This window comes from Streptomyces sp. NPDC033845, from assembly GCF_055576225.1.
The window spans coordinates 1-227,962 of the sequence record NZ_JBVIRI010000002.1; the positions used below are offsets into that span (position 1 = coordinate 1).

Below are 227,962 nucleotides of genomic sequence, written 5' to 3' on the forward strand. Positions count from 1 at the left end.
CAGATGTGGAAGCCCGGTAACGGGTGGAGCTGACTGGTACTAATAGGCCGAGGGCTTGTCCTCAGTTGCTCGCGTCCACTGTGTTAGTTCTGAAGTAACGAACCGTGTCATCGTCCGGTTTGGTTAACTTCATAGTGTTTCGGTGGTCATAGCGTTAGGGAAACGCCCGGTTACATTCCGAACCCGGAAGCTAAGCCTTTCAGCGCCGATGGTACTGCAGGGGGGACCCTGTGGGAGAGTAGGACGCCGCCGAACAATCATTGTGGGGAAGCCCCGCACCTTAAATGGTGCGGGGCTTTTCTGCGTTCAGGGCCACGCCGGTCTCCTGTAGGGTCAGGAGGCATCGTTCGCACGTTCAACAGCAGTGGAGGCCCCCGGGTGGAGGTCCAGGAGACTCGGGTTCAGACGGACCGGATTTTCACGATTCCGAACATCCTGAGCATGGCTCGGCTGGCCGGCGTGCCGCTGTTCCTCTGGTTGATTCTGGCGGAGCACGACGGTTGGGCCCTGCTCGTGCTCATGCTGAGCGGCATCAGTGACTACCTCGACGGAAAGCTCGCGCGCCGCTGGAACCAGATCAGCAATCTCGGTCGACTCCTCGACCCGGCCGCGGACCGGCTGTACATCCTCACCACCCTCTTCGGCCTCACCTGGCGTGAGATCCTGCCGCTCTGGGTGACGATCGCCCTGCTCGCACGCGAAGTCATGCTCGCCGTCATGGTGCTGATCCTGCGCAAACACGGCTATCCGCCGCCCCAGGTGAACTTCCTCGGCAAGGCGGCCACGTTCAACCTCATGTACGCGTTCCCTCTCCTGCTGCTCAGTGACGGCTCCGGATGGCTCCCCTGGCTTGCATCTGTTTTCGGATGGGCGTTCGCTGGATGGGGTACAACCCTCTATTGGTGGGCAGGGATCCTTTATGTGGTTCAGGTCCGTCGGCTCGTGAGGGCGGACACCGCCGATTGAGCCAAGGAGGACTCTTCCGACATGAAGGCCGTCGTGATGGCCGGCGGCGAGGGCACACGCCTTCGCCCCATGACTTCGAGCATGCCCAAGCCGCTCCTGCCGGTGGCAAACCGGCCGATCATGGAGCATGTCCTTAGGCTGCTCAAGCGGCACGGGCTCAGCGAGACCGTGGTCACCGTGCAGTTCCTGGCATCCCTGGTGCGGAACTACTTCGGTGACGGCGAAGAACTCGGCATGGAGCTCACCTATGCCAACGAGGAGAAGCCGCTCGGCACCGCCGGCAGCGTCAAGAACGCCGAGGAAGCGCTGAAGGACGACACCTTCCTCGTCATCTCCGGCGACGCGCTCACCGACTTCGACCTCACCGAGCTCATCCGTTTCCACAAGGAGAAGGGCGGTCTCGTCACCGTCTGTCTCACCCGGGTGCCCAACCCCCTCGAATTCGGCATCACCATCGTCGACGAGGAAGGCAAGGTCGAACGCTTCCTGGAGAAGCCGACCTGGGGTCAGGTCTTCTCCGACACCATCAACACCGGCATCTACGTGATGGAACCGGAAATCTTCGACTACGTCGAAGCCGACACCTCCGTGGACTGGTCCGGGGACGTCTTCCCCCAGCTGATGAAGGAAGGCCGGCCCATCTACGGCTATGTCGCCGAGGGCTACTGGGAAGACGTCGGCACCCACGAAAGCTATGTGAAGGCCCAGGCCGACGTCCTCGAAGGCAAGGTCCAGGTCGAGATGGACGGCTTCGAGATCTCCCCCGGAGTCTGGGTCGCGGAAGGAGCCGAGGTCAGCCCCGAGGCGATCCTCCGTGGACCGCTCTACATCGGCGACTACGCCAAGGTCGAGGCCGGGGTCGAGATCCGGGAACACACCGTCATCGGATCCAACGTGGTCATCAAGAGCGGCGCCTTCCTGCACCGCGCCGTCGTCCACGACAACGTCTACATCGGCCCGCACAGCAACCTCCGCGGCTGTGTCATCGGCAAGAACACCGACATCATGCGGGCCGCCCGGATCGAGGACGGGGCCGTCATCGGCGACGAATGCCTCGTCGGCGAGGAATCCATCGTCCAGGGCAACGTCCGGGTCTATCCGTTCAAGACCATCGAGGCCGGCGCCTTCGTCAACACCTCCGTCATCTGGGAGTCCCGCGGCCAGGCCCATCTCTTCGGCGCCCGCGGTGTCTCCGGGATCCTCAACGTCGAGATCACCCCCGAGCTCGCGGTCCGGCTGGCCGGCGCCTACGCCACCACCCTCAAGAAGGGCGCCACCGTCACCACCGCGCGCGACCACTCCCGCGGCGCCCGCGCCCTCAAACGGGCGATGATCTCGGCCCTGCAGGCCAGCGCCATCGACGTGCGCGACCTGGAGAACGTACCGCTGCCCGTCGCCCGGCAGCAGACCGCCCGGGGCAGCGCCGGCGGCATCATGATCCGCACCTCGCCCGGTGTGCCGGAATCCGTGGACATCATGTTCCTCGACGAACGCGGAGCCGACCTCTCCCAGGCCCAGCAGCGGAAACTGGACCGGGTGTACGCGCGGCAGGAGTACCGGAGGGCGTTCCCCGGCGAGATCGGCGACCTCCAGTTCCCGTCCAGCGTCTTCGACTCGTACACCGGATCGCTGCTGCGGCGGGTGGACACCACCGGGATCGCCGATTCCGACCTCAAGGTGGTGGTCGACGCCTCCAACGGCAGCGCCGGCCTCGTCCTGCCCAGCCTGCTGGGACGGCTCGGCGTGGACGCGCTCACCATCAACCCCGGACTCGACGAGTCCAGGCCCACCGAGACGGCCGAGACCCGCCGCACCCGGCTGGTGCGGCTCGGCGAGATCGTGGCCTCGGCGCGCGCCGCCTTCGGGGTCCGCTTCGACCCCGTGGGGGAGCGGATCTCCCTGGTCGACGAACGCGGGCGGATCATCGAGGACGACCGGGCCCTGCTGGTGATGCTCGACCTGGTGGCCGCCGAGCGGCGCAGCGGGCGGGTGGCCCTCCCGGTCAACACGACCAGGATCGCCGAGCAGGTGGCCGCGTACCACGGCACCCAGGTGGAGTGGACGACCACCTCGCCGGACGATCTGACCCGGGTCGGCCGGGCCGAGAACACGATCTTCGGCGGAGACGGCCGGGGCGGGTTCATCATCCCGGAGTTCAGCAGTGTCTTCGACGGTTCGGCGGCCTTCGTCCGCCTGATCGGGCTGGTGGCCCGGACCCAGCTCACGCTGAGCCAGATCGACGCGCGGATACCGCGAGCCCATGTGCTCAGGCGGGACGTGCCGACCCCGTGGGCGGTGAAGGGCCTGGTCATGCGGCGTGTGGTGGAAGCGGCCGGAGACCGGCACGTGGACACCACCGACGGGGTCCGGGTGGTCGAGGCCGACGGCCGGTGGGCGCTGGTCCTGCCCGACCCGGCCGAGGCCGTCACCCACCTGTGGGCGGAGGGCCCCGACGACGCCTCCGCGCAGGCGCTCCTGGAGGAGTGGGCCGCGGTGGTCGACGGGGCGGGGAACTGAACCCGCCGCACCAGGCGGTACGACCGGGAATCCGGGGGGCCCGGGGCGGCTGAGTCCGCCCCGGGCCCCCCCGGGGACCGCATTCGGTGGTGGTGCGTCCGCCGTGCGACGATGTGCGGCATGTCGCAGCCGCCCAACAACCGGACTCCGGCCGCCCCGCCGCCGGCCCGCCCGGACGCCTCCATGTCGCTGCTGACGCATGTGATGGACCACAGCCTGGACGAGGGCTACGCGGAGGCCTCCGCCCGGCGGGCCGCGGACGGCACCGCCGGACTGCCGCGCTCGCTCAAGGCCAAGCTGGGACTGGCCGCCGGGCTGGTGCTCGCCGCCATGGTCGTCACGCTGGGAGCCGCCGAGGCGCGGATCAGCGCGCCGGTGCTGGCCAAGGAGCGGCACGACCTGATCGACCGGGTCGAGTCCGCCGACGGCCGTGCCGACGACCTGGAGAAGGACATCGAGACGCTCCGCGAGGACGTCGCCGCCCGTCAGCGCGCCGCCCTGCGGCAGCACGGCGGGGACCAGGGCGAGCTGGTGGCCCTGCTGGCCGGGGCCACCGAGGTCACCGGGCCGGGGATCAAACTGGTCGTGGACGACGCCAAGGGCGCCTCCGACGGCGGGGGCGGCGGGCCCCGGGAGAGCAGCGGGTTCTCCGACACCGGACGGCTCCGGGACCGGGACATGCAGCGGATCGTCAACGGGCTGTGGCAGTCCGGGGCGGAAGCGGTGTCGATCAACGGGCAGCGGCTGACCCAGCTGTCGGCGATCCGGGCCGCCGGTGACGCGATACTGGTCGACAACAGGCCGCTGGTGCCGCCGTACGAGATCCTCGCGGTGGGGGACAAGGACCGGCTGGGCGCCGCGTTCCGGGACAGCGCCGACGGCCAGTATCTGAAGGTGCTGGAGGAGAGCTACGGCATCCGCTCCACGCTGACCGCCCAGGACGGGCTGCGGCTCCCGCCCGCGTCCAGCCTGACCGTACGTACAGCCACAGCAGTACAGCCAAAGAAGGGTGCATCGTGATCGCGGTACTGGGCCTGGTGGTCGGAGTGGTGGTCGGACTGCTGGTCCGCCCCGAAGTGCCGGCCGTCGTCGAACCGTATCTGCCGATCGCCGTGGTCGCGGCGCTCGACGCGGTGTTCGGAGGTCTGCGCGCGATGCTCGACGGCATCTTCGTGGACAAGGTCTTCGTGGTGTCGTTCCTGTCCAACGTCGTGGTGGCGGCGCTGATCGTGTTCCTCGGCGACAAGCTGGGCGTCGGCGCGCAGCTGTCCACCGGTGTGGTGGTCGTCCTCGGCATCCGCATCTTCTCCAATGCCGCGGCCATCCGCCGGCACGTGTTCCGGGCGTGAGGGCGGGCCGATGAGCAGCCAGGAGACTCCCCCCGAGGAGACGGGCCCGAGCGGGCAGACGGATCAGAGCGGGCAGGCGGATCAGAGCGGGCAGACCGGTGAGACGGGCCGGCAGCGGCTGAAGGCCGGGCTGTGGCCGCCGCGGGTGAGCCGGGCCCAACTGATCGTCGCGCTGCTGCTCTTCGTGCTGGGGCTGGGGCTGGCCATCCAGGTGCGGTCCAACAGCGATCCCAGCGCGCTGCGCGGGGCCCGGCAGGAGGATCTGGTGCGGATCCTCGACGAACTGGACGGGCGTACCAAGCGTCTACAGGACGAGAAGCAGAAACTGGAGGACCAGCGCACGGAGCTGGAGAACAGTTCCGACCAGGCCGAGGAGGCGCGACGGCAGACCGTGGAGAAGGAGCGCCAACTGGGCATCCTGGCGGGTACGGTGGCAGCCCAGGGGCCGGGGATCACCCTGAAGGTCTCCGACCCGAAGGGGCTCGTGCAGTCCGACATGCTGCTGGACGCCATCCAGGAGCTGCGGGCGGCCGGGGCCGAGGCGATCCAGATCAACGGTGTGCGCGTGGTGGCGAGCTCGTACTTCTCGGACGAGAGCGACGGTGTGAGTGTCGACGGTAAGAAGATCACACAGCCCTATGAGTTCAAGGTGATCGGGAAGCCGCAGGACCTGGAACCGGCACTGAACATTCCGGGCGGTGTCATCCAGACGCTGGAGAAGGAGCAGGCCGCGGCCACTGTCGTACGCTCGACCAAGATCGTCGTCGATGCCTTGCGGGCGGCGAAGCAGCCTGACTACGCTCGGTCGTCATCGCCGTGAGGCGCGACGGAGGAGGAAGCCTCCCACGTGGGCGGAAGCCTGCGGGGGGTCGGCGCACCGAAGTCGCGGTGCGTGGTGGAAACTGTCTGATGGTTACGGACGTTGTGAGAATGTCCGGGTCGGCAGGTGTGTGCATTCGGAGTTCGTCCTGCCCCACGGGCGGGTCTGTTTCGGTCAAGGGGAATCGCCCGTGAAGTTGTTTGAGAAGTTGTTCGGCAAGAAGAACCGCGAGGAGAGCGGTGCGGCCAGGCACCGTGCCGGGCACGGTGACGTGGAAGGGCAGGGCGACCGGCCGCTCTTCCGCGACGAGGTCGCCGGCCAGGGTGACATTTCGGGCGGACGGGGCGCGTCGGCTGTTGACCCTGCCGGTACCGGACGCATAGGTTTCGGTGAACCATCAACCTCAAGTGCGGGTGGAGGGTTTGACCCCGACCCGTATGCCACCAATGCCTCCGCGGGGCAGCCGCGGCGCGAGGAGCCGTCCATGTCGGCCGAGCAGGTTTGCAGCAGGTGTGGCCACCGCGCGGGTGCGGCCAGCCGCTTCTGCTCGAACTGCGGGGCGCCGCTGCGGGCGGGTCTGACGCCGGAGCGCGCCTCGGAGACCACGTCCACCATCTCGATCTCGGGCCTTGAGGCCTACGAGGCCGAGCTGTCGGGACAGACGCACGTGTCGTCCTCGCTGTCCCCCGAGGCCCAGGCCGCGGTGGAGGCGCTCCCGCCGGGTTCCGCGCTGCTCATCGTGCGTCGGGGTCCGAACTCGGGGAGCCGCTTCCTGCTGGACGGAGAGCTGACCACGGCGGGCCGGCACCCGCAGAGCGACATCTTCCTGGACGACGTCACGGTCTCCCGGCGGCATGTCGAGTTCCGCAGGAGCCACGACGGTGGGTTCACCGTCGCCGACGTCGGCAGCCTCAACGGCACGTATGTCAACCGGAACCCGATCGAGACCGTCGCCCTGACCAACGGGGACGAGGTGCAGATCGGCAAGTACCGGCTGGTCTTCTACGCGAGCCTGCGGGGCATCTGAGCCTTCCGGACTCCGTCCGGGGGGAGCCCAGGGAAGGTTTCCCATGCTGCGTACACCGACGGGCGGTGCCGGACACGGCGCCGCCGGCTCGGCCGGGCGGCTGGTGAGCATCGGCACGGTGCTCACCCTGCTGCGCGACGAGTTCCCCGATGTCACCATCTCCAAGATCCGTTTCCTGGAAGCGGAAGGTCTGGTCGAGCCCCGGCGCACCCCTTCCGGGTACCGCAAGTTCAGTACCGAGGACGTGGACCGGCTGGCGCAGATCCTGCGTCTCCAGCGCGATCACTACCTGCCGCTGAAGGTGATCCGCGAGCAGCTCGACGGACGTGCCCCGGGGGAGCCGATCCGCATCCCCTCGCCCTCCCCGCACGCGGACGCCGCGGAGGAGGCCGGTGAACCGCCGGTGGCCTCCCGGGTGGGGCGCGCGGAGCTGATCGAGGCCGCCGCGGTGGACGAGGACCAGTTGGCGGAGTGGGAGTCCTACGGCCTGGTGGCCGAGACCGCGGGCGGCGGGTTCGACGTCGAGACGGTCACGGTGGCCCGGCTGGTCGCCGATCTCGGCCGTTTCGGGCTGGAGCCCCGGCACCTGCGGGCCATGAAGGCGGCCGCGGACCGCGAGGCGGGCCTGGTGGAGCAGGTGGTGGCGCCGCTGCGCCGGCACCGCAACCCGCAGACCAGGGCGCACGCCGAAGCGACCATGAAGGAGCTCGCGGGGCTCTCCGTGCGGCTCCACGAGGCCCTTGTGCAGACCGCCCTCGGGGTCCGGCTGAACTGAGCTCGGGTGGCCCCGACTACCCAAACCCGCACGGCAGGTCCTAGGGTTGCTGTGTGAACGAGCTCGACGTCGTGGGTGTCCGGGTGGAGATGCCCTCCAACCAACCGATCGTGCTCCTGCGTGAAGTGGGAGGCGATCGGTACCTCCCCATCTGGATCGGTCCGGGGGAGGCGACCGCCATTGCCTTTGCCCAGCAGGGGATGGCCCCTGCCCGGCCGCTGACGCACGACCTGTTCAAGGACGTGCTGGAGGCGATCGGTGAGGAACTCACCGAAGTCCGGATCACGGATCTGCGGGAGGGCGTTTTCTACGCGGAGCTGGTCTTCGCCAGTGGGGTGGAGGTCAGTGCGCGGCCGTCCGACGCCATAGCGCTCGCCCTGCGCACCGGTACGCCGATCTACGGCAGTGACGGGGTGCTGGACGACGCGGGGATCGCGATCCCCGACGAGCAGGAGGACGAGGTGGAGAAGTTCCGCGAGTTCCTCGACCAGATCTCTCCCGAGGACTTCGGCACCAGCAATCAGTAGCGCGTCTCCGCGCATCCGCAGTGGCTGTTCCGCCCCATTCGAGTAGCCTTTCCCCGCAATGGGGCACGGGAAACCACTCTCAGGGTGATTATCACTCGGCGTGCCGAGTGTGGCGATCGTTGACGCACCCCTGGTGACTGCCTACCGTCGAGATGGCAGGTCAAGGACGGAGGGTCGGCGTGAGAGTCACGGGCGACGGTACGACCGGGGGCATCCCCGCACGGACTGAGGGCGGACCGTACCCGCTGCACGGCAGCGCGCCGGGCTCCGCGCGCCGGTCGCCGGAATCCGCGCCGGTCGGGCCGGTGGGCGAGGGCGACCAGGCGGCCGAGCAGATCGGCTACCGCGGCCCCACCGCGTGCGCCGCGGCGGGCATCACCTACCGGCAGCTCGACTACTGGGCCCGGACCGGACTGGTGGAACCCAGCGTCCGTCCGGCCTACGGTTCGGGCACCCAGCGGCTGTACAGCTTCCGGGACGTGGTCGTCCTGAAGATCGTCAAGCGGTTCCTGGACACCGGGGTGGCCCTCCAGAACATCCGCACCACCGTCCAGCACCTCCGCGACCGGGGTTTCGCCGACCTGGAGCGGATGACCCTGATGAGCGACGGCGCCACCGTCTACGAGTGCACCTCCCCCGACCAGGTCGTGGACCTCCTCCAGGGCGGCCAGGGCGTCTTCGGGATCGCCGTGGGCGTGGTGTGGCGGGACGTGGAGAACGCGCTCTCCCAGCTCCACGGGGAGCGGGTGGACACCGGGGAGACCCTGGTCGGCCACAATCCGGCCGACGAGCTGGCCGCCCGCCGCAACCGCGCGGGATAGCCCGGGCCCGTCGCCGGGGCCCGTTGTCAGTGGGATGGGGGAGCATCGGCTTGTGAGAGCCGCGCCGACCATCCTGCACCTGGACATGGACGCCTTCTACGCCTCGGCGGAGCAGGCGTCCAAGCCCAGCCTGCGGGGCAAGCCCGTGGTGGTGGGCGGTCTGGGGCCGCGCGGGGTGGTGGCCACCGCCTCGTACGAGGCCCGCCGGTTCGGGGTGCACTCGGCCATGCCGATGGCCCAGGCGCGCCGGCTCTGTCCGAACGGCGCCTACGTGGTGCCTCGCTTCGGCCTCTACCGGGCGGTCAGCGACCAGGTGATGGCCCTGCTGCGGGCGCTGTCCCCGCTGGTGGAGCCGCTCAGCCTGGACGAGGCCTTCGTGGACCTGGAGGCCGGCGGGTCCGCCTTCGACTCGGCCTCCGCCCGGGCGGTGGGGGAGCGGCTGCGGGCGGACATCCTGGCGGTGACCGGTCTCAGCGGGTCCGTGGGGCTCGCCGGGTCCAAGATGCTCGCCAAGGTGGCCTCCGAGGAGGCCAAGCCGGACGGGCTGCTGCTGATCGAGCCGGGCACCGAGCGGGAACTCCTCGCCCCCATGCCGGTGCGCACCCTGCCCGGGGTGGGTCCGGCCACCGGGGAGCACCTGCGGCGGGCCGGGATCACCACGGTGGGGGAGCTCGCCGAGGCCGGCGAGGACGAGCTGGTACGGATGCTGGGCCGCTCGCACGGGGTCGCCCTGCACCGGATGGCCCTGGGGCTGGACGACCGGGCCGTGGTCGCCGAGCGGGACGCCAAATCGGTGTCCGTGGAGGACACCTTCGACGTGGACCTGCACGACCGGGTCCGGATCCGGACCGAGGTCCAGCGGCTGGCCGACCGCTGTGTGGGGCGGCTGCGCGGTTCGGGGCACTCCGGCCGGACCATCGTGCTGAAGGTCCGGCGCTACGACTTCTCCACGCTGACCCGCTCGGAGACGCTGCGCGGGCCCACGGACGACCCGGCCGTGGTCCGGGAGGCGGCCGACCGGCTGCTGGCCGGGGTGGACACCACCGGCGGGGTGCGGCTGCTGGGGGTCGGGGTGTCGGGGCTCGCGGACTACACCCAGGAGGACCTCTTCGCGCAGAGCGGGGCCACTGGGCCGGACGGGGTGCCCGCCGCCCCGGGGGAGCCGGAACCCGTACCGCAGGAGCCTGCCGGGCCGGGCGCCGAGCCGGAGCCCGAAGCCCCGCAGGAGCGGCACTGGGCGGCCGGAAGTGACGTACGGCACGCGCTGTACGGGGCGGGGTGGGTCCAGGGCAGCGGGGTGGGCCGGGTCACCGTGCGGTTCGAACAGCCCTGGTCGGCGCCCGGGCGGGTGCGGACCTTCCGGGTCGAGGACCCGGAGCTGGAGCCCGCCGAACCGCTCCCGCTGCGCGAGCCCGTCGACCCGCCCTGACCTGACACAGGGCGCGGATCAGGGCCGGTTCAGCCGGCCGGGTCCTCCTCGCCCGCCAGCCGGCCGAAGTCCTGCCGGAAGTCGCTGGGCAGGGCCACGTCCAGTCCGTAGTGGTGGTAGAGCTGGAGCTCCTGTTCCGGGGAGAGGTGGCGGCCGACCCCGAAGTCCGGGGCGTCCTTGATCAACGAGCGTTCGAACGGCACCCGCAAGGCGTCGTTGACCAGCTCACTCGGCTCCAGCGGGACGAAGGCGTCCCGCCCGAACAGACCCGTGCGCACCGCCGCCCACTCGGGGATTCCGGTGGCATCGTCCAGATACACCTCGTCTACGGTGCCGATCTTCACGCCGTTCCGGTCGAACGCCTTGCGGCCGATCAGGCTGCGCGGATCGATGTCGGTCTGCACGGTCCCTCCAAATGGTCGCAACTCCTCCGTAAGCACAACGAAAGTGCATTTCCGGGGGGAGGGCCAGTCGAGGGAGGCCGGAAGGCCCCGGATCCTCGCTGGTAGGCTGGGTGACGGCTGCTGACCCTGTGCGGGAGAGTCCTCCGAGCGAGCACGACGGAGGCGCCGAAGGAGCAAATCCTCCCCGGAATCTCTCAGGCAGACGTACCGCACGGACGAGGCCACTCTGGAAAGCAGGGCTGGGCGTCGGGACCGCAGTGCCGGCACTCGTCCTCACCGACGGTGAAAGTCGTCCGACCCGGGAGAACCCCGGGCGAGCCGGCGAAGCTCTCAGGTTGAGATGACAGAGGGGGAGGCCGTCCGGGCGTCCTCAGTGGCGCCCAATCAGGTCGTGCAGACCAGGAGGCCTCCGTACATGACCGCCAACCGCATTCCGCTCTCCCAGCTGGAGCGTGGCATCCCCTTCGAGCAGCGTCACATCGGCCCGGACGCCGAGGCGCAGGCCAAGATGCTCGCCCAGGTCGGCTACGGCTCCCTCGATGAGCTGACCGCCGCCGCGGTACCGGATGTGATCAAGAGCGCCGAAGCCCTGAACCTGCCCTCGGCCCGGACCGAGGCCGAGGTGCTGGCCGAGCTGCGCTCGCTCGCGGACCGCAACCAGGTGCTCTCCTCCATGATCGGTCTCGGCTACTACGGGACCTTCACCCCGCCGGTGATCCTGCGCAACGTCATGGAGAACCCGGCCTGGTACACGGCCTACACGCCCTACCAGCCGGAGATCTCCCAGGGCCGCCTCGAAGCCCTGCTGAACTTCCAGACCGTGGTCGCCGAGCTGACCGGGCTGCCCACCTCCGGCGCCTCCCTGCTCGACGAGGGCACCGCGGCCGCCGAGGCGATGACCCTGGCCCGCCGCGTGGGCAAGGTCAAGGGCGGGGTCTTCCTGGTCGACGCCGACACCCTGCCGCAGACCATCGCGGTGATCGAGACCCGCGCCGAGCCCCTCGGCATCGAGGTCGTGGTCGCCGACCTGTCCGAGGGCATCCCGGCCGAGATCGCCGAGCGCGGCGTCTTCGGCGTGGTCCTCCAGTACCCGGGCGCCTCCGGCGCGGTCCGCGACATCAAGGCCGTCATCGACCAGGCGCACGGCATCGGCGCCATCGTCACCGTCGCCGCCGACCTGCTGGCCCTCACCCTGCTGGCCTCCCCCGGCTCCCTCGGCGCCGACATCGCCGTCGGCACCACCCAGCGCTTCGGCGTCCCGATGGGCTTCGGCGGTCCGCACGCCGGCTACATGGCCGTCCAGCAGCAGCACGCCCGCTCGCTGCCCGGCCGCCTGGTCGGCGTCTCCGTGGACGCCGACGGCAACAAGGCCTACCGGCTGGCCCTGCAGACCCGCGAGCAGCACATCCGCCGCGAGAAGGCCACCAGCAACATCTGCACCGCGCAGGTGCTGCTCGCCGTCATGGCCGGCATGTACGCCGTCTACCACGGCCCCGAGGGCCTGAAGACGATCGCCCACCGCACCCACCGCTACGCCTCGGTGCTGGCCGCCGGTCTGACCGCCGGCGGGGTCGAGCTGGTGCACGGCTCCTTCTTCGACACGATCACCGCCAAGGTGCCCGGCAAGGCCGCCGAGGTCGTCGCCGCCGCCCGCGAGGCCGGGGTCAATCTGTTCCAGGTGGACGCCGACCAGGTCTCCGCCGCCTGTGACGAGACCACCAGCCGCGCCGACCTGGCCGCGGTCTGGGGCGCCTTCGGGGTGACCGGCGACGTGGAGGCCCTGGACGCCGCCACCGCCGACGCGCTGCCCGAGGGCCTGCTGCGCTCGGACGCGTACCTGACCCACCCGGTCTTCCACCAGCACCGCTCCGAGACCGCGATGCTGCGCTACCTGCGCAAGCTCTCGGACAAGGACTACGCGCTGGACCGCGGCATGATCCCGCTGGGCTCCTGCACCATGAAGCTCAACGCGACCACCGAGATGGAGTCGGTCACCTGGCCCGAGTTCGGCCAGCTGCACCCGTTCGCCCCCATCGAGCAGGCCCAGGGCTACGCCACGCTGATCACCGAGCTGGAGGAACGTCTCTGCGAGGTCACCGGCTACGACAAGGTCTCCCTCCAGCCGAACGCCGGCTCCCAGGGTGAGCTGGCCGGCCTGCTCGCGGTCCGCGCCTACCACCGCGCCAACGGCGACGAGCAGCGCACCATCTGTCTGATCCCGTCCTCCGCGCACGGCACCAACGCGGCCAGCGCCGTGATGGCCGGCATGAAGGTGGTCGTGGTCAAGACCGCCGACGACGGCGAGGTCGACATCGACGACCTGCGGGCCAAGATCGAGCAGTACCGCGCCGAACTGGCCGTGTTGATGATCACCTACCCGTCCACCCACGGGGTGTTCGAGGAGCACGTCGCCGACATCTGCGGCCTGGTGCACGAGGCCGGCGGCCAGGTCTACGTGGACGGCGCCAACCTGAACGCCCTGGTCGGGCTGGCCAAGCCCGGCCACTTCGGCGGCGACGTCTCGCACCTGAACCTGCACAAGACCTTCTGCATCCCGCACGGCGGCGGCGGCCCCGGCGTCGGCCCGGTCGGTGTCCGCGCGCACCTGGCGCCGTACCTGCCGAACCACCCGCTGCAGCCCACCGCCGGTCCCGAGACCGGTGTCGGCCCGATCTCGGCCGCCCCCTGGGGTTCGGCCGGCATCCTGCCGATCTCCTGGTCCTACGTCCGTCTGATGGGCGGCGAGGGCCTCAAGCGGGCCACCCAGGTGGCGGTGCTCGGTGCCAACTACATCGCCAAGCGCCTGGAGCCGCACTACCCGGTGCTCTACACCGGCCCCGGCGACCTGGTGGCGCACGAGTGCATCATCGACCTGCGCCCGCTGGCCAAGGACACCGGCGTCTCGGTGGACGACATCGCCAAGCGCCTGATCGACTACGGCTTCCACGCGCCGACCATGTCCTTCCCGGTGGCCGGCACGCTGATGATCGAGCCCACCGAGTCCGAGGACCTGGCCGAGATCGACCGGTTCTGCGACGCGATGATCGCGATCCGCGGCGAGATCGAGAAGGTGGCCGCCGGAACCTGGCCGGCCGGTGACAACCCGCTCGCCAACGCCCCGCACACGGCGGCCGCGCTGGGCGGGGAGTGGAACCACGCCTACACCCGTGACGAGGCGGTCTTCCCGGGCGGGGTCGTGGCGGCCGAGAAGTACTGGCCGCCGGTGCGCCGGATCGACGGCGCCTTCGGCGACCGGAACCTGGTCTGCTCCTGCCCGCCGCTGGACGAGTACGACAACTGAGCGGGTGACGGCCGGTGGTGACCGGTCGGGACACGGCGAGGGGCCGTTCCGGGAGGACTTCCCGGAACGGCCCCTCGGCCGTTGTCTCCCAGGCCGTGTGCGGGTCGGGCCCTCAGGCCGCCTTCACCACGTGGGCCGCGGCCAGCGGGCGGTGTGGTGCGATGATCTGCCCGTCCGGCAGCAGCTCACCGGTGTCCTCGAAGAGCAGGACGCCGTTGCACAGCAGGCTCCAGCCCTGTTCCGGGTGGTTGGCCACCGGATGTGCCGCCTCCCGGTCGGTGGAGGCGGCAGATGGGCAGGCAGGCTGGTGCTGGCACATGGATGCGTTCTTTCGCTGCGGTGTGGTCTGTGTGCTGCGGCTCGATGCGTGGTTCATGGCCGCCCCCCGTATCAATCGGTGTGTGCAGGGTCCCAGTGTTGCCCCACCGGACTGGCCGTGCAGGGATTTCCCGCCAGCTGTCCTCACAGATTGATGACGCATCACCCGTGCGGGCGGTTCGACCCAACTACCCTGTCACTTCGGGTGGTTAGCCCCCCATCCCGAGTGACTAGGCCGAATGGGTCAATGGTGTCACCGGCCGGTTCAAGCCGCCGCCCCACCGGCCAGCGCGGGCGGCGGCGGGGTCAGCCGGTGGGTGAGGACCGGCAGCAGCTCCGACACCGGGTGCGGGCGGTAGGCGGCGATGCCCGGCGGGGCCGGGGCCAGCGGGACCAGCAGATCGGCGGCGGCGGGCAGTCCGGCCGCCGGGTCGGCGCCGGTCGCCCCGTGCAGCCACAGGGTGAGCATGTACAGCTCGGGCACCGACAGCAGCCTGGGCTGGTAGCCGGTCCCCAGCGACTCGGCCTGGCGCAGGGCCCGTTCGGTGGCGGCCACGTAGGGGCCCTCGAAGAAGTGGGAGAAGGTCCAGCCGTCCGGGGTGAGCCGGGCGTCCGCCGCCGCCACGTACCGGTCGCCGCCGCGGATCAGGAACCGCCATGCGGTCAGGCGGGTCCGGGGCGGCCGGCCGCCGGCCACCACCCGGTCCAGGACATGGACGGGCAGCGGGAGTTCGGCGGTCACCGGCCCTTGCAGGGCGCGCAGGGTGGGGGTGTGCTTCTCGCGGACGGCGTCGGGGGAGCCGAGTGCCGCGAGGACGCTGCGCAGGGCGGGCGCGGGGGCCGGGGAGACATGCAGCGGCATGATGATGGGTCGCCTCTCACTTGGGAGACCGGTGGTGCGGGGGCGGGGTGTGCGGAGGGAGCTGTCGCATTCTGAGGCCGGAGGGGGGCTGTGGGGCAATGGCCGCGCGCCAACTCTCCGCCTTGTTTGCGGAGTTTATACGACATGTGTTCACGCAGTGTTTCGGCTAGCCGTCCCGGCTATTGCGGGCAAGGCTCTTACCGGTCCCGCTGTCATGGATTCCATGCCGCATGAGCCCGGATGTTCCGCGCTGACCTCGGAGGTTACCCGACAAGGGCTCGGCTGAAAAGCATCGGTAATGCGTGCGATCCGTTTTCCGGCAACTCCGACGAGGATATTGCATCTGGCAACGTGCCGGGTGAATGTGCCAACGCGCCCTGTCGGCCAAACCGGCGCGCGCTCCCGCCAGAGGCGACCCCGCGGAGTTATCGATCACAGGGTCGGGGCATCATCGACCGTACACGCGCACCCCCGGTCGGCCGGGCGGGAGCCAGTCGAGGAGGGACGCTTCGATGGGGGAGAAGGTCGTGGCAGGCGGATTCGACCTGTCCGATCGGCAACGGTACCGAAGGAAGCTCCACGAGTGCCTGGAGGGACTGGAGCGGCTTCTGGCGGAGAAGAGGTTCGATCGTCCCAAGAATCTCATGGGGCTTGAGATCGAATTGAATCTCGCGGGTTCCGACGGACTGCCGAGAATGGTGAACGCCCAGGTCCTGGAGCGCATAGCGAGCCCCGATTTCCAGACCGAACTGGGAATGTTCAACCTGGAGCTCAACATACTTCCGCACCGACTCGACGGCCGGGTATTCGACCGGCTCGCCGAGGAACTCAGTGCGGGGCTCGGCTATGCCCACCGGCAGGCCGCGGAAGTCGATGCCGGAGTCGTCATGATCGGTATCCTGCCGACCATTTCCAAGCAGGACCTGGTCACCGCCAACCTGTCCGCGGTGGACCGGTACTCACTGCTCAACGAGCAGATCCTGATGCTTCGCGGAGAGGATTTCCATCTGGACATCGAGGGGGTGGAGCGGGTCACCTGGACGGCCGGATCCATCGTGCCGGAAGCCGCCTGCACCTCCGTACAGCTCCATCTCCAGGTCACCCCGGGCCGGTTCGCGGACGTGTGGAACGCCGCGCAGTGCGTGGCCGCCGTACAGATAGCGGTCGGCGCCAACTCGCCGTTCCTGTTCGGGCGGGAGCTGTGGCAGGAGTCGCGGCCGCCGCTGTTCCAGCAGGCCACCGACACCCGCCCGCCCGAGCTCCAGGCCCAGGGAGTAAGGCCGCGGACCTGGTTCGGCGAGCGGTGGGTGGACTCGGCGCAGGAGCTGTTCGCCGAGAACGTCCGCTACTTCCCCTCGCTGCTGCCCATCTGCGACGAGGAGGAACCCCTGCGGGTGCTCGACGAGGGCGGGGTGCCGGGCCTCCGGGAACTGGTGCTCCACAACGGCACCGTCTACCGCTGGAACCGGCCCGTCTACGGGGTCGCGGACGGGGTGCCGCACCTGCGGGTGGAGAACCGGGTGCTGCCCGCCGGGCCCACGGTCACCGACGTGGTGGCCAACGCCGCCTTCTACTACGGCCTCGTACGGACCCTGGCCGACGAGAAGAGCCCGGTCTGGAGCCGGCTGCCGTTCGAGGAGGCCGAGGCCAACTTCGACGCGGCCTGCCGGTACGGGATCGAGGCCCGGGTGCGGTGGCCGCGGCGCGGCCGCGGCGCCGGGCTGGCCAGCGTCCCGGCCGTCCGGCTGGTGCTGGACGAACTGCTGCCGCTGGCGGCCGCCGGACTGGACGCCTGGGGCATCGAACCCGCCGACCGGGACTACTACCTGGGAATCATCGAGGAGCGCTGCCGGCGCCGGGTGAACGGGGCCAGCTGGCAGGTGGACACCTACCGCCGCGGGCTGGCCGGCGGGCTGGAACGGGAGGCGGCGCTGGCCGCCACCACCCGGCGGTACAGCGAACTGATGCACAAGGGGGACCCGGTGCACACCTGGCCGGCCGGGCTGCCCGAACTCGGCTGACCCCTCCACCGGCCCCTCCACCGGCCCCTCCGCCGACCCTCCGTGCCCGACCGGTGCCCGCCCCCGGTCACCCCTTCCGCCTCCGGGCAGGCAGTATGGGGTGATCGGAACGGGCGACGGGACGGGAGCGGGGCGTGCGGGCGGAACCGGTGCTGGAGGATCTGCGCGAGGACGGGCGGCGCGGAATGCTGCGCACCGAGACCCTGCTCGTGCTCGCCCTGTCGCTGGGCGCGAGCGGGATCTCGGCCCTGATCAGCTTCATCGGCTCGCTCACCAAGCCGGGCGGCCTCAAGGACCAGGCCGCCACCCTCAACGGCTCCTACGCGCCCGGCCGGCCCTGGCTGGACCTGGCCTGGCAGCTGTTCGGGATCGCCTCCGCCCTGGTGCCCGTCCTGCTGGTGGCCCATCTGCTCACCCGTGAGGGGGCGGGCGGGCTGCGGGTCCTGGGCTTCGACCGGACCCGGCCGCTCCCGGACCTCGGCCGGGGCGCCCTGGTCGCGGCCGGCATCGGCAGCGCCGGGCTGGCGTTCTACCTGATCGCCCGCGCCACCGGGTTCAACCTGACGGTGGTGCCGGAGGCGCTGCCCGAGGTGTGGTGGAAGTTCCCCGTGCTGATCCTCTCCGCCGTGCAGAACTCGGTGGTGGAGGAGGTCATCGTGCTGGCCTACCTGCTGCGCCGGCTCGACCAGCTGGGCTGGTCGCCGATGGCGGCCCTGCTGGCCAGCTCGCTGCTGCGCGGCTCGTACCACCTCTACCAGGGCATCGGCGGGTTCATCGGCAACGCGGTGATGGGCGCCGTGTTCGTGCTGCTGTACCGGCGGTGGGGGCGGGTGGGCCCCCTGGTGGTCGCCCACGCGCTCCTCGACATCGTGGCCTTCGCCGGATACGCCCTGCTCGCGGGCAAGGTGGACTGGCTGCCCACGCCCTGAGGGCCACCCGCCGAGGGCCACCCGCCGAGCGGGGCGTCGGCCGCCCTCAGGGGGACGCGTACGGCTCAGCACGTCCCGTAGGGCTCAGGGGGCGGTCAGGAGCTCCCCGTCGATCACGGTGACGGCCCGGCCGGTGAGCAGGGTGCGCTCGCCCGCCAGGGTCACCCGGACCAGCCCGGTGCGGGCGCCGCCCTGGAGCCCGGTCAGCTCGGTACGTCCCAACCGGTCCGCCCAGAACGGGGCCAGCGCGGTGTGCGCGCTGCCGGTCACCGGGTCCTCGTCGATCCCGACCGCCGGGAAGAAGCCCCGGGAGACGAAGTCGTAGCCGCGCGCCGGGTCCTCGGCGGCGGCGGTGACGATCACCCCGCGCTTGGAGTACGCCCGCAGCACGGCGTGGTCGGGGCGCAGCTCCCGGACGGTCCGCTCGTCGGCCAACTCGATCACCAGGTCGCCGATGTGCGCGGAGGTGTCGAACGCCGACCGGACCTCCACCCCGCCCAGTGCCCGGACCACCTCGGCCGGCGGCTCCCAGGGGGTCAGCCCGGAGGTCGGGAAGTCCATGGTCACGGTGCCGTCCGCGGCCGCTTCGGCGACCAGCACCCCGCAGCGGGTCGCGAACCGGATCGGCCCGGCGGCCAGCCCGTCGGCGGCCAGCACATGGGCGGTGGCCAGGGTGGCGTGGCCGCACATGTCGACCTCGGCGGCGGGGGTGAACCAGCGCAGCGCCCAGTCGGCGTCCCCGCCGGGCGGCAGCGGGTGGGCGAAGGCGGTCTCGGAGAGGTTGACCTCGGCGGCGACCTGCCGGAGCCAGCCGTCCGGGGGGAACTCGGTGTCGAGGAGCAGGACGCCCGCGGGGTTGCCGCCGAAGGGGCGGTCGGTGAAGGCGTCGACGATTCGGATGCGCATGTCCTCGACCGTAGGACGGCCGGTCGGACCGGTGCCAAGGCCAATTCGCGATGACTGGCCTTGCCTGCCGCTCAGCCGAGGTAGTCCGCGCGCCCGTCGTCGTCGAGTTCGAAGGGGCCTTCGGGGATGACGCAGAACTCGTTCCCCTCCGGGTCGGCCATCACCAGGAACCCGCCGTCGGCGTACTCCTCCAGCCGGCGCCCGCCGAGGGCCTCGACCCGGCGCTGTTCGGCGGCCGGGTCGGGGGTGGAGATGTCGAAGTGCATCCGGTTCTTGCCGGTCCCGGGCTCCGAGGTCCGCTGGAAGCCGAGCCCCAGGCCGTGCTCGCGCCGCAGCCATACGTAGGGGCCCATCCTCCCGACCACGGGCCGGTCCAGCAGCCCGGCCCAGAACGCGGCGAGCCGCTCGGGGTCGAGGGCGTCGATGACCAGGGTGTTGATCCGCACGGCTGAACCGGTCGAGTCCGTCATGCCGTGATCCTTTCACCGCGGCTCGTCGTCGGCTCGGGCGGGGGTTGCTCGGCGAGCGATCCCGATATATCGTTGAGCCATCGCGAACGATCGATGAAGAAGCGGTCGGCGGAGAAAGGGGCGCATCATGCGCGGACGCGGACATGGACACGAGCAGGGACACGAGTACGGACAGGGGCGCGGCCGGGGCCGGGGGTTCTTCGGCCCGGAGCGCGGTCCCGAGCGCGGCGGCGAGCGCGGGGAGTTCGAGGGGCGCCGGCGCGCCTTCGGCCCCTTCGGGCCGGGCTGGGGCGGAGGGCCGGGCGGACCCGGAGGACCCTTCGGGGGCCGGGGAGGCAGGGGAGGCCCGCACCGCCGGGCCCGGCGCGGCGATGTCCGCGCCTCCATCCTGGCGCTGCTCACCGACCGGCCGATGCACGGCTACGAGATGATCCAGGAGATCGCCGAGCGCAGTGGCGGAGCCTGGAAGCCCAGCCCGGGATCGGTCTACCCGACCCTTCAGATGCTGGAGGACGAGGACCTGATCAGCAGCGAGAGCGACGGCGGCAAGAAGCTGTTCACGCTCACCGCGGCCGGCCGCACCGAGGCCGAGTCGGTGCCGTCGGCCCCCTGGGAGGAAGTCGGGCGCGGGGTCGACTGGGAGAGTATGAACGAGATCCGGGAGGCCGGTTTCGGTCTGATGGAGGCGTTCGGGCAGGTCTGGAAGACCGGCACTCCCGATCAGCGGCAGAAGGCCGTCGCGGTGATCAACGAGGCGCGCAAGAAGCTGTATCTGATCCTTGCCGACGAGCACTGAGCATCGAGCACTCGACCTGCTCCCGAGCATGGTGGCGCCCCGCGACAGCTGTCGCGGGGCGCCACCGTATTCCGGGTCCGGGTCCTCAGGCGACCAGCCCCGCCAGCTTGCGCAGCGATTCGTTCAGGGCGGCGGTGGCCGAGTCCTTCAGCTTGCCCGCCATCAGAGAGACGGCGGCGCCGGTGAACTCCCCGTCGATCCGGACCGTGGTCGCCCCGCCGTCCGGGATCAGGGTGTACTTGGTCAGTACCACCACGCCCATCGGGCCCTTGCCGCGGATCGCGAAGACCTGCTCGGCCGCCAGCTCCTCGATGGTCCAGGTGACCTCGGCCGGGAAGCCCATCATCTTCATGTTCTCCTCGAAGGTGGCCCCGACCGCGAGGGTCTCCGGTCCGCCCTTGGGGAAACTGGTGTGGGTCATGCTCCACTGGCCGTACGCACCCCAGTCCGTCAGCTGGGACCAGACCTTCGCGGCGGGCGCCTCGATGCGTGATTCCGCGGTGACTTCGGCCATGCGACCACCCCTTCTCGTCGGGTACGTGCGGCGGAAGGTAGCCGGGGCGGCCACAACATTCAATACTGACGACCTGTCAGAAAATCTGCGTCCGTCTCAACAGGCGTCACTCGCGTGACGCTCCTGACGCCGACTGTCATGATGGCCCGATGCAAGCGTCAGGGAAGAACGCCGGCCTGGGCCTCGCCCTGGTCTCGGCGGCCGCGTTCGGCGGTTCGGGAGTGGCGGCGAAGCCGCTGATAGAGGCGGGTCTGGACCCGCTGCACATGGTCTGGCTCCGGGTGGCCGGCGGAGCCCTGGTGCTCTCGCCGCTGGCCTGGCGCCATCGCGACCTGCTGCGCCGCAAGCCCGCGCTGCTGGCCGGCTTCGGGCTGATCGCGGTCGCCGGGGTGCAGGCCTTCTACTTCGCCTCCCTGTCCCGCATCCCGGTCGGGGTGGCCCTGCTGCTGGAGTACCTCGGCCCGGCGCTGCTGCTCGGCTACATCCGGTTCGTCCAGCGCAAGCCGGTCACCCGGGCGGCCGCGGCCGGCGCCGCGGTGGCCGTCGTCGGCCTGGCCTGTGTGGTGGAGATCTGGTCCGGGCTCAACCTCGACCCGCTGGGCGTGCTGCTGGGTCTGGCCGCCGCCTGCTGCCAGGCCTGCTACTTCGTCTTCGCCGACCAGGGCGCGGACGGCGAGGACGCCCCCGACCCGCTCGGCGTGGCCGCGTACGGCCTGATCATCGGCACCCTGGTGATGACGGTGATCGCCCGGCCCTGGCAGATCGACTGGCAGGTGCTCGGCGCGGGCGCCGAGATCGCCGGTACCGAGGTGCCCGGGGTGGTCCTGCTCGGCTGGGTGGTGCTGATCGCCACCGTGCTCGCCTATCTGACCGGGGTGGTCTCGGTGCGGCGGCTGTCCCCGCAGGTGGCCGGGGTGGTGGCCTGTCTGGAGGCGGTCATCGCCACCGTGCTGGCCTGGGTGCTGCTCGGTGAGCACCTGTCCCTGCCGCAGGTGCTGGGCGGCGGCCTGGTGCTGGGCGGGGCGCTGATCGCCCAGACCGCCCGGCCGAAGCCCCCGGAGGACCTGCCGGGCGGCGACTCGGCCGCACCCCCTATGGTGGCTTCCATGCATTCGACCGCGCTGCCGCCTCCCGCCGTCTGACGCGGGCGGCCACCGCCACCCGTCAGGCGTGATCAGGACCCCGGTTCCCCGGGGCGGTCCGTGCTGCCCGCGAAGCGATGAACCAGTCCCCTCATCCTTCACGCACGCGCGGAGAACACACGTGTCGAACCCTTCCACTCCTGCCGGACCCTCCCTTCGTCCCGGGCCCGGCGCCCCGTTGCACCAGCCCGCGTCCACCGGGCGCAGCCTGCTGTTCCTGGTCATCGCCGGAGCCGCCTGGGGGACCGCCGGGGCGGCCGCCTCGCTGCTCTTCCTGGCCAGTGACCTCGGTCCGCTGGCCCTGTCGTTCTGGCGGTGCGCCGGCGGACTCGCCGTACTGCTCGCGGTCCTCGCGGTACGCCGCTCCCGGCGGCTCCGGGGGCTCCGGGGGCTCCGGGCGCTCCGGGCGGCCGGCCGGTCCGGGCGCCGGGTCGGTGCCCTCGCTGATCGTCACCGGGCTGCTGTTCACCCTGTTCCAGGCGGCCTACTTCTGGGCGGTGCGGGAGACCGGGCTGGCCGTCGGCACCGTGGTGACCCTCGGCGCCGGGCCGGTGCTGATCGCGCTGGGCGGCCGCTACTGGATGGGCGAGCGGCTGGGCCGCGGCGGGGCCCTGGCGGTGGTCGGGGCGCTGGCCGGGCTGGTGGTGCTGGTCCTGGGCGGCGGCCGGGCCGAGGTGCGGCCGGCCGGGATCGGCTGGGCGCTGCTGTCGGCCGCCGGCTATGCGGCGATGACCCTGCGGACCCGCCGGAGCGGACAGCGCGGCACGGCGGGGGACCCGCTGGTCACCACGGCCTGGTCGGTGGCGGTGGGCGCGGTCTGCCTGCTGCCGCTCGCCCTGCTGGAGGGCATCCTTCCGCACACCGACCGGCCCGGCCGGGTGCTGTGGCTGCTGGTGTACGTGGCGACCGTGCCCACCGCGCTGGCGTACGCCCTGTACTTCACCGGGGCCGCCTCGGTGCGGGCCGCCACGGTGTCCGTGATCATGCTGATCGAGCCGGTGGGCGCGGCGCTGATCGCGGTGCTGGTGCTCGGCGAGGAGCTCACCGGGGCGGTGGTGCTGGGCACGGTGCTGCTGCTGACGGCGGTCCTCGCGCTGATCGTCGCGGAGTCCCGCCGTCCGGCCGGGCCGGTGGTGTCAGCCGAACCGCTTCACAGCGCGGTCAGGTAGCCGGGGGTCGGGATGCCCGGGGCCAGGTCGGCGGCCGGCTCCGGGCGCCCGTAGGTGCGGGCCACCGGGACCACCCCCGACCAGTGCGGCAGGCCGAGGTCGGCCGGGTCGTCGTTGGGGCCGCCGGTGCGGACCTTCGCCGAGACCTCGGTCAGGTCCAGCCGGATCACCGCGGTGGCCGCCAGTTCCTTGGCGTCGGCCGGCCGGGAGTCGGCGGACCGGCCGGGGACGACCTGGTCCACGATCGCGTCCAGGGCGGTCCGGCGCTCCTTTGGGTCGGTGACCGTGCGGGCGGTGCCGTGCACCACCACCGAGCGGTAGTTGATCGAGTGGTGGAAGGCGGACCGGGCGAGCACCAGCCCGTCCACATGGGTCACGGTGACGCACACCGGGAGCCCCGGGTCGGCCGCGCCCGCGGCGCGCACCGGGCGGGAACCCGTGGAACCGTGCAGGTAGAGGGTCTCGCCCACGCGGGCGTAGAGGGTGGGCAGGACCACCGGGGCGCCGTCGCGGACGTAGCCGAGGTGGCAGACATAGGCCTCGTCGAGTATCGAGTGCACCGTCCCGCGGTCGTAGCGGGCGCGGTCGGCGGACCGGGTGGGCACGGTCCGGGCGGTGCGCTCGTAGGCGGCCTGGTCGGTGGGGGAGGCTTCGCCGGTCGGGGCGGCTTCGTCGGTGGGGGCGCTCATGGTGCGTACTCCATTGCACTAGTGCATAATGCTGTTTGTGCTAGAAGAGTATCCGGTCAAGGGTGGCCGCGCATCGGAAATCGCCTCCAGCGTCGAGACGGCGGTGGGCTCCGGCGAGCTGCGCCCCGGCGAGCTCCTGCCGCCGATGCGGGAACTGGCGGCCCGGCTGGGGGTCAACCCCAACACCGTCGCGGCCGCCTACCGCACCCTGCGCGAGCGCGGGGTCATCGAGACGGACGGCCGCCGCGGCAGCCGGATCCGGGCCAGACCGGTCAGCAGCCCGCGCGAGGCCATGGGCGTGGCCGTCCCGCCCGGCACCCGGGACCTGGCCTCCGGCAACCCCGACGTGGCCCTGCTGCCCCCGCTGACCGGACCGCTCGCGGCAGCCGCCCGCCGGTACGCGGCGGAGCCCACCGTCTACGGCATGGAGCCGCTGGTCCCGGAACTGGAAGCGCTGGCCCGTGCCGGGCTGGCCGCGGACGGGGTGCCGGCCGGTCCGCTCACCCTGACCTCGGGCGCCCTCGACGGCATCGAACGGGTGCTGACGGCCCATCTGAAACCCGGTGACGCGGTGGCGGTCGAGGATCCGGGCTGGGGCAGCCTGCTGGACCTCGCCCCGGCGCTCAGGCTGCGGGTGCTGCCGGTCGCCCTGGACGAGGAGGGGCCCCGGCCGGAGGCGGTGGCCGCGGCCCTCAAGGCCGGGGCCCGGGCCCTGGTGGTCACCTCCCGGGCGCAGAACCCGACGGGGGCCGCACTGGGCGCCGCCCGGGCGGCGGCCCTGCGGTCCGTACTGGCCCGGCATCCCGGGGTGCTGGTCGTCGACGACGACCACGGCCACGGGATCGTCGACCTGCCGCTGCACTCGCTGGGCGGGATGACCCGCCACTGGGCACTGATCCGCTCCACCGCCAAGGCGTACGGACCGGACCTCAGGCTCGCCGTGGTCACCGGGGACGAGGTGACCCTGGACCGGGTCCGCGGCCGGCAGCGGCTGGGCCCCGGCTGGGTGAGCCGGCTGCTCCAGTACACCCTGCTCGAACTGTGGACCTCCGGGGCCGTGGACCCGGCGGCGGTGGCCCGCGGCTACGCGGACCGGCGGGATCCGCTGGTGGCCGCGCTCGCCGCGCACGGGGTGGCCGCGTACGGCCGCAGCGGGATGAACGTCTGGATCCCGGTCGCCGACGAGACCGCGGCCGTGACCCGGCTGCTGACGGCGGGCTGGGTGGTGGCCCCCGGGGCCCGGTTCCGGCTGGACACCGGCCCCGGCATCCGGATCACCGTCTCCCGGCTCACCCCCGCCGACCTGCCCTCCCTGGCCGCGGCGGTCGCCGAGGCGGTCCGGCCCAGCTCGGCCACCCGGTTCGTCTGACCGGCCCGTCGTTCCTCTTCCTGCCGGCCCGGTCAGGCCGGCAGGAAGAGGAACGACAACAGGGAGAGCACCAGGCCCGAGAGCAGGACCATCGTGGCGATCGCCCGGAAGAAGAAGGCCGAGGCCACCATGGTCGGGGCGCGCAGATCGCCGCGCCGCCGCATCCGCAGCTCGGCGTTGCGGGCCGCGTTCCGCTCCAGCGCCCGGGCGGCCCCCCGGACGTCGAACGCCACCCAACCGCCGGCGACCAGAGCGCTCAGACCGAACAGCAGCAGGAACGAGAACAGGGCCATGGGTCCCCCCCCCGGGAACGTGAACGATGAGGAGGGGGACGCCAGCAGCAGGCCGGGGACGGTGCGGGGGCCGGGTCAGGCACGGCGCCGGGACTGGGTGAGGGCCGCGCCCGCCAGGATGACGGCCGCGCCCACCGGGGTGTTCCAGTGCAGCTCCTCGCCGAGCACCAGCACCCCGGCGGCGGTGGCGATCACCGGGATGAAGTACGTGACCATCTGCGCGGTGGTCGGACCGACCTCGGTCACCAGCCCGTACTGGAACTGCAGGGCCATCCCGGTGCCCAGCGCCCCCAGCGCGACCACCGACAGCGTCGGCCACAGCGGGAAGGAGGTCGGCGCGGTGGTGAACACCGCCCCGGCCACGCCCAGTTGGAGAGTGGACATGATCAGCTGCCCGGCGGTGAGGGCGACCGGGGAACCCGGGTTTCCGGCCAGGGTCCGGCGGACGTAGATCCAGCCCACCGGATAGCAGAACGCGGCCAGCAGGGCGAGGCCGGTGCCCCCGGGGTCCACCCCGGCGAAGCCCTGCCAGGCCCCGAGCACCACCAGGACGCCGAGGAAGCCCAGGCCCAGTCCGGCGACCCGGCGCCGGGTCGGCCGGTCCTCCGACAGCGCGACCATGGACAGCGCCATCCCCCACAGCGGGGAGGTGGCGTTGCAGATCCCGGCCAGGGCGGAGGGGATGCGCAGCTCCGAGTACGCGAACAGGGTGAACGGCAGCGAGTTCAGCAGGACCGCCGCCACCGTCAGCCGGACCCAGGTGCGCGCGCCGCGCGGCAGCGGCTCCCGCCGGACCAGCAGCACGGTGAGCAGGGCGAGCGCCCCGAAGAACACCCGGCCCAGGGCGACCTGGAGGGGCGCGTACCCCTCGGTGCCGACCTTGATCAGCAGGAAGCTGAAGCCCCACACCACCGAGAGCAGGCCGAACCGGACCCGCCAGTCGAGGACGGCCCGGCGCGATCCGGTCGGGACGGGCGGGTGCGGGCCGGTGCGGGTCACGGCGGGTGCGCTCATGCCCCCACTCTGCTGTCGCCCACTTCGTAGCACAAGCGAGAGTTCATGGCAGTGAAGGCGTAGCATCGCTTACATGTTGAATCTGGAGCGGCTGCGCACCCTCGATGCCCTGGCCCGTCACGGATCCGTCAGCGCCGCCGCCGACGGCCTGCACGTGACCACCTCGGCGGTCTCCCAGCAGATGGCCAAGCTGGAACGGGAGGTCGGCCAGCCGCTGCTCGCCCGGCAGGGGCGCGGGGTCCGGCTGACCGACGCCGGGCGGCTGCTCGCCGGCCACGCCGCCCGGATCATCTCCCAGGTGGAGCTGGCCCAGGCCGACGTCGAGGCCCAGCGGGGCCGCGCGGTCGGCGAACTGCGGATCGGGGCCTTTCCCACCGCGATGCGCGGACTGCTCCCCGACAGCCTGGTCGCCCTGCGCGCCGAGCACCCGGAACTCGCCGTCCGGGTCCGTGAGCTGGAGCCCGCCGAGAGCATGGCCGCGGTGGTGCGCGGCGATCTCGACCTGGCGCTGGCGATCGACTGGTACAACAAGCGGATGCCGGTGCCGGCCGAACTGGTCCGGGCCCATCTGCTCGACGACACCGCCGATGTGGCGGTGCCCGTCGGCCACCCCCTGTCCGGGCGCGCGGAGGTCTCCCTCGCCGAGTTCGCCGACGACGACTGGGTCTCCTGGAACGAGGGGCAGTTCTGTCACGAGTGGCTGGTGTTCACCCTGCGCGGGGTCGGGGTGGAGCCGCGGGTCGCCCACATCGCCGAGGAGCACCACACCCAGCTGACCTTCGTGGAGGCCGGACTCGGCGTCTGCGTGACCCCCCGGCTGGGCCGCGGCCCGACCCCGGCCGGGGTCCGGCTGCTGCCGGTCCGGGACACCGTACGGCGGCACGTGTACGTGGTCTGGCGGGCCGACGCCGACCGCCGGCCCTCGATCCGGGCGGCCGTGGACGCCCTGCGCTCGGCCGCCGGGCGGATCAGCGCTTGCGGAAGTCCCAGGACACCACCGTCTCCGGAGTGAGCCGCAGCCAGGCGTGCCGGCCGTCGTGCGGCATGTCGGGGATGCCGAAGTTCTTGGCGGGGAAGAGCCGTTCGGCCTCCGCCAGCTCGGGGCACGGCTCGCCCGTACGCGGCGCCTCGCCGACGAACTCGGCGCGGCCCGACAGCTCCACCCCGCGCAGCTCGTCGTAGGACTCGCCCGCGTCCACCACCACCGAGATCCGCGGATCCTCGCGGAGGTCCGCCCAGCGGCGGCTGCGGGTGATCGAGTACAGCCAGAGCGAGCTGCCGTCCCAGGCGAACCACAGGGCGCCCACGTGCGGGCGCCCGTCGGGGGAGACGGTGGCCACCCGGCAGGTCCGCTGCTCCCGCAGGAAGGCGTCCACCTCCTCCCCGGTCATCATGATCCGCCGGCCGCGCCGCTGGGTCTCGTCCATCCGCCCCGCACCCCTTCACATCTGACTATGTGTCAGGAATCATGCGGGCTGCGCCGCCAGGACGCCAGGGGAAGACCGAGGGAGGCCGGGGAGCCATGCCGAATCCGGAAGCCGCCAGCACCGTGCTGCTCACCGTCGAATGCCAGAACGGAGTGGTCGGCGAGGGCGGCGCGCTGCCCGAACTCGCCAAGGAGGCCCGGGCCTCCGGAATGCTGGACCGGGTGGCCGCACTGGTGGACGGCGCGCACCGGGCCGGAGTGCAGGTGATCCACGCGGTCGCCGAACGCCGGCCGGACGGCCGCGCGGCGAACACCAACGCCCGGCTGTTCCGGGCGGCCGGGCGGCTGCCCGTCCAGCAGCTGACCGGCAGCGCGGCGGTGCGGGTGGCCGCGCCCATCGAGGTCGCCGAGGAGGACATCCTGCTGCGGCGGCTGCACGGACTGTCCCCGATGGCCGGCACCGACCTGGACCCGCTGCTGCGCAACCTGGGCTGCCGCACCCTGGTGGTCACCGGGGTCTCCTCGAACGTGGCGATCCCCAACACCGTCTTCGACGCCGTGAACCTCGGCTACCGGGTGGTGGTCCCCTCCGACGCCATCGCCGGAGTGCCCGCCGCCTACACGGCCGAGGTGCTCCGCAACTCGCTCTCCCTGGTCGCCACCATCACCACCACCGAGGAGCTGCTCGCCGGCTGGGCGTGATCCCCCGGGCCCGTGGCGCCGGGAACCCCCTAGCCTGGGGGGATGCTCAAAGAAGTGATCGCGACCCGCTATGTGACGCCCTTGCGCGAGGGCGGCTCGCTGCCGGGGATCGTCGAGGCCGACGACCTCGGCACGTACGTCATGAAGTTCACCGGGGCCGGCCAGGGCCGCAAGACCCTGGTCGCCGAGGTCATCTGCGGCCGGCTGGCGCAGCGGCTGGGGCTGCGGGTGCCGGAACTGGCGCGGATCCAGCTGGACCCGGTCATCGGGCTCGGCGAGCCCGACCAGGAGGTGCAGGAGCTCCTCAAGGCCAGCGGCGGTCTGAACCTGGGGATGGACTACCTGCCCGGCTCGATCGGCTTCGACCCGCTGGCCTACCAGGTCGACCCGGTGGAGGCGGGCCGGGTGGTCTGGTTCGACGCGCTGGTCAACAACGTCGACCGGTCCTGGCGCAACCCCAACACCCTGGTCTGGCACGGCGACCTGTGGCTCATCGACCACGGTGCCACCATGATCTGGCACCACAACTGGCCCACCGCCCGGACCGCCGCCGCCAAGCCCTACAACGCCTCCGACCACGTCCTCGCCCCCTTCGGCCCGGACATCGCCGCGGCCGCGGACGAGCTGGCCCCGAAGGTCACCGAGGAACTGCTCACCGAGGTGGCGGCGGACGTGCCGGACGAGTGGCTGGTGGACGAGCCCGGCTTCGCCACCACCGACGAGCTGCGCCGCGCGTACGTGGCCGCGCTGCTGCCGCGGGCCGCCACCGTCCACGAACGGATCACCATGGTGGCCGAGGTGCGGGCCTCCTCCGGCCCGCCCGGCTGGCTGGCCGACCGACTGACCCCCGTACCGTCCCGGAAGAAGAGCGACAGCCAGTGACCCAGCGCGATGTGTTCGAGTACGCACTGGTACGGGTGGTGCCCCGGGTGGAGCGCGGTGAGTGCTTCAACGCCGGAGTGATCGTCTACTGCCGTGCGCAGGGCTACGTGGCCGCCCGCACCCATCTGGACGAGGGCAAGCTCCTCGCCCTGGACCCCGGGGCGGACGTCACCGGGGTACGGGCGGCCCTGCGGGCCGTGGAGGGGGTCTGCACCGGCGGCGAGGCCGCGGGTCAGGCGGCGGGCGACGACCCGGGCCGCCGCTTCCGCTGGCTGATCGCCCCGCGCAGCACCGTGGTGCAGCCCGGCCCCGTCCACACCGGTCTGACCGTCGACGCCGGGGCGGAGGTGGAGCGGCTGCTGGCCCTGCTGGTGCGGTGAACCGCCGGGCGCGACGTTGACACCGGGGGGTGGGGATCCTAACTTCAGCACTGGTTACTAAGCGGTTGCTCAGGCCTGGGCGGCCGTCTCTCAAGGGCGAGGAGAACCAGCATGTCCACCACCGAGCAGCGCGTCGCCGTCGTCACCGGGGCGGCCCGGGGGATCGGCGCCGCCACGGCCCTGCGGCTGGCCGCCGAGGGGCGGGCCGTGGCCGTACTCGATCTCGACGAGGAGGCCTGCAAGGAGACCGTCGCCGCGATCACCGCGGCCGGCGGCACGGCCATCGCGGTCGGCTGCGACGTGTCCGACGCCGCCCAGGTGGAAGCGGCCGTCGAGCGGATCGCGCGGGAGCTCGGCGGGCCCACGGTGCTCGTCAACAACGCCGGGGTGCTCCGCGACAACCTGCTCTTCAAGATGGACGAGAGCGACTGGGACACCGTCATGAACGTGCACCTGCGCGGGGCGTTCCTGATGGCGAGGGCCTGTCAGAAGCACATGGTGGCCGCCAAGTTCGGGCGGATCGTGAACCTGTCGAGCAGCTCCGCGCTGGGCAACCGGGGGCAGGCCAACTACTCGGCCGCCAAGGCCGGTCTGCAGGGCTTCACCAAGACCCTGGCCATCGAGCTCGGCAAGTTCGGCGTGACCGCCAACGCGGTGGCCCCCGGGTTCATCGCCACCGAGATGACCGCGGCCACCGCCGCCCGGGTGGGCATGGGCTTCGAGGACTTCCAGGCGGCCGCGGCCACCCAGATCCCGGTGCAGCGGGTGGGCCGGCCGGAGGACGTCGCGAACGCGATCTCCTTCTTCACCGGCGACGCGGCGGGGTTCGTCTCCGGGCAGGTCATGTACGTGGCCGGCGGCCCGCTCAACTAGCGCGAGAGGGCGTACACCGTGGAGCACAGCGGAATCGACAGCGGCCGGGTGGCGCTGATCACCGGGGCCAGCCGGGGGATCGGCCTGGGGATCGCGGAGGCGCTGGTCGCCCGGGGCGACCGGGTCTGCATCACCGGGCGGAACGAGGACACCCTCAAGGAGGCCGTGGAGCGGCTCGGGTCCGACCGGGCCGTCGGGGTCGCCGGGAAGGCCCATGACGAGGCCCACCAGGCGGTGGCCGTCGAGCGTGCGATGGAGGCGTTCGGCCGGATCGACTTCCTGGTCAACAACGCCGGCACCAACCCGGTCTTCGGCCCGATCGCGGACCTGGACCTCGGGGTCGCGCGGAAGGTCTTCGAGACCAACGTGATCTCGGCGCTGGGCTTCGCCCAGCGGACCTGGCACGCCTGGCAGAAGGAGAACGGCGGGGCGATCGTGAACATCGCCTCCATCGCGGGGGTCTCCGCGTCGCCGTTCATCGGGGCGTACGGGATGAGCAAGGCCGCCATGGTCAACCTGACCCTGCAGCTGGCGCACGAGATGGCGCCGGGGGTGCGGGTGAACGCGATCGCCCCGGCGGTGGTGAAGACCCGGTTCGCGCAGGCGCTCTACGAGGGCCGGGAGGCGGAGGCGGCCGCGGCCTATCCGCTGGGCCGGCTGGGGGTGCCGGCCGACATCGGCGGAGCCGCCGCATTCCTCACCTCGGCGCAAGCGGAATGGGTCACGGGTCAGACTCTGATTGTTGATGGTGGAATGTTTCTCAATGCCGGAGTTCACTGACCGATAATCGGACGCATTTGCCCTCCAAAAAGTGCTAAATGCGGCCAGAATACGTCCGTAACCGGTCAAGTACCCCACGGAACCTGCCCATTGGATTCGTGGGGTACTGCGGTAGGGTCTGCCGCACCCAGGCTGATCGAGGAGCGTGCACGTGTTCAACCGGACCAGATGCCTGCAGATCACTGCGGCCCTTGCGTCCATATCCCTGCTCGCCGGCTGCGGGCTGATCTCGGGTGACGACGGGGCGAGCAAGAAGCGGATCGTCGTCGGTACGACGAGTATTCCCAGCACCCTCGACCCGGCGGACGCCTGGGACGGCTCCTGGGAGCTTTACCGGAACGTCTACCAGACCCTGCTGGCGTTCCCGACCGGCAGCGTCCGGCCGCAGCCCGACGCCGCGCAGGGCTGCGAGTTCACCGACTCGGCGAACCAGTCCTACCGCTGCACCCTGCGCAAGGGACTGAAGTTCTCCAACGGCGAGGCGCTCGACTCCAAGGCCGTCAAGTACTCCTTCGACCGCATCCGGAAGATCAATTCCAAGGTCGGTCCCAAGGACCTCTTCGGCAGCCTCGACCGGATCGAGACCCCCGACGCGCTGACCGTGGTCTTCCACCTGAAGAACTCCGACGCCACCTTCCCGTTCGTGCTCGGCTCCCCGGCCGCCTCGCTGGTCGCGCCCAAGGACTACCCGGCCGACCGGGTCCGCCCGGACGCCAAGGTCACCGGCTCCGGCCCGTACGTCCTCGACGAGTACGTGGACGAGGAGCGGGCCGAGCTCAGCCGCTACGACGGCTACCAGGGCTTCGCCCAGCGCCGGAACGACGGCGTGACCATCCGGTACTTCAACGACTCCGGCAAGATGGTGGCCTCCCTCAAGGACCACGACATCGACGCCACCTACCGAGGGCTCACCGCCGAGGAGATCCAGGAGCTCCAGAGCACCCACTCGCGGGACCTCGGCATCCAGGTCGTCGCCAACGTGGGCTCCGAGATCCGCTACCTGGTCTTCAACCCCAAGAGCGACCCGGCGGTCAGGAAGCTGGAGGTCCGCCAGGCCATCGCCCAGGTCATCGACCGCGGCACCCTGATCAACGAGGTCTACCGCGGCACCGCGGAACCCCTCTACTCGATGGTCCCCAAGGGCGTGGTCGGCCACAAGACGCCCTTCTTCGACAAGTTCCCGCACCCGGACGTCCCCAAGGCGCGGAAGCTGCTGAAGGACGCCGACATCAGCATCCCGGTGGAGCTGAACCTCTCCTACACCACCGACCGCTACGGCTCCTCCACGGAAGCCGAGTTCAAGGAGCTCAAGCGGCAGCTGGAGGAGAGCGGACTGTTCCAGGTCACCCTCCAGGGCAAGCCCTGGAAGGAGTTCCAGACCGGCTACAAGAACGGCGAGTACCCGGTCTTCGGCCGCGGCTGGTTCCCCGACTTCCCGGACCCGGACAACTTCATCGCCCCGTTCGTCGGCAAGGAGAACGCGGTCGGCACCCCCTACGAGCCCACCGCGATCCTCAAGGACCTGCTGCCCAAGTCCCGCCGCTCCAGCGACCGTTCGGCGGTGAGCGCCCAGTTCGAGGAAGCGCAGCGGATCTTCGCCGAGGACGTCCGGCTGCTGCCGCTGTGGCAGGGCAAGCTGTACGTGGCCTCCGGGGAGGACATCTCCGGCACCGAGCGCGCGCTGGACCCGCAGACCGCCATGCAGATGTGGGAGCTGTACCGCAAGACCAGCTGGTAGCGGCCCGGATGACGGCCGGGATTCCGGGCCGTGTCCGGTGATGTCAGTGGCCGAAGGTAAGTTCTGACCAGTTGCAGAACGAATGCCGGAGGTTGTCGACGTGACCGAGATGCTGCCCGAATCCTGGCTGTCCGTGCTGGGCGGGGAACTCGACCAGCCCTACTTCAAGGAGCTCACCGAGTTCGTCGAGGAGGAGCGGGCCCGCGGTCCGGTCTACCCGCCCCGCGAGGAGGTCTTCGCCGCGCTGGAGGCCACCCCCTACGACCGGGTCAAGGTGCTGGTCCTCGGCCAGGACCCCTACCACGGGGCCGGCCAGGGACACGGTCTGTGCTTCTCGGTGCGGCCCGGGGTCAGGACCCCGCCCTCGCTGCGGAACATCTACAAGGAGATGCAGGCCGAGCTCGGCACCCCGATCCCGGACAACGGCTATCTGATGCCGTGGGCCGAGCAGGGCGTGCTGCTGCTCAACGCGGTGCTCACGGTCCGTGAGGCGGAGGCCAACTCCCACAAGGGCAAGGGCTGGGAGAAGTTCACCGACGCGGTGATCCGCGCGGTGGCCGAGCGGCCCGACCCGGCGGTGTTCGTGCTCTGGGGGGCGTACGCCCAGAAGAAGCTGCCGCTGATCGACGAGACCCGGCACGTGGTGGTCAAGGGCGCGCACCCCTCCCCGCTGTCCGCGAAGAAGTTCTTCGGCTCCCAGCCCTTCACCCAGATCAACGCGGCGGTCGCCGCCCAGGGCCACGACCCGATCGACTGGCGGATCCCCGACCTGGGCTGACGTGACCTGGGCTGACGCCCGATCGCCCGCCCGCGCCTCGGCCGCAATGTCGGCGGCTGCGGATAGCGTCTGGATGATCGGACCGCGCAGGTCCGACGGACGAAGCCGGAGGCGGTCGTGACGGAGCAGCGGGAGGCGTCGGAGGACGCCGTCATGACCAGGATCGGCCAGGCGGTCATGCTGCTGCACGCGGGGGACCGGGAGGAGGCCCGCAACCGGTTCGGCGAGATCTGGACCCAGATCGGGGAGGACGGGGACCCCCTGCACCGCTGCACGCTGGCCCACTACATGGCCGACGCGCAGGACGACCCGTCCGACGAGCTCTCCTGGGACCTGCGGGCCCTGACCGCCGCCGAGGCGCTCGGCGAGGAGCGCCTCACCCGGCACGAGCCGCATGCGGCGGTCCGGGCCTTCTACCCCTCGCTGCACCTCAACCTGGCCGCCGACTACGTCAAGCTCCAGCGGCCGGAGGCGGCCCGGATCCACCTCGCCCGGGCCCGCGCGGCCACCGGGGCGCTGGGCGACGACGGATACGGGGACGGGGTCCGGGCGGCGATCTCCCGGCTGGAACTGAGGCTGGGCGAGGACTCGCCGCCCTTCCCGGGCCGCCCCTGAACCGGCCGCCGGGCGGCCCGGGCGGACCCGGCGGTTTCGGGAAGCTTGACCTGCCCGGCCGGCTCAGCAGGCTCGACCGGCCCGGCCGGGACGCCTCGGCCGGGGCCTCACTCCGGGTGGACCCCGTCGCAGATCCGGGCCTCCGGGCTGTCCGCACCCCAGCTGCCGTGCTTGCGGCCCAGCGCGCAGACGTCCGCCGGACGCATCGGCAGGTGCTCGATCAGCTCCCGCTCCACCTTCCGCGCCTCCCGCCGCCGGCGGTCCTCCGCCGACGGGTGCCGGCCTTCCGGGGCGGGCTCGGCGGCCGCCGGGGCCTGCGGCTCCGGGATGTCCGGGACCGGCGGCTCGACCGGCTCCCGGCGGGCGGGGGCCGCCGGCGGGGCGGCGGACCGGCGGGCCGGGACGGCCGCCGCGGGGGCCGTCCCGCGATCCGGCGCCTCGGGCGCGGCCCGCAGCGCCTCCAGCGCGGGCGCCCGCACCTCGACCAGGCTGCCCCCCTGGGCGCTGCGCGTCTCGTGCCGGGGCGGCACGCCCGCCGCGGGGGCCGCCGCCGGCCGCACCGGGTCGGGGTTCACGTTCACACAGCCGGTGAGCGGGACCGCCGAGACGGCGCAGGCCACTCCCAGCAGCAGGGTTGTCGAGGTTCGGGTTGCATGCACTCGCGCAACTCTGCTCCGTACGGACCCGGTTGCGATAATCCGGAGCCCGAAATGACCCCGCACGGGTGATGGCTACTCGCCGGTTGCCCCGTCGATCAGCTCGCGCAGCAGATCCGCGTGGCCGTTGTGCCGCGCGTACTCCTCGATCATGTGGGTGTAGACCCAGCGCAGGTTGAACCGCTCGTGGCGGCGCGGATGCGAGGCCACCGAGACCTCGTCCAGGGAGCGGCCGGCCGCCGCCGCACGGGCCAGCTCGATCTCCTCCCGCCACACCCGGTCCGCGTCCGCCCAGGTGTCCTCGGGTCCGAAGTGGAAGTCCCCGTCCTGGTCCTTCTCGGTGCAGTACAGCTCCGGCAGCTCCAGTCCGAGGGTGATCTCCCGGAACCACCACCGCTCCACCTCGGCCATGTGCCGGACCAGCCCCAGCAGGGTCAGTTCGGAGGGCGGCACGGCGGCCGTCCGCAGCTGCTCCTCGTCCAGGCCGCGGCACTTCAGGGCGAGGGTGGCCCGGTGGTATTCCAGCCAGCCTTCGAGCATCTCCCGCTCGTTCGCCGTGGTCGACGGTTCGGGACGCTCGTGTTCAGAAGAGATCATGCCCACATGGTGGGCGAACCCGGCCGCCCGCACCAGGGATTAAGCTGCCCAGCAGTCGGACGAACGAGGAGGATCCCGGTGAAGGTCGCATGCATCGGACTCGGTGACATCGCCCAGAAGGCCTATCTGCCGGTCCTCACGGCCCGCCCGGGCCTCGAACTGCACCTGCAGACCCGCAACCCGGAGGTGCTGGCCTCGATCGGCGACCGCTACGCGGTCCCGGCCGCCCGCCGCCACGCCTCCTTCGAGGCCCTCCTCGCCGAGCGCCCCGACGCCGCCTTCGTGCACGCCGCCACCGCCGCCCACCCCGAGCTGGTGACCCGGCTGCTGGAGGCCGGCATCGCCACCTACGTGGACAAGCCGCTGGCCTACGAGTACGCCGACTCCCGGCGGCTGGTCGAACTCGCCGAGGAGCGCGGGGTGTCCCTGGCCGTGGGCTTCAACCGGCGGCACGCCCCCGGCTACGCCCAGTGCGCCGAGCACCCGCGCGAACTCATCGTGATGCAGAAGAACCGGGTCGGGCTCCCCGAGGACCCCCGCACCCTGGTCCTGGACGACTTCATCCACGTGGTCGACACCCTCCGCTTCCTGCTGCCCGGCGAGGCCGACCGGATCGACGTCCGGGCGGTGGTCCGCGAGGGACTGATGCACCAGGTGGTCCTCCAGCTGGCCGGCGACGGGTTCACCGCCCTCGGCATCATGAACCGGCTCTCCGGCTCCACCGAGGAGGTCCTGGAGGTGTCCGGCCAGGACACCAAGCGCCAGGTGGTCAACCTCGCCGAGGTCATCGACCACCGCGGCCAGCCCACCGTCCGCCGCCGCGGGGACTGGGTGCCGGTGGCCCGGCAGCGCGGCATCGAGCAGGTGGTGGACTCCTTCCTGGAGTCCGTGGCCGCCGGACACACCCTCAGCGCCCGGGACGCGCTGCTCACCCACGAACTGTGCGAGCGGGTGGTGCTGTCGGCGCTGGAGCAGGCCGCCGCCTGATCCGGCGCACGCCCCCGGGGCCGTTCGTCGCGCCGATGGCCGCCCAGCCGACCAGCGCCAGCAGCGAGACGGTGACGGGCCAGGCGCCGAACCGGGCGTACAGGGTGCCGCCCCGGGCGAGCGGCACCTCGTACACCCGGGCCGCGCTCGCCGACACCGGCAGCGGCCGGCCCAGCCGCTCGCCCGAGGGCCCGTAGACGGCACTGACCCCGGTCAGGGTGGCGTGCACCACCGGGCGTCCGGTCTCCGCGGCCCGCAGCGCCCCCAGCGAGGCGTGCTGGGCCGGGGCCCAGCTGTGCTGGAAGCTGGAGGTCGCCGACTGGGCCACGACCAGGTCCGCCCCCGCGCGCACCAGGTGCCGGCTCATGTCCGGGAACGCCGTCTCGAAGCAGATCAGCGGCCCGATCCGGACCCCGGGCCGGCCGGGCAGCTCCATCACCACCGGGCCGGAGCCCCGCCGCCGGTCCTCGCCGGCCGCCTTGCCCACCGAGGTGACCCAGCCCAGCGCGGCCCGGGCCGGCACGTACTCCCCGAAGGGGACCAGCCGCATCTTGTCGTACCGGTCGCCGGTCGGGCCGTCCGGGCCCAGCAGCAGCGCCGACTTGTAGATCCCCGGCCGGTCCGAGCGCCGGGCGTCCACATTGACCAGCAGCGGCGCCCCCAGCTCCGCCGAGAGGGCCGCCAACCGGCCGGACAGGTCCGGGCGGGCCGCCAGATCGGCGCCGACACTGCTCTCCCCCCACACCACCAGATCGAGTCGCTGCCCGGCCAGACCCCGGGTCAGCCGCTCCGCCACCGCGAACCGCCGCTCGGCCCCGTCCTCCGGGCCCGGACCCTCCGGAACCACCCCGGGCTGGACCACCGCCACCCGCAGCGGCCCGCCGTCCACCGGTTCCGGCCGCGGCGCCCACAGCCAGGCCGAACCGGTCAGCAGCGCACAGCCGGCCAGCCCGGCCAGGGCCGGCCGGCGGCCCTCCGGCACCGCGATCAGCAGCACCACCGCACAGTTCACCGCCACCACCAGCAGGCTCAGCAGCCACACTCCGCCCACCGAGGCCAGCCGCAGGGCCGCCGGCACCTCCCACTGACCGGACCCCAGCAGCCCCCAGGGCCCGCCGAGCCCCTCCCAGGACCGGGCCAACTCGGACAGCAGCCAGCCCGCCGGTACGAGCACCAGCGCGCCCGCCGCCCGCCCGGCGCCGGGGGTGCCGCCGAGCAACCGCCGCACCAGCAGGGCCCAGGGGACCCACAGCAGCCCCAGCAGCAGGGCCAGCGGCAGCAGGAACACCCCCAGGCTCGGCAGCAGCCAGTGGTGCACGGCCACGATGAACCCGGCCCCGCCGAGACAGCCCTCCAGGGCCGCCCGCCGGCCGGAGCGGGCCGTGCGCAGCAGCAGCATCCAGGGCACCAGGGCGGCGTACCCGGCCCACCACAGTCCCGGGGCGGGGAACGACAGGGCGGGCAGCGCCCCGGCCGGCAGCGCGGCGGCGGCCCGCCACCACCGGGTCCGGTCCGGCTCCTCGATCGGCATGACGCGCCTCCCCCTCCAGTGTGAACCGCGCGGGGCCCGGGCGGAGTTCAGACGGCCAGGTGACGCCACTTCTCGTGCACCGTGACCGATCCCAGGCGCCAGCCCTCGGGGGTGCGGCGGAGCCCGAAGGTGTAGCGGCCGGCGGCGACGAAGTTCGGCGAGGTGACCCCGTCCGCACCGCCGTCCCCGGCACCCTCGTCCGCGCCGCCGGCCAGCCGCATCGGGTTGACGAAGTCGGCCCGGACCTCGGCCCGGTCGCCGGGGGAGCCGTCCAGCACCTCCAGGTTCACCCGCCGGTTGACGATCAGGTGCTGGCGGACCGGGAACAGCTTCATCGTCTCGGCCAGCCAGTCGGCGACCTCGGCGGCCGGACCCTCGATCCCGCCCGCCGACCGGTAGTCGGCCCGGCCGCCGGGCGCGAACAGCGCCCGGTAGGCCGCCCAGTCGCCGTCGTCCACGGCCACCGCGTAGCCGGTGATCACCTCGTCCACGGCGAGCCGGTCCATCACGGTCGCCAGGTCCACACGCTGTGTCATCGGGTCAGTGTGGGACAGCGGGGCACGGAGGCCAAGAGGTGCGCACCCGCCGAACCCCTCAGTGGCCGGAACGCGCGTCCCGCTGCCGCACCACCACCAGGAAGGCGTCGGTGGCCAGATCCATCACCACCTCGGCGGGCACCCCCTCCCGGGCGCGCTCCGCCGCGTACTCCTCGGCGGGCCAGCTACCCCTCGGGCTCCCCGCCGGAAACCGCTCCAACACCACTCGCCCCATGGGGCACACCCCCTGCACGTCACCGCTCGGTCGTCCACCAGACACAACGACGCGAGGCCCTCCCGGGAACGTTCCCGAGAGGGCCTCGCGCGACGGCGGGGTACGGATCAGTGGCCGGACTCGCCCGCGTGGGGGCTCAGGACGTCCGTGCCGACCAGGACGAACAGGGCGATGCCCAGGAGGATGCGGTAGATCACGAACGGCATGAAGGACTTCGTGGTGATGAACTTCATGAACCAGGCGATGACCGCGTAGCCGACCACGAAGGCGATCACCGTGGCGAAGATCGTGGGCCCCCAGGAGACGTGGCCCTCGCCCGCGTCCTTCAACTCGTAGGCGCCCGAGGCCAGCACGGCGGGAATGGCCAGCAGGAAGGAGTAGCGGGCCGCCGCCTCGCGGGTGTAGCCCATCAGCAGACCGCCGGAGATGGTCGCCCCGGAGCGGGAGACGCCCGGGATCAGGGCCATCGCCTGGCACAGGCCGAAGATCAGGCCGTCCTTGACGCCCAGGTCCTTCAGGGTCTTGCGGTCCCGGACCACCCGGTGCCGGCCGCCGATCTCGTCGCGGGCCGCCAGCCGGTCGGCGACGCCCAGCACGATGCCCATCACGATCAGGGTGGTGGCGATCAGCCTCAGGTCCCGGAAGGGTCCCTCGATCTGGTCCTTGAGGGTCACTCCCAGCACACCGATGGGGATCGATCCGACGATCACCAGCCAGCCCATCTGGGCGTCGTGGTCGGAGCGCAGCGCCTTGTTCGTCAGTGAACGGAACCAGGCGGACAGGATCCGGGCGATGTCCTTGCGGAAGTAGATGAGTACGGCGGTCTCGGTGCCGATCTGGGTGATGGCGGTGAAGGCCGCGCCCGGGTCCTTCCAGCCCGCGAACGCCGCGGTCAGCCGCAGATGGGCGCTGGAAGAGATCGGGAGGAACTCCGTAAGCCCCTGGACGAGACCAAGGATCAGGGATTCGAACCAGCTCATGTCGGGGTGCGCTCGTCCTTGTGATCGTCGGGCAGTTCGCTCCGAATGCTAGGGCCCGTTGGAGGCTCCGTTGACCACGGGGGTGGGCTGGACGGGCATCGCGGCCGTCAACCGGTGGCGCTTGCGCCAGGCCACGGTGCCGGCGAGCACCCCGGAGACCGTGATGAAGCCCAGCGAGGCGAGGAAGGCGGGGGAGGTCGGCGAGGAGGCGTTGCCGCCGGCGATCACATAGGCGGCCGTGTTGGGGACCGTGCCGATGCCGGTGGCGACCAGGAACGGCACCCAGCCGCACCGGGAGACCGCGGCACAGTAGTTGGCGGCCGCGAACGGCACCCCGGGGAAGATCCGCACCGCCAGCATGGACCGGAACCCGTGCCGGCTGAGCTGGCCGTCGGCGGCCTTCAGCCAGCGGCCCCGCACCAGCGGCCGGAGCGCGTCCTGGCCCATCACCCGGCCCAGGCCGAAGGCCAGACCGGCACCCAGCACCGTGCCGGCCACCGCGGCGACCAGTCCGAACTGGGCGCCGAAGACCGCGCCCGCGCCCAGGTTCAGCAGCGGCCGGGGCACGAAGGCCGCCGTGCACAGCCCGTACGCGGACGCGAAGAGGAGGACCGCGGTGCCCACCGGGAGCCCCGGCGGCCAGCCCTCGGACAGCAGCCGCTGGGGTTCGTACAGCAGCACGCAGGCGCCCGCCGCGGCCAGCAGCAGGACGAGCAGGGCCAGCCGGGTCCAGGGCGCGAGGAGGAGGGACATCCGGGGAGACTAACCGACACACCGGTCGGCGCGCCGTAATCTGTGCCTCATCCGTTCGAACGCCGGATGGCCTCGGGCGGCGGCCGGAACCCCTCCGGGTTCCCAGATCCAAGGGGTGGCGATGGCTGCGGCGGACGGCGGGACGGCACTGGTGCTCGGGGGCGGCGGGCTCACCGGCATCGGCTGGGAGTGCGGCATGCTGCACGGCCTGGCCGAGGCCGGGGTGGACCTCTTCGACGCCGAACTGGTCGTGGGCACCTCCGCCGGATCGGTGGTCGGCGCCCAGCTGACCTCCGGCCTGTTCGACCCCCGTGAGCTGTACGAACGCCAGCTCGGCGACGCGAGCACCGAGACGGCCGCCCGGTTCGGCACCGGCACCCTGGCCCGCTACGGCATGGCCATGCTGCGGGCGCGCTCCGCACCGGAGTACCGGCGGCGGATCGGCGCCCTGGCGCTGGCCGCGGCCACCGGGGAGGAGGCGGAGCGGCGGGCGGTGCTCGCCGCCCGGCTGCGCTCGCACAGCTGGCCGGAGCGGCGGCTGGTGGTCAGCGCGGTGGACGCGCTCAGCGGTGAGACGGCCGCCTTCGACCGGGCCAGCGGCGCCGGACTGGTGGACGCGGTCTCGGCGAGCTGCGCGGTCCCGCTGGTGTGGCCGCCGGTCACCATCGGGGGCCGCCGCTACATCGACGGCGGCATCCGGTCCTCGGCCAACGCCGACCTGGCCGCCGGCTACCGGCGGATCGTGATCCTCGCCCCGATGTCCCTGGGCACCCGGCTGAGCCCCTCGGCCGCCGCGCAGGCCGCCGAGCTGCGCAAGGGCGGCGCCGAGGTGGTGCTGGTCCACCCCTCGAAGGAGGCCCGGACCGCCTTCGGCCGCAATGTGCTGGACCCGACGCGGCGGGACCCGGCGGCCCGGGCGGGACTGACCCAGGCCGCCGCGCACGCCGCCGAGGTCGCCCGGGTCTGGCACGGCTGACACCCGGACGGCCGGACACCCGGACGGCTGGGCACCCGGACGGCCGGACGACCGGCCGGTCGGGCACCCGGCCGGTCGGACGGGGCCGTGGCGGGGCCGGACAATGGTCGGGTGAGCGAAGATCCGATCCCGGTGGTCCGGGACGTGGCCCAGGGCACCGCCAAGCTGATGCCGGACATCGACCGGGACCGGGCCTGGCTGCTGACCGTGGACGGGGCCCCGCAGTCCTATGTGGACCTCGACGACCCCGAGCACCTGGAGTTCGAGTACGTCCGCCGGCTCGCCCATGTCCTGGACCGGGCCGCCGAGCCGGGCGCGCCCCTGGACCTGGTGCACCTGGGCGGCGGCGCGCTGACCCTGCCCCGGTACGCCGCGGCCACCCGGCCGGGCTCCCGGCAGCAGGTGGTCGAGTTCGACGCGGAGCTGCTGGCGCTGGTCACCGAGCACCTGCCGGTCCCGGCCGGGGCCGGGCTGCGGCTGCACGCGGCCGACGCCCGGGAGTGGCTGGGGCGGGCGCCCGCGGCGAGCGCTGACGTGCTGCTCGCCGATGTCTTCGGCGGCTCCCGGGTCCCGGCCCGGCTGACCTCGGTGGAGTACGCGCGGGAGGCCGCCCGGGTGCTGCGGCCCGGCGGGCTGTACGCGGCCAACCTGGCGGACGGGGCGCCCTTCGGGTTCCTGCGGACGCAGCTGGCGAACTTCCGGTCGGTGTTCGCCGAGCTCGCGCTGATCGCCGAACCGGCGGTGCTGCGCGGCCGGCGGTTCGGGAACGCGGTGCTGCTGGCCTCGGACGCGGAACTGCCGGTGGCCGCGCTGGCCCGGAGCTGCGCGGGGGACGCGTTTCCGGCCCGGGTGGTGGACGGGGAGCCGCTGGCCCGGCTGATCGGGGGCGCGCTGCCGGTCGGGGACCGGGACGCGGTGGCCTCGCCCCGGCCGCCCGAGGGCGCCTTCTCCCTGGGCTGACCGCCGGGGCTGCCGCCGGAGCCGGGCAGCCGCCGCGGACGTGCGGTCGCCCGCCCGTTCCCGCCCGTTCCCGTCCGGCCGTCAGACGTCGGCCGGTGCGGGGGCCGGCGGCTGCGTCGCCGCCGTCGCCTCGGCGGGTGCCGGTGCCGGTGCCGGCGACGGTGACTGGGCCGGTGACTGTGCCGGGGCGGGTGCCGGTCCCTGGGCGGGGACGGGGGTGTGCGGGGCCGGTGCCCTGCGGGTGAGGTTGCGGACGTCGGGGACCAGCAGGGTCAGGGCGGTGACCAGGACCACCAGGCCCGCACAGCCCCAGAGCGCCTCGGTCCGGCCGAAGGCGGACTCGGCCGGTCCGGCCAGGGCGGTGGCCAGCGGCAGCATGGAGACCGAGCCGAACCAGTCGTAGGCGGAGACCCGGGAGAACTTGTCCTCGGGGATCTCCTGGTGCATCGTCGTCATCCAGCTCACGCCGAACACCTCGATCGCGGTGCCGCTCAGGAACATCACCGCGCACAGCCCCCAGGTGGGCAGCGGGACCGCGAGCCCGGCGGCGGGCAGCGCCAGCGGGAACACGCACAGGGTGGCGGCCAGCAGCAGCCGGCGCGGCTTCCAGGCCATCGTCAGCAGGGCGCCCGCGATGGTGCCGACCCCGAAGAAGCCCAGCGCGATGCCCCAGGGCGCGGGCCCGCCCAGGTGCTCCCGGGCGACCAGCGGCCCGTACACCGACTCGGCGGCGCCCACCACGGCCACCACCACGGAGAACTGGAGCACGATGCTCCAGAGCCAGGGACGGCTGCGGACCTCCGTCCAGCCCTCCCGGAGGTCGGCGAGGAGTCCGCCGGCCGCCTTGCGCTCCACGGTCCGGCTGACGTCCAGGAAGGCGCGCAGCGCGCCGGCGAGGGCGAAGGCGGCCGCGTCGACGGCGAGCACCCAGCCGGGGCCCATGACGGCGATCATGGCGCCGCCGAGGGCGGCCCCGCCGATCCCGGCGCCGTTGACCGCCATCCGGTAGAGGGCGAAGGCCCGGTTGGCGTCCCGTTCGGAGACGGTCGAGAGCAGCATGCCCTCGGCGGCCGGGTTGAAGAAGGCCTGGCCGGTGCCGCAGAGGGCGGTGAGGGCCATCATCTGCCAGAGCTGCGGTTCGCCGAGCAGCACGACGGCGGCGAACGCGCCCTGCGAGACGCAGTTCAGCGCGTTCGCCGCGACCATCACGCGGTGCCGCGGCAGCCGGTCCGCCACCGCCCCGCCGACCAGCAGGAACAGCACCAGCGGCAGGGTGCGGGCGGCGGCCACCAGGCCGACGTCCCCACTGGAGCCGCCGGCCTCCAGCACGGCGAAGGCGGTGGCGATCAGGGCGCCGTGGGCGCCCAGGTTGGTGATGACCGCGGCGGCCGTGAGGAGCGAGTAGTTGCGGCCCGCCCATGCCGGGCGGGTGGTCGGGGTCCGGTGGTCCGGTGCGGTGGTGGGTGAGCTCACCCCCGGACTATCCACGGCCGGCGGCGTTCTGCCAAACGGGTTATCCGGTGGTGAGCCGGATCGAGCTGAGAACCTTCTTCGCCACCTCGGTCGTGTACTCGCCCTCGACCCCGGTGGCGCCGTACATCACCCAGCTGGCGAAGTCGCCCTTGGCGTTCTTGAAGGCGAAGCCGATGCCCTTGCCGTCGGTGGCGCACTTGTGGGGCTTCTTCACCCCGCTGGCGGTGGCCGTCACCATGTGTCCCTTGAGCCCGGACTTGGTGGTGTACTCCTTCGGCTCGGACACCTTGGTGGTGCCCTTGGGCTCCTTCTGGGCGTATCCGGCCCACACCCAGCTGCCGGTGTTGTTGTTCGCGGCCTCCTTGGTGTCCTTCGCGCCGTTCGCGCCCTTGACCCCGGTGGCGGCGAGGGAGTACTCCTCCGTGTCACCGTCCTTGTCGGAGTCGACCGTGCACCACTCCTCCTTGAGGTAGGCGGGCGCGGACATGCTGATCACCGGCATGCCGTCGTTCTTGACCTCGTCCAGGATCCCGGAGGAGACGCCGGAGCCCAGCACCTTCCACTCCGGGGGCACGTCGAAGGCGACCCCGTACTTGGTGTTGACCACGACCTTCCAGCCGGGGATGACCGGCTCGGTGCCGCCGCCCGAGCGCGGGTTGTCGCTCGGCGGGGCGGCCGGGGCGGAGGGCTCCTTCGAGGGGGCGGTGGAGGCCGGGGCGGTGGCCTTCGGCTTGCCGTCGGCCTCGGTGGAGGAGCCGTCGTCGTGGGTGAGCACGATGGTGCCGGTCACCGCGGCGGTCACGACCACGGCGGAGGCGGCGACGATCGCCACGGTCCGGGTGCTGAACCGGGTGCCCCCGACGGGCTGCTGGACCTGTGTGGGCGGCTGGCCCCAGGGCTGCGGGGCCGGCGGCTGCTGCGGGTAGCCGTATCCGGGCTGCGACGGCTGTCCGTATCCGGGCTGCTGCTGGTAGGGGCTCGGCTGTCCCTGCTGCTGGTACGGGTTCTGGTGCGCGTCCTGGGGGTTCTGCTCGCCCCCGGGCGGCTGCTGCTGTCCTGGCCACATGGCCGGTAACCATAGTGGGAGGGCGGTCCGGGGGCCACGGCCGCCCCCTCCGGAGGGCTGGCCAAGCCCGTCTACTCGTGGGTAACATCCGGTTCCATGAGCGCAGATCAGATGAACATGGGCGAACTGCTCGCCGCGACGGTACCGATGGTCCGCACCCTGAACCTCGAATGCCTGGAGACCACCCCCGAGCGGGCCGTCTTCCGGCTCCCGGACCAGGCCGACTTCCACAACCACATCCAGGGCCCGCACGCCGGCGCCATGTTCACCCTCGCCGAGTCCGCCAGCGGCGCGATCGTCCTCGCCGCCTTCCAGGACCAGCTCGGCCGCGCCGTGCCGCTCGCCGTCAGCGCGCAGATCGGCTATAAGAAGCTCGCCAAGGGCCCGGTCACCGCGACCGCCACCCTGGGCCGCCCGGCCACCGAGGTGGTCGCCGAGCTCGACGCCGGCGGCCGCCCCGAGTTCCCGGTGGCCATCACCATCCGCCGCGACTCCGACGAGGCCGTCACCGGCGAGATGACCGTCGTCTGGACCCTGCGCCCCAACAGCTGAACACGGCGGCGCGTCTGCCCGGAGCCGGCCGGACCGGGGCGCAGAGTGGGCGGGGCGGCCCGGACCGGGGCCGCCACCGCCGACGCCCCGGGGGCCGCCATGAGCGAGGCCGTGTCCAGACGATCCGCGCTGCGGCTGCTCGGCGCCGCCGGCGCCGCACTGGGCGCCTGCGGGGCCGCCGGCTGCGCCGTGACCCTGCCGGCCGACGCCGGCACCCGGGCGAGCCCGAAGGCCTCGGCCGCCCCCGGCGGCGCGGCCCGCCCCGCCCGGGCCGCCCGCGTCGACGCCGTCCTGGAACGCCTCACCCTCGACGAGAAGACCGCCCTGCTGCACGGGGCCGCCGACCCCGCCCCCCTCGGCCAGGCCGGCTATCTGCCCGGCCTCCCGCGCCTGGGCGTCCCGGCCCTGCGGCTCGCCACCGGCCCGGCCGGGGTCCGGGTGACCGCCCCGGCCACCGCCCTGCCCGCACCGGTCCTCCTCGCCTCCGCCTTCGACCCCGCGCTGGCCCGCGACTACGGCCGGGTCCTGGGCCGCGAGGGCCGCGCCCTCGGCCAGGACGTGCTCCTCGCCCCGACCGCCAACCTGATCCGCACCCCCTACGCCGCCCGCAACTTCCAGGCCTTCGCCGAGGACCCGAGGCTCACCGCCGACCTGGTCGCCGAGGTCGTCCGCGGCATCCAGGACGAGGGCCTGATCGCCGCCGTCGGACACTTCGCCCTCGACGGCCAGGAACGCGGCCGCGGCACCACCGACGTGATCGTCGGCGAACAGACCCTGCACGAGACGGAACTCCGCGGGTTCGAGGCCGCCGTCACCGCCGGAGCCGGCGCCGTCGTCGGCGGCGCCAACAAGGTCAACGGAGTGCACGCCTGCGAGAGCCGCACCCTCCTCGACGAACTCCTGCGGCGCGGCTGGGGCTTCGACGGCTGGGTGCTCTCCGACTGGCACGCCACCCGCAGCACCGTCGCCGCCATCACCTCCGGCCTCGACATGGAGATGCCCGCCGGCACCCACTTCGGCGGACCGCTCCGGCAGGCCGTCCGCGCCGGCACCGTCTCCGAACCCGCCGTGGACCAGGCCGTCCGGCGGCTGCTGGGCACCCTCGACCGGTTCGGACTGCTCGACGGCCGGGCCGCCCGCCGGCCCCCGCGCGACCCCGCCGCCGGGGCCCGTACCGCCCGCAGGATCGCCGCCGCCGGCGCCGTACTCCTCCGCAACGAACGCGGCACCCTGCCGCTCACCGGCGAAGCCGCCCGCTCCATCGCCGTCATCGGACCCACCGGGGCCGTCGCCCTCACCGGCGGCGGCACCGACCGCCCCGCACCCGGCCGGCCGCTCGCCCCGCTGCGCGCCATCACGGACCGGGCCGGCCGCACCGCCACCGTCCGCTACGCCCTCGGCGAGGACGTGCACGGCCGGCCGCTGCCGGCCGCCCGGCTCACCCCCGCCGCCGCACTCGACGACCGGACCGTCCCGGCCGGCCGGGAGTTCCGCTGGGCCGGCACCCTCACCCTGCCCGCGGACGACCGGTGGACCCTGCTGGTCCACTACTCCGGACAGCGGCCCGACATCCGCCTCGACGGCGAGGAGCTCTTCCCGACCCGCCCCGGCATCCCCGAGACCGCCACCGGAGCCCTGCTCGGCACCGCACCCGACGGGCTGACCGTCCGCCGCCGCCCACTGGCCCTGAAGGCCGGACCGCACCGGCTCACCGTCACCGCCCGCGGCGGCCCCCGCGGCCAGCGCTTCCGGCTCCGCCACACCAGCGACGCCACCCGGGCCGCCGACCTCGCCGAAGCCGTCAAGGCCGCCAAGGCCGCCCGCAGCGTGGTCCTCTTCGCCTACGAGGACGCCACCGAGGGCACCGACCGCGAGACCCTCGGCCTGCCCGGCGGCCAGCCCAGGCTGATCGAGGCGGTGACCGCCGCCAACCCGCGCACCACCGTGGTCCTCAACACCTCCTCCAGCACCACCATGCCCTGGCTGGCCCGCACCGGCGCCGTCCTCCAGATGTACTACCCCGGCCAGGAGGGCGCCCGCGCCACCGCCGACGTCCTCTTCGGCGACACCGACCCCGGCGGCCGCCTCACCCAGACCTATCCCGCCGACGAACGCGCCCACCCGGTCGGCGGGAACCCGGCCCGCTACCCCGGCGTCGGCGGACGCCGGGAGCACACCGAGGGCATCCACGTCGGCCACCGCTGGTACGACGAGGAACGGGTCACCCCGCTGTTCCCCTTCGGCCACGGCCTCTCCTACACCACCTGGCGGTACGAACGGCCCGCCGTCCGCTCCGAGGACGGCGCCCTCCGGGTGGAGTTCACCGTCCGCAACACCGGCCCCCGCAAGGGCACCGACGTGGCCCAGGTCTACCTCGGCCCCTCCCCGGACCTCCGCCTCGACCAGGCCGTCCGGGCCCTCGCCGGCTACCGCCGGATCACCCTCGCCCCCGGCGAGAGCCGCCGCGTCACCGTGGACCTCGACCGCCGCGCCCTCTCCTCCTGGGACCCGGCCCGGCACGCCTGGGTGCTGGGCACCGGACGCCGCGAGGTGTTCGTCGGCCGGTCCTCCCGCGAACTGCCGCTGCGGACAAAGGCGGTGGTCCGGAGCGGGTAGGCTGCCCGCTCGGCGCGCCACCGGGGGCGCGCCGGGCCCGGCCGGGCCGCGGCGTCGCGGGAGGACGTACCAGTGCACATCCAGGAATGGCTGGAGACCGTTCCGGCGGTGATGATCTACACCCTGGTGGGCGTGGTCATCGGGCTGGAGAGCCTGGGCATCCCCCTGCCGGGTGAGATCATCCTGGTGAGTTCGGCCCTGCTGGCCTCCCAGCACGGCGAGGTCGACCCGCTGGTCCTGGGCGTCTGTGCCAGCGCCGGAGCGATCATCGGCGACTCCATCGGCTACGCCATCGGCCGCAAGGGCGGCAAACCGCTGCTGGCCGGACTGGGCAAGCGCTTCCCCCGGCACTTCGGCGAGCAGAACATCGCCGTGGCCGAGCGCTCCTTCGAGAAGTGGGGCATGTGGGCCGTGTTCTTCGGCCGGTTCGTGGCCCTGCTCCGGATCTTCGCCGGACCGCTGGCCGGCGTCCTCCACATGCCGTACTGGAAGTTCCTGATCGCCAACGTCCTCGGCGGGATCCTCTGGGCCGGCGGCACCACCGCCGTCATCTACTACGTGGGCATCGTCGCCGAGGCCTGGCTGAAGAGGTTCTCCTGGGCCGGCCTGCTGCTGGCCGTGCTCTTCGGCCTCGGCTCGATGCTGCTCCTCAAGCGGCGGGCCGCCAAGGCCGCCGCCGGGGCCGGGGCCGGGACCGCGGCGACGGCCGCGACGGCGGACCTGCCGGAGCAGGGCGCCCCGGCCGAGCCGGCCACCGCTAAGGGCTGACCGCCGCGCGGTGCTGCTTCGCCAGCTCCACGTACATCGCCGCGTTCACCCGGATGCCGTCCCGCTCCTCCTCGGTCAGCGCCCGCCGCACCTTGGCGGGCACCCCCGCGACCAGCGAACCGGGCGGCACCACCATCCCCTGCGGGACCAGCGCCTGGGCCGCCACCAGCGAACCCGCCCCGATCACCGCTCCGTTGAGCACGGTGGCGCCCATCCCGATCAGACAGTCGTCCTCGACCGTGCAGCCGTGCACCACCGCGTTGTGCCCGATCGAGACCCGCTCGCCGATCGACACCGGGAAACCCGGGTCCACATGCACCGTGCAGTTGTCCTGCACATTGCTGTCCGCGCCCAGCACGATCGGCCCGCAGTCCGCCCGCAGCACCGCCGAGTACCAGACGCTCGTCCCCTCGGCCAGGCTCACGTCACCGATGACCACCGAGGTCGGCGCGGTGAACGCCGACGCGTCGATCACCGGGTCCTTCCCCCCGACGCCCGCCACGAGTGCCCCGTTCGACTGCTCCGCCATGTCTGCCCGCCTTCTCTGCTTCCGGTGGTCGCGCCCCGAGCACCGTAGACGATGGGGTGAAGATCACAGGAGACCGGTCCGGACCCGGGCGGCCCCGCCCACTACCGTGGCCGGGTGCCGAAGAGCAGAAGCACGATCCCCTCCCTCACGGACTGGCGCCGCCGCGCCGCCGCCCACGCCGTCCACACCGCCTGGCGCTGGATGCAGCGGGCCGGATCCGTCACCGCCCGGACCCCCGGCGGGCACGCCTTCGCCGCCATCGGCGAGGGCACCCGGCTGGCCTTCCCGCAGGGCACCATCTTCGGCGCCCCCTGGATCCGGATGGGCGCCCACTGCATCATCGGCGAGCAGGTCACCCTCACCGCCGGCATGATGCCCGACCTCGACCTCGGCCCGGAACCGATGCTGGTCCTCGGCGACGGGGTCGTCCTCGGCCGCGGCAGCCATGTGATCGCCGACGCCCCCATCACCATCGGCAACGACACCTTCTGCGGCCCCGGCGTCTACCTGACCTCCACCAACCACAGCTACGACGACCCGCACCAGCCGGTCGGCCGCCAGTGGCCGCGCAGCGCGCCCGTGGAGATCGGCCCCGGCTGCTGGCTCGGCACCGGCGCGGTGATCCTCCCCGGCGCCCGGATCGGCCGCAACGTGGTGGTCGCCGCCGGATCCGTGGTCCGCGGCGAGGTGCCCGACCACGCCGTGGTCGCCGGCGCCCCCGCCCGGATCGTCCGCCGCTGGGAACCCGAGACCGGCTGGCAGCCGCCGCTGCGCACCCCGGCCCCGGTACCCATTCCGGACGGGGTCACCCCCGAGCAGCTGCGGGCCCTCGCCGAGGCCGAACGCGAGGCGGCCGCCCGCACCCCCTGAGCCGGCCCCGGGGCACCGAGCCGGCCCGCCGGGCCCCGGCTCAGCCCAGGGCCGGGATCTCGATGGCCGGGCACCGGTCCATCACCATGTGCAGACCGGCCGCCCGGGTCCGCTCGTACGCCTCCTCGTCCACCACGCCCAGCTGGAACCAGACGGCCCGCGCGCCCGCCGCCACCGCCTGGTCCGCCACCGGACCGGCCAGCTCGCTGTTCACGAACACGTCCACCACGTCCACCGGGAAGGGGATCGCCTCCAGCGAGGGGTACCCCTGCTCGCCGTGGACCGTCTCCGCCTTCGGATGCACCGGGACCACCCGCTTCCCGTACCGCTGGAGCACCCGGGCCACCCCGTGGGCCGCCCGGTCCTCGTTGTTCGACAGGCCCACCACGGCCCAGGTGTCACCCAGTTCGGTGAGGATGGTGCGGACCGTCGCCGGATCGCCGTACACGCGCGCCGCCTCCTTCAAGCTCCGCGGACCGGCCCGACGCCGCCCCGCCCCCCGCCTCAACCGCGAGGACGCGTGTCCGATTCCCCGGCGCGCGCGGCTTAGGGTGGACGGGTGAAGGCAGACCAGTACGTGACGGTCGCCCGTGAGGGCGTGCACGAGTCCGAGATCAACCGCTCCCGGTTCATCTGCGCGCTCGCGCCCGCCGCCACCGAGTCCGAGGCCCAGGAGTTCATCGCCCGGATCCGCCGCGAGCACCCCACCGCCTCGCACAACTGCTACGCCTACGTCATCGGCGCCGACGCCTCCGTCCAGAAGGCGAGCGACGACGGGGAGCCCGGCGGCACCGCCGGAGTGCCCATGCTCCAGATGCTCACCCGGCGCGAGATCCGCTACGCGGTGGCCGTGGTCACCCGCTACTACGGCGGGGTCAAGCTCGGCGCCGGCGGACTGATCCGCGCCTACGGCGGGGTGGTCGGCGAGGCCCTGGACGCCCTCGGCACCGTCACCCGGCACCGCTACCGGCTGGCCACCGTCACCGTGGACCACCAGCGGGCCGGCAAGGTGCAGAACGACCTCCGCGCCACCGGCCGCACCGTCCTGGACGTCCGGTACGGGGAGGAGGTCGACATCGAGATCGGCCTCCCGGCCGCCGAGGTCGACGCCTTCCGGGCCTGGCTGGCCGACAGCACCGCCGGCACCGCCGGCCTCACCCTCGGCGGCGAGGCCTACGGCGACGGGGTGACCGCCGCGTGAGGTTCCTGCACACCTCCGACTGGCACCTCGGCCGGTCCTTCCACCGGGTCGGACTGCTCGACGCCCAGGCCGCCTTCCTCGACCAGCTGATCGACACCGTCCGCACCCACTCCGTGGACGCGGTCCTGGTCGCCGGCGACGTCTACGACCGGGCCGTGCCCCCGCTGCCCGCCGTGGACCTCTACGACCGGACCCTGCACCGCCTCGCCAACCTCGGCGTGCCCACCGTGATGATCTCCGGCAACCACGACTCGGCCCGCCGCCTCGGCGTCGGCGCCGGACTCATCGGCCGCGCCGGGATCCACCTGCGCACCGACCCGGCGGGCTGCGCCCACCCGGTGCTGCTGGCCGACGAGCACGGCGAGGTCGCCCTGTACGGGCTGCCCTATCTGGAGCCGGCCCTGGTCAAGGACGAGTTCGCGGCCCCCCGGGTCAGCCACGAGGCCGTCCTCGGCGCCGCTATGGACCGGGTCCGCGCCGACCTCGCCGGACGGGCCCCCGGCACCCGCTCGGTGGTCCTCGCCCACGCCTTCGTCACCGGCGGCCGGTCCAGCGACAGCGAACGGGACATCACCGTCGGCGGGGTGGAATCGGTGCCCGCCGCCGTCTTCGACGGGGTCGACTACACCGCCCTCGGCCATCTCCACGGCAGCCAGACGATCACCGAGCGGATCCGCTACTCCGGCTCCCCGCTCGCCTACTCCTTCTCCGAGGCCGGACACCGCAAGTCCGTCTGGCTGGTCGACCTCGGCCCCGCCGGGGAGATCACCGCCGAACGCCTGGACACCCCGGTGCCCCGGCCGCTGGCCCGCATCCGGGGCCCCCTCGACACCCTCCTCGACGACCCGGCCCTCGACGCCCACCGGGACGCCTGGGTCGAGGCCACCCTCACCGACCCGGTCCGCCCCGAGGACCCCATGGCCCGGCTCACCGCCCGCTTCCCGCACACCCTCAGCCTGGTCTTCGACCCCGAGGGCCGCCCGGAGGACGACGGCGCCGGCTACGCCCGCCGGCTCCGCGGCCGCACCGACCAGGAGATCGCCGAGGACTTCGTCGCCCACGTCCGCGGCGGCGGCCAGCCCGACGAGGCCGAACGCGGGGTGCTCCGGGAGGCCTTCGACACCGTACGGGCCGACCACGCGACCCGGGAGACCGACCGATGAGCCGGGAGACCGACCGATGAGGCTGCACCGGCTCAGGGTGACCGCCTTCGGGCCCTTCGCCGAACCCCAGGAGATCGACTTCGACGCCCTCTCCGGCGCCGGGATCTTCCTCCTCCACGGACCCACCGGCGCCGGCAAGACCTCCGTCCTGGACGCCGTCTGCTACGCCCTCTACGGCTCGGTCCCCGGCCCCCGCCAGGCCCCCGGCACCCGGCTGCGCAGCGACCACGCCGACCCCGGCACCCCCACCGAGGTCACCCTGGAGCTCACCGCCGGCGGCCGCCGGCTGGAGATCACCCGGCGGCCCGAACAGGACCGGCCCAAGAAACGGGGCACCGGCACCACCCGCGACAAGGCCCAGTCCTGGCTCCGCGAGCACCGCGCCGGACCCTCCGGCGAACCCGGCTGGCAGGCCATGTCCCGCTCCCACCAGGAGATCGGCGAGGAGGTCGAACAGCTCCTCGGGATGAGCCGGGAGCAGTTCTGCCAGGTGGTCCTCCTCCCGCAGGGCGACTTCGCCCGCTTCCTGCGCGCCGACGCCGAAGCCCGCGGCCGGCTCCTCGGCCGGCTGTTCGACACCCGCCGGTTCGCCGCCGTGGAGACCCTCCTCGCCGACCGCCGGAGGGCGGCCGAGGCCAAGGTGCGGGCCGGTGACGAGCAGGTCCTCGCCACCGCCCAGCGGCTGGCCCAGGCCGCCGGGGACACCGCCGAACTCCGTGCCTGGCCGCTGCCCGCCCTGGCCCCGGGGGATCCCGGGCTCGCCGAGGCCGTCCGCGGCTGGGCGGCGGTGGCCCGCAGCGGCGCCCGGGAGCGGCACACCGTCGCCGAGTACGCCCTGGCCGCCGCCGAGAGCCGGCACCACGCCGCCCGCCGCACCGCCGAGGACGCCCGGGAGCTCGACCGCCTCCAGCGCCGGCACGCCGAGACCCTGGCCCGCGCCGCCGTCCTCCGGGCGGCCGCCGGGGAACGCGAACGGGTCCGCGAGCGCCTGGACCGGGCCCGCCGGGCCGCCCTGGTGCTGCCCGCCCTGGAACTGCGGACCGCCGCCGCGGCCGCCCGGACCGCCGCCGACCGCGCCGAGACCGAGGCCCGGAACGCCCTCCCGGCCGAGTTCCGCGCGTGCGGGGCCGAACGCCTCGGCACCCTGGAACAGGAACTCCGCGAGGAACTCGGCGCCCTCGGCGCCGCCCGGCAGTCCGAACGGCGCAGCGCCGAGATCGGCCGCGAACGCGCCGCCCTGGACCGGGAGGCCCGCTCCGCCGAGGAACTCCTCCAGGAGGACGCCGACTGGCTCGCCCGCTGGGACACCACCCGGACCGCCCTCCAGGGCCGTACCGAGGCCGCCCAGCAGGCCGCCACCCTCGCCGAGCAGCTGGCCGGGGCCCTGGAGCCGGCCCGGCTGCGGCTGGCCGCCGCCCGCCGCCGCGACGCCCTCGGTGCCGAGGCGCACAGCGGCGAACAGGAGCTGCTGACCGCCCGGGAGGCCTCCGCGGCCGCCCGCGAGCACTGGCTGGAACTCAAGGAGACCCGGCTGCGCGGCATCGCCGCCGAACTGGCCGCCGCCCTGGAGCCCGGCCTGCCCTGCACCGTCTGCGGCTCGGCCGAACACCCGCACCCGGCCCGGCCGGCCCCCGGCCATGTGGACCGGGCCGCCGAGGACGGGGCGCAGACCCGCTACGAGCGGGCCGAGGAGCGGCGCGCCGGGATCGAGCGCCGGCTGGCCGCCGTCCGCCAGGCCGGCACCGAGGCCGCGGCCGCCGCCGGGGACACGCCCACCGCCGAACTCCTGGCGCTCACCGAGGACCTGACGGCCCGGCACACCGCCGCGCACACCGCGGCGGCCGGGCTGCACTCGGCCCGGGAGGCCCTCGCGGCAGCCGAACGGGAGCACGCGGCCCGCAGCGAGAACCGGCAGCGCGCCGACCGGCTGGCCGCCGCCCGGTCCTCCCGCAGGGAGGCCCTGGACCGCGAGCGGACCGCTCTGGAGGAGGGCCTGGCCCGGCTCCGCCGGGGTTCCGCCAGTCTGGCCGACCGGGCCGGGATCCTGGAGAACGCGGTCCGTCTGGTGACGGCCGCGGCCGGGGCCCAGCGCCGCGCCGAGGCCGCCGCCCAGCATCTCAAGGAGGCGGACGGCCAGTTGGCCGACGCCGCCTTCGCCTCCGGTTTCGACACCGTCGGCGAGGCCGCGGCCGCGGTCCTGTCCGAGGCCGAACGGTCCGCCGGACAGCGCCGGATGGACGCCTGGGGGGCCGAAGAGGCCCTGCTGGCCGACCGGTTCGCCGAGGCGGACACGGCCGAGGCCGCCGCCCGTCCGCCGGCCGACCCGGCCGCCGCCTCGGCGGCCGCGGACCGGGCCGCCGCCGATCTCCGCACCGCCGGTTCGGCGTTCGACGCCGCCGGGCTGCGCTGCGCCGAACTGGACCGGCTCTCCCGGCGGGCCGAGACGGAGCTGCGGGCCCAGGGCCCGCTGCGCGCGGCGTACGACCGGGTGGCGCGGCTGGCCGGGCTCACCGCGGGCACCTCCGCGGACAACGAGCGCCGGATGCGCCTGGAGGCGTACGTGCTGGCGGCCCGGCTGGAGCAGGTCGCGGCCGCCGCCACGGTCCGGCTGCTGCGGATGTCGGGCGGCCGCTACACCCTGGTGCACTCGGACGCCCGGGCCGGCGGCCGGGGCCGGTCCGGGCTCGGACTGCACGTGGTGGACGCCTGGACCGGCAGCGAGCGGGACACCGCCACCCTGTCCGGCGGGGAGACCTTCTTCGCCTCGCTGGCCCTGGCCCTGGGCCTGGCCGACGTGGTCACCGACGAGGCCGGCGGGATGCGGCTGGACACCCTGTTCATCGACGAGGGCTTCGGCAGCCTGGACGAACAGGCCCTGGACGAGGTGCTGGACGTGCTGGACTCGCTGCGCGAGCGGGACCGCAGCGTGGGCATCGTCAGCCATGTGGCCGATCTGCGCACCCGGGTGCAGGCCCAGTTGGAGGTGGTGAAACGGCGCGGCGGCTCCGTGGTCCGGCACCGCACCGGGCCGTTCACGGACTGAGCGGGCGGCGGGGCAGCGGCGAGGAGTAGACGATGCTGGTGGTGACCGAGCCCAGGCCGGAGATCCGGCCGGTGATCTCCTCCAGATGGCCCATCGAACGGGCGGTCACCTTCAGTACGAAGCAGTCGTCCCCGGTGACGTGGTGGGCCTCCAGGATGTCCGGGGTGGATTCCAGCAGGTCGTGGAACGGCTTGTAGTTGCCGTGCGGGTAGCGCAGCCGGACCAGCGCCATGATGGTCTTGCCGAGCCGCTCCGGGTCGACCACCGCCGCGTAGCCGGTGATCACCCCGGTCTCCTCCAGCCGGCGGACCCGTTCGGTGACGGCGCTGGGGGACATGGAGACGGCCCGCGCCAGTTCGGCGAAACTCGCCCGTCCGTCGCGCTGGAGGGCCTCAAGGATGCGCCAGTCGATGGCGTCGGGTGAATACGCGCTCATACGGCAGGAATAGCAGGGGAATCCCCGGTCCAGCAAGGCATACCCCGGGGAATCTCACTTCCCGGGGCGGGATGACGACCGTAGATTTCTGGTCATGACGACGACGCCCCAGACCAGCACCCCGCCCGCCGCGACCGCCAACCCCGTGCTCCGGGTGCCGCCGGCCAGCCCGGCCGCGGCCGCCGCCTACTTCGGCGCGAGCCTCGCCTTCCACGCGGACGTCTCCGATGTCGCCGCCGCCTTCAAGGCCCACCGCGAGCAGGGCGCCGACCTCGGCTTCCAGCTGGTCGACTCGCGCTCGACCCCCTCCTGGGACCAGGCGCACGTACCGGGCGCGATCCACCTGCCCACCGCGCTGATCCCCGAGCAGGCCGGGAAGCTGCTGGACAAGGACGTCCCGGTGGTCACCTACTGCTGGGGCCCCGGCTGCAACGGCGGCACCCGCGCCGCGCTGGCGCTGGCCGAACTCGGCTTCCAGGTCAAGGAGATGCTCGGCGGCATCGAGTACTGGATCCGCGAGGGCTTCGAGGTCGAGACCTGGCAGGGCAAGGACCGGCGGGACCAGGCCGACCCGCTGACCGCCCCCACCGACTCCGACGACTGCGGCTGCTGAACCGGCCGCGCGGAGCGGACGGGCCGCCACCCCTCCTCGGGGCGGCGGCCCGTCCGTGACCAGTCCGACCAGTCCGGCCGGTCCGGCCGGTCAGAGCTTCGACAGCTCGTCCACCAGGTCGTCCAGACCGAGGGAGCCCTGCGACAGGGCGGCCATGTGCCAGGCCTTCAGGTCGAAGGACTCGCCGTGCGCGGCCCGCGCGTTCTCCCGTCCCAGCAGCCAGGCGCGCTCGCCCAGCTTGTAGCCGATGGCCTGACCGGGCATCGACAGGTAGCGGACCAGCTCGCTCTCCACGAAGTCGGCCGGCCGGCCGCTGTGCAGCCCGAAGAACTCCTGGGCCAGCGCCGGGGTCCAGTGCTCGCCGGGCCGGTACGGGGAGTCCGCCGGGATCTCCAGGCCCAGGTGCATGCCGATGTCCACGATCACCCGGCAGGCGCGCATCATCTGGCAGTCCAGGTAGCCCAGCCGCTGCTCGGCGTCCTTGAGGTAGCCGAGCTCGTCCATCAGCCGCTCCGCGTAGAGGGCCCAGCCCTCGGCGTTGGCGCTGACCCCGCCGACGGTGGCCTGGTAGCGGGACAGTCGGTCGGCGACATGGGTCCACTGGGCGAGCTGCAGGTGGTGGCCCGGCACGCCCTCGTGGTACCAGGTGGAGACCAGGTCGTAGACCGGGAACCGGGTCTGGCCCATGGTCGGCAGCCAGGTGCGGCCGGGCCGGGAGAAGTCCTCGGAGGGGGCCGTGTAGTAGGGGGCGGCGGCGCCGCCGGCCGGGGCGATCCGGGACTCCACCTTGCGGACCCGCTCGGCGAGTTCGAAGTGGGTGCCGTCCAGGTTCTCGATGGCCTCGTCCATGATGCCCTGGAGCCAGGCCCGGACCTCGTCGACCCCCTCGATGTGGGTGCCGTGCTCGTCCAGGTGCTTCAGCGCCGCCCAGGGGTTGGCGCCGGGCAGGATCTTCGCCGCCTCGGTCTTCATCTCGGCCAGCAGCCGGTGGTACTCGGACCAGCCGTAGGCGTAGGCCTCGTCGAGGTCGAGGTCGGTGCCGTTGAAGTAGCGGGACCAGCGGGCGTAGCGCTCCCGGCCGACGGTGTCGGGCCGGCCGGCGACGGCGGGGGCGTACACCTCGCGCATCCAGGCGCCGAGCTCGGCGACGGCGGCGGTGGCGGCCGCGCCGGCCGGTTCGAGTTCGCCGCGCAGGGCGTCCGGGCCGCCCGCCGCGAAGGCGGTGAAGAAGGCGGGCTCGCCGTCCTCGCCCGCCCAGTTGGCGAGCTGGCCGATGAAGGTCTCGGTCGGGCGCGGGCCGCCGTACAGGCCCCGGGAAAGGCCCAGTTCCAGACAGGCCCGGTAGCCGGCCAGGGCCTCGGGGACGGCGCGCAGCCGCTCGGCGATGGCGGCCCAGTCCTCCTCGGTCTCCGCCGGGGTCAGGGTGAAGACCTCGCGGACCGAGTGGGCGGGGGAGTGGATGTTGCTGACCGCGAGCAGGTCCTCGTCCGCCTCGTGGACCGCGAGCTCGGCGGTCAGCCGCTCGCGGAGCAGCCGGCCGCAGCGGCGCTCCTCGTCGGAGTCGGCGCCGGGCAGCCGCTCGGCCTCGTCCAGCCGGGCCAGGGTGGTGCGGGCGAGGTCGGCGACGGCGGCGCGGCCGGCCGGGGAGAAGTCCGGCAGACGGCGGGAGCTCTCGGCGACACCGAGGTAGGTGCCGGTGATCGGGTCGAGGGCGATCAGGTCGTCCACGTAGGCGTCGGCTACCTGGCGCGGCAGTCGGCTGCTCTGCGGGCTGTCGCTGGGGCTGCTGTGAGGGGTGACTGACATGCGGACATCTTCATACGCGGGACGCGTCCGCGTCACCACCGTATTTGCCCGGGCGCCTGACATCCGCGGTGGCCGAGGGGGGCAGCAGGGGGCCGCAGTCCCACTCCTGGAAGATCAACCGGGTCTCCACCCGGGCGACTTCGCGGTGCGAGGTGAACTCGTCCAGGACCAGCCGCTGGAGTTCGGCGGGATCGGCGACGGCCACGTGCACCAGGTAGTCGTCCGGGCCGGTGAGGTGGAACAGGGCCCGGGAGGCGGGCAGCGCGCGCACCCGCTCCACGAACGGGCCGATGAGCTCGCGGCGGTGCGGCCGCACCTGCACCAGCAGCAGCGCCTCCAGTCCCCGGCCCAGCCGGGCCGGGTCCAGCCGGAGCCGGTGTCCGAGGACCACGCCGGAGCGGCGCAGCCGGGTCACCCGGTCCAGACAGGTGGAGGGCGCGACCCCGACCTCGGCGGCGAGATCGCGGTACGTCATCCGGGCATCGTTCTGCAGCAGGGTCAGGATCTGCAGATCCACCGGATCCAAAGCGACGGATTCGGACATTGCCCGAACGTAGCACGGCCCTTTTCCAACAGGATCGGTCGAAGGCCCACAGTACCGGCCATGGAGACGAACGCCCTGACCCCAAGACGGTCGCTGGCCACCGAAGCGGTGCACGCCGGACGCGATGACCTCGCCCGGCTCGGACTGCACGCGCCTCCGCTCGACCTGTCGACGACCTACCCGTCGTACGACAGCCGGGCGGAGGCTGCCCGTATCGACGAGTTCGCCACCACCGGGGCCCGGCCCGAGGGCCCCCCGGTCTACTCCCGGCTGGACAATCCGACCACCGCCCGCTTCGAGGAGGCCCTGGCCCGGCTGGAGGGCACCGAGAGCGCGGTGGCCTTCGCCAGCGGCATGGCCGCCCTGACCGCCACCCTGCTGGTCCGGGTCGGCGCCGGCCTGCGCCACGTGGTCGCCGTACGCCCGCTCTACGGATGCAGCGACCACCTGCTGACAAGTGGGCTGCTCGGCACCGAGGTCACCTGGGTGGACCCGGAGGGCATCGCCGGTGCCATCCGCCCGGACACCGGCCTGGTCATGATCGAGTCCCCGGCCAACCCCACCCTCGCCGAGATCGACCTGCGGGCCGCCGCCGAGGCCTGCGGCGAGGTCCCGCTCCTGGTCGACAACACCTTCGCCACCCCGGTGCTCCAGCGGCCCGTCGAACACGGCGCCCGACTGGTGCTGCACAGCGCCACCAAGTACCTGGGCGGCCACGGCGACGTCCTGGGCGGAGTGGTGGCCTGCGACGAGGACTTCGCCCGCAAGCTCCGCCAGGTCCGCTTCGCCACCGGCGGGGTCCTCCACCCGCTGGCCGGCTACCTGCTGCTGCGCGGCCTCGCCACCCTGCCCGTCCGGGTCCGGGCGGCCTCGGCCACCGCGGCGGAACTCGCCGGCCGGCTGGCGGCCGACCCACGGGTGGCCCGGGTGCACTACCCGCGGATCGGCGGCGCCATGGTCGCCTTCGAGACCGTCGGCGACCCGCACGCGGTCATCGGCGCCGTCCGACTGGTCACCCCGGCCGTCAGCCTGGGCAGCGTGGACTCGCTGATCCAGCACCCGGCCTCGATCAGCCACCGGATCGTCGCCGAGGGCGACCGCCGGGCCGCCGGGGTCAGCGAGCGGCTGCTGCGCATGTCGGTCGGACTGGAGGACGTCGAAGACCTCTGGGCCGACCTGGACCAGGCCCTCGACGCCGGCCACGCCGCCCCCGGCCGGTCGGCCACCGCCGCGACGTCCGCACAGCCGGTTACGGCCGCGGGGTCCGGTGCGGAAGGGTACGCGGGAGCTCGTACGCCGGTCGGGAGTTGACCGGGGTGCCGTCCAGCCGGGCGGTGATCACCAGGGTGCCCTCCTCGATCTGGTAGTCGAGGGGCAGCCCCAGCCCGCGCATGGCCGCCACCATCCCGGTGTTGGAGGCCTGGGTGACCGCGTACACGCTGTCGCACCCGGCCTCCACCGCCATGGCGATCAGCCGGCGCAGCAGTTCCGAACCGATCCCGCGGCGCTGCCAGTCGTCCTCGATCAGCAGTGCCACCTCGGTCTCGTCCCCGTCCCACAGCAGGTGCCCGAGGGCCACCAGCCGGCCGGAGCCGGTGGTGGCGGCCAGGGTCCGGCCGAACCGGGGGCTCAGCAGATGGCCGAGATAGCGGTCGGCGTCGGCCACCGGACCGTGGTAGCGCAGCGACAGGGTGCGGTCCGAGCAGCGCTCGTGCATGGCCACGGCGGCCGCCCGGTCCTCGGTGTCCGCCCGGCGGACGGTGATCTCGTTGCCCTCCGGCAGGGTCAGTACGTCCTGGCTGCGCGGCATCCGAGGCCCCAGCCGGGCGTCCAGCTCCACCAGCGCCCGGGCCCGGGCGAACTCGGTCGGGGTGAAGGGCAGATAGGGGCGCTCCACCGTGATCGCACCGCCCGAGGGGTCCCGCAGCCGCATCACGGTGGACTCCAGCACCCCCTCGACGGGCGCGTCGGCGGCCGCGTTGGGACGCCCCGACAGGGTGGTCGCGGGCAGCGAGTGGATGGTGCAGCGGCCCAGCAGCTGACGCAGCGCGAGCGGCAGCTCGGCGGCGTCCAGCGCGGTCCGGGTGGCCAGCCCGAGCAGCCGGGTCGGGGTGTCGACCAGGTCGTGGGCGTCGGCCCGCTCGATCCAGGTGCTGTGGCCGCCGGCCGTGGAGACCGCCCGGACCACCTCGGCGGAGGCCAGCTCCCGGGGGGTGCGCAGCAGGAACTCGTCCACCGTGCCGCCCTCGGGCAGCGGGTGGGTCTGGAGGGTCAGGATGTCCACCCGGTGCCGGGCGAGTGCGGTGCACAGGGCGGCCAGACTGCCCGGCTGGTCCCGCACGGTCGTCCGCATCCGCCACAGAGAGGTGGCTCCGGGGACGTCCGCGGGGACCGCGGTATCGGAGGGGGCGGTCGGCGCGGGCGGCGGCGCGTGACTGTTGCGGCGCGCCCACCAGGTGTGCACGGCGGTGGTGACCAGCAGGGCCACCGCCGAGGCGATCAGCATGACGGGGCCCTGCGGACCGCGGACCACGAGCTTGGCGATGGCGTCCGCGACCGCGACGGCGCAGAACAGGGCGGCGAGTTCGACGAGGTCACGGCGCCAGTGGTGGCGGTGGGCGGTGTGGGTGGAGTGGGCGCCGCGGGAGGCCTGGGCGGATCGATTCGGCTGTGTCATGCAACCACTGTCGCGAAGCGGTGTTGCGTGATCACGAACGTTCTGTGACCGACTGGTTAAGGATCCATCTGGCCGGTTTCGCCCGGTTTACCGGCCGGAAGCGGCGGGGTGCGTGCGTGGGCGATTGCGTGAGCGTGAGCGTGCGTGTGCGTGCGGCCCGGAACGGCCGGCGGGCGCCGGGGCGGCCCCGCCGGCGCGCTCCGGGCTGCGCGCCGGGCGGGCCGGGCTGCCCCGCCGCCGTCGTCGGCTCGCGCCCGCCGTCAGGCGGACTGGCCGACCCGGCCGGGCAGCAGCGTACGGCTGAAGAGCACCCCCTCACCCTCGGCCCGCAGCCGGACGGTCAGCTCCCCGCTGCCGGCGTCGATCTCCACCTCCCCGTAGTACGGCGGGTGCTCCGCCGGGGAGGCGTTCGCGAAGGGCGCCGAACGGACGTACTCCTGGCGCGGACCGAAGGTCGGGTCCAGCCGTCCGTGCGGGAAGCCGCCCGCCCCCACCGGGCCCGACACGAACTCCCAGAAGGGGGCGAAGTCGCCGAACGCCGCCCGCTCGGGGGCGTAGTGGTTGGCGGCCGTGTAGTGCACGTCCGCGGTCAGCCAGACGGTGCCGGTGATCCGGCGGTGCTTGACGAAGCGCAGCAGTTCGGCGATCTGGAGCTCGCGGCCGAGCGGCGCGCCCGGGTCGCCCTGGGCCACCGCCTCGAAGTCGGCGGTCCCGTCCGGGACGACGATGCCCAGCGGCATATCGGCGGCGATCACCTTCCAGGTGGCCCGGGAACGGGCGAGTTCCCGCTTGAGCCAGGCCAGTTGGGCGGGCCCGAGGATGCCGACCGGGTCCTCGCTCTGCCGGCCGGGGGAGTTGGCGTTGCGGTGGGTCCGCATGTCCAGCACGAACACGTCGAGCAGCGGACCGTGGTGGACCACCCGGTGGATCCGGCCGTCGGGGTTGTCCCGCAGGCCGGTGATCGGGAAGTACTCGCCGAAGGCGCGGCGGGCCCGCGCGGCCAGCAGGTCCACCTCCTTGACCGTGTAGCGGGGGTCGTCGAGGAGCTGGCCCGGGTACCAGTTGTTGCGGACCTCGTGGTCGTCCCACTGCGCGATCACCGGCACCTGCGCGTTGAAGGCCCGCAGCCCGCCGTCGAGCAGGTTGTAGCGGAAGTTCCCGCGGTACTCGGCGAGGGTCTCGGCGACCTTGGACTTCTCCTCGGTGGTGATGTTCCGCCAGACGCCGCCGTCGCGCAGCGGCACCTCCGCCTGGAGCGGGCCGTCGGCGTAGATCGTGTCCCCGCTGAAGAGGAAGAAGTCGGGGTCGCGCCGGCGCATCTCCTCGAAGACGCGGTAGCCGCCGCGATCGGGGTTGATGCCCCAGCCCTGGCCGGCCAGGTCCCCGGACCAGAGGAAGCGGACCCCGCGGCGGCGGGTGACCGGGGTGGTCCGGAAGGTGCCGTACGAGGGCTCGCCGGTGCGGCGGGGGTCCTCGGGGTCGGCGAGCAGCACCCGGTAGTGGATCTGCTGTCCCGGTGGCAGCCCGTGCAGGGCGGTGATCCCGGTGAAGTCGGTGGCCGGGCCCAGATAGGGGCCCGGATGACGGCGCACGGCGTAGCGGAAGGACTCGCTCGGCGAGGTCTCCACGTACATCCGGGCGGGGCGGTCCGAGCGGGTCCAGACCGTGGCGGAGAACGGGGTGATCTCGCCGGACTGGGTGCCCCAGGGCGCGCCCGGGCGGCCCGACCGGGCGAAGGCCGGCGCGGCGAGCAGCGCGGGGGCGGCGGGCAGGGCGAGGACGGCGGACGCGGCGAGGGAGCCGCGGAACAGGGACCGGCGGGTGTGCGGCATCGGTGCGCCTCCAGTGACGGGTCGGGCCAGTGTGCCGCCGGCACCCGGGCCCGCCCGCGTCCTCGACACGAACCGGCGATGAACAGCCGTCAGACTCTTGCGCCGTCGCTGTCGGCGGTGGTAGCGGACCCGGCCCCGCCGACGCGGCCGGTGCCGGAGGCGGAGTCAGGGGTGGCGGTGGTGGTGTTGGCGGTGCGGGCGGTGCGGGCGGTGGTGTCGAGGATCACCCGGGCGACGAGCGCCGGATCGTCCGGCATCGGCACATGACCGCAGCCGCCCAGCCGGACCAGCCGGGCGTCCGGCAGGGCCCGCTTGGCCCGGATCCCCTGGCGGGGCACCAGCAGCCGGTCCCGGTCACCCCAGGCGACGGTGACCGGCAGCCCGGGCACGTCCGCGGTGAAGCGGACCGAACCCCCGGCGGCCAGGGTCGGGTCGAAGCCGGTGGCCCCGCGCAGGGCGATCGTCTCCGCGACCACGTCCTCGGGGGAGCGCCGGGTCGGCCGGGCGTAGATGCTCCCGGTGAGCGCGGCCCGGCCGGCCGCGGTGCGGGCCAGCCGCTCCACGACGGGCATCGGCATCGCCTTCGCCCCGGCGCGCATGGTCCGCAGCACGGTGAAGGCGTAGCGGCGCTCCGGCTCGGACCAGAACCCGGCCGGGGACAGCGCGGTCACCGAGCGGACCAGGCCGCGCCGGCCGAGTTCGAGGGCCAGCAGCCCGCCGAGCGAGTTCCCGGCGACGTGCGGGCGCTCGACCCCGAGGGCCGCGCACAGCGAGGCCAGCCCGGCCGTGACCGTGCCGAGGTCGTACGGGGTGCCCTCCGGCAGCGGCTCCGAGGCGCCGAACCCGGGCAGGTCGACGGCGATCACGTCGTGCGAGGCGGCCAGGATCGCGTCGACCGGATGCCAGGCCTGGCGGCGGTGGCCGATCCCGTGGAGGAGCAGCAGCGGTTCGCCGGAGCCCTTCCGCTCGTAGCGGGCGGTGGCCGGGCGGGGGCCGAGCGGGGTGTCGACGGTGAAGGTGACCGTGGCGGCCATGCTGCTCCTCTGCTCACTGCGCGCGTCGCGAGATCGGGCGTCGGCCATGCCTGCCGCAATGCCCACCCCTATGGCTACCGCTCGGTAGGGCCGGTCGGCAAGAGCCCCGCAGGCCTCGGCGACCTCCGAGAACATCCCGTGAACGGCTTGATACGTATGCCCGATCTGCCCGGCAAAGGTATGAGGATTGGTCTTGACCAAGGGATTGCGCCGTCTTATGGTCACAGGGATAGTGCAGGAACCTTTAATAAACAAAGGCGCGAAACGCAGGCGCGAACGAGGAGTCAGGGTGGGGACCACGCAGCTCGAAACGGTGCCGGAGCCGAAGTACTGGCACCTCAAGACCGTGCTCAGCGAGGCGCTCGATCAGGACTTCGCCGTGGGCGAGGTGCTGCCCAACGAGCGTGAGCTCGCGGCGCGTTTCGGGGTCGCCCGGGCCACCCTGCGGCAGGCCCTCGAACAGCTGGAGCTCGAAGGCCGGCTGCAGCGCCGCCGCGGCGTCGGCACCACCGTGGCCCCGCCGCGCGTGGGCGTCGCCGTCGGCAGCCACCGGCACGCCTGGCCCGGCGAGACCGCCGACGGCTGGCAGCCGGTGGACGCCACCGAGGGGCTCCCCGGCGCGGCCGTCGCCAAGCTGCTCGGCATCCGCGCCGACGAGACGGTGCACACCGTCCGCCGGACCCGGGTCACCCAGGGACAGGCCGTCGCGGCCGAGCTGCTGCACGTCCCGGCCTCCTCGGTGCCCGGCCTCTCCGCCATCGACGCACCCGCCGGCCCGGCCCGCGCCCGCGCCATCCTGCGCGAACTCCAGCGCGTGGAGCTGGAGGGCCAGGACCGCGCCGTGGAGCTCGGCTCCGCCCGCGCCGACGACGCCAAGGAACTCGACCGCCTGCCGGGCGCCCCCGTGCTGCTGGTCACCACCCGCTTCATCGCCGCCTCCGGCACCGCCGCCGTCTCGGTCGCCACCTACCGCGCCGACACCTGCCGCCTCACCTTCGGAGACTCGGGCGACGTGGAAATATCCCACCACCACCCCCGAGTAGCCTCCTGACCCCACCCACCCCACCCCCGAGCCGAAGCCCCGTCAGACCGGCCGCGAGCCGGACGTCAGGCGCGAGCCCCGGAGCAGGCGGGTGGGCCCAGCCTTGAGCCGACAGCCAGGCCCGGAGCAGGCAGCCAGGCGCTGACCGAGAGCGGGGCGTCAGCAGCGAGCCACGCCCGGCTGACCAGGCGTAGGCCTCGGGCCGATGTCCAGGCGTCGACCCGGAGTAGCCGGGCAGGCACCAACCCGCCCGGCGCGTCGCCCCAAAGCCGGGCGTCAGACGCGAGCCCGAGCCGACGGCCAGGCACAGGCACAGGCCCGGAGCCGAACGCCAGGTGCAGCCCCGGAGCAGGCGGCTGGGCGCCGACCGAGAGTCGCCCTGTCAGGCGCGAGCCCGATCCGGTGCGTCAGGGCCGCCCCCGAGCCGGACGTCAGGCGCGAGCCCGAGCCGGTGGTCAAGCACAGCCGTTGGCCGACGGCGAGGGGCCGGGCCCGGAGCAGCCGGTCAGGCGCAAGCCGGAACCGGCGGGCCAGGCGTCGAACCGGAGCCGGACGTCAGGCGCCCGAGCCCGAGCCGACGGCCAGGCGCAGTCCGTGAGGCCATGGCCAGGCGCAAGCCCAGAGCAGGCGGGCAGGCACGGGGCCGACCCGGTGGGCCGGGCGCTGGCGCGGAGCGCGTGGGCAGCTGCTAGCCCGGGGCCGGCGGTCAGGCTCAGGTCTTGAGCCGGCGTCCGGGCGCACGCCCGGTGCGGGCGCCAGGTGCTGGTCGAGAGCCCGGCGTCAGGCGCGAGCCCGAGTCGGCGGCCAGGTGCCCCGCGGTGAGGTGCGGGCCGGGGCACCGAGGGTTCGGCGAGGGTGCCCCGTGGCCGGAGGCCGGTTGGTTCGTCCGTGGCGCGGGGGAGGCCGCGGCCGGGTCAGTGGCGCGCGGTGACCGTCTTCTCCACGGCGAACAGCTCCGCCTCCGCCTGGTCCAGCGCCAGCCGCAGCGCCCCGGTGGCCACCGCGGCCTCGCCCAGCAGGGACAGCGCCACCCGCGGCGGCCGCAGGCAGTACCGCTCCAGCTCCCGCCGCAGCGGCTCCAGTACGTCGTCCAGCCCGGCCGCCCAGCCGCCGACCACGACCAGCTCCGGATCCATCGCCAGGACCAGCGCGGCCACATCGTGCACCAGCCGCTGGACGAACCGCTCCAGGGCGGCCATCGCCTGTTCCTCGCCCCGCCGGGCCCGCGCGAACACCTGGGCAACGGCCTGCTCGTCCAGCGGATGCAGAGGTTCGCCCGTGGTGGACAGCAGCCGCTCCGGGGTGGCCTCCCGGCCCAGCAGGTGCAGGGCGCCGATCTCGCCCGCCGCCCCGCCGTACCCCCGGTGCAGCCGGCCGCCGATCAGCGAACCGGCGCCGGGACTCAGGCCCGCCATCACGAACACCATGTCGTCGGTGTCCCGGGCGGACCCCTTCCAGTGCTCGCCGACCGCCGCCGCGTTCGCGTCGTTCTCCACCTGCACGGGGCAGCGGAAGGAACGCCGCAGACGCTCCCCGAGGGGGAACCCGGTCCAGCCCGGCAGGGCCGTGCCCAGCCGCACCGTCCCGTCCGCCTGGACGATTCCGGGACTGGCCACTCCCACCGCGCGCAGCGAATCCCGGGGGACCCCGGCCCGCCGCAGCAGGTCGGCCACCGTGGCCCGGACCTTCTCCAGCCGCTCATCCGCCGTGGCGGATTCCGCGACCTCCTTGGTGCCGGCGCCGATCACCCGCCCGTCCAGCCCCGACAGCAGTGCCGCGACCCGGTGCGAACCGATCTCGATGCCCAGCAGATGCCCGGCCTCGGCACGGAAGCGGAACTTCCGGGCGGGCCGGCCCTGCCGGCGGGCGCCCTCGTCCGCGGAGGCCTCCACCACCAGTCCGGTGCCGATGAGTCCTTCGACGACCCCCTCGACGGTCGGCCGGGACAGCCCGGTCACCCTCGTGAGGTCGGTGAGGGTCGGCGCGTCGGCCGCGCGCAGCGCACGCAGCACCACCGCGGAATTGATCCGCCTGAGCAGAGAGGGATCCCCGCCGGTCAGCTGCCCCAACGTGTGTCCTCCCAGCTAGCGAGCCTGTCAGCCGGATCGTACTGGTCCGCGGGGACAACAGCGAGAAGCGGCCCCCCTCGGCTCAGCCCGGGGCGACGAATCCCGACTCGTACGCCGCGATCACCGCCTGTGTCCGGTCCCGTGCTCCCAGCTTCGACAGCACCGCGCTCACATGAGATTTCACCGTCTCGGTGCCGACGAACATCTCGCCCGCGATCTCGGCGTTGGTCAGCCCGCGCGCCATCAGACGCAGTACCGCCTCCTCCCGCTCGGTCAGCGCGGCCCGCTCCAGTGCCGCCCGCGCCTTGCTGTTCCCGTACTCGCTGGCCATCGATCGCACCGCGGCGGGGAAGAGCAGGCTCTCGCCCTCCGCGACCAGCCGGACCGCGTTCACGATCTCCGTCGGCCGGGCCCGCTTGAGCAGGAAACCGTCCGCCCCCGCCCGCAGCGCCCGGTACACGTACTCGTCGTTCTCGAAGGTGGTGACCACCAGGATCTTCGGCGGGGCGTCGACGGTCCTCAGGACGGCCTTGGTCGCCTCGATCCCGTCCATCAGCGGCATCCGCACATCCATCGCCACCACGTCCGGGCGCAGTTGACGAACCAGTGGGATGACCGCCGCCCCGTCGGCGGCCTCCCCGACCACCTCGATATCGGGCTGGGCGTCGAGCACGGCACGCAGACCCGCGCGCACCAGGGGTTCGTCGTCGACGAGAAGTACGGTAACCGGCATCCGGTCAGCGTATGCCGTCCAGCGGAAGCCGTACGCGCACCCGCCAGCTGCCCCCGGACGGACCGGAGTCGGCGGTCCCGCCCAGCAGCGCGGCCCGCTCCCGGATCCCCCGCAGCCCGGTTCCGCCACGGCCCTCTCCGAGTCCTGTCCCGCCTTCCGGGAGCGGGTTCACCACCTCCAGATCCAGTCCTCCTTCCGTCATCTCCACCCGCACCCGGACGGGCACCGGGCCGGAATGCCGCAACACGTTCGTGAGCGCCTCCTGGAGGATCCGGTACGCCTCCCGGGTGACGGGACCCGGCAACGACTCCAGTGGTCCGCGCAGTTCGGCGTCCACCAGGGCTCCCGAGGCCCGAGTGGAGTCGAGCAGTCGGCCCGCGTCGACCAGGGTGGGCCGCTGCGAGGGGCGCGACCCGCTGTCCCGGAGGACGGCCAGCACCCGCTCCAGGTCCTCAAGCGCCGCCCGGCCCGTCTCCTCGATCGCGCACAAGGCCCGGTCGGTGAACTCCGGATCGCCGGCCGCCCGCGCCGCCCCGGCCTGCACCACCGCCACCGTCAGTGCGTGCCCGATCGTGTCGTGCAGCTCCCGGGCGATCCGGGTGCGCTCCAGCAGTTGCTCCGTCCTGACCTCCAGCGCCGTCATCCGCTCCGCGGCCGAGGGGCCCAGCAGCCTGGTCGCCAAGGCGGTGATGACCAGGCCGAGCAGATGCACGGAAAGGATCAGCAGCACTACCGGCACCGGCACCAGCAGCGCGGCCGCCCAGCGCGGCGGGACCACCGGGAGGGCCACGTCCCCGCGGAGCGGCTCGCCGGCCGCCGTGGTGATCAGCTCGACCGTGAACATCGGCAGCCAGACCGTCGCCAGGAGCGCCAGGAAGGAGATGCCCAGCCGTATCTCCAACCACAGCACGGTCCGCCAGCGGTCTCCCCAGCGACGGGAGGCCTTCGTCGATATGGCGCTGTCCTCCTCGCCCCGCTCGTGCGGGGTGAGCAGGAACTGGGCCTGCAACCCCTCCGCCGTCCGAACCCAGGGGATCAGACCGAACGGAGCGATGAAGAGCGCGGGCGCCCAGGGGACCTCGGGCTCGATGAACATCCAGATCGCGACGATGAGCACGGGCACGCACAAGTGCAGCCATCGGGTGTACGTGACCGGGCGGAACGGGACTCGGAGCAGCTGGTACATGTCCACATCGTGGCACCGCGGCCACCGCCGCCGTCTCCCCCGCGTGGGGGAGACGATCCCCCCGCACGGGGGAGGAGCAAGGGTGGGGCGGACGGCCAACCTTGAGGCATGAACAGCATCGAGATCCGCCGACTGACCAAGGCATACGGAACCAACCGAGCCGTGGACGACCTGAGTTTCGACGTACAGCCCGGCCGGGTCACCGGCTTCCTCGGGCCGAACGGCGCCGGCAAGTCCACCACGATGCGCCTGCTGTTGGGTCTGGACCGGGCGACCTCCGGCACGGCCACCATCGGCGGCCGCCCCTTCACCGAGTTCACCGAGCCGCTGCACCAGGTCGGCGCCCTGCTCGACGCCCAGTCGGCGCACAGCGGCCGGACCGGCCGGAACCACCTCCGCGCCCTGGCCGCCGCCAACCGGATCCCGGCCCGCCGGGTGGAGGAGGTCCTGGAGGAGGCGGGTATGGCCGCTGCGGCCGGCCGCCGCATCAAGACCTACTCGCTGGGGATGCGGCAGAGACTCGGTATCGCCGCGGCCCTGCTCGGCGATCCTGGTGTGCTGCTGCTGGACGAGCCGACCAACGGCCTCGACCCCGAGGGCATCATCTGGATCCGAGCGTTGATGCGCGGACTCGCGGACCAGGGCAGAACCGTCCTGGTGTCCAGCCACCTGATGTCCGAGACGGCGGCCTCCGTCGACCACCTGGTGGTGCTGGGCCGGGGCAGGCTGCTCGCCGACACCTCGATGGAGGCCTTCATCGACGAGCGGAGCACCGCCCGGGTGCGGCTGCGCACATCCGACCCGATTCGTCTGCGGGCCGGCCTGGCCCGACAGGGGCTGGCCCTGGTCGAGGCGCCGGAAGGCCGGTGGACGGTCGACGGGGTGCGCGCCGAGCAGATCGGCGCGCTCGCCGCCCGCGAAGGCATACCGATGTCCGAACTCTCCGACGAGCGCAGCTCACTGGAGCAGGCCTACCTCGACATCACCGCCGAACACGCCGAGTTCGTCGGCACCCGCTGAACCCTGACGAAAGGCTCCACCCCATGTCTCTCACCGCCCTCCCCACCCGACCCGTCCTGCACGCGGAATGGATCAAGATACGGTCGCTGCGCGGCACCCTGGGCTCGCTGATCGCCGTGTTCGTCGTGACCGTCGGCATCCAGACCTTCACCGCCTCGGCCATCGGCACCGCGGAGGAGGGGAGCATGGGAGACGACCGTCTGCTCGCGGCCTATTACGCGCTCAACTTCGGGCAGATCGCGGCCATGGCCTTCGGGGTGAACGCCTTCTCCAGCGAGTTCCACAACGACGCGCTGCGGGTGACTCTGACCGCGGTGCCCGACCGCAGCCGCTTCTACCTGTCGAAGGTGCTGATGCTGGCGAGCCTCGGCCTGCTGGTGGGCCAGCTCACCGCCCTCGCCACCTTCCTCGCCGGCCAGGCCTACATGGGGCAGTACGCCATAGCCCTCGGAGACGAGGGAGCCGTCCGCTCCATCGTCGGCTGCGGGATCTATCTGATGCTGATGACCCTCTTCGCCGCCGGGATCACGGCCATGCTGCGCAGCGGCATGGTGGCGCTCACCCTCCTCATACCCTTCTTCCTCATCGTGTCCTTCGTCATCGCCGCGAAGTCCAGCGGGCTCGCGCAGTACCTGCCCGACCGGGCCGGCCAGGTCGTGATGCGGGCCGAGCCCAACGGAGTCCTCGGGCCCTGGACCGGACTGGGGGTCATGGCGCTCTGGGCACTGGCCGCCCTGATCGGCGGCTGGCTGGCGGTCCGACGCCGGGACGCGTGACACCACACCAGATGTCAGTGGCGGCCGGAATACTGACGGCATGACCACGGCAGACCATCTGGAGACGATCGACCGGCTCCGGACCCTGGAGTTCCCCGAGGTCCGGAACCGGTCCGGGCAGATCGTCAGCGGCCCCGGCTACCACCTCGCCGAGCTCGGCGGGAGCCGCTGCTACGGGGACGAGGACCGGGCGGACCGGCTCGCCGGCGAGGACCAGGTCCGGGCGGAACACGACGCGCTGGCCGAGCGCCTGGCGGACCGCTGGGGGACCCCCGACGTCTTCAGCCTGGCCGGGTTGCTGGAGCGGCTGGCGGCGGGGGAGGAGATCGAGGAGCCCTGGCGGGAGCTGTGCGCTGTCACCGGACACATCGAGCTCTGGCGGGCCCCCGGCCGCTGGGTGGCCCTCTGTACCGCCCAATGGGGAGCCGACCACTCCCCGCAACTCCTCCTCGCCGTCACCGAGGTCGACCCACCCTGAGGGCGGGCCTGCCCGAGGCCGGAGGGCACTGCGCCCGGCCTCCGGCTCCGCTCTCAGGCGGCGGGGTCGTCGGCTTCCGCCGCCAGACGGAGGCGGGCGTACTCCTCGGCCATGGTGTCGGCGGTCCAGTGGGCGTTGAGCCCGCTGGGGTTGGGCAGGGCCCAGATCCGAGTGGAGCCGATGGTGCGCTCCTGCTCGCCGATGGCGGCGCGGCGGTCGCCGAAAGCCGTCCGGTAGGCGGTCACACCGACCACCGCCAGCCATCGCGGGCGGAGCAGTTCCACTTTGGCGGTCAGGATCCGGCCGCCCTCGCGGAACTCCTCGGCCGACAGCTCGTCGGCCCGGGCGGTGGCCCGCGCCACCACGTTGGTGAGGCCCAGCCCGTGTTCGAGGAGCTCCTCCTGCTCGGCCGGGGCCAGCCGGCGGGGCGTGAACCCCGAAAGGTGCAGGACAGGCCAGAAGCGATTGCCGGGGCGGGCGAAATGATGGCCCGTGGCGGCGGAGAGGAGACCCGGGTTGATCCCGCAGAACAGCACACGCAGACCGCCCGCGACCACATCCGGGAGGAGGCGGTCACGGGCGGCGTCGAGCTGCTCGGGAGTCAGAGGATCGACCCCGGCGCGTACCCGGCAGCCTCCGGGTGCTGCTTGGTGATCTCCTCGATCCGGGCGATCACCGCGGCGACCTGGTCGCCGGCCGCACCGGTGAAGGAGAGCTTGTCGGCCATCAGCGCGTCCAGCTGCGCCAGGTCCAGCGGGATCCGCTCGTCCTCGGCCAGCTTGGCCAGCAGCTCGTTGCGGTCGGCGCCCTGCTCGCGCATCGCCAGGGCGGAGGCCACCGCGTGCTCCTTGATGGCCTCGTGGGCGACCTCGCGGCCGACCCCGGCACGGACCGCGCCCATCAGCACCTTGGTGGTGGCGAGGAAGGGCAGGTAGCGGTCCAGCTCACGGGCCACGACCGCCGGGAAGGCGCCGAACTCGTCGAGCACCGTCAGGAAGGTCTCCAGCAGGCCGTCGAAGGCGAAGAAGGCGTCCGGCAGGGCCACCCGGCGCACCACGGAGCAGGACACGTCGCCCTCGTTCCACTGGTCGCCCGCCAGTTCGCCGGTCATCGAGGCGTAGCCGCGCAGGATGACCATCAGGCCGTTCACACGCTCGCAGGAGCGGGTGTTCATCTTGTGCGGCATCGCGGAGGAACCGACCTGGCCGGGCTTGAAGCCCTCGGTGACCAGCTCGTGGCCGGCCATCAGCCGGATGGTCTTGGCGATCGAGGACGGGGCGGCGGCCAGCTGCACCAGGGCGGTGGTCACGTCGTAGTCCAGCGAACGGGGGTAGACCTGGCCGACGGAGGTGAAGGCCTGACCGAAGCCGAGGTGGGCGGCGATCCGCTGCTCCAGGTCGGCGAGCTTGGCGGCGTCGCCGCCAAGCAGGTCCAGCATGTCCTGGGCGGTGCCGACCGGGCCCTTGATCCCGCGCAGCGGGTAGCGGCCCAGCAGGTCCTCCAGGCGGCCGTAGGCGACGAGGAGCTCGTCGGCGGCCGTCGCGAACCGCTTGCCCAGGGTGGTCGCCTGCGCGGCCACGTTGTGCGACCGGCCGGCCATGACCAGCTCGGCGTACTCGCCGGACAGCTTGCCCAGCCGGGCCAGGACCGCGACCGTGCGGTCCCGGGCCAGCTCCAGGGAGAGGCGGATCTGGAGCTGCTCGACGTTCTCGGTCAGGTCCCGCGAGGTCATGCCCTTGTGGACGTGCTCGTGTCCGGCGAGGGCGTTGAACTCCTCGATCCGGGCCTTCACGTCATGCCGGGTGACCTTCTCGCGCTCGGCGATGGAGGCCAGGTCGACCTGCTCCAGGACGCTCTCGTAGTCGGCCAGGGCGGCGTCCGGGACCTCGATGCCGAGGTCCTTCTGGGCGTGCAGCACGGCGAGCCAGAGCCGCCGCTCCAGGGTCACCTTGTACTCGGGGGACCACAGGACGGCGAGCTCCGGGGAAGCGTAGCGGCCGGCCAGGACATTGGGGATGCGGGGCTTGGCAGTCACGTGAAGGGATTCTACTGGCCGCCGAGCTGTGGGTTTACGCAGGTCCGGGCCCCACCGCCGGTTGTGGAATGCTACGAGCCGGAGGAGTACGGCAGCAGCTCGGGGCGCTTGGCCGGGCGGCCGTCCCCGGAGGAGCGGCCGGTGAGCCGGCGCCCTATCCACGGCAGCAGGTGCTGCCGGGCGAACCGCAGGTCCTCGGCCCTGCGCAGCGTCCAGCCCGGGGGCAGGGAGGCCGGGAGCTCCGCCCGCCAGTCCTCGGCCGGTTCCAGTCCCAGGGCCTGCCAGACGGCCTCCGCCACCCGGCGGTGCCCCTCCGCGGTCAGGTGCAGCCGGTCCACGTCCCATATCCGGGGATCGGCGAGCACCGGAGCCCCGTACAGGTCCACCAGCAGTGCGCCGTGCCGGGCGGCCAGCTCCTCAAGGATGGTGAAGAGCTCCTCCATCCGCGGGCGGAAGCGCTCCATCACCGGGCCGTTGCGGCCGGGGGAGCGCATCAGGACCAGCTGCCCGCAGGCCGGGGTCAGCCGTTCCACGGCCTCCTCCAGGTGCCCGCGGACCCGCCCCATGTCCACCTTGGGGCGGAGGGTGTCGTTCAGCCCGCCGACCAGGGTGACCAGATCGGCTCCCATCGCGGCCGCCGGGCCCACCTGCTCCCCGGTGATCTGGGCGATCAGCTTGCCCCGTACGGCGAGGTTGGCGTACCGGAAGTCCGGCTCCCGGGCGGCGAGGCGGGCGGCGAGCAGATCGGCCCAGCCGCGGTAGGAGCCGTCCGGCAGTCCGTCGGACATCCCCTCGGTGAAGGAGTCGCCGACCGCGACAAAACTGGTGTAAGACGCATTCATCTCCATGGCGGGAGCGATGCTACCGCGCGGTCGGCCCCACGGCACGGCCCGGGACGGGTGCCGGCCCGGTGCCGGCCCGGTGTGGGTGCGGGCGTCGGGACCGGTCAGGCCGGGCGGCCGAAGAGCTCCCGGAGCACGTCCTCCATGGTGACCAGACCGGTCATGGCGTCGTCCGCGCCGCGCACCGCCGCCAGATGGGTCCGGTTGTGGCGCATCGCCGTCAGCACGTCGTCCAGCGGGGTCTCGGCCCGCACCTGGGCGATGGGCCGCAGCGCCGACACCGGGAACGGCTCGTCCCGGGCCGGCGCGTCCAGCGCGTCCTTGACGTGCAGGTACCCCAGGATCTTCCGCTGCCCGTCGAGGACCGGGAACCGGGAGTACCCGGAGGTCGCCGAGAGCCGCTCCAGCTCCTCCGGGGTGATCCCCACCCGGGCCGGCACCACCCGGCTGGCCGGCAGCACCACGTCCGTCACCGGCCTGCGGCCCAGCTCCAGCGCGTCGTGCAGCCGCTCGCTGGCCCGGTCGTCGAGCAGCCCGGCCTCACTGGAGTCCTTCACCATCCGGGCCAGCTCGTCGTCCGAGAAGCTCGACACCACCTCGTCCTTGGCCTCCACCCGCAGCAGCCGCAGCAGGGTGTTCGCGAAGGCGTTGATCGCGAAGATCACCGGCCGCAGCGCCCGGGTCAGGGTCACCAGCGGCGGCCCCAGCGCCAGCGCGGTCCGCACCGGCTCGGCCAGCGCCACGTTCTTCGGCACCATCTCGCCGAACAGCATGTGCAGATAGGTGGCCAGGGCCAGCGCCACCACGAAGGAGATCGCGTGGATCAGCCCGCCCGGCACCCGCACCGCCTCCAGCAGCGGACTCAGCAGATGGGCGATGGCCGGCTCGGCGACCACGCCCAGCACCAGGGTGCACAGGGTGATGCCCAGCTGGGCCGCCGCCATCAGCGCCGACAGGTGCTCCAGCCCCCACAGCACGCTGCGGGCCCGCCGGTCGCCCTGCTCGGCGTACGGTTCGATCTGGCTGCGGCGGACCGAGATCAGCGCGAACTCCGCGCCGACGAAGAAGGCGTTCACCAGCAGGGTGGCCAGACCGATCAGCAGCTGGACGGCGGTCATCGGGCGTCCTCCGCGGTGCCGGGCCCGGCGGGCGCTCCGAGCGGGGCGTGCAGCAGGACCCGGGCGGCCCGCCGGCCGGAGGCGTCGACCACGACCAGATGCCAGCCGCCCAGTTCCACACTGTCGTCCACGGACGGGATCCGGCCCAGTTCGGTGGCCATCAGCCCGGCCAGGGTCTCGTACGGGCCGTCCGGCACCCGCAGGCCGATCCGCTCCAACTGGTCGGTGCGCGCGGCGCCGTCCGCGGAGTAGAGCAGCCGGCCCGCCGGGTCCGTACCGGCCGGGGCCAGATCGGAGGTCTCGTGCGGGTCGTGCTCGTCGCGGACCTCGCCGACCACCTCCTCGACGATGTCCTCCAGGGTGGCCACCCCGGCCGTGCCGCCGTACTCGTCGATGACCACGGCCATCGTCTGGCGGCCCGACAGCCGGTCCAGCAGCCGGTCCACGGTCAGCGACTCCGGGACCAGGAGGGGCTCGCGGAGCAGTCGGTCGACCGGATAGCGGTGGCGTTCGTCGGCCGGCAGGGCCAGTACGTCCTTGATGTGGACCGTGCCGACCACCGTGTCCAGGCTGCCCCGGTACACCGGGAACCGGGACAGGCCGGTGGCCATGGTCGCGTTCGCCACGTCCTCGGCGGTGGTCCGCACGTCCAGGGCGGTCACCTGGACCCGCGGGGTCATCACGTTCTCGGCGGTCAGATCGGCCAGGTTCAGCGTCCGGACGAACAGCTCCGCGGTGTCCTTCTCCAGTGCGCCGGCCTTGGCCGAGTGCCGGGCCAGCGCCACCAGCTCCTGCGGGGTCCTGGCCGAGGCCAGCTCCTCGGCGGGCTCCAGGCCGAACCGGCGGACCATGTGGTTCGCGGTGGTGTTGAGATGGCCGATCAGCGGGCCGAAAGCCCGGCTGAACACCCGTTGCAGGGTCGCCACCCGCTTGGCCACCGCCAGCGGGGAGGAGATCGCCCAGTTCTTGGGCACCAGCTCGCCGACCACCATCAGGACCACCGTCGACAGCGCGGTGCCCAGCACCAGGGCGGTGGTGGAGGCGGCGCCCGCGGACAGCCCGAGGGCTTCGAACGGGCCCTGCAGCAGGGCGGCGATCGAGGGCTTGGCGATCATGCCGATCACCAGGCCGGTGACGGTGATGCCGAGCTGGGCGCCGGACAACTGGAAGGTCAGACTTCGGACGGCGGTCAGGGCGCTGTCCGCGCCGCGCTCGCCGCGCTCCACGGCGCGTTCGAGCTCGCCGCGCTCGACGGTGGTCAGCGAGAACTCGGCCGCGACGAACACGCCGCAGGCCAGGCAGAGCAGCAGGGCCAGGAGGAGCAGGAGCACTTCGGTCATCGGGTCACCTCCGTCCAATGATCAACCACGCGGGGCGGTGACGCGCGGTGGTCGGCGAATCGGGGCTTGTTACGGGGCCGGGCGGGGCAGGCACGGTCGGTCGGTCGGTCGGTCGGCCGGGCGGGTCGGGTCGGGTCGGTGTGAGTCGGACCGCCGTCCGTTCCGGCAGGTGGAAAGCGGTGGCGGGGCGGGGAAGGGCCGTGCTTGGCTTCCGGCCATGATCGAACAGCAGATGGCCGGGGCCGGGATACGGCTGAGGACCGCCGTGGCGGGCGACGCGGAGGCGGTGCTCCGGTTCTGGCGGGAAGCGGCCGAGGGGACGTCGATCACCGATGACGTGGCCGGGGTGACCGGCCTGATCGGGCGCGACCCCGAAGCGCTGATCCTCGCCGTGGATGGGTTCGGGGCAGGGGCAGGGGCCGGGTACGGGTACGGGGACGAGGTCGACGGGCGGATCGTCGGCTCGGTGATCGCCGGCTTCGACGGATGGCGCTGCTCGCTGTACCGGCTGGCGGTGCTGCCCGCGTGCCGGCGGCAGGGCATCGCCACCTTGCTGCTGGAGGCGGCCGAACGGCGGTTCCTGGCGGTCGGCGGTCGGCGCGGGGACGCGATGGTCCTGGAGGCGAACGAACGCGCCCGGCGGGCCTGGGCCGCGGCCGGGTACGAGCGGGAGGAGCGGTGGCGGCGCTGGGTGAAGCCGTTCCCCGGCGAGGCCGGCACCAACGGCTGAGCCAGCCCGGGCCGGGCGGGCCCCGGCCCGGCTGGCATTCGGGTAGGCCATGGCCTCGGGCGGCCCCGGGGCGCGCGGGCCGGCTCCGGCCCGGGGCGCCGGCAGCCCGCCGTAGACCGGCCGGCCGCGCCGGCCCCCGGGCGAGGCAGGCGGTCGCCCCGGGCCTTGCGCCCCAGCCCGTCCTCGCCGTCGCCGGAGTGAGAGCCGGCCGGTGGCCGGCGAAGGCTGAGGGAGGGCGGGCGCTGTGGACCTGGCCGCCGCGCCTCCCGTCGCCCGGGCTGGGCCCCGGACGTCGCTGGCCCAGTCCCGTGCTCGGCGCGTGCCGTCGGCCGTGCACCGGCCTCAGCTGTTTCCCGGCCTTGGCTGCCGTACGGCCCCTGGGCCCCTCGGCGCTTCGCGCCTGACAGCGCCCGGCCTGGGCCCCGGCCCGGGCGTCGCGCCCGCGGTTGCCTGGATCCGGCCAAGGGCTCCAACCGGCCCGGGGCGCGGGCAGGGGGCCCGGGCATCGGGGCTCGGCCGTGGCCCGGTCGGGCTGTCCTGGCCCGCCGCCTCAGCCCGGGGCCACACTGAGCCCGCCGTAGCTCGGCCGTCCGTCCGGCCGCCCTGACCCGTGGCGCCAGCCCCGTCCTGGCTGTCGGCCGGGCTCTGCGCCTGGCGGAGCCGGACCTGGCCGCCGGTTCGGGCCTGTGCCGGGGCATGCGGGTAGGCCCTCGGACACGCTGGCAGGTCCGGGCCCGGGGTGCCGGGGAGCCCGCCGTGGCCCGGTGCCCCCGGACCCGGGCCCGTGCCCCTCAGGCCCCGGCCGGAGGCCGGCCCGGCGCCACCGGTTGTACCCGGACTGTGCCTCCAACCTCGGCCGAAGGGCCGCCCACCGGGCGGTACTGCCCGGCGCCACCGGCTGGTGCCTCCAGGCCCTGGCCCGAGGCCGACCCGGGCCAGCGGCCCGGACCCGGGCCCTGGTCCCGGGCCTCGGCCGAAGGCATGCCCGTCGGCCGGCCCGGGCGCGGGCCGTGCTCCCCGGGTCTCGGCCGAAGGCATGCCCGCCGGCCGCCCCGGCCCGGCGCTATCGGCCGGGCGGGGGCCGTGCCCCCAGGCCCTGGCCCGAGGCCGGCCCGCGCCAGCGGCCCGGACCCGGGCCCTGGTCCCGGGCCTCGGCCGGAGGCATGCCCGTCGGCTGGCCCGGGCCCGGGCTGCCCCCAGGCCTAGGCCGAAGGTTCGCCCGCCGGCGCGCTTGGCTCGGCGGGTCGTCAGGTGGGCCAGGTGGTGAGGAAGGTGGTGGGGGACCAGGTGCCGGAGAGGGGTGGGGAGAGCCAGGTGGGGGAGGTGGTGCGGAAGGTGGTGGGGGGGAGGGTGGAGGCGGCGGAGGGGATGGCGCCCAGGAGGGGGAGGCCGGAGACGGCGGGGAGGTCGGCCAGGTTGCAGCGGGAGGCCAGGTCCGGGGTGGTGGGCCAGCTGCCCAGGACCACCCCGGGGGATTCCAGGCCCCGGGCCCGCAGGGCTTCCGCCGTGAGGGCCGTGGAGTTGAGGGTGCCCAGGCCGGGAGGGGCCACCAGCAGGACCGGGGCGGCCAGCAGCCGGGCCGCGTCGGCCAGGGTGTGGCCCGTTTCGTCGAAGCGGACCAGCAGTCCGCCGGCGCCCTCGACCAGGACCAGGTCGTGGTCCTCGGCGAGCCGGCCGGCCGCCTCGGCGATCCGTTCCGGTGCCACCGGGGGCAGCCCGGAGCGCCGGGCCGCCGTGTCCGGGGCCAGCGGTTCCGGATAGCGGGCCAGTTCCAGGGCGGTCACCCCGGAGCCGGCCAGCCGGACCACCTCCGCCACGTCCCCCGGTTCGTCCGCGGCCACGCCCGTCTGGGCGGGCTTGAGCACCGCCACCGTCCGGCCCGCGGCCAGCGCGGCGGCCGCGACGGCCGCGGTGACGACCGTCTTCCCGATCTCGGTGCCCGTTCCGGACACCACCAGCACGCCCTTGAGCGCGCCGTTCGGCCCGCCCTTCAGCGGGCCCCTCTGCTCGTCCATGCGTCCGTTCAGCCTTCCCGCGCCGCCGCGCGGACCGCGCGGCAGATCCGTGCCACGTCCTCGTCCCCGCTGATGAACGGCGGCATCGTGTAGATCAGATCCCGGAACGGGCGCAGCCACACGCCCTCCCGGACGGCGGCCGCGGTGGCGGCCGCCATGTCGACCGGGTGGTCCAGCTGGACCACGCCGATGGCGCCGAGCACCCGTACGTCCCGCACCCCGGGGATCTCGGCGGCCGCGGCCAGCCCGTCCAGCAGGCCGGTCTCGATCCGTTTGACCTCCTGCCGCCAGTCCTGGCCGAGCAGCAGGTCGATGGAGGCCAGGGCCACCGAGGCGGCCAGCGGGTTGCCCATGAAGGTGGGGCCGTGGGCGAGGACCGGGACCTCGCCCCGGGAGATCCCGTCGGCCACCCGGGGCGTGCACAGGGTCGCGGCCAGGCTGAGGTAGCCGCCGGTGAGCGCCTTGCCCAGGCACATCACGTCCGGGGTGATCCCGGCGTGGTCGGCGGCGAAGAGGGCGCCGGTCCGGCCGAAGCCGGTGGCGATCTCGTCGAGGACCAGCAGGACCTCGTACTCGTCGCACAGCTCCCGCAGCACCCGCAGGTGGTCGGGGTGGTGGAAGCGCATCCCGCCCGCGCCCTGCACCACCGGTTCCACGATCACCGCGGCGAGCTGGTGGGCGTGTGCGGAGATCAGGCCGCGCAGGTGCTCGGTGTACGCGGGGTCCACCGGGGTGTCGAAGCCGCCGGGCGGGGCGTCCGCGAAGACCTGTTTCGGCAGGTGGCCGGACCACAGGTCGTGCATGCCGCCGTCGGGGTCGCAGACGGCCATCGGCTGCCAGGTGTCCCCGTGGTAGCCGCCGCGCCAGGTCATCAGCCGGGTCTTGCCGGCCCGTCCGACGGAACGCCAGTACTGCAGGCACATCTTGACGGCGACCTCGACGGACACCGACCCGGAGTCGGACAGGAAGACGTGTTCCAGTCCGGGCGGGGTGAGTTCGACGAGCCGGGCGGCCAGCCGGACGGCGGGCTCGTGGGTGAGCCCGCCGAACATCACGTGCGACATCCGGCCCAGCTGGGCGGTGACGGCCTCGTTGAGCACCGGGTGGTTGTAGCCGTGGACGGCCGACCACCAGGAGGACATCCCGTCGACCAGCTCCCGCTGCCCGTGGGCCGGGGCGGCCAGTCGCAGCCGGACCCCGGCCGCGGACTCCACGACCAGGGGTTCCTGACGGCCGGGCATCGGCCCGTACGGATGCCAGACGTGCTGCCGGTCCAGGGCGAGGAGCTCGGTGTGCGCCCCGCCCTGGACCGGGGTGGACCGGGGGTGCTGCTCAGGCATTGGGCGCCAGATCCGTGCCGGCCCCGCGGCGTCGGACGGCCACCAGGTCGGGGCGCACCTCGCCGGGCTCGGCCTGCCCGCCCCCGGACGGGGTCGTGGCCCTGGCGGCCGGGGCCGTGGCGGCCGGTGCCGGGGCGGAGGCGTGGGAGCCGCAGCCCCCGCAGCCCGAACCGCAGCCCGCCTCGGCGGCCGCACCGGCGCCGGAACCGCAGACCGAACCGCCGGCCGCCGCGTGCGAGCCGCAGCCCCCGCCGGCCGCGGCCGCCTCGGCCAGGTCGGCGCGGTGCTCGGGCAGGGTGCGCTCGCCGGCGCCCTCCACCTCGAACCCGGCGTCCGCGATCATGTCCAGGTCGGCCTGGCCCTCCTGGCCCTCGCTGGTCAGGTAGTCGCCCAGGAAGATGGAGTTGGCCAGGTGCAGGGCGAGCGGCTGCAGGGTGCGCAGATGGACCTCGCGCCCGCCGGCCAGCCGGACCTCCACATCGGGGCAGACGAACCGGACCATGGCCAGGATCCGCAGGGCGCGCTGCGGGGTGAGGTGCCACTCCTTGGCGAGCGGGGTGCCCTCGAAGGGGATCAGGAAGTTCACCGGGACCGAGTCCGGGTCCAGCTCGCGCAGCGAGTAGACCACGTCGACCAGGTCCTCGTCGCTCTCGCCCATGCCCGCGATCAGGCCGGAGCAGGCCGACAGACCGGCGGCGTGCGCCTTCTGCACGGTGTCCACCCGGTCCGCGTAGGTGTGGGTGGTGGTGATCTCCCCGTAGGTGCTCTCGGAGGTGTTCAGGTTGTGGTTGTAGGCGTCCGCGCCCGCGTCGCGCAGCCGCTCGGCCTGGCCCTCGGACAGCAGACCGAGGCAGGCGCACACCTCGATGCCCTCGTTCTGCTCCTTGATGGTCTCGATGGTCTTCGAGACCCGGTCCACGTCCCGGTCCGTCGGACCGCGCCCGCTGGCCACCAGGCAGACCCGCTTGGCGCCGCCCGCGACACCGGCGGCGGCCGCCTTCGAGGCGTCCTCCGGCTTCAGCCAGGTGTACTTGAGGATCTCGGCCTTGGAGCCGAGCCGCTGGGAGCAGTAGGAGCAGTCCTCGGGACACAGCCCGGACTTCAGGTTCACCAGGTAGTTCAGCTTGACCCGGCGCCCGAACCAGCGGCGGCGCACCTTGCCGGCCGCGGCCACCACGTCGAGCAGTTCGTCGTCGGAGGTCGCCAGCACGGCGAGCGCCTCTTCGCGGGTCGGCAGCTCACGCCGCAGCCCCTTGTCCACCAGGGTGTTCAGCAGGTCCATGGCCTGATCCTGGACCACGGCAGCGCTCCCGGCCAAGGAGGGACCGTACAAGATGGCTTGAGAGGAGTGTGTGTATCACCACACCAATCACACCGCTTGCCGGGAGTTAGGGTCGGGCAAGGTCTGTGGACAGCCGACAAAACTTCAGGACGCGAGGATCAGCCGATGGACGTGTTCGCCTGGATCGACGACGAGGCGCGGGCCCGTGAGGCGGCCGGTCTGGTGCGGACCCTGCGCCCTCGGCCCGCCGATTCCGGGCTCCTGGACCTGGCGAGCAACGACTACCTGGGCCTGTCCCGGCACCCCGAGACGATCCGCGGGGCGCGCGAGGCGGCCGAGCGCTGGGGCGGCGGGGCCACCGGTTCCCGGCTGGTCACCGGCACCACCGAACTCCACGCCGAACTGGAACGCGAGCTGGCCGCCCACTGCGGGTTCGAGGCCGCCCTGGTGCTGTCCTCCGGGTACGCGGCGAACCTGGCGGCGGTCAGCGCGCTCAGCGGGCGCGGCGCCCTGGTGGTCTCCGACGCCGGGAACCACGCCTCGATCGTGGACGGCTGCCGGCTCTCCCGGGCCGAGACCGCCGTGATCCCGCACTCCGACCCCGAGGCGGCCCGCAAGGCGCTGGCCGCCCGGGCGCCGGGCACCCGCGCCCTGCTGGTCACCGACTCGGTGTTCTCGGTGGACGGGGACGCGGCCCCGCTGGCCGGTTACGCCGCGGTCTGCCGGGAGGAGGGCGCGGCCCTGGTGGTGGACGACGCGCACGGGCTGGGTGTCCTGGGCGAGGCCGGCCGGGGCGCTCCGCACGCGGCGGGTCTGGCGGGCGCGCCCGGTGTGGTGGCCACGCTGACCCTGTCGAAGTCGCTGGGCAGCCAGGGCGGTGCGGTGCTGGGTCCGGCCAAGGTGGTGCGGCATCTGGTGAACACCGCCCGTACGTTCATCTTCGACACCGGGCTGGCGCCGGCCGCGGCGGGTGCGGCGCTGGCGGCCCTGCGGCTGCTGGCCCGTGAGCCGGAGCGGGCCGGCCGGGCCCGGGAGGTGGCCGCCGAGCTGCACGGGCGGCTGACCGCGTCCGGCCTGACCGCGGCCCGGCCGGACGCGGCCGTGGTGTCGGTGCGGGCCCCTTCGGCTTCGGCGGCACTGCGCTGGGCCGCCGACTGCCGTGAGGCGGGACTGTCCGTGGGCTGCTTCCGGCCGCCGTCCGTGCCGGACGGCATCTCCCGGCTGCGGCTGACCGCGCGGGCCGATCTCACGGGGGAGGAGATCTCCCGGGCCGTCGGGACGATCCTGCGGACCGCTCCGGAGGGAGCCGCCCGCTGACCGGCCGGGTGGCCCCGAGGGGTCATTCCGGTGGCGCGTCCGCGCGGACCGATGCGAGGAATCCGGTCCAGGCCGGGCCGGTGAAGAGCACGGCCGGGCCGTCCGTCCGTTTGGAGTCGCGGACGGCCAGCAGGCCGCCGGAGAGTTCGGCGGCCTCCACGCAGTTGTTCATCCCGGTGCTGCGGCTGCTCCGCCGCCATGCCGCGCCGTACAGGAGTCCGCTGGGAGGGGCGGGGGTTGCGGACACGGGCTGGGCCTCCTTACGCGTCGTCAGCGATCACATCCGCGATCACGCTGATCAGTTCCGACGAGTCCTGGGGCGGGAGGGCGTGCGCCTGGATGGTGCGGAACGCGGCGCCGTACGCCTCAAGGTCTTCCTTCCGCTCCAGATAGAGGCTACTCGTCAGATGGTCGAGTACCACCACATCCAGATCGGCGATGCTCGGAAATGAGAAAATTACGAACGGTCCGGTCAGGCCGAGATGACCCCCCACGCTGAACGGCAAGACCTGGAGGCGGACTTGGGGCAGCCGGGCCACGCGCACCAGATGCCGCAGCTGCTCCGCCATCACCCCCGGCCCGCCGATCTCCCGCCGCAGCACGGCCTCGTCCAGCACCGCGCTCAACTCCAGCGGCGGATCGGCCCGCAGCACCGACTGCCGGGCCAGCCGCACCTCCACCAGCGCGTCCACCTTGGGTTCCGGCAGTCCGCCGAGGGCCGCCCTGGTCACGGCACGTGCGTAGGCGGGGGTCTGCAGCAGCCCCGGTACCACCGACAGTTCCACCGTCCGGGCCGAACGGGCCCCCGCCTCCAGGCTGATGAAGTCCCGGTACTCCTGCGGCAGCAGGCCCCGGTAGTCGTGCCACCACTGGCGGCCGCGGCCACCGCCGGCCGGTCCGGCGGGCGGTGCGGCCGAGGCGGACAGCGCCTCCAGCAGGGCGCGCTGCTGGGCTCCCACGCCCCCGTAGGCGTCCAGCAACAGCCGTACGTCCTCGGGTTTCACGCCACTGCGGCCCGTCTCGATGCGGCTGATTTTCGACTGGTGCCATCCCACGATCCGGGCGGCCTCACCGCTGGTGAGCCCCGACCGGTCGCGCAGCGCACGCAGTTCCTCGCCGAGCTTGCGCCGGCGCACCGCGGGACCGTGCTGCATACCCGCCTCCCCTTCCACCGGCACAGCTGTCATCAGTCTGCCCCCCAAATACGGTCTCGCGTAGCAGAGTTCACCGCTTCGGGCGACAGATATATGCAGATCTTGGGGGAACGGCCGCCGTGGGCGGGCGAACAGTGGCAGTCTGGCGCGAAGCACAGATCCGGGGCGTATCCACCCCGGTGGGAAAGGGACCCGCGCCATGGCAGACCACCAGGAAGCATCCGTCACTCTGCCGAGCGATCCCGCCTCGGTGTCCACCGCCCGCCGCTACGTCGCCGAGGTCCTGGGTTCATGGGGCCTGCCCGACGACCACATCACGGCCGACACCGTCCGGCTGATCGTCTCCGAACTCGCCACCAATGCCGTCCAGCACACCCTCGGCCAGTCGCCCACCTTCACCGTGGAGGTCCGGCTGGAACGCGAGGAGCTGCTGCGGGTGGGGGTGACCGACAGCCACTCGCGCTGGCCGAAACGCCTTCCCGCCGCGGTCCAGCAGGACAACGGGCGGGGGATGGTCATCATCCGCTGGCTCGCGGTCGAATCGGGCGGGCGGCTGTCCGTGGTCCCGACGGAGGAGGGCGGCAAGACCGTCTGGATCGCCCTGCCCTGGACGGTCGGCGCCCCGGCGCCCTCGCCGGCGCACTGACCGCGCCGCGGCCCGTCGGGGTCATCCGACCCGGCCGTAGGTGACCTCGCGGCTCCAGATCTTCTCCAGGCGAACCGTTCCGCCTGGTTTGGGGGAGTGCCAGATCTTGTCGCCCCCCGCGTAGACCCCCACGTGGTACACCCTGCCCCCGGACAGGAAGAAGACCAGGTCCCCCTGGCGGCGGGAGCCCGGTCCGGTGCGTGCGGTGCGGTCGTACTGCTGGGCCGCCGTCCTGGGGAGCGCCTTGCCGGCCTCCTTGTACGAGAACTGGGTCAGCCCCGAACAGTCGAAGGCCTTCGGCCCGGTGGCGCCCCACTGGTAGGGCGCGCCCTGTTTGGAGGCGGCCACCTGGAGTGCCCTCCTGGCATGGCCGGTTGCGGCCTCCGCCGCGGTGACGGCCCCCGGGACCGGAAGCGTGCCGCCGACCACGGCGAGGGTGAGGGCGGCGGTGACACCGACGCGGGTCACGGTGGGCGGCAGGGCGTGCGGGAACGCGGACATCGGAACCCTTCCGGTCGGCTCCACCGGGGTGGCGGAGCTGTTGCCGGGAGATCCTGGCCCAGAAATGCCCCGATTTGTGCGCTAAGGCACCTAAATAACCTTTGCGTCACTTGTTTGGGCCCCCTGCCCCGGTGTTCCGCCGATCGGCCGCCCGCCCCGCCAAACCCCGCTCCGACCAGCGGCGTTGCCTCCCCGCCCGGGCGGGTGCGGCCCGAAGTCGGCTTTCCGGCCCCCCGATTCCCCGGCTACTCCGAATGAGCGAGGCCCGCGGGCCGCCCGCGCCGTATACGGAGCGACCGTCGGCGCGGGGAGCCGCCGGAACCGGACCGCTCCCCGAAACACGCGGTAACGCGGCGGAAAAACGGTCGGCCTAGCGTGGTGGACGCGGACCGGGCCCGGGCCGAACGCCGGTCCCGAGGGTGACCGGAAGGTGAGCGGACGGTCTGGAGGGGCTCATGGAACGGTAAAGCGGCCGTAGTTGGCTCGAAAAGGATTCCCCAGCCCAGGTCAGGAATGCGTTGGGACGGACAACCAGGGGTCAACAAGCTGTTGAAGGCCGTTAGGGTCTGCCACGGTCTTTCGAACGATCATGGTGATGGAACCGGGAACCGGGGGATTCAGGTGCAGTTGACACCACATGAGCAGGAACGCCTGCTCATCCACGTGGCGGCCGATGTCGCCGCCAGGCGCAGGGACCGCGGCGTGCTCCTCAACCACCCGGAGGCGATAGCCCTGATCACCTCCCACATCCTCGAAGGGGCCCGGGACGGCCGGACGGTGGCCGAACTGATGGCTTCCGGACGCACCGTCCTCGGCCGCGACCAGGTCATGGCCGGCATTCCCGAAATGATCCATGACGTCCAGGTCGAGGCCACCTTCCCGGACGGCACCAAACTCGTCACCGTGCACCACCCGATCGTCTGAGAGCAGGACATGATCCCCGGCGAGATCCACTACGGCGACGGCCCGGTCCTCCTCAACGAGGGCCGCCCGGTCACCCGCCTCACCGTGCTGAACGCGGCCGACCGCCCCGTGCAGGTCGGCTCCCACTACCACTTCGCCGAGGCCAACCCCGGCCTCGACTTCGACCGCGCCGCCGCCCGCGGCCGGCGACTGAACATAGCCGCCGGCACCGCCACCCGCTTCGAACCCGGCATCCCGGTGGCCGTCGAACTCGTCCCGCTGTCCGGCCTGCGCACCGTACCGGGCCTGCGCGGGGAGACCGGAGGGCCGCTCGATGGCTGAGGTCTCCAGAGAGGTCTACGCCGACCTCTTCGGCCCCACCGCCGGCGACCGGATCCGGCTCGCCGACACCGACCTGCTGATCGAGGTCGAAACCGATCTGTGCGGCGGCCCCGGCCGGGCCGGCGACGAGGCCGTGTTCGGCGGCGGCAAGGTCATCCGCGAGTCCATGGGACAGGCCCGCACCACCCGCGCCGAGGGCGCCCCCGACACCGTCATCACCGGCGCCGTGATCCTCGACCACTGGGGCATCGTCAAGGCCGACATCGCCCTCCGGGACGGACGGATCACCGGCATCGGCAAGGCGGGCAACCCCGACACCATGGACGGGGTCGACCCCGCGCTGGTCATCGGCCCGGAAACCGAGATCATCTCCGGCAACGGGAAGATCCTCACCGCCGGGGCCATCGACACCCACGTCCACTTCATCTCCCCGACCATCGTCGACGAGGCCCTGGCCTCCGGGATCACCACCCTGGTCGGCGGCGGCACCGGCCCCGCCGAGGGCAGCAAGGCCACCACCGTCACCCCCGGCCCCTGGCACCTGGCCCGGATGTTCGCCGCCCTGGAGTCCCACCCCGTCAACATCGGCCTGCTCGGCAAGGGCAACACCATGTCCCGCGAGGCCATGTACTCCCAGCTGCGCGGCGGCGCCCTCGGATTCAAGATCCACGAGGACTGGGGGGCCACCCCCGCGGTGATCGACGCCTGCCTGACCGTCTGCGAGGAGACCGGCGCCCAGGTCGCCATCCACACCGACACCCTCAACGAGGCCGGGTTCGTCGGCGACACCCTCGCCGCCATCGGCGGCCGCACCATCCACGCCTACCACACCGAGGGCGCGGGCGGCGGCCACGCACCCGACATCATCACCGTGGTCGGCGAGGCCCATGTGCTGCCCAGCTCCACCAACCCCACCCGGCCGCACACCGTCAACACCGTCGAGGAACACCTCGACATGCTCATGGTCTGCCACCACCTCAACCCGGCCGTCCCCGAGGACCTCGCCTTCGCCGAGTCCCGGATCCGCCCCTCCACCATCGCCGCCGAAGACGTCCTGCACGACCTCGGCGCCATCTCGATCATCTCCTCCGACGCCCAGGCCATGGGCCGCATCGGCGAGGTCATCCTGCGGACCTGGCAGACCGCCCACGTGATGAAGCGGCGCCGGGGCGCGCTGCCCGGCGACGGACCCGCCGACAACCACCGGGCCCGCCGCTACATCGCCAAGTACACGATCAACCCGGCCGTGGCCCAGGGCCTGGCCCGCCAGGTCGGCTCGGTGGAGACCGGAAAGCTCGCCGACCTGGTCCTGTGGGAACCCGCCTTCTTCGGCGTCAAACCCCAGCTGGTCATCAAGGGCGGCCAGATCGCCTACGCCCAGATGGGCGACGCCAACGCCTCCATCCCCACCCCGCAACCGGTGCTGCCCCGGCCCATGTTCGGCAGCCACGGGCGCGCCCCCGCCCACAACTCGGTCAACTTCACCGCCCAGGCGGCACTCGACGACCACCTTCCCGAACGCCTAGGTCTGGGCAAGGAGTTCGTGGCCATCGAGAGCACCCGCGAGGTCACCAAGGCCGATATGCGCAACAACGACGCCCGGCCCCGGGTCGAGGTCGACGCCGACACCTTCACCGTGACCATCGACGGCGAACCGGTCGAGCCCGCCCCCGCCGCGGAACTGCCCATGGCCCAGCGCTACTTCCTCTTCTGATGGCGGTCACCCGATGAGCAGATCCGCGCTGCTTCTGCTGTCCGACGGCCGGTTCCCGGCCGGCGGGCACGCCCACTCGGGCGGTGCCGAGGCCGCCGTCCGGGCCGGCCGGATCCATGACGCCGCCACCCTGGAGGAGTTCTGCCGGGGCCGGCTGCACACCGCCGGACTCACCGCGGCCGCCCTCGCCGCCGCGGCCGCCCTCCCGCTGGACGCCAAGGCCCTGGACGCCGCCGCCGACGCCCGCACCCCCTCGCCCGCCCTGCGCGCCGCCGCCCGCCGGCTCGGCCGGCAGCTGATCCGGGCCGCCCGGTCCACCTGGCCGGACCCGGCGCTGGACGCGCTGGCCGCGGCCTTCCCGCGCGGCGCCCACCAGCCCGTGGTCCTCGGCGTCACCGTCCGGGCCGCCGGGCTCGGGCCCGCCGAGGCGGCGCACATCTGCGCGTACGAGAGCGTCGGCGGCCCGGCCTCCGCCACCGTACGGCTGCTCGGGCTGGACCCCTTCGAGGCCAGCGGGGTGCTGGCCCGGCTCGGGCCCGCCGTGGACCGGGTCGCCGAGGAGGCCGCGGACGCCGCCCACACCGCCCGCCGCGACGGGGTCCACACCCTGCCGGCGCCCTCCTCACCGCTGCTCGACATCGCGGCCCAGGCCCATGCCGACTGGCCGGTACGCCTCTTCGCCTCCTGATCCCCCGCCCCGCCGGCTCCCCGCCCCCTGATCCGTCGGCCGACCCGCCGCCCGCCGCGGCCCCGCCCCGATCTCTTCGCCCCGATGTCCCCGCTCCGCCCGTCCGACCCCGGAAGGCCCCCGCCATGCACCTCGACCACGCCGTCACCTACCCGCACCGGCACACCCACAGCGCCCCGCCGCTGCGCCCCGACGGATCCCGGCGCGCCGTACGGATCGGACTCGGCGGCCCGGTCGGCTCCGGCAAGACCGCCACCGTCGCCGCCCTGTGCCGGCTGCTGCGCGCCGACTACTCCATGGCCGTGGTCACCAACGACATCTACACCCGTGAGGACGCCGAGTTCCTGCTCCGCGAGGCCGTGCTGCCGCCCGAGCGGATCGCCGCCGTGGAGACCGGCGCCTGCCCGCACACCGCCATCCGCGACGACATCTCCGCCAACCTGGAGGCCGTGGAGGAACTGGAGGAGGCGTTCGGCGAGACCGGACCGCTGGACCTGGTCCTGGTGGAGTCCGGCGGGGACAACCTCACCGCCACCTTCTCCCGGGGCCTGGTCGACGCCCAGATCTTCGTCATCGACGTGGCCGGCGGGGACGACATCCCGCGCAAGGGCGGCCCCGGGGTCACCACCGCCGACCTGCTGGTGGTGAACAAGACCGACCTCGCCCCCTACGTCGGCTCCGACCTGGAGCGGATGGCCCGGGACGCCGCCGCGCAGCGGGCCCACCTGCCGGTGGTCTTCCAGTCCCTGCGCACCCCCGAGGGCGTGGGCCCGGTTGCCGACTGGGTCCGGGAACAGGTCACCGCCTGGGCCGACCGGTGACCGCCGCCCCCGCACCCGCCCCCGCAGCCCCGGCGGCCGTCCCCGCACCCGCCGCACCCGTCCGCAGGGACCCGGGGCTGCGGGCCACCGCCGAGATCCTCGCCGAGGCCGACGGCCGGGGCGGCACCGCCCTCCCGCTGCTCAGCGGCGAGGGGCCGCTCGCCCCGCGCCGCACCCGGGGCGGTGGCGGCGAGGCCGCGGTCACCCTGGTGGGGGCGATGAGCGGACCGCTCGGCGGGGACCATCTGACCGTCCGGGCCGCCCTGGGCCCCGCCGCCCGGCTCCGGGTCGGCTCGGCCGCGGCCACCCTGGCCCTGCCCGGCCCGTACGGCGACCCCGCCCACTACGAGGTCGGCCTCACCCTCGCGGAGGGTGCGGCCCTGAGCTGGCTGCCCGAACCGCTGGTGTCGGTGCGCGGCAGCGACCTGCGGGTCACCACCCGGATCCGGCTCGCCGCGGGGGCCCGGCTGCTGTACCGCGAGGAGCAGGTGCTCGGCCGTACGGGCGAGGCCCCCGGCCTGCTCCGCAGCCGGCTGACCGCCGACTACGACGGCCGCCCGCTGCTGGACCAGGAGACCCGGACCGGGCCCGGCGCCCCGGACGGCTGGGACGGGCCCGCCGGCCTCGCCGGACACCGGGCCCTCGGCCAACTCCTCATCATCGACCCGGAGTTCGAGGACTCACCGATGGAGGCCCGGATGCTGGGCGAGCTGGCCGCCCTCACCCCGCTGGCCGGACCGGGGGTCCTGGTCACCGCCCTCGCCCCGGACGCCCTCCGGCTGCGCGAGGTCCTCGACCTGGCCTGCCGCGCCTACGGCCGTGACCGGCCGTGAACCGCGCGCCGAAGACCCGGTGAACGGCGGCCCCGCTCAGCGGTACACCCGATACCGGTTATCGGCTTGGCAAAGAACCGGGCCCCGCTCTGTCCCCGCCCCCGGAGCAGGCGCAAGGATCCCCTTGCACCCGAACCGTGCCGCGCCACGCGGCACTTGACGCAGGGGGAACAACCACGTGATACGCACCGCGGCGCTGGGGAGCGCCGCCACACTCACCGCGGGCGCCCTGGCCGCCGGACTGCTGCTCGCCCCGGCGGCGACCGCGGACAGCCGCCGCCACGGGATCCCGGAGTCGCTGGGCGTGCAGATCGCCGCCGCGCGCGCCGCCCACGCCGGGATCGCCTGGAAGGACTGTCCGGCCGACTGGGGCCTGGAGAAGCCCATCCAGTGCGGCTGGGTGAAGGTCCCGCTCGACTACACCAAGCCCTTCGGCAAGACCATCGAGCTCGCCGTCGACCGCATCGGCAGCACCGGCACCCCGCGGGAGCGCCAGGGCGCGCTGGTCTACAACCCGGGCGGCCCCGGCGGCTCCGGCATGCGCTTCCCGCGCCGGGTCACCACCAAGAGCCCGCTGTGGGTCAACGCCTCCAAGGCCTACGACTTCGTGGGCTTCGACCCCCGCGGCGTCGGCCACTCCGCACCGATCTCCTGCATCGACCCGCAGGAGTTCGTGAAGGCCCCCAAGGCCGACCCGGTGCCGGACAGCGAGGCGGACAAGCGCGCCCAGCGCAAGCTCGCCGCCGAGTACGCGGACGGCTGCAAGGAGCGCAGCGGCGAGATGCTGCCGCACATGACCACGCCGAACACCGCGCGCGACCTGGACGTGATCCGGGCCGCCCTCGGCGAGCGCAAGCTGAACTACCTCGGCGTCTCCTACGGCACCTACCTCGGCGGGGTCTACGCGACCCTCTTCCCGACCCATGTCCGGCGCATGGTCGTCGACAGCGTGGTCGACCCCGACACGGACAACATCTGGTACGAGGCCAACCTCGGCCAGGACGTCGCCTTCCAGACCCGCTGGAACGACTGGCAGGACTGGGTCGCCAAGAACGACGCCTCCTTCCACCTCGGCACCACCCGCGCCCAGGTCGAGGCCCGCTACCAGAAGCTGCGCGCCAGGGCCAAGGCCGCCCCGCTCGGCGGGATCGTCGGCCCCGCCGAGCTGATCGGCTTCTTCCAGGGCGCCCCGTACTACGACTCCTCCTGGGTGCCCGTGGCGCAGACCTGGGCCGCCTACGAGGCCGGGGACGAGCAGGCGCTGATCGACGCCATCGCCCCCGACATGAGCGACCTCGCCGGCAACGCGGCCGCCGAGAACGGCAACGCCGTCTACACCGCCGTCGAGTGCGCGGACGCCAAGTGGCCCACCAGCTGGGCCAAGTGGAACCGGGACAACACCCGGCTGCACGAGAAGTACCCGTTCCTCACCTGGTCCAACGCCTGGATGAACCTGCCCTGCGCGACCTGGAAGTCCAAGCAGAGCGACCCGATCGAGGTCGGCGCCAAGCGCGGCCTGCCGCCGGTGCTGATCGTCCAGTCCGAGCGCGACGCCGCCACCCCGTACCAGGGCGCCGTCTCGCTGCACAAGCGGCTGGCCGGCTCCCGGCTGATCACCGAGCAGAACGCGGGCTCGCACGGGGTCACCAGCCTGGTGAACCCCTGCGTCAACACCCGCGTGGACACCTATCTGCTCACCGGCCGGGTCGACGCCAAGGACGTGAAGTGCGCTCCGCACGCCGCGCCCGTGGCCCCGGCCCCCACGGCGGCGAAGGCCGCCACCGGCTTCGGCGCGCTCCCCGCGCCGGAGGAGCTCCCCGCGGTCCGCTAGGACCGGCCGGACCGGCCCGGGGGGAGGCTCAGCGCGCGGAGCGCCGGGCCTTCTTCCGGGCCTCCTCGGCCTCGGCCTTGACCTCGCCGGCGTAGCGGTCGACGTACTCCTGCCCGGACAGTCCGAGGACCTCGTACATGATCTCGTCGGTGACGGCCCGCAGGACGGCCTTCTCGCCCTCCAGCCCGGCGTACCGGGAGAAGTCCAGTGGCTCGCCGAACCGGATCGTCACCCGGCGGATCTTCGGGATCTTCTGGCCGGGCGGCTGGATCTCGAAGGTGCCCACCATCGCGCAGGGGACGACCGGCACCCCGGCGCCCAGGGCCATGGCCGCCACCCCGACCTTCCCCTTGTACAGCCGGCCGTCGTGCGAGCGGGTGCCCTCCGGGTAGATGCCGAGCAGCTCGCCCCGGGCCAGGACGCCGAGGCCCTCGCGGAGCGCGGCCTGCCCGGCGTCCTTCCCGGACCGGTCCACCGGGATCTGCCCGGCGCTGCGGAAGAAGGCGGCGGTCAGCCGGCCCTTGGGGCCGCGGCCGGTGAAGTACTCGGCCTTGGCCAGGAAGGTGATCCGCCGTCTGAGGATGGCGGGCATCAGGAAGTGGTCCGAGAAGGACAGGTGGTTCCCCGCGACGATGGCGGCACCGTGGTCCGGGATGTTCTCCAGCCCCTCGATCCGGGGCCGGAACAGCAGCCGCAGCAGCGGGCCGAGCAGGACGTGCTTCAGGACGTGGTAGAACACCGGGGCCTTTCCCTCCTACCGGGTGGACAGCAGCCCAGTCTGACGCACCCCCGGTGGGAGGGAAACGCCCCGGGGGAAACCGCGCCGCGGCTCAGTTGTTGCCGGAGGCCGCGACTCCGGCGGTGAGCAGCCCGAGGACCACCCACCCGAACCACAGCCAGCCGTTGCTGCCGAGGGCCACCGAGTACAGGGCCACGGCCACGAGCGCGGCGACGGTGAGCACGGCCATGGTCTTGACGGATCCGGTCATGCCCCATGGTGGCGCCTGGAAGCGGTCCGGCGCTACTGGCCACGCGCCTGGAGCGAGGCCAGATACGCGTTGTAGGCCGCCAGCTCCTGGTCGCCGTCGCGGTCCGCGGCCCGGTCGGAGCGCTTCGCGGCCCGCTGCTCGGAGTGGTACCACTGGTAGACCAGCGCGATCAGCACCAGCACCGAAGGGATCTCGCTGAACGCCCAGGCGATGCCGCCGGCCCACTGCTGGTCGTCGAGGGCGTCGATGCCGAGCGACAGCGGGGGGCTGGCATAGGTCCCGATCATCGGCTCGGATCCCATCATCAGGGCGATGCCGAAGAAGGCGTGGAAGGGCATTCCGGCGAACAGCTCCAGCATCCGCATCACGTAGCCGGGGCGGTGCGGGCCGGGGTCCACGCCCATGATCGGCCAGAAGAAGACCAGGCCGACCGCGAGGAAGTGCACCATCATCGCGATGTGCCCGGTCCTGCTGCCCATCAGGAAGTCGAAGACCGGGGTGAAGTACAGGGCGTAGAGGCTGGCGATGAACAGCGGGATGGTGAACGCCGGGTGCGTGATGATCCGCATGTACCGGCTCTGCAGCAGGGCCAGCAGCAGCTCGCGCGGCCCCTTGCTGCCGCGGGCGGCCGGCGGCAGCGCCCGCAGGGCCAGGGTCACCGGGGCGCCGAGCAGCAGCAGGATCGGCGAGACCATGCTGATCACCATGTGCTGGACCATGTGCACGCTGAACATGACCATGCCGTAGTCGTTCAGCTTGGTGCACATCACCAGTCCGATGCTCAGCACGCCCAGCACGAACGCCACCGTGCGGCCCGGCGGCCAGGAGTCGCCGCGCCGGCGCAGCCGGAGCACCCCCCAGCCGTAGAGGGCGAGCCCGGCGAGGCAGCCGAAGAGGAAGAAGGCGTCGAAGGAGAACTCCAGCCCGCGTCCGAGAGTGAAGGGCGGCAGGTCCATGTGCATGCCCGTGCCGTGCCCGCTGTGATCCATCGCTTCACTCCCTTGACCGTGGTGCCCCACCACAGTAATGGCGCCCCCGGACGCCATCGCGTCCGGGGGCGCCATCGGGACATCAGAGGACGTTCTGGGCCTCGGAGTAGCGCTCGGCCGGGACCGTCTTCAGGGTCTGCACCGCGTCGCCCAGCGGGACCATCTCGATCTCGGTGCCGCGCAGGGCGGTCAGCATCCCGAACTCGCCGCGGTGCGCCGCCTCCACCGCGTGCCAGCCGAAGCGGGTGGCGAGCACCCGGTCGTAGGCGGTGGGGGTGCCGCCGCGCTGGACGTGGCCGAGGATGACCGGGCGGGCCTCCTTGCCGAGCCGTTCCTCCAGCTCCACGGCCAGCCGGTTGCCGATGCCGGCGAACCGCTCGTGCCCGTAGATGTCCTTGCCGCCGTCCTCGAAGGCCATGGAGCCCTCGCGGGGCTTGGCGCCCTCGGCCACCACCACGATCGCGAACCGCTTGCCGGCGGAGAAGCGCTCGCCGACGATCCGGGTCAGCTCCTCGATGTCGAAGGGGCGCTCGGGCACCACGATGGCGTGGGCGCCGGCGGCCATCCCGGAGTGCAGGGCGATCCAGCCGGTGTGCCGGCCCATGACCTCGACCACCATCACGCGCTGGTGGGACTCGGCGGTGGTCTTCAGCCGGTCCAGGGCCTCGGTGGCCACTCCGACGGCGGTGTCGAAACCGAAGGTGACGTCGGTGGAGGCGATGTCGTTGTCGATGGTCTTGGGGACCCCGACGATCGGCAGTCCGGCCTGGGAGAGCAGATGGGCGGCCTTCAGGGTGCCCTCGCCGCCGATCGGGATGATCGCGTCCAGGCCGAGGTCGGCGACATGGCCGCGGGCCCGCTCCACACCGTCGCGCAGATGGGCCGGCTGGACCCGGGAGGAGCCGAGGATGGTGCCGCCGGAGGCCAGGATCCCGGACACCGCGTCCAGGTCCAGCTTGCGGTAGTCGGCCTCCAGCAGGCCCTTCCAGCCGTCGAGGAAGCCGATCACCTCGTCGCCGTGGTCGACCACCGCGCGGTGCACGACGGAACGGATGACGGCATTGAGGCCGGGGCAGTCGCCACCGGAAGTGAGCACACCAATGCGCATGGCAGGGAGAACCTTTGCAACGTGGGCCGACGACCGGACCACGTCGTCCGGTTGGAACTACCGGTCACCCTACAAGCGGATCGGCAGTGGACTGAACCATCCTCCACAGACTGGACCGGCCGGTCGTACGAAATGACATCGGCCCGGACCCTGGGGAGGGTCCGGGCCGAGCCGCTCGGCGTTCCGCGCGGGGTCCTAGGCGGGCTGGGTGGCCGCCGCGATGCGCTCGTTGCGCAGCGCCTCGTACCAGCGGTCGTCGGTCGGCGGCAGCGCGTTCACATCGAGGGCCAGCTTCAGCAGCAGGTCCGCGATCTGCGGGTTCCGCGCCATCACCGGACCGTGCATGTACGTGCCGAACACGGTGTCGTTGTACGCGCCCTCGGTACCGTCCCCGGTGCCGTTGCCGCGGCCCAGCCGGGTCCGGGCGAACGGGCGGGCGGTCGGACCGAGGTGGGTGACGCCCTGGTGGTTCTCGAAGCCGGTCAGCGGGGGCAGGTTCAGCCGCGGGTCGATGTCCGCGAGCACGTCGCCCACGCACCGCTCGCCCTCGCCGCGCACGGTGACCACGTCCAGCAGGCCCAGGCCCGGCTGGCGCTCGCCCATGTCGTTGACGAACTCCTGGCCGAGGATCTGGTAGCCGGCGCAGACCGAGAACACGATCGCCCCGTTGGAGACGGCGCGCTCCAGGCCGCCGTCCCGGAGCAGCCGCTCGGCGGCCAGCCGCTGGGGCCGGTCCTCGCCGCCGCCGATCAGGTAGATGTCCCCGGAGGTGGGGATCGGCTGGTCGCTGCGGACGTCCAGGCGCTGGACGTCCAGACCGCGCTGGCGCGCCCGCCGCTCCACCACCAGGGCGTTGCCCTGGTCTCCGTACGTGCTGAGCAGGTCCGGGTAGACCCACACCAGACGCAGGCTGTTGTCGCTCATGCTGTTGTCCTTATGGGATGGGTACTAGTTGCCGACGCGGCGGCGCACGTCCTGGAAGGCGGTGTAGTTGGCGATCAGCTCGATCTGTCCGGGCGGCGCCAGCTGCACGGCCTCGTCGAGGGTCTCGCAGACCCGGAAGTCCAGGCCCGCGACCTCCAGCCGGACCGCCAGGTCCAGCTTGCGGTCGCCGATCACGAAGATCGGGTGGCCGGCCAGCCGGGGGTAGTCCACGTCCCACAGCCAGGAGGTGTCGGTGCCGTCGGCGCCGCGCGCGTTCACCGAGAGGATCACCGGCGTGGGCGGCGGGTCGATGAGGGAAAACGTTTCGAGCCAGCCCGCCGGGTTCTTCGCGAGCAGCAGCCGCAGCTGCCGGTTCTGGAAGGTCACCACGTCGTAGCGGCCGGCCACCGCCTGCACCTGGTACATGCGCTCCAGGGCGACCTGCGGGGGGACCCCGAACACGGCCGCGACGGCGGCCGAGGTGGCCGCGTTGGCCTTGTTGGCGCGGCCGGGCAGCTGGAGCTGGATCGGCCAGGCGCTGCCGTGCGGGTCGAGCACGTGGTCGCCGGAGAGCACCCAGCTGGGGGTGGGGCGGCGGAAGCCGCACTCGCCGCAGAACCAGTCGTCGCCGGGGCGCTGCATCACACCGCCGCAGGACGGGCAGGACCAGGCGTCGTCCTTCCACTCCTGGCCGGCGGCCACCCACACCACGTTCTGCGAGGAGGAGGCGGACCACACGATCAGCGGGTCGTCGCAGTTGGCGATCACGACCGCCTTGGAGCCGGAGAGCCCCTCCCGCCACTTCTCGGCGAGCATCCGGGTCTCGGCCGCGCGGTCCAGCTGGTCGCGGGAGAGGTTGAGCAGCGCGATGGCCTTGGGGGTCACATCGCGGGCCACGCCGGCCAGGTACTTCTCGTCGACCTCGATGACCCCGTACTTGGCGTCGCTGCCGCCCGCGAGGGCCGAGGTGATGCCGGCGGGCATGTTCGCGCCGAGCGCGTTGGAGACGACCGGACCGCTGGCCCGCAGGGCCTCGGCGATCAGCCGGGTCGTCGTGGTCTTGCCGTTCGTCGCGGACACGAGGACGACATCGAGGTGCTGCGCCAGCGCGCCGAGCAGATCGGGGTCGAGCTTGAGCGCGACCTTGCCCCCGATCACTGATCCGCTGCCCCGCCCCGCGGCCCGCGACACCGCCGCCGCGGCCTTGCCCGCCGTCACGGCCAGCTTGGCCCGCGGCGAAAGCGGCTCCGTGTTGCCTGCCATCGTCCCTGTTCCTCCTTGCGTCGGTCCGGCCCCAGCCTATCCAGAACCGGCCGGACCCTTGACCGCGGCGCCGCTGTGCGTCGCGGATCTCCTCATATATTCGCCCGTCGTACCCTTACGGCCATGCGAAAGCGCTCCGTCCCGGGTACGACCGGCATCGTCCGCACCATGAGCCTGCTGGGCGACCCGGTGCTCCATTCCGCCTGCCGCGAGGTGACCGGGTTCGGGCCGCCGCTGGACCGGCTCATCGAGGACATGTTCGCGACCATGTACGCGGCCCGGGGCGTGGGGCTGGCCGCCAACCAGATCGGTGTGGGGCAGCGGGTGTTCGTCTACGACTGCCCCGACGACGAGGAGCGGCGGCACGTCGGCCACGTGGTCAACCCGCGCCTGGTGGAGGTGGACGGGCTGGAGCTGCGCGGACCCGAGGGCTGTCTGTCGCTGCCGGGGCTGGAGGCGGGCACGGTCCGCTTCGACCGGGCCGTGGTCGAGGGGGTCACCTCCGACGGCGGCCCCGTACGGGTGGAGGGCACCGGGTTCTTCGCCCGGTGCCTCCAGCACGAGTGCGACCATCTGGACGGGACGGTCTACCGGGACCGGGTCGAGGGGCTGCGGCGGCGCCGGCTGGAGCGGGCCATCCGCAAGGCGCCCTGGTCGGCGCGCGACTGACCGGTCCGCCCGGGGGCCGCGCCGTACGGGCGTCGTACGGTCAGAAGCCGGGGCCGTTGGGGAGGTTGCCCGCGGTGGCCAGGCGGCCCCAGAGCAGGTCGGTGAGTCCGCTGACCAGGACGGCGCGGTCGCAGGGGCGTTCGCCCAGCCACCAGTCCCCGGCCGCGTGCATCATCCCGACGATCCCGTGGCCCCAGATCCGGGCCAGCCGCTCCCCGTCCGGGCCGAGGTCGACCCGCTCGGCGACCACCTGGGCGAGCTCCTCGCCGAGCCGGCGCAGCAGCGGGGCCGAGTGCAGGCCCACCTCGAAGCCGCCGAAGCCCCGTTCGGCGGTGTGGGAGTCCTCGGCGGGGTGCATCAGGAAGCGGTAGACCTGGGGCCGGGCCTCGATGGCCGCGAGGTAGGTGTCCAGGGTGGCCTCGACCCGGCCGCGGCGTTCGGCCGGGGCGTCGAGTGCGGCCCGCAGCGACTCCAGCAGGGCGTCGGTGTGCCGGGTGGCGAGGGCCTGGTAGAGGCCGGCCTTGTCGCCGAAGTGGCGGTAGAGGATCGGCTTGGTGATGCCGGCCTCGGCGGCGATGGCGTTCATGGAGGCCCGGGGGCCGTCGCGGAGCACCACCCGGTCGGCCGCTTCGAGCAGCTCCCGCCGGCGGCGCTCGGCCGATCCCGGCTGCTGCCCGGACTGCTGCGTGGTCTCCATGCCGTGTCCCTCTCCCCGCCCTCTGCGATGTGCGTGACGCCCACGCAACGTAACACTCGGCGACCCCGTGGCAGCTCAGCGAAGGGATGGGCACCTTTGGTTGACAGTGACTACCGGTGAGTAACAGACTGGTGGTCCTGTGATCTGTTACCGCAGGTAACTCACCTGGGGCGCAAGGATAGTGGAGGGGAACATGGCGGAGTTCACCATGGAGCTCAACGAGGACCAGCAGCAGGTCCGGGAATGGATCCACGGCTTCGCCGCCGATGTCATCCGCCCCGCCGCCGCCGAATGGGACGAGCGGGAGGAGACCCCCTGGCCCGTCATCCAGGAGGCCGCCAAGGTCGGCATCTACTCCCTCGACTTCTACGCCCAGCAGTTCTTCGACCCGACCGGCCTCGGCGTCCCGATGGCCATGGAGGAGCTGTTCTGGGGAGACGCGGGCATCGCCCTGTCCATCGTCGGCACCGGCCTGGCCGCCATCGGCGTGGTCGCCAACGGCACCGAGGAGCAGATCGGCACCTGGATACCCCAGATGTACGGCACCGCGGACGACGTCAAGGTGGCCGCCTTCTGCTCCTCCGAGCCGGACGCCGGCTCCGACGTCGGCGCCATGCGCACCCGGGCCGTCTACGACCAGGCCACGGACGAATGGGTGCTCAACGGCACCAAGACCTGGGCCACCAACGGCGGCATCGCCAACGTCCACATCGTGGTCGCCGTGGTCGACCCCGAGCTCGGCACCAAGGGCCACGCCTCCTTCATCGTCCCGCCCCGCACCCCCGGCCTGTCCCAGGGGCAGAAGTTCAAGAAGCACGGCATCCGCGCCTCGCACACCGCCGAAGTGGTCCTGGAGGACGTCCGGGTGCCCGGCTCCTGCCTGCTCGGCGGCAAGGAGAAGCTCGACGAGCGCCTGGCCCGGGCCCGTGAGCGGGCCGCCAAGGGCGGCGGCGAGCGGGTGAAGAACGCCGCCATGGCCACCTTCGAGGCCTCCCGGCCGGCGGTCGGCGCGATGGCGGTCGGCACCGCCCGCGCCGCCTACGAGGTGGCCCTGGAGTACGCCATGACCCGCACCCAGTTCGGCCGCCCGATCATCGACAACCAGGGCGTGGCCTTCCAGCTCGCCGACATGCGCACCCAGATCGACGCGGCCCGGCTGCTGGTCTGGCGGGCCTCCTGGATGGCGGTGGCCGGCAAGCCGTTCACCGCGGCCGAGGGCTCCATGTCCAAGCTGTTCGCCAGCGAGACCGCCAAGAAGGTGACCGCGCAGGCCGTGCAGATCCTCGGCGGCAACGGCTTCACCCGCGAATACCCGGTGGAGCGGATGCACCGCGACAGCGCCATCTACACCATCTTCGAGGGCACCAGCGAGATCCAGCGCCTGGTGATCGCCCGCACCCTCTCGGGGATGCCGATCCGCTAGCGGGCCAGCAGCCGGTCCAGGGCGCGGGCGAAGAGGCGGTGCCCCACCGCCGCCACCAGGGGGTCGAACAGGCGGGGGAGCCCGGTCAGCCGGAGGTCCTCCCGCCATTCCACCGTGCACCCGCCGCCCGGCGCCGCGGCGATCCCGATCTCGGCCCAGCCGAGTACCCACCGGCCGCGCTTCTCCAGCCGCACCAGCCCCTCCCGGACCGGCCCCTCCCGCTCCGCCACCGGGGGCTGCCAGCGGACGACCTCCATCCGGTCGTCGACTGTGAGCCTTCCCACCCCGGAACGGGCCGTGAAGCGGGTGCCGACCCGATTGGGCGGCTCGGTGTGGACCACCGTCCGGGTCAGCGGGACCTGGGCGCCGTGCCGTTCCCAGTCCGTGAGCCGTTCCCAGGCCTCGGCCGGCGGGAGGTCAGTTCGGCGGAAGATCCGGATAGCGGGCATGAGCGCATCGTAGTCGGGCAGCAGCTCCCTGAACTGGTCCACGAATATGGCTTCCGCACCACGGTGGAGATCGGTAATACTCCTGGCCACCGTGGATCGCGGAACCGACCGGGTGACCACCGGCCCTCCGCCCCACACTGCGAGGAGGTGCGCCATGTGCTCCCACCAGCCCCCCTGCCCCAGCGCCGACAGCGCCGACCGAGAGGCGGCCCGCGTGGTCGCCGCCCGGCCCGAGCAGGGCTGGAGCCTGCTCTGCAACGGGGCCGTCGTCTTCGACGACACCGGCGAGCTGCTCCCCGACGGCCGCACGGTGGCACCGCACCGTCCGGCCCCGGCCCTGGTCTGAGTCACCGGACACCCCAGGAGGCACCCCGTGCGCCAGCAGCTGATCCGCAAGCCCGTTCCCAAGCCGGCCCCGCGCGACCTGGACCTGCGCACCCCGTCGGGGAGAACGCTCCCGTACTGACGGGAGCCCCGATCCGAGCAGGCGCGCGGGTGCCGCCGGTCACCGCTCAGCCGGTGGGCACCTGCGTGCCGCCGCGGAAAGCGTGCTCGAACGCCGCGTCGCCGATGGCGGCGCGGGCCTGCCGCTCCCCGGACTCCCGGACGGCGGCCAGCGAGGGCGAGCCCATCTGCGGCCGGCCGACCGTGTGCCACCAGGCGTGGCCGCTGCCCAGCAGCCAGGCGGCCAGTTCCCCGTCGCCCAGCGCGGCCACGGCGGCGGCCAGCAGGTCCAGGCCCAGGGCCATGCCGAAGCGGTCGCCGAGCAGCCGTTTGCCCGCGAGCATGGCCCGGGCGTGCCGGACGGCGTCGGCGGGCCGGCCCAGGCCGAGCGCGGCCATCGCCAGGACGTAGTCGGCGAAGGAGCGCAGCCAGCGGTCGCCGAGTTCCGCGCAGGCCTCCCGGAGCCCGCCGGCCTCCTCGGCCGCCTCCTCGAACCGGCCGAGGTCGCAGAGCGCGTACGCCGAGGCCAGCCGGCACAGCAGCCAGCCGGGTCCGCTGGTGCGGCCGCCGATGCTCCCCCGGGCGCGCGGGCCGGCCAGTTCCAGGGCCCGGTCGGGCTCGCCCGGCATCAGGACCGACACCGCCAGGAGGTAGGCGGCCCGCAGTTCCCGCTCCGGGTCGGCCAGCCGGGCCGCCGCGGCGGTGCTCCGCTCCGCGAGGGCGCGGGCCGTGTCCAGCTCGCCCTGGAAGAGGGCGACCACCCCGGCGGCCCACACGCCCTGGGCGTGCGCCGGGGTGGTGGGCGGGGCGCCCCGCAGGGCCCGTTCCAGGAAGCCGCGGCCCTCGTGCAGATGGCCGCAGCAGAACCAGAGGAACCACAGGGCCCCGGCCATCTCCAGGGCGGCCGCCGGGTCGGTGCCGAGCAGGTGCTCCAGGGCGGTGCGCAGCTGCATGTGGTCGGCGGTGGTCCTGCGGTGCCAGTCCAGCTGGGCGGGGCCCAGCCAGCCGGTGTCGGCGGCCTGCGCGAGCTGGGCGTACCAGTGGGCGTGCCGGTCGGCGAGGGTGCCGGCCTCGCCGAGTTCGGTCAGCCACTCGTGGCCGTACTCGCGGACGGTGTCGAGCATCAGGTACCGGGGCCGGGACGCGGGGTCCGGCCACTCCGAGGGGTCGCCGGGGCGCCGGGCGGGGGAGTGGCGGCGGACCACCGATTTGGCGACCAGCGCGTCCAGGACCCGTTCCACCCGGCCGGCCGGCAGCGGGCCGCCGGAGCACACGGCCCGGGCGGCGGCGAGGTCGAAGTCCCCGGCGAACACCGAGAGCCGGGCCCAGAGCAGCCGTTCCACCGGGGCGCACAGTTCGTGGCTCCAGCCGATGGCGGTACGGAGGGTCCGGTGCCGGGGGAGCGGGGAGGCCCGGGTGACGGAGAGCGGTTCGAAGCGGAGGTCGAGCCGTTCGGCGAGCTGTTCCAGGCTCCACAGCCGCAGCCGGGCCCCGGCGAGTTCCAGGGCGAGCGGGATCCCGTCGAGCCGGCGGCAGACCTCGCCGGCGAGGGCGGCGCGGTCCGGGTCGGCGAACAGGGCGGCGGCCGCGGCGGGGGCGGCGGTCAGGGCCCGGTCGCGGAAGAGGGCGAGGGCGTCGCTGTCCGGGCCGGCGGCGGGCAGCGGGCTGAGTTCGAGCAGGGCCTCGCCGGGGCAGCCGAGCGGTTCCCGGGTGGTGACCAGCACTTTGAGCCCGGGGGCGGTCTGGAGGAGTTCGCCGACCAGGTGGCGGCAGGACGGGACCAGGTGTTCGCAGGTGTCGAGGACCAGCAGGAGTTCCTTGTCCGCCATCCAGGCGCAGAGTTCCTCGTCCAGCGGCCGGGAGGAGGCCGAGGCGAGTCCGAGGGCGTGGGCGACGGTGGCGGTCAGCAGTCCGGGGTCGCGCAGCGGGGAGAGCTCCACCCACCAGACCCCGTCGCGGGGGCGGGGTCTTCGGGCGCGCGCGTGCGCCCGGACGGCCCGCAGGGCGAGGCGTGATTTGCCGACGCCGCCCGCTCCGGTCAGGGTGACCAGTCGGTGCTCACGCAACAGGGCTTCCAGCAGGCCGAGTTCGTGTCCCCGGCCGATGAAGCTCGCCGATTCCGGCGGCAGGTTTCCCGGCACGGCGTCAGATTCTGTCGTAGAACCGCCAGCGAGGTCGCCCGTCTGACCGCTGTTGATCGAATTGTCGTCGGACACCGCTGTTTTGTGCTCGATCTCTGTGCGGGCATGGCCCGTTGGCGCCTCAGCGGATCAGGGAGACCCGGCGTTCGGCGGAGAAGGCGCCCCAGGTGCCGTCGGGCAGCCGGGCGCGGATCTTGATCCGCCAGACGGTGCCGGTCGGTTCGGCGACCGTCAGCCGGTGCTCGGCCCGGCCGGCCGGGACCGCGCCGGGGGCGAACTGGATGACCGTGGTGGCCCGCCCGTTCACGTACAGCTCGTACGCGGTGGTCTCGCGGCCGGTGTCCGGCGGGGTCCAGGCCAGGGTGACGGCGCCGGATGCGGCGGTGGCGGTGAGGTCGGCGGGGGAGGTGGCGGGGCCCTCGCCGTCGGCCGGTCCGGTGGAGATGTCCACCGGGGGGCTGTCGGCGGAGGAGTTGTCGGCGCCGTCCCGGGCCCGCACGGTGAAGGTGTAGACGGTGTCCGGGCGCAGTCCGGTGACCAGGGTGGAGGTCGCGGTCCCGGTCACCGTGTGGACGCGGATCCCGCCCTGGTAGACGTCGTAGGCCGTGACCCCGGAGTCGTCGGTGGCGGCGGACCAGGAGAGCCGGGCCGCCCGGGGGCCGTCCGGGCTGCCGGCGGCGCGGACCGGGGAGGTGGGCGGACGCCGGTCCTCGGCCCGCGCGGCGGGGGTGGTGACCCGGGCCTCGGGGGCGGCGGGGGAGAGGTTCCCGGCGGCGTCCAGGGCCCGGACGGTGAAGGCGTAGCGGGTGAGGGGGGCGAGCCCGGTGACATCGGTCATGGTCTTCTCGGCGGGCAGTTCGCGGACCAGCCGGCCGCCCTGGAACACCCGGTAGCCGGTGACCCCGTCCCGCTCCTCGGCCGACTGCCACATCACGTGGACCGAACTGGCGCTGCCCGCTTGGGCGGTGAGGCCGGCGGGGGCGGCCGGGGGCTCGGTGTCCGGACTGTCGCAGCCGGTCAGCAGGGTGATGGCCAGAGCGGCGGCCAGACCGCTGAGGGCCGGCGCGCGGAGCGGCGGCGCGGTGGGCACGCTGGATCGTCGCACGAGAGTGCCTCCCTCGCCTTCCCGTATAAAGGTCTGGACCTTTATGGCATGCCGGGTGGCGACCGGACAAGAGCGGGTTCGTCTTCGATCGATCCCTTCTGGCAGTATTGCGAGCGGTTTGCAAGTAGAAATGATCAGCAGGGAAGTCCAGCACGTGCACAGCAAGACGGCCCGCGGGCTCCGGGGACTGGCCGCCACCGCCCTCGCGGCGGCACTCATCGCAGGCGCCGCCGCCTGCTCGAACCCCGGCAAGGGACCCGAGGCCGCCGGCGGCGGTGCGGACTCCGTGGTGGTCGGCATCGCCACCGAACCGGAGAGCCTGAGCCCACTGCTCGGCTACGGCAAGGACGGCAACTCCAAGATCTTCGACGGGCTGCTGGCCCACGACGCGGACATGAGGCTGAAGCCCGCGCTCGCCGCCGCGCTCCCCGAGGTCTCCGCCGACGGCCTCACCTACACCTACCGGCTGCGGCCCGGGGTCACCTTCAGCGACGGCGCCCCCTTCACCTCCGCCGACGTGGTCTTCACCTACCGCACCATCCTGGACCCGAAGACCAACAACGCCTCCCGGAGCGAGCTCGACTCCCTCGCCTCGGTCGAGGCCCCCGCCCCGGACCGGGTGGTCTTCCGCCTCAAGTACCCCTACGCACCCTTCGCCGAGCGGACCGTCCTGCCGATCGCCCCCGAACACCTCGCCGGCAGGCAGGACGTCAACAGCGGCACCTTCACCACCCGCCCGGTCGGCACCGGACCGTACCGGCTCACCGCCTGGTCCAAGGGCGAGAAGCTCTCCTTCGAGGCCAACCCCCGCTACTGGGCCGGCGCCCCCGCGGTGAAGAAGTTCACCATGGCCGTCATCAAGGACGACGACGTCCGCGCCACCCGCCTCCGCTCCGGAGAGCTCGACGCCGCCGTCCTGCCGCCGAACCTCGCCGAGGGCTTCGCCCGCGACAAGGGCCGCAAGACCTACGCGGCCACCTCCTACGACTACCGGACCGTCACCCTCCCCACCCACCACCCGGTCACCGGGGACCTCGCGGTCCGCCGCGCCCTGGACCTCGCGGTGGACCGCAAGGCCATGGTCGACCAGCTGCTGGAGGGCGCCGGCAAGGCCGCCTACGGGCCGGTCCCCACCGGCAGCCCCTGGTTCGCGGCCGGCACCGAACGCCCCCACGACCCCGACCGGGCCCGCCGGATCCTCGACGAGGCCGGCTGGAAGCCCGGCGCCGACGGCATCCGTGCCAAGGACGGGGTCCGCGCCGCCTTCCCGCTCTGGTACCCGGCCGGCGACAAGCTCCGCCAGGACCACGCCCTCACCTTCGCCTCCGACGCCAAGAAGGCCGGCATCCAGGTCACCGTCCAGGCCGGCACCTGGGAGGTCATCGAACCCCGGATGAAGACGGACGCCGTCCTGGCCGGCGGCGGCTCCCCCGCCGACCCCGACTTCGACCAGTACCTGCTGCTCACCTCCACGCTCGGCGGCGACGGCTTCAACAACATGGCCCGCTACGACAACCCCGTGGTGGACAAGGCCCTGGTCCAGGGCCGCACGAGCGGGGACCGGGCCGTCCGCAAGGCCGCGTACGACACCGTCCAGCGGGAACTGGTCAAGAACCCCGGCTATGTCTTCCTCACCCACATCGACCACCTGTACGTGGTGAACGACCGCTGGGACGGCCCCTCCACCCAGGTGGAACCGCACGACCACGGACTGGGCACCGGGCCCTGGTGGAACGTGGAGACCTGGAAGCCGAAGAAGTGACCCGCCGGCTGCCCTGGCGGCCGATGGCGCGGATGGCCGGGCGGCGGGCCCTGTTCGCCGCCCCCGTCCTGCTCTCCGTCACCTTCGGCGTGTTCGCCGTCGCCGCGCTCTCCCCCTTCGACCCGGTCAAGGCCTACGCGGGCAGCGCCGGACTCACCGCCTCCCGGGCCGAACTGGACCGGCTCCGGGAGAACCTCGGCGTGGACCAGCCGCTGGTCACCCGCTGGTGGGACTGGCTGACCTCGGCCCTCACCGGCGAGTTCGGCGACTCCGCGGTGATGCGCCAGCCCGTCGCCCAGGTGATCACCGAACGGGTCGGCTGGTCCGCGCTGCTGGCCGCCACCGCCTTCGCGGTGGCCGTGCTGCTCGGCACCCTCCTCGGCGCGCTCGCCGCCCGCCGCCAGGGCGGCCCGCTGGACCGCTGCACCAGCGCGCTCGCCTACACCCTGGAGGCCGCCCCGACCTTCTGGCTCGGCCTGCTCGCCGTCTGGTTCTTCTCCGTCCGCCTCGGCGTCCTGCCCTCCGGCGGACTCACCGACGCCGCCGACGACACCGTCACCGCCGGCCAGGTCGCCACCCATCTGGTGCTGCCCGCCCTGGTCCTCGGCATCTCCCAGCTCCCCTGGTTCTTCCTCTACGTCCGCCAGGGCGTGGCCGACGCCCTGGCCGAGGACCCGGTGCGCGGGGCCCGGGCCCGCGGACTCTCCGGCCGGACCGTGCTGCTCGGCCACGGGCTCCGCTCCGGACTGCTGCCCATGCTCACCCTGATCGGCTCCCGGGTCCCCGAACTCATCACCGGAGCCCTGCTGGTGGAGACCGTCTTCAGCTGGCCCGGCATCGCGGCCGCCACCGTCCAGGCGGCCACCGCCGTGGACTTCCCGCTGCTGGCCGCGCTGACCGTGCTCGCCACCGCCGCCGTCCTCCTCGGGAACCTGATGTCCGACCTCCTCTACGGCCTCGCCGACCCCCGGGTGGGCTTCGATGGCTGACACCGCCCGCACCCCGTGGCGGGCCGCCGGCCGCACCCGCCGCTCCACCCGAGGCCCCAAGATCGCCGCCTCCGCCGCCCTGCTCGCGGTGGTGGTCCTCGCCGTGCTGCTGGTCCCCCCGCTCGCCCGGCTCGACCAGCAGGCCGTCGACCTCTCCGCCCGGCTGCTCCCGCCCTCCTGGACGCACCCCTTCGGCACCGACGACCTCGGCCGCGACCTGCTGCTCCGCTGCGTCTACGGACTGCGGGTCTCCCTGCTGGTGGGCCTGGTCGCGGCAGCCGTCGCCACCGTGCTGGGCACCGCCGTCGGGGCGGCCGCCGGGGCCTTCGGCGGCTGGACCGACCGGCTGGTGATGCGGGTGGTCGACGCCCTGTCCTCCGTCCCGCACCTGCTCCTCGGCATCTTCATCGTGGCCCTGTTCCGGCCCGGCGTGTGGCCGGTGGTGGTCTCCGTGGCCCTCACCCACTGGCTGTCCACGGCCCGGATCGTGCGCGCCGAAGTCCTCTCGCTGCGCTCCCGGCCCTTCGTCGACGCGGCCGTGTCCGGCGGGGCCTCACGCTGGCGGATCACCGTCCGGCACCTGGTTCCCGGGGTCCTCCCGCAGGCCGGACTGGCCGCCGTGCTGATGGTCCCGCACGCCATGTGGCACGAGTCGGCACTCTCCTTCCTGGGCCTCGGGCTGCCCACCCACCAGGCCAGCCTGGGCGGTCTGGTGCAGAACGCGCGCGGCTCGCTGCTCGCCGGCGACTGGTGGCCCACCCTCTTCCCGGGCCTCTGCCTGATCCTCCCGACCCTCGCCATCGCGGGACTGGCCGGGGCCTGGCGCGACCGGCTGAACCCCCGCCGCCGCTCGGAGCTGATGCTGTGACCCGCCGAACCGGCCCCCCCGCCCCCGCCCCCGCCGCCACGCCCGTACGGCCGACCGCCGTCCCGCCCGTGCTCACGGTGGAGGACCTGTCCGTACGCTTCACCCTGCGCGGCGGACGGCGGATCGCCGCCGTCAGCGGGGCCTCCTTCCGGCTGGCGGCCGGGGAGTGCCTGGCCCTGGTCGGGGAGAGCGGCTGCGGGAAGTCGGTCCTGGCCTCCGCGCTGCTCGGGCTGCTGCCGGCCAACGCCGAGACCGCCGGCACGGCCCGGCTGGCCGACGGCCTGGACCTGCTGGCCGCCGGGGAACGGACCCTGGCCCGTACGGTCCGGGGCCGCCGGGTCGGCCTGGTCCCGCAGAGCCCGGCCGCCCATCTGACCCCGGTCCGCACCGTCCGCGCGCATCTGGAGGAGACCGTCCGGGCCCTCGCCGGCCCGGTCCCCGGCAGCCGCCCCGGCGGCGGGTCCCGGCGGGCCCGGGTCCGGGCCGCCGGCGAGTCCGCCGCGGCCCGGGCCGCGTTCCCGGCGAGCCATCTCGACCGGTACCCGCACGAACTCTCCGGCGGACTCGCCCAGCGCGCCGCCACCGCCCTCGCCCTGGTCGGCGAGGCCCCGCTGCTGCTCGCCGACGAACCGACCACCGGCCTGGACCGGGAACTCGTCGACCGCACCGTGGACGAGCTCCGGGCCCACACCCGGGAGGAGGGCCGGGCGCTGCTGATGATCACCCACGATCTGGCCGCCGCCGAACGGATCGCCGACACCGTGGCCGTCATGTACGCCGGCCGGATCGTCGAACTCGCCCCCGCCGACCGGTTCTTCGGCACCCCAGGCCCCCGCCACCCCTACGCCCGCGGACTCCTCGCCGCGCTCCCCGAGCGGGAGTTCACCCCTATCCCGGGCGCTCCGCCCGAGCTCGGCGCCCTCCCGCCGGGCTGCGCCTTCGCCGCCCGCTGCGGGCACGCCGACGCGGAGTGCGGCGTACGCCCCGCCCTGACCGACGGGGTGGCCTGCCACCATGCTTGAGCTGCACGGCATCACCGCCGGCTACGAACCCGGCGACCCGGTGGTCCGGGGCGCCGACCTGGTCCTGCGTCCCGGCGAGTCCCTGGGCCTGCTGGGCCCCAGCGGCTGCGGCAAGTCCACCCTGGCCAGGGTCGCGGCCCTGCTGCACCGACCGGACCGGGGCCGCCATCTGATCGACGGGGTCACCGTCACCGGCTACCGGCACCGGGCGGCCCGGGAACTCCGCACCGCCGTGGGCGTGGTGTTCCAGCAGCCCCGGCAGTCCGCCGACCCCCGGCTGCGGCTCCGCGAGACCATCGCCGAACCACTGCGCGCCACCGGACGCCGGGCCGGACTGGAGGAGGCCGTCGCCGAACTGGCCGACCGGGTCGGCCTGGGCCCGGAACTGCTCACCCGCCGCCCGCACGAGGTCAGCGACGGTCAGCTGCAACGCGCCTGCCTGGCAAGGGCCTTGGTGCTCAAGCCGCGCTGGCTGGTGTGCGACGAGATGACCGCGATGCTGGACGCCTCGACCACGGCGGCCCTGGTGGGCGTGGTGGAGGAGTACCGCGCGGAGACCGGGGCCGGACTGCTCGCCGTGGGCCATGACCCGGTGCTGCTGAAGCGCTGGTGCGGCCGGACGGTGCACTGGAACGAGATCGTCAAGTCCTGACGCCCGTACGCCCGTACGCCCGTACGTCTGTACGTCTGTATTCCGTGCACCTCAAGTTCGCGCACGCGCTCGTCTGCGCTCTGCTCGGCTTCTTCCTGGCGGGCATCAAGCCCTGATCCTGAAGCGTCCTCAGCCTTATGGACTCCTCGGGCGAAGGCACCTAGCGTCTGGCGGCGGCGCGACGTCCCGTGCGATGCCGACCCCGTCGGCGAAGAGACGCGAACGGAGGAGACCGATGGTCCGAAGAGCGCTCGACTGCGGAGTGGTTCCCGCCCTCGCCGCCCTGGCGATCCTGACCGGCACCACCCCGGCCCATGGCGAGGGCATACCGAAGGCGCCCGGCCACCGACTGGTCGACCCCTACCAGGGCGCCCCCGCGACCGCCGCCCCGCTGCCCGGCCAGGCCCCGCCGCAGCACCCGTACCTCGCCCCCAACGGCCGCAGCGTAATGCACTCCGACGCGGCCGGCAGCGCCACCGTCCCCTGGTCCGGGCCGCTCGGCCGGGACCCCCGGGTGACCAGCCGGAAGATCGCCGCACTGGGCGGCGAATGCGCCACCGCCACCTTCGACTCCGGCGGCCGGCTGGTCACCGTCTGCGGCACCTTCTCCGGCTTCAAGGTCGAACTCCTGGACCCCCGCACCCTCGACACCCTCGCCGAACACCGGCTCCCCCAGCGCTCCTCGACCGTCGAGGCGATCACCTCCCTCGACTTCTCGAAGATCTTCAAGGACACCTCCGGCGGCGCCTACTTCTACCTGGACGACCAGGACCGGGCGGTGCTCGCCGACTCCCGCCAGCACGTCCTGCGGCTCGCCCACGGCCAGGAACCGGACGGCAGCTGGAAGTTCACCGTCGAGGACGACTGGGACCTCACCGGCCACGTCCCGCACGACTGCGTCGGCTGGACGAACCTGCGGCCGAGCGGCACCTGCGACCCGGTCACCTCCGTGATGCCCGACTGGAACGGCCGCATCTGGTGGATCACCCGACTGGGCCGGGTCGGCACCGTGGACCCCGGGACCGGCACCATCCGCTCCGTACGGCTGCCCGGCGAGGAGATCCAGAACTCCTTCTCGGTCGCCGAGGACGGGGTCTCCATCGTCTCCGACCACGCCCTGTACAGCTTCCGGGCCGGCCCCGACGGCACCCCGCTGGTCCAGTGGCGGCAGACCTACGACCGGGGCACCGGAACCAAACCCGGTTCCGTCAACCAGGGTTCGGGAACCACACCCGACCTGTTCGGCGACGGCTACGTGGCCATCACCGACAACGCCGACGACCGGATGAACATCCTCGTCTACCGGCGCGCGCCGGACCTCCCGCCCGCCGACCGGCTGGTCTGCAAGGTCCCGGTCTTCCGCCCCGGAGCCTCCACCACCGACAACTCCCTGATCAGCTGGGGCAACAGCCTGGTCGTGGAGAACAATCACGGCTACGAGAACCCCACCACCCTGCTGTTCGGCCGCAGCGTGGTCGGCGGGGTCAGCCGGGTCGACGTCCGCGCCGACGGCAGCGGCTGCGACACCGTATGGGAGAGCGCGATCCGCTCACCCTCGACGGTCCCCAAACTCTCCACCGGGAACGGGCTGCTGTACTTCTACGAGAAGGAGCCCCACTTCTGGGGGATCGACGCCTGGTACCTCACCGCCGTGGACTTCCGCACCGGCGAACGCCGCTGGCGGCAACTCACCGGCACCGGCCCGCTCTACGACAACAACTGGGCCCCGATCACCCTGGGCCCGGACGGCACCGCCTACGTCGGGGTGTTCAACGGGATCGTCGCGGTCCGCGACGGCGGCCGGGACTGAGCACCGGAGCACCGGACCGCCCGCAGGCCCGGACCCCTCGCGGGGGCCGGGCCGGCGGGCGGTCTCGGGCCCTCAGACGGCCAGCAGCCCGAGCAGGGAGGTACGGGCCCGGGCCACCCGGGACCGCACCGTGCCCACCGGACAGCCGATCGCGCTGGCCGCCTCCGCGTACGGCAGCCCCAGCACCTGGGTGAGGACGAACGCCTCCCGACGCTCGGCGGGGATCGCCGCGAGCAGCTCGGCCAGCGCGATCCCGTCCTCGAACCCCGGCAGACCGCGCGGCTGGGCCTGCTCGGCGGCCGTCTGCCAGTCGTCCCGGCCCGAGAGCCTGGGGCGGGCCGCCGCGTACCGGAGGCTGTCGATCACGGTGCGGCGGGCTATCGACAGCAGCCAGGTCCGGGCCGAGGAACGGCCCTCGAAGCGGTGGAGGGCACCCAGCGCCCGCAGGAACGTCTCCTGGGTGAGGTCCTCCGCCGCCTGCGGATCGGCGCCCAGGAAGACCACATAGCGGCGCACATCCGGGTGCAGGGCCCGGACGAACCGGTCCACCTGCTCCGGATCGCCGCCCCGGGCGGCCAGCGCCAGCCGGGTCACCGCCTCGTCGGCACCGGAGGTGTTCCGCGCCGGGCGCGCGGGAGTCAGGGCAGGGGTCATCGCCAAGTCCTTCGTCGGAAGAGCAACGGGGTACGGCCGGGCGCGGGCGCGCCGGACCGATGCCCGGACGCGCGACGCGGCGCGCTCCCGGGAAACCGGCTGTCAGCGGACAGCGGCCCCCGGGGGCGGACCCCTCGACGTGATGGCGTGGCAGAGCAGCAGCCGGCCCGGTCTGCGGGCCCGGCGCTCACGGCGGCCCCGGTGCTCGGGCCGGCGGGCGGGCGGGGTCGGCGGGCGGTGCGCCCAGGCCCACAGCGGGGCCAGGAACCGCCCGGCGCAGGCGGCGAAGGAGCGGAACAGCCGGAACAGCGCACGTTCACCATGGGCCAGCCAGAGCCCGCAGAGCAGGGCGGCCAGCAGGTGCGCGGCGATCATGCCGGTCGGTGACATACAGCCCATGTCGTGGGCGGCGGAGCCCAGACCGGACGGGGGGAGGGAGCCGGGCGGCCGGTCGGGGAGCCGGTCCGGCACCGGTAACGGACCGGCCATGGTGTGCGCGGTGTGGATGCTGTGGGTGCTGTGGGTGATGTGCGTGGTGTGGCCGCCGTGGCCCTGGTGGGCCGGCAGGGCGGGGGCGGCCGGCGCGGCCGGTCCCGGTGGGCCGCAGGATCCCGGGAGGGGGCGCGGCCCGGCCGACTGGGCCAGCGAGAACCCCTGGTGCAGCAGGCCCTGGGCGAGCACCGCGGCCGCGGTGACGGCCACCCGGCCGCGCTCCCGGCCGGCCGGTAACCAGGCGGCCGCGGCCGTACCGGCCCATCCCGAGGCGATCACCCACCAGGGCAGCGGGGCCCCGGACATCAGCAGGTGCCCGAGGGCCGCGAGCAGCACGCAGACGGCCGCGAACACCGCGGCCCTCAATGCTCGGCACCCGGGGTCCGACATCATGGCGGCTCATCCTCGCACCCCGGTGCACGGACCGACAGCGGGCGGACACGCGGACCGCTCGAAGCCTCCCCGGCCGGGAACCGGACGCCCCGACCATCCGACAACTCCGGTGCTGGACCAGGGAGTAGCGGCGAGGGCGGGAGAGGGATGACGGGGACCGGGTGGACCCGGGGGCACCGGCTGACACCACTGCTGACCTGCGCGATGGCCTTCTCCATGCTCCAGCTGTTCCTGCTGGGCGTGCTCGGCCCCCGACTGGTCACCGAACTGGGCGCCTCCCCGCTGATGTTGGGGCTCACCACCACCATCGGCTTCGGAACCGCCGCCGCCCTCTCCCCGTTCGCCGGCCGGCTGGTGGACCGCACCGGCCCGCGCCGCTCGCTGGTCCTGCTCCTCCTGGTCTCCGCCCTCGCCCTCGCCCTGATCGCCGCCGCACCCGGGACCGGCCCGCTGCTCGCCGCGGTGGCGCTGGGCGGCCTGCCTCAGGCCCTCGCGAACCCGGCCACCAACAAGGCGGTGCTGGCGGCCGTACCGGCGGAGCGCCGGGCCGCGGTCACCGGCATGAAGCAGTCCGGGGTGCAGCTGGGAGCGTTCGCCGCCGGTCTCCCGCTGGCCGCGCTGGCCGGCGGCCTCGGCTGGCGGGCCGCCGTAGGGACGGCCGCGGGCAGCGCCCTGCTCACCGCGCTGTGGGCCTGGCGGACCCTGCCGCCCGACCGGCCGCCGACGGGTCCCGCCCCCGGAGCCCGGGAGCAGCCCGGTCCGGGCCGCACCGGGGAGGGGGCGCCGGTGGCCCGGCTGGCCGGGTTCTCCCTCCTGCTGGGCTGCGGAATCGCCTCCGTCAACACCTATCTGACGCTGTACGGCACCCAGCGGCTGGGACTCGGACCGACCGCCGCAGCGGGGCTGGTGGCGGTGCTCGGACTGGCCGGGATCGCGGGCCGGGTGGGCTGGGCGAAGGCGGCCCGCCCCGGGCGGGCCGAACGGCTGCCGGCCCTGCTGGCGGCCGGAGCCGTCGGGGCGGCGGCCCTGCTGGCCGGGGCCGGCCGGATGACCGCGCTGGCCTGGGCGGGCGCCGCCGCCATCGGGGTGTTCGCGGTGTCCGCCAACGCCGTGACCATGGTCCTGGTCATCCAGCGGGCCCCGGCCGGCCGGGCCGGCCGGGACTCCGCCCTGGTCTCGGCCGGCTTCTTCGCCGGCTTCGCCGCCGGCCCGCCCCTGTTCGGGCTGCTCGCCCAGAACGGCCACTACACCGCCGGCTGGCTCCTGGTGGCCACCGAGTTCGCCGCCGCCTCGGCCATCGCCGGTGCCCGGGCGATCCGCCCCGGCCCCCGGCCGGGACGCCCCCGAGGCCGCGCCCCGGCGGCCCCGGGGCCGAACCGGTCGGGGGAGGCGCTGTGATGTCCGGTCGGGGAGAAGGGGGCTGGCCGGAGCGGGCGTTGGAGCGGGTGGTGGGGCGGGTCGGGGTCATCGAGGGGGAGGTCGGGGGCAGGTTTCCGCTGTTCGCCGAGGTGGGGGGCGGGGGGTGGACCACGACGGCCCGGGGGTCGTGGGCGGGCGGTTGCTGGGCCGGGTTGCTGTGGTTGCGGGCCCGGTACAGCGGGACCGCGCGCGACCGGGAGGCCGCCGTGCGGTGCACGGCTCGGCTGGCGGCCTGGGTGGAGGCGGACACCGCCGCCCGGGGCCTGATCCTCTGGTACGGCACCGCCCTCGCCCAGGACGACCCGGAGGCCACCGCCCTGCGGGAGCGGGCCGGCCGGGCCCTGCTCGCGGCCATGGACCCGGAACTCGGAGCGGTCCCCTGGGGGTCCGCCTTCGCGCCCGGGGCCGCCGGGGCCCCGCGGGCGGTCCGTAGCGACGGGGTGCCCGGTGTGGTTCCGCTGCTGGCCGCACTGGGCCCCGCCGGACGGTCGGCCGCCGCCACCCATCTCCGCACCCATCTGGCCCTGGCCGGAGCCTTGCCCGATGCCCCGGGCGGGCACGGGAACGGGGACGGGCACGGGTGGGAGTACGCGACCGGGCGCGGCTGGCGGCGTACGGCCGAGCCGCCGCCCGGGTGGAGCCGCGGCCGGGCCTGGCTGCTGCTCGGTGCCGCCGAGGGACGGCTGTGCGGGGCGGACCCCGGGGCGGCGGCCGTGGAGCGGCTGCTGCCGGCCGGCGCGCCCGTCCCGTACGCCGACGAGGGCGACCCCGCCGGACCGCTCGACACCTCCGCCGCCGCCATCACCGCCACCGCCCTGCTGATGCTCGCCGTGCCCTCGCGGTCCCCGGCCGCCGGCCCCGAGCGGGCCGCCGCCGAGGCCTCGGCCGAGGTGGTGCTGCGGCGGTTGGCCGAGGGCCATCTGACCTGTGAAGGGGTCCTTCTCGACGGCTGCTACGACGCGGGCCGCGGACTGGCCGTCCGGCATGAACTGGTCTGGGGGACCTTCTTCCTCGCCCTCGCCCTCGCCGCCCGAACCGGTCTCGTCGACCTGCCCGGACTTCCCGCAACTGCCCGACGTACCGGGGCGGACTGACTTCCCGATGGGACCCGCCGGTCTGCCTGGCCGGGCCGGGCAGGGAGCCCGGTCAGGTCGGGGGCCGGTGGGAGCGGAGGACCTGGCGGGCGACCGAGGTGATGTGGAGTTCGTCCGGGCCGTCCAGGAGGCGGGCCGTGCGGGCGGTGCGGAACAGGGAGGGGAGGGGGGTGTCGGGGCCCAGTCCGGCCGCGCCGTGGATCTGGATGGCGGAGTCGGTGACCTGCTGGAGCATCCGGGCGGCCGCCACCTTGGCCAGGCCGACCTCCGTGCGCGCGTCCCGGCCCGCCGCGAGCAGCGCCACCGCCTCGTACACCAGCGGACGGGTGCTCCGGATCGAGAGCAGTGCTTCGAACACGTGCTGCTGGACCAGCTGGTGGCCGGCCAGCGGGCCCCGGGAGCCGGTCCGGGAGGCCGCGCGGGCGCACAGCAGGTCGAAGGCCCGGACCGCCTGCCCCAGCCAGCGCAGGCACCGCAGGGTGCGCCCCCACTGGAGCCGCTCCCCGGCGATGGCCAGGCCCTGGCCCGGGGCGCCGAGGAGGTGGTCGGCCGGGACCACCACCCGGTCCAGTTCGATCTCCCACTGGCCGCCCGCCCCCAGCACCGGCAGCTCCCGCACCACCCGGAAGCCGTCCGAGGCCGCCGGGACCACCAGCAGCGACAGCCCGTCGCGGTCCCCGTCCCGGCCGCCGGTCCGGGCCAGTACGGTGACCAGCCCGGCGTCCCCGGCCCCCGAGGTGAACCACTTGCGGCCGGAGATCCGCCAGCCGCCGTCGGGCAGCCGTTCGGCCCGGGTGCCCGTGAGCAGCGGATCGGTGCCGGGCACCTCCGGCTCCGTCATCGCGTAGCTCGCCCGCACCTCCCCGGCCACCAGGGGCCGCAGATGGGTCTCCCGGATCCGCGCGCTGCCGTGCCGGGACAGCATGCGAACGTCGAGCAGCGAGGCCGAACCCAGGGCCGCCGGGCCGTGGTCGCTGGCCCCCTCGCCCTCCGCCGATCGGGCGTAGCGGGCGAAGTCCATTCCCCCGCCGCCCAGTTCGGCGGGGAGCGGCAGGGCCCACAGGCCCGCCGCCTTCGCCTCCTCCCGCAGGGCGCCCAGCGCCGCCGAGGCGGCCGGCCCGCCCGCGTCCAGGACCCCCTCCCGGGGCATCACCCGGTCACGGACGAACTCCGCCACCCGCTGCGGCAGTCCGCGCTCCGGCAGATCCCGGTCCGCGGTGCTCCTCGTGTCCGGGGTACGCGCCATCTCTCTCCTCCGGCCGGCCGGGAACCCGTGGGAACGGCTGTCCGACTCCTTGGTACGAGCCCGTGCGCGCCCGCCCGTGGAACTGGTCGGGCCCACCGGCCGCCCGGTTCCCGATCCACTGGAGGAGAGGCATGAGGTCACCCGTGACCGCGCCCGCACTCGCGCCGCCCGCGGCCCGGCCGCTCGACGCGCTGCGCTTCGAGACGGCCGGGCCCCCGGAGCTCACCGGGGTGGTGGCCGGACAGCTGCGGTTGCTCGGGGCCCGAGGGGAACCGCCCGCCGGGGGCGCGGACGCCCCGGCGGCCGGGGCCGGGACGGCCGGCGGGATACGGCTGGCCGGCGGCGGGTTCCCGGGCCTGGCGGCGCACCTGTCCTGGGGCCCGGCCGGGACCGGGATCGTCGACGAGGCCACCGCGCAGGCCGCCACCGGCATCATGGCGGTGCACGGCCGCCGTACGGGGGAACCCCGCGCCCTGGCCGCCGATTTCGCGAGCACTGCGACCGGACTCCTCACCGTGCAGGGCCTGTTGGCCGGACTGATCGCCCAAGCCCGCTCCGGGGCGGTCGGGGAGGGCCACGCGGTCCGCGAGGTACCCGAGGCCCCCGAGGTCCGCGAGGTCCGCACGCGGGCCGATCTGGCCGGGCTGCTGACCGTCTCCCAGTACCTCGCGGCGGCCGGGGCCGAGGAACCCGAGGCGGTTCGACTCGCCCCCGGCGGACCGCCGTTCACCAGCGGGGACGGGATCCGCTTCGAACTGGAGACCCTCGACCCCGAGGCCTGGGCCCGGTTCTGGCAGCACCTGGGCGCGCCCCGGGACGCCGTCCGGGCCGGCTGGCAGCCCTTCCAGTTCCGCTACGCCACCGCCTGCGCCCCCTTCCCCGAAGCCCTGCACACCACCGCCCGGGCCCACCCCTGGGAGCGGATCGGGGAGGCGGCCGCCCGCTCCGGGGCGGAGGTGTGCGCCCTGCGGACCCTCGCCGAGCGGGCCGCCGAACACGACGGGGCACCGCCGTGGGAACTCGCCCCGCTGGGCCCGGCCCTACCGCCCCCGGGCCCGGTGCCGGGGATCGCACCCGTGGCGGGGCGGCCGCTGCACGGGCTGACGGTGCTGGAGGCCGGGCGCCGCATCCAGGCCCCCCTGGCCGCCCATCTGCTGGGCCTGCTCGGCGCGGAGGTCGTCCGCATCGAGCCGCCGGGCGGGGACCCGCTGCGCGGAATGCCGCCCGCCTGCTCCGGGGTGTCCGCCCGCTGGCTGGCCCTCAACCGGGGGAAGCGGGCCGTCGAACACGACATCAAGACCGCGGCCGGCCGCCGAGGGCTGCTCGAACGGGTCGCCGGGGCGGACGTGTTCCTGCACAACTGGGCGCCGGGCAAGGCCACCGCCCTCGGGCTCGACGCCGAGCACCTGGCCGCCGTCAACCCCCGTCTGGTCTACGCCTACACCAGCGGCTGGGCCGGCCGGCTCGAAGACGCCCCCATGGGCACCGACTTCATGGTGCAGGCCCGCACCGGCACCGGCGAGGCGGTCCGACCCGAAGGGGAGGACCCGGCCCCGTCGCTGATGACCCTCCTCGACGTCCTCGGCGGACTGCTCGGCGCCCAGGCCGTGCTCTCCGGGCTCCTGCTCCGCGAACGAGCCGGCCATGGCGTCCGGGTGGACTCCTCGCTGCTCGGCGCCGCCGACCTGCTGACCGGCCCGGCCCTGCGCCGGGCCGCCCGCGGCGAACCCGCCCGCCGGCCCGCAGGATTCCGCCGCCCGCTGCGCACCGCCGACGGCTGGATCCTGCCGGCCGACCGGTCGGCGGCCGGGGCGGCCGGGCATCCGCTGCGGAACCTGCCCACCGAGGAGGCGCTGTCCCGGCTGCGGGCGGCCGGACTGACCGCGGCCCGGGTCACCACCGACCTGGCCGGACCGCACCACGATCCGCGATTCACCGGCTCGATCAGCCGCGACGCGCACGGCGCACCCATGGTCCGCGACCCCTGGAGCTTCGGATGACCACGACCCCCGTCCAGCACCCCCTCGGCGGCTCACCGGCCCTGCCCGCCACCGCTGCCCACACCGTCCTCGTCCCTGTCCCCGTCCCCGGCCCGGTCCCCGCCGCCGCGCGGCGGCCGGTGCTGCGCGACCTGCTGCCGGCCGGTCTGCGCCGGTCCTGGGCCCTGGACGGGGCCTGTCCCGACCTCGACCTCTACAGCCTGTTCCGGGCCCGGCGGATCGCCGATCCGCACCGGACCGCCGTGATCGACGCCAAGGGGGCGCTCTGCTACACCGCCCTGGACCGCAAGGTCCGATGTCTGGCCGCCGGGCTCCGGGGGCTCGGGGTCGGGCCGGGCGAGGTGGTCGGCGTACAACTGCCCGAGCACCGGAACGCGGTGATCGCCGATCTGGCGCTGGCCGCGCTCGGCGCCGTGGCACTGCCGTTCCCGGTGGGCCGGGGCGCGGCGGAGGCGGCCAGTCTGCTGCGGAGATCCGGGGCGGTCGCCGTGATCACCGTCGTCGAGCACCGGGGCGCCCCGCAGGCCGCCCGGCTGCTGTCGCTCGCCGGCGAACTGCCCGCGCTGCGGCAGGTGATCGCCGCCGGGCCCGGGGAGGCACCGGCCGGGGCGGTGCCGCTGTCCCGGCTGCTCCGGCAGGACCCGGCCGGATTCCTCCCGGACCGGCCCGACCCGGACGGCCCGGCCCGGATCCTGGTGTCCTCCGGCTCGGAGGCCGAACCGAAGATGATCGCCTACTCGCACAACGCCCTCGCCGGCGGCCGGGGGAACTTCCTCGGCTCGCTGATCCCCGACGGGACCCCGCCGCGCTGCCTGTTCCTGGTGCCGCTCGCCTCCGCCTTCGGCTCCAACGGCACGGCAGTCACCCTGGCACGGCACGGCGGCACCCTGGTGCTGCTCGGCCGGTTCACCCCGGAGGCCGCCCTGGCGGCGGTACGCGAGCACCGGCCCACCCATGTGCTGGGCGTGCCCACCATGGTGCGGATGATGCTCGACCGGCTCGAAGCCGAGGCCGACAGTCAACCCGAAGGCGATGGGGGCGGGGTGCCGGCGCCTACGGCCCTGGTGCTCGGCGGGGAGCCCCTCGACCCGACCACCGCCTCCGCCGCGGCCGCCGCCTTCGGCTGTCCGGTGGTGAACCTCTACGGGTCCGCCGACGGGGTCAACTGCCACACCGGACTGGACCACCGCACCCCGCCGACCGGCGGGCCCGGGGTGCAGGCCGGCCGCCCCGACCCCCGGGTGGCCGAGATCCGGATCACCGACACCGCGACCGGTGAGCCGCTCCCGGAGGGCCGGATCGGGGAGATCGTGGCACGCGGCCCGATGACCCCGCTCTGCTACGTCGGCGCACCCGAACTGGACGCCCGGTACCGGACCGCCGACGGCTGGGTGCGCACCGGGGACCTCGGCTGTCTGGACGCGGAGGGCCTGCTGCACGTGGTGGGCCGGCTGAAGGACATCGTCATCCGGGGCGGCGCCAACATCAGCCCCGCCGAGGTGGAACGGGCCCTCAGCTCGCACCCCGGGATCCGGTCCGTGGTGTGCGTCGGGGTGCCGGATCCGCTGATGGGGGAGCGGCTGGCGGCCTGTGTGGTGCCGCGCGGGGCGACCGCCCCGGGCCTGGGGGCCCTCGCCGCCCATCTGTCGGCCCTCGGTCTGGGCGCGGACAAGCACCCGGAGCGGCTGCTGGAGCTCGCCGAACTGCCGCTGACCCCGGCCGGGAAGCCCGACCGGGAAGCCCTGCGGGCCCGGGCCGCGGCACTCCCCGGCGGGGCCCCGGCCGACATCTCGGAGTGAGTGACCCGCCCCCGGCCCGGCGGCCGGGGGCCGTCCCGCCGGCGGCCGTTCCGCCGGGGCCGCCCCGGCGGGGCCCGTCCGGTCAGGGGGCCGTGGCGGCCATGGCCTTCTTCAGTTCGGCCGCCGCGTTGCGGTACACGGTCAGCAGGTCGAGGTCCTCGCCCGGGTAGTTCACGATCGACACCTGGCGGGCGGCGGTCCCGGGCAGCACGGTTCCGGCGGACATGTGGGCGTTCTCCAGGACCAGCGCCGGCTTCTTCGCGGTGAGCTCCGCCAGCCGTGCCGGGGTGACCGGCTCGGGGCCGTAGGTGCCCACCGGGGTGACCCCCGCCAGCCGTGCCGACCAGGCGGTGAACACCTGGCTGACCACGACCGGGCTCCGGCCGCCGGGCCAGGCGGCCTTCAGCTCGCCGTTCAGCCGCGCGTACTCGGCGTCGAAGCCGGTACGCCAGGTCTTCGCCGCCTCCGCGGTGCCGAACAGCGTAGCCAGTTTCGCCACCTCGGCGCCGGCCTTGGCGGGATCGTTGTCCAGTGCGACCTCGACCAGCTCGGCCTTGGAGCCCGCCGCCTCCTTGATCTTCGCGGCGTACGGTTCGAAGGGCGCGTACAGCACGAAGTCCGCCTCGGCCACGGCGGCGAGGTCGGAGGGCTTGGGGTCGTAGTCCGGGGCGTGGTGCACCGACCCGGGCACGATCACCTTGATGTCCCGGGCTCCGGCGGCCTTGGCGAGGGCGCCCTCCCAGGTGGTGGTGACCACCACGGCGGGTCCGTCCGCGGACCGGCCGCCGGGGGCCGGGTCGCCGTCCGAACCGCCGTCCGAACCGCAGCCGGTGAGCAGCGGCAGGGCGACGGTCACCGAGAGCGTCAGTGCGAGGAGGGCACGGGCGGGGGAGGTGGGGACGCGGGAGGTGCGGACGCGGGTGCGCGCCATGAGCGGATGCTCCGTTCCGGGAGGAGGTGCACGGCGAGGACGAGGGCCCCCGCCGTGAGGACGAGGACCGGTCCGGGCGGCCAGTCCAGCCAGAGGGCCAGCAGGAACCCGGTCAGGTTCCCGAACACGCCGAAGGCGACCGCCCAGAGCGTGATCGAGGTCAGCGAGCGCCCCATCCGGCGGGCGGCCAGGGCGGGCAGCAGGGTCAGCGCGTCGACCAGCAGGGCGCCGGTCAGCCGGATCGCCCCGGCCACCGATACGGCGACGAGCACCAGCAGGACCAGGGTCAGGCCGCGGACCGGCACCCCGGAGCAGTGCGCGAGCTCCCGGTCGTACAGCAGCAGCGCCAGGTCCCGGCGGCGCCACCAGAACAGCGCCGGCACGGCGACCGCCAGGACCCCGAGGACCACCAGGTCGGTGGTCCCCACGGACAGGATCGACCCCCACAGCAGGGCGAAGGCTCCGGAGGCGTTGACCCCGGTCACCGCGAGGACCAGCAGGGCGGCGGCCACCGCCAGGCTCATCAGCAGGCCCATGGCCCCCGACAGGCCGTCCGGGGTGCGGGCCAGCGGGGCCACCCCGGCACCGGCCAGCGCACAGGCCAGCAGGGCGCAGAGCATGGGGTCGAGGCCGGTCCACAGGCCGACCGCGATGCCGAGCAGGGCCACGTGCATCATCGCGAACCGGACGGGCATGATGTCGAGCCCGACGATGACCACCCCGATCACCGGCAGGCCGACCGAGGCCAGCAGCAGGGCGAACCCGGCGCGCCGTACCGGCAGCAGCCGCAGCAGTTCGCCGACGTCGGCGGTGGCGAGGGCGTTCACCGGATCTCCCGCAGCCGGCCGGCGGCCATCTCCAGGACCCGGTCGCAGCGTTCGGCGAGGGCCCGGTCATGGGTGACGACCAGCAGGGTGACGGGCAGCGCGGCCAGGGTGTCGGCGGCCTCCGCCTGCCCGTCGAAGTCCAGTGCGGCGGTCGGCTCGTCGGCCAGCACCACCTGGGCGCCGGCCGCCACGCAGCCGATCGCCCGGGCCAGGTAGACGCGTTGCAGCTGGCCGCCGGACAGGGTGTGCAGGGGTCTCCGGAGCAGCCCGGCGACGCCCAGCCGGGCGGCCGCCTCCGCCGCCTCGGCCGGGGCGCCCCCGCTGGCCAGCAACTCGGCGGCGAGCAGCGGGAACCGGCCGGTCGCGGGCTTCTGGGGGATCCAGGCGCAGGACCGCAGCCGCCAGGCCCGGTCGGCGGCGGTGGCGTCCCCGCGCCCGCCGACGAGCACGGAGCCGCCGGCCGGCCGGTGCAGTCCGAGCACCGCCCGCAGCAGGGTGGTCTTCCCGGAGCCGTTGGTCCCGGTCAGTGCCACCCGTTCACCGGCGGCGATCTCCAGGTCCACGCCGTGCACGGCGGGCAGCCGCCCGTGCCGGCACTCGACCCCGCGCATCCGCACGTCCAGCCCGCCCATCCGGCTCCCTTCCCGTGTGCCACGGGTCAGTAGTCGGCGGGCGGGCCGTCCGGGTTCCCGGGGGTCAGAAGGTGGTGTAGGTGAAGGCGACCCGGTCGCCGGCGTTCAGCTTGAACTGGCAGCCGCCGACCGGGGTCGGGGTCCCGTTGACGGAGATGCTCCAGTAGGCGGTGGCCCCGCCGCTGACCTTCTTGATCTGGTCCACGGAGAAGTCGTCGAAGGAGGCGTACCAGGTGCCGTCCCAGCGGAACCGGTGCTTGCGGGCGGCGTCGTCGAGGGCGGCGGTCGGGGTGGGCACGGCGCTGGGGTTGGCCCCGCCGTTGGTGCCGTCGCAGCGGTGGGTGCCGCCGGTGGCGGTGGTGACCTCGTGGCCGCGGGTCTTGATCCGGCCCTGGAACAGCAGGCCGTCGGGGCCCTGCACGGTGAGCGTCACCTTGACGGGGGCGTTGGTGCGGGCGGCGGCGGCCACCGGCGCCGGCTGGGCGTGGGCCGCGCCGGGGACGGCGGTGAGGGCCAGCCCGAGGGCGGTGGCGGTGACGGCGGTGCGGAGGACGGCGGTGCGGGTGAGCGGGACGGACCGGCGCATGCGGCTGCCTTTCGGGGGTGGCGGGGCCTGCGGCACGCACACCCCGGCCGCCCGTACGGCACGCCGCCGGGCGGGACCGGTGGCCCGGTCGGGGGCTTCGCGCTGCAGACCGTGACAGGGGAAGCGGGATCGCGGTTGCGCCGGGCATCCCGACTCGCGGAGCCCGGTCGTTGCCGCCGGACGTGCCGCTCACGGTTGCAGGTCAGCGCCGGATTCCCACCGGCTTCCCCCAGTCGCACACGCATTCAGTTGTGGCCCCGGATTCCGCCGGGGCACGCGCATCGTACGGCCTGCTCCAACTCGCTGTCAGCGGTTGTGGGTTGAGCGGGACGGGCGGATTCGGCGCGGGCGGGTTCAGCCGGCCCGGCGGGGGCGGGCCACGGGGGCCGCCGCCGGGGCCAGGTCCCCGTGCACCCGCTGGAGCAGCACGGTGAGCCGGGTGCGTTCGGGTCCGGTCAGGGAGGCGAGGAGGTCCTCGTCGGTGGCCGCGATGTCCGCGTTGAGCCGCTCCAGGGCGGCCTGTCCGGCGGGGGTGAGCCGGACCAGGACACGGCGGCGGTCGTCGGTGTCCCGGACACAGACCACATGGTCCTTCTTGACCAGGTCGTTCACCACCTTGACCAGATCGCTGGCGTTCATGTCCAGCCGGCCGGCGAGCGTGCCCTTGGACTGCGGGCCGCGTTCGGCCAGCAGGTCGAGCACGGTCAGATGCCACAGGCGCAGTCCGTGCGCGGTGAGCTTCTCGGTCAGCCGGCGGCGGGCCGCCTTCCCGATGGCGTACATCAGATAGGCGTTGAGCCCGAGGACGCCCGGGGCGGCGGGCTGTTCCATGGCTCTCCCTCGCAGAGCGTCGACAAGGCGGTACCTCCCGACCCTACCCCGAGGTGGCGGACCGTCAGGGACCCTGCCCCGTACGGCGATGCGCCGCCGTCGGACGGACAGGGCAGTCCGTCCGACGGCGGCGACCGGCGGCCCCGGGGCCACGTGAGGGGTCGCCGGCGGTCTGTGTGCCGCGGGTGGCGGCGGGGGCCCTACGGGCGGCTGGTCAGGTAGCCGCCCATGCGGGTGAAGTAGTCGGAGGCGGGCATCTCCTCGCCGCTCTCGGTGCGGACCCGGGTGATGGCCAGGCCGTGGTTGCGCCCGGTGCGGGCGTCCGCCCCGGCGACGATCACCACACCGGCGCCCTCCCGGTAGAAGATCCGGCCGGGGGTGCCGCCGTAGCGGCCCTCGGAGACGACCGCGCCCAGGATCTCCAGCCGGCGGCCCCGGTGGTGGGTGAACGCGGCCGGGTAGGGCGCCGACTGGGCGCGCACCAGGCGCTCCAGTTCCTCGGCGGACCAGTTCCAGTCGATCCGGATGTCCTCCTCGGCCCGCTTGTGGAAGAAGCTGGCCTGCGAGCGGTCCTGCGGGGTGAACTCCGTCTCGCCGGCGGCGATCCGGGCGAGGGCGCCGACGGTCACCGGGGCGATCAGGTCCACGGTGCGGTGGAACAGGTCGGTGGCGGTGTCGGTGGGGCCGACCGGCACGGCCTGCTGGAGCACGATGTCCCCGGCGTCGAGTTCGCCGTCCATCATGTGCGCGGTGACGCCGACCTCGGTCTCGCCGTTGATCAGCGCCCAGATGATGGGGGAGAACCCGGCGTACTTGGGCAGCAGCGAGTCGTGCACGTTGAGGGTGCCGTAGCGCGGCAGGCCGAAGATCCGCGGCGGGATCCAGGTGCGCCAGTTGTTGGCCACGATGATGTCGGGGCGGGCCGCCTCCAGTGCCGCGAACAGCTCCTCGTCGTCAGGCCTGTTCCGGATGACGACGGGTACGTTGTGTTCGGCGGCGAGGTCGGCGACCGAGTCGCTCCAGATCTTCTCGTACGCGTGCTCGCTCTTGGGGTGCGTCACGACCATCACGACATCGTGCTCGGATTCCAGGAGGGCTTGCAGGGTGCGGTGCCCCCAGGTCTGATATCCGAACATGACGACCCGCATGGGTTTCCTCCTGAGAGCAGTGACACGACGAGGGTCAGTAAAGCAAGGCTTACCTAAGTGTGCAACGGGGTCCCATTTGCTCCGGGTTCGTCCCCGTGTCCCCGGATGGTGTCCGGTATGCCCCTGTCGACAGGCCGAAAAGATCAGGTTAGCCTTGCCTAAGTAATCGGGCCGCCGCTTCGGCGTGCCCCCGCTCATGCTTTCCACGGGTTCCCCTCAGCGCCTGACAAGCGGCTGCCCCGCACGATTGGGAGTGACATGTCACAGGCTCTTCCTGACGACGCACCTTTGATCCACGACCTCATCGGAATCGGCTTCGGCCCTTCCAATGTGGCCATGGCGATCGCGCTCAGCGAGCACAACGCAGGCGTCGGACGGCAGGAGGCGGTGACGGCCCACTTCTTCGAGCGGCAGCCGGAGTTCGGCTGGCACCGGGGCATGCTCATCGACGACGCCACCATGCAGGTGTCCTTCCTCAAGGACCTGGTGACGCTCCGGAACCCGACCAGCGAGTACTCCTTCCTCTGCTACCTGCAGAGCAAGGGCCGCCTGATCGACTTCGTCAACCACAAGAACCTCTTCCCGCTGCGCGTGGAGTTCCACGACTACTTCCAGTGGGCCGCGGCCAAGGTCGACGACATGGTGTCCTACGGCTCCGAGGTCGTCTCGGTCCGCCCGGTCGTCGAGGACGGCGTGGTCCAGTACATGGACGTCACCGCCCGCTCCGGCTCCGAACTCGTGGTCCACCGGGCCCGCAACCTGGTCATCGGCACCGGTCTGCAGGCGCGGATGCCCGAGGGCGTCGACCGCACCGAGCGGATCTGGCACAACTCCGACCTGCTCGGCAAGGTCGAGGGCCTCAAGGACGCCGACCCCACCCGCTTCATCGTGGTGGGCGCCGGCCAGAGCGCCGCCGAGAACGTCGCCTACCTGCACCGGACCTTCCCGGGCGCCGAGGTCTGCGCGGTCTTCTCCCGCTACGGCTACAGCCCCGCCGACGACAGCGCCTTCGCCAACCGGATCTTCGACCCGGCCGCCGTGGACGAGTACTTCACCGCGCCCGAGGAGATCAAGCAGAAGCTGATCGGCTACCACGGCAACACCAACTACTCCGTGGTGGACATCGACCTCATCGACGAGCTCTACCGCCAGGAGTACCAGGAGAAGGTGCTCGGCACCGAGCGCCTGCGCTTCCTGAAGGTCTCCCGCCTCACCGAGGTCATCGAGAGCCCCGACAAGGTCCGCACCACCGTGGAGAACCTGGTCACCGGCGAGCGCACCCCGCTCGACGCCGACGTCCTCGTCTACGCCACCGGCTACCGCTCCGCCGACGCCTTCGGCCTCCTCGGCGAGGTCGAGCAGTACTGCCACCGCGACGAGCGGGGCCGGGTCCGGGTCGAGCGCGACTACCGGATCACCACCGACCCCGAGGTCGCCTGCGGGATCTACCTCCAGGGCGGCACCGAGCACACCCACGGCATCACCTCCTCGCTGCTGTCCAACACCGCGGTCCGGGTGGGCGAGATCCTCGAATCGATCATCGGATACGGCCGGGAGCGGGCGGCGGAGACCGCCGAGCTCGGAGCGGCCCTCCCCGCCGACGAGATCGGCTCGACGCTCTAACATCCCCCAGGACCCACGCCCCGCCCGGTGCACCCGCGCACCGGGCCGGTGGCCTGTGCACTTCAGAACACCCCCGTGAAAGGAACCACCGTGTCCGTTGGTACGCGCCCCGCGCTGACGAGCCTCGTCAGAAACCTCCCCCGCGTGGCAGTCGCCGCCGCCGCAGCCCTCACCCTGAGCGCCTGCGGCGGCGGTGACGACAAGGCCGAGTCCAAGCCCTCCGCCCCCGCCGCGGGCGAGACCAAGGCCGCCGGGGCGTTCCCGGTCACCCTGGACCACAAGTACGGCAGCACCACCATCACCGACGCCCCGAAGAAGGTCGTCACCCTGGGCCTCTCCGACCAGGACGCGGTCCTCGCCCTCGGCATCAAGCCGGTCGGCGCGGTGGACTGGTTCAAGGAGAAGCCGTACGGCAACTGGCCGTGGGCGAAGGACCTGTGGGGCTCCACCCCGCCGCAGATCGTCGGCGAGCGCGACGAGTACAACATGGAGAAGATCGCGGCCCTCAAGCCGGACCTGATCGTCGCCCAGTACTCGGGCATGAAGAAGGAGCAGTACGACACCCTCTCCAAGATCGCCAAGGTGGTCGCGCAGCCCAAGGGCGCCGAGGACTACCAGGCCGACTGGAAGGTGATGACCCAGCAGATCGGCAAGGCCCTCGGAAAGGGCACCGAGACCGAGAAGCTGATCGCCGACGTCGACGCCAAGTTCAAGGCCGCCGCCGACAAGCACCCGGAGTGGAAGGGCAAGACCGTCGCCATCGGCGAGCCCTACGAGCCGGGCAAGTTCTCCGCGTTCTCCCCGAACGACCCCAAGCTGAAGTTCTTCGCCGGCCTGGGCTTCGGCACCACCGACGCCTACCGCGCCGCCCTGGGCAAGGAGAACATCGCCGACCTCAGCACCGAGCGCCTCGACGCGATGGAGGCCGACCGCACCGTGTGGCTCGGCAACGCCGACACCGAGGCGGCCATGAAGGCCGACCCGCTGTACAAGAAGACCAAGGTCCACACGGAGAAGCGGGACCTGTTCCTCCCGTACAACAACCCCGAGATCGGTGCCGCGTTCTCCTTCAGCACCGTGCTGAGCATCCCGTACGCCATCGACCAGGTGGTGCCGCGGCTCGAAGCCATCAAGTAACACCCCGGCAGTACCGACGCACGACCAGGGAAAGGCCTGCGAACGATGTTTGACGCCGAGTCGGACCGGAATCCCGTAGCCGGGATACCCGTCACCGGTGGGCAGTCCGGTATATGGCTTGCTCAGCAGATCGAGCCGGACAGCTCGGCCTTCAACGTCTCGTTCACCCTGGAACTGCGCGGTGACATCGACCTCGACCGCCTGGCCGCCGCCGTGCGCCAGGTGGTCGAGGAGGCGGACTGCCTGCACGTGGTCTTCGAGACGGCCCCCGACGGCAGTCCCCGCCAGACACCCCGCCGCCACCCCGTCGAGGTGCCCGTGGTGGACCTCCGCGCGGAGGCCGACCCGGAGGACGCCGCCTGGGAGTGGATGGGCGCCCGCCGTGCCCGCCCGGCCGCCCTGGCGGACGGCCCCCTGTTCTCTCACAGCGTGATCCGGCTCGCCGACGACCGGGTGCTGTGGCACCAGTGCTACCACCACCTCGTCATCGACGGGCTGAGCATCGGACTGCTCTCCCGCCGGGCCGGAGAGCTCTACACCGGGGCCCGGTCCACCGCCCCGGTCTCCTGGGACGTGCGCCGGCTCGCCGCCGCCGAGCAGGCCTACCGTGCCTCCGCGGACTTCGCCACCGACCGTGCGTACTGGCTGGAACGGATGGCCGGCCGGCCGCAGCCGGTCCGACTGGTCGAACCCGGCCACAAGATCATCTCGCACCGGTTCCGGCGCACCACCGAGCTCACCGTGGCCGATACGGACCGCCTCAAGCTGGCCGCCCAGGTCTCCGGTGTGCGCGTGTCCCGGCTGCTGATCGCCGCCGTCGCCGCCTATCTGCACCGGACCACCGGCGAACAGGACCTGGTCCTCGGCATGCCGATCACCGGCCGGCCGGACCGCTCGGTGCTCGGCGTCCCCGGCATGGTCTCCAACATCGTGCCGCTGCGGCTCGCCGTACGCCCCGGCATGACCGTCGGCGAGCTGCTGGCCCAGACCGACGAGCGGATCGCCGAGGCCGTCACCCACGGCCGCTACCGGTCCGAGGACCTGGCCAAGGAACTGGGCCTGGTCGAGGGCGTGTCCGAACTCGTCGGCCCCACCGTCAACATCCTCCCCGGCACCGACTGGCTCCGCTTCCGGGACCACTACTCGGACCTGCGCCCCCAGTGGCTCGGCGCCGTCAGCGACCTCGCCGTCACCGTCGGGGAGTCCGTCCGCGGTGCCGTACGGATCCTCTTCGACGCCGACGCCGACCAGTGCGCGGAGGACGACCTGGTCGCCCACCAGGAGCGCTTCGGCACCCTGCTGGACCAGTTCGCCGGGGACCCCACCCGCCGGATCGGCCACCTCGAACTGACCACCGCCGCCGAACGCACCCTGCTGCTGGAGGACTTCGGGGTCTCCCCGAGCGACTCCCCGGAGCTGTCCTGGCCGGCCGCCTTCGAGGCCCAGGTCCGCCGCGACCCGCAGGCCGTCGCCCTGGTCTGCGAGGACACCGAGCTCAGCTACGCCGAACTGGACGCCGCCGCCAACCGGCTCGCCCGGCTGCTTGCCGCCCGCGGCGTGGGCGCCGAGGACGTCGTCGGCGTGGCCCTGCCCCGCTCGCCCGAGCTGGTCACCGCCCTCCTCGCCGTGATGAAGACCGGCGCCGCCTACCTGCCGCTGGACTCCGACCACCCGCAGGACCGGCTGGCCTACATGCTCCAGGACGCCGGGGCCCGCACCGTGGTCACCGCCGCCGGGCAGGCCGAGGGCCTGCCCGAGGTCCCCGGGGCGGAACTCCTGCTGCTCGACTCCCCGGAGACCGCGGCCGCCCTCGCCGCCCAGGACCCGGCCCCCCTCGGCCTGGACATCCCGCTCGACCGGGCCGCCTACGTGATCTACACCTCCGGCTCCACCGGCCGCCCCAAGGGCGTGGTGGTGCCGCACGACGGTGTCGGCAGCCTGATCGCCACCGCCACCGAGCGCATCGGCATCGGCCCGGACAGCCGGGTCGTCCAGTTCGCCTCCGTCGGCTTCGACGTGACCGTCTGGGACCTGGTCATGTCCCTGTGCGTCGGCGGCCGGATCATCGTGGTCCCCGCCGAACGCCGGGTCGCCGGACCCGCCCTCACCGACTACATCGCGGCCCACCGGGCCACCCACATGATCCTGCCGCCCTCCCTGGTGTCGGCGCTCCCGGAGGAGTGCGAACTCCCCGAGGGCTGCGTCCTGGTGGTCGGCACCGAAGCCGTTCCGAGCGAGCTGATCGCCCGCTGGGCCCACCGCCTCCAGATCGTCGTCGCGTACGGCCTCACCGAGGCCAGCGTGAACTCCACCCTGTGGCTGGCCCGCGCCGACTGGCAGGGCCCGGTGCCCATCGGCGAGCCCGACCCCAACACCCGCGCCTACGTCCTGGACTCGGCCCTGCGCCCGGTCCCGGTCGGCGTCGAGGGCGAGCTGTACGTGGCCGGCCGAGGCCTGGCCCGCGGCTACCTCGGCCGCCCCGGACTGAGCGCCGAACGGTTCGTCGCCGATCCCTTCGGGGAGCCCGGCGGCCGGATGTACCGCACCGGCGACCGGGTCCGCTGGAGCGCCGAGGGCAATCTGGACTTCCTCGGCCGCGCCGACGGCCAGATCAAGATCCGCGGCCACCGCATCGAACCCGGCGAGATCGAGAGCGCCTTCATGGCCTGCCCGGGCATCGCCCAGGCCGCCGTCCTGGTCCGCGAGGACCAGCGCTCCGCCAAGCGGCTCGTCGCCTACCTGGTCGCCGACGCGGCCCTCGCCCCCGAGGCGGCCGAGGCGGCGGTGGGCGCCGCCCGCGCCGAGGCCGCCCAGTCCCTGCCCGACTACATGGTGCCCTCGGCCGTGGTCCGGTTGGACGGCCCGCTGCCGCTCACCCCCAACGGCAAGCTGGACGCCCGCGCCCTCCCGGACCCGCAGTGGACCGCCATGACCGGCGACGCCGCCCCGGCCACCCCGGTCGAGGCCGCCCTGGCCGGGCTGTTCGCCGAGGTCCTCGGACTGCCCTCGGTCGGTGTCCACGACAGCTTCTTCGAGCTCGGGGGCGACAGCATCGTCGCCATCCAGCTGGTCACCCGGGCCCGCGCGGCCGGGATCACCATCAGCCCCCGCGAGGTCTTCCGGCTCCGCACGGTCGCCGCGCTGGCCCGCGCCGCCGGCGACGCCCCGGCGGCGGCCCCGGCCGCGGCCGCGCTGCCCGAACCGTTCTCCCTGGTCCCGCTGACCGGGGAGGAACGGGCCGAGTTCTCCGACGGGATCGGCGCCCTCCTCGACGTGGTCCCGGCCACCCCGTTGCAGGAAGGGTTCTTCTTCCATGCGGCCATGGACCGCGAAGGATCCTCCGCGGCCGGCGGCTACGCCGTCCAGGACATCGTGGAACTCGGCGGCGACGTGGACCCCGAGGCCCTGCGGACCGCCGTCCAGCGGCTCCTGGACCGCCACCCGCTGCTGCGCGCCGCCTTCCGCCAGCACCCGGACGGCCCGGTGGTCCAGGTGGTCGCCGAACAGGTCGACCTGCCCTGGACCTTCACCGACCTGACCGGCCAGCACCCGGACCGGCAGGCCGCCGCCACCGAGGAGACCGCGGCCGCCGAACGCGACCACGGCTTCGACCTCGGCACCCCGCCGCTGCTCCGGGCCGCCCTGGTCCGGCTCGGCGCCGAACGCTCCCTGCTGGTGCTGACCATGCACCACATCGTGGTGGACGGCTGGTCCGTCTCCCTGGTCATGCGGGAGCTCCTGGACGGCTACCGCCCCGGCACCCCCGCCCCGGCCGCCGACCCCGACCCCGCCTACCGCGCCTACACCGGCTGGCTGGCCGGCCGCGACCGCGAGCAGGCCCGTACCGCCTGGCGCACCGCGCTGGCCGGACTCGACGCGCCCGCCGGCCTGCCGGTGCGCGCCGCGGACCCGGCCGCCACCGGGTCCGCCCGGATCGTCCTGGACCTGACCGAGACGGAGACCGCGGCGCTCACCGCCCGGCTCCGCGGACTGGGCCTCACCCTGTCCACCGCCGTCCAGGGCGCCTTCGGCCTGCTGCTCGGCGATGTCACGGGCACCCAGGACCTCGTCATCGGCACCACCGTGTCCGGCCGCCAGGCCCCCGTCCCGGGCATCGAGTCCCTGGTCGGCCTGCTCATCAACACCGTGCCCGCCCGGCTGGCCTGGCAGCCCGGACAGCCGCTGGCCGAGGTCCTCGCCGCCTTCCAGGACGGCCAGGCCGAGCTGCTCGACCACCAGCACCTGGGCCTCGCCGAGATCCAGCGGGCCGTCGGCCGCGCCGACCTGTTCGACGCGCTCGTCGTGGTGGAGAACCTGCCCGAGACCGCGGAACCCACCGACCCGCAGGGCCTGATCCGGATCCTCGGCTCCGAGATCCAGGACTCCGTGCACTACCCGCTGGCCCTCACCGTGCTGCCCGGCAGCCGGCTCCGGCTCCAGCTGGACCACGACCCGGCCCGGCTGGACGGCCCCGCCGCCGCACGCTTCGCCGACCGCCTCCGGGCCCTGCTCGGCACCCTCGCCGCCGAACCGGAGCGGCCCGTCGGCCGGCTCGCCACCCAGGCCCCCGCCGAGCTCTCCGGCACCCTGGCCGCCCTCACCGGCGCCGCCCGCGACCTGCCCGCCGGCACCCTGCACGGGGCCTTCGAGGCCCAGGCCCGCCGCACCCCCGACGCCGCGGCACTGATCGACGGGGGCCGTGCCACCAGCTACGCCGGACTCGACGCCCGCGCCCGTACGCTGGCCCACCGGCTGGCCGCCCGGGGCATCGGCCCCGAGTCCGTGGTCGCCGTCGCCGTGCCCCGCTCCGCCGGGAACCTCACCGCACTGCTCGGTGTCCTCAAGGCCGGCGCCGCCTATCTGCCGGTGGACGTGGACTACCCGGCCGACCGGGTCCGGCACCTGCTCACCGACTCCGGCGCCCGGACCGTGGTCACCACCGCCGAGGCCCTGGCCCGGCTGCCGCTGCCGGCCGGCACCACCACCCTGCTCGTCGACGCCGAAGGCGCCGGCGACGGCACCGAGGAGGCCGTGAGCCCGGCCGCCGAGCTGCCCGCCGTGGCCCCCGGCGCCGCCGCCTATCTGATCTACACCTCCGGCTCCACCGGCCTGCCCAAGGGCGTCGTCGTCCCCCACCAGGCCGTCGTCGGCCAACTCGCCTGGACCGCAGCCGAGTTCGGCTTCGGCCCCGGGGAGCGGGTGCTGCACCAGTACTCCACCAGCTTCGACCCCTCGGTCCAGGAGATCTTCGTACCGCTGCTCACCGGCGGCACCGTGGTCATCGCCCGGCCCGACGGCCACCGCGACCCGGCCTACCTCGCCGGACTCATCCGCGACGAGCGGGTCACCAACGTCGACCTGGTGCCCTCCCTCTACACCGCGCTGCTCGCCGAGGAGGTGCCCGGCACCCCCTGGTGGAGCAGCCTGCGCCGCGCCTTCAGCGGCGGCGAGGCCCTCCCCGTCCCGCTCGCCGCGCGCTGGCGGGACCGCACCGGAGTGCCCCTCCACAACGTGTACGGGCCCACCGAGGCCGTCATCCAGGTCACCAGCTGGGAAGCCGGCGGCGAACCGGCCGGGGGACCCACCGTGCCCATCGGGCGCGCGGTGTGGAACACCCGCCTCCTCGTCCTCGACCGCTACCTCCGCCAGGTCGCCCCGGGCGAGCCCGGCGAGCTCTACCTCGCGGGAGCCCAGCTGGCCCGCGGCTACCACGGACGCCCGGCGCTCACCGCCGAGCGGTTCGTCGCCGACCCGTTCGGCACCCCCGGGGCGCGGATGTACCGCACCGGGGACATGGTCCAGTTCAGCGAAGACGGTGTGCTCACCTACCTCGGGCGCACCGATCACCAGGTCAAGATCAGGGGAAACCGAGTGGAACTCGGGGAAATCGAAGCCCGACTGCGGGACGAGCCGGCCGTCGCGGACGCGGTGGTCGTCGCCCGCGACGACGAGCGCGGCACCAAGCAGCTGGTGGCCTATCTGGTCCCGGCCCAGGGCCGCCCCGCCGAAGGGTTCGACACCGAGGCCGTGCGCACCGCGCTGGCCGCCAAGCTGCCCGCCCCGATGGTCCCCAGCCACCTGGTGGCCCTGGACGCGCTGCCCCTGACCCCCGGCGGCAAGACCGACCTCAAGGCCCTGCCGGCCCCCCAGGCCCGCCGCCGCCCCGGCCGCACCGCCCGCCCGGCCGCCGACAGCCGGGAAGGCCGCGAGCAGCGGCTCCGCGAGATCTTCGCTGAGGTCCTGGGCCTCGAAGAGGTCGACGCCGACGAGGACTTCTTCATGCTCGGCGGCGACAGCATCCTCTCCATGTCCGTGTCCGGCCGGGCCCGCAAGGCCGGCCTCGCGGTCAGCCCCCGCGAGGTCTTCGAGCACCGCACCCCGGCGGCCCTGGCCGCCGCCACTGCGGACACCTCCGACACCGCCGCGCCCGCCGCCGACACCGACGGCATCGGCGACATCACCCTGCTCCCGATCGTCCACCAGCTCCGCGAGGACGGCGGCCCCATCGGCCGGTTCAACCTGTCGATGCTCCTCCAGTCGCCCGCCGGAGCCACCGCCGACACCCTCGCGCAGGTCCTCCGGGCCGTCCTGGACCAGCACGACGGACTGCGCCAGCGGCTGACCCGGATGGACCTCGGACCGGCCATCCCGGCCCTGTGGTCCGCCGTCACCACCCCGGCCGGCAGCGTGGACGCCGCCGCCCTGCTGCACCGCGTGGACGCCGCCGGACTCGACGACACCGCCCTGCGCGCCCTGATCGCCACCGAGTCCGACGCCGCCGCCGACCGCCTCGACCCCGACACCGGGGCGATGCTCCGGGCCGTCTGGTTCGACACCGGCAGCGGCACCCCCGGCCGGCTGCTGCTGGTCGTCCACCACCTGGTGATGGACGGGGTGTCCTGGCGCATCCTGCTCGGCGACCTCGCCGCCGCCTGGGCGGCCGTCGCCCGCGGCGAGCGCCCCGCGCTGGAACCCGTACCGACCTCGCTGCGCCGGTTCGCCCGGGAGACCGCCGAACAGGCCACCTCCCCGCAGCGCCAGGCCGAACTGCCCTACTGGGCCCAGACCCTGGCCCCCGGCGCCGAACTCCTCCCCGGCGCCGACCGGACCGGCACCGCCGGCACCGCCCGGGACCACACCGTCACCCTGTCCGCCGAGGACACCCGCGCCCTGCTGACCGCCGTCCCGGCCACCGCCGGCGCCGACGTCACCGAGGTGCTGCTCGCCGCCCTGCGGCTGGCCGTGTCCCGCTGGCAGGCCGACCGCGGCGCCACCGCCCCGGCCGACCTCCTGGTCGACCTCGAACGGCACGGCCGCGACGGCACCTCCCTGGACCTGTCCCGCACCGTCGGTTGGTTCACCGCACTGCACCCGGTCCGGCTGCCCGCCGCCGGCGAGGCGGCCCTGGACACCCTCAAGCTGGTCAAGGAGGCCGTCCGCTCGGCCCCCGACTCCGGCGCCGGCTACGGCATGCTGCGCTACCTCAACCCGCAGCTCGCCCCCGTCTTCGCCCGGCTGTCCACCGCCCAGGTGCTGTTCAACTACTTCGGCCGGCTGCCCGCCGACCAGAGCGTCGACTGGGCCCCCGCCGCCGAGTCCGACGCGCTGGCCGTGGAACCGGACGCCGACCTGGCCATGCCCTACCCGCTCCAGGTCAACGCGGTCTGCGCGGAGACCCCGGACGGCCCCGAACTGCGGGCCACCTGGACCTGGCCGGCCGGCCGGGCCCTGTCCGAGGACGACGTCCGCTCCCTCGCCGACGCCTGGACCGCCGCCCTGGCCGACCTGATCGCCCAGGCCGGCCCCGCCGACCGCGCCACCCGCGGCCTCACCCCCTCCGACCTGCCGCTGGTCCGGCTGACCCAGGCCGAGATCGACCGGGTCGAGGAGCTCAGCCCGGTCCCGGTCGCCGACATCTGGCCGCTGTCCCCCCTCCAGGAGGGCATCCACTTCCACGCCAGCTACGACACCGAGGGCCTGGACGTCTACACCGCCCAGGACTGCTTCGACTTCGGCACCCGGCTGGACGCCGACCGGCTGCGCGCCGCCTGCGCCGCCCTCCTCGCCCGGCACCCCGGACTGTGCGTCGGCATCACCGCCGACGGCCTGCCCGCCCCCGTGCAGTTCCTCGCCCCCGCCGCCGAGATCGACGTACCGCTCACCGAGACCGACCTGCGCGGCCTCACCGAGGAACAGCGCCGGGAACGGCTCACCGAGATCGCCGACACCGACCGGCTGCGCCGCTTCGACCTGGCCCGCCCCCCGCTGTTCCGGCTCCACCTGATCCGGCTCACCGACACCGCCGACCGGCTGATGCTCAGCCACCACCTGGTCGCCTGGGACGGCTGGTCCCAGTCCCTGTTCCTCGACGAACTCCTCGCCCTGTACGCCGCCGCCGGCGACGACACGGGGATGCGCACCCCCGGCAGCTACCGCGACTACCTCGCCTGGCTCGACGGACGCGACTTTGACACCGCCCGGGACACCTGGCGGACCGCCCTGGCCGGACTGGACGAGCCCACCCTGGTCGCCCGCGGCCGCGGCGGCGAACCCACCATCCCGCGCCGCCACTCCCTGGACCTGGGCGCCGACCTCAGCGACCGGCTGCGCTCCTCCGCCCGCGCCCACGGCCTGACCATCAACGCGGTGCTCTCCGCCGCCTGGGCCCTGGTGCTGTCCGCCGCCGTCGGCCGCCACGACGTGGTCTTCGGCGCCACCGTCGCCGGCCGCCCCGCCGAGGTGCCGGGCGCCGACACCACCATCGGCATGTTCCTCAACACCGTCCCGCTGCGGATCACCCTGCGCCCGGAGGAGAGCGTCGGCGAGCTGCTGCGCCGGGTGCAGTCCGAGCGCATGGCCCTGATGGACCACGAGTACCTGGGCCTCGCCGAACTCCAGCGGGCCGGCGGCCACCCCGTCCTCTTCGACACCCTGTACGTCCTGCAGAACTTCGCCGACGAGGGCGCCTTCCGCGAGCTCACCGAACGGCACGGCATCACCGGGGTCGGCAGCGTCGACGCCACCCACTACCCGATGACACTGATCGTCAACCCGGCCGAGCGGGTCCAGCTCAAGCTGGAGTACCGCCCCGACCTGATCGACGACGACCAGGCCGCCGCCACCCTGGGCCGCTACCGGACCCTGGTGGAACGCCTCCTGGGCGACCTCACCGCCCCGGTCGGCACCCTCGACCTGCTGCTCCCCGACGAGCACGCCTCCCTCACCGCCGCCTGGGCCGCCAGCAACGAGCCGGTCCCCGACGAGACCGTCGCCGACCTGCTCGCCGACCAGGCCGCCCGCACCCCGGACTCCGTCGCCCTGGTCTTCGGCGACACCGCCCTCAGCTACGCCGAACTCGACGGCCGCATCAACCGGCTGGCCCGGCTGCTGCTGGCCCGCGGCGCCGCCCCCGAGCAGACCGTGGCCCTGGCCCTGCCCCGCTCCATCGAGATGGTCGTGGCCCTGTTCGCGGTCCTCCGCACCGGCGCCGCCTACCTGCCGCTGGACCTGGACCACCCCGCCGACCGGCTCCGTCTGATGGTCGAGGACACCGGGCCGCTGTGCCTGCTCACCACCACCGCGGTCGCCCCCACCCTGCGCGCCGGGGACGGCCCGCTGGCCCCCGAGGTCGCCCTCGACGACCCGGCCGTCGCCGCCGAACTGGCCGCCCTCCCCGACGCAGCCGTCACCGACGCCGAACGCCCCGCCTTCGCGCACGGCACCCCGGGCCGGCTGGAGCACCCCGCCTACGTCATCTACACCTCCGGCTCCACCGGCAAGCCCAAGGGCGTCGTCACCCCCTACCGCGGCCTGACGAACATGCAGCTCAACCACCAGACCGAGGTGTTCGACCCGGCCATCGCCTCGGCCGGCGGCCGGCGGCTGCGCATCGCGCACACCGTCTCCTTCGCCTTCGACATGTCCTGGGAAGAGCTCCTCTGGCTGGTCGAGGGCCACGAGGTGCACGTCTGCGACGAGGAACTGCGCCGCGACGCCGAAGCCCTGGTCGCCTACTGCGACCGGAACCGGGTCGACGTCGTCAACGTCACCCCCACCTACGCCCAGCTGCTGATCGAGGAGGGCCTCCTCGACCAGGACGAGGCGGCCGGCAGGCACCGGCCCGCCCTGGTCCTGCTCGGCGGCGAGGCCGTCTCCGACACCGTCTGGAACCGGCTCGCCGACACCGACGGCACCTACGGCTACAACCTCTACGGCCCCACCGAGTACACGATCAACACCCTCGGCGGATCCACCGGCGACAGCGCCACCCCCACCGTCGGCCGCCCCATCCGCAACACCCGCGGCTACGTCCTGGACGCCATGCTCCGCCCGGTCCCGCCGGGCTGCCCCGGCGAGCTGTACATCGCCGGCACCGGCCTGGCCCGCGGCTACCACGACCGTCCCGGCCTCACCGCCGAACGGTTCGTCGCCGACCCGTTCGGAGCCCCCGGCGAGCGCATGTACCGCACCGGCGACCTGGTCCGCCAGCGCCCCGACGGGCTGATCGACTTCCTGGGCCGCACCGACGACCAGGTCAAGATCCGCGGATACCGGATCGAGCTCGGCGAGATCTCCACCGCCCTGTCCGCGCACCCCGAGGTGGCGCACGCCGCCGTCGTCGTCGCGGAGCGGGCCGGCGGCAAGCGCCTGGTCGGCTACGTGGTCCCGGAGCAGACCGCCGCCCGCGGCGAGGACTTCGACCGGAGCCTGCGCGAGCACCTCAAGGCCGTCCTGCCCGACTACATGGTCCCGGCCGCCCTGGTCACCGTCGACACCCTGCCGCTGACCGTCAACGGCAAGCTCGACACCAAGGCCCTGCCGGCCCCCGAGTTCGCCGCCGCCGGCGCCGGCCGGGCCCCCCGCAACCCGCGCGAGGAGACCCTGGCCGCGCTGTTCGCCTCGGTCCTCGGCCTCCCCGAGGGCAGCGTCGGCATCGACGCCGACTTCTTCGAACTCGGCGGCCACTCCCTCCTCGCCACCCGGCTGATCGGGCGGGCCCGTACCGCCCTCGACGCCGAACTGGCCATCCGCGACCTCTTCGAGGCCCGCACGGTCGCCGAACTCGTCGAGCGCGCCGACACCGCGCAGGGCGCCGCCCGCCCCGCCCTCACCGCCGGGGAACGCCCCGGGGAACTCCCGCTCTCGCACGCCCAGCAGCGGCTGTGGGTGATCCAGCAGCTGGAGTCCACCTCGGCCGCCTACAACTTCCCGCTGGTGATGCGGCTGCGCGGCAGCCTGGACACCTCCGCCTGGAGGGCCGCCCTCGCCGACGTCGCCGACCGCCACGAGGCCCTGCGCACCCTGTTCGCCACCCGCGACGGCCAGGCCTACCAGCGGGTGCTGCCCGCCGGGCAGGCCCACCCGCCGGTGGACCACCTGCGGGCCACCGAGGAGGGGACCGCCGCCCTGGTCGACGCGGCCATCAACCGGCCCTTCGACCTGGCCACCGAACTCCCGCTGCGGGTCACCGTCATCGAGGTCACCCCGGAGGACCACGTGGTGGTGGTCCTGCTCCACCACATCACCACCGACGAATGGTCCGACCGCCCCTTCCTCGGCGACCTGGCCGCCGCCTACGCGGCCCGCCGCTCCGGCACCGCCCCCGCCTGGGAGCCGCTGCCGGTCCAGTACGCCGACTACGCGCTCTGGCAGCGCCGGCTGCTCGGCGACCCCGAGGACGCGCAGAGCCTGGCCGCCCGCCAGCTCGACTACTGGCAGCGCACCCTGGACGGCGCCCCCGAGGAACTGGAGCTGCCCACCGACCGGCCGCGCCCGGCCCGCCCGGCCTTCACCGGCGCCGAGCTCGACGTCACCGTCGACCCCGCCGCCCACCAGGGCCTGCGGAAGCTGGCCAAGGACAGCGGCGCCAGCATGTTCATGGTGCTGCACGCGGCCGTCGCCACCCTGCTCCACCGGATGGGCGCCGGCACCGACATCCCGCTCGGCTCGCCCATCGCCGGCCGCGGCGACGAAGCCCTCGACGAACTCGTCGGCTTCTTCGTCAACACCCTGGTGCTGCGCACCGACCTGAGCGGGGACCCCAGCTTCACCGAGCTGCTCGCCCGGGTCCGGGACACCGACCTGGCCGCCTTCTCGCACTCCGACGTCCCCTTCGAGGCCGTCGTGGAGAAGCTCAACCCGACCCGCTCGCTGGCCCGCAACCCGCTGTTCCAGGTGATGGTCGGCTACCACGCCCGCACCGAGGGCGAACTGGACCTGGCCGGACTGGGCGTGGAGTACGTGCCCTTCCGGATCCGCTCCGCCAAGTTCGACCTGGTGTTCAGCTTCACCGAGCAGAGCACCGCCGACGGCGGCCCCGGATCCCTGCTCTGCCGGCTGGAGTTCGCCGACGAGCTCTTCGACCGGGAGACCGCCGAGGGCATCGGCGACCGGCTGCGGCTGCTGCTCGCCGCCGTCGCCGCCGCGCCGGACCGTCCCGTCTCCACCACCCGGATCCTCGCCCAGGACGAACGCCGGCTGGTCCTTGAGGGGTTCAACTCCACCGCCCGCGAGGTCGAGGAGGCCACCCTGCCGGTGCTCTTCGACCGGCTCGTGGCCCGGCAGCCGGACGCGGTCGCCGTGGTCGAGGGCGGCACCGAGGTCGGCTACGCCGAACTCGACCGCCGGGCCAACCGGATCGCCCGGCTGCTGGCCGCCCGCGGGGTGGCCGCCGAGAGCGTGGTCGGCGTGGCCGTCCCCCGCTCCGCCGACATGGTCGCCACCGTGCTGGCCGCGCTGAAGCTCGGCGCCGCCTTCCTCCCGCTGGACCTGGTGCACCCCGCCGACCGCCTCGGCTACATGATCGAGGACTCCCGGGCCGCCCTGGTCGTCGGCACCGAACCGGTCGCCGGGAAGATCCCCGCGGTCCCCGGGGTCCCGGTGCTGCTGCTCGACGCCCCGGACACCGCCGCCGAACTGGCCGCGGCGCCCGACACCGCGCCGACCGCCCCGCCGACCGCCCTCGACCAGGCCGCGTACGTCATCTACACCTCCGGCTCCACCGGCCGCCCCAAGGGCGTGGTGCTCCCGCACGAGGGCATCGCCAGCCTGGTCGCCACCGCCGAGGACCGGATGGGCCTGCGGCCCGACAGCAGCGTCCTGCAGTTCGCCTCCATCGGCTTCGACGTCTTCGTCTTCGAACTGGTGATGGCGCTCTGCCACGGCGGCCGGCTCGTCCTGATCTCCGACGAGGCCCGGGTCGCCGGCCCGGCCCTGACCGACTTCCTGGCCGCGCAGCGGATCACCCACATGATCCTGCCGCCGTCCCTGGTGTCCGCCCTGCCGGCCGGCTGCGCACTCCCCGAGGGGTCGACCATCCTGGTCGGCACCGAGACCGTGCCCCCGGACCTCTTCGAGCGGTTCGGCGCCACCGCCCGCCTGATCTGCGCCTACGGGCTCACCGAGGCCACCGTGAACTCCACGCTCTGGCCCTACCTGCCCGAGCGGCACGCCGGCGGCCGGCCCGTCGGCCGGGTCCCGATCGGCGAACCCGACCCCAACACCCTCTGCTACGTGCTGGACGACACCCTCACCCCGGTCCCGCCCGGCGTGGTCGGCGAGCTCTACGTGTCCGGCCGCGGCCTGGCCCGCGGCTACCTCGGCAAGGCCGCCCTGACCGCGGAGCGGTTCGTCGCCGACCCGTTCGGCGCCCCCGGCAGCCGGATGTACCGCACCGGCGACCGGGCCCGCTGGCTCCGCGACGGCACCGTGGACTTCCTCGGCCGGGTCGACACCCAGGTCAAGATCCGCGGCTTCCGCATCGAACTCGGCGAGATCGAGGCGGCCCTGGCCGGCCACCCGGCCGTCTCCCAGGCCACCGTGCTGCCCGACCGGGACGGGGACATCGTCCGCCTCGTCGGCTACGCGGTCCCCGAGCGGGGCGCCTCCTTCGACCCGCAGGACCTGCGGGCCCACGTGGCCGCCCGACTGCCCGAGTACATGGTTCCCGCCCTGGTGGTCCCGCTCGACGGCCCGCTGCCGCTGACCCCCAACGGCAAGCTCGACCAGAAGGCGCTGCCCGCCCCCGACTGGACCGGCATGACCGGCGACGCCCGACCGGCCAACGCCACCCAGGCCCGCCTGGCGGACCTGTTCGGCGAGATCCTCAAGCTGGACACCGTCGGCATCCACGACAACTTCTTCGCCCTGGGCGGCCACTCCATGGCCTCCATGCGCCTGCTCGGCCGGATCCGCACCGAGTTCGGGGCCGAGCTCAGCATCCGCGACGTCTTCGACGCCCTGACCGTCGCCGGACTGGCCGCGAAGCTGGACGGCGCGGCCGCCGCCCGCCCGGCGCTCCGCCCCGCCGGGCCCCGCCCGGCCGGCGCGGAGGGCGCCGCCGCCCCCGTACAGCGCTGGCAGTGGTCCGCGCACCGGCAGTGGGACGGCTTCGACCACGGCCTGGTGCTCCGCTCGCCCGGAGCCCTGGACGCGGCCGTGCTGGCCGCCGCCCTCGACGACGTGGTCCTGCGCCACGAGCCGCTGCGCACCCGGTTCACCGAACGCGACGGCACCCTCCTCCGGCAGCCCGCCCCGCACCCGGAGCTGGCCACCGAGACCTGCGCCGACCTGGACGCCCGGCTCGCCGAACTCGCCGCGCTCCACCCCGACCTGAGCGGCGAGGCCCCGCTGCGGGCCCGGCTGCTCACCGGGGCGGACGGCGGCCAGGCCCTGCTGATCACGGCCCACTACCTGGCCGTGGACGAATGGTCCGTGGTCCCGCTGTTCCGCGACCTCACCGAGGCCTACGAGGCCCGCGCCCGCGGCGAGGCCCCCCGCTGGGAGCCGCTGCCGGTCTCCTACGCCGACTACGCGGACTGGGCGCACGAGGTGCTCGGCGACCCCGCCGACCCGAACGGCGCCGGCGGCCGCCAGCTCGACTGGTGGCGGAAGCGCCTGGCCGGGATCCCGGAACTGCTCGCCCTGCCCGCCGACCGGCCCCGCCCGGCGGCGCCGGAGGTCTGCGGCCCCGGCGGCGACTACGTGTCCTTCGTCCTCGACGAGGACCTGCACGAACGGATCGACGCGCTCGCCCAGTCCACCGGCACCAGCATGTTCATGGTGCTGCACTCGGCCCTGTCGGCCCTGCTGACGGCCCACGGCGCGGGCACCGACCTGCCCATCGGCACCATGGTCGCCGGCCGGGGCGACGACCGGCTCGCCGATCTGGTCGGCTGCTTCTTCAACACCGTGGTGCTGCGCACCGACACCTCGGGCGACCCGACCTTCGCCGAACTGCTGGGCCGGGTCCGGGAGACCACCCTGAGCGCCCTGGACCGGCAGGACGTCCCGTTCGACGCGGTGGTCCGGGCGACCGGGCTGCCGGCCTCCGGCCCGCAGGTGATGGTGATCCACCACGAGCAGGCGGACCTCGGGCAGCTGGAGGGCGGTGTGGGCGCGTTCCACGCCGTGCCGACCGGCTCGGCGAAGGCCGAGCTGACCCTCAGCTTCTACGAACCGCGCGGTGCCGGCCCCGTGCACTGCGAACTGATCCACGCCACCGACCTGCTGGGCGCCGACAAGGCGGCCCGGCTGGCCGGAGAACTTCACGCGCTGCTGCGCCACGCAGTGGCCGATCCCGGACAGCCGCTCTCCGAGCTGTCCACCGTCATGACCGCCATGTCCACGAGGAGTGAGACCGCATGAGCACCAACCCGTTCGAGGACCCGCAGGGCCGATTCCTGGTCCTGGTGAACGACGAGAACCAGCACTCGGTCTGGCCCTCCTTCGCCGAGGTGCCGGCCGGCTGGCGCACGGTCTTCGGCGAGGACACCCGGGACGCCTGCCTGACCTATGTGGAGACCCACTGGACGGACCTCCGCCCGGCCAGCCTGGTCGCCGCCCAGCAGGCCTGACCCCCGGGCCGCAAGGCCCGCCCCGCTCCGAAGCCCCCGGCCTCCGCTTCCCGCGGCCGGGGGCTTCGGCCTGCCCGGGGGCCTCCGGGTGCCTCGCAGGACCGGCTCCCCGTACGCGGGACCGTACCCAGGCCCGCGGGCGAAAAGGGCCGGCCCCCTTCCCCCCGGGGGGTGGGGGAAGGGGGCCGGGCTCGGGGGAGGGGGGTCAGCCCTGGGTGGGGATGCGGGGGGTGCGGGTCGCGGACCAGGCGGACCAGAGTTCGGCGTAGCGGCCGCCCGCCTCGACCAGTTCCTCGTGCGAACCGGTCTCGACGATCCGGCCCCGGTCCAGGACGACCACCCGGTCCGCGGTCGCGGCCTGCGGCAGCCGGTGGGCCACCATCAGCCCGGTGCGGCCCCGGAGGGCCTGGAGGGCGGCCGTCTCCAGGGTGCGGGCACCGGCGCTGCCGGCGTCGGCGGTGGCCTCGTCGAGGATGGCCACCGGCGGGTCGGCCAGGACCAGCCGGGCCAGGGCCAGGTGCTGGGCCTGGGTGACGGTCAGCTGGTGCCCGCCCTCGCCGACCACGGTGGCGAGCCCCTCGGGCAGGGCCTCGACCCAGCCCAGTGCCCCCACCGCGTCCAGGGCGGCGGTCAGTTCGCCGTCGGTGGCGCCGGGCAGGGCCAGCCGGAGGTCCTCGGCCAGCGGTCCGGCGAACACGTGGACCTCCTGGCTGATCAGGCTGACGGCCCGGCGCAGCCCGGCCGGACCGAGTTCCCGGGAGTCGGCGCCGCCGAGCGCGACGGTGCCCTCCGAGGGCCGGTGCACCCCGGCGATCAGTTTGGCGAGGGTGGTCTTGCCGGCGCCGCTGGCGCCGACCAGCGCCACCCGTTCCCCGGACCGCACGGTCAGCTCCACCTCGCTCAGGACCGGGTGTCCGTCCACGTACGCGTGGCCGAGGCCGGACACCGTCACCGAGCCGTCGGCGGGCCGGGGCGGCTGCTCCGGCTCCTCCTCGGCGGGCAGTTCGCAGACCCCGACCAGCCGGGTCAGGCTGGCCCCGGCGGACTGCACGTCGTCCAGCAGCACCAGGGCGGCGTTGATCGGGTTGAACAGGCTGTGGAAGTAGAGGGCCGCGGCGGTGGCCGTGCCGATGCTGACCGCGCCGGAGTCGACCAGGAAGAACCCGGTCACCAGCAGGGAGCCGAGGCCGATGAACTCGGCCAGGTTGAGCCGGGCGAAGAACCCGGTCACCAGGCGGATCCCGCGCAGGGACAGGTCCACGGCCTTGCGGGAACGGTCCTCGATCAGGCCGGTGTGCTCGCCGTTCAGCCCGAAGGCCCGTACGGTCCGGGCCCCGCCCACGCTGTCCAGCAGCTGGTGCTGGAGGGCGCCGGTGGCGACCCGGTGGGCCGAGTAGACCGGCACCGCGCCGCGCAGGTACCAGCGGACCGCCAGGACCTGCACCGGGATCGCGGGCAGTACGGCCAGCAGGAACCGCCAGTCCAGCACGGCGAGTCCGGCCAGGGTCAGGGTGATGGTGAGTACCGAGCGGCTGAACTCGGGCAGGGCCTGGCGCACCGAGCGGGCGATCAGGCTGACGTCCCCGGTGACCCGGGAGACCAGGTCGCCGGAGCCGGCCTTCTCCACCCGCTCCAGCGGCAGCCGCAGCGCCCGCTCGATGAACTGCTCGCGCAGGGCGGCGAGCACGGTCTCGCCCAGCCGGGCGACCAGGGCGCTGCCGGCCGCGGTGGCGGCGCCCCGGCCGAGGGCGACCAGGACCAGCAGGACCAGCGGCACGGTCAGGGCGTCGGTGCCGCGGTCCTCCGCGACCAGGTCGACGATCCGGCCGAGCAGCGGGGCGGTCAGCAGGCCGATCCCGGTGCCGAACAGCAGGACCGCGAGCGCGGACCCGGCCAGCGCGCGGTGGCCGCGGACCATGGTGCGCAGGGCGGCCAGGGTGCGGGCGCCGGTGGCCACGGGCAGCAGGTCCCGCTCCGGGGCGGCGGGGGCCGCGGGGGCGGCGGGGTCACCGGGGGGCACGGTCATCGTGGGGTCCGTCGTCTCGTCGGTGGCGGTCATGCCAGCACCGCCGTGCGGTAGGCCTCGTCCTCGGCGACCAGGCCGGTGTGCGTGCCGTCGGCGGCGACCGTGCCGCCGTCCAGGACGACCACCCGGTCGGTGACGGTGAGCAGGGCGGGGCTGGTGGTGACCAGCACGGTGGTGCGGCCGGCGCGGATCTCCCGGAGCCGGCCGGCGATCACCGATTCGGTGACCGCGTCCACCGCGGTGGTGGGGTCGTGCAGGACCAGTACGGCCGGGTCCGCGGCGAGCGCGCGGGCCAGGGCCACCCGCTGCCGCTGGCCGCCGGACAGCGACCGGCCGCGTTCGGCGAGCAGGGTGTCGGCCCCGTCGGGCAGGGTGCGGGCGACCTCGTCGGCGGCGGCGGCGCGCAGTGCCCCCGCCACGGCGGTGTCGGCCTCCGGGCCGGCCGGGCCGGCGCCGGCCCGTACGTTGTCCCGCAGGGTGCTCTCGAACAGGGCGGCGTCATGGTGCGCCACCCGGACGGCGCCGCGGACGGCGGCCGGGTCCAGCTCGGTCAGTGACACACCGTCGAGCTCGATGCTGCCCTCCGCGGGGTCGGCCTCCCGGGCCAGGCAGAGCAGCAGGTCCCGGGCGACGGCGGGGTCGCGGGCCACCACCCCCAGGAACTCGCCGGGGCGGACGTCCAGGTCGACGCCGTGGAGTTCGCCGAAGGCGACCCCGCGCAGCCGGAGTCCTCCGGCGGGGTGGTCGGGCAGCGCGGTCTCGCCGGCCGTCACGGCGGGCGGCGCGTCGAGGACTTCGGCGATCCGGCGGGCCGAGGCCCGGCCCTGTGCGAACTCGGCGTTCACCCAGGTGAGCATCTGGAAGGGGCCGAGGAGGAACTGGGCGAGGCCGACCGCGGCCACCAGTTCGCCGACGCTGATGGAGCCGTCCATGGCCAGGTAGGCGCCGGCGATGCCGATGCCCGCGATGAACAGCCCGGTGAGGGCGAGCACCGCGCCCTCGTGGCCGGCCCGGCTGTGGGCGGCGCGCAGGGCGGCGGAGAGGGAGTCCCGGCTGGTCCGCCGGTAGCGGGAGACGGCCGCGGACTCGGCGCCGATGCCCTTGAGCACCCGGAGTCCGGTGACCAGGTCGGCGGCGACGCCGGAGGCGTGCGCGGCCTTGTCCTGCTCGACCTCGCTGCGCTGCTCCAGGGGCATGCTGATGCGGTGGCCGAGCCAGAGCAGCGGCGGGATGCCGAGCAGGACGAGGAGGCCGAGCGGGACCGAGATGCGGAGCAGGGCCACCGCGCTGATCACCAGTCCGGCGAGGGCGGCGATGCCGAAGGACATCATGGTGGCCACGGTGCCGACGCGGCGGGCGTCGTCGGTGGCGATGTTGGTGAGTTCGCCGGGCAGCCGGCCGGTCTCGGCGCCGCCGCGCGGGTCGAGGACCCGGGCGCCGAGGGCCACCCGCAGTCCGTGGGCGGCCTCCTCGCCTGCCCGTTCGGCGATCCGGGCACCGAACCGGTAGGAGGTGGAGAGGGCGAGGAACAGGGCGGCGAGCACCACCAGCCAGCGCACCAGGGCGCCGGTGTCGCCGGTGGCCACGGCCCGGTCGATCACCACGCCGATGACCACGGGCACCATGGCCTCGCAGCCCTGGTGTGTCATCCCGAGCAGTGAGGACCCCGCGACGCGCTGTCGCTGGCCTCCGATCGCGCGCCGGAGGACTTGGCCTCCGGTCGGACCCCCAGTGAGCATGCGTGTCCTCCGGAGAAGGTCAGTAGTTAGGTAAGGCTACACTAAGCGTCCCGTCGGGATCGCCCTGGCGGGCGGGTCCCGATCGGGTGTGCGAACGGTGCATTTTCCCTGCTCCACCCGCGCGTTGACCCTGCGGGCCCCTTCGGTTAGCCTCACCTAAGTTAATGGTCACGGGGGGAGTGCGCAGTTGTCGATCGAGGCCGAGCCGGCGATCGGGAGCGGTACCGGCGAACCCCCCGCGGCCACCCCTCCCGCCCCGGCGGCCCGCCGGGCCGCCTCCGCGGCGCTGCGCACCACCGGACTCGCGGCCGCCCTCGCGGCCCTGGTCCTGGTCTCCCTGCTCAGCCTCTGGTACGGCAGCCGGGACATCCCGTTCACGTCCACCTGGGACGTGCTCTGGCACCCCGACGGCTCGCAGACCGCGGTCATCATCCACGAATACCGCATCCCGCGCACCCTCCTGGGCATCGTGGTCGGCATCGCGCTCGGCCTGTCCGGGGCCCTGATGCAGTCCCTGACCCGCAATCCGCTCGCCGACCCCGGACTCCTGGGCGTCAGCCTCGGCGCCTCCACCGGCGTGGTCATCGCCATCGCCTACCTGGGCGTGGCCTCCGCCATCGGCTACCTCTGGTTCGCCTTCGCCGGTGCGGCCGCCGCCTCGGTGGCGGTCTACCTGCTGGGCGCCTCCGGCCGCTCCCTGATCACCCCCGACCGGCTGGTGGTCGCCGGAGCCGCCGTCACCGCCGTACTCTTCGCCTTCAACACGGCCGTCCTCCTGCTGGACCCGCAGGCGTTCAACAAGTTCCGGTTCTGGACCGTGGGCGCGCTCGCCGGCCGCCATATGGACGTGGTCCAGGTGATCACCCCGTTCGTGCTGGCCGGAGCCCTGGTGGCGCTCGCCCTGGCACCCTCGCTCAACGCCATGGCCATGGGCGACCAGATGGGCCGGGCACTCGGCGTCAACGTCGGCCGCACCAGGGCCTTCGGCGTCATCGCCGTGATGCTGCTCTGCGGGGCCGCCACCGCCGCCGCCGGACCCATCGCCTTCGTCGGACTGGTGGTCCCGCACGCCGCCCGCTTCGTGGTCGGCCCCGACCAGCGCTGGGTGATGGCGTACTCGATGCTCCTCGCCCCCGTCCTGCTGGTCGGCTCCGACGTCCTGGGCCGGGTGCTCGGCGCCCCCGGCGAGGTCCAGGTCGGCATCGTCACCTCCTTCGTCGGAGCCCCCGTCTTCCTCCTCCTGTGCCGCCGCCGAAAGCTGGTCATGCTGTGAACGCCCCGACCCGCCGGGGGACTCCCGCCGCCCCGCCCCGGGTGGTCAGCGGCACCGTGCTGCGGGCCCGCCGCGGCGGCTGGTCCGTCCGGATCCAGGGCCGCACGATCGCGGTCACCCTCGCCCTGCTGGCCGTCCTGGTCCTCACCATGGGCTACACCCTGACCACCGGGGACTTCCCGCTCTCCGTCGGCGAGGTGGTGGGCGCCCTGACCGGGAACGGCGACGGCGCGGCCGACTTCATCGTCAACACCCTGCGGATGCCCCGCCTGGTGACCGCCCTGTGCGTGGGCGCCGCCCTCGGCGTCAGCGGCGCCATCCTGCAGAGCCTCACCCGCAACGCCCTCGGCAGCCCCGACATCATCGGCTTCACCAACGGCTCCGCCACCGGCGCCCTGGTCGCCATCGTGGTCCTCAACGGCAGCATGGCCCAGATCGTCGCCGGCGCGCTGATCGGCGGCCTCGGCACCGCGGTGCTGGTCTACCTGCTGGTGTACAGCGGCGGGGTGCAGGGCTTCCGGCTCGTGGTCATGGGCATCGGCGTCAGCGCCCTGCTGCTGGCCGTCAACGCCTACCTGATCACCAAGGCCTCCTGGCAGGAGGCGCTGGAAGCCCAGTCCTGGCTGATCGGCAGCCTCGGCAACCGCACCTGGGACCACGCCAACGCGGTCCTGCTGCCCTGTCTGCTGCTGCTGCCGCTCGCCTTCTGGCTGGCCCCCCGGCTGAACATGGTGGAGATGGGCGACGACACGGCCATCGCCCTGGGCGTGGACGTCCGCCGCAGCCGGGTGGCCCTGCTGTTCGTCGGCGTCTCCCTGGCCGCCTTCGGCACCGCCGTCACCGGCCCGATCTCCTTCATCGCCCTGGCCGCCCCCCAACTGGCCCGCCGGCTCACCCGGTCGACAGGGCCCGGCCTCCTCCCGGCCGCCCTGATGGGCGCCGCCCTGCTGACCGTGAGCGACGTCGCCGTCCAGCGCGTCTTCGCACCCACCCTGATGCCGGTGGGCACCGCCACCGGCACCATCGGCGGGCTCTACCTCATCTGGCTGCTGGTCACCGAGTCGCGAAAGAGCCGAGCATGACAGGAAAGAGCATCCCCGAGGCCCGGCTGAGGGCCGAGGGCCTCACCCTCTGCTACGACCAGCGGACCGTGGCCACCGACCTCGGCGTGGTCATCCCCGACCACTCCTTCACGGTCATCATCGGCCCCAACGCCTGCGGCAAGTCCACCCTGCTCAAGGCGCTCGCCCGGATGCTCAAGCCGCGGCACGGGCAGGTGTACCTGGACGGCGCCGCCATCTCCTCGTACAAGTCCCGCGAGGTCGCCCGCCGGCTCGGACTGCTCCCGCAGTCCTCCACCGCCCCGGGCGGGATCACCGTCGGGGACCTGGTCGCCCGCGGCCGCTACCCGCACCAGAAGATGCTCAAGCAGTGGTCCGCCGAGGACGAGGCCGCCGTGATCGAGGCGATGGCCCAGACCGGTGTCCTGGAACTCGCCGACCGGCCGGTGGACGACCTCTCCGGCGGCCAGCGCCAGCGCGTCTGGCTGTCCATGGTGCTGGCCCAGCAGACCTCCATCCTGCTGCTCGACGAGCCCACCACCTACCTGGACATCGCCCACCAGGTCGAGGTCCTGAACCTCTGCGCCGACCTCCACGAGCACAAGGGCCACACCATCGTCGCGGTGCTCCACGACCTCAACCAGGCGGCCCGCTACGCCAGTCACCTGATCGTCCTCAAGCCCGGCGGGCTCGTCGCCGCCGAGGGCGCCCCGGCGGAGGTGATGACCGCCGAGCTGATCGAGGACGTCTTCGGACTGCCCTGCCGGATCATCGCCGACCCCGAGACCGGAACCCCGATGATGGTGCCCGCCGCCCGTACCCGCAAGGCCGAGCCGGCCGGCGCGGTACCGACCTCCTGAGGACCGACTGCCCATGCTCGACACGCGGTTGACGAACGCGCACATCCTCACGATGGACCCCGACCACCCCGTCGCCCACGACCTGGGCATCTGGCGGGGCCGGATCGTCGGCCTCGACGCGGCCGTGACCGGGCTGCCGGCCCGCGAGGTGGTCGACCTCCAGGGCGCCACCGTGCTGCCCGGGTTCATCGACAGCCATGTGCACCTGTCCTGGGCCGGACTCAAGGCCGCCACCCCCAGCGTCGCCCCCTGCACCCGGGCCGAGGACGTCCTCGCCGTGGTCGCCGACGCGGTCGCCCGGAAGCCCGAGGGCTCCTGGGTGGACATCGCCGGATACGACCAGCGGGCCCTGGGCCGCCACCTGACCGCCGCCGAGCTCGACAAGGTCAGCGACGGCCGCAAGATCTTCATGATGCACGACTCCGGACACGCCTGCGTGGTCAACAGCGCCGTCCTGGACCTGCTGCCCGCCGAGGCCGCCGCCGGGCAGGGCTTCCTCGCCGAGAGCGCCATGACCGCCGCCCGCCGACTGCGGCTGCCCTACTCCCAGGAGGAACTCGCCGACGCCATCGAACGCGCCGGCCGCGCATGCCTGGCCGAGGGCATCACCGCCGCCGCCGAGGCCGGCATCGGCGGCGGACTGCTCGGCCACAGCCCCGTCGAACTCGGCGCCTACCAGCTCCTGCGCGACCGGGGACGGCTGCCGCTGCGGGTCCAGCTGATGGCCGCCGCCGACACCCTCCACCCGGTCGCCGCCCATGCCGAGGACGGCATCCCGCGCAGCCTGGACCTCGGGCTGCGCACCGGCTTCGGCGACGACTGGCTGTCCCTGGGCGCCCTCAAGGTCTACACCGACGGCGGCATGATGGCCCGCACCGCCGCCCTCACCCGCCCGTACCACGGCATGGAACACAGCGGGGAATTCCAGGACGATCCGGACGTCATCGCGGACACCATCGTGGCCGGCCACCTGGCCGGCTGGCAGCTCGCCGTGCACGCCATCGGCGACCGCGCCGTGGACCTCGCCCTGGACTCCATCGAACGCGCCCAGCGCACCCGGCCCCGGCCCGCCGCCCGGCACCGGATCGAGCACGCCGGACTGGTCCGCCCCGACCAGCTCGCCCGGTTCGCCGCCCTCGGCGTCAGCGCCGTGGTCCAGCCCAACTTCCTGCGCTACTTCGGCGACGACTACGCCGCCGTGATGGGCCCCGACCGGGCCGGCTGGATGTACCGCGGCAGCGGCTTCCTCGACCACGGGGTCACCCTGGTCGGCAGCTCCGACCGCCCCGTCACCGACGGCGCCCCGCTGCGCGCCATCCAGTTCATGGTGGAACGCACCTCGGTGACCGGCCAGCGGATCGGCCCCGACGAGGGCATCACCGTGGACCAGGCGCTGCGCGCCCACACCGTGGCCGGCGCCCACGCCTGCCACTGGGAGGACAGCGCCGGCACCCTCACCGCCGGCAAGCGGGCCGACCTGGTGGTCCTCGGCGACAGCCCCTACCGGGTGGACCCCTCCAGGATCGGCGACATCGACGTGGTGCGGACCTATGTGAACGGCATCGACAGCGCCGTCGGGAACGGGAGTTCACCGGAATGAGCCTGACCGCGGACGTGTACAGCGAGATGTACGCCGGGCCCGCCGCCCCGGAACCCCGCTGGGTGGTGTGGAACGCGGCCGAGGGCACCATGGTCTTCGACACCGAACTCAACTGCCCCGTGTACATCGACGACGAGCCGACCCTGCGCGAGGTCCTGCACCGGATGCGCGCGGCGGGCCTCCCGGAGGGCCGGGCCTACCCGGGCCGCCCCTGTTCGTAGTTACGATCCCCACCCCCGCTTCAGCTTCAGCCCCCACCCGGCAGCAGGAAGGAAACCCCCGTGATCACGGCCACCCGGCGTCGCCTCGGCATGCCACTGCTCCCCGCGCCCCGGCCGTCCGAGCTGCTCGTGCGCTCCGCCCGCGCCGAGGACGCCGAGGCGCTCGCCGCCCTGTCCCGGCCGTTCGCCCGGGCCGGTGCGCTGCGGGAACGCCCCACCGAGGTCTACGCCGCCCACGCCACCGACTTCGTCGTCTGGGAGGCGGCCGACGGCACCCTGGACGGCTGCCTGGGCCTCCAGGTCCACTCGGCGGACGGCATTCCCGGCGTCCCGCCCGACAGGACAACCGGGGTGCTCTACAACTTCTGCGTCACCGGCCGGATGCAGGGCCAGGGAGTCGGCGCACTGCTCCTGCGGGCGGCCCTGACCCGGGCCAACGCCCTGGCCCTGACCGGTCTGCACACCGCCACCACCGGCAGCGGGGCGCTGTTCCTGCGCTACGGGTTCACCCCCGCCGATCCGGCGCTGGCCCCGCCGGCCTGGGCGGCCACCCTGGACCCGCGGCGCGGGGCCAAGGTGCTGGCCCGGCGGCTGCGCGCCTGACGGACCGGGAGCGGAACGTGAGGAAGGGCCCGGAAGTCGTCGACTTCCGGGCCCTCTGCGCGTTCCGTCCCGTGGCTCAGGAGGCCCCGGCGGAGTCCAGGATGCCCGGCAGGGCGTCGATCAGGGCCTCCGCCCGGTCGCTGCCCAGGGTGAGCGGGGGAGCCAGCCGGATGATCCCCGGGCCGGTCGCGATGACCAGGAACCCGGCGTCCTGCGCGGCCCGTTGGACCTGCGCGGCCAGCGGCTCGGCCAGCACCACTCCGAGCAGCAGCCCGGCCCCGCGCACCCCGGCCACCAGGGGGTGGCCGAGTGCGGTGATCCCGTCCCGCAGCCGGGCGCCCAGCGTGCGGACCCGTTCCAGCAGCCCCTCCGCGGCGATGGCGTCCAGCACGGCCAGTCCGGCCGCGCAGGACACCGGGTTCCCGCCGAAGGTGGAACCGTGCTGACCCGGGGTCAGCAGGGCGGCGGCGTCGCCGAAGGCGAGGACCGCGCCGATCGGGAGTCCGCCGCCGAGCCCCTTGGCCAGCGTCACAACATCCGGATCGATGCCCTCCGTTTCCTGGTGGGCGAACCAGTGCCCGGTCCGCCCGATGCCCGTCTGCACCTCGTCCAGCACCAGCAGGGTCCCGGTGGCCCGGGTGATCTCCCGGGCGGCCCTCAGATACCCCTCGGGCGCCGGCACCACCCCGGCCTCGCCCTGCACCGGCTCCAGGAACACCGCCGCCGTCTCCTCGGTGACCGCGGCCCGCAGCGCGGCCGCGTCCCCGAAGGGCACATGGGTCACCTCGCCCGGCAGCGGCAGGAACGGCTCCCGCTTGGCCGGCTGCCCGGTGAGCGCCAGCGCCCCCATGGTGCGGCCGTGGAACCCGCCCTCGGCGGCGACCATCCGGTTCCGGCCGGTCCGCCGGGCGATCTTGAACGCCGCCTCGGCCGCCTCCGTACCGGAGTTCGCGAAGAACACCCGGCCGGGCCGCCCGGCCAGCTCCAGCAGCCGCTCGGCCAGAGCGACCGGGGGCTCGGCCACGTACAGGTTGGACACATGTCCCAGCCGGGCCACCTGTGCGGCGACCGCCGAGACCACCGCCGGATGCGCGTGGCCCAGGGTGTTCACCGCGATCCCGGCGGTGAAGTCGGTGTAGGCGCGCCCGGACTCGTCCCAGACCGTGCTGCCCTCGCCGCGCACCAGCGCCAGCGGGGGAGTGCCGTAGGTGTCCATCAGGGACTCCCGCCAGCGTTCGGCGAGCTTCATACCGCGCCCATCCCTTCGTACTCCCGGAGTTCCCCGAGGGCGGCGGGGATGGTGACCGGGTCCGGCACCACGGTGGTGCCGGAGCTGTCCCCGTCGGCCACGGCCCGCAGCACCGCGTGCGGCACCCGGCCGTCGAGCACCTGGGCCGAGCCCACGCCGGCCCGGACCGCCCGCAGGCAGCCCTCCATCTTCGGCAGCATCCCGCTCGCCAAGTCCGGCAGAATGGACTCCAGTTGGGCTGCCGTCAGCCGGGGGATCACCTCCGGGCTGTGCGGCCAGTTCGCGTACAGCCCCTCGACATCGGTGAGCATGACCAGCTTCTCGGCCCCCAGCGCCTCCGCCAGCGCGGCGGCCGCCAGATCGGCGTTGATGTTGTAGGTCTGGCCGTCGGCGCCCCGGGCGACCGGGGACACCACCGGGATCCGCTCCTGGTCCAGCAGGGCGCGCAGGGTGCCGGTGTCCACCCCGACCACCTCGCCCACCAGGCCGATGTCCACCGCCCGGCCGTCCACCCAGGCGGACCGGCGGACCGCCGTCATGGTGTGCGCGTCCTCGCCCGTCAGGCCCACCGCGTAGGGGCCGTGACGGTTGATCAGCCCGACCAGCTCGCGCTGCACCTGCCCGGCCAGCACCATCCGGACCACGTCCATCACCTCGGGCGTGGTCACCCGCAGGCCCGCCTCGAACCGGACCTCCAGGTCCAGCCGGTCCAGCAGCGCGCTGATCTGCGGCCCGCCGCCGTGCACCACCACCGGGCGCAGCCCGGCCCGGCGCAGCGCCACCACGTCCTCGGCGAAGGCCCGCTTGAGCTCCTCGTTGACCATGGCGTTCCCGCCGAACTTGATCACCACCACGGGGCCGCTCATGAGCTGTACGCGCTGTTCTCGTGGACGTACTCGGCCGTCAGGTCGTTGGTCCAGATGGTCGCGGCGGCGTCTCCCGCCCGCAGGTCGACGGTGATCCGGACGGCGCGCCCGGTCAGGTCCACCTTGTCGCGGGACTCGCCCGCCGCCCCGTCCCGGCACACCCAGATCCCGTTGACGGCCACGTCGAGCCGGTCCGGGTCGAACACGGCGTCGGTGGTGCCGATCGCGGAGAGCACCCGCCCCCAGTTGGCGTCCTCGCCGTGCAGCGCGCACTTGAGGAGGTTGTTGCGGGCCACCGAGCGGCCCACGGTGACCGCGTCCTCCTCCGAGGCGGCGCCCACCACCTCCACCTCGATCTCCTTGGAGGCGCCCTCGGCGTCCGCGACCAGTTGCCGGGCCAGGTCCAGGCAGACCGCGTACACGGCGCCGATGAAGGCCCCGGGGTCGGGGGTGACCGAGGAGGCGCCCGAGGAGAGCAGCAGCACGGTGTCGTTGGTGGACATGCAGCCGTCGGAGTCCACCCGGTCGAAGGTGGCGCGGACCGCCGAGCGCAGGGCCGTGTCCAGGCCCGCGGGGTCCACGTCGGCGTCGGTGGTGAGCACCACCAGCATGGTGGCCAGACCGGGGGCGAGCATGCCCGCTCCCTTGGCCATCCCGCCGACGGTCCAGCCGGCGCCGTGCACCACGGCCGTCTTGTGGACCGAGTCGGTGGTCTTGATCGCGACGGCGGCGGCCTCCCCGCCGTCCTCGGCGAGGGCGTCCGCGGCGGTGTCGATGCCCGCGGCGACCCGGTCCATGGGGAGGTGGGTCCCGATCAGGCCGGTGGAGCACACGGCTATCGCGGCCGGGTCCTGCTCGCCGATCGCGGCGGCCGTCCGTACGGCCATGGTGCGGGCGTCCTCGGCCCCGGAGGGGCCCGTACAGGCGTTGGCACCGCCGGAGTTGAGGACCACGGCGGTGAGCCGGCCGTCAGCCAGCGCCTGCCGGGACCAGCGGACGGGGGCGGCCTGGACGCGGTTGGAGGTGAACACCCCGGCAGCCGCCCTGGACGGGCCGCGGTTCACCACCAGGGCGAGGTCGGGCGCGCCGGACTCCTTGATGCCGGCGGCCACGCCGCTGGCGAGGAATCCCTGTGCGGCGGTCACGGTCACGGGGCCACTCCATTCGTGGGCAGGCCCAGGCCCTCCGGGAGGCCCAGGGCGAGGTTCATGCTCTGCACCGCGCCACCCGCGGTGCCCTTGGTCAGGTTGTCGATGGCGCTCACCACGACCAGCCGGCCGGCGTGTTCGTCGACGGCCAGCTGGATCTGCGCGTTGTTGGAGCCGAGGACGGCTCCGGTGGACGGCCAGCGGCCGGACGGCAGCAGCCGGACGAAGGGCTCGTCGGCGTACGCGGCCCGGTAGGCCGACCGTACGGCCTCGGTGGGGTCCGGGCCCAGCCCCCGGAGCACCTCGGGGCGCAGCCGGGCCGAGCAGGTGGCGAGGATGCCGCGGGGCATCGGGGCCAGGGTCGGGGTGAAGGACACCGTGACCGGCCGGCGGGCCGCCAGGGAGAGGTTCTGTTCCAGCTCGGGCGTGTGGCGGTGTCCGCCGCCCACGCCGTACGGGCTCATGGAGCCGCCGGCCTCGGCGGCCAGCAGATGCGGCCGCAGGGCCCGGCCGGCGCCCGAGGTGCCGCTGGCCGCGACGATGACGGCCTCCGGTTCGAGGAGTTCGGCGGCGAAGGCCGGGAACAGGGCCAGGGTGGCGGCCGTCGGGTAGCAGCCGGGCACCGCGATCCGGGTGGCTCCCTTCAACTCCTCGCGCTGGCCGATGAGTTCGGGGAGGCCGTAGGGCCAGGTGCCGGCGTGCGGGGAGCCGTAGAACCGCTGCCACTCGGCGGGGTCGCGGAGCCGGAAGTCGGCGCCGCAGTCCAGCACCAGGGTGTCCGGCGGCAGCTGCCCGGCCAGGGCGGCGGAGTGGCCGTGCGGGAGCGCCAGGAAGACCACGTCGTGCCGGCGGCCCGGTCCGGCCAGCACCTCGGCGGTGGTCGGCTCCAGGACCCGGTCGGCGAGCCCGGCGAGCTGCGGCTGCACCTCGCCGAGGGTCTGACCGGCGCTGCTGTGCGCGGTGACGGCCCCGATCTCCACGGTGGGGTGCGCGGCCAGCAGCCGCAGGATCTCCCCTCCGGCATAGCCGCTCGCTCCGGCCACCGCTGCCCGTAGGGCCATCTTCGGGATCTCCTGCCGCTGGAATCTCTGACGGGTGCTCATGTGCCGTCACCGGCCGACCCGATTATTTAGCTTAGGCTAACCTAAGTCCAGCTGGGGTTCGCGGGCGGCCCGGCAGATGAACGCTCCATGGCGCCCGGGGGACCGCCCCCGGGTGCACGAACGCTCCCGGCGGGACGGGCCGCCGGGAGCGTGCGATCAGGATCGTGCGGGTCTTGCGGGGTCGTTCAGGAGCCGGCCTTCTGCTGCCGCTCGGCGTCGCGCTCCTTGATCCGGACCGCCTCCTTGCGGACCTCCGCCTGGGTGGCCCGCTCCTTCACCAGCCACTCGGGCTGCTCCTGCTTCAGCGCCTCGATCTGCTCCGTGGTCAGCGCCTCGGTCACCCCGCCGCGGGCGAGACCGGCGATGGACACGCCCAGCTTGGCGGCGACCACCGGCCGCGGGTGCGGCCCGGTGCGCCGCAGGTCCTGCAGCCACTGGGGCGGGTCGGTCTGCAGGGCGTTGAGCTCGGCGCGCGAGACCACACCCTCCTGGAACTCTGCGGGGGTGGCTTCGAGGTACACACCCAGCTTCTTCGCCGCGGTCGCGGGCTTCATCGTCTGGGAGGTCTGGTGCGAGGTCATGGGGTCCAGGGTATCGAGCGTGTGCGCTACCTCCGACCACGACCGGTAGCCTGGCGTGGTGACAGGCTCCGAGACCTCCCCCGCTTTCCGGCTCGCGTACGTCCCGGGGGTGACCCCCGCCAAATGGGTGCGGATCTGGAACGAGCGGCTGCCCGACATCCCGCTGACCCTGCTCCAGGTGTCCGCCGCGGAGGCCTTCGGCACGCTCCGCGGCCGGGAGGCCGACGCCGGATTCGTCCGCCTCCCGGTGGACGGGGACGACCTCAGCGCCATCCCCCTCTACGAGGAGACCAGCGTGGTGGTGGTCCCCAAGGACCACCTGTTCGCGGCGGTCGAGGAGGTGTCCGCCGCCGACCTCGCCGACGAGATCGTGCTGCACCCCCTCGACGACGCGCTCGGCTGGGACACCCCGCCGGGGCGGCCCGCGTACGAGCGCCCGGAGACCACCGCCGACGCGGTGGAGCTGGTGGCGGCCGGCATCGGCGTGCTGGTCGTGCCCCAGTCGCTGGCCCGGCTGCACCACCGCCGGGACCTCACCTACCGCACCGTCACCGACACCCCGCAGTCCCGGGTGGCCCTCGCCTGGCCCCAGGACGCGACCACCGACCTGGTCGAGGAGTTCATCGGGATCGTCCGCGGCCGCACCGTGAACAGCACCCGCGGCCGCACCCCGACCCCGCCCCAGCCCAAGCAGAAGCGCGCCGCCTCCGGTGCCAGGTCCGGCGCCGGGAACCCGCGCGGGGCGGCCGGCGGAGCCAAGGGCGCCAAGGGCGGCGGTCCGAAGGGCGGGGCCAAGGCCGGCACCAAGGGGGCCAAGGGCGCCAAGGGCGCCGCCGCCCCCCGCCGGGGCAAGCCCCGGGGCCGAGGCTAGACCGCCTCCCCCGGATCCCTCCCACACCTGACAAGGCGCCGGATAATCGGTGGGAACGGGACCGGGGGAGTCACTAGGTTCGCGGGTGCTGGGACCCTGCCCCCGGACCGACGAGGACCACCGTGACCTTCATCCGCACCGCCCGCCCGGCCGAGCTGCCCGCCCTGGTCGAGCACCCCGAGGACCCCGCCCGGGACACCGCGGCCCGCGCCTATCTGGAGGGGCTGCTCGAAGCGGGCTGTACCCGCCCCGAGTGGTGTCTGGTCGCCGAGGGGGCCGGCGGCCGGCCGGCCGGCAGCGCGGTGCTGTGGACCATACCCGGGCAGCCGGTCCCCATGGCCCTGGTGCTCTTCGAGTCCCCCGCGGGGGAGCCGGACACCGCGGCCGCCCTGCTGGACGCCGCCGCCGCGCTGGCCCGGGAGCTCGGCGCGGCCGAGCAGGAGCACGTGGTGGACTCGCCCGCGCAGGCCCCGCAGTTCCAGTACGACCCCGAGCACCGCGGCGAACTGCTGCGCAGCTCCGGGTTCCGGGTGATCCGGGACGGCCGCCGGTTCGTCCGCCGGCTGCCCGCCGCGCACACCGGCCCGGGCACCGCCCCCGCCGCCCCGCTGCCCACCGAGGACCCCCGCCTCACCTTCCGCTCCCTCGCCGAGCTGGGCCCCGAGCCGTTCCTCGCGGTCCTCGCGGACCTCCTCACCGACACCGCGGACGCCCGGCTGGCCGCCGATGTGAAGGAGCACGGGCCCCGGCGGGCCGCCGAACTCCTCTTCTCCGAAACCGCCGAACTGACCCACCGGCCCGCGTGGTGGGAGCTCGGATACGACCGCGACGGCACCCCGGCCGTGATCGTGCTGCCCGCCGAGAACCCCGGCGGACCCGTGATCGGCTTCATCGGGGTGGCCACCGCGCACCGGGGCAAGGGGTACGCCTCCTCGGCCGTGGCCCGCGGCACCCGGGTGCTGGCCGCGGCCGGAGCCACCGAGATCCGCGGGGACTGCGACGCCGCGAACCAGGCCATGGCCAAGGCCTTCCTGCACGCCGGCTACCAGAACTTCGCCCACCGGATGGAATACGCCCGCCCCCTCTGAGTCCGCCGACGCGCCGCACCCTCGGGACACGAGCGGTTCTGTACGGAGGGTTTGTACGGTCGGACGGCTTGCCCCGATCCCGGCCGCGCCCCTCCCAGAGCGGAGAACCACCCGATGGCACCCACCCTCATGCTCAAGCCAGGAACCGCATGGACCGACGCCTGGCAGCAGGCCCTGGCCGTGGCCCCCGAGGCCTTCCGGGAGGACCACGTCCTCAACCTCTGGGGCGGTGACTGGCAGTCCGGCGGCCGCAGCCTGCCCGCCACCAGCCCGGTGGACGGCAGCCCCGTCGCGGGCCCGCCCCGGCTGGACTCCGTCACCGCCGGCCGGGCCGTCCGGGCCGGGCTGGACCAGCACCGCGCCTGGCGCCAGGTGCCGCTCGCCGAGCGCAAGGCCCGGGTGACCGCCGCCCTGGACGCCCTCGACGAGCACCGCGAGCTGCTGTCCCTGCTGCTGGTCTGGGAGATCGGCAAGCCCTGGCGGCTGGCCCAGGCCGATGTGGACCGGGCGGTGGACGGGGTCCGCTGGTACGTGGAGCACATCGACCGCATGGTCGAGGGCCGCGGCCCGCTCGCCGGACCGGTCTCCAACATCGCCAGCTGGAACTATCCGATGTCCGTCCTGGTCCACGCGATGCTGGTGCAGGCGCTGGCCGGGAACGGGGTCATCGCCAAGACCCCCACCGACGGCGGCCTGGCCTGCCTCACCCTGGCCTGCGCCCTGATCCGCCGGGAGGGCATCCCGGTCACCCTGGTCAGCGGCAGCGGGGCCGAACTCTCCGAGGCCCTGGTGCGCTCCCCGGAGATCGGCTGCGTGTCCTTCGTCGGCGGCCGGGACACCGGCGCCCGGATCGCCACCGCCGTCACCGACCTCGGCAAGCGGCACGTCCTGGAGCAGGAGGGCCTCAACACCTGGGGGGTGTGGGAGCACACCGACTGGGCGGCCCTCACCAAGGTGATCCCCAAGCTGTTCGACTACGGCAAGCAGCGCTGCACCGCCTACCCCCGCTTCGTGGTCCAGCGCAGCGCCTTCGACGCCTTCCTCGCCGCCTACCTGCCGGCCGTCGCGGGCATCCGCACCGGGCACCCGCTGGCCGTCGCCGACCCCGCGGACCCGCTGCCCGAGCTGGACTTCGGGCCGCTGATCAACGCCGCGAAGGCCAAGGAGCTCGCCGACCACGCGGCCGAGGCGGTGCAGCGGGGCGCCGTGCCGCTGTTCCGGGGCAGCCTGGACCCGGCCCGGTTCCTGCCCGGCCAGGACACCTCCGCCTATCTGGCCCCGCTGACCCTGCTCAGCCCGCCCGCCTCCTCCCCGCTCTACCACGCGGAGCCCTTCGGGCCGGTGGACACCATCGTGCTGGTGGACACCGAGGCCGAGCTGCTGGCCGCGATGAACGCCTCCGGCGGGGCCCTGGTCGCCACCCTGTCCACCGACGACGAGGCCACCTTCGCCCGGCTCGCCCCGCAGATCCGCGCCTTCAAGATCGGCCACGGCGCGCCGCGTTCGCGCGGGGACCGGGAGGAGCTGTTCGGCGGGTTCGGGGCCTCCTGGCGGGGCGCGTTCGTCGGCGGGGAGCTGCTGGTGCACGCCGTCACCGAGGGCCCGGCCGGCGAACGGCTGCCGGGCAACTTCCCCGAGTACCAGCTGATGCCCTGACCCCGGACCGGGCCGGCCGGGACCGCACCGCCGGGACCGGGGCCGGCCGGGTGCCCCCGGTGCGGCCGGTGCGGCCGGTGGGGTCCGCCGGTTCAGCCGCGCAGGACCGCCAGCGCGGTGGCGAGCTCCTCCCGGCCCCGCCGGCCCCGCCGGTTGAACGGCAGGGCCCCCAGGGCCACCGCCATCCCGCAGGTGCCGGTCAGCGCGGAGAACACCAGCCCGCCCGCGATCCCGGCGGACAGCAGCGCGAACGCAGGGTGGAGGAACTGGCCGAGGGCCAGGCCGAGGAGCACCAGCAGGCCGGCGGTGAACCGGACCTGCCGCTCCATCGCCCAGACCGTCCTCGTCCCGGGGGCCGCCGCGGGCGGAAGCGGATGTCCGCCCTCCGACCAGGCCCGGAGCCCGCCGTCGAGGCCGGACGCGGCGATGCCGTGCCCGGCCAGGACGGCGACGGCGTTCCCGGAGCGGGCCCCGGAGGCGCACACCAGCAGCAGCGGCCGGCGTTCGGCCGCCCGCCGGAGCTCCGGCAGGGCGCGCCGGATCCGGTCCAGGGGCACGTTGGCCGCGCCCGGCAGATGCCCGGAGGCGAACTCCGCGGGCGTACGGACGTCGACGACGGTCAGCCCGCCGAGGCGGCTACGGGCCTCGGCGACGCTCAGGGCGGCGGGAACGGGGTGGGTGGCCATGGCGCGCATCGTAGGGAGGGCGGGGCCCCGGGGGCCCGTCCTCGGGGGCCTTCCCCGGCAACTGCCACGAACCCGCCACACGGCGGCAACAAATCCGGCTTCAGGCCGGTCCGGCGACCGGTTCCGCCGCCCGCGTGGCCTCCGTGCCGAGCAGCCGGTCCACCTGGTCGGCGATCAGGTCGAGCATGCCGGAGACGGCGGCCGGGTCCTGCCCCAGCACCAGGAAGTTCAGGGTGAGCCCGTCGGTGAGGGCGGCCAGGTAGCGGGCGAGCACCGGCAGCGGCATCCTCGGCTCCAGCCCCATGCCGTCGCACAGCTGCTCCAGCAGGGCCAGGTAGATCTCGCAGTACATCTCGTACTGCCGGCGGGCCAGGTGCCCGAACCCGGGGGTGCGCAGCGCGTACTGGGTGAGCTCGTAGGTCAGCATGTGCTCGCCGGGGTGCTCGGACACATGGTCCCAGTAGGCCTGGAACCCGGCCCTGACGGTGTCCCGGACGGTCTCCCGCAGGGCGCCGCGCGGGCGGACGGCGTCCTGGACCATGCCCGTGTAGTGCTCGGTGATCGCCGTGATCACCGATTCGAGGAGGGCTTCCTTGGAGTCGAAGCAGTAGTGGAAGACGCTCAGCGAGACGCCCGCCTCGGCGGCTATCGACCGGGTGGTCGTGCGCGGCACGCCGTCCCGGGTCATCGCGCGGATCGCCGCCTCGGTCAGCTGCCGGCGCCGTTCGGCCAGCGGCATGCGGGTCATACGGGTTCCCTTCGGAAGTCGGCCGGGGCCGGCCGGATCACAGGAGTGATCCGGCCGGCCCCGGCCCGGTGCGATGGACGGCCCGAGCCGTCCCGTCAGCTGCTGTACACGCCGACCTCGTGCAGTGAGTAGCCCCACTGGGTGCCGCGCTGCACTCCGTGGACACGGAGGTAGCGCGCCGGGGTTCCGGCGAACTGGACGGTGTCCAGGCCGCCGTCACCGCTGCTGGTGGACCATGCGGTCTGCCAGTTGGTGCCGTCCGCGGACAGCTCGATCCGGTAGGCCCTGCCGTAGGCCCGCTCCCAGTCCAGGGTGACCCGCTTGACCAGGTTGGGTGCCCCGAGGTCGAGCTGGAGCCACTGGTCGTCGCTCCATTCGCTGGCCCAGCGGGTGTCCCGGTCCCCGTCCACGGTGCGGCCGGGGGCGTAGCTGGTGAAGGGGTTCCACCATTCGGTGGTGGAGGCCGAAGCGGGCACCCCCGAGGCCAGGTTGACCCCGGCCCGGTGGCCTTCGGAGGCCCCCCAGGTGTCCAGGTAGGACTCGGCGCCCCGCATCAGGTCGTCGACCACGCCCTGGCCGCCCACCTGTCGGATGTCCTCGATCCAGTCGGGGATCAGCCCGTTGTGCGAGGCTCCGTCGGTGTTGATGTCCCAACTCCGGCTTCCGGTCGTCTGCTTGTCGATGACCGAGCCGCCGTCGGCGCTGCGGAACGGATACCGGACCGGGTTGGGGGTGTCCGCGCCGCGCGGGCCGGGCCAGCCGCCGACCCCGTTCATGTCGGAGCCGTAACCGTAGCCCACGCCGTACTTGTCGCGCAGGGCGTCGGTCCGCCCGGCCTCCGCGCTGAACGCCTCGGAGCCGTTCATGTACTGGGCGATGAAGCCGCCGAGCGCGTAGACCCGCTCGCTCCACGCCATGTCCATCCAGCTGTGCGAGGAGATCACGCCCGGGTAGGAGGCCGACTCCAGGATGTCCAGCGCCCGGCCCGCGGCCTTGACGCCCATGTGGTCGATCTCCAGCATCATCTTGCGTTTCATCATCCCGCGGACCGCGTACTCCCCGAGATCGGTCAGCCCCCGGGCGTTGCACCGGGCGTCCGCGGCGTACGAGGGCACCGAGACCCCGGCCGGGAGCTTCTGCTCGGCGCCCGGCGCGGCGGCCAGGCCGATCGGGTTGTCGTGCTGCGGGCCCGTGCACTTCTCGGTCTTCCAGAAGGTGCCCGTGGACAGGAACTGGCCCACGTTGATGGCGGTGCCCAGGGTGCCGGAGTCGAAGCGCACCCCGCACAGGGCGTTGTCGAACTTGTGGCAGAGGAACATGCTGCGCACCCCGAGCCGGTGGAGTTCGTCCAGGCCGCGGTCGATGTCCTCCTTGCCGCACTGGGCGATGTCCAGGATCATCTTGCAGCCGAACGGCTCGGAGGTCTCCACTCCGAGGACCACGGCCAGCTTGCCCTGTTCGACGACCTCGCGGGCCTGGGCGCTGTCGGTGACGATCCGGAACCAGCCCTTTCCGGGGCCGCCGTACATCTTGTCCACATAGGCCTGGAGGTCGTAGGACTTCTTGGCCTGGAGGCGGATGGAGGTCATCTCGTCGCAGCCGCGGTCCTTGAAGAAGTAGACCGAGCAGATGACCCCGTTGGTGACCAGGTCGTTGACGAGGACCCGCTGGCCGCCGCGCCAGGCCCGCTCCACCCAGGCGTAGTAGTTCTGCTGGTGGGTCAGGGAGTCGTGGGCGGGCCAGTCCTTGAAGGTGGGCCAGCCGTTCGGGTCGTGCTTGCCGTCGCCGCCCTTGGTGATGAAGTCGAAGAGGGCGAGGGAGCCGTCGGGGTAGTGCTCGGGGCAGTCCTTGAGGGCGTCGGCGATGCCCTGTTCGGAGAAGGTCTGGCCGCAGATCAGCCGGCCGCCGAAGGCCTCGTTGGACATCAGGTGGTTGTGCGCGTCGACGGTCCCGCGCACCTCTCCCTGGGCGTTGGTGCCCTTGAAGGGTTCGCCGGTGACGTTGATCTGGGAGTCGGGGGCGGGCCGGGAGGCCGGGTCCCACCAGTTGGGGTCGGCGGCGGAGGCGGGCGCGGGGCCGAGCAGCATGGCCATCGCGGCGAGCATCAGCGACAGCACGGCGAGGGGACCGCGAGGGCCGCGGACCCGGCTGCGGGCGCGGTGCGGGGGTCGGGTCTGGGTCATCACTCACGTCTCGGGGTCGACGGAAGGCGCGGGTGGCGCGACATCCGGCTGACACCTGGTTGTCATGCTCCGCGCAAGAGGGTGGATCGAGAATCCCGACTGCCGGGAGCAGAGTCAAGGGTCCGGGACAAACGACCTGATGGTTCGTCAAACATCCTTTGAGGCGCGGATCTTATTGCCCTCCGGGGGCACCGTGGGCCAGGCTCGTCCCCGTACGGCCCGGGCCGTCCGGCACGGGCGGAATGAGGGGGGAGTGAACCACGTTGTTCTCCAGTTCTCCGAGGTCTTCAGGGTCCGCCGGCTTCGCCGGGATACGGACCCGCCGCGGCCCCGCCGCGTTAGTCCTCGCGACCGCGCTCGCGGTCGGCGGCGCTCTCTCGGCCCCGGCGACCGCCGCGGACGCCGAGGGCGTCGTCCAGTACGAAGGGGCCGCCAACGCGGTCCCCGGCAGCTACATCGTCCTGCTCAAGGAGTCGGGCAAGAAGGCGGCCTTCGCCTCGGGCAGCGCGCTGGCCGCCCGCTACCAGGGCAAGCTCGGCCACGTCTACGACGCGGCGCTCCAGGGGTACTCCATCGAGACCTCGCCCGCGCAGGCCAGGAAGCTGGCCAAGGACCCGGCCGTCTCCGCCGTGGTCCAGAACCGGGTGCTGTCGGTCGACGACGCCCAGCCCAACCCGCCCTCCTGGGGTCTGGACCGGGTCGACCGCGAGCGCCTCCCGCTCAACAACCGCTGGGAGTACCCCTCCCACGCGGGCACCGGCGTCACCGTCTACGTCCTGGACACCGGGGTGCGGATCTCCCACAAGGACTTCGGCGGCCGCGCCCGGTACGGCTACGACGCCATCGACAACGACAACACCGCCCAGGACGGCCACGGCCACGGCACCCATGTGGCCGGCACCGTCGCCGGGTCCAAGTACGGCATCGCCAAGAAGGCCAAGATCGTCGCCGTGCGGGTGCTGAACAACCAGGGCTCCGGCACCACCGCCCAGGTGGTGGCCGGCATCAACTGGGTGACCAAGAACGCCGTCAAGCCGGCCGTGGCCAACATGAGCCTGGGCGGCTCGGCCGACGCGGTGCTCGACAAGGCCGTCGCCAACTCGGTCGCCAAGGGCATCACCTACGCGGTCGCCGCCGGCAACCAGAACAAAGACGCGAGCACCCACTCGCCGGCCCGCGAGCCCAGCGCCATCACGGTCGGCTCCACCGAGCGGACCGACCGCCGTTCGGACTTCTCCAACTACGGCAAGCTCGTCGACCTCTTCGCCCCCGGCGGGTACATCACCTCGGCGGGCCACACCTCCGACACCGCCGAGCAGACCTTCTCCGGCACCTCCATGGCCAGCCCGCACGTGGCCGGCGCCGCCGCCCTCTACCTCTCCACCCACCGGACCTCCACTCCGGCCCAGGTGGCCAAGGCACTGGTCGACGGCTCCATCAAGGGCTCGATCATGGACACCGCCCCCGGGTCCCCCAACCGGCTGCTCTACGCGGCCGGCAAGCCCATCCGGCCGGCCGGGAAGCTGTTCGCCAACGAGACGGACTACTCCCTGGACGGTGACGTCGCCACCTCCTCCATCAAGGTCACCGGAGTGACCGGCAAGGCGCCCTCCGACCTGGAGGTCACCCTCAGCGCCAAGCACACCTGGTCCGGCGACCTGCGGTTCGAACTGATCGCCCCGGACGGCACCGTCTACCGGGTCAAGTCCGAGGACGTCTCCAACTACGACGACTCCCTCTACGCGATCTACGCCGTCAACGCCTCCTCGGAGACCGCCAACGGCACCTGGAAGCTCCGGGTCACCGACACCGGACCCTTCTCCGGCGGCAACCTCAACCGCTGGGCCCTGGGCTTCTAGCCCCGGCCGCCCGGCACCCCCCCGGCACCCACCGGGGTCCCACCGGGGTCCCACCGGGCCCGCCACCGATCCACGAGGTCCCGTCCCCCGCCGCCCGGCGGAGGGCGGGACCTCCGGCTTTCCCCGTTCCGCAGATTCCCGGGTGCTCGGGAAAGGTTCCCCTATCGACCGGGAACAGCGGAAATCTAGCCTCGCTACTGCTCGTCCCGAGCGGGATCACAGCGATCGAGGGGGGAAAGCGTGGCGGTTCGAGAGGTCGGTGTCCTGGCCATCGGAGCGGGTCCGGCGAATTTGGCGCTGGCGGTGGCCATCGAAGAATCAGGATCGGCCGAACTGGCCGAAAACACTCTGCTTTTGGAACAGAGTCCGGACATCAAATGGCAGCGCGACCTGCTGATGCCCTGGGCGCGCAGCCAGGTGTCCTTCCTCAAGGACCTGGTGACGCTCCGGAACCCCACCAGCAGGTTCTCGTTCCTCAACTTCCTGCACCACCAGGGCCGGCTCGACGAGTTCGTGAACCTGGGCACCTTCAACCCGTTCCGCTGGGAGTTCTCCGACTACCTCCAGTGGGTGGCCGCCTCCCTGGAACGGGTGGAGATCCGCTACGGAGCCCGGGCCGCCCGCGTCGACCCCGTCTGCGACGAGGACGGATCGGTGACCGGCTGGAGCGTGCTGCTCACCGACGGGGACCGGATCAACTGCCGGGACCTGGTCGTCGGCGGCGGCCGCGACCCCCGGGTCCCCGAGGTGTTCGCCGGACTGCCGGCGGAACGGGTGGTGCACAGCTCCCAGTACCGCACCAGCATCGCGCGCATCCCGAAGGACAAGCCGGTCCGGGCGGTGGTCGTGGGCGGGGCGCAGAGCGCCGCGGAAATGTTCTTCGCGCTGCGCGAGAACCTCCCGCAGAGCCAGGTGACCATGGTGGTCCGCTCGATAGGGCTGCAGAACTACCAGTCCAGCAAATTCGTCAACGAACTGTTCTTCCCTTCGTTCGTGGACGAGTTCTACGAAAGTCCCGCGGAAGTCCGCTCCCAGGTCCTGGACGAGATGCGGCTCACCAATTACGCCGGACTCGCCCCGCCCTTCCTCGACGAGCTCTACACCATGCTCTACCGGGACAAGATGCTGGGCCCCCAGCGCTCCAGCGTCCGCGCCATGACCGAGGTGGCCGCCGCCCGGGTGGAGGGCGGGGAGGTGGTCCTCGACCTCCGGGACCGGATGAGCGGCAAGATCGAACAGCTCCGCTGCGACCTGGTGCTCCTCGGCACCGGATTCGACCCCCGCAAACCGGCCCTGGTCCGCGACCTGGCCGCCCGGGTGGGCCTGGACGAGGTGGCCGTCAGCCGCTCCTACCGGGTGGACCTCGGGGAGTCCGCCTGGGGCGCCGTCTACCTCCAGGGGGTCAACGAGGAGACCCACGGCATCGCCGACTCCCTCATCAGCGTGCTGGCCCACCGCTCGCAGGACATCCTCGCCGACCTGATGGCCCGCCGCGCCGTCGCCGAACCGAGAGGCGTCTGATGGCACCGGACCGGCACCCGCGGCCGCCCCGCCCCACCCGCACCCTGGTCATCGCCCCCGGCCCCACCGCCAACGGCGACCTGCACCTGGGCCATCTGGCCGGCCCCTTCCTGGCCGCCGACGTCTGCGCCCGCTACGCCCGGGCCACCGGCCGCGAGGTCCTCTTCGGCACCGGGGTCCACGGCACCCAGAACTACATCGTCACCACCGCCGCCCGGCTGGGCGTCGGCCCCGAGGAGCTCCGCTCCCGCTCCGCCGGGCAGATCGAACGGACCCTGGAGGCCGTCGGCATCCGCCCCGACGGGTTCGTCGGCTTCGACGACCGCTACGTGAAGTCGGTCCGCGGCTTCTTCGAGCGGCTGCACGCGGCCGGGGCGCTGCGGCTGCGCTCCGTCCGGCTGCCCTACGCCCCGCGCACCGGGGAGTACCTCACCGACGCCTATGTCCGCGGCGGCTGCCCGGTCTGTCTGGCCGAGGGCTGCGCCGGGCTCTGCGAGAACTGCGGGCACTGGATCGGCTCCGGGGAGCTGATCGGCCCGCGCTCCGCCCGCGACCCCGGGGAGCCGGTGGAACTGCGCGAGGAGAAGGTGCTCGTCCTGCCGCTGGAGGAGCACCGGGAGGCCCTGACGGAGTACTTCGCCCGGCAGGGCGGGAAACTGCGGCCCCGGCTGGCCCAGCTGGTGGCGGAGCTGCTGTCCGGGCCGCTGCCCGACTACCCGATGACCCTGCCGATCGGCTGGGGGATCCCCGCCCCGTTCCCGGAGGTCGCCGGCCAGGTGATCTACGGGGACGTGGAGACCATCGCCTGGAGCATGCACGCGGGGGTGCTCGCGGCCGAGCGGCGCGGGGAGGCGGTCGGCGCCGAGGACGAGCTGTGGTTCTCCGGCTCCGGCACCGAGGTGGTGTACTTCTGCGGCTCCGACGCCGGGTTCGCCTTCGCGGTGGCCGGCACGGCCATGCTCCTCGCCCTGGGCGGCTATGTGCTGCCGGAACGGTTCGTCACCAACGAGTTCTACGAGCTGGAGCACGACAAGTTCTCCACCAGCCGCGGCCATGTGGTGACCGGGCAGGAGCTGGCGGCCGAAGTGCCCCGGGACCTGGTCCGGTTCTGCCTGGCCGCGACCAGCCCCGACTTCCAGCGGACCAACTTCACCCGGGAGGCGCTCGCCCGGATCACCGAGGACCGCCTGGTCGGACCGTGGAACCGGGTGGCCGACAAGGCCGCCCGGTGGACGGGCCGCGGCCCGCTGCCGGTGTCCGCCCGTTCCCGGTCGGCGGCCGGTCGCATGCTGGAACGATTCGCCGCCGGATACGGGGTCGAGCGGTTCAGCCTCACCGCCGTCGCCTTCACCCTCTCCGAGCAACTGGCCCGGCTGGACCGCTGGGAGGTCACCGGGGAGGACGCCGGGGACTTCTGCCACGAGGTGGACCTGTTCCTGCGCTGCGCGGCCCCGGTCCTGGTCGACCTGGCCGCCGAGGCCCTGCCGGAGGACCGTACGATCCCGGCCCGGCCGCACGCCGTCCGGTTCACCCCGGTCCGGCTGCCCCGGCTCGCGGAGCCGGACCGGTGACCGGGCCCACCACCGGGCCGACCTCGCCCGGGCCCGGGACCGGCCCAGGCACCGCCCCGGCCGCGGGCCGCCCGGCGGCCGGCGCCCGCCGGGTGGTCGTGGTGGGCGCCGGGGTCACCGGGCTGCTGACCGCACTGGAATGCGCCCTGGCCGGGCACCGGGTGACCCTGCTCGACCGGGGCCCGGTGCCCAACCCGGGGTCCAGCTCCTTCGACCGCACCCGGGTGATCCGCACCTTCGGCGCCGGGGACACCGAGGCCGGCCGCCGGATGGCCGCCGCGCACCGCCGCTGGCTGGAGCTGGAGACCCTGCTGGGCACCCGCTTCTACCGGGGCGTGGGCGTGGTCACCGCCTGGCCCCGGGACCGGATCGCCGAACTCCGGGCGGCCGCCGCCGAGACCGGCACCGTCCTGGAACCGGTGGAGCCGGCCGAACTGCCCCATCTGGAGTTCCCGGACGGCTCCACCGGACTCCGCGAGGTGGACGCCGGGGTGCTGCTCGCCGAGCGGGTCCTGCGGGCCGCGGCCCGCTGGCTCTCCGGCCACCCCTCGGTGACCGTCCGCCCGTACACCGCCGTCAGCGACGTGGACCCGGACACCGGGAAGCTGCTGCTGGCCGGCGGGGAGACGCTGGGCGCCGATCTGGTGCTGGTCGCGGCCGGCCCGTGGACCAGGGACCTCTTCGCCCACCCGGTGGTCCTGCACCGCCAGACCACCGTCTATCTGCGGCCGCCCCGGGACACCGCCCCCTGGTGGCGGACCGCCCCGGCGGTGGCCGGCCTCGGCGCGGACGGCAGGGCCTGGGTGGTGCCCCCCGGCGACGGCAACCTGCTCAAGATCAGCTCCGACGCGGTGCGCCGGTCCGTGGTCACCACCGAGGACTGCCCCGGCGAGAGCCAGGCCCGCTGGGTCCGCCGACTGACCCGGACGGCCCCGCTGTCCGGCCTGGACCGCTACACCGTGGCGGCCGTCAAACCCTGCCACTACACCACCGACGCCGCCACCGGCGGCGCGCTCCTGGCCCGGATGGGACCGGCCGTCTGGTCCCGCGCCGCCTGTGGCGGCTCCGGATTCAGCCAGGCCCCGCTGGTCGCGGGACGGATCGTCGACGCGTTGAAGGGAGCGGCGGCATGAAGAAGGCGGAAGGCCCCCCGATCGGGGTGTTCGAGGCGCTGAAGGCGACCCCGGCCCCGGTCCGCTATCTGCTCGGCGGCGTGCTGGTCAACCAGCTCGGCGCGTTCGTCCAGACCTTCCTGGTGCTGTACCTGACCTTCCGCGGGGTGTCCGTCGGCTCGGCCGGTCTGACCCTCGTCGCGTACAGCATCGGCGCCGTCTTCGGTTCCATGCTCGGCGGCGAGTTCACCCAGCGGTTCGGTCCGCGCGCCACCATCGTCACCGCGATGGCCGCCTCGGCCCCCCTGGTGGCCTCGATCTCCTGGCTCAGCGGCCCGGACCGGTTCCCGGCGCTGCTGGCGGTCGTCGGACTGGCCGGACTCTTCACCCAGTCCTACCGGCCGGCCGCGGCCGTCCTGCTCAGCGACCTGATGCCGGACCGCTACCAGGTCATGGCCTTCTCCATGATGCGGATCGCGCTGAACGTGGGCGCCGCACTGGCCCCGCTGCTCGCCGCCGGTCTGATCCTGATCGACTGGGACCTGCTGTTCTGGGTGGACGGCGCCACCGCGCTCCTCTACGCCGCGCTCGCCTTCGTTCTACTGCCCAGACGTCCCGCCCCGGCCCCGCCGGAGAAGACCGCGGCCGCGAGGACCGGAACCGGGGCATCTGGAACCGGGGCGGCGGAGCCCGGCCCTCCCCGACGCCGCTCCGCCTACGCGGAGATGCTGGCCGACCGCCGGTTCCTCGCCTATCTGGTCGCGGTGTTCATCGGCACCATCACCTATGCGCAGGGCCATATCGCCCTCCCGCTGGAGATCGTCGAGGACGGCTATCCGACCAGCCTGTACAGCACGGTGCTCACCGTCTCCTCGGTGGTCCTGATCACCTGCGAACTCAAGATCACCGCACTGATCGCCGGACTGCCCCGGCACATCGTGGTCCTGATCGGCCACGCCGCGGTCACCCTGGGCCTCGCGGTGTACGCCCTCTCCTCGAAGTCCGCGGTGTTCGTCGTCACCGGGGCGGTGTTGGGAGTGGTCGGCATCATGATCGCCGCACCCAGCATGTTCGCCCACCCGGCCACCTTCCCGGCGGAGGTGAAGGCCCGCCACATCGCCGCGGGCCAGGCCCTGGCCGGGATGGCCTCGGCCATCGCCCCGGTCTTCGGGGTCTATGTGTGGAGCCGGCTCGGCGGCGGGTTCTGGCTGGTCTGCGCGGTCCTGGAGGCGGTGGCCGGGGTGCTGGCCATGGTGGCCCTCAACCGCGCCAAGGACCGCACCGAACCCGCCGGGGCGGACGCCCCCAAGGCCGGGGACCCTGCGGAAGTCTCCGGAGGCAGCTCATGAGCGGCCGTCCCGTCCTGGTCGTCGGATTCGTCGGGGTCACCCTCGCCACCATCGCCGGCTTCCAGCCGGCCGACTCGGTGGTCTACGTGGAGGAGCCCGACGTGGTCCGCAAGCGCGGGGTCCGCGAGCAGCTCGCCGGGCAGCCGTTCGTCCGCGGTCTGCTCGAAGCCGAGTACCACCTGCCCGGCGCCGCCGACGAGTTCCACCAGGCCCACCCCGGCCTGGACCCGGCCGCCGTCATCCCGGCGGTCGAGTACGCCACCCCGTTCGCCGCCCGGCTCGCCGAACGCTACGGACTGCCCGGCGCCGGCCTCGGCGCCGCCCAGGTCATGCGGGACAAGTCCCTGCTGCGCAGGGTCACGGCCGCCGCCGGGATCGCCGGCCCGGCCGCCGTCCGGGTGCACGGCCCCGAGGACGTACGGGCCTTCCTGCGGGCCCGCCCCGGCCGCCGGGCCGTGCTCAAACCGGCCAACCGGCAGGCCTCGGTGGGCACCCGGGTGCTGGACTCGCCCGCCGAGGCGGAAGGGGCCTGGGCCGACTGCCTGGACCAGGACGAGGGCGTCTTCGTCCCCGACCGTCCCATCGAACTCTCCATGCTGGCCGAGGAGTTCCTCGAAGGACCCGAGTACAGCGTGGAGATGCTGGTCCGGGACGGCACCCCGCTGTTCACCAACATCACCGCGAAGGAGCTGTTCCCCGGCCCCTACCCGGTCGAGATGTCCCACACCGTGCCCGCCGACATCCCCGCCGGCCTGGCGGCACGGCTCGCCGAACGGACCGTACGGGTGCTCGGGGCGGCCGGCTTCCACGACGGAGCCGTGCACTGCGAATGGATCGTCTCCGACGGCACCCCCCATCTGGTGGAGTGCGCCGGCCGGCTGCCCGGCGGCGGGATCCTGGACACCATCCAACTCGCCTATCCGGTACCGCTGTTGCAGGCCTACTTCGCCCTGATGCAGGGACTGCCGACCGGGCGGCTGCCGGCCCGGGCCGGGGGCGGCGCGGCCGTCCGCTTCCTGACCACCGCCCCCGGCCGGATCACCGGGGTGCACGGCACCGGACCGGCCCGGGCCGCGGACGGGGTGTTCCTGCTGCACACCGCCGCCGCCGGGGACCGCTTCCCGGACCTGCGGCACTCCTGGCACCGGGCCGGCGTGGTGATGACCACCGGGGACACCCCCGCCCAGGCCCGCCACAGGGCCGAAGCCGCCGCCCGACTGGTCGAGTTCACCACCGAAACCCCATCCGCGTCCACCACCGGAACCCCGTCCGGAACCGCTTCCGCGTCCACTTCCGGATCCGCAGAAGGAGGAGAGGCATGACCGCCGGCAACGGCACCCTGCTGGTCATCGGGAGCGGGCTGAAGGTCTACCGCGAGTACCTGGTGGCCCCGATCCGCCGCCGCGCCCGCGCGGCCGGACTGGACATGGTGCTCCTCAACAACCTCAGACCCACCTGGCAGCACGCCTACTTCGACGAGATCGTGGTGGCCAACGTCTTCGACTCGGCCACCATGACCGCGGCCGCCCGGGAGATCGCCGGCCGCCGCGAGATCGTCGGCCTGATGTGCTGGGACGAGCCCCTGGTCCTGGACGCCGGCCTGCTCGCCGCGGAGTTCGGGGTGCCCGGGCTCTCCGGGCCCGGGGTCCGGGGCTGCCGGGACAAGCGGCTCACCCGCAGCGAACTGACCGCCGCGGGCCTCCACCAGCCCGGTTTCGAACTGACCGGCACGGTCGCCGGGGCCCGCGCCGCGGCCGACCGGATCGGCTACCCGGTGGTCGTCAAACCCCGGGCCATGGGCGCCAGCATCGGGGTGGTGTTCGCGGCGGACGCGGCCGAGCTGGAACGGGCCGCCGGGATCGCCCTGGCCGCCAGCCGGGTCGACCCGGGACCGTACCGGGCCGGGGTGATCGTCGAGGAGTACGCCCCCGGACCCGAGATCAGCGTGGACGGGGCCGTCCACAAGGGGGAGTACCTGCCGCTGTTCCTGGCCCGCAAGCACACCAGCGACCAGCCGTACTTCGAGGAGGTCGGGCACGTGGTCGACGCCGCCGACCCGCTGCTCGACGACCGGGAGCTCATGGACACCCTGACCCGGGCGCACCGGGCCCTCGGCATCGAGGACGGCATCACCCACACCGAGGTGCGGCTGACCCCGCGCGGCCCGCTGGTGATCGAGGTCAACGGCCGGCTCGGCGGGGACCTGATCCCGTTCCTGGGCCGGGCCGCCACCGGGATCGAGCCCGGCGAGGTGCTCTTCGACGTGGCCACCGGGCAGCGCCCGGACACCCGGCCCACCCGGCGGGCGGTGGCCGGGATCCGGTTCGGCTATCCGGACCGGGACTGTGTGCTGCGGTCCGTGACGGTGCCCTCGGACCTGCCCGGTCTGCTGGCCGCCGCCCCGATGGCCGAACCGGGCAGCACCCTGAGGCTGCCGCCCGGCGGCTATCTGGCCCGGCACTCCTTCGTGGTGTGCGAGGCCGAGGACACCACCGGCTGTCTGGACCGGCTGGCCGCCGCGGCCGAGGCCGTGGAACTGGTGGCCGATCCGATCGGCCCGCCGGAGGCGGACGCCCTGTTCGCGATGCCCGACGGGCTGCTGGACGTGGACGAATGAGCGGGGGGAACGGGATGAGCCCAGCGGGTCCGGCCCGGACGGCGGAGGAACTCCTGGAACGGTCACGGGCGTTGGTGCCGCTGCTGCGGGAGCGGGCGGCGGAGGTCGAATCGGCCCGGCGGCTGCCGCCGGACCTGGTGGAACTGCTCCGGGAGACCGGGGTGTTCCGGATGTGCTTCGGCCGGGAGTGGGGCGGTCTGGAGCTCACCTCCATGGAGCAGACCGAGGTGGTGGAGGCCCTGGCCTACGGGGACGCCTCCACCGCCTGGTGCGCCGGGATCGGGGCGATGACCGGACTGATCGCGCCCTTCCTGGAGGAGCCGGTCGCCAAGGCCGCGTTCCCGCACCCGGACGCCGTCACCGCCGGTGTCCTGGCCCCGGCGGGCCGGGCGGAGCGGGCGCCGGGCGGATACCGGCTGTCCGGCCGGTGGTCGTTCGGCAGCGGGATCACCCACTGCGACTGGGTGACCTCGGGGGCGTTCGTCTTCCAGGACGGTGCGCCGTACGCGAGTCCGGACGGCAGCAATCCGCACGAGTCCCGGCAGTTCCTGGTGCCCCGGCACCAGGTGGAGGTGATCGACAACTGGCACACCACCGGCCTGTGCGGCACCGGCAGCTGCGACTACGCCATGGACGGGGTGTTCGTCCCGGAGGAACACACCTTCAGCTTCTTCACCGTCCGGGGACGGCCCGGCCCGCTCGCCCAGTCGGACGCCTTCATGCGCAACACCTGCGGGGTCCCGCTCGGGGTGGCGCGGGCGGCCCTGGACCACGCCCGGGAGGTGGCGGTCACCCGGGTGGACCGGATGACCGGGGTGGCCTGGAAGGACAGCTACCGGGCCCGGGTGACCCTGGCCGAGTGCGAGGCCGCGTACGGGGCGGCCCGGCAGGGCGTCTACGGCAGCATGCGCCGCCAGTGGGAGGTGCTCGCGGCCGGCGGCGGCCCGGCGGACCTCACCCGGGACGAGCGGGCCGCCTCCCCGCTGTCCTGGGTGCACGCCTTCCGCACCTCCCGGGACATCGTGGCCCGGCTCTACGACCTGCTCCAGACCTGGTCGATCGGCCGCTCGTCCCCGATGGACCGCTGGCTCCGCGACACCACCACCATGTGCCAGCACTTCAACGCCCAGGACGCCGCCCTCGAATCGGCCGGCGCCTATCTGCTGGGCGGCACCCCCACGTTCCGGATCAGCCTCGGAGGGATCGTATGACCATGACCGACAAGCACCGGGCGCGCACCGCGACCGCCCCCGGACCGGCCGGATCCCCGGCCGAACTGCTGCGACGTGCCAAGGAGTTGGCTCCGGTGCTCCGGGAGCGGGCGGCGGAGATCGAATCGGCCCGGCGGCTGCCGGCCGACGTGGTGGACCTGCTGCGGGACGCCGGGGTGTTCCGGATGTGCTTCGGCCGGGAGTGGGGCGGTCTGGAGCTCACCTCCATGGAGCAGGTCGAGGTCATCGAGGCCCTGGCGCACGGCGACGCCTCGGCCGCCTGGTGCGCCATGATCGGCTCCAACACCGGGATCTACAGCGCCTTCCTGGACCAGACCGTCGCCAAGGAGATGTTCCCGACCCCGGACACCATCACCGCGGGGCTGCTCCAGCCCTCCGGCCGGGCGGAGCGGGTGCCGGGCGGATACCGGCTGTCCGGCCGGTGGTCGTTCGGCAGCGGGATCACCCACTGCGACTGGGTGACCTCGGGGGCGTTCGTGTTCCAGGACGGTGCGCCGTACGCGAGTCCGGACGGCAGCAATCCGCACGAGTCCCGGCAGTTCCTGGTGCCCCGGCACCAGGTGGAGGTGATCGACAACTGGCACACCACCGGCCTGTGCGGCAGCGGCAGCTGCGACTACACCGTGGACGGGGTGTTCGTCCCCGAGGAGCACACCTACCACTTCGGGAAGGTGTACGGCCGGCCCGGCCCGCTGGCCCAGCCCGACGCCTTCACCCGCACCATGTGCGCCGTCCCGCTCGGGGTGGCGCGGGCGGCCCTGGACCACGCCCGGGAGGTGGCGCGGACCCGGATGGACCGGATGACCGGGGTGGCCTGGAAGGACAGCTACCGGGCCCAGGTGACCCTGGCCGAGTGCGAGGCCGCGTACGGGGCGGCCCGGCAGGGCGTCTACGGCAGCATGCGCCGCCAGTGGGAGGTCCTGGAGGCCGGCGGCACCCTGGACGACCTCACCCCCGAGGAGCGGGCCGCCTCGCCGGTCTCCTGGGTGCACGCGTTCCGGACCTCCCGGGACGTCGTCGGCCGGCTCTACGACCTGCTCCAGGCCTGGTCGGTCAACCGCTCCTCACCGATGGACCGCTGGCTCCGGGACACCAACACCCTGTGCCAGCACCTCATCGCGCAGGACCGCATTCTCCAGTCGGCCGGGGCCTACCTCCTCGGCGGCTCACCGGAATTCGGAATCAGTCTCGGAATCGTCAAATAGGGCGTGGCCGGCACCGCGAACGCCCGCGACGGACCGTTGCGGTGGGGATGCGGTCTGCACCATTCTTGTGACCGGCCGGTCGGGGGGTCGCGCCGGAGACGATCGACTCGGGGGGAAGGAAGACGTGAATCAGCAGGCGAACATCAAGGAGTTACTCTGGCCACTCTCGTCACATATTGATGTGCGAAGAGGCTATGCGAGCCGCCGGCCGGACGGGGACCTTCCGGAGCTGCGCCCCGCGCGTTCCACGGTCACCGTGGTGCTCGCCGACGCACAGCCCGCGCTCCGGCACGGAGTCCGCTCCGTCCTGGAGCGGTCGGCGGACATCTGTGTGGTCGGAGAGGCCGGGACCCCGGACGAGGCGCTCGCGGAGACCTCCCGGTGCCGGCCGCACGTCCTGGTGGTCGACCCGCTGATGGACGGACCCGCCGGCACCAGGATCATCGCCCAGGTCCTGAGAACCAGACCCGAAACAGGCGTCCTGGTCTTCAGTTCCAAGGACGACGACCAGCTCATCACCTCGGCATTGCAGGCCGGCGCCCGCGGATTCCTGATCAAACGGGCCGACGCGGACCAGATCCTGCGCGGCATCCGGGCGGTCGCGGCCGGCGAGGCCATCGTCGACAAGTCGATCGCCGGCCGGCTGGCCACCCTGATGTGCCCGGCCACCGGCGCCTACTGCTACCCGTTCCCCCAGCTCACCGACCGGGAGCGGGACGTCCTGGAGCGCATCGCGGCGGGCAAGTCGAACGCGGCCATCGCCCGGGAACTCCTGCTCGCCTCCAAAACCATCAGCAACCGCGTTTCCGTGATATTCGGCAAACTCGGCGTGGCCGACCGCTCCCAGGCCATTGTGCTGGCCCGGGACGCGGGTCTCGGACATGGCTGAAACATTCCCTTGAACTTCCCGGCGGATTCCCTTCCGGCAGGGGCGGATTCCCCTGTCGAAAGGGAATTCCCGGCCCCTAGGCTGACGGTGGAAACGCAACCACCAGCGGATTCACCACGCCGATCGGAGCGGGAAGTTGAGCGAATCGAAGACCCCGGGGGTGACCCTGCGCCGGGGCGAACCGGACCGCCTGGTCCGGGCCCACGGCCTGGACCTCGGCCTCCTCCACCCCTGGCCGGGCCTGGCCGCCCCCTTCCACGGAGCCTGGTGCGTGCTGCGGCCGGGAGACGTCTCGGAGGCCCACGCCCACCACGAACCCGAACTGTTCATCGCCATGTCCGGCCGCGCCACCGTGATCGGCGACGGCACCCGCCAGGAGATCGCGGCCGGGGACCTCGCGCACACCCCGGCCGGGGTGGAGCACCACGTGGTCAACGGACACGACGAGGACTTCGTCTACTACGCGATCTGGTGGGACCCCCAGGACCCGGGACCGGTCTCGTGATCGACTACGAGGGACGCAGGTTCCGCAAGCCGCCCGGCGAGGGGGACGGGAAGGCCGTGGCCGTCTACCACCAGCAGGACGACCTGGTGTGGTGCGAGGTGGCGGGCGGGGAGGTCCGGCGCGGCTGGGTGGCCGGCACCAGGGCCCCCGACGGCACCCTCAGCATGGGCTACACCATCGTCTTCGACACCGGCGAGGTCGTCTGCGGACACACCGTCAACACCCCGGAGCACACCGCGGACGGCCGGCTGCGGCTGCGCGAGGTCTGGGAACGCTACGGGCCCCACGCCGGGACCGGGGTCTCCTACATCGAGGAGGAGCGATGAACGGGGCGGGCCGCGGGACAGGGGCCGGCGAGGCCGACTGGGCGCTGCTGGCGAAGACCGTGTCGGGGCGGCTGCTGCGGCCGGGGGACCCGGGGTTCCGGGCCGCCGGCACCCCCTTCAACACCCGCTACGCCGACACCGAACCGGCCGGGGTGCTCTCGGTGGCGGAGGTGGCCGACGTCCGGCACGCCCTCGCCTGGGCCCGGGACACCGGCACCGCGCTGACCGCCCGCGGCGGCGGGCACAGTTACGCCGGCCACTCGACGGGCACCGGGCTGGTCCTGGACCTCGGTGCCCTGGACACGGTCACCGCGGACGGCTCCACCGGGCTGGTCACCGCGGCCGGCGGCGCCCGGATGGCCGGGGTGTACCGGGCGGTCGAGCCGCACGGGATGGCCTTCGCGCTGGGCAACGGCCCCACCGTGGGCATCGCCGGACTCACCCTGGGCGGCGGGTTCGCGGCCACCTCGCGGGCGTACGGCCTGACCGCCGACGCCCTGGTCGGCTCCACCCTGATGACCGCCGACGGCCGGATCCTGGAATGCGACGCGGAGCGGAACCCGGACCTGTACTGGGCCTGCCGGGGCGGGGGCGGCGGCAACTTCGGCATCAGCCTGTCGTTCACCTTCCGGGCCCGGCCGGTCCCCGCGGTCTCCACCTGTCTGCTGCTGTGGGAGGCCGCCGAGGGGCCGGAGGTGTTCCGGCTGGCGCAGGAGGTGATGCGGACCGCCCCGGACGGGCTCTCGCTGCGGCTCGGTCTGAACGCCGGCCCGGGGGGCGGGCCGACGGTCTCGGCGGTGGGCCTGTACCTGGGCCCGGCGGAGGAACTCCGCGCACTGCTGGCCCCGGTGCTCGCACCCACCCGGCCGGTCCGCGCGGACCTGGCCGACCGGACCTTCTGGGAGGCCAGGGACTACCTGCTGCACGAGACCTCCGGCGGCTCCTTCGCGGCCCGGACCGGCTTCGCCGCCGAACCGCTGCCCCCCGAGGCGGTGGCCCTCGCCCTGGACCGGCTGGCCCGCCGTCCCGGCAGCGGCAATCCGGACGGCTGCGGGCTGGCCGTGTTCGGCTGGGGCGGGGCGATCAACCGGGTGGCCCCGGCGGACACCGCGTTCGTCCACCGGGACGCCTTCGCCCTGGTCGCCCTGGACGCCTCCTGGACCGCCGGGGACCCCCCGCGGACCGTGGCCGCCCACCTGGACTGGCTGGCGGAGCTCCGGGAGGCGATGGCCCCCTACCTGGGGGAGGGGGCGTACCAGAACTTCACCGACCCGGACCGGGAGGACTGGCGGACCGCCTACTACGGGGCCAACTATCCCCGCCTGGTGGAAATCAAGAGGAAGGTGGACCCGGACGGCTTCTTCCGCTTCCCCCAGGCGATCGGGACCTGAGACGTCAAGGGAGCTTTATCGCGCGTCAATTCGCATGCCGTTCCTCCGGTACGGTGGCGCTGCGTTCTCGCGTTTTTGACGATGCCGGAAGATCCGACTGGGGAACAATTCTTGTCCGAGAGCATCAAAGAACTGATCGATGTGGCCGGTGGTGAACTCCGGCAGCTGAGAGGGCTGCTGGGGCTCGTCGGAGACGCCGCCTTCGACCGTGCCCTGGACTGGCTGGTGGACGACTACTTCCAGGTCGACGCCCTGGGACTGGAACACGTCCCGGCCACCGGCCCGGCCATGGTGGTCGCCAACCACTCGGGCGCCTACGGGCTGGACGCCTTCGTGTTCCACAAGGTGTTCACACGGAGCGTCCCGCGCCCCATCCACATTCCCGCCGCCCCGCTGCTCTTCCGGTTTCCGGTGGTCGGCGCGTACGCGCGAAACCGCGGGGTATTTCCCGTCAATCCGATGCTGGGATGGGAACATCTGAACGACGGCGAACTCGTGGGGGTATTCCCGGAGGGAATGGCCGGACTGGAGAAACCCTTCCGGGAAAGGTACCGGCTCCGCCACTTCAGCCCGGGATTCGCCCTCACCGCGATCCGGGCCGGGGCCCCGGTCGTCCCGGTCGCCATCACCGGCGCGGAGGAGTCCCTCCCCAAGCTCGGTGAGGCCCCGGGGCTGGCCCGGCTGCTGGACCTGCCGTACTTCCCGCTGACCGCGCCGTTCCCGCTGCCCTCGAAGTGGCGGATCACGATCGGCGAGCCCCTCCCCGCGCCGGCCGTGGCGGGCGAACCCTTCCGCGTCCGCCGGGCCGCCGCCCAGGCCCTGTCCGCCCGGACCCAGGCCGCGGTCCAGTCCATGCTCGACCGAACCCGCCACATCCCGACCCCCCGCACCGCCCCCACCACCGGCTGACCCCACCCGCCGTACGGTCCCCGTGGCCCGGGCCCGGGCCACGGGGACCGTACGGCGGTCCAGGCGCCCTGACTCAGTCGCTCAGTCCGCGGGCGGCCCGGCGGACGCCTTCGGCGGCGTGGGCGCAGCGCGTGGAGTGGCCGAGGAGGGCCATGCGGAAGCGCTCGCCGGACTCGTCGGCGTTCCAACCCGGGTGCCCCGCGCAGGCGGCGAGACTTCGCGCGTGCTGCTCCAGGCGGTCCGCGCTGGCCCGGGCCAGCGCCCCGTACGAGGCGGGCGCGTAGCCCTGGGACGGGACCGGCCCGCCGGTCCGCGGTACGGCCGCAGCCCGGCCGTCGCCGGTGGCCCCGGCGGGGTCCTCCAGGGCCACCACCAGGGTCCGCGGGTCGAGGAGTTCCGGCAGCCGGTCGGGCACCAGCTCCGGGAAGACCAGCACCGGACGGCGGCCGGCCGCGAGTCCCGCCACCACCCTTTCGGCCACCCCGGCCGCGTACGCGGCCGTCGGGCAGTCGGCCGAACTCCCGCACAGCGCCGCCCCCCTGGGGTCCGGCCGGGGCCCGCCGTCCAGTTCCCGCAGCCGGGCCGGCGCGTACAGCAGCCCGGTGCCGGCCGGCACGGACAGGTCCTGCCAGTCGAACGGGGCCAGCACCGGGAACACGGCGGCGGCCACCGGCGGATAGCGGTGCAGCGCCTCCTCCACCGCATCCGCCGGCCTGGCCGCCGCCCCGGCCGCCAGCAGGGCCAGGGCCCGCAGCGAGGTCTCCGAGGCCGCGGCGGACACCAGCGCCAGCGCATGGGCCACCACCGGGACGGGGTCGGCTCCCGTGGGGCGGAGCCGGCCCGCGAAGGAGTCCGGGTCCGGGTCGGCCAGATGGCGGGCCAGCCGCCGCTCCAGCGCGCCCGCCCGGTCCGGGTACCCGTGGCCGCCGGCCTCCGCCGTGGCCACCGCCAGGATCTCGCTCAGCAGGGTGTCCTCGGCGGCCTCCGCGCCCACCACCACCCGGCGGGCCAGCCGCAGCATGGCGGACCGCCAGGCATCCCACTCCAGGGTCCCGTCCCCGCGCCGGGCCGCGGCCGCCCGGTCCAGCTCCGCCGTCGCCGCGGCGGGCCACTCCGCGGACGGGACGGCCGCCTCCGGCTCCGGGGCGGCGTGCGCGGACAGCCCGTACCGGCGGCCGCCGGAGTCCAGACCCTCCGCCGGGCCGAGTGCCCCCGAGGCGCGCCCGGCCGCCAGCAGCTCCTCGGCCTGCTCACCGGCCACCGGGACCAGGAAGGACCCGAAGGGGGTGCTCAGCCGGACCGGCCGCCCGGACCGGGAGCGCCGCAGATGCGCCAGCAGCATCCGGGTCACCCCTTCCCCGGTGGGCAGTTCCAGGCCCGGCAGCCGGACCGCGGCGGCCGTCCACGGCAGCCGCTGGGCCAGTGCGACCGCGCTGAACACGGCGTTCTCCAGGAGCCGGGCGGCCGCGGGCGCGGCCGGTGCGGCGGGCGGTGTGGTCATCGTCGGTCTCCCTCGGGGTGGGCGGTCACTTGTCGCGGAGCAGATAGGGCTGGTTGCCGACGATCTCGCCGTCGTAGGCCGTGATCAGCCCGTTGACCCGCTTCCGGTGATGCGCCATCTCCCCGCGCAGGGAGTCGGAGTAGGCCTGGGGCGCGTGCGACAGCGGGTAGTCGTAGGACTCGTCGAGCCAGTCCAGCTCCAGCCAGCCCTCCGGGACCGCGTGCGGGGAGGCCGGGCCGCGGCCGTCCAGCATCGGGATCACGTCGTGGTTGTTGACCAGGCTGATCACCGAGGTGGTGTGGTCCGCGGGCTGTTTGGCGTCGATCGGCGAGCCGACCGCGATCACATGGGTGAGCCGGTAGGTGGACACCACGTCGAAGTCGCTCGCCAGGTTGAGCGCGGTCAGTCCGCCCAGACTGTGCCCGACGATCATCAGCTCGGAACCGGCCGGGACACCGGCGCGCAGCAGCAGCTTCTTCACCGCCCGGGTGTAGGTGGTGTCGGTCCGCAGCGATCCGTCGAAGGCCCCGATGATGTCCTGCGGAGTGCTGTTGCTGAGCAGCGCGAAGCTGGTGCCGGGCAGCAGCAGCACGTACCGTTCGGCACCGTCGGCGCAGGCCACCCGGCGGAGCAGGGCCAGCCCGTGGTTGCCCAGCGCGCCGATGTCGTTGATGTAGCTGACCACGTCGTTCGCGGAGGTGCCGAGCACCTTGGCCAGGATGGCGTCCGGCTCGGCCCGTTCGGCGCGGCCGGGGCCCGGGTTGAGGTACCGCAGCAGCGAGCTGGGCAGCCCGAGGAAGGGATCGGTGGTGGGCACCCCGCCGGCCAGGGTCACCCAGGAGAACTCGTCGTTGACCGGGTTCTCGTCGAGGAGTCCGGACAGCGCCAGCAACTCCATGATCACCGGGCTGATGGTGGTCAGCGCCCGGGTCACCCCGAGCCGCTCGGTCAGCGCGTACAGCGCCCGCAGCGCCTCCAGCCGGTCGCCGGCGATCATCGCGTCGGTCATCCGCCGGGCCAACGGGGAGTCCAGGTTGGGGTGTTCGGCCGCCACCGCCCGGATCCGCAGGGCGAAGGCGTCCACCGCCATGGCCACCTTGGCCGGCCGGCGGTAGGTCATGCTGCCCGCCATCCGGGCCAGCTCGCCGACCACTCCGCCGTTCGCCCCGAACCCGAGTCCGGACGGACTGGTCAGGGCCCGGGCGCAGGCCACCGCCGTACCGAGCGCCCAGGCGGGCCGCCGCAGGGCGGTGAGGGCGAACCGCGGACTGGTCAGCGCGCCGGTCAGCTCGGCGCCCGCCCGCTTCGCGGTGAGTGCCGCGTCGGCCAGCAGCACCGAGGCGGCGAGCAGCAGCTCGGCATCGGTGCGCCCCGGGACGGCGGCCGGCCGGGTGGGTGGGGGGTCGGCCGGGGGGTCGGCCGTCTGGGCGCTGTGCCGGGGCGCGTCCGGGCGGCGCGGCGCGGGGGTGCCCCGGGACGTTTCGTCGACCACCTCAGGCGTCACATCGGTCCCTCTCGTCACTGTGGTCTGTGTGCGGGAGGCATCGTGGCACCGAATCCGATCGGCCCGACCCGGCCCGGCGCCCGGCGGGACACCGGCGGACCGCCCCGACCGGGGGCGGCGCCCACCGGCCCGGGCCCGGCGCCCCGGCCGGACCGGCGGGCGCGGGAAGGATGAACGCGCACCGGGCGCGTTGACCCGGTCCCCCGTAAGGGAGCGCCCGCGGCGCTCCGGCGGGGACCCGCGGGCCTCAGCCGGCCGCCCGACCGGGGGAGCGGAGCGCCCGGCCGAGCAGGGCCACGCCCTCCTCGATGTCCCCGGCCGATCCCGCCGCGTACCCGAGCACCAGCCCCGGCGGGCCGGGCCGCATCCGGTGCCAGGACAGCGGATGGACCTTCACCCCCAGCGCCAGCGCCGCCGCGGCCAGGGCGGTGTCGGAGGGCGGGGCCGCCGCCGGGTCCTCGAAGGTCACCGTCAGGTGCAGACCGGCGGCCGCACCGTGCACCCGCGCCCCCGGCAGCTCGGCCGCGATCGCCGCCAGCATCACGTCCCGCCGTCTGCGGTGCCGCCGCCGGACGTGCCGCAGGTGCCGCTCCAGCTCCCCGGAGTCCATCAGCCGGGCCAGCACCAGCTGGGTCAGGGTGCCGTTGCCGAGGTCCGCGTGCCGCTTGGCCTCCACCACCGGCCCCAGCAGACCGGACGGCACCAGCAGCCAGCCCACCCGGAGCGCGGGCGCGAGCAGCTTGGACACGCTGCCCGTGTAGCAGACCCCCTCGGCGGACAGCGAGCGCAGGGCCGGTACCGGCGGCCGGTCGTAGCGGTGCTCCGCGTCGTAGTCGTCCTCCACCACCAGCCCGCCCTCGCCGGCCCAGCGCAGCAGCTCCCGGCGCCGCTCCCCGTCGAGCACCACCCCGGTCGGGAACTGGTGCGCCGGGGTCATCACCACCACCCGCGCCCCCGTCCTCCGCAGCGCGCCGACGTCCAGGCCGCGTTCGTCCACCGGTACGCCGACCGGATCCAGTCCGGCGTACTCCAGCTGCTGGCGGGCACCGAGCGAGCCCGGGTCCTCCACGGCGATCCGGCGCAGGCCCCCCGCGCGCAGCACCCCGGTCAGCAGGGCCAGCGCCTGCGCCACCCCCGAGACGATCACCACCTCGGCCGGATCCGCCCGGACCCCCCGGTTACGGGCCAGCCAGCCGACCACGGCCCGGCGCAGTGCCAGAGACCCCCGGGGGTCGCCGTAGCCGAACTCGGCGGGGGTGACCTCGGCCAGCACCTCGCGCTCGGCCCGCAGCCACCCCGTCCGGGGGAACGCGGCCAGATCGGGCACCCCGGGGGACAGGTCCACCCGGCACTCCACCGCCCGCAGCGCGTCCACCGCCCCGGCCCGCCCGACACCGCCCGCGAACGGGCCGCCTGCGAACGGCCCGTCCGTGAACGGTCGCTCCGTGAACGGCCCGGTCCCGTCCGCCGCGGCCCGGACGGGCCCGGCCGAGGGGTGCGGGCCGGCCGGACCGGGCCCGCCCGGCGGGGCCGGGGCGGCGACCACCACGGTGCCGAGCCGCCCCCGCCCGGCCACCTGCCCGGACTCGGCGAGCCGGGCGTACGCCTCCGTCACCACGCCCCGGGAGAGCCGGAGTTCGGCGGCGAGCACCCGGCTGGCGGGCAGCCGGGACCCGACCGGCAGCCGACCGTCGGCGATCGCCGTCCGCAGCCGCCCGGCCAGCCACTCGGTCCGACCGCCGACCGGTGCCTCCCCGATGTCCAGGAGCAGGAAATCACTCCCGGCCTCCTCCCCGGAGCCCGAATTGGTCCTGTCGGCGGGGGTGTCTTTGGACCTGCTCATGCGGTCCATTCTGACCCAGGCTGGATCCATGGACACACCGCCCGCACCGCCCGCACCGCCCGCATTACCCGCACCGCCGGGACCTTCCGCACCCCGGGCCGCCCTGGCCCCGCTGCTCCCCGGCATCCTCGGCATGGCCCTGGTCGGCAGCAGCGTCGCCGTCTCCCGGACCCTGACCGACGCCCCGCTGTTCACCGCCCAGGCCGCCCGCTATCTGCTGGCCGCCGCCGTCCTGCTGCTGATGGCACGGGCGGCCGGGGTGCGGCTGCTGCTGCCGCGCGGACGGGAGTGGCTGTGGCTCGCCGGGCTCGCGGCCGTCGGGCTGGTCCTCTTCAACGTGGCCGTGGTCCGGGGGGTGGCGCACGCCGAACCGGCCGCCATCGCCGTGGCGGTGGCCTGCGCCCCGGTGGTGCTGGTGGTGGTGGGCCCGCTGCTGGAACGGCAGCGGCCCAGCGGCCGGGCGCTGCTCGCGGCGGTGGTGGTGGTGGCCGGGGCGGTCCTGGTGGTGGGCACCGGCCGGACCGACGCGGCGGGGGCCGGCTGGGCCGCGCTGGGGCTGGCCTGCGAGGCCGGGTTCACCCTGCTCGCGGTGCCGGTACTGCGCCGGCACGGCCCCTGGGGCGTCTCCGTCCACGCCGTCTGGATCGGCGCGCTGCTGCTGTGCGCGACCGCCGCCCTGACCGAGGGGCCCACCGCGGCGGCCCGGCTGACCGGCGCGCACTGGGCGGCCGTGGTGCACCTGGCGCTGCCGGTGACGGCCGCGGCCTTCGTCCTCTGGTACGCCACCGTGCACGCGGTGGGATCCGGCCGTGCCGGACTGCTCACCGGGATCGCCCCGCTGGCCGCGGCGGCGGCCGACGCCCTGACCGGCGGAGGGATGCCGGGCCCCCTGGTGTGGCTGGGCATCGCCGTGGTGATCGCCGGACTGGCCCTCGGCCTCCGCCCGCCCCGCCCCGGCCCGTCCCGCCGCCGTCCGTCCCGCCCGCTTCCGCCGGTCCCGGCCGTGTCCTCCCGTACCGCCGCCGGGCCCGGTGATGCGCCCGGTGACGCGCCTGGCGAGGGGGCGGGTGAAGGGCCCGGTGGCGTGCCGGGCGGTCCGGCGGGCCGGAGGAGCGGCCGCCGGGAGGGGATCGACTCCGGCCAGACAACGGCCGGTTGATCGCTGACCGGGCGGCACGCGGGATGGGTATCGTCCCGGGACCGTGGAGAGAACCGAGGAGCTCGCGGCGCTGCGGGCCGCCCTGGCGCCGGGGGTGCCGGTCGGCCTCAGCGGACCGCTCGGCAGCGGCAAGTCCCGGCTGGCCCGGCGCCTTCCGGTCGTGGCCGTGGTCGACCTGTCCGCGGATCCGGGCCGGCACCCGGGCCCGGTGGACCGGGTCCGGGCCGCGCGGGCGGCCCGGCCCGGCGGGCTCCTGCTGGTCGACGGCGTGGACGGGCCCGGACAGGCGGACGCCGTCGCCGAGGCCCTGCCCGAGACCCTGGCCGAGGCCCTGGAGGGATCGCCGGGCGGCCACGGCCCGGTGCTGGTGGTCAGCCGGCGGCCGCTGCGCGCCGCCGAGGGGTGGGCGGACCGGGCCCTGACCACCCTGGAGCTGGGGCCGCTGCCGCCCGCGGCCGTGGAGCGCGGTCTGCGGGCCGGCGGGCTGGAGGACCCGGAGGAACTCGCCCTCGCGGTCCGGCTGTCCGGCGGGAACCCGCTGCTCGCCGCGCTGGTCCGGCGCACCCTGTCGGCCGGGACCCCGGCGGACGCGCCCGGTGCGGTGGCCGACGCCGTCACCGAGGAGGTGCTGCACCGGCTCGCCCGGGAACGCCCGGCGGGCCCGGGCGGCGGCCGCTGGCGGCACGCGCTGCGTCTGCTGGCGACGGTCCGCACGGGCGACGAGTCGCTGCTCTCCGGCGGACCCGAACTCTTCGCCACCCTCGCCGGGCTGAGCCTGGTCCGCCGGCATCCGCTGGGGCTGGCGGTGCGCGAACCCTTCCGCAGCCTCTTCGAACTCGGCTACCAGTGGCGGCGCCCGGGGGCCCACGAGGGCGTACGGGTCCGGGCGGCCGGCTACCGGCGCGCCCTGCTGACCGAACGCCGCGATCCGGCGGAACGGGCCCGGCTGGTCGAGGAGTCCCTCTTCCTGTCCGGTGAACCCACCCTGCGGAAGGTCCTGTTCCCGCCCGTGGAGGAGGTCACGGCGGTCGGCCCCGCCCGCCCGGACGAGGTGGCGGACATCGGCCGGCTGACGCACGACTGGGCGGTGCGCGGCGGATTCGACGTACGCCGCTCCGAGCGGATCACCGAACAGTGGCTGGCGGCGGCCGGGCCCGCCGCCTTCCGGCTGGCCCGGGACCGGGAGGGCCGGCCGGTGGGGCTGGCCGCGCTGGTGCCGGTCGGTGAGGCCACCGAGGCCTGTATCGAACCGCTGCTCCAGCAGCACGCCTCCCCGCTGCTGGACGGGACCGGCGGGAGCCCCGGCGGGCTGTTCCTGGGCGCCGCCTACGGCGAGGACCAGGCCGCACACTCCCAGGTGCTGCGGTACATCCTGCGGGACGCCATGCGGGCGGGCCGGCTGGCCGTCTCCACCGCCAGCCCCGAGTACCAGGCGCTGCTGGGCGCCCTGGGCTTCCGGCCGCACGGCGGCATCCGGGAGGACGTCTACCGCTGCGGCCGCCGCCCCGAGGTCTACAGCCACGACTTCGCCGCGGGCCGGCTGCCCGGCTGGCTCAGGGCCCTCGCACCCGGCGGCACCCCGGCCGGATCCCCCCGGCCGCACCCGGACGGCCCGTACCCGGACCCCCCGAACGCGGACGGCCCGTTCCCCGGCGGCCCGTCCCCGGACGGCCCGGCCGAGGCGGCCCGGGCGCTGGCCGCCTGCCGGGACCACCGTCCCGCCGTCCACGGCCCCCTGTGCGAGCGGCTGGACCGGGCGGTGCGCGAGCTGGAACTGTCCCCGTCCGCCGCCGAGGCGGAGGCCGGGGCCATCCTGCGCGCCTACTACCTGGCCGGCCGCACCCGAACCCACCAGCAGGCCGCCCGCCGACTGCACCTCAGCCGCGCCACCTACTTCCGGCGGCTGCGCCACGGGCTGCGGCTGCTGGCCGTACGGCTGCCCGGGCCGTCCGGCCGGGCCCTCCCCCCGGCACCGGCCGCCGTTCCTTGATCGGTATCGTGACCGGCAAGAGACGGTCTAGCCCCTGAACAGGGAGGACCACGGCGTCCGTTGGGACGGCGCCCGGTCGCACTCCCGCTTCGAGAACGGATGGTGTGCAGTGGAGCGACCCTCGGTCCGCCCGGCCGGCCCGGACACCGGCGCAGCTTCGGCCCGGGCCGGGGTGTGCGTCATCGGCGCGGGACTCTCCGGACTCGCGACCGGGTACGCCCTCGCCGCCCGGGGCATCGAGTTCACCTGTCTGGAACAGGCGCCGGACGTCGGCGGGATCTGGCGGCGGCCCGGGGCCGGCGAGCCCGGCCCGGGCTACCGGTCCCTGCACCTCAACACCGCCAGACAGCTCACCGGTTACACCGACTTCCCGATGCCCGACGAACTGCCCCTCTACCCGGGCCACCGCGAAGTCGCCGCCTATCTGCGGTCCTTCGCCGAATGGGCCGGACTGATGCCCAGGATCGAACTGCGCACCGAGGTGCTCTCCGTACGCCAGGGCGGGGACGGCGGCGGCCCCTGGACGGTGACCAGCCGCGATGCCCGGGGCACCGTCACCGAGCGGGACTTCGCCCAGGTGATCGTGGCCTCCGGCCACAACTCGGCCCCACTGCTGCCCGATCCGCTGCCGCCGGGCGCCGACACCTTCACCGGACGGATCCTGCACTCGGTGGACTACCACGACGGCGCCGACTTCACCGGACAGCGCGTGGTGGTGGTGGGCATGGGCCCCTCCGGGGTGGACATCGCCTCGGACCTCTCCCGGCACGCCCGACGGACCCTGCTCTCGGTGCGCCGGGGCCTGCACATCGTGCCCAAACAGCTCTTCGGGATGTCGGTGGACCTCATCGCCGACGCCCCCTGGTGGAACGAGATGTCCTTCGCCGAGCAGCGCGCCTTCGTCGAGCAGGCGCTGAACGTGGCACGCGGCAGGATGTCGGACTACGGCCTCCCCGAGCCCGACCACGCGGTGTTCTCCTCCGCCGTCACCCTCTCGGACGAGATCCTCAGCCGGATACGGCACGGCGCGGTCCACCCGCGCCCCGCGATCGAGTCCCTGGACGGCCCCAAGGTGACCTTCACCGACGGAACCGTCACCGAGGCGGACGCCATCGTCTACTGCACCGGATTCCGGATGGAGTTCCCCTTCCTTCCCGCCGACTGCCCCGCGGGCCCCCGGCAGGAGGCGGTGGAACTGTACAAGCGGATCGCCGCGCCCGACCGGACCGGCCTGTACTTCATCGGGCTGATCCGGCCGGTGGGATCCATCACCCGGCTGGTGGAGGCACAGGCCCGGTGGGTGGCCCGGCTCATCGCCGGCGACACCGCCCTGCCCTCCCCGCAGGCCATGCGCGAGGAGGTGCGGGGCCATCTGGACCGGATCGGGCAGCGCTACGGCCGGACCTCGGGCGGCGCCTCCACCCAGGTGGACGTCGGCCCGTACCTGAAGGACCTGGAAGGCACCGCCTAGCGGCACTCGTCAGGCGGGCGGCCGGACCGCGTAGGCCTCGGAGGAGATGTAGGCGGTGACCCGGGGCGGGCGGCCGCGCTGGTGGGCCAGGGCCAGATAGGCGATGAGGCCCACGCCCTCCTCCAGGGACCGGCCGGTGGCCGCGGCCAGCGCGCGGCGCAGCGGGGCCGGGTCCATGCCGTGGCCGCGCAGCACGTCCACCGCCCGCCGCAGGGCCTCCCCGTCGTGCCGGGCGTAGTCGCGGACCGGTATGTGCAGGGTGAATCCGCTGGGCCGCCCGCTCTCCGTCTCGGTGAAGGAGTGGCAGGTCAGACCGGGCCGTCGGTCCAGTGACAGCTCCTGCCCGGCCGCGGTGCGGAAGAACCGCTCGACCTCCGCCCGCCCGGGGCCGCCCTCCATCCGGGACAGGCCGGCGGCCGTGGCGGCCGAGAGGTCCGGGTGCGTGAGGTAGACCTTGACCCGGGGCTCCTCCCAGTCGCCGAGGTCCAGGGCGAGGAACAGATGGCGCTCGCCGGGGGGGAGCGACGAGAAGGCCCCGTGGTGCCCCAGCCGCTCCAGGGCCTCCCGCACCGTCCAGGCGGAACGTTCCTGCCCGGCTGCGGCGGGGTTCAGGTACACCTTCACCCGTGGCACCCCGCCCGGATACAGCTCCAGCGCGCACCAGAGGGCGAACGGGCCCTGCGGCTCCGGCGGGAGGAACAGGTCCTCCAGCTCGTCCAGCCGCCGGGTGTCGAACCCCCACCGCCGGGCCATCTCGCGGACCGCCCGGAGCCCGGCGCGGCCGTTCTCCGCCAGGTCACGGGCACCGTGGCCCGGCTCCAGCAGCACCCGGAGGGTGGGCGGCCCGTCCGGCAGCAGGGCCAGCGAGAACTCGACCGGGGTGTGGTCGTCGGAGAGGAAGGAGCGCTCGGCGGGCGGCTGGTCCAGCCGCCGCAGCGCGGCCGGTCCCAGCACCGTGAGCAGCGTCCGCGCGTACTCGGCGGAGTCCGCCGCGCTCAGGTCCGCGGCCTCGCAGAGCCGCAGGACCTGTCTGGCGGTGTGCCCGCCGAGCGTCTCGGCCGGTGGCACGGACCGCTCGGCCGGCGGCGCCGGTCTCCACGGGCCCGCCTCCCCGGACCGCAGGGCCCAGGGCGAGGGCACCTGGCTCCCCGGCTTCTTCTTCCGCGTCCCCTTGGACCGCAGCGCCCAGGGGGACGGCCGCCGGGCGGCGCGGGTCCCGAGGGGGTCCGCGGCGGGGGGTTCCTGCATGACAGCGGCGTCGACGGACAGGTGCTCCACGACACCTCCTTCTCCGGTGGGCAGCAAGCACGACGCGTGCCTCACTACCCCCGGCGAAGATCATTCATGCAAGGAAGCGGAACACCCTGGCAGTTGCCGTCGTCACGTCCCGATCAGGTTGACAGCCAGTTGAGGAACTGACTCCACATCCGGTTCCGCTTCGGAGCGGCCTCGGGAGCCTGGGCCGCCTCCTGACGCGGTTGCGGAACGGAACTCCGGGCCGTCACGACCTCCGTGAACCGGGCCGGCAGGTTCGCCAGCCCGCGGCTGAACGGACCGGGACGCCAGATCAGGCTCTCCTCCGGCACCGCGAGCTCCACGTCCGGAAGCGCCTTGAGCAGGTTCTCCACCGCAGTCACCGTGATCTGACGGGCCGGCTCCTTCGACGGGCAGGCGTGCGGTCCCGCGCTCCACGCCAGATGCGCCCGGTTGCTGCCGGCCTGCCGGGCCGCGGACAGCGCCGGACCGGTGTTGGCGGCAGCGAAGCTCACCAGCACGAGATCACCCGCGCGCAGCCGCTCCCCGGCGAACTCCATGTCGGAAGCCGGGTAGTGCGGCGCGTAGTTGGCCATGGGCGGGTTGTCCCACAGGGTGTCGTCCAGGGCCTCGTCGAGCAGACCGCCACCGTCCGCGTAGCGGTCGTTGGTGAGCAGCCGGTGCAGCACGTTGCCGATCAGATTGCGCAGCGGCTCCGCGCCCGCCCCCAGCAGCAGGGCGAGCTGGTGCACCATCTCCTCGTCGGTCAGGTTCGCCTCGTGCTCCATCAGCCACGAGGTGACGTCCTCGCCGGGCTTGGTGCGCTTGAGCGCGACCAGCTCGCCCACGGCCTGGAACAGCACCCCGGTGGCCTGCTCGGCGTTGATCCCGTCGAACATCCCGGAGATGCCGAAGAGCACCCGGTCGCCGATCTCGGCCGGGCAGCCGAACAGTTCGTTGAACACGAACAACGGCAGCTGCTTGGCATAGTCGCCCAGCAGGTCCGCCGAGCCGCGCCGGGCGAACTGGGCGATCAGGTACTCCGAGATCTGCTCGGTGCTCCGGGTCAGCCGGCGCGGGTCGACCCGCGCCATGCTGTCCGTCACCGCCTGACGCAGCCTCAGGTGTTCGGCGCCGTCGCTGAACATACAGTTGGGACGGTATGCGAGCAGCGGGCTCACCGGGTTGTCCGGCTTGACCTCGCCCTCGTTGAAGGCCCGCCAGCGGCGCGCGTCCTTGCGGAAGGAACCCGAGTCCTGGAGCAGCTGCAGGGCCGCCGAGTAGTCGGTGACCAGGGTGGCCTCCACCCCCGGGGCCAGTTCCACCGGCGCGGTCGCACCGTAGTGACGCAGATACGCGTAGTACGCCTGGGGATCGGCCGCGAAACCCGGCCCGTACAGCGGCACCCGGCCGCCGTCGAGGTGGGCGGGGCACCCGGGCGGGGGCACCGGGGCGGTGGGCTGGGCATGCATCTCTTGCTCCTAGCGAGCGCGGTACAGCAAATAGCGGACGAGTGTGATCAGCGCGTCGGCGGACGACTTCTCGTCGCGCGCGTCGCAGGTGATGACCGGGGTGTCATCGAGCAGGTCCAGCGCCTCGCGCAGGGCCTGCTCCTCACGGATGGGGGTGCCGTCGAAGCGGTTGACCGCGATGGCGTAGTCGAGGCCGTAGTGCTCGATGAGGTCGATCACGGCGAAGGAGTCCGCCAACCGCTCGGGGTCCACCAGCACCAGCGCGCCGAGCGCGCCGCGGGCCATGTCCTCCCACATCTGCACGAACCGCTGCTGGCCCGGGGTGCCGAACAGGTACAGCACCACCCGGTCGCTGATGGTCAGCCTGCCGAAGTCCATGGCCACCGTGGTGGTGGTCTTGCTCCGGACGCCCTTGAGGTCGTCGAAGGACTCGCCCGCGCGAGTCATCGTCTCCTCGGTGGACAGCGGGGGGATCTCCGAGATCGCCCCGATGAACGTGGTCTTGCCCACCGCGAAGTGACCGACCACCAGGATCTTCACGGCGGTCTGGGTCGCCCCGCCGCGGACGTAGGCGGGTTCAGCCAAACTTGGTGCGGAGTCCATTCAGCACCTCCTCCAGGATGCGCCGGTCGGCGAGCGGGGCCCGCTGCACGGGCGGTCGGGTGATCAGGTAGCCGCCCTCGGTCAGGGCGGAGAGCAGGATCTTCACCACACCCATGGGCAGCCGGGTGTGCCCCGCGATCTCGGCGACCGAGAGGTAGCCGGCGGTGCACAGCTCCAGCAGACCCTGCTCCTCCGGCGAGAGCCGGGTGGGACGCTGCTGCTGGTCGGCCGCGGCGGTGACCAGGGTGATCAGGGACAGCTGGGCCTCGTCGGGCAGCCCGCGCCCCTTGGTGATGACATACGGGCGGACTAAATCGGCTGCCTCCGGCTCCAGTTCGTCATAGCGGCTCATCAGCGGACACCCAGGTTCTCGCGGGGCGGCGTCGTCAGGGCCTTGCCGAGCTGGCCGACGAGCTGCTGCATCCGGAAGGTGATGTCCTGCATGTCCACGTCCGGGGAGGCGGACACCCCGAGGTAGGCTCCCTCGCCCGCGGAGATCAGGAAGACCCAGCCGCCGTCGAACTCCACCAGGGTCTGGCGCCACTGCATGTGACCGGCCTCGATGAAGAACCCGAGGGAGCGGCTGAGCGACTGCACACCGCTCATGGCGGCCGCGACCGTGTCCGCGTTGTCCTTGCCGAAGTCCTTGGTCCGGGCCATCAGCAGGCCGTCGGCGGATACCAGGACCGCGTGCAGCGCCCCGGGAATCTCCAAGGCGCTGTCAAGCATCCATGACAGATCGTCGTTCACGGGACCTCATGCCCTTCGCTGCTCGCATCACGTGTGGTGCTCGTTGAGTCCGCCGGCCCCGTGTGGGTGGCCCGTCCGGACTGCGTGCCCCGCTGGAAGGCCCCGATGATCGCGGCGGTTTCCGCGCCGGACCGGTTGGGCGGGGCCCCGCCCGTCCCGCCGGGCACGATGGCCATCGGCCGCTTCCGGCTGCGCCGGGGCAGTCCGTCGATGGTGGAGGAGGTGCTCAGGGCGGGCTCGGGGCCGCTCGGGTCCGTCGCGTAGACGGGGGCGGCGGGCGCCGCCGCCTTGCGTTCGGGCATGGCGGTGAGCAGCTCGTGCGGCAGCAGCAGCACCGCGCGGACGCCGCCGTACGGGGAGCTGGTGTCCACGGACACCTCGAAGCCGAAGCGTTCGGCGAGCACACCGATCACCGCGAACCCGAACTGCGGGGGGCTGCCGAGCCCGGACACCCCGGTGACCCGGTCGGTGGTCAGCAGCCGTTCGGCCTTGGTCCGCTCCTCGTCGTTCATGCCGACGCCGGCGTCGTCCACGACGATGCAGATGCCCTTGGGCACGGTCCGGATGTTGATCTCGACCACGGTGTCGGGGCTGGAGTAGCTGGTGGCGTTGTCGAGCAGCTCGGCCAGGGCCAGGGCCACCGGTTCGACGGTGCGGCTGGTGATGCCGAAGTCGACCTGGGAGAGGATCTCCACCCGCCGGTAGTGCCGGATCCGGCCCTGGGCGCTGCGGACCACGTCGTAGACGGAGGCGATGTCGCGCTGCCGTCCGAGCCAGCCGTCGCACAGGACGGCGATGGACTGGGCGCGCCGGCCGAACTGGGAGTTGGTGTGGTCGATCTCCAGGAGGTCCTGGAGGATCAGGGACTCGCCGTACTTGCTCTGCAGTCCGGAGAGGACCGACTGCTGTTCGGCGGCCAGGCCCTGGAGCGTCCGCATGGCGGACTTCAGCACGGACTTGGTCGCGTCCTGGGCCCGCTCCTTCTCCACCTCAACAGATTTTGCGAAGCTGCCCTCAAGGTCGGCGTACCGGGCCCTGGCCGCTGTGAGTTCGTGCCGCTGGGCCCGTGCCGTCCTGCTCTGGCGAACGATGATGGCTCCCGCGCCGAGGAGGGCGACGAGGAGGGCCCAGAGCGCTGGGTTCTGCGTGTAATCCGTCATAAGACTCTCTTCAGGCGACTGACGGTCAGTTGCTGAATTCCGTCAATGCGGGGTGGACCGGCGGACCGTCCGTTCCGGGGTTTCGCCCGGACGTCCGCCGTGATCGGAGATGTCGTCTTACGCCCATCAGCCGCTCCGCAAGTGTCATGATCGTATCATCGGGCTTCCGGCGGTGATCGGCCGTCAACAGGGAGTTCCCTGGTGGGCCTTGACCCGATCCAGCCAACTTCCGGCGCTTCCCCCGTGATTCCGGCGGAGGCCCGCCGGATCGTCAGAAACCTTGTGGATCAAGGCAGTTGCTCGATCCCGGCCGATCGGCCAACACCTGCGCACGCGAGTCGGCCGGGAAGTCCCGTGTCCATCCGCGCAGTACGTGCCGCTGCGGCCGGATCCCGAGGGGTGGGACGGAGCGCGGGACCGCTGGGGCGGCCGGGTGTGGACGGGCCGTACGGGGCGGGTGCGCCGGCCGGGTGGGACCGAAGAGTTCAGGCCAACGGGCCGGCCGCGGCCGAAGAGCCCCGCAGGGGGTCCGGGCCCCACCGGGCGTCCATCCGGATGTCATGTTCCTGAAACGTGAAAGCGCCTCCGGCCGTGGCGGTGGAGGGAAACTCGAAGGTCCCTCAAGGCCACTGGGCGGAGGCGCTCACGGGCGATAGTGTCACCCGTGAATTCGGTCGCGGTGTCGCGGTGTCGCGGAGCCGGGCTCGGATCCGGTCGGACCGGACTCGGTCGGATCAGATCCAGTTGGAGTCCCGGGCGATGCGCAGCGCGTCGATCCGGTTGCGGGCCCCCAGCTTCGCCACCATGGCCGAGAGGTAGTTGCGCACGGTCCCCTGCGAGAGGTGTAAGCGCGCCGCGATCTCGCTGACCGTGTCCCCCCGGGACACGTGCTCCAGGACGGAGAACTCCCGCAGGGTCAGCGGGCAGTCCTCGTTCACCAGAGCGGCCACCGTCAGCTCCGCGTCGAAGACCCGTTCCCCCTGGTGGACGCGGTGGATCGCCTCGAAGAACTGCCGGGGCGGCACGCTGCGTTCGACGATGCCGCCGATCCCGGCGGCGAAGGCCTGCCGGACCACGGAGCGGGTGAAGGCGGTGGCCAGCAGCAGGCTCCGGCAGCCCGGCAGGCCCGCGATCTTCTCGGCGAACGCGATCGCGTCGCTGTCCGTCCCCTCGAAGCTGATGATGACCACGTCTGGTCGGTGCAGCTCGGCGAACTCCAGTGCATCAAGATTGCTGTCCGCCGATCCCACGACTCGTATCTCGTCATGCCGCTCAAGCAGTGCGGTGAGCCCGGAACGGGACAGATCCAGGTCGTCGGACACCAATACATCGATTCCCACTCGATCCCCCAATGTAGTTTCTCGACGCCCCATAGGGCCGCAATCAACTCGCGCTTGACAATACCGTTCGCGTTCGAAATTCAGTCGATCTCCGATGGGCACCGCACCAAGCGCGAGCTGAACATTGGTGTCCGGCGGAGTGGGTGAGGTGTCGGGGCCGTGGGCCTTCAGTCCGGGGTGGTCAGCCGGGGGACTGTGCACGGCGGCGTATCCTCGGTGGCGCATCACCTCCCCTTGACGGATGGGCGGATGGACGGACGGCCGACCGGTCCTGATCCGGTCCTTCGTCCGCCCCCGCCGGCCGATGGCCCGGAAGGTGGTCGTGAGGGTGCTCGCGGGGGCGGCCCGGAGCGCGGCCCGGGGTCCGGGTGTCGCTCGACGGTGCCTGAGGTGCGGAGGGTCGCCGGTTCCGGTCCGGTAAGTCCGGATGCGCCGCATGTAATGAACGCGTTTTTTCTATACTCCCGGATATAGACGAACCGCCGGGTTCCCTGTACATCCCACCCGTGGTAAAAATATCGGAGTCCATGGGTCCGGCCTCCATTTCTCTCCTCCATCTCTCCCATAGGCGGGGTGCATTCAGCAGAAAGAGATGCGCTTCCCGAATGGAGCGCAAGGTGGTGTCCCGCAGGCGTGAGCAATCGGCAAACATGTTTGCGCGATACGGGATTCGGGTGAAAAGCGGTGGCCGTTTCCGCTGCCGTTCGAGCCGCGACAGAGGTTAGCCAGGGGTGTGGGTCGGATCAATTGCTTTTGAGGATGCTTTGAGGTTTGCGGCGTGACCTGAGGTCGGGGGCCGTCCGCGCATGGAAACGGGCGCGTTGAAACCTCTGAGCAAACCACCAGCCAATAGTTGACTGAGCACGTTTCCCTCGCATTTTCAACCGTAAGATGCACCCGAAACACACGTTAGCCGTGGCCCGGCTGATTGTCACCTCTCCTCCTCGGCGTGCACAAGCACCCGTGGATAGTGCACCCTAACCCGCCCCCGGACCTGCCCCGGCGTGCGTCCGAAGAGGTGCTTCGCGCCGGCGGTCACGCCCGGTCGGGAGCCGCCCGCGTGCGCCGCGGCGTGTGGGAGTGGGGGTGCGGCCGGCCCCGAAACGGCCCCCGCGACGGCCGGACCCCGGCGCCCCCCGCGTGGCGACCCGGGGCTACTGCGCCGACTTCCGTCGGAATCACGCCATCACCACCCTCCGCACACCGCTCGTGACGGTGCGTCAATATGCTTGCGGGAGCCGCGAGTCGGGCATGGCTCCGCGGCCCGAACCTGAGAGCGCGTCGGCCTCGACCCGGGTAGGGTTATATTCGCACGCGTTTCAAAAGGGAGGGAAGCGTGATGTGCGCGATCGATCCCTGCGGGGCGGATCGAGGCCCTGAAGGGTCATGGCGGCCGCCCCCGTGCGCCCGCGTGCGCTCTCGCGCCCACAGGACCGGTCTGACGTACGCCAGTTGGGGGACCCGGTGGTGCGCGACGGAGTCGCGGCCGTACCACAGGTGGAGCACCCACGGGCCACCTGCGCCACACCACTCGCCGACAGTCACGCACGCATCGTCAGGCCCTTCTCTATGCGGTGCCCGCTGTCCCACGAGTTCCCGGGCATTCCCATGACATCGGCGAAGGGGAAATAGTCGACGGCGGCCGGGTGGCGATTCGGCGGGCCTTCCCGAGATCGCTACCGATGGGTAAGCTCCAATTGATGGCCACAACGGCCCTGCTCGCGTGCAGTATTAACTCCAAGTCATGAGAAATGCATGTGCGGGCGATCGGGGCCGACGCGGTAGCGTGGGGATTATTCCGATGGAGCGTTCGCGATCCCACTGACCCGGGTCGCCGAGCCTTTCACCGACCGGAATCTGCTACTCGACGGGCATCGACCTCGGAGGAAGTTAGGCAATGAGCACCCCTGTCTACATCACGTCGGCCGCGGCCTGGATTCCGTCCGCGGAATCGGCGGGCGAAGCGGTGGCTGCCGGCAAGTACCCCGCCGACGACAACACCGTCAACAACATCCCCTGCCTGCCGGTCGCCTCGGACGAGATCAGTGTTCCGGACATGGGCGCGATAGCCGGGCGCAAGGCCCTCGAACGCGCCGCCGACGTGGTCGGCGACCAGGTCGACCTGATCGTGCACGCCTCGATCTACCACCAGGGCCGCGACCACCACTGGAACTCCGCGCCCTACATCCAGCGCGAACTCGGCATCGCCGACGCCTTCTCGGTGAACGTGGAGGGCATGTCCAACGGCGGCATGGCCGCGATCGACCTGGCGATGGCCCAGCTGGAGACCGGCCGGGCGCAGCACGCCCTGGTCACCACCGCGGACCGGTTCTGTCCCCCCGGCTTCGACCGGTGGCGCGGCTCCTACGGCATCGTCTTCGGCGACGGCTCCACGGCCATGGTGCTCTCCACCACCGGTGGTTTCGCCCGGATCCACGCCATCGCCTCGCACACCGACGCCACCCTGGAGCCGCTGCACCGCGGCACCGACCCGTTCACCAGCGCGTACGGGGTGGTCGTCGACGAGAACCTGCGCACGCCGAAGAAGTCCTACCTGGAGGAGGTCGGCGTCGAGTCGGTCCTCCAGCGGGCCGAGGAGGCCCTGCTCAAGACCGTCCGCTCGGTGCTCGCGAAGACCGGCCACGAGCTGGAGGACTTCGCCCGGATCCTGCTGCCCAACATGGGGCACATGATGATGGAGGTCCAGTTCTTCAAGCCGCTGGGCATCCCGGTCGAGCGCACTCTGTGGGACTGGGGCCGGCTCACCGGCCACCTGGGTGCCGGCGACCTCACCGCGGCCGTGGCCCGTCTGGTGGAGACCAAGGAGGTCAGCCCGGGCGACCATGTGCTCCTCGTCGGCACCGGCGGCGGATACTCCGTCACCGCCGCCGTGGTCGAGATCCTCTCGGTGCCCGACTGGACCGAGATCACCACCGACTTCGCGCTGCCGGCCGACGTCACGGAGTGACCGGGGGGACCACCACCGGGGCGGCGCCGGTGCCTTCACCGGTGCCGGTGCGGGCGCCGCGCGAGCGCGCCCACCCGCGCCCCTTCCCACCGGTCTGACCGGCCCGGGGCCTGCCCCCGGGCCCGCCGCCCCCGCCCGTACCGGTGTCGTGGCACGCGGGGTGGCGGCACCCCGCCCCGTTCTCCGGACCGACCCGACTCCACCGCGGCGGGCGGCCCGCGTCCGGAGGAACACCGCCGGCAGCTGAGGTGCCGCCGTCGCCACCGGAGCCGGCCGGCCGCCCTGCCGACTACCGCCCGGCCGCCCGCGCCGCGCAAGGACGCGCGGCGGCGGGCCGCGCCGCGCCGCACGGCGCGCCCATCCCACCGCCGCGCCGCTCCGGCACGCCCGGCGCACCCCTCGTACCCACCCACCCGGCCGACCGGATCCGCCGGGATGCCCGAATCCCGGGCCGGTGGCGACGGACCCCGACCCGGCCGTGACCCGGCCGGTGGCCCGATCGGGGCCCGGCCAAGGCGTGGCCGAGGTGTGCCTGCCGCCTCGGCGCGCCCGCCGGCCGGCCCGCCCGCCCGCCGTATCCGTGTATCCCGCACCACCGGCTCCGCGGGTTCGAACCGCGAATCCGTCGCCGGTGCGTGACCCGAGGAGAGTCCCGTGCCCATGGACCGTTTCATCCGCGCGCTGATCCACTGGCAGGCCGCCGACCGGCCGGCACCGGCGCGCGAGCTCACCGCGGCCGAACTGCGCCGTCGCTACGCCGACAGCGCGGCCGGCACCCGGGGCAACGCCGCCCCGGAACCGGTCGCCTCGGTCGCGGACCGGCGGATCGAGGTCGCGGACGGCGGTTTCCGGGTGCGGACCTACCTCCCGCTCCAGGACCGGGGCCGGCTGGTGACCTTCCTCCACGGCGGCGGCTGGATGGTCGGCGACGTCGACACCCACGACGGGGTGTGCCGCCGCATCGCCGCGGCCCTCGGCGCGGTCGTGGTCTCGGTGGACTACCGGCTCGCCCCCGAACACCCCTACCCCGGACCGCTCCTGGACGGGATCGCCGCGGCCGAGTGGGCCGAGGGCTCGTTCCCCGGACGGGCCCACGTCATCGCCGGGGACAGCGCCGGGGCCAGCCTGTCCGTGGGCATCGCCCTGCACCAGCGCGACCGCGGCGAGATCGAGTTCGCCGCCCAACTGCTGGTCTACCCGCCGGCCGATCCGTCCATGAGCTCCGCTTCCATGCGGGCGTACGGATCCGGGTACCTGGCGGACGCCGACGACCTGCGCTGGTACTACGAGCAGTACGTGCCGGATCCGCGGCACCGCCGGGACCCGGCCGTCGACCTGCTGAACGCCGACCACCGGGGGCTGCCGCCGACGGTGATCGGCACCGCCGAGTTCGACGGTCTGCACGACGACGGGACCGCGCTGGCCGCCCGACTGGCCGCCGCCGGAGTCCCCGTACGCCATGTGCCGGGCCCGGGGCTGGTGCACGGCTACCTGCTGCTGGCCGATGTGGTCCCGGCCGCCGCCCGGGCGACGGACGAGGTGCTCGCCGAGGTGGACCGGATGCTGACCTCCGCCCCGGTGCCGGACCGCAAGGACCACGACTCCGCCCCGGCCGCCGCCCCGGCCGCCGACCCGGCTTCGCCCCCCACCCGCACCCCCACTCCCGTCTCCGCCTCCGACCCCGTACCCGTCCCCGACCCCTCCCGCGACCACCCGCCCCTGTGCACCACGACCGGCCCAAAGGAGATCTGACCGTGAGCACCGCCGGACCGCATTCGACCGTGGACGTGCGCACCCTCCCCGACGCGCTGCGGCTGCGCAGCGTGAAGCAACCCGACGAGATCGCCTACGTGTTCCTGCTCGACGGCGAGGAACCGCACGAGAGACTCACCTACCGGGAGCTCCATGAACTGGCCGGCCGCCGGGCCGCCGCCTTCGCGGCGGCGGGGCTGGCCGGCCGGAACGCCGTGCTGATGTACCCCACCGGTCTGGAGTTCGTCAGGACCCTGCTCGGCTGCATGTACGGGCGGGTGGCCAGTGCCCCCGTGCAGGTGCCCCGGCGCCGCGACGAGGTGGAGCGGCTGCGGCGGATCGCCGACGACGCCGGTACCACCACCGTGCTGACCACCGCCGAGGTCGCCCGCGAGGTGCGGGAGAACTTCGGGGACATGCCGGCGCTGGCCGGGCTCACCCTGCTGGCCACCGACACCCTCGACTATCCGGCGGACGCGGTCGAGCCGCCGCTGCCCGGGCCCGGGGACACCGCGCTGCTCCAGTACACCTCGGGGTCCACCGGGGACCCCAAGGGGGTGATGGTCACCCACGCCAACTTCCTCGCCAACGTGGCCGAGACCGACGAGGCCTGCCCGTGCGAGCCGGACGGCACGGTGGTCAGCTGGCTGCCGCTCTTCCACGACATGGGCATGCTCTTCGGGATCGTGCTGCCGCTGTGGGCGGGCATCCCCTCCTATCTGATGGCCCCCGAGGCGTTCATCCGCCGCCCGCTCCGCTGGCTGGAGGCACTGGCCCGGTTCGGTGGAACGCACGCCGCCGCGCCCAGCTTCGCGTACGAGCTGTGCGCGCGGGCCGCTGCGGACGGCAAGGCCCACTCGGTCGGCGACCTGTCCCGCTGGCGGGTGGCGGCCAACGGCGCCGAGCCGGTGCGCTGGTCCGGAATCCGGTCCTTCACCGAGGCGTTCGCGCCGTACGGGTTCAACCCCCGCGCGATGTGCCCCGGTTACGGGCTGGCGGAGAACACCCTCAAGACCACCGGGTGCTCGCCGGAGCGGCTGCCGGCCGCGCTGTGGGTGTCCGCCGAGGTGCTGCGCGACGGCACGGTGCGGGAGGTCGGCGAGGAGGAGGCGGGGGCCGTGCCGCTGGTCGGCAACGGCGGTACGGTCGGGCGGACCCGGATCCGGATCGTGGACCCGGCCACCCTGCGGGTCCTGCCGGACGGGCGGGTCGGCGAGATCTGGATCAACGGGCCCTGTGTGGGTGCCGGTTACCTGGGGCGCCCCGAGCTGAGCGAGGAGACGTTCCGGGCCCGCATCGCGGGGGAGGACGCCCCGGACGGGACCCATCTGCGGACCGGCGACCTCGGGTTCCTCCTCCAGGGCGAGCTGTACGTCACCGGGCGGCTCAAGGACGTCATCATCCGCAAGGGCCGCAACCACTACCCGCAGGACTTCGAGCTGTCGGCCGAGCGCGCGGTGCCGGGGCTGCACCCGAACAGCGTGGGCGCGTTCTCCTGCGAGGACGGGGAGCGGGAGCGGCTGGTCCTGGTCGTCGAGGCCGACGGACGGCTCCTCAACTCGGCGGGCGCGGAGAGCGTGCGCCGGCGGGTCTTCGACGCCGTGCGGGAACGGCACCGGATCACCCCGGACGAGGTCCTGGTGGTCCGGCGCGGATCGCTGCCGAAGACCTCCAGCGGGAAGGTGCAGCGCCGGGAGTGCAAGCGGCGCTACCAGAGCGGCGAGCTGAACGCGGTCACCGCGGCCGCCCGGCATTGATTTCTCCATTCCGTATATGCAAAACGCATGGGGACGTATGCGAAGTTAATCTGTTGCGGTGCGATCTCCGGCTGATAACGTCAGGTTCGTTCCGCAGATTCGGCAGGGCGCTCGTTTTCCTGGAGGGATAGGCTGTGCCAGATCGAACTGTATCCTCGGATACGCCCTGGGAAAAGGTGGCGGATTCCATCGAATTCATTCCCGCCGAATATTCCAGCAAGACCCAGCCGGAGTCGGCGGCGCAGGAGATGCTGCGCTGCGATGCGACCGAGATCGAAAGACTGGTGGACTCGGGTCTGCCCTACGAGGACCGGGCGGGCGTGCGCTATTTCGACGCCAACGACCTGTACAACCTCGGAATGTATTCGCAGAAGTCGAATACGCAGCCCGAGTTGACGTTCCGCATGCTGTTCCGGTTCGCCGGCCGTTCCGTCGAGGACCTGCTGCGTCCGAAGACCTGGGACTTCCGGGTCGAGCTGGAGTGCCCCGAGTGCGAGGGGGCCGCGCCCTGGCGGTTCGAGGCCCCCGACGGCCGGTTCGGCGGGACCGTGGTCGGCGGGGCCGCGCCGGGGCCGAGCGCGGGGACGGCCGAGTACGCGGCGACGATCACCACCACGGGTGCCCGCACCCCGCTGGTCTCCGCCGAACTGCGCGGTCTGACCCGCGACTACCTCGGCGCGGGCTACCGCTGGCAGATGATCCCCGTCGCCATGCAGGCCGACTACCGGCTGGTGCACGACCTCGGGGCGACCAGCTGCATCGCCGCCAGTCTGCTGCTGGCCGAGCGGTTCCGGGCCGCCGGTTACCGGGCCGAGGCGAAGCGCGGCTGGTTCTGCGGAGTGCTCGGCGGGGCCCTCGACCTGCCGCACGCCTGTGTGGAGGTCGAGGACGAGGACGGATCCCTCAAGACCATCGACATCGCCAAGGCCCAACTGGCCGCACGACTGTCCCCCGACACCGGGGACTTCCAGGAGCTGTGCATCGGGTCGATCTACAACAAGGTCATCCCGTCCACCGCCGCCGGTAACGCATCCTTCGGCCATCACGAATGTGGTTCACGGCTGCCGGTCCATGTGCGTGCGGACATCCGCGCCGCGCGCTGACGCGCCGAACGCGTCGACTCGCTGAATCCGCTGAAGTCGAAATCTCTCAGCACTGCGTTTGGAAGGACGAGCAAAAAAATGGCGGTACGTGAAATCGAACCGGTTGTCCTCGAACTGGACCGGTTGGAGAACATGGCCGAATCCGGCTACTACAACCCGTACACGATGTTCGACTGGCCCGACACGATCGAGCCGGATATGCCGTGGATGAGCGAGAGCCTGACCACGCTGGCCGGGACGCCGATGTGGGACGAGCTGACGCGCGAGCAGCAGATCGCCCTGACCCGCTTCGAGGCGATCAACTTCTTCAGCCTCAACATCCACGGCATCCGCGAGCTGATGAGCGAGGTCGTGATGCGCATCCACGACCGTACCTACGCGGATGTATCCGAGTTCCTCCACCACTTCATCGGTGAGGAAAACGAGCACATGTGGTTCTTCGCGCAGTTCTGCCTGCGCTACGGCGGCAAGCTCTACCCGGCCCAGCCCACGCTGAAGGCCGACTCGGTGGAGCACCTGTCCCCGGTGGCCCGCGAGCTCATCGTCTTCGCGCGGATCCTCATCTTCGAGGAGATCGTCGACTACTTCAACGCGTACATGGCGACCGACCAGACGCTGCCGCACATCGCCCGGGAGATCAACCGGGTGCACCACCAGGACGAGAGCCGGCACGTGGCCTTCGGCCGGATGATCTTCACCAACCTGCTGGGCCAGGTCGTCAAGCGCGACCCCGACGAGGCGCCGATCGTCGCCGAGTACCTGGAGAACTACCTCCAGTACAGCATCGGCACCCTCTACAACCCGGCCGCCTACCGCGACGCCGGCATCCCGGACGCGCTCGCGCTGCGCCGGCGCGCGCTGGAGCACCCGGCCCGGAACGAAGCGCACGAGGCCGTACTGAAGCGGACCCGGAAGTTCCTGTCCCGGGCAGGCGTAGGCAGGGAAACGATCAAGCGATGAGCGACAAGATGCAGGCGCTCCAGGAGTTCATCCTCCAGCGCAACCCCAAGCTCGACGGACTGACCAACGACCTGGACCTGATCGACAGCCGGGCCATCAACTCCCTGGCCTTCGTCGAGTTCATCTTCCTGCTGGAAGAACTGACCGGCGAGCCCATCGATCCGGAAGACCTGGACCTGGACGACTTCCGCACCCTCGACGCTCTCGAAGCGCGATTCTTCAAGAAGGAAGCGGCGCGATGACCACAGTCACCGACAACGGCCTCGGCGTTCTGAACGGCGGCCAGCTCCGGCTGCTGCGCGCCTTCGACGCGCTGGTCCTGCGCTGGGCCGAGGAGTGGGAGGCACCGGAGTTCCGGTTCCCGTTCCTGATGCGCTGCAAGGACCTGGACACCTTCGACTACTACGACAACTTCCCGCACCTGGGCCTGGCCGCCACCCGGCTCGACCCGGAACGGCTCGGCAAGCACCTCGCCGGAGCCGAGCGCCCGGTCGAGCGGATGCCCACCGAGGTGATGGAGCCGACCGCGTTCGCGCTCCCCTCCGCGGCCTGCTACTCCATCTATCTGGACCTGGCCGGCTCCGCCCTGCCCGCCGAGGGCACCCTGCGCACCACGGTCGGCACCTGCTTCCGCAACGAGGACCACTACCAGGGCCTCCAGCGGCTGCTCGGCTTCTCCATGCGGGAGATCGTCTTCGTCGGACCGGAGGAAGGGGCCAAGAGCCACCTGCTCCGCGCCAAGGAGGCCGTCACCGGGCTGTGCTCCGAACTCGGCCTGGACCTCAGGCTGGAGGTCGCCACCGACCCGTTCTTCGACAAGAACGGCGGCAAGGCGAAGATGCAGCGCCTGTTCCCGGTGAAGGAGGAGTTCACCGTCAACGGGCTGGCCATCGGCTCCGTCAACTACCACCGGAACTTCTTCGGCGAGCGCTGCGAGATCCAGGCCGGCGGGGACACCGCCCACACCAGCTGCCTGGCCTTCGGCCTGGAGCGCTGGGTGCACACCCTGACCGAGCGGTTCGGCAGCGCCGAGGCCGCCGTGTCGGCACTCGAAAGCCTGCGCTGATGCGGTCCACGCTGGCAGGAGTGCTCGACCTGGACGTGAGCCTGCTCCAGTCGGGCATGGGCGGGGTCGCCGGGGCCGAGCTGGCGTGCGCGGTGTCCGAGGCCGGGGCGGGCGGCTGCGCCGGCGGCTACAAACTGGTCGGCGACCAGCTGTCCGCCCTGCTGGACCGGCTGGTCCGGGGCACCGACCGGCCCGTCGGCGTGAACCTGATCCCCGAGGTGGTCGGCCCCGAGGAGCTCGACCTCCAGCTGGCCCAGGTCCTCGCCGAGACCCCGCGACGCGTGTACGTGTCCCTGTTCGGCATGCCCGAGGACGCGGTCTTCGACCGGGTCCGGGCGGCCGGCCGGCACCTGGTGGTCCAGATCGGGACCGTGGAGGACGGACTGCGGGCCGCCGAACTCGGCGCCGTGGTCGTCGCCCAGGGCACCGAGGCCGGCGGCCACCTCCTCGGGCACTCGCTGCGCGACGAACTGGTCGCCGAACTCCGCGACCGGCTCCCCGAGGCCTGCATCGTCGGCGCCGGCGGCATCGGCTCCCCGATCGAGGCCGACCGGGCCCTGGCCGCCGGAGCGGACGGGGTGCTCCTCGGCACCGCCTTCGTCGTCGCCCACGAGTCACGGGCCCACGGCCGGTTCAAATCGGCGGTCCTCGCCGCCGACGAGACCGACACCGTGATCACCGACGTGTACGAGATCGGCTGGACCGGCCGCCGGCACCGGGTGCTGGCCACCGCCGTCACCGCCGACCCCGACCAGCCCAAGAAGTTCATCGGCCGGACCGTCGTCGAGGGCCGGCCCTATCTGGTCCCGCGGTTCAGCTCCGCCGTGCCGACCACCGCGACCACCGGCCGCATCGAGGAGATGGCGCTGTACTGCGGGCAGTCCTGCGGCGCCGTCTCCCAGGAGATCTCCGCGGCCGACGTGGTCGCCGGATTCGCGGGTGTCCTCCCGGGCGCCGCACTCGCCAGCAACTAGGAAGGAAACCAGCCATGTCGGACAACGCGACCAGCGAGACCAGCGAGATCCAGGGCCCGTACGACCTGTCGTACCAGGAGGGCACCGAGCGGATACGCACCCGGGAGGGCGTCGAGCTCTACTACGAGTCCAACGGCGAGGGCCCGGCCATCACCCTGCTCAACAACTTCTTCATCACCGCCCCGTTCTGGCGGGCCCACGTGGAGGCGCTGGTGGAGAACCACCGCGTCATCAGCTACGACATGGCCAACCACGGCCGGTCCTCGCACCACGCGGAGGAGCCCACCTGGGAGGAGCACGCCGAGGACGTCATCGGACTCCTCGACGCCCTGGGCATCGAGTCGACCTATCTGGTCGGCACCTCCGCCTCCACCCAGCTCGCCCGCGACCTGGCCATCGCCCACCCCGACCGGGTCAAGGGCCTGGTGCTGGCCGGACCGGTCTTCGGCACCAAGAACATGCGCCGCCACCGCATGCTGAACAAGTCCTGGGCGCTGACCCTGAAGGACCACGGCATGGCCGGCCTCTACAACCAGATCTACGCCGAGGTGGTCAGCGGCGAGATGAACGAGGAGGGCGGCACCCCCGGCTTCCTCGGCTTCCGCGAGAGCTTCCTCGCGATGTCCTCCGCCGAGGACCTGGCCAACGGCCTGGCGCGCGCCATCACCGGCGACCCCAGCTCCGAACTGCTGGCCCGGGTCACCCAGCCCACCGTCATCTACGTCGGCGACGACGACATCCTGCTCAGCCCGCAGCGGGCCCGCGACGTGGCCGCCCTCTTCCCGGACGGCCGCGCCGAGATCGTCCCGAACGCCGGCCACGTGCCGTTCCTGGACGACCCCGAGGGCTTCCAGACGGTCATCATCAAGCTCGTCGAAGAAGTGGAATCGCGTGTCTGACCCGAAGTCCGGGACCGACACCGGTACCGAGGCCGCGATCCGGCGGCGGATCCGTGAGCTGCTGGTCGAACTGTTCGGCGGTGAGCGCTTCGCCGACGGGGTCTCCGACTCCGTGTCGCTGCGCGAGGCGGGGCTGCCCTCCACCGGACTGGTCAGCCTGCTGGTGGCGATGGAGGACGCGTTCGGGTTCGAGTGGGACGACGACGTCCAGCCGGAGGTGCTCCGCTCGATCGACTCGCTGGCGGGCCACGTCCTGGCCGTGCGCTGAAGGCACGGGGACACCCGGTGGCCGCGCGGCCGGACCCTCCCGAGGGCCTCGGACCGGACGTGAGGATCTCCTTCCGTCCGGTACCCGCGCCCCACGGGCCGGCCGAGCAGTCCGCGGCCGGCCGCCGGGCGGCCGCGGAGGCCCTGGCCTCGGCCGGTTCGCCCGAGCTGACCGTGCCCCGCGAACCCGGCGGGCGGCCCCGCTTCCCACCGGGATTCGCCGGTTCGATCTCCCACACCGACCGGCTGGCGGTCGCGGTGGTCGTCCCCGGCGCCGAAGCCGTCGGCGTCGACATCGAGAGCGCGGCCGTCACACCCCGGGCGGCCCGGTTCGTCCTGCGGGAGCGGGAGCGGCACCGACTGCTCCCGCCCGCCGGGGAGTACACCGCACGTGATCTCTTCGTCGCCAAGGAAGCCGCCTTCAAGGCCCTGAACGTCCTCGGCACCCTGGGGGAGTTCGTGTTCTGGCGCATCGGACTCGAACGGACGGGTGCCGGGCTGATCGCCTCGCACCGAGGCGAACCGGTACCGGTGTGGGTTCGCTCGGAGGCAGATCTTTCGTTCGCCGTGGCGATACGGCGCTGAACTCCGCGATTGTTCGAATGGGGAAAGAATCAATGAACCGCGACATTCTCGACGTCGTCGACGGGCTCTTCCGTCACGAACTGCAGGTACCCGAAATCGATCCGGACGTCCCGCTCGTGGACTACGGCCTCGACTCCATCCGCTCCATCAACCTGATCGTCGAAATGGAGTCCAGGTTCGATGTGCGCATCTCGGACGAGCAGGCGGCCTCGATGCAGACGCTGCGCGAGGTCGTGGAACAGGTCTCCGCGTCGCTGACCGGCCAGGTCGGTCAGGTCGGTCAGGTCGTCCAGGTCGGCCAGGCCCACGGTCACGAGCACGGCCACGCACGCGCGGACGGTGCCGCGTGAACGCCGCGGAGGAATTCACCCGCCACCTCCGCCCGGAGGTCGGCCGGATCTTCCGGACCCTCAACCTGGACGCCGTCTACCGGTCCGGCCGGGGCGACCACCTGACCCACGACGCGACCGGCGAGCGGATCCTCGACCTGGTCGGCGGCGCCGGCTCCTCGCTCTTCGGGCACAACCACCCGGAGCTGCTCGCGGTCGCCCGGCGCGCCTTCGACGAAGAGGTCCCCTTCAACGCCCAGGCCAGCATCCGGCCCGGCGCGGCCGAACTGGCCCGCCGGCTCTCCGACACCGTCGGCGCCACCACCGGTGCGAGCTACGTGGTCACCCTCGGCAGTACCGGCGCCGACGCCGTGGAAGGCGCGGTCAAGCACGCCACCGTCGAGCACCGGCGCCGACTCGCCGCGACCGAGGAGGAGTTCGAGGTAGCCCTGCGGCGCGTCCGGCGCGACGGCCTGGCCGGGGTCCGCTGTGCGAGCGGTCCCGCCGAGGGCCGCCCCTGCGCCGAGGTGCTCACCGAGGCCCTGGAGCGGATCGCCGCGGTCCGCGGGCGGGAGCCGCTCTTCGTCTCCCTGCGGAACGCCTTCCACGGCAAGTCCGCCGGCGCCGGCACCCTGACCCACGGCGGCAGCGCCCCCGAGGACCTGAAGGTGCCCGGCCCCCGCCACCGCCGCCTGCACGACTGGACCCCCGGGGCCGTGCTGACCGCACTCGACGACGAGCGCGTCGCCCTGCACGCGATCCGGATCGACGCCGCCGGAGTGCCGCACTCCACCGAACGCCATCTCTCGCCGCTGGCCGCCTGCTTCGCCGAGCCGATCCAGGGCGAGGCCGGGGTCCACGAGGTCCCGGCCGAGACCCTCGCCGCCCTGCGCGAGCTGGCCGACCGGCACGGCGCGGCCCTGGTGTTCGACGAGATCCAGTGCGGCATGGGCCGCACCGGCACCTTCCTCGCCTCCGAGGACTCCGGCGTGGCCGCCGACTACTACCTGTTCTCCAAGTCCCTCGGCGGCGGACTCGCCAAGGTCTCCGCCCTGCTGGTCGACGAGAAGCGGTACGTCGCCGACTTCGGCCGGCACCACACCTCCACCTTCGCCGACGACGAGTTCTCCGCCCGGATCGCCACCGCCGCGGTGGACCTCGCCCTCGCCAGCCTGGACCGCATCGCCGGGACCGGCGCCCTGCTCCGGGACCGGCTGGCGGAGGTGGCCGCCCGCCGGCCCGGGGCCATCGTCGCCGTCCGCGGCCGGGGCCTGCTGCTGGGCGTCGAGTTCGCCCTGCCGAAGCCCGAATCCGCCATGCTGCGCGAGCTGTTCGACCCCGAGGCGCTCGGCTACCTGCTGGCCGGCCGGCTGCTCCACGAGCACCGGGTCCGGGTCATCCCCACCCTGTCCGCGGCCACCACCCTCCGCGTCCAGCCCTCGGCCCTGCTGGAGCCGGCCGACGTGGAGCGGATCGCCGCCGCCTTCGACGAGGTGGCCACCCTGCTCTCCGAGGGCCGCTACGCCACCCTCCTCGAACACCTCACGGTCCCCGCCACCGGTGACTGGCAGCCCCCGCAGTACGTGCCGCTGCCCCGCCGGGACCGCCCGGCACGGCTCCGGAGCGCCCCCGGCGACGTACCGCGGGTGGCCTTCCTCGCCAATATGGACGTCCCCGGGAAACTGCCGGTGATGGCACCGGAGCTGGCCTCCTGGTCGCCCGAGCAGTGCGAGGCCGCGCTCGACCGGATGTGGGGCGAGTCCCGGCCGTACGAGGTGGCCCGGCACCGGATCAGGTCCGAGGTGCGGGGCGAGGTGGAGGTCGTCATGGTGGCCGCGCCGTTCACCGCGGCCCAGGCCAACGCCGCCCTGCGGGCCGGCCGGCGGGGCTGGCTCAGCCGGACCGTGCTCGACGCGGTGGAGCTCGGTGTCTCGCTCGGTGCCGAGGTCGTCGGCCTCGGCGGCCACACCTCGATCGTCACCAACGCGGGCCGGGACGTGGTCGAGGACGAGGTCCGGGTCACCTCCGGCAACTCGCTGACCGCCGCCTGCGCCTACGACCTGGTGCAGCTCCAACTGGCCCAGTCCGGGCCCGGGGAGCGCCGGGTCGGGATCGTCGGCGCGATCGGCAACATCGGCGCCGTGATGGCCGAACTCATCGCCCCGCACTGCGACTCGCTGGTCCTGGTCGGCCGGCCCGGCTCCGCCCGCCGGCTGGAGGCGGTGGCCGCCCGGATCGCCCCGCTGACCGAGGTGTCCGTCGCCGAGGACCTCAGCGCCCTCCGGGACTGCCCCATCGTGGTCAGCGCCACCAACTCGGCGGACCCGGTGGTCCTGCCGCACCACCTCGCCGAGGACCGCAAGGTCCTGGTCTGCGACCTCGCCGTCCCCGGCGACGTCCACCCGGCGGTGGCGGCCCTGTCCAACGTCGACCTGGTGTCCGGCGGCCGGATCCAGCTCCCCGGCGGGCAGATGCCCAGGTTCCCGGGCATCACCCTGCCGCCCGGAATCCTCTACTCCTGCCTGGCGGAGACCATCCTGCTCGGTCTGGAGCCCACGACCCCGAGCCCGTCCTACGGCGGTCTGTCCTCGGCCGGAGTGCTGGCCGCCAGGGACCTGGCCGCACGGCACGGGCTGCTTCCCGCCCGCATCGTCTCCGCCGACGTCTCGGTCCAGCCGTGGACCGTCGATCTCAGCAGCGCCCTTGAGGAGAACACCGGATGAGCACCCTCAGCCCCCGACACCCGAGCATCCTGCACGCCCTGGTGGCCGAGGCCGAACGGGGCCCCGACGCCTCGTCGGTGACCCTGATACCGGAACCGGGACAGGAGGAGAGACTCCGCTACGACGAGCTCCTCGACGCCTCCTCGGCCTGCGCCGCGGCCCTCGCCGAACAGGGCGTCGGCCACGGCGACCGGGTGCTCCTGTGCCTGCCGACCGGCGCCGAGTTCATCACCTCCTTCTTCGGCAGCCAGTTGCTGGGCGCCATGCCGACGGCGATCTCACTCCCCATCAGCTTCGGCGGCGCGGCCGGCTTCGAGAGCCAGCTGAAGGAGCTCGTGGGATACCTGCGGCCCGCCGCGATCATCACCACGGCCGCGGTGATCAAGGACCTGCCGCACCTCGGCGAGACCCGGCTGCTCGACGGCGCCGGCCTGTACGCGCTCTCCACCACCGCCGGCGCGCCCCGGCACCCGGTGCGGCTGCCGGACGGGGAGGAGCTGGCGCTGATCCAGTGCACCTCCGGCTCCACCGGCACCCCCAAGGGCGTGATGATCTCGCACGCCGCCCTGGCCGCGAACTGCGAGCAGGTGGCCCGGGCGCTCGCGGGCACCCGCGAGGACACCACCGTCAGCTGGGCGCCGCTCTACCACGACATGGGACTGATCACCGGCCTGCTGGTCCCGGTGTTCTCCGGGGCCAGCACGGTGCTGATGCCCACCACCCGCTTCCTGCGCGCCCCGGCCGAGTGGCTGCGGCTGATCAGCCACTACCGCGGGGCCTACGCGGCCGGGCCGAACTTCGCGTACGGCTATGTCGCCGCCCGGGTCCGCGACGAGGACCTGGAGGGCGTGGACCTGTCCTGCTGGCGGGTGGCGATCTGCGGCGCGGAACCCATCCAGCCGCTCACCGCCCGGTACTTCATCGACCGCTTCGCCCGCTGGGGGCTGTCGGCCGAGGCCTTCACCGCCGGCTACGGCATGGCGGAGGCCACCCTGGCGCTCACCTACACGCGGCCGGAGGCCCGGTTCGCCTTCGACTCCATCGACCGGCGGGCCGCCGTCAACGAGGCCCGGGCGGTGGACGTGGACCCGGCGAGCACGGACGCGCTGCACATCGTGGACTGCGGCGAGCCGCTGACCGGGACCGAGATCCGGATCGTGGACGAGGCGGGCCGGCCGCTGGCGGAGAACGGCATCGGGCACGTCCAGTTCCGCAGCCCCTCGCGCACCACCGGGTACTTCAACCTGCCGGAGGCCACCGCCGAGGCGATCGCCGACCCTGACTGGTGGAAGACCGGGGACGTGGGCTATCTGCGGGACGGCCGGCTGCGGATCACCAGCCGGGCCAAGGACCTGATCATCATCCGGGGGGCCAACCACATCCCCTCGGACTTCGAGCAGGCCGCGGAGACGGTGCCGGGCGTGCGGCTGGGTGCCGTGATCGCGGTCGGCTACCGGGACGAGCGGAGCGACTCGGAGGAGCTCCACCTGATCGTGGAGACCGAGCTGGAGGAGGAGCGGCACGAGGCGCTCCGCCGGGCCGTGGTGGCCGCCGTCGCCTCCCGGACGGGTGTCCGGGCCGCCGCGGTCCATCTGGTGCCCAAGCGCAGCATTCCCAAGACGACCAGCGGAAAGCTCCAGCGGGCCAAGGCCCGGGAGATGTTCGTCGAGGGCTGGCTCCCCTCCTGACCTGACACCGGGAGCGGACGCGCCCGCGGGGGCCCGAACCCCCGCGGGCGCACACCCATGCCCACGCCCGGCCGCCGCCCGGCCCGCGCCATCCCGTGCGGGCCGGCGCGTCCGTCGGGGCCGTCGGTGGGGCCGTCGGTGGGGGACGGGTCCGGCCAGGGCGCCACCGGGAGCGGGGGGCAGGCCCCGCAGGGGCGCCCGGCAGTCGTCGGCCTCGGACATCCGGGTGGTGGCCCGCACCGGTTCGCAGGGCAGGGGCCTCAAGCGGTCCCCGTGCGCGGGGTCCAGCCGCCGCAGCAACGGGTTCGAACCGGTCCCGACCGGATGTGGGGTGCCCGGGGGCGGGCGGGGCGGGCGGGACGGTCAGCGCGGGGCGGGGGTGTTCGTGGCCAGGGACTGGGCGAGCAGGCCGTCGACGAAGGCGCGCAGGGCCCGCGGATAGGTGTCGTCCGTGGCCAGTTCGATCCAGCGGTCGTTGAGCGCCGCCAGGTGCGGGAGCTGGATGGTGGCCAGGCTGCTGAGGTCGCGCGGGGCGGGCAGCTTGTCGCCGGCCTGCGCGCGGGCGGAGTGCGCGCGGACCAGGATCTCGCCGACCGTGTAGTACCAGATGCTGCGGAACACGTAGACGGACTGCTCGGGCGTACAGCCGCACTCCACCGCCCCGGCCAGGATCGCCTCGACCAACCACAGTGCGGAGCCGCCGAGTCGGAAGATGAACCCGTCGGTGGTGAGCACCTCCGCGGCCCACGGCCAGGCCGCCAGCGAATCGTGCATCGCGGTCGCGGCCGCGATGACGCGTTCCCGCGGTTCGGCGGGCAGTTCGGGGTGCGGGATCTGGTCGGCGTACTCGTGGATCAGCAGGAGCAGCAAGTCCTCTTTGTCGCGCACATGGTGGTAGAGGGTCGTCGCCCCGATCCCGATCTCGGCGGCCAGCCGACGGATCGTCAGCTTGTCCCAGCCGTCCCGGTCGATGAGCCGGCGGGCCGCGGCCAGGATCTGCGTACGGGAGGTCACGGGCGGTCGGCCGACACGGCCGTGCGGTGCTGCGTTGGGAGACATCGCCCCATCATGCACCACCCGAACCCGGTGGCTTCGACTGCTCCGCTCGACAGCGAGCCAGTCCTGGTGTTAATTTCAGAACGAGTTCGGAAACTCGCTGACACGATAGAACGCAGAGGACTGGGTTGCTGTGACAAACACGGAATTAACGAACGAGACGTCAGTCGTCGATCAAGGCGCGAAGGCGGGCCTGACCCTCGCCGCCGTGGCCGTCGTGCAGTTCATGGTGTCCCTGGACCTGTCGGTCGTGAACGTCGGACTTCCCGAGATCGGGTCCAGCCTCGGCTTCAGCGAAGTGGGCCTGACCTGGGTCATCCACGCCTACGCCCTCACCTTCGGCGGCCTGCTCCTGCTGGGCGGCAAGGTCGCCGACCTCTTCGGGCACAAGCGGCTCATGATGATCGGCCTCCCGGTCTTCGGACTCGCCTCCCTGGTCGGCGGGTTCGCCACCGAGCCGGGCCACCTGGTGGCCGCCCGCGCCGTCCAGGGCGTCGGCGCCGCGGCCCTCGCCCCGGCCGCGCTGGCCCTGCTCACCGCGACCTTCCCGTCCGGCAAGCAGCGGGTGAAGGCCTTCGGCGTGTGGAGCGCGATGAACGCCGCCGGCGGCGCCTTCGGCGTCCTCATCGGCGGTCTGCTCACCGACTACGCGGGCTGGGAATGGGTCATGTTCGTCAATGTCCCGATGGCCGCCGTCGCGCTGGCCCTGGCCTGGCGCGGAGTCGCCGCCGACGGGCCGATCGCCCGCCGCGGCCGTCCCGACGTCCTCGGCGCCATCCTCGCCACCGCCGGCATGAGCCTGCTCGTCTTCGGCGTGGTCCGCACCGACCAGCACTCCTGGGGCTCCACCGAGACCCTCACCACCCTGGCCGCCTCCGCCCTGCTGCTCGCCGCGTTCGTCCTGGTCGAGAAGACCACCTCGCGCGACCCGCTGATCCGGCTCGGCCTGTTCACCAACCGCTCGGTGGTCGGCGCCAACGTCTTCATCCTGCTGCTCGGCGGCGCCATGGCCTCCGCCTTCTACTTCGTCTCCCTCTACCTCCAGCGGGTGCTCGGCGCCAGCCCGGCCCGCTCCGGAGTCGAGTTCCTGCCCTTCGCCCTCGGCGTGGTCGCCGGCTCGGTCATCGCCATCAAGCTCGGCTACAAGGTGGCCCCCCGGCTCATCCTGCTCGCCGGCGGGCTGCTCACCGGCGTCGGCTTCGCCTGGTTCGGCCTGATCAGCGCCGACGGCTCCTTCGCCGTGGACGTCCTCGGCCCCTCCCTGGTCGCCAGCGTCGGCATCGGGCTCTGCCTGGCACCGATGGTCTCCCTGGCCACTGCGGGCGTCGAGGCCCACGAGGCCGGCGCCGCCTCCGGCCTCCTCAACAGCACCCGCCAGATCGGCGCCGCCATCGGCCTCGCCGCCCTCGGCACCGTCGCCAACGAACGCACCGGCGACAAGGGGACCCTGGAGGCCCTCAACGACGGATACGCGCTCGGCATGACCATCGGCGGAGTGATCGTCGTCGGCGCGGTGCTCATCGCCATCGCCGTGCTGCCCCGCACCCCCGCCCCCGCCACCCTGGAACAGGCCGAGCGCTGAACGCGACCCCCAGGCCACCCGGCAAGGCGAACGCGGCCTCCCCGAGGTCGCGTTCGCACGTGCTGGAGCGGACCGGCTCGAATATCGACCGAGTCATTCCGAATATGTGAAATGCATGGAGGCATGTGTGGAAACGATCTGTTGCCGGGCGATTTCCGGCTGGTATCGTCGCGACGGGTCCATGGATTCGGGCTGGGGCACGGTGGGAATGTTCGAAATCGGGCCGTGATTCCGCCCATGGCTCGTGATGATGCGTCATTCGGGGGCGACCGAAAAAGGCGGCACACGAAATCGGACCCGCCATCCGCGAACCGGACCGGTTCGCGCACATGGTGCGGTGCGGGACGGGGGAGGGTGGCCCGCGTCCACCGGAAACCGCGACCCCGCACCGGGACCGGCTGATCCGGAGCGTGCACACACAAGGGGGTACCAGTGGAATTCCGGGTTCTCGGACCGGTCGGAGCACGCCAGTCAGGACGGGATCTCGCGCTGGTGGCGGAGAAACCCAGGACCGTACTCGCCGCACTCCTCCTGGCCGGCGACCGGGTCGTATCCGACGCCCACCTCCGGGAGGTCGTCTGGGGCCCGAAACAGCCGGCCACGGTCAACCAGCAGCTCTACACCTATGTCTCACGGCTCCGGAAGATGCTCCACCCCGCCGCCGTGATCCACCGCCAACGGCCCGGATACCGGCTCGTCCTCACCGACGCCACCCTCGACCACGCCGAGTTCGACCGGCTGGCCGGCCTCGGCTACGACGCCCTCAAGACCCGCCGCCACGCGGTGGCCGCCGAACACCTCGCCGCCGCACTCCGGCTCTGGTCCGGCCCCGCCCTCGGCGGAGTCACCCCGCACCTGGCCAGGGTCGAGGTCCCCCGGCTGGAAGAGGCCCGGACCGCCGCCCTGGAAGGCCGGATCGCCGCCGACCTGGCCCTCGGCCGGCACCGCGAAATCCTCCCCGAACTCACCGCCCTGGTCGACGCCAACCCCGTCCGGGAACGCCTCCGGGCCCAGCTGATGACCAGCCTCTACCGGGTCGGCCGGCAAGCCGACGCCCTGGCCCAGTACCAGCGCGGCCGACAGGTCCTCGCCGAGGAACTCGGCATCGACCCCAGCTCCGCCCTCACCGAGGTCTTCCAGTCCATCCTCACCGGGGACCCCCGGATGATCGCCCCCGCCGCCCCGCCCCGGCGCGTCCGCTCCCGGCACCGGCCCCGCCCCGCCATGCTCCCGCCCGCCCTCGCCGACTTCACCGGACGCCGGACCCCGCTGCGCGAACTCTCCGACCTGCTCTGCGGGGACCGCGCCGGAGCCGCACCCGTCGTGGTCACCGGCCCGGCCGGAGCGGGCAAGAGCGCCCTCGCCGTCGAAGCAGGCCGGCTCTGCCGGGACGCCTTCCCCGACGGCCAGCTGCACGCCGACCTCGGCGGCCCCCAGGAGACCCCCCGCGAACCCCACGAGGTGCTCGGCCTCTTCCTCCAGGCGCTCTGCGAGCCCGGCAGCCCGCTCCCCGACACGGTCGAGGCCCGCACCCAGCTCTACCGCAGCCTGCTCGCCGAACGCCGCATCCTGGTCCTCCTCGACGGCGCCCACCACGAACAGCAGGTGCGCCCCCTGCTGCCGGGAGCCGCCGGCAGCCGCGCCGTCGTCACCACCCGCTCCCGGTTCACCGCCCTGGAAGGCGCCCGCTCCCTGGAACTGGACGCCTTCGACCAGACCGAGGCCCTCGCCCTGCTCCGCCGGGTCGCCGGACCCGAACGCGTCCTCGCGGAACCCCGGACGGCCGCCACCCTGGTCGACCGCTGCGGACGCCTCCCGCTCGCCGTCCGGGTGCTGGCCGGCCGGCTGGCCGCCAAACCCCACTGGACCCTCGCCGAACTCGACCGCAGGCTCGCCGACACCACCCGCCGCCCGCTCGACGAACTCCGGCTCGCCGACATCGACGTCCGCGCCGCGCTGAGCCCCGGCTACCGCAGCCTGTCCGCCGAGGCCCGGACCGCCCTGTGCCGGCTGTCCCTGCTGCACACCGCCGAGACCCCGGCCTGGCTGGCGGCCGCCGTCCTGGAGACCGACGAGTCCACCGCCGAGGACCTCCTCGAAACCCTCATCGACGCCCGGCTGCTGGAAGTCGCCGAACCCGACCCCGGCGGCCGGCTCCGCTACCGGATACCCCCCGTGATCCGCTGGTTCGGCTACGAGTGCGCCCAGACCGAGAGCGACACCGCCGAACGCCGCCAGGCCGTCGACCGGGCCCTGAGCGCCTGGCTCCGCCAGGCCCGCGCCGCCGTCCGGGCCCTCGCCGACGGACGCCGGACCGGCACCGGCAGCGCCCTGTTCTGGTTCGAGACCGAGAAGCACGGCCTGGCCGCCGCCTTCCGCCAGGCCGACGCCGACGGCTACGACGCCACCGCCCGCTCACTCGCCCGCACCCTCACCGAACTCCGCCGGCTCAGCGGCACCGACGGGGGCCGGGGCCCCGGCCGCCCCCGCACCCCGCAGCCCCTGACCAGGGTCTGAGCTCCCCCTCCCGCCAGAAAGGACCAGCTTGTGGACACGGCGCACTTGGCGAGCGGCCGGGAGGCCCCGCTGCCGGGCCTGCCCGCCGGGGTGGGACTCACGGCGCTGTGCACGGCCAGGGAACGCGGAGCCGAGAACCACCGCCCCGACCGGCTCTTCGAGGACCGGCTCGCCCAGATCCTCACCGAGACCACCGCCCCCGCCCGCCCCGCCCGCCCCGGACGGCACCGCCCCGGCGGCGCACCCCCCGAGTGGGGATGCCGGGCGGACAGCCCCTACCTCCGGGACCTGGTCGCCCTGCGCACCCGGTTCTTCGACGAGGAACTGCTCACCGCCTCCGCCGGCATCCGCCAGGTCGTCCTGCTGGGCGCCGGACTGGACTCCCGGGCCTTCCGCCTCGACTGGGAGGAGGGCACCGAGGTGTACGAACTCGACCGCACCGACGTGCTGCGCTTCAAGCACGGCATCGTGACCCGGGCCGGCCAGCGGCCGCGCTGCGCCCGGGTGGAGGTCGGCGCGGACCTGCGGGGCGACTGGCCCGGGGCGCTGCGGGCCGCCGGGTTCAACCCGTGGCGGCCCACCGTCTGGGGGGTCGAGGAACTGCTGCCCTATCTGAGCCGCGCGGAGAACGACCGGCTGCTGACCGGGATCACCGCCATGTCCGCCGAGGGCAGCAGGCTGGTCGCGGACCACTTCGACGGACGGTTCACCGGGGCGATGTCCGGGGCGGGCGCGGCCCTGAGCTCGCTGGACGCCCCGGACGGCTGGCTCGTCCCGTACGGCTGGGACTTCGGCCTGACCGATCCCGCCGAGCTGGCCGCCCGCAGCGGACGGCAGGTTCCCGGCCTGCCCGGTTCGGGAGCCGGGGGAGGGGGCAACCTGTGGCTGATCAGCGCGGTCCGCTGACGAGGAGGAGGACGCACGTGTTCGACGGGTGTACGCAGCAGTTCCTGGCGGGCCACCGGGCGGGGGAGGCCGGGGAGAACCTGTCCGACCTGCTCTCCACCGCCGCCGCGGAGCACGGCGAGCGCAGCGCCCTGGTCCAGGGCGCCCGCCGGCTCAGCTATGCCGAACTGGAGCGCCGGGTGGCCCGGATGGCCGCCGGCTTCGTACGGCAGGGCATCACCGCGGGCGACCGGGTCCTCGTCCAGCTGCCCAACGTCCCGGAGTTCGTCATCGTCTGCTTCGCCCTGTTCCGGACGGGCGCCCAGCCGGTGTTCGCCCTGGTCTCGCACCGCGGCGAGGAACTCCGCCGGCTCTGCGCCCTCTCCGGGGCCGTCGCCCATGTGGTGCCGGGCGTCCACCGGGGCTTCGACCACCGGGTGTCGGCCCTCGCCCTGATGGGGGAGTCCGGGACCCTGCGGAAGGCCTTCGTCCTGGGCCCGGCAGATCCGGCGGACCGGGCCGACCGGATGGATCCGGCGCCGCCCGGAGCCCCCGCCGGGAGCTTCGTCGCGCTGGACGAGGTGGACGCCGAGCCGCTGCCGCTGCCCGCCCCCGATCCGTCCGACATCGCCTTCTTCCTTCTCTCCGGAGGCAGTTCGTCGCCGACCCTGGTCCCCAGGACCCACGAGGACTACGCCTACCAGACCAGGGCCGCCGCCGAACTGCTGCGGCTGGACCACGAGGACGTCTATCTGGCCGTGCTCCCCGCCGAGTTCATCTCCACCCGGGGGTGCCCCGAGGTGGTGGGGACCCTGCGGGCCGGGGGCACCGTGGTGCTCGCCGAGGAGTCCGTCGCGGACGCCTGCTTCGAGACCATCGAGCGGGAGCGGGTCACCTTCACCTCCCTGGTGCCGAGCGTCGCCCAGCTGTGGCTGGAGGCGGCCGAGCGGAACCTGGCCGACCTGTCCAGCCTGAAGCTCGTCCAGATCGGCGGCGCCCGGCTGCACCCCTCGGTCGCCGAGCGGGTCCGGCCGGTGCTGGGCTGCCGGCTCCAGCAGGTCGGACCGGTGACTGACGGGTAACCGCCGTTCGAACGCCCCCGGGCCCGGGGATAACCCCACTGTCGATGGCGTCTTCGACGGTGAGGACAGGTGTCGCCGGTGGCCCAGCCGTGGAACGGCAAGGTGACCCTCGAACCGGGACTGCTCAGGTTCGAGGGAAGGATCGGGACGGCCCACGCGCACGCGCACGCCGCCGTCCAGATCGTGCTGGTCGGCTCCGGCACGGTCGAGCTGTTCGACGGACACGGGGACGGCGGACCCGTCCGTGCCGCGGTGGTCCCGGCCGGGGCGGTGCACACCGTCCGGGCCTTCGACGCCCGGGGAACCCTGGTGTACTGCGACACCGACTCGGCCCTCGGCCGGACCCTCCGGGCCGGACCGTCCGTCGGGGACCGGTTCGCCGACTGGGTGCGGCCCGCACCACCGGACCGGCTCCCGGCGACCGGCGGGCCCGCACACGCCGCGACGCATCCGGCGGTACGCGCGGCCATCGCCCGCACCAGGCTGCTGATCGGCGGCCCGGTGCGGCTGGAGGAGGTGGCGGCGGCCGCCAGGATCTCCCCCAGCAGGCTCGGGCACCTCTTCGCCCAGGAGGTCGGGATGTCCTTCCCGACCTATCTGCGGTGGGCCAGGCTGCGCCGGGCCATCGAACTGGTCCGCGCCGGGGAGACCCTGACCCGGGCCGCGTACGGCGCCGGGTTCTGCGACAGCTCGCACCTCACCCGGGTCTTCCACGAGATGTTCGGCCTGGCCCCCTCGGAACTCCTGCGCGGGGTCCACTGGTCGGACCCGGCCGAGGACCCCGGTCACCCCGGCCCGCCGCACCGGGCCAGGGCCTCCTAGGCCGTACGGACTGCCTGGACCCGTGCCACCGCCGTGTCGGGCACGGCGGTCGGGGCGGCCGCCGGGCGGCCGATGTCCAGGCCGGGACGGCGCGGGTGCACGGTCAGATAGCTCAGTCCCCGCTCGCCGGCCCGGACCGAACGCCGGGTGGCGCGCGGCAGCCAGACGATGGCGCCCGGGGTGAGCGGGCTGCCGGCCGGGCCGGGGCCGGAGCCGAGCGTGCCGTCCCCGGCCACCACCACCAGCAGCACGTCCACGAGGTCCTCGACATGGTCACCGACGGTGCGGCCGGCCGGCAGGTGGACCAGGTTGGCGTCCAGCCCGCGACCGGGTTCGGCCAGCCGCCAGAGGGCGCCCCGGTGCCGCTCGTCGGCGGAGGCGAGCAGCGGTCCGAGTTCGGCCAGGATCCCGGGGCCCGGCGGCCGGCCGTGGCCGGCGGCCGGGCCGGTGGAGTCGCTCACGGCCCGCTCAGCCGTGGCCGAAGGGGCAGCCGCCCCGGCCGCGGGTCCGGGCCTCGTCGTCGAGGTGGAAGTTGGGCCGCTGCTCGGCCTCGTCGTAGTAGCGGTGGAACACCGGGGTGATGCCGCCGGAGACCGGGGGCACGATCCAGCTCCAGTCGGCGGACACGGTGCGGCCCTGGCGCTCCTCCTTCTCCAGATGGGTGAGGAAGTGCCGGGACTCGGTGTGGTGGTCGCTGATCTTCACCCCGGCCTCGTTGAAGGAGTGCAGTACGGCCACGTTCAGCTCGACCAGGGCCCGGTCCCGCCACAGGGTCGCCTCGTTGGAGGTGTCCAGGCCGAGACGGGTGGCGATGGTGGGCAGCAGGTCGTAGCGGTCGGTGTCGACCAGGTTGCGGGCGCCGATCTCGGTGCCCATGTACCAGCCGTTGAACGGCGCGAGGGGGTAGTCCACGCCGCCGATCCGCAGCCGCATGTTGGAGATCGCCGGGACGGCGTGCCAGCGCAGGCCCAGCTCGGCGAACTCGGGCCGGTCGGGATGGCTCAGGTGCACCTCCATGACCAGGTCCGGGGGCACGTCGAACAGCTGCGGCTTGTCCTCGTCGGCGTCGATGACCCAGGGCAGCACGTCCCAGGCGCCGCCGGGGGCCTGCCAGCCCAGCCGTCGGACGCTCTCGGTGAACTCCGCGTAGGTGGGGTCGCCGAGGATCGAGCCGTCCTCCTGCCGGTGGCCGGCGTAGCGGATGAGCTGGTCGTTCCACACCCGGGGGGCCCGGCCCTCGGGCGTGTCCGGGGCGAACACGGAGATGGTGGGGCGGATCCGGCCGCCGTTGGTGGCGTGCCGGAGGTGCTCGCACAGGTCCTCGTGGATCTGCTCGGGGGTGTCGGAGCGCCGGCGGTCCAGCACCCGCAGGCTCTTCCAGTAGAGCCGTCCGATGCAGCGGCTGGAGTTGCGCCAGGCGACCCTGGCTCCGAAGGTGAGCTCGTCCTCGGTGTGGGTGTAGGTGCCGCGCAGGTCGATCTCGGTGCGGACCTGCTCCAGGCGTTCGGCCAGCGAGACGGCCTGGTCGGGGTGTTCCTCGTGGTGCAGGCGTATGAACTCCTCCGCTTCGTCCCGGTCTGCTTCGGCGGGGTGCGACGGGACCGCCGGCGCGGGCCCGGAACCCGACAGCTCGGGATCGTCGGAGTCGGTGTCGAGGGTGTAGATGCGAGCCAGGAGCGTTTCGGAGTTCATGGGTTCCTCGCGGGTGGCGTTCGGCTCCGGCACCCGGTCCTTGGGACAGGCGGGTCTGCCGGGTGAGCTGTGGCGCGAACTGGGGCGCGGGCACCCGCACGGGGGCGTCGACGACTTGAGGGTTGAGTCATTCGCCGCACGGGTGCCCGCGCCGGTCAGGAGCCGGATACCTGAACCGGCGGGGGTGGTCAGGCGACCTGGTCGCCGGACCGGGACTGCCGGGCGATGGAGGTTCCGAACAGCTCGTCCCAGTAGGGGGCCGAGATGCCGAAGCCCTTGGTGTCGTCCTTGAAGTGGTGGCGCATGTGCAGCGACCGCAGGTGCCGCAGGAGCCGGTTCTTCGGGGTGGCGAGGTGCAGGTACAGGTGGAACAGGTCGTACGTGAGGTAGCCGAAGGTGTAGCCGGCGCCGAAGACCAGCGGCAGCGAACCCAGCCCGGAGGCCGCGTAGAGGGTGCCGCCGACCATCGGGATGCTGAGCAGCGGGCTGAGGATGGAGCGCCGCGGATCCGTCGGGTAGTCGTGGTGGATGCCGTGCAGCACGTAGTGCAGGCGCGCCCCGAAACCCTTCTCGGGTTCGTAGTGCAGCACGATCCGGTGGCCCCAGTACTCCGAGAGCGTCCAGGTCAGATAGCCCGCCGCGGCCCACCCCAGGAGGGCCCAGGCGCCGGTGTGCTCACGGGCGACCGAGTACCAGACGCAGACCGCGATCACCGGGGTGAACATGGCCACCGTGGTCACCGGGTGCACATGGATCAGGTGGTCCAGCCAGCGGACCCCCACCACGGCCGGGGCCCGGCCCCGGCGGGCGGCCCCCTTGTAGCTGCTGGGGCGGGCGGGTGTCGCGGAGGTCACGCCCCGGCTCCTTCCGCGGTCGGCACCTTCACCCGGGCCTCGTAGGCGATCCGGGCCTGGTAGTCGGTGGTGCGCAGCAGCTGGTCGGCCTTGAGGAAGCGGCCCATGGCGTCCCGCCAGGGCTGGGGGAGCAGGAACAGCGACCGGGTGACGGGGTTGGTCCAGCCCGGCACGTACCGGTTGTAGACCGGCTTGCGGGCGGTGCGCAGCACGGACTTGGCGATGTCGTCCGGGGTGAGCAGGGGCACGAAGCGGCCCTTGCCGACCCCGGAGGTCAGCTCGGTCTGCGCGGGGATGGGCAGGATGATGGACAGGTCCACGCCGGATCCGCGGAGTTCGGCGCGGACGCCCTCGGAGAGGCCGACGACCCCGTGCTTGGCGGCGGAGTAGGTGGCGCAGCCGGGCAGGCCGATCATGCCGACCGCCGACACCATGTTGATGATGTGGCCGTGGCCGCGGCGGCGCATCGGGCCGATGGCCGTCTTCATGCCGTTGAGGGTGCCCAGCAGGTTGACGCCCAGCTGGTGGGCGGTGTCCTCGGCGG

General features: G+C 73.6%; 198 protein-coding genes, 1 rRNA gene, 1 pseudogene and 2 riboswitches (1 of these 202 cut by a window edge). Of the genes and pseudogenes, 115 read left to right on the top strand and 85 right to left on the bottom strand.

The genetic code is table 11. The features are described 5' to 3' along the window. The first annotated feature begins 138 nt into the window (after positions 1–138). The 11 genes from rrf (at position 139) to ACZ50K_RS04170 (ending at position 10,231) form a co-directional block, all read left to right on the top strand. A 5S ribosomal RNA gene (rrf, locus tag ACZ50K_RS04120) occupies positions 139–255 on the top strand. A 123-nt stretch (positions 256–378) separates the two neighbouring features. Next, entirely contained in the window at positions 379–966 is a 588-nt protein-coding gene (locus ACZ50K_RS04125; protein ID WP_468897230.1) for a CDP-alcohol phosphatidyltransferase family protein, read from the top strand. 21 nt (positions 967–987) lie between these two features. Further along, positions 988–3,483 carry a sugar phosphate nucleotidyltransferase gene (locus tag ACZ50K_RS04130; RefSeq protein WP_468897232.1) on the top strand — a complete coding sequence of 832 codons (2,496 nt, stop codon included), beginning with the start codon at positions 988–990 and terminating at the stop codon, positions 3,481–3,483. Positions 3,484–3,594: 111 nt separating this feature from the next. Then, positions 3,595–4,503, top strand: coding sequence for a DUF881 domain-containing protein (locus tag ACZ50K_RS04135; protein ID WP_468897234.1), 909 nt, complete (start codon positions 3,595–3,597; stop codon positions 4,501–4,503). Beyond that, positions 4,500–4,832: a small basic family protein gene (locus tag ACZ50K_RS04140; RefSeq protein WP_003970459.1), complete on the top strand. Its 333-nt coding sequence runs from the start codon at positions 4,500–4,502 to the stop codon at positions 4,830–4,832. The genes ACZ50K_RS04135 and ACZ50K_RS04140 overlap by 4 nt, the downstream gene beginning before the upstream one ends. 10 nt (positions 4,833–4,842) lie before the next feature. Then, complete coding sequence (locus ACZ50K_RS04145) at positions 4,843–5,652, top strand: DUF881 domain-containing protein (protein ID WP_468897236.1); 810 nt, start codon at positions 4,843–4,845, stop codon at positions 5,650–5,652. Positions 5,653–5,734: 82 nt separating this feature from the next. Further along, positions 5,735–6,679 carry an FHA domain-containing protein gene (locus ACZ50K_RS04150; RefSeq protein ID WP_468898434.1) on the top strand — a complete coding sequence of 315 codons (945 nt, stop codon included), beginning with the start codon at positions 5,735–5,737 and terminating at the stop codon, positions 6,677–6,679. A 43-nt stretch (positions 6,680–6,722) separates the two neighbouring features. Further along, positions 6,723–7,454: a transcriptional regulator FtsR gene (ftsR, locus tag ACZ50K_RS04155; protein WP_468897238.1), complete on the top strand. Its 732-nt coding sequence runs from the start codon at positions 6,723–6,725 to the stop codon at positions 7,452–7,454. A 53-nt stretch (positions 7,455–7,507) separates the two neighbouring features. Continuing rightward, on the top strand, positions 7,508–7,981 hold the full coding sequence (locus ACZ50K_RS04160) for a bifunctional nuclease family protein (protein ID WP_150210931.1): 474 nt from the start codon (positions 7,508–7,510) through the stop codon (positions 7,979–7,981). Between the two features lie 179 nt (positions 7,982–8,160). Next, positions 8,161–8,802 (top strand): MerR family transcriptional regulator, encoded by a 642-nt coding sequence (locus tag ACZ50K_RS04165; RefSeq protein WP_468897240.1) that lies wholly within the window; start codon positions 8,161–8,163, stop codon positions 8,800–8,802. A gap of 52 nt (positions 8,803–8,854) precedes the next feature. After that, positions 8,855–10,231: a DNA polymerase IV gene (locus tag ACZ50K_RS04170; RefSeq protein WP_468897242.1), complete on the top strand. Its 1,377-nt coding sequence runs from the start codon at positions 8,855–8,857 to the stop codon at positions 10,229–10,231. Between the two features lie 29 nt (positions 10,232–10,260). Here the strand turns inward: ACZ50K_RS04170 and ACZ50K_RS04175 are convergent, their stop codons facing one another. Next, positions 10,261–10,635, bottom strand: coding sequence for a PRC-barrel domain-containing protein (locus ACZ50K_RS04175; protein WP_468897244.1), 375 nt, complete (start codon positions 10,633–10,635; stop codon positions 10,261–10,263). 121 nt (positions 10,636–10,756) lie between these two features. After that, positions 10,757–10,855: riboswitch (glycine riboswitch) on the top strand. 195 nt (positions 10,856–11,050) lie between these two features. Between ACZ50K_RS04175 and gcvP the strand changes: the two genes are divergently transcribed. After that, the gene (gene gcvP / locus ACZ50K_RS04180; protein ID WP_468897246.1) at positions 11,051–13,936 is read left to right on the top strand and encodes an aminomethyl-transferring glycine dehydrogenase; all 2,886 of its coding nucleotides are present in this window, start codon (positions 11,051–11,053) and stop codon (positions 13,934–13,936) included. A 112-nt stretch (positions 13,937–14,048) separates the two neighbouring features. On the opposite strand, the gene ACZ50K_RS04185 is transcribed toward gcvP, so the two are convergent. Then, the gene (locus ACZ50K_RS04185) at positions 14,049–14,255 is read right to left on the bottom strand and encodes a DUF5999 family protein (RefSeq protein ID WP_468897249.1); all 207 of its coding nucleotides are present in this window, start codon (positions 14,253–14,255) and stop codon (positions 14,049–14,051) included. Positions 14,256–14,519: 264 nt separating this feature from the next. Next, complete coding sequence (locus ACZ50K_RS04190; protein WP_468897252.1) at positions 14,520–15,116, bottom strand: hypothetical protein; 597 nt, start codon at positions 15,114–15,116, stop codon at positions 14,520–14,522. A gap of 512 nt (positions 15,117–15,628) precedes the next feature. Here ACZ50K_RS04190 and ACZ50K_RS04195 point away from each other — a divergent pair. Together ACZ50K_RS04195 and ACZ50K_RS04200 are read left to right on the top strand one after the other, a co-directional pair. Beyond that, complete coding sequence (locus ACZ50K_RS04195; protein WP_468897255.1) at positions 15,629–17,137, top strand: glutamate-cysteine ligase family protein; 1,509 nt, start codon at positions 15,629–15,631, stop codon at positions 17,135–17,137. A 185-nt stretch (positions 17,138–17,322) separates the two neighbouring features. Next, positions 17,323–18,066: a CPBP family intramembrane glutamic endopeptidase gene (locus ACZ50K_RS04200; protein ID WP_468898437.1), complete on the top strand. Its 744-nt coding sequence runs from the start codon at positions 17,323–17,325 to the stop codon at positions 18,064–18,066. A gap of 84 nt (positions 18,067–18,150) precedes the next feature. Here the strand turns inward: ACZ50K_RS04200 and ACZ50K_RS04205 are convergent, their stop codons facing one another. Together ACZ50K_RS04205 and ACZ50K_RS04210 are read right to left on the bottom strand one after the other, a co-directional pair. Beyond that, positions 18,151–18,972, bottom strand: coding sequence for a PhzF family phenazine biosynthesis protein (locus tag ACZ50K_RS04205; protein WP_468897257.1), 822 nt, complete (start codon positions 18,970–18,972; stop codon positions 18,151–18,153). Positions 18,973–19,043: 71 nt separating this feature from the next. Beyond that, positions 19,044–19,442, bottom strand: coding sequence for a VOC family protein (locus tag ACZ50K_RS04210; protein WP_468897259.1), 399 nt, complete (start codon positions 19,440–19,442; stop codon positions 19,044–19,046). A gap of 127 nt (positions 19,443–19,569) precedes the next feature. On the opposite strand from ACZ50K_RS04210, the gene ACZ50K_RS04215 reads away from it, so the two are divergent. Beyond that, positions 19,570–20,238: a PadR family transcriptional regulator gene (locus ACZ50K_RS04215; RefSeq protein WP_468897261.1), complete on the top strand. Its 669-nt coding sequence runs from the start codon at positions 19,570–19,572 to the stop codon at positions 20,236–20,238. 85 nt (positions 20,239–20,323) lie between these two features. Here ACZ50K_RS04215 and ACZ50K_RS04220 read toward each other — a convergent pair whose 3' ends face one another. After that, a complete protein-coding gene (locus ACZ50K_RS04220; protein WP_468897263.1) occupies positions 20,324–20,752 on the bottom strand; it encodes a type II toxin-antitoxin system Rv0910 family toxin in 429 nt (142 codons plus the stop codon). A gap of 149 nt (positions 20,753–20,901) precedes the next feature. Between ACZ50K_RS04220 and ACZ50K_RS04225 the strand changes: the two genes are divergently transcribed. Both ACZ50K_RS04225 and ACZ50K_RS04230 read left to right on the top strand, forming a co-directional pair. Further along, positions 20,902–21,894: an EamA family transporter gene (locus tag ACZ50K_RS04225; RefSeq protein WP_468897265.1), complete on the top strand. Its 993-nt coding sequence runs from the start codon at positions 20,902–20,904 to the stop codon at positions 21,892–21,894. Positions 21,895–22,072: 178 nt separating this feature from the next. After that, a pseudogene (locus ACZ50K_RS04230) lies at positions 22,073–23,063 on the top strand (DMT family transporter). Here the strand turns inward: ACZ50K_RS04230 and ACZ50K_RS04235 are convergent. Beyond that, positions 23,045–23,752, bottom strand: a complete 708-nt coding sequence (locus ACZ50K_RS04235) for a pyridoxamine 5'-phosphate oxidase family protein (RefSeq protein ID WP_468897267.1) — start codon at positions 23,750–23,752, stop codon at positions 23,045–23,047. The pseudogene ACZ50K_RS04230 and the gene ACZ50K_RS04235 sit on opposite strands and share 19 nt — an antisense overlap. A gap of 37 nt (positions 23,753–23,789) precedes the next feature. On the opposite strand from ACZ50K_RS04235, the gene ACZ50K_RS04240 reads away from it, so the two are divergent. Further along, entirely contained in the window at positions 23,790–25,121 is a 1,332-nt protein-coding gene (locus tag ACZ50K_RS04240; RefSeq protein WP_468897269.1) for an aminotransferase class I/II-fold pyridoxal phosphate-dependent enzyme, read from the top strand. A gap of 32 nt (positions 25,122–25,153) precedes the next feature. Here the strand turns inward: ACZ50K_RS04240 and ACZ50K_RS04245 are convergent, their stop codons facing one another. Next, entirely contained in the window at positions 25,154–25,414 is a 261-nt protein-coding gene (locus tag ACZ50K_RS04245; protein ID WP_468897271.1) for a hypothetical protein, read from the bottom strand. Between the two features lie 75 nt (positions 25,415–25,489). Further along, positions 25,490–26,428, bottom strand: a complete 939-nt coding sequence (locus ACZ50K_RS04250; RefSeq protein WP_468897273.1) for a DMT family transporter — start codon at positions 26,426–26,428, stop codon at positions 25,490–25,492. A gap of 73 nt (positions 26,429–26,501) precedes the next feature. On the opposite strand from ACZ50K_RS04250, the gene ACZ50K_RS04255 reads away from it, so the two are divergent. Then, positions 26,502–27,440: a LysR substrate-binding domain-containing protein gene (locus tag ACZ50K_RS04255; RefSeq protein WP_468897275.1), complete on the top strand. Its 939-nt coding sequence runs from the start codon at positions 26,502–26,504 to the stop codon at positions 27,438–27,440. Here the strand turns inward: ACZ50K_RS04255 and ACZ50K_RS04260 are convergent. Continuing rightward, positions 27,397–27,855, bottom strand: coding sequence for a pyridoxamine 5'-phosphate oxidase family protein (locus ACZ50K_RS04260; RefSeq protein ID WP_468897277.1), 459 nt, complete (start codon positions 27,853–27,855; stop codon positions 27,397–27,399). The two genes, ACZ50K_RS04255 and ACZ50K_RS04260, sit on opposite strands and share 44 nt — an antisense overlap. Positions 27,856–27,950: 95 nt before the next feature. Here ACZ50K_RS04260 and ACZ50K_RS04265 point away from each other — a divergent pair, with 95 nt between their 5' ends. From ACZ50K_RS04265 to ACZ50K_RS04300, 8 genes are all read left to right on the top strand, one after another. Beyond that, the gene (locus ACZ50K_RS04265) at positions 27,951–28,556 is read left to right on the top strand and encodes a cysteine hydrolase family protein (protein ID WP_468897279.1); all 606 of its coding nucleotides are present in this window, start codon (positions 27,951–27,953) and stop codon (positions 28,554–28,556) included. Between the two features lie 42 nt (positions 28,557–28,598). Then, complete coding sequence (locus tag ACZ50K_RS04270) at positions 28,599–29,438, top strand: HipA family kinase (RefSeq protein WP_468897281.1); 840 nt, start codon at positions 28,599–28,601, stop codon at positions 29,436–29,438. Further along, positions 29,435–29,818, top strand: coding sequence for a DUF3037 domain-containing protein (locus ACZ50K_RS04275; RefSeq protein ID WP_468897283.1), 384 nt, complete (start codon positions 29,435–29,437; stop codon positions 29,816–29,818). Before ACZ50K_RS04270 ends, ACZ50K_RS04275 begins: the two co-directional genes overlap by 4 nt. A gap of 111 nt (positions 29,819–29,929) precedes the next feature. Continuing rightward, positions 29,930–30,691 carry a 3-oxoacyl-ACP reductase FabG gene (gene fabG, locus ACZ50K_RS04280; RefSeq protein ID WP_468897285.1) on the top strand — a complete coding sequence of 254 codons (762 nt, stop codon included), beginning with the start codon at positions 29,930–29,932 and terminating at the stop codon, positions 30,689–30,691. A gap of 18 nt (positions 30,692–30,709) precedes the next feature. Beyond that, positions 30,710–31,471 (top strand): SDR family oxidoreductase, encoded by a 762-nt coding sequence (locus tag ACZ50K_RS04285; protein WP_468897289.1) that lies wholly within the window; start codon positions 30,710–30,712, stop codon positions 31,469–31,471. Between the two features lie 151 nt (positions 31,472–31,622). Continuing rightward, complete coding sequence (locus ACZ50K_RS04290; protein ID WP_468897291.1) at positions 31,623–33,209, top strand: ABC transporter substrate-binding protein; 1,587 nt, start codon at positions 31,623–31,625, stop codon at positions 33,207–33,209. A gap of 82 nt (positions 33,210–33,291) precedes the next feature. After that, positions 33,292–33,987, top strand: a complete 696-nt coding sequence (locus ACZ50K_RS04295; RefSeq protein WP_468897294.1) for a uracil-DNA glycosylase — start codon at positions 33,292–33,294, stop codon at positions 33,985–33,987. Between the two features lie 117 nt (positions 33,988–34,104). Then, positions 34,105–34,602 (top strand): hypothetical protein, encoded by a 498-nt coding sequence (locus ACZ50K_RS04300; protein ID WP_468897296.1) that lies wholly within the window; start codon positions 34,105–34,107, stop codon positions 34,600–34,602. Positions 34,603–34,709: 107 nt separating this feature from the next. Here the strand turns inward: ACZ50K_RS04300 and ACZ50K_RS04305 are convergent, their stop codons facing one another. Then, the gene (locus ACZ50K_RS04305; RefSeq protein WP_468897298.1) at positions 34,710–35,261 is read right to left on the bottom strand and encodes a hypothetical protein; all 552 of its coding nucleotides are present in this window, start codon (positions 35,259–35,261) and stop codon (positions 34,710–34,712) included. 72 nt (positions 35,262–35,333) lie between these two features. Beyond that, a complete protein-coding gene (locus tag ACZ50K_RS04310) occupies positions 35,334–35,855 on the bottom strand; it encodes a DinB family protein (RefSeq protein WP_468897300.1) in 522 nt (173 codons plus the stop codon). Between the two features lie 78 nt (positions 35,856–35,933). Between ACZ50K_RS04310 and ACZ50K_RS04315 the strand changes: the two genes are divergently transcribed. Next, positions 35,934–36,842, top strand: a complete 909-nt coding sequence (locus ACZ50K_RS04315; protein ID WP_468897302.1) for a Gfo/Idh/MocA family protein — start codon at positions 35,934–35,936, stop codon at positions 36,840–36,842. Here ACZ50K_RS04315 and lnt read toward each other — a convergent pair. The 5 genes from lnt to ACZ50K_RS04340 all read right to left on the bottom strand — a co-directional run bounded on the left by lnt (position 36,784) and on the right by ACZ50K_RS04340 (position 40,877). Then, on the bottom strand, positions 36,784–38,373 hold the full coding sequence (gene lnt, locus ACZ50K_RS04320; RefSeq protein WP_468897304.1) for an apolipoprotein N-acyltransferase: 1,590 nt from the start codon (positions 38,371–38,373) through the stop codon (positions 36,784–36,786). The genes ACZ50K_RS04315 and lnt overlap by 59 nt on opposite strands. Positions 38,374–38,420: 47 nt before the next feature. Continuing rightward, on the bottom strand, positions 38,421–38,909 hold the full coding sequence (locus ACZ50K_RS04325) for a nuclear transport factor 2 family protein (RefSeq protein WP_468897306.1): 489 nt from the start codon (positions 38,907–38,909) through the stop codon (positions 38,421–38,423). A gap of 58 nt (positions 38,910–38,967) precedes the next feature. Beyond that, positions 38,968–39,144, bottom strand: a complete 177-nt coding sequence (locus ACZ50K_RS04330) for a hypothetical protein (RefSeq protein ID WP_468897308.1) — start codon at positions 39,142–39,144, stop codon at positions 38,968–38,970. 107 nt (positions 39,145–39,251) lie between these two features. Further along, a complete protein-coding gene (locus ACZ50K_RS04335) occupies positions 39,252–40,124 on the bottom strand; it encodes an undecaprenyl-diphosphate phosphatase (protein WP_468897311.1) in 873 nt (290 codons plus the stop codon). Between the two features lie 48 nt (positions 40,125–40,172). Further along, on the bottom strand, positions 40,173–40,877 hold the full coding sequence (locus ACZ50K_RS04340; protein ID WP_468897313.1) for a TVP38/TMEM64 family protein: 705 nt from the start codon (positions 40,875–40,877) through the stop codon (positions 40,173–40,175). A 121-nt stretch (positions 40,878–40,998) separates the two neighbouring features. On the opposite strand from ACZ50K_RS04340, the gene ACZ50K_RS04345 reads away from it, so the two are divergent. Beyond that, complete coding sequence (locus ACZ50K_RS04345) at positions 40,999–41,853, top strand: patatin-like phospholipase family protein (RefSeq protein ID WP_468897315.1); 855 nt, start codon at positions 40,999–41,001, stop codon at positions 41,851–41,853. Between the two features lie 168 nt (positions 41,854–42,021). Then, complete coding sequence (locus ACZ50K_RS04350; protein WP_468898440.1) at positions 42,022–42,813, top strand: spermidine synthase; 792 nt, start codon at positions 42,022–42,024, stop codon at positions 42,811–42,813. An 81-nt stretch (positions 42,814–42,894) separates the two neighbouring features. Here ACZ50K_RS04350 and ACZ50K_RS04355 read toward each other — a convergent pair whose 3' ends face one another. Together ACZ50K_RS04355 and ACZ50K_RS04360 are read right to left on the bottom strand one after the other, a co-directional pair. Beyond that, positions 42,895–44,286: an MFS transporter gene (locus tag ACZ50K_RS04355; RefSeq protein WP_468897318.1), complete on the bottom strand. Its 1,392-nt coding sequence runs from the start codon at positions 44,284–44,286 to the stop codon at positions 42,895–42,897. 40 nt (positions 44,287–44,326) lie between these two features. After that, on the bottom strand, positions 44,327–45,352 hold the full coding sequence (locus ACZ50K_RS04360) for a DUF8017 domain-containing protein (RefSeq protein ID WP_468897321.1): 1,026 nt from the start codon (positions 45,350–45,352) through the stop codon (positions 44,327–44,329). Between the two features lie 96 nt (positions 45,353–45,448). Here ACZ50K_RS04360 and ACZ50K_RS04365 point away from each other — a divergent pair, with 96 nt between their 5' ends. From ACZ50K_RS04365 to ACZ50K_RS04375, 3 genes are all read left to right on the top strand, one after another. Beyond that, a complete protein-coding gene (locus ACZ50K_RS04365; RefSeq protein WP_468897323.1) occupies positions 45,449–45,904 on the top strand; it encodes a DUF4442 domain-containing protein in 456 nt (151 codons plus the stop codon). A 111-nt stretch (positions 45,905–46,015) separates the two neighbouring features. Next, positions 46,016–48,520: a beta-glucosidase gene (locus ACZ50K_RS04370; RefSeq protein WP_468897325.1), complete on the top strand. Its 2,505-nt coding sequence runs from the start codon at positions 46,016–46,018 to the stop codon at positions 48,518–48,520. A 72-nt stretch (positions 48,521–48,592) separates the two neighbouring features. Then, positions 48,593–49,288 (top strand): DedA family protein, encoded by a 696-nt coding sequence (locus ACZ50K_RS04375; RefSeq protein WP_468897327.1) that lies wholly within the window; start codon positions 48,593–48,595, stop codon positions 49,286–49,288. On the opposite strand, the gene ACZ50K_RS04380 is transcribed toward ACZ50K_RS04375, so the two are convergent. Next, positions 49,278–49,817, bottom strand: coding sequence for a gamma carbonic anhydrase family protein (locus ACZ50K_RS04380; RefSeq protein ID WP_468897329.1), 540 nt, complete (start codon positions 49,815–49,817; stop codon positions 49,278–49,280). The two genes, ACZ50K_RS04375 and ACZ50K_RS04380, sit on opposite strands and share 11 nt — an antisense overlap. Positions 49,818–49,931: 114 nt before the next feature. Between ACZ50K_RS04380 and ACZ50K_RS04385 the strand changes: the two genes are divergently transcribed. Continuing rightward, positions 49,932–50,687: an acyltransferase gene (locus tag ACZ50K_RS04385; RefSeq protein WP_468897330.1), complete on the top strand. Its 756-nt coding sequence runs from the start codon at positions 49,932–49,934 to the stop codon at positions 50,685–50,687. 40 nt (positions 50,688–50,727) lie between these two features. Here ACZ50K_RS04385 and ACZ50K_RS04390 read toward each other — a convergent pair whose 3' ends face one another. Continuing rightward, complete coding sequence (locus ACZ50K_RS04390) at positions 50,728–51,135, bottom strand: CoA-binding protein (RefSeq protein WP_468897333.1); 408 nt, start codon at positions 51,133–51,135, stop codon at positions 50,728–50,730. Positions 51,136–51,246: 111 nt separating this feature from the next. Between ACZ50K_RS04390 and ACZ50K_RS04395 the strand changes: the two genes are divergently transcribed. The 3 genes from ACZ50K_RS04395 to ACZ50K_RS04405 are packed head-to-tail and all read left to right on the top strand — an operon-like array spanning position 51,247 to position 56,094. Next, positions 51,247–51,888 carry a YigZ family protein gene (locus ACZ50K_RS04395; RefSeq protein ID WP_468897335.1) on the top strand — a complete coding sequence of 214 codons (642 nt, stop codon included), beginning with the start codon at positions 51,247–51,249 and terminating at the stop codon, positions 51,886–51,888. Then, entirely contained in the window at positions 51,885–53,051 is a 1,167-nt protein-coding gene (locus ACZ50K_RS04400; protein ID WP_468897338.1) for an exonuclease SbcCD subunit D, read from the top strand. The genes ACZ50K_RS04395 and ACZ50K_RS04400 overlap by 4 nt, the downstream gene beginning before the upstream one ends. 16 nt (positions 53,052–53,067) lie before the next feature. Further along, positions 53,068–56,094 carry an AAA family ATPase gene (locus ACZ50K_RS04405; RefSeq protein ID WP_468897340.1) on the top strand — a complete coding sequence of 1,009 codons (3,027 nt, stop codon included), beginning with the start codon at positions 53,068–53,070 and terminating at the stop codon, positions 56,092–56,094. On the opposite strand, the gene ACZ50K_RS04410 is transcribed toward ACZ50K_RS04405, so the two are convergent. Beyond that, the gene (locus ACZ50K_RS04410) at positions 56,084–56,530 is read right to left on the bottom strand and encodes an Lrp/AsnC family transcriptional regulator (RefSeq protein ID WP_468897343.1); all 447 of its coding nucleotides are present in this window, start codon (positions 56,528–56,530) and stop codon (positions 56,084–56,086) included. The genes ACZ50K_RS04405 and ACZ50K_RS04410 overlap by 11 nt on opposite strands. 94 nt (positions 56,531–56,624) lie before the next feature. On the opposite strand from ACZ50K_RS04410, the gene ACZ50K_RS04415 reads away from it, so the two are divergent. Next, positions 56,625–57,143, top strand: coding sequence for a rhodanese-like domain-containing protein (locus tag ACZ50K_RS04415; protein WP_468897345.1), 519 nt, complete (start codon positions 56,625–56,627; stop codon positions 57,141–57,143). A 90-nt stretch (positions 57,144–57,233) separates the two neighbouring features. Here the strand turns inward: ACZ50K_RS04415 and ACZ50K_RS04420 are convergent, their stop codons facing one another. Then, positions 57,234–58,949, bottom strand: a complete 1,716-nt coding sequence (locus ACZ50K_RS04420) for a DUF885 domain-containing protein (protein ID WP_468897348.1) — start codon at positions 58,947–58,949, stop codon at positions 57,234–57,236. Positions 58,950–58,959: 10 nt separating this feature from the next. Continuing rightward, entirely contained in the window at positions 58,960–59,493 is a 534-nt protein-coding gene (locus tag ACZ50K_RS04425) for an Lrp/AsnC family transcriptional regulator (RefSeq protein WP_468897350.1), read from the bottom strand. A 60-nt stretch (positions 59,494–59,553) separates the two neighbouring features. Here ACZ50K_RS04425 and ACZ50K_RS04430 point away from each other — a divergent pair, with 60 nt between their 5' ends. Then, on the top strand, positions 59,554–60,804 hold the full coding sequence (locus tag ACZ50K_RS04430) for a trans-sulfuration enzyme family protein (protein WP_468897353.1): 1,251 nt from the start codon (positions 59,554–59,556) through the stop codon (positions 60,802–60,804). On the opposite strand, the gene ACZ50K_RS04435 is transcribed toward ACZ50K_RS04430, so the two are convergent. The 3 genes from ACZ50K_RS04435 to ACZ50K_RS04445 form a co-directional block, all read right to left on the bottom strand. Beyond that, on the bottom strand, positions 60,743–62,170 hold the full coding sequence (locus ACZ50K_RS04435; protein ID WP_468897356.1) for a GNAT family N-acetyltransferase: 1,428 nt from the start codon (positions 62,168–62,170) through the stop codon (positions 60,743–60,745). The genes ACZ50K_RS04430 and ACZ50K_RS04435 overlap by 62 nt on opposite strands. 260 nt (positions 62,171–62,430) lie before the next feature. Continuing rightward, positions 62,431–64,002: an alkaline phosphatase D family protein gene (locus ACZ50K_RS04440; RefSeq protein WP_468897358.1), complete on the bottom strand. Its 1,572-nt coding sequence runs from the start codon at positions 64,000–64,002 to the stop codon at positions 62,431–62,433. An 89-nt stretch (positions 64,003–64,091) separates the two neighbouring features. Then, the gene (locus ACZ50K_RS04445; protein WP_468897362.1) at positions 64,092–65,036 is read right to left on the bottom strand and encodes an alpha/beta fold hydrolase; all 945 of its coding nucleotides are present in this window, start codon (positions 65,034–65,036) and stop codon (positions 64,092–64,094) included. A gap of 289 nt (positions 65,037–65,325) precedes the next feature. Here ACZ50K_RS04445 and ACZ50K_RS04450 point away from each other — a divergent pair, with 289 nt between their 5' ends. Then, the gene (locus tag ACZ50K_RS04450; RefSeq protein ID WP_468897366.1) at positions 65,326–66,087 is read left to right on the top strand and encodes a GntR family transcriptional regulator; all 762 of its coding nucleotides are present in this window, start codon (positions 65,326–65,328) and stop codon (positions 66,085–66,087) included. A 905-nt stretch (positions 66,088–66,992) separates the two neighbouring features. Here ACZ50K_RS04450 and ACZ50K_RS04455 read toward each other — a convergent pair. From ACZ50K_RS04455 to ACZ50K_RS04465, 3 genes are all read right to left on the bottom strand, one after another. Beyond that, positions 66,993–68,147: an ROK family transcriptional regulator gene (locus tag ACZ50K_RS04455; protein WP_468897369.1), complete on the bottom strand. Its 1,155-nt coding sequence runs from the start codon at positions 68,145–68,147 to the stop codon at positions 66,993–66,995. 82 nt (positions 68,148–68,229) lie between these two features. Then, positions 68,230–68,880, bottom strand: coding sequence for a response regulator transcription factor (locus ACZ50K_RS04460; protein WP_468897372.1), 651 nt, complete (start codon positions 68,878–68,880; stop codon positions 68,230–68,232). A 4-nt stretch (positions 68,881–68,884) separates the two neighbouring features. Next, positions 68,885–70,066, bottom strand: coding sequence for a sensor histidine kinase (locus ACZ50K_RS04465; RefSeq protein WP_468897374.1), 1,182 nt, complete (start codon positions 70,064–70,066; stop codon positions 68,885–68,887). Between the two features lie 108 nt (positions 70,067–70,174). Here ACZ50K_RS04465 and ACZ50K_RS04470 point away from each other — a divergent pair, with 108 nt between their 5' ends. The 3 genes from ACZ50K_RS04470 to ACZ50K_RS04480 are packed head-to-tail and all read left to right on the top strand — an operon-like array spanning position 70,175 to position 72,340. After that, positions 70,175–71,086, top strand: coding sequence for an ATP-binding cassette domain-containing protein (locus tag ACZ50K_RS04470; RefSeq protein ID WP_468897377.1), 912 nt, complete (start codon positions 70,175–70,177; stop codon positions 71,084–71,086). 23 nt (positions 71,087–71,109) lie between these two features. After that, positions 71,110–71,862, top strand: coding sequence for an ABC transporter permease (locus ACZ50K_RS04475; protein WP_468897379.1), 753 nt, complete (start codon positions 71,110–71,112; stop codon positions 71,860–71,862). 40 nt (positions 71,863–71,902) lie between these two features. Then, the gene (locus tag ACZ50K_RS04480) at positions 71,903–72,340 is read left to right on the top strand and encodes a hypothetical protein (protein WP_468897382.1); all 438 of its coding nucleotides are present in this window, start codon (positions 71,903–71,905) and stop codon (positions 72,338–72,340) included. Positions 72,341–72,393: 53 nt separating this feature from the next. On the opposite strand, the gene mug is transcribed toward ACZ50K_RS04480, so the two are convergent. The 5 genes from mug to ACZ50K_RS04505 form a co-directional block, all read right to left on the bottom strand. After that, a complete protein-coding gene (gene mug / locus ACZ50K_RS04485) occupies positions 72,394–72,945 on the bottom strand; it encodes a G/U mismatch-specific DNA glycosylase (RefSeq protein WP_468898442.1) in 552 nt (183 codons plus the stop codon). After that, entirely contained in the window at positions 72,942–74,375 is a 1,434-nt protein-coding gene (gene purB / locus ACZ50K_RS04490; protein ID WP_468897383.1) for an adenylosuccinate lyase, read from the bottom strand. Before purB ends, mug begins: the two co-directional genes overlap by 4 nt. 71 nt (positions 74,376–74,446) lie before the next feature. After that, positions 74,447–75,223: an SGNH/GDSL hydrolase family protein gene (locus ACZ50K_RS04495; protein ID WP_468897386.1), complete on the bottom strand. Its 777-nt coding sequence runs from the start codon at positions 75,221–75,223 to the stop codon at positions 74,447–74,449. A 98-nt stretch (positions 75,224–75,321) separates the two neighbouring features. Next, positions 75,322–76,335, bottom strand: coding sequence for a hemolysin family protein (locus ACZ50K_RS04500; RefSeq protein ID WP_468897388.1), 1,014 nt, complete (start codon positions 76,333–76,335; stop codon positions 75,322–75,324). After that, positions 76,332–77,675 carry a hemolysin family protein gene (locus ACZ50K_RS04505; RefSeq protein ID WP_468897390.1) on the bottom strand — a complete coding sequence of 448 codons (1,344 nt, stop codon included), beginning with the start codon at positions 77,673–77,675 and terminating at the stop codon, positions 76,332–76,334. Before ACZ50K_RS04505 ends, ACZ50K_RS04500 begins: the two co-directional genes overlap by 4 nt. Before the next feature lie 217 nt (positions 77,676–77,892). On the opposite strand from ACZ50K_RS04505, the gene ACZ50K_RS04510 reads away from it, so the two are divergent. Beyond that, positions 77,893–78,405: a GNAT family N-acetyltransferase gene (locus ACZ50K_RS04510; RefSeq protein ID WP_468897392.1), complete on the top strand. Its 513-nt coding sequence runs from the start codon at positions 77,893–77,895 to the stop codon at positions 78,403–78,405. A 1,247-nt stretch (positions 78,406–79,652) separates the two neighbouring features. Here the strand turns inward: ACZ50K_RS04510 and bioD are convergent. The 3 genes from bioD to bioB are packed head-to-tail and all read right to left on the bottom strand — an operon-like array spanning position 79,653 to position 83,042. After that, positions 79,653–80,420: a dethiobiotin synthase gene (gene bioD, locus ACZ50K_RS04515; RefSeq protein ID WP_468897394.1), complete on the bottom strand. Its 768-nt coding sequence runs from the start codon at positions 80,418–80,420 to the stop codon at positions 79,653–79,655. A gap of 8 nt (positions 80,421–80,428) precedes the next feature. After that, entirely contained in the window at positions 80,429–81,760 is a 1,332-nt protein-coding gene (locus ACZ50K_RS04520; RefSeq protein ID WP_468897396.1) for an adenosylmethionine--8-amino-7-oxononanoate transaminase, read from the bottom strand. Next, the gene (gene bioB, locus ACZ50K_RS04525; RefSeq protein WP_468897398.1) at positions 81,753–83,042 is read right to left on the bottom strand and encodes a biotin synthase BioB; all 1,290 of its coding nucleotides are present in this window, start codon (positions 83,040–83,042) and stop codon (positions 81,753–81,755) included. The genes ACZ50K_RS04520 and bioB overlap by 8 nt, the downstream gene beginning before the upstream one ends. A 165-nt stretch (positions 83,043–83,207) precedes the next feature. On the opposite strand from bioB, the gene ACZ50K_RS04530 reads away from it, so the two are divergent. Then, entirely contained in the window at positions 83,208–84,359 is a 1,152-nt protein-coding gene (locus tag ACZ50K_RS04530) for an 8-amino-7-oxononanoate synthase (protein WP_468897401.1), read from the top strand. Positions 84,360–84,381: 22 nt separating this feature from the next. On the opposite strand, the gene ACZ50K_RS04535 is transcribed toward ACZ50K_RS04530, so the two are convergent. Beyond that, entirely contained in the window at positions 84,382–84,606 is a 225-nt protein-coding gene (locus ACZ50K_RS04535) for a DUF397 domain-containing protein (RefSeq protein ID WP_468897403.1), read from the bottom strand. 13 nt (positions 84,607–84,619) lie between these two features. After that, a complete protein-coding gene (locus tag ACZ50K_RS04540; RefSeq protein WP_468897407.1) occupies positions 84,620–85,513 on the bottom strand; it encodes a helix-turn-helix domain-containing protein in 894 nt (297 codons plus the stop codon). Between the two features lie 199 nt (positions 85,514–85,712). Between ACZ50K_RS04540 and ACZ50K_RS04545 the strand changes: the two genes are divergently transcribed. Further along, a complete protein-coding gene (locus ACZ50K_RS04545; RefSeq protein ID WP_468897409.1) occupies positions 85,713–86,159 on the top strand; it encodes an ATP-binding protein in 447 nt (148 codons plus the stop codon). A gap of 21 nt (positions 86,160–86,180) precedes the next feature. On the opposite strand, the gene ACZ50K_RS04550 is transcribed toward ACZ50K_RS04545, so the two are convergent. Then, positions 86,181–86,660, bottom strand: coding sequence for a C40 family peptidase (locus tag ACZ50K_RS04550; protein ID WP_468897411.1), 480 nt, complete (start codon positions 86,658–86,660; stop codon positions 86,181–86,183). Positions 86,661–87,281: 621 nt separating this feature from the next. Here ACZ50K_RS04550 and ACZ50K_RS04555 point away from each other — a divergent pair. The 7 genes from ACZ50K_RS04555 (at position 87,282) to ACZ50K_RS04585 (ending at position 93,792) form a co-directional block, all read left to right on the top strand. Beyond that, positions 87,282–87,584: an urease subunit gamma gene (locus tag ACZ50K_RS04555; RefSeq protein WP_468897414.1), complete on the top strand. Its 303-nt coding sequence runs from the start codon at positions 87,282–87,284 to the stop codon at positions 87,582–87,584. 9 nt (positions 87,585–87,593) lie between these two features. Further along, entirely contained in the window at positions 87,594–87,905 is a 312-nt protein-coding gene (locus tag ACZ50K_RS04560; protein WP_468897416.1) for an urease subunit beta, read from the top strand. Next, positions 87,898–89,619, top strand: a complete 1,722-nt coding sequence (locus ACZ50K_RS04565; RefSeq protein WP_468897418.1) for an urease subunit alpha — start codon at positions 87,898–87,900, stop codon at positions 89,617–89,619. Before ACZ50K_RS04560 ends, ACZ50K_RS04565 begins: the two co-directional genes overlap by 8 nt. 13 nt (positions 89,620–89,632) lie before the next feature. Continuing rightward, the gene (locus ACZ50K_RS04570) at positions 89,633–90,307 is read left to right on the top strand and encodes an urease accessory protein UreF (RefSeq protein ID WP_468897421.1); all 675 of its coding nucleotides are present in this window, start codon (positions 89,633–89,635) and stop codon (positions 90,305–90,307) included. Positions 90,308–90,432: 125 nt separating this feature from the next. Then, complete coding sequence (gene ureG / locus ACZ50K_RS04575; protein ID WP_468897423.1) at positions 90,433–91,128, top strand: urease accessory protein UreG; 696 nt, start codon at positions 90,433–90,435, stop codon at positions 91,126–91,128. Positions 91,129–91,205: 77 nt separating this feature from the next. Further along, positions 91,206–91,961, top strand: a complete 756-nt coding sequence (locus tag ACZ50K_RS04580; RefSeq protein WP_468898445.1) for an urease accessory protein UreD — start codon at positions 91,206–91,208, stop codon at positions 91,959–91,961. A gap of 178 nt (positions 91,962–92,139) precedes the next feature. Continuing rightward, the gene (locus ACZ50K_RS04585; RefSeq protein WP_468897425.1) at positions 92,140–93,792 is read left to right on the top strand and encodes an alpha/beta hydrolase; all 1,653 of its coding nucleotides are present in this window, start codon (positions 92,140–92,142) and stop codon (positions 93,790–93,792) included. A gap of 28 nt (positions 93,793–93,820) precedes the next feature. On the opposite strand, the gene ACZ50K_RS04590 is transcribed toward ACZ50K_RS04585, so the two are convergent. The 6 genes from ACZ50K_RS04590 to ACZ50K_RS04615 all read right to left on the bottom strand — a co-directional run bounded on the left by ACZ50K_RS04590 (position 93,821) and on the right by ACZ50K_RS04615 (position 99,065). Then, on the bottom strand, positions 93,821–94,531 hold the full coding sequence (locus tag ACZ50K_RS04590; RefSeq protein ID WP_468897428.1) for a lysophospholipid acyltransferase family protein: 711 nt from the start codon (positions 94,529–94,531) through the stop codon (positions 93,821–93,823). 91 nt (positions 94,532–94,622) lie between these two features. Then, positions 94,623–94,781 (bottom strand): hypothetical protein, encoded by a 159-nt coding sequence (locus ACZ50K_RS04595; protein ID WP_468897431.1) that lies wholly within the window; start codon positions 94,779–94,781, stop codon positions 94,623–94,625. A gap of 32 nt (positions 94,782–94,813) precedes the next feature. After that, positions 94,814–95,770 (bottom strand): cytochrome c oxidase assembly protein, encoded by a 957-nt coding sequence (locus tag ACZ50K_RS04600; RefSeq protein WP_468897433.1) that lies wholly within the window; start codon positions 95,768–95,770, stop codon positions 94,814–94,816. Positions 95,771–95,852: 82 nt separating this feature from the next. Further along, a complete protein-coding gene (locus ACZ50K_RS04605) occupies positions 95,853–96,878 on the bottom strand; it encodes a 6-phosphofructokinase (RefSeq protein WP_468897435.1) in 1,026 nt (341 codons plus the stop codon). A gap of 195 nt (positions 96,879–97,073) precedes the next feature. Next, the gene (locus ACZ50K_RS04610; protein ID WP_468897437.1) at positions 97,074–97,802 is read right to left on the bottom strand and encodes a type 1 glutamine amidotransferase; all 729 of its coding nucleotides are present in this window, start codon (positions 97,800–97,802) and stop codon (positions 97,074–97,076) included. A gap of 24 nt (positions 97,803–97,826) precedes the next feature. Further along, complete coding sequence (locus tag ACZ50K_RS04615) at positions 97,827–99,065, bottom strand: MurT ligase domain-containing protein (protein WP_468897440.1); 1,239 nt, start codon at positions 99,063–99,065, stop codon at positions 97,827–97,829. A 123-nt stretch (positions 99,066–99,188) separates the two neighbouring features. On the opposite strand from ACZ50K_RS04615, the gene def reads away from it, so the two are divergent. Then, positions 99,189–99,734, top strand: coding sequence for a peptide deformylase (gene def, locus ACZ50K_RS04620; RefSeq protein ID WP_468897442.1), 546 nt, complete (start codon positions 99,189–99,191; stop codon positions 99,732–99,734). 40 nt (positions 99,735–99,774) lie between these two features. On the opposite strand, the gene ACZ50K_RS04625 is transcribed toward def, so the two are convergent. Then, complete coding sequence (locus tag ACZ50K_RS04625; RefSeq protein WP_468897444.1) at positions 99,775–100,431, bottom strand: TetR/AcrR family transcriptional regulator; 657 nt, start codon at positions 100,429–100,431, stop codon at positions 99,775–99,777. A 193-nt stretch (positions 100,432–100,624) separates the two neighbouring features. Between ACZ50K_RS04625 and ACZ50K_RS04630 the strand changes: the two genes are divergently transcribed. Beyond that, complete coding sequence (locus tag ACZ50K_RS04630; protein ID WP_468897446.1) at positions 100,625–101,854, top strand: acyl-CoA dehydrogenase family protein; 1,230 nt, start codon at positions 100,625–100,627, stop codon at positions 101,852–101,854. Here ACZ50K_RS04630 and ACZ50K_RS04635 read toward each other — a convergent pair. Further along, entirely contained in the window at positions 101,851–102,303 is a 453-nt protein-coding gene (locus ACZ50K_RS04635; protein WP_468897449.1) for an SRPBCC family protein, read from the bottom strand. The two genes, ACZ50K_RS04630 and ACZ50K_RS04635, sit on opposite strands and share 4 nt — an antisense overlap. Before the next feature lie 154 nt (positions 102,304–102,457). On the opposite strand from ACZ50K_RS04635, the gene ACZ50K_RS04640 reads away from it, so the two are divergent. Beyond that, positions 102,458–102,649 (top strand): DUF5999 family protein, encoded by a 192-nt coding sequence (locus ACZ50K_RS04640; RefSeq protein WP_468897451.1) that lies wholly within the window; start codon positions 102,458–102,460, stop codon positions 102,647–102,649. 166 nt (positions 102,650–102,815) lie between these two features. Here the strand turns inward: ACZ50K_RS04640 and ACZ50K_RS04645 are convergent, their stop codons facing one another. Together ACZ50K_RS04645 and ACZ50K_RS04650 are read right to left on the bottom strand one after the other, a co-directional pair. Beyond that, entirely contained in the window at positions 102,816–104,888 is a 2,073-nt protein-coding gene (locus tag ACZ50K_RS04645) for an ATP-binding protein (RefSeq protein WP_468897453.1), read from the bottom strand. A gap of 121 nt (positions 104,889–105,009) precedes the next feature. Beyond that, a complete protein-coding gene (locus ACZ50K_RS04650) occupies positions 105,010–105,993 on the bottom strand; it encodes a fibronectin type III domain-containing protein (protein WP_468897455.1) in 984 nt (327 codons plus the stop codon). Between the two features lie 130 nt (positions 105,994–106,123). On the opposite strand from ACZ50K_RS04650, the gene ACZ50K_RS04655 reads away from it, so the two are divergent. From ACZ50K_RS04655 to ACZ50K_RS04680, 6 genes are all read left to right on the top strand, one after another. Continuing rightward, on the top strand, positions 106,124–107,755 hold the full coding sequence (locus ACZ50K_RS04655; RefSeq protein WP_468897457.1) for an ABC transporter substrate-binding protein: 1,632 nt from the start codon (positions 106,124–106,126) through the stop codon (positions 107,753–107,755). A gap of 23 nt (positions 107,756–107,778) precedes the next feature. After that, complete coding sequence (locus ACZ50K_RS04660) at positions 107,779–108,744, top strand: ABC transporter permease (RefSeq protein ID WP_468898447.1); 966 nt, start codon at positions 107,779–107,781, stop codon at positions 108,742–108,744. Further along, positions 108,737–109,612: an ABC transporter permease gene (locus tag ACZ50K_RS04665; RefSeq protein ID WP_468897459.1), complete on the top strand. Its 876-nt coding sequence runs from the start codon at positions 108,737–108,739 to the stop codon at positions 109,610–109,612. The genes ACZ50K_RS04660 and ACZ50K_RS04665 overlap by 8 nt, the downstream gene beginning before the upstream one ends. A 68-nt stretch (positions 109,613–109,680) precedes the next feature. Continuing rightward, the gene (locus ACZ50K_RS04670) at positions 109,681–110,634 is read left to right on the top strand and encodes an ABC transporter ATP-binding protein (protein WP_468898449.1); all 954 of its coding nucleotides are present in this window, start codon (positions 109,681–109,683) and stop codon (positions 110,632–110,634) included. Beyond that, positions 110,627–111,286 carry an ABC transporter ATP-binding protein gene (locus ACZ50K_RS04675; protein ID WP_468897461.1) on the top strand — a complete coding sequence of 220 codons (660 nt, stop codon included), beginning with the start codon at positions 110,627–110,629 and terminating at the stop codon, positions 111,284–111,286. Before ACZ50K_RS04670 ends, ACZ50K_RS04675 begins: the two co-directional genes overlap by 8 nt. Before the next feature lie 235 nt (positions 111,287–111,521). Continuing rightward, positions 111,522–113,096, top strand: a complete 1,575-nt coding sequence (locus tag ACZ50K_RS04680) for a hypothetical protein (RefSeq protein ID WP_468897463.1) — start codon at positions 111,522–111,524, stop codon at positions 113,094–113,096. 72 nt (positions 113,097–113,168) lie between these two features. On the opposite strand, the gene ACZ50K_RS04685 is transcribed toward ACZ50K_RS04680, so the two are convergent. Both ACZ50K_RS04685 and ACZ50K_RS04690 read right to left on the bottom strand, forming a co-directional pair. Beyond that, a complete protein-coding gene (locus tag ACZ50K_RS04685; RefSeq protein ID WP_468897465.1) occupies positions 113,169–113,750 on the bottom strand; it encodes a sigma-70 family RNA polymerase sigma factor in 582 nt (193 codons plus the stop codon). A 102-nt stretch (positions 113,751–113,852) separates the two neighbouring features. Next, positions 113,853–114,608, bottom strand: a complete 756-nt coding sequence (locus ACZ50K_RS04690; RefSeq protein WP_468897467.1) for a hypothetical protein — start codon at positions 114,606–114,608, stop codon at positions 113,853–113,855. Between the two features lie 174 nt (positions 114,609–114,782). Between ACZ50K_RS04690 and ACZ50K_RS04695 the strand changes: the two genes are divergently transcribed. Further along, entirely contained in the window at positions 114,783–116,033 is a 1,251-nt protein-coding gene (locus ACZ50K_RS04695; protein WP_468897469.1) for an MFS transporter, read from the top strand. Positions 116,034–116,260: 227 nt separating this feature from the next. After that, complete coding sequence (locus ACZ50K_RS04700) at positions 116,261–117,148, top strand: sugar ABC transporter permease (RefSeq protein ID WP_468897471.1); 888 nt, start codon at positions 116,261–116,263, stop codon at positions 117,146–117,148. Between the two features lie 52 nt (positions 117,149–117,200). On the opposite strand, the gene ACZ50K_RS04705 is transcribed toward ACZ50K_RS04700, so the two are convergent. After that, positions 117,201–118,394: an acyl-CoA dehydrogenase family protein gene (locus ACZ50K_RS04705; protein ID WP_468897474.1), complete on the bottom strand. Its 1,194-nt coding sequence runs from the start codon at positions 118,392–118,394 to the stop codon at positions 117,201–117,203. 131 nt (positions 118,395–118,525) lie between these two features. Between ACZ50K_RS04705 and ACZ50K_RS04710 the strand changes: the two genes are divergently transcribed. After that, positions 118,526–120,394 (top strand): CoA transferase, encoded by a 1,869-nt coding sequence (locus ACZ50K_RS04710; RefSeq protein ID WP_468897476.1) that lies wholly within the window; start codon positions 118,526–118,528, stop codon positions 120,392–120,394. Further along, positions 120,391–122,193 carry a class I adenylate-forming enzyme family protein gene (locus ACZ50K_RS04715; protein WP_468897478.1) on the top strand — a complete coding sequence of 601 codons (1,803 nt, stop codon included), beginning with the start codon at positions 120,391–120,393 and terminating at the stop codon, positions 122,191–122,193. Before ACZ50K_RS04710 ends, ACZ50K_RS04715 begins: the two co-directional genes overlap by 4 nt. An 82-nt stretch (positions 122,194–122,275) precedes the next feature. Here ACZ50K_RS04715 and ACZ50K_RS04720 read toward each other — a convergent pair whose 3' ends face one another. The 6 genes from ACZ50K_RS04720 to ACZ50K_RS04745 all read right to left on the bottom strand — a co-directional run bounded on the left by ACZ50K_RS04720 (position 122,276) and on the right by ACZ50K_RS04745 (position 127,148). After that, positions 122,276–123,124 carry an ABC transporter substrate-binding protein gene (locus tag ACZ50K_RS04720; protein ID WP_468897480.1) on the bottom strand — a complete coding sequence of 283 codons (849 nt, stop codon included), beginning with the start codon at positions 123,122–123,124 and terminating at the stop codon, positions 122,276–122,278. Further along, positions 123,058–123,951 carry a metal ABC transporter permease gene (locus ACZ50K_RS04725; RefSeq protein WP_468897482.1) on the bottom strand — a complete coding sequence of 298 codons (894 nt, stop codon included), beginning with the start codon at positions 123,949–123,951 and terminating at the stop codon, positions 123,058–123,060. The genes ACZ50K_RS04720 and ACZ50K_RS04725 overlap by 67 nt, the downstream gene beginning before the upstream one ends. Continuing rightward, a complete protein-coding gene (locus ACZ50K_RS04730; RefSeq protein ID WP_468897485.1) occupies positions 123,948–124,583 on the bottom strand; it encodes a metal ABC transporter ATP-binding protein in 636 nt (211 codons plus the stop codon). Before ACZ50K_RS04730 ends, ACZ50K_RS04725 begins: the two co-directional genes overlap by 4 nt. Positions 124,584–124,647: 64 nt before the next feature. Further along, on the bottom strand, positions 124,648–125,169 hold the full coding sequence (locus tag ACZ50K_RS04735; protein WP_468897489.1) for a DUF4430 domain-containing protein: 522 nt from the start codon (positions 125,167–125,169) through the stop codon (positions 124,648–124,650). A gap of 142 nt (positions 125,170–125,311) precedes the next feature. Beyond that, a riboswitch (cobalamin riboswitch) is annotated at positions 125,312–125,399 on the bottom strand. Positions 125,400–125,523: 124 nt separating this feature from the next. Next, positions 125,524–126,000 carry a MarR family winged helix-turn-helix transcriptional regulator gene (locus tag ACZ50K_RS04740; RefSeq protein ID WP_468897491.1) on the bottom strand — a complete coding sequence of 159 codons (477 nt, stop codon included), beginning with the start codon at positions 125,998–126,000 and terminating at the stop codon, positions 125,524–125,526. Between the two features lie 200 nt (positions 126,001–126,200). Next, positions 126,201–127,148, bottom strand: coding sequence for a methionyl-tRNA formyltransferase (locus ACZ50K_RS04745; protein WP_468897494.1), 948 nt, complete (start codon positions 127,146–127,148; stop codon positions 126,201–126,203). Between the two features lie 258 nt (positions 127,149–127,406). Here ACZ50K_RS04745 and ACZ50K_RS04750 point away from each other — a divergent pair, with 258 nt between their 5' ends. From ACZ50K_RS04750 to ACZ50K_RS04765, 4 genes are all read left to right on the top strand, one after another. After that, positions 127,407–128,771: a lysine N(6)-hydroxylase/L-ornithine N(5)-oxygenase family protein gene (locus ACZ50K_RS04750; protein ID WP_468897497.1), complete on the top strand. Its 1,365-nt coding sequence runs from the start codon at positions 127,407–127,409 to the stop codon at positions 128,769–128,771. Positions 128,772–128,915: 144 nt separating this feature from the next. After that, positions 128,916–129,908 (top strand): iron-siderophore ABC transporter substrate-binding protein, encoded by a 993-nt coding sequence (locus ACZ50K_RS04755; protein WP_468897500.1) that lies wholly within the window; start codon positions 128,916–128,918, stop codon positions 129,906–129,908. A 45-nt stretch (positions 129,909–129,953) separates the two neighbouring features. Then, complete coding sequence (locus ACZ50K_RS04760; RefSeq protein ID WP_468897502.1) at positions 129,954–145,553, top strand: amino acid adenylation domain-containing protein; 15,600 nt, start codon at positions 129,954–129,956, stop codon at positions 145,551–145,553. Next, positions 145,550–145,762: an MbtH family protein gene (locus ACZ50K_RS04765; protein WP_468897503.1), complete on the top strand. Its 213-nt coding sequence runs from the start codon at positions 145,550–145,552 to the stop codon at positions 145,760–145,762. Before ACZ50K_RS04760 ends, ACZ50K_RS04765 begins: the two co-directional genes overlap by 4 nt. 205 nt (positions 145,763–145,967) lie before the next feature. Here the strand turns inward: ACZ50K_RS04765 and ACZ50K_RS04770 are convergent, their stop codons facing one another. Further along, on the bottom strand, positions 145,968–147,821 hold the full coding sequence (locus ACZ50K_RS04770) for an ABC transporter ATP-binding protein (RefSeq protein WP_468897504.1): 1,854 nt from the start codon (positions 147,819–147,821) through the stop codon (positions 145,968–145,970). After that, entirely contained in the window at positions 147,818–149,527 is a 1,710-nt protein-coding gene (locus tag ACZ50K_RS04775) for an ABC transporter ATP-binding protein (protein ID WP_468897507.1), read from the bottom strand. Before ACZ50K_RS04775 ends, ACZ50K_RS04770 begins: the two co-directional genes overlap by 4 nt. A gap of 193 nt (positions 149,528–149,720) precedes the next feature. Here ACZ50K_RS04775 and ACZ50K_RS04780 point away from each other — a divergent pair, with 193 nt between their 5' ends. From ACZ50K_RS04780 to ACZ50K_RS04805, 6 genes are all read left to right on the top strand, one after another. Further along, positions 149,721–150,800: a FecCD family ABC transporter permease gene (locus ACZ50K_RS04780; RefSeq protein ID WP_468898452.1), complete on the top strand. Its 1,080-nt coding sequence runs from the start codon at positions 149,721–149,723 to the stop codon at positions 150,798–150,800. After that, positions 150,797–151,882, top strand: coding sequence for a FecCD family ABC transporter permease (locus ACZ50K_RS04785; RefSeq protein ID WP_468897510.1), 1,086 nt, complete (start codon positions 150,797–150,799; stop codon positions 151,880–151,882). The genes ACZ50K_RS04780 and ACZ50K_RS04785 overlap by 4 nt, the downstream gene beginning before the upstream one ends. Beyond that, on the top strand, positions 151,879–152,721 hold the full coding sequence (locus ACZ50K_RS04790) for an ABC transporter ATP-binding protein (protein ID WP_468897512.1): 843 nt from the start codon (positions 151,879–151,881) through the stop codon (positions 152,719–152,721). The genes ACZ50K_RS04785 and ACZ50K_RS04790 overlap by 4 nt, the downstream gene beginning before the upstream one ends. A gap of 13 nt (positions 152,722–152,734) precedes the next feature. Then, positions 152,735–154,321, top strand: coding sequence for an amidohydrolase (locus tag ACZ50K_RS04795; RefSeq protein WP_468897514.1), 1,587 nt, complete (start codon positions 152,735–152,737; stop codon positions 154,319–154,321). Continuing rightward, entirely contained in the window at positions 154,318–154,542 is a 225-nt protein-coding gene (locus tag ACZ50K_RS04800) for a hypothetical protein (RefSeq protein ID WP_468897516.1), read from the top strand. The genes ACZ50K_RS04795 and ACZ50K_RS04800 overlap by 4 nt, the downstream gene beginning before the upstream one ends. Before the next feature lie 90 nt (positions 154,543–154,632). Continuing rightward, positions 154,633–155,145, top strand: coding sequence for a GNAT family N-acetyltransferase (locus ACZ50K_RS04805; protein WP_468898454.1), 513 nt, complete (start codon positions 154,633–154,635; stop codon positions 155,143–155,145). Positions 155,146–155,221: 76 nt separating this feature from the next. On the opposite strand, the gene ACZ50K_RS04810 is transcribed toward ACZ50K_RS04805, so the two are convergent. The 5 genes from ACZ50K_RS04810 to ACZ50K_RS04830 all read right to left on the bottom strand — a co-directional run bounded on the left by ACZ50K_RS04810 (position 155,222) and on the right by ACZ50K_RS04830 (position 160,092). Continuing rightward, positions 155,222–156,394, bottom strand: a complete 1,173-nt coding sequence (locus tag ACZ50K_RS04810; RefSeq protein WP_468897519.1) for an acetylornithine transaminase — start codon at positions 156,392–156,394, stop codon at positions 155,222–155,224. Then, positions 156,391–157,260: an acetylglutamate kinase gene (gene argB / locus ACZ50K_RS04815; protein WP_468897521.1), complete on the bottom strand. Its 870-nt coding sequence runs from the start codon at positions 157,258–157,260 to the stop codon at positions 156,391–156,393. Before argB ends, ACZ50K_RS04810 begins: the two co-directional genes overlap by 4 nt. Then, complete coding sequence (gene argJ / locus ACZ50K_RS04820; RefSeq protein WP_468897523.1) at positions 157,257–158,411, bottom strand: bifunctional glutamate N-acetyltransferase/amino-acid acetyltransferase ArgJ; 1,155 nt, start codon at positions 158,409–158,411, stop codon at positions 157,257–157,259. The genes argB and argJ overlap by 4 nt, the downstream gene beginning before the upstream one ends. Beyond that, positions 158,408–159,469: an N-acetyl-gamma-glutamyl-phosphate reductase gene (argC, locus tag ACZ50K_RS04825; protein ID WP_468898457.1), complete on the bottom strand. Its 1,062-nt coding sequence runs from the start codon at positions 159,467–159,469 to the stop codon at positions 158,408–158,410. The genes argJ and argC overlap by 4 nt, the downstream gene beginning before the upstream one ends. Before the next feature lie 227 nt (positions 159,470–159,696). Next, positions 159,697–160,092 carry a DUF5997 family protein gene (locus tag ACZ50K_RS04830; protein ID WP_468897526.1) on the bottom strand — a complete coding sequence of 132 codons (396 nt, stop codon included), beginning with the start codon at positions 160,090–160,092 and terminating at the stop codon, positions 159,697–159,699. 58 nt (positions 160,093–160,150) lie between these two features. Here ACZ50K_RS04830 and ACZ50K_RS04835 point away from each other — a divergent pair, with 58 nt between their 5' ends. From ACZ50K_RS04835 to ACZ50K_RS04845, 3 genes are all read left to right on the top strand, one after another. Then, positions 160,151–160,963: a LysR family substrate-binding domain-containing protein gene (locus ACZ50K_RS04835; protein WP_468897528.1), complete on the top strand. Its 813-nt coding sequence runs from the start codon at positions 160,151–160,153 to the stop codon at positions 160,961–160,963. A gap of 122 nt (positions 160,964–161,085) precedes the next feature. Continuing rightward, a complete protein-coding gene (locus tag ACZ50K_RS04840; RefSeq protein WP_468897531.1) occupies positions 161,086–162,051 on the top strand; it encodes a GNAT family N-acetyltransferase in 966 nt (321 codons plus the stop codon). Between the two features lie 114 nt (positions 162,052–162,165). Beyond that, complete coding sequence (locus ACZ50K_RS04845; protein ID WP_468897534.1) at positions 162,166–163,707, top strand: aldehyde dehydrogenase family protein; 1,542 nt, start codon at positions 162,166–162,168, stop codon at positions 163,705–163,707. Positions 163,708–163,799: 92 nt separating this feature from the next. On the opposite strand, the gene ACZ50K_RS04850 is transcribed toward ACZ50K_RS04845, so the two are convergent. The 3 genes from ACZ50K_RS04850 to ACZ50K_RS04860 all read right to left on the bottom strand — a co-directional run bounded on the left by ACZ50K_RS04850 (position 163,800) and on the right by ACZ50K_RS04860 (position 167,324). After that, positions 163,800–164,393: a rhodanese-like domain-containing protein gene (locus ACZ50K_RS04850; RefSeq protein WP_468897536.1), complete on the bottom strand. Its 594-nt coding sequence runs from the start codon at positions 164,391–164,393 to the stop codon at positions 163,800–163,802. A gap of 100 nt (positions 164,394–164,493) precedes the next feature. Next, entirely contained in the window at positions 164,494–165,141 is a 648-nt protein-coding gene (locus ACZ50K_RS04855; RefSeq protein WP_468897540.1) for a TetR/AcrR family transcriptional regulator, read from the bottom strand. A 95-nt stretch (positions 165,142–165,236) separates the two neighbouring features. After that, positions 165,237–167,324: a galactose-binding domain-containing protein gene (locus ACZ50K_RS04860; protein WP_468897542.1), complete on the bottom strand. Its 2,088-nt coding sequence runs from the start codon at positions 167,322–167,324 to the stop codon at positions 165,237–165,239. 263 nt (positions 167,325–167,587) lie between these two features. Here ACZ50K_RS04860 and ACZ50K_RS04865 point away from each other — a divergent pair, with 263 nt between their 5' ends. From ACZ50K_RS04865 to ACZ50K_RS04930, 14 genes are all read left to right on the top strand, one after another. Continuing rightward, complete coding sequence (locus tag ACZ50K_RS04865) at positions 167,588–169,183, top strand: S8 family serine peptidase (protein ID WP_468897544.1); 1,596 nt, start codon at positions 167,588–167,590, stop codon at positions 169,181–169,183. A 240-nt stretch (positions 169,184–169,423) separates the two neighbouring features. Then, a complete protein-coding gene (locus ACZ50K_RS04870; RefSeq protein ID WP_468897546.1) occupies positions 169,424–170,704 on the top strand; it encodes a lysine N(6)-hydroxylase/L-ornithine N(5)-oxygenase family protein in 1,281 nt (426 codons plus the stop codon). Further along, positions 170,704–172,275, top strand: a complete 1,572-nt coding sequence (locus ACZ50K_RS04875; RefSeq protein ID WP_468897548.1) for a class I tRNA ligase family protein — start codon at positions 170,704–170,706, stop codon at positions 172,273–172,275. The genes ACZ50K_RS04870 and ACZ50K_RS04875 overlap by 1 nt, the downstream gene beginning before the upstream one ends. Further along, positions 172,272–173,408, top strand: a complete 1,137-nt coding sequence (locus ACZ50K_RS04880) for an NAD(P)/FAD-dependent oxidoreductase (protein ID WP_468897552.1) — start codon at positions 172,272–172,274, stop codon at positions 173,406–173,408. The genes ACZ50K_RS04875 and ACZ50K_RS04880 overlap by 4 nt, the downstream gene beginning before the upstream one ends. Further along, positions 173,405–174,736 (top strand): MFS transporter, encoded by a 1,332-nt coding sequence (locus ACZ50K_RS04885; RefSeq protein ID WP_468897554.1) that lies wholly within the window; start codon positions 173,405–173,407, stop codon positions 174,734–174,736. Before ACZ50K_RS04880 ends, ACZ50K_RS04885 begins: the two co-directional genes overlap by 4 nt. Beyond that, entirely contained in the window at positions 174,733–176,058 is a 1,326-nt protein-coding gene (locus ACZ50K_RS04890; protein WP_468897556.1) for an ATP-grasp domain-containing protein, read from the top strand. Before ACZ50K_RS04885 ends, ACZ50K_RS04890 begins: the two co-directional genes overlap by 4 nt. Continuing rightward, complete coding sequence (locus tag ACZ50K_RS04895) at positions 176,055–177,353, top strand: ATP-grasp domain-containing protein (RefSeq protein WP_468897558.1); 1,299 nt, start codon at positions 176,055–176,057, stop codon at positions 177,351–177,353. Before ACZ50K_RS04890 ends, ACZ50K_RS04895 begins: the two co-directional genes overlap by 4 nt. Positions 177,354–177,367: 14 nt before the next feature. After that, positions 177,368–178,564, top strand: coding sequence for an acyl-CoA dehydrogenase family protein (locus ACZ50K_RS04900; RefSeq protein ID WP_468897561.1), 1,197 nt, complete (start codon positions 177,368–177,370; stop codon positions 178,562–178,564). 2 nt (positions 178,565–178,566) lie between these two features. Beyond that, positions 178,567–179,790 carry an acyl-CoA dehydrogenase family protein gene (locus tag ACZ50K_RS04905; protein WP_468897563.1) on the top strand — a complete coding sequence of 408 codons (1,224 nt, stop codon included), beginning with the start codon at positions 178,567–178,569 and terminating at the stop codon, positions 179,788–179,790. A 181-nt stretch (positions 179,791–179,971) separates the two neighbouring features. Next, a complete protein-coding gene (locus ACZ50K_RS04910) occupies positions 179,972–180,679 on the top strand; it encodes a response regulator (RefSeq protein ID WP_468897565.1) in 708 nt (235 codons plus the stop codon). 136 nt (positions 180,680–180,815) lie between these two features. Then, a complete protein-coding gene (locus tag ACZ50K_RS04915; RefSeq protein ID WP_468897568.1) occupies positions 180,816–181,184 on the top strand; it encodes a cupin domain-containing protein in 369 nt (122 codons plus the stop codon). After that, positions 181,181–181,510, top strand: a complete 330-nt coding sequence (locus tag ACZ50K_RS04920) for an avidin-fold protein (RefSeq protein ID WP_468897570.1) — start codon at positions 181,181–181,183, stop codon at positions 181,508–181,510. Before ACZ50K_RS04915 ends, ACZ50K_RS04920 begins: the two co-directional genes overlap by 4 nt. Continuing rightward, positions 181,507–182,901: an FAD-binding oxidoreductase gene (locus ACZ50K_RS04925; RefSeq protein WP_468897572.1), complete on the top strand. Its 1,395-nt coding sequence runs from the start codon at positions 181,507–181,509 to the stop codon at positions 182,899–182,901. The genes ACZ50K_RS04920 and ACZ50K_RS04925 overlap by 4 nt, the downstream gene beginning before the upstream one ends. A gap of 111 nt (positions 182,902–183,012) precedes the next feature. Continuing rightward, positions 183,013–183,810: a lysophospholipid acyltransferase family protein gene (locus tag ACZ50K_RS04930; protein WP_468897575.1), complete on the top strand. Its 798-nt coding sequence runs from the start codon at positions 183,013–183,015 to the stop codon at positions 183,808–183,810. 73 nt (positions 183,811–183,883) lie between these two features. On the opposite strand, the gene ACZ50K_RS04935 is transcribed toward ACZ50K_RS04930, so the two are convergent. From ACZ50K_RS04935 to pdxR, 3 genes are all read right to left on the bottom strand, one after another. Further along, positions 183,884–185,311, bottom strand: a complete 1,428-nt coding sequence (locus ACZ50K_RS04935; RefSeq protein WP_468897579.1) for a hypothetical protein — start codon at positions 185,309–185,311, stop codon at positions 183,884–183,886. A gap of 25 nt (positions 185,312–185,336) precedes the next feature. Continuing rightward, positions 185,337–186,803: a lipase family protein gene (locus ACZ50K_RS04940; RefSeq protein ID WP_468897584.1), complete on the bottom strand. Its 1,467-nt coding sequence runs from the start codon at positions 186,801–186,803 to the stop codon at positions 185,337–185,339. A gap of 259 nt (positions 186,804–187,062) precedes the next feature. Beyond that, positions 187,063–188,658 carry a MocR-like pyridoxine biosynthesis transcription factor PdxR gene (gene pdxR / locus ACZ50K_RS04945; protein ID WP_468897586.1) on the bottom strand — a complete coding sequence of 532 codons (1,596 nt, stop codon included), beginning with the start codon at positions 188,656–188,658 and terminating at the stop codon, positions 187,063–187,065. Between the two features lie 133 nt (positions 188,659–188,791). Between pdxR and ACZ50K_RS04950 the strand changes: the two genes are divergently transcribed. The 3 genes from ACZ50K_RS04950 (at position 188,792) to ACZ50K_RS04960 (ending at position 193,278) form a co-directional block, all read left to right on the top strand. Continuing rightward, a complete protein-coding gene (locus tag ACZ50K_RS04950; RefSeq protein ID WP_468897588.1) occupies positions 188,792–189,817 on the top strand; it encodes an EamA family transporter in 1,026 nt (341 codons plus the stop codon). 43 nt (positions 189,818–189,860) lie between these two features. Continuing rightward, complete coding sequence (locus tag ACZ50K_RS04955; RefSeq protein ID WP_468897590.1) at positions 189,861–191,807, top strand: hypothetical protein; 1,947 nt, start codon at positions 189,861–189,863, stop codon at positions 191,805–191,807. 172 nt (positions 191,808–191,979) lie between these two features. Then, on the top strand, positions 191,980–193,278 hold the full coding sequence (locus tag ACZ50K_RS04960) for a flavin-containing monooxygenase (RefSeq protein WP_468898459.1): 1,299 nt from the start codon (positions 191,980–191,982) through the stop codon (positions 193,276–193,278). Positions 193,279–193,287: 9 nt separating this feature from the next. Here the strand turns inward: ACZ50K_RS04960 and ACZ50K_RS04965 are convergent, their stop codons facing one another. The 7 genes from ACZ50K_RS04965 to ACZ50K_RS04995 form a co-directional block, all read right to left on the bottom strand. Beyond that, positions 193,288–194,556, bottom strand: coding sequence for a tryptophan dimethylallyltransferase family protein (locus ACZ50K_RS04965; protein ID WP_468897593.1), 1,269 nt, complete (start codon positions 194,554–194,556; stop codon positions 193,288–193,290). Between the two features lie 113 nt (positions 194,557–194,669). Beyond that, complete coding sequence (locus ACZ50K_RS04970; protein WP_468897595.1) at positions 194,670–196,004, bottom strand: cytochrome P450; 1,335 nt, start codon at positions 196,002–196,004, stop codon at positions 194,670–194,672. A gap of 9 nt (positions 196,005–196,013) precedes the next feature. Then, on the bottom strand, positions 196,014–196,607 hold the full coding sequence (locus tag ACZ50K_RS04975; protein WP_468897597.1) for a GTP-binding protein: 594 nt from the start codon (positions 196,605–196,607) through the stop codon (positions 196,014–196,016). After that, entirely contained in the window at positions 196,582–196,959 is a 378-nt protein-coding gene (locus ACZ50K_RS04980) for a DUF742 domain-containing protein (RefSeq protein WP_468897599.1), read from the bottom strand. Before ACZ50K_RS04980 ends, ACZ50K_RS04975 begins: the two co-directional genes overlap by 26 nt. Beyond that, positions 196,959–197,357: a roadblock/LC7 domain-containing protein gene (locus tag ACZ50K_RS04985; protein WP_468897601.1), complete on the bottom strand. Its 399-nt coding sequence runs from the start codon at positions 197,355–197,357 to the stop codon at positions 196,959–196,961. The genes ACZ50K_RS04980 and ACZ50K_RS04985 overlap by 1 nt, the downstream gene beginning before the upstream one ends. After that, complete coding sequence (locus ACZ50K_RS04990) at positions 197,354–198,517, bottom strand: sensor histidine kinase (RefSeq protein ID WP_468897604.1); 1,164 nt, start codon at positions 198,515–198,517, stop codon at positions 197,354–197,356. Before ACZ50K_RS04990 ends, ACZ50K_RS04985 begins: the two co-directional genes overlap by 4 nt. A gap of 734 nt (positions 198,518–199,251) precedes the next feature. Next, positions 199,252–199,839 (bottom strand): LuxR C-terminal-related transcriptional regulator, encoded by a 588-nt coding sequence (locus ACZ50K_RS04995; protein WP_468897607.1) that lies wholly within the window; start codon positions 199,837–199,839, stop codon positions 199,252–199,254. Between the two features lie 1,915 nt (positions 199,840–201,754). On the opposite strand from ACZ50K_RS04995, the gene ACZ50K_RS05000 reads away from it, so the two are divergent. From ACZ50K_RS05000 to ACZ50K_RS05065, 14 genes are all read left to right on the top strand, one after another. Further along, positions 201,755–202,825 carry a ketoacyl-ACP synthase III family protein gene (locus tag ACZ50K_RS05000; protein WP_468897610.1) on the top strand — a complete coding sequence of 357 codons (1,071 nt, stop codon included), beginning with the start codon at positions 201,755–201,757 and terminating at the stop codon, positions 202,823–202,825. 660 nt (positions 202,826–203,485) lie between these two features. Continuing rightward, a complete protein-coding gene (locus tag ACZ50K_RS05005; RefSeq protein WP_468898461.1) occupies positions 203,486–204,577 on the top strand; it encodes an alpha/beta hydrolase in 1,092 nt (363 codons plus the stop codon). A 2-nt stretch (positions 204,578–204,579) separates the two neighbouring features. Then, the gene (locus ACZ50K_RS05010; RefSeq protein ID WP_468897612.1) at positions 204,580–206,334 is read left to right on the top strand and encodes a fatty acyl-AMP ligase; all 1,755 of its coding nucleotides are present in this window, start codon (positions 204,580–204,582) and stop codon (positions 206,332–206,334) included. A 176-nt stretch (positions 206,335–206,510) separates the two neighbouring features. Next, positions 206,511–207,437: a hypothetical protein gene (locus ACZ50K_RS05015; RefSeq protein WP_468897614.1), complete on the top strand. Its 927-nt coding sequence runs from the start codon at positions 206,511–206,513 to the stop codon at positions 207,435–207,437. Between the two features lie 78 nt (positions 207,438–207,515). Then, positions 207,516–208,397 carry a diiron oxygenase gene (locus tag ACZ50K_RS05020; RefSeq protein WP_468897616.1) on the top strand — a complete coding sequence of 294 codons (882 nt, stop codon included), beginning with the start codon at positions 207,516–207,518 and terminating at the stop codon, positions 208,395–208,397. Further along, positions 208,394–208,639: an acyl carrier protein gene (locus tag ACZ50K_RS05025; protein WP_468897618.1), complete on the top strand. Its 246-nt coding sequence runs from the start codon at positions 208,394–208,396 to the stop codon at positions 208,637–208,639. The genes ACZ50K_RS05020 and ACZ50K_RS05025 overlap by 4 nt, the downstream gene beginning before the upstream one ends. Beyond that, on the top strand, positions 208,636–209,463 hold the full coding sequence (locus tag ACZ50K_RS05030; protein ID WP_468897620.1) for a class-II aminoacyl-tRNA synthetase family protein: 828 nt from the start codon (positions 208,636–208,638) through the stop codon (positions 209,461–209,463). Before ACZ50K_RS05025 ends, ACZ50K_RS05030 begins: the two co-directional genes overlap by 4 nt. Beyond that, positions 209,463–210,437, top strand: a complete 975-nt coding sequence (locus ACZ50K_RS05035; RefSeq protein ID WP_468897622.1) for an NAD(P)H-dependent flavin oxidoreductase — start codon at positions 209,463–209,465, stop codon at positions 210,435–210,437. Before ACZ50K_RS05030 ends, ACZ50K_RS05035 begins: the two co-directional genes overlap by 1 nt. 14 nt (positions 210,438–210,451) lie before the next feature. Then, on the top strand, positions 210,452–211,336 hold the full coding sequence (locus ACZ50K_RS05040; RefSeq protein WP_468897624.1) for an alpha/beta fold hydrolase: 885 nt from the start codon (positions 210,452–210,454) through the stop codon (positions 211,334–211,336). Continuing rightward, on the top strand, positions 211,329–211,604 hold the full coding sequence (locus ACZ50K_RS05045; RefSeq protein ID WP_468897626.1) for an acyl carrier protein: 276 nt from the start codon (positions 211,329–211,331) through the stop codon (positions 211,602–211,604). The genes ACZ50K_RS05040 and ACZ50K_RS05045 overlap by 8 nt, the downstream gene beginning before the upstream one ends. Positions 211,605–211,663: 59 nt before the next feature. Continuing rightward, positions 211,664–212,188 (top strand): 4'-phosphopantetheinyl transferase superfamily protein, encoded by a 525-nt coding sequence (locus ACZ50K_RS05050; protein WP_468897629.1) that lies wholly within the window; start codon positions 211,664–211,666, stop codon positions 212,186–212,188. A 32-nt stretch (positions 212,189–212,220) separates the two neighbouring features. Beyond that, positions 212,221–212,538, top strand: coding sequence for an acyl carrier protein (locus ACZ50K_RS05055; RefSeq protein WP_468897630.1), 318 nt, complete (start codon positions 212,221–212,223; stop codon positions 212,536–212,538). Then, complete coding sequence (locus ACZ50K_RS05060; protein ID WP_468897632.1) at positions 212,535–215,240, top strand: aminotransferase class III-fold pyridoxal phosphate-dependent enzyme; 2,706 nt, start codon at positions 212,535–212,537, stop codon at positions 215,238–215,240. The genes ACZ50K_RS05055 and ACZ50K_RS05060 overlap by 4 nt, the downstream gene beginning before the upstream one ends. Next, the gene (locus ACZ50K_RS05065) at positions 215,237–216,928 is read left to right on the top strand and encodes a fatty acyl-AMP ligase (protein WP_468897634.1); all 1,692 of its coding nucleotides are present in this window, start codon (positions 215,237–215,239) and stop codon (positions 216,926–216,928) included. The genes ACZ50K_RS05060 and ACZ50K_RS05065 overlap by 4 nt, the downstream gene beginning before the upstream one ends. A 363-nt stretch (positions 216,929–217,291) precedes the next feature. Here ACZ50K_RS05065 and ACZ50K_RS05070 read toward each other — a convergent pair whose 3' ends face one another. Next, positions 217,292–217,987: a TetR/AcrR family transcriptional regulator gene (locus tag ACZ50K_RS05070; protein ID WP_468897636.1), complete on the bottom strand. Its 696-nt coding sequence runs from the start codon at positions 217,985–217,987 to the stop codon at positions 217,292–217,294. A gap of 205 nt (positions 217,988–218,192) precedes the next feature. Here ACZ50K_RS05070 and ACZ50K_RS05075 point away from each other — a divergent pair, with 205 nt between their 5' ends. From ACZ50K_RS05075 to ACZ50K_RS05095, 5 genes are all read left to right on the top strand, one after another. Beyond that, positions 218,193–219,566: an MFS transporter gene (locus tag ACZ50K_RS05075; protein ID WP_468897639.1), complete on the top strand. Its 1,374-nt coding sequence runs from the start codon at positions 218,193–218,195 to the stop codon at positions 219,564–219,566. A gap of 492 nt (positions 219,567–220,058) precedes the next feature. After that, a complete protein-coding gene (locus ACZ50K_RS05080; protein ID WP_468897641.1) occupies positions 220,059–222,083 on the top strand; it encodes an AfsR/SARP family transcriptional regulator in 2,025 nt (674 codons plus the stop codon). Between the two features lie 30 nt (positions 222,084–222,113). Beyond that, a complete protein-coding gene (locus ACZ50K_RS05085) occupies positions 222,114–222,989 on the top strand; it encodes an SAM-dependent methyltransferase (protein ID WP_468897643.1) in 876 nt (291 codons plus the stop codon). A gap of 17 nt (positions 222,990–223,006) precedes the next feature. Further along, positions 223,007–224,050 (top strand): AMP-binding protein, encoded by a 1,044-nt coding sequence (locus tag ACZ50K_RS05090; protein ID WP_468897646.1) that lies wholly within the window; start codon positions 223,007–223,009, stop codon positions 224,048–224,050. Positions 224,051–224,128: 78 nt separating this feature from the next. Beyond that, entirely contained in the window at positions 224,129–224,872 is a 744-nt protein-coding gene (locus tag ACZ50K_RS05095; protein ID WP_468897648.1) for a helix-turn-helix transcriptional regulator, read from the top strand. Here ACZ50K_RS05095 and ACZ50K_RS05100 read toward each other — a convergent pair. From ACZ50K_RS05100 to ACZ50K_RS05115, 4 genes are all read right to left on the bottom strand, one after another. Continuing rightward, positions 224,869–225,333, bottom strand: coding sequence for a hypothetical protein (locus tag ACZ50K_RS05100; RefSeq protein ID WP_468897650.1), 465 nt, complete (start codon positions 225,331–225,333; stop codon positions 224,869–224,871). The genes ACZ50K_RS05095 and ACZ50K_RS05100 overlap by 4 nt on opposite strands. A 7-nt stretch (positions 225,334–225,340) precedes the next feature. Further along, positions 225,341–226,564, bottom strand: a complete 1,224-nt coding sequence (locus tag ACZ50K_RS05105; RefSeq protein WP_468897652.1) for a nitric oxide synthase oxygenase — start codon at positions 226,562–226,564, stop codon at positions 225,341–225,343. Positions 226,565–226,752: 188 nt separating this feature from the next. Beyond that, positions 226,753–227,418 carry a sterol desaturase family protein gene (locus ACZ50K_RS05110; RefSeq protein ID WP_468897654.1) on the bottom strand — a complete coding sequence of 222 codons (666 nt, stop codon included), beginning with the start codon at positions 227,416–227,418 and terminating at the stop codon, positions 226,753–226,755. Further along, positions 227,415–227,962, bottom strand: the 3' portion of a protein-coding gene (locus tag ACZ50K_RS05115; RefSeq protein ID WP_468897657.1) for an SDR family oxidoreductase. 295 nt of this gene lie beyond the right edge of the window; 548 of the gene's 843 nt are visible here — the last part of the coding sequence; its start codon lies off the right edge, out of view — the gene reads right to left on this strand; the stop codon is at positions 227,415–227,417. Before ACZ50K_RS05115 ends, ACZ50K_RS05110 begins: the two co-directional genes overlap by 4 nt.

Excerpts from the sequence above, each read along its gene's own strand:
- ACZ50K_RS04145 (WP_468897236.1), top strand. The coding sequence starts at position 4,843 with ATGAGCAGCCAGGAGACTCCCCCCGAGGAGACGGGCCCGAGCGGGCAG.
- ACZ50K_RS04845 (WP_468897534.1), top strand. The coding sequence starts at position 162,166 with ATGGCACCCACCCTCATGCTCAAGCCAGGAACCGCATGGACCGACGCC.
- ACZ50K_RS05065 (WP_468897634.1), top strand. The coding sequence starts at position 215,237 with ATGAGCACCCTCAGCCCCCGACACCCGAGCATCCTGCACGCCCTGGTG.
- ACZ50K_RS04445 (WP_468897362.1), bottom strand. The coding sequence starts at position 65,036 with ATGGCCGCCACGGTCACCTTCACCGTCGACACCCCGCTCGGCCCCCGC.
- ACZ50K_RS04595 (WP_468897431.1), bottom strand. The coding sequence starts at position 94,781 with ATGACCGGATCCGTCAAGACCATGGCCGTGCTCACCGTCGCCGCGCTC.
- ACZ50K_RS04360 (WP_468897321.1), bottom strand. The coding sequence starts at position 45,352 with ATGTGGCCAGGACAGCAGCAGCCGCCCGGGGGCGAGCAGAACCCCCAG.
- ACZ50K_RS04405 (WP_468897340.1), top strand. The coding sequence starts at position 53,068 with ATGAGGCTGCACCGGCTCAGGGTGACCGCCTTCGGGCCCTTCGCCGAA.
- ACZ50K_RS04340 (WP_468897313.1), bottom strand. The coding sequence starts at position 40,877 with ATGTCCCTCCTCCTCGCGCCCTGGACCCGGCTGGCCCTGCTCGTCCTG.
- ACZ50K_RS04435 (WP_468897356.1), bottom strand. The coding sequence starts at position 62,170 with ATGACACAGCCGAATCGATCCGCCCAGGCCTCCCGCGGCGCCCACTCC.
- ACZ50K_RS04470 (WP_468897377.1), top strand. The coding sequence starts at position 70,175 with ATGAACAGCATCGAGATCCGCCGACTGACCAAGGCATACGGAACCAAC.
- ACZ50K_RS05105 (WP_468897652.1), bottom strand. The coding sequence starts at position 226,564 with ATGAACTCCGAAACGCTCCTGGCTCGCATCTACACCCTCGACACCGAC.
- fabG (WP_468897285.1), top strand. The coding sequence starts at position 29,930 with ATGTCCACCACCGAGCAGCGCGTCGCCGTCGTCACCGGGGCGGCCCGG.
- ACZ50K_RS04630 (WP_468897446.1), top strand. The coding sequence starts at position 100,625 with ATGGCGGAGTTCACCATGGAGCTCAACGAGGACCAGCAGCAGGTCCGG.
- ftsR (WP_468897238.1), top strand. The coding sequence starts at position 6,723 with ATGCTGCGTACACCGACGGGCGGTGCCGGACACGGCGCCGCCGGCTCG.
- ACZ50K_RS04660 (WP_468898447.1), top strand. The coding sequence starts at position 107,779 with ATGGCGCGGATGGCCGGGCGGCGGGCCCTGTTCGCCGCCCCCGTCCTG.
- ACZ50K_RS04740 (WP_468897491.1), bottom strand. The coding sequence starts at position 126,000 with ATGGAACAGCCCGCCGCCCCGGGCGTCCTCGGGCTCAACGCCTATCTG.
- gcvP (WP_468897246.1), top strand. The coding sequence starts at position 11,051 with ATGACCGCCAACCGCATTCCGCTCTCCCAGCTGGAGCGTGGCATCCCC.
- ACZ50K_RS04905 (WP_468897563.1), top strand. The coding sequence starts at position 178,567 with ATGACCGACAAGCACCGGGCGCGCACCGCGACCGCCCCCGGACCGGCC.
- ACZ50K_RS04560 (WP_468897416.1), top strand. The coding sequence starts at position 87,594 with ATGATCCCCGGCGAGATCCACTACGGCGACGGCCCGGTCCTCCTCAAC.
- ACZ50K_RS05020 (WP_468897616.1), top strand. The coding sequence starts at position 207,516 with ATGGCGGTACGTGAAATCGAACCGGTTGTCCTCGAACTGGACCGGTTG.
- ACZ50K_RS04415 (WP_468897345.1), top strand. The coding sequence starts at position 56,625 with ATGACGACGACGCCCCAGACCAGCACCCCGCCCGCCGCGACCGCCAAC.
- ureG (WP_468897423.1), top strand. The coding sequence starts at position 90,433 with ATGCACCTCGACCACGCCGTCACCTACCCGCACCGGCACACCCACAGC.
- ACZ50K_RS04410 (WP_468897343.1), bottom strand. The coding sequence starts at position 56,530 with ATGAGCGCGTATTCACCCGACGCCATCGACTGGCGCATCCTTGAGGCC.
- ACZ50K_RS04325 (WP_468897306.1), bottom strand. The coding sequence starts at position 38,909 with ATGACACAGCGTGTGGACCTGGCGACCGTGATGGACCGGCTCGCCGTG.
- ACZ50K_RS04495 (WP_468897386.1), bottom strand. The coding sequence starts at position 75,223 with ATGGAGATGAATGCGTCTTACACCAGTTTTGTCGCGGTCGGCGACTCC.
- ACZ50K_RS04330 (WP_468897308.1), bottom strand. The coding sequence starts at position 39,144 with ATGGGGCGAGTGGTGTTGGAGCGGTTTCCGGCGGGGAGCCCGAGGGGT.
- ACZ50K_RS04545 (WP_468897409.1), top strand. The coding sequence starts at position 85,713 with ATGGCAGACCACCAGGAAGCATCCGTCACTCTGCCGAGCGATCCCGCC.
- ACZ50K_RS04440 (WP_468897358.1), bottom strand. The coding sequence starts at position 64,002 with ATGCCGCACACCCGCCGGTCCCTGTTCCGCGGCTCCCTCGCCGCGTCC.
- ACZ50K_RS04430 (WP_468897353.1), top strand. The coding sequence starts at position 59,554 with ATGGAGACGAACGCCCTGACCCCAAGACGGTCGCTGGCCACCGAAGCG.
- ACZ50K_RS04750 (WP_468897497.1), top strand. The coding sequence starts at position 127,407 with ATGTCACAGGCTCTTCCTGACGACGCACCTTTGATCCACGACCTCATC.
- ACZ50K_RS04235 (WP_468897267.1), bottom strand. The coding sequence starts at position 23,752 with ATGAGCGCCCCCACCGACGAAGCCGCCCCGACCGGCGAAGCCTCCCCC.
- ACZ50K_RS04765 (WP_468897503.1), top strand. The coding sequence starts at position 145,550 with ATGAGCACCAACCCGTTCGAGGACCCGCAGGGCCGATTCCTGGTCCTG.
- ACZ50K_RS04900 (WP_468897561.1), top strand. The coding sequence starts at position 177,368 with ATGAGCCCAGCGGGTCCGGCCCGGACGGCGGAGGAACTCCTGGAACGG.
- ACZ50K_RS04860 (WP_468897542.1), bottom strand. The coding sequence starts at position 167,324 with ATGACCCAGACCCGACCCCCGCACCGCGCCCGCAGCCGGGTCCGCGGC.
- ACZ50K_RS04565 (WP_468897418.1), top strand. The coding sequence starts at position 87,898 with ATGGCTGAGGTCTCCAGAGAGGTCTACGCCGACCTCTTCGGCCCCACC.
- ACZ50K_RS04425 (WP_468897350.1), bottom strand. The coding sequence starts at position 59,493 with ATGTCCGAATCCGTCGCTTTGGATCCGGTGGATCTGCAGATCCTGACC.
- ACZ50K_RS04970 (WP_468897595.1), bottom strand. The coding sequence starts at position 196,004 with ATGCATGCCCAGCCCACCGCCCCGGTGCCCCCGCCCGGGTGCCCCGCC.
- ACZ50K_RS04475 (WP_468897379.1), top strand. The coding sequence starts at position 71,110 with ATGTCTCTCACCGCCCTCCCCACCCGACCCGTCCTGCACGCGGAATGG.
- ACZ50K_RS04505 (WP_468897390.1), bottom strand. The coding sequence starts at position 77,675 with ATGACCGAAGTGCTCCTGCTCCTCCTGGCCCTGCTGCTCTGCCTGGCC.
- ACZ50K_RS04185 (WP_468897249.1), bottom strand. The coding sequence starts at position 14,255 with ATGTGCCAGCACCAGCCTGCCTGCCCATCTGCCGCCTCCACCGACCGG.
- argB (WP_468897521.1), bottom strand. The coding sequence starts at position 157,260 with ATGAGCGGCCCCGTGGTGGTGATCAAGTTCGGCGGGAACGCCATGGTC.
- ACZ50K_RS04550 (WP_468897411.1), bottom strand. The coding sequence starts at position 86,660 with ATGTCCGCGTTCCCGCACGCCCTGCCGCCCACCGTGACCCGCGTCGGT.
- ACZ50K_RS04705 (WP_468897474.1), bottom strand. The coding sequence starts at position 118,394 with ATGGCGCGTACCCCGGACACGAGGAGCACCGCGGACCGGGATCTGCCG.
- ACZ50K_RS05040 (WP_468897624.1), top strand. The coding sequence starts at position 210,452 with ATGTCGGACAACGCGACCAGCGAGACCAGCGAGATCCAGGGCCCGTAC.
- ACZ50K_RS04540 (WP_468897407.1), bottom strand. The coding sequence starts at position 85,513 with ATGCAGCACGGTCCCGCGGTGCGCCGGCGCAAGCTCGGCGAGGAACTG.
- ACZ50K_RS04615 (WP_468897440.1), bottom strand. The coding sequence starts at position 99,065 with ATGGCAGGCAACACGGAGCCGCTTTCGCCGCGGGCCAAGCTGGCCGTG.
- ACZ50K_RS04365 (WP_468897323.1), top strand. The coding sequence starts at position 45,449 with ATGAGCGCAGATCAGATGAACATGGGCGAACTGCTCGCCGCGACGGTA.
- ACZ50K_RS04895 (WP_468897558.1), top strand. The coding sequence starts at position 176,055 with ATGACCGCCGGCAACGGCACCCTGCTGGTCATCGGGAGCGGGCTGAAG.
- ACZ50K_RS04380 (WP_468897329.1), bottom strand. The coding sequence starts at position 49,817 with ATGGCGGAGCAGTCGAACGGGGCACTCGTGGCGGGCGTCGGGGGGAAG.
- ACZ50K_RS04250 (WP_468897273.1), bottom strand. The coding sequence starts at position 26,428 with ATGAGCGCACCCGCCGTGACCCGCACCGGCCCGCACCCGCCCGTCCCG.
- ACZ50K_RS04950 (WP_468897588.1), top strand. The coding sequence starts at position 188,792 with ATGGCCCTGGTCGGCAGCAGCGTCGCCGTCTCCCGGACCCTGACCGAC.
- ACZ50K_RS05055 (WP_468897630.1), top strand. The coding sequence starts at position 212,221 with ATGAACCGCGACATTCTCGACGTCGTCGACGGGCTCTTCCGTCACGAA.
- ACZ50K_RS05030 (WP_468897620.1), top strand. The coding sequence starts at position 208,636 with ATGACCACAGTCACCGACAACGGCCTCGGCGTTCTGAACGGCGGCCAG.
- ACZ50K_RS04625 (WP_468897444.1), bottom strand. The coding sequence starts at position 100,431 with ATGGAGACCACGCAGCAGTCCGGGCAGCAGCCGGGATCGGCCGAGCGC.
- def (WP_468897442.1), top strand. The coding sequence starts at position 99,189 with ATGCGAAAGCGCTCCGTCCCGGGTACGACCGGCATCGTCCGCACCATG.
- ACZ50K_RS04570 (WP_468897421.1), top strand. The coding sequence starts at position 89,633 with ATGAGCAGATCCGCGCTGCTTCTGCTGTCCGACGGCCGGTTCCCGGCC.
- ACZ50K_RS04135 (WP_468897234.1), top strand. The coding sequence starts at position 3,595 with ATGTGCGGCATGTCGCAGCCGCCCAACAACCGGACTCCGGCCGCCCCG.
- ACZ50K_RS04465 (WP_468897374.1), bottom strand. The coding sequence starts at position 70,066 with ATGTACCAGCTGCTCCGAGTCCCGTTCCGCCCGGTCACGTACACCCGA.
- ACZ50K_RS04890 (WP_468897556.1), top strand. The coding sequence starts at position 174,733 with ATGAGCGGCCGTCCCGTCCTGGTCGTCGGATTCGTCGGGGTCACCCTC.
- ACZ50K_RS04190 (WP_468897252.1), bottom strand. The coding sequence starts at position 15,116 with ATGCCGCTGCATGTCTCCCCGGCCCCCGCGCCCGCCCTGCGCAGCGTC.
- ACZ50K_RS04810 (WP_468897519.1), bottom strand. The coding sequence starts at position 156,394 with ATGAAGCTCGCCGAACGCTGGCGGGAGTCCCTGATGGACACCTACGGC.
- ACZ50K_RS04695 (WP_468897469.1), top strand. The coding sequence starts at position 114,783 with ATGACGGGGACCGGGTGGACCCGGGGGCACCGGCTGACACCACTGCTG.
- ACZ50K_RS05000 (WP_468897610.1), top strand. The coding sequence starts at position 201,755 with ATGAGCACCCCTGTCTACATCACGTCGGCCGCGGCCTGGATTCCGTCC.
- ACZ50K_RS04935 (WP_468897579.1), bottom strand. The coding sequence starts at position 185,311 with ATGACCACACCGCCCGCCGCACCGGCCGCGCCCGCGGCCGCCCGGCTC.
- ACZ50K_RS04205 (WP_468897257.1), bottom strand. The coding sequence starts at position 18,972 with ATGCGCATCCGAATCGTCGACGCCTTCACCGACCGCCCCTTCGGCGGC.
- ACZ50K_RS04875 (WP_468897548.1), top strand. The coding sequence starts at position 170,704 with ATGGCACCGGACCGGCACCCGCGGCCGCCCCGCCCCACCCGCACCCTG.
- ACZ50K_RS04805 (WP_468898454.1), top strand. The coding sequence starts at position 154,633 with ATGCCACTGCTCCCCGCGCCCCGGCCGTCCGAGCTGCTCGTGCGCTCC.
- ACZ50K_RS05035 (WP_468897622.1), top strand. The coding sequence starts at position 209,463 with ATGCGGTCCACGCTGGCAGGAGTGCTCGACCTGGACGTGAGCCTGCTC.
- ACZ50K_RS04720 (WP_468897480.1), bottom strand. The coding sequence starts at position 123,124 with ATGGCGCGCACCCGCGTCCGCACCTCCCGCGTCCCCACCTCCCCCGCC.
- ACZ50K_RS04685 (WP_468897465.1), bottom strand. The coding sequence starts at position 113,750 with ATGACCCCTGCCCTGACTCCCGCGCGCCCGGCGCGGAACACCTCCGGT.
- ACZ50K_RS05005 (WP_468898461.1), top strand. The coding sequence starts at position 203,486 with ATGGACCGTTTCATCCGCGCGCTGATCCACTGGCAGGCCGCCGACCGG.
- ACZ50K_RS04730 (WP_468897485.1), bottom strand. The coding sequence starts at position 124,583 with ATGGGCGGGCTGGACGTGCGGATGCGCGGGGTCGAGTGCCGGCACGGG.
- ACZ50K_RS04295 (WP_468897294.1), top strand. The coding sequence starts at position 33,292 with ATGCCGGAGGTTGTCGACGTGACCGAGATGCTGCCCGAATCCTGGCTG.
- ACZ50K_RS04925 (WP_468897572.1), top strand. The coding sequence starts at position 181,507 with ATGAACGGGGCGGGCCGCGGGACAGGGGCCGGCGAGGCCGACTGGGCG.
- ACZ50K_RS04775 (WP_468897507.1), bottom strand. The coding sequence starts at position 149,527 with ATGCTCACTGGGGGTCCGACCGGAGGCCAAGTCCTCCGGCGCGCGATC.
- ACZ50K_RS04460 (WP_468897372.1), bottom strand. The coding sequence starts at position 68,880 with ATGCCGGTTACCGTACTTCTCGTCGACGACGAACCCCTGGTGCGCGCG.
- ACZ50K_RS04510 (WP_468897392.1), top strand. The coding sequence starts at position 77,893 with ATGATCGAACAGCAGATGGCCGGGGCCGGGATACGGCTGAGGACCGCC.
- ACZ50K_RS04745 (WP_468897494.1), bottom strand. The coding sequence starts at position 127,148 with ATGCGGGTCGTCATGTTCGGATATCAGACCTGGGGGCACCGCACCCTG.
- ACZ50K_RS04210 (WP_468897259.1), bottom strand. The coding sequence starts at position 19,442 with ATGACGGACTCGACCGGTTCAGCCGTGCGGATCAACACCCTGGTCATC.
- argC (WP_468898457.1), bottom strand. The coding sequence starts at position 159,469 with ATGGCCCTACGGGCAGCGGTGGCCGGAGCGAGCGGCTATGCCGGAGGG.
- ACZ50K_RS04610 (WP_468897437.1), bottom strand. The coding sequence starts at position 97,802 with ATGAGCGACAACAGCCTGCGTCTGGTGTGGGTCTACCCGGACCTGCTC.
- ACZ50K_RS04255 (WP_468897275.1), top strand. The coding sequence starts at position 26,502 with ATGTTGAATCTGGAGCGGCTGCGCACCCTCGATGCCCTGGCCCGTCAC.
- ACZ50K_RS05070 (WP_468897636.1), bottom strand. The coding sequence starts at position 217,987 with ATGTCTCCCAACGCAGCACCGCACGGCCGTGTCGGCCGACCGCCCGTG.
- bioD (WP_468897394.1), bottom strand. The coding sequence starts at position 80,420 with ATGGACGAGCAGAGGGGCCCGCTGAAGGGCGGGCCGAACGGCGCGCTC.
- ACZ50K_RS04980 (WP_468897599.1), bottom strand. The coding sequence starts at position 196,959 with ATGAGCCGCTATGACGAACTGGAGCCGGAGGCAGCCGATTTAGTCCGC.
- ACZ50K_RS04350 (WP_468898440.1), top strand. The coding sequence starts at position 42,022 with ATGCCGGACATCGACCGGGACCGGGCCTGGCTGCTGACCGTGGACGGG.
- ACZ50K_RS04975 (WP_468897597.1), bottom strand. The coding sequence starts at position 196,607 with ATGGACTCCGCACCAAGTTTGGCTGAACCCGCCTACGTCCGCGGCGGG.
- lnt (WP_468897304.1), bottom strand. The coding sequence starts at position 38,373 with ATGCCGATCGAGGAGCCGGACCGGACCCGGTGGTGGCGGGCCGCCGCC.
- ACZ50K_RS04130 (WP_468897232.1), top strand. The coding sequence starts at position 988 with ATGAAGGCCGTCGTGATGGCCGGCGGCGAGGGCACACGCCTTCGCCCC.
- ACZ50K_RS04420 (WP_468897348.1), bottom strand. The coding sequence starts at position 58,949 with ATGTCAGTCACCCCTCACAGCAGCCCCAGCGACAGCCCGCAGAGCAGC.
- ACZ50K_RS05025 (WP_468897618.1), top strand. The coding sequence starts at position 208,394 with ATGAGCGACAAGATGCAGGCGCTCCAGGAGTTCATCCTCCAGCGCAAC.
- ACZ50K_RS04200 (WP_468898437.1), top strand. The coding sequence starts at position 17,323 with ATGCTGCGCACCGAGACCCTGCTCGTGCTCGCCCTGTCGCTGGGCGCG.
- bioB (WP_468897398.1), bottom strand. The coding sequence starts at position 83,042 with ATGGACCTGCTGAACACCCTGGTGGACAAGGGGCTGCGGCGTGAGCTG.
- ACZ50K_RS04520 (WP_468897396.1), bottom strand. The coding sequence starts at position 81,760 with ATGCCTGAGCAGCACCCCCGGTCCACCCCGGTCCAGGGCGGGGCGCAC.
- ACZ50K_RS04215 (WP_468897261.1), top strand. The coding sequence starts at position 19,570 with ATGCGCGGACGCGGACATGGACACGAGCAGGGACACGAGTACGGACAG.
- ACZ50K_RS04675 (WP_468897461.1), top strand. The coding sequence starts at position 110,627 with ATGCTTGAGCTGCACGGCATCACCGCCGGCTACGAACCCGGCGACCCG.
- ACZ50K_RS04480 (WP_468897382.1), top strand. The coding sequence starts at position 71,903 with ATGACCACGGCAGACCATCTGGAGACGATCGACCGGCTCCGGACCCTG.
- ACZ50K_RS04830 (WP_468897526.1), bottom strand. The coding sequence starts at position 160,092 with ATGACCTCGCACCAGACCTCCCAGACGATGAAGCCCGCGACCGCGGCG.
- ACZ50K_RS04770 (WP_468897504.1), bottom strand. The coding sequence starts at position 147,821 with ATGACCGCCACCGACGAGACGACGGACCCCACGATGACCGTGCCCCCC.
- ACZ50K_RS04760 (WP_468897502.1), top strand. The coding sequence starts at position 129,954 with ATGTTTGACGCCGAGTCGGACCGGAATCCCGTAGCCGGGATACCCGTC.
- ACZ50K_RS04265 (WP_468897279.1), top strand. The coding sequence starts at position 27,951 with ATGCCGAATCCGGAAGCCGCCAGCACCGTGCTGCTCACCGTCGAATGC.
- ACZ50K_RS04500 (WP_468897388.1), bottom strand. The coding sequence starts at position 76,335 with ATGACCGCCGTCCAGCTGCTGATCGGTCTGGCCACCCTGCTGGTGAAC.
- ACZ50K_RS04640 (WP_468897451.1), top strand. The coding sequence starts at position 102,458 with ATGTGCTCCCACCAGCCCCCCTGCCCCAGCGCCGACAGCGCCGACCGA.
- ACZ50K_RS04225 (WP_468897265.1), top strand. The coding sequence starts at position 20,902 with ATGCAAGCGTCAGGGAAGAACGCCGGCCTGGGCCTCGCCCTGGTCTCG.
- ACZ50K_RS04855 (WP_468897540.1), bottom strand. The coding sequence starts at position 165,141 with ATGACCCGCATGCCGCTGGCCGAACGGCGCCGGCAGCTGACCGAGGCG.
- ACZ50K_RS04715 (WP_468897478.1), top strand. The coding sequence starts at position 120,391 with ATGACCACGACCCCCGTCCAGCACCCCCTCGGCGGCTCACCGGCCCTG.
- ACZ50K_RS04790 (WP_468897512.1), top strand. The coding sequence starts at position 151,879 with ATGACAGGAAAGAGCATCCCCGAGGCCCGGCTGAGGGCCGAGGGCCTC.
- ACZ50K_RS04850 (WP_468897536.1), bottom strand. The coding sequence starts at position 164,393 with ATGGCCACCCACCCCGTTCCCGCCGCCCTGAGCGTCGCCGAGGCCCGT.
- ACZ50K_RS04800 (WP_468897516.1), top strand. The coding sequence starts at position 154,318 with ATGAGCCTGACCGCGGACGTGTACAGCGAGATGTACGCCGGGCCCGCC.
- ACZ50K_RS04345 (WP_468897315.1), top strand. The coding sequence starts at position 40,999 with ATGGCTGCGGCGGACGGCGGGACGGCACTGGTGCTCGGGGGCGGCGGG.
- ACZ50K_RS04195 (WP_468897255.1), top strand. The coding sequence starts at position 15,629 with ATGGGGGAGAAGGTCGTGGCAGGCGGATTCGACCTGTCCGATCGGCAA.
- ACZ50K_RS04990 (WP_468897604.1), bottom strand. The coding sequence starts at position 198,517 with ATGACGGATTACACGCAGAACCCAGCGCTCTGGGCCCTCCTCGTCGCC.
- ACZ50K_RS04665 (WP_468897459.1), top strand. The coding sequence starts at position 108,737 with ATGGCTGACACCGCCCGCACCCCGTGGCGGGCCGCCGGCCGCACCCGC.
- ACZ50K_RS04710 (WP_468897476.1), top strand. The coding sequence starts at position 118,526 with ATGAGGTCACCCGTGACCGCGCCCGCACTCGCGCCGCCCGCGGCCCGG.
- ACZ50K_RS04310 (WP_468897300.1), bottom strand. The coding sequence starts at position 35,855 with ATGATCTCTTCTGAACACGAGCGTCCCGAACCGTCGACCACGGCGAAC.
- ACZ50K_RS04680 (WP_468897463.1), top strand. The coding sequence starts at position 111,522 with ATGGTCCGAAGAGCGCTCGACTGCGGAGTGGTTCCCGCCCTCGCCGCC.
- ACZ50K_RS04605 (WP_468897435.1), bottom strand. The coding sequence starts at position 96,878 with ATGCGCATTGGTGTGCTCACTTCCGGTGGCGACTGCCCCGGCCTCAAT.
- ACZ50K_RS04530 (WP_468897401.1), top strand. The coding sequence starts at position 83,208 with ATGGACGTGTTCGCCTGGATCGACGACGAGGCGCGGGCCCGTGAGGCG.
- ACZ50K_RS04245 (WP_468897271.1), bottom strand. The coding sequence starts at position 25,414 with ATGGCCCTGTTCTCGTTCCTGCTGCTGTTCGGTCTGAGCGCTCTGGTC.
- ACZ50K_RS04885 (WP_468897554.1), top strand. The coding sequence starts at position 173,405 with ATGAAGAAGGCGGAAGGCCCCCCGATCGGGGTGTTCGAGGCGCTGAAG.
- ACZ50K_RS04270 (WP_468897281.1), top strand. The coding sequence starts at position 28,599 with ATGCTCAAAGAAGTGATCGCGACCCGCTATGTGACGCCCTTGCGCGAG.
- pdxR (WP_468897586.1), bottom strand. The coding sequence starts at position 188,658 with ATGAGCAGGTCCAAAGACACCCCCGCCGACAGGACCAATTCGGGCTCC.
- ACZ50K_RS04795 (WP_468897514.1), top strand. The coding sequence starts at position 152,735 with ATGCTCGACACGCGGTTGACGAACGCGCACATCCTCACGATGGACCCC.
- ACZ50K_RS04635 (WP_468897449.1), bottom strand. The coding sequence starts at position 102,303 with ATGCCCGCTATCCGGATCTTCCGCCGAACTGACCTCCCGCCGGCCGAG.
- ACZ50K_RS04220 (WP_468897263.1), bottom strand. The coding sequence starts at position 20,752 with ATGGCCGAAGTCACCGCGGAATCACGCATCGAGGCGCCCGCCGCGAAG.
- ACZ50K_RS04735 (WP_468897489.1), bottom strand. The coding sequence starts at position 125,169 with ATGCGCCGGTCCGTCCCGCTCACCCGCACCGCCGTCCTCCGCACCGCC.
- ACZ50K_RS04260 (WP_468897277.1), bottom strand. The coding sequence starts at position 27,855 with ATGGACGAGACCCAGCGGCGCGGCCGGCGGATCATGATGACCGGGGAG.
- ACZ50K_RS04600 (WP_468897433.1), bottom strand. The coding sequence starts at position 95,770 with ATGGATCACAGCGGGCACGGCACGGGCATGCACATGGACCTGCCGCCC.
- ACZ50K_RS04335 (WP_468897311.1), bottom strand. The coding sequence starts at position 40,124 with ATGAGCTGGTTCGAATCCCTGATCCTTGGTCTCGTCCAGGGGCTTACG.
- ACZ50K_RS04655 (WP_468897457.1), top strand. The coding sequence starts at position 106,124 with ATGATCAGCAGGGAAGTCCAGCACGTGCACAGCAAGACGGCCCGCGGG.